This is a genomic window from Dyadobacter sp. Leaf189 (assembly GCF_001424405.1).
Classification (GTDB): Bacteria; Bacteroidota; Bacteroidia; order Cytophagales; family Spirosomataceae; genus Dyadobacter.
Map to the genome: position 1 here is coordinate 463,872 of NZ_LMPS01000001.1, position 230,686 is coordinate 694,557.

General features: G+C 46.3%; 206 protein-coding genes and 1 tRNA gene (1 of these 207 running past the window's edge). 113 read left to right on the forward strand and 94 right to left on the reverse strand.

Going from position 1 to position 230,686, the window contains the following annotated elements; genetic code table 11:
* Positions 1-704, reverse strand: partial view of an MFS transporter gene (locus ASG33_RS02080; RefSeq protein WP_056279775.1) — the 5' portion only. The gene continues 556 nt to the left of window position 1, outside the view; the window shows 704 of its 1,260 coding nt (coding positions 1-704); it begins with the start codon at positions 702-704; its stop codon lies off the left edge, out of view.
* Positions 705-900: 196 nt separating this feature from the next.
* On the opposite strand from ASG33_RS02080, the gene ASG33_RS02085 reads away from it, so the two are divergent.
* Positions 901-2,151 (forward strand): condensation domain-containing protein, encoded by a 1,251-nt coding sequence (locus tag ASG33_RS02085; RefSeq protein ID WP_056283152.1) that lies wholly within the window; start codon positions 901-903, stop codon positions 2,149-2,151.
* Here the strand turns inward: ASG33_RS02085 and ASG33_RS02090 are convergent.
* Positions 2,123-2,485 (reverse strand): helix-turn-helix domain-containing protein, encoded by a 363-nt coding sequence (locus ASG33_RS02090; RefSeq protein WP_056279776.1) that lies wholly within the window; start codon positions 2,483-2,485, stop codon positions 2,123-2,125. The genes ASG33_RS02085 and ASG33_RS02090 overlap by 29 nt on opposite strands.
* Positions 2,486-2,614: 129 nt before the next feature.
* Between ASG33_RS02090 and ASG33_RS02095 the strand changes: the two genes are divergently transcribed.
* The 3 genes from ASG33_RS02095 (at position 2,615) to rhuM (ending at position 4,965) form a co-directional block, all read left to right on the forward strand.
* The gene (locus tag ASG33_RS02095) at positions 2,615-3,403 is read left to right on the forward strand and encodes an SDR family oxidoreductase (protein ID WP_056283154.1); all 789 of its coding nucleotides are present in this window, start codon (positions 2,615-2,617) and stop codon (positions 3,401-3,403) included.
* 67 nt (positions 3,404-3,470) lie between these two features.
* Positions 3,471-3,794 (forward strand): nuclear transport factor 2 family protein, encoded by a 324-nt coding sequence (locus tag ASG33_RS02100; protein WP_056279778.1) that lies wholly within the window; start codon positions 3,471-3,473, stop codon positions 3,792-3,794.
* A 202-nt stretch (positions 3,795-3,996) separates the two neighbouring features.
* On the forward strand, positions 3,997-4,965 hold the full coding sequence (rhuM, locus tag ASG33_RS02105; protein WP_056279779.1) for a RhuM family protein: 969 nt from the start codon (positions 3,997-3,999) through the stop codon (positions 4,963-4,965).
* Between the two features lie 24 nt (positions 4,966-4,989).
* Here the strand turns inward: rhuM and ASG33_RS02110 are convergent, their stop codons facing one another.
* Positions 4,990-5,805 (reverse strand): hypothetical protein, encoded by an 816-nt coding sequence (locus ASG33_RS02110; protein ID WP_056279781.1) that lies wholly within the window; start codon positions 5,803-5,805, stop codon positions 4,990-4,992.
* Positions 5,806-6,047: 242 nt separating this feature from the next.
* Between ASG33_RS02110 and ASG33_RS02115 the strand changes: the two genes are divergently transcribed.
* The 5 genes from ASG33_RS02115 to ASG33_RS02135 all read left to right on the forward strand — a co-directional run bounded on the left by ASG33_RS02115 (position 6,048) and on the right by ASG33_RS02135 (position 10,458).
* Entirely contained in the window at positions 6,048-6,827 is a 780-nt protein-coding gene (locus ASG33_RS02115; protein WP_056283157.1) for a hypothetical protein, read from the forward strand.
* 148 nt (positions 6,828-6,975) lie between these two features.
* Positions 6,976-7,881, forward strand: coding sequence for an alpha/beta fold hydrolase (locus ASG33_RS02120; RefSeq protein WP_056279783.1), 906 nt, complete (start codon positions 6,976-6,978; stop codon positions 7,879-7,881).
* Positions 7,882-7,978: 97 nt separating this feature from the next.
* Positions 7,979-8,839, forward strand: a complete 861-nt coding sequence (locus tag ASG33_RS02125) for a helix-turn-helix domain-containing protein (protein WP_056279784.1) — start codon at positions 7,979-7,981, stop codon at positions 8,837-8,839.
* 58 nt (positions 8,840-8,897) lie between these two features.
* A complete protein-coding gene (locus ASG33_RS02130) occupies positions 8,898-9,485 on the forward strand; it encodes a Crp/Fnr family transcriptional regulator (protein ID WP_056279787.1) in 588 nt (195 codons plus the stop codon).
* Positions 9,486-9,543: 58 nt separating this feature from the next.
* Complete coding sequence (locus tag ASG33_RS02135; RefSeq protein ID WP_056283159.1) at positions 9,544-10,458, forward strand: NAD-dependent epimerase/dehydratase family protein; 915 nt, start codon at positions 9,544-9,546, stop codon at positions 10,456-10,458.
* Here ASG33_RS02135 and ASG33_RS02140 read toward each other — a convergent pair.
* Together ASG33_RS02140 and ASG33_RS02145 are read right to left on the reverse strand one after the other, a co-directional pair.
* Entirely contained in the window at positions 10,405-10,992 is a 588-nt protein-coding gene (locus tag ASG33_RS02140; protein WP_157474528.1) for a GNAT family N-acetyltransferase, read from the reverse strand. The genes ASG33_RS02135 and ASG33_RS02140 overlap by 54 nt on opposite strands.
* A 2-nt stretch (positions 10,993-10,994) precedes the next feature.
* Positions 10,995-11,306, reverse strand: coding sequence for a multidrug efflux SMR transporter (locus ASG33_RS02145; RefSeq protein WP_056279789.1), 312 nt, complete (start codon positions 11,304-11,306; stop codon positions 10,995-10,997).
* A 270-nt stretch (positions 11,307-11,576) separates the two neighbouring features.
* Here ASG33_RS02145 and ASG33_RS02150 point away from each other — a divergent pair, with 270 nt between their 5' ends.
* Positions 11,577-12,887, forward strand: a complete 1,311-nt coding sequence (locus tag ASG33_RS02150; RefSeq protein ID WP_056279791.1) for a hypothetical protein — start codon at positions 11,577-11,579, stop codon at positions 12,885-12,887.
* 41 nt (positions 12,888-12,928) lie between these two features.
* Positions 12,929-14,179 carry a dipeptidase gene (locus tag ASG33_RS02155; protein ID WP_056279793.1) on the forward strand — a complete coding sequence of 417 codons (1,251 nt, stop codon included), beginning with the start codon at positions 12,929-12,931 and terminating at the stop codon, positions 14,177-14,179.
* Between the two features lie 7 nt (positions 14,180-14,186).
* Here the strand turns inward: ASG33_RS02155 and ASG33_RS02160 are convergent, their stop codons facing one another.
* The 6 genes from ASG33_RS02160 to ASG33_RS02180 all read right to left on the reverse strand — a co-directional run bounded on the left by ASG33_RS02160 (position 14,187) and on the right by ASG33_RS02180 (position 21,947).
* Positions 14,187-15,800 (reverse strand): FtsX-like permease family protein, encoded by a 1,614-nt coding sequence (locus tag ASG33_RS02160; protein ID WP_310589164.1) that lies wholly within the window; start codon positions 15,798-15,800, stop codon positions 14,187-14,189.
* Complete coding sequence (locus tag ASG33_RS26190; RefSeq protein WP_310589165.1) at positions 15,775-16,353, reverse strand: ABC transporter permease; 579 nt, start codon at positions 16,351-16,353, stop codon at positions 15,775-15,777. The genes ASG33_RS02160 and ASG33_RS26190 overlap by 26 nt, the downstream gene beginning before the upstream one ends.
* Before the next feature lie 49 nt (positions 16,354-16,402).
* Positions 16,403-18,055 (reverse strand): hypothetical protein, encoded by a 1,653-nt coding sequence (locus ASG33_RS02165; RefSeq protein ID WP_056279795.1) that lies wholly within the window; start codon positions 18,053-18,055, stop codon positions 16,403-16,405.
* A 36-nt stretch (positions 18,056-18,091) separates the two neighbouring features.
* Positions 18,092-20,716, reverse strand: coding sequence for a phosphoenolpyruvate synthase (ppsA, locus tag ASG33_RS02170; protein WP_056279797.1), 2,625 nt, complete (start codon positions 20,714-20,716; stop codon positions 18,092-18,094).
* Between the two features lie 26 nt (positions 20,717-20,742).
* On the reverse strand, positions 20,743-21,261 hold the full coding sequence (locus tag ASG33_RS02175) for a MarR family winged helix-turn-helix transcriptional regulator (RefSeq protein WP_082489064.1): 519 nt from the start codon (positions 21,259-21,261) through the stop codon (positions 20,743-20,745).
* A 92-nt stretch (positions 21,262-21,353) separates the two neighbouring features.
* The gene (locus ASG33_RS02180; protein ID WP_056279799.1) at positions 21,354-21,947 is read right to left on the reverse strand and encodes a hypothetical protein; all 594 of its coding nucleotides are present in this window, start codon (positions 21,945-21,947) and stop codon (positions 21,354-21,356) included.
* 194 nt (positions 21,948-22,141) lie between these two features.
* Between ASG33_RS02180 and ASG33_RS02185 the strand changes: the two genes are divergently transcribed.
* Positions 22,142-22,753 (forward strand): Crp/Fnr family transcriptional regulator, encoded by a 612-nt coding sequence (locus ASG33_RS02185; RefSeq protein WP_056279801.1) that lies wholly within the window; start codon positions 22,142-22,144, stop codon positions 22,751-22,753.
* A 66-nt stretch (positions 22,754-22,819) separates the two neighbouring features.
* Here ASG33_RS02185 and asnS read toward each other — a convergent pair whose 3' ends face one another.
* The 5 genes from asnS to ASG33_RS02210 form a co-directional block, all read right to left on the reverse strand.
* Positions 22,820-24,256, reverse strand: coding sequence for an asparagine--tRNA ligase (gene asnS / locus ASG33_RS02190; protein ID WP_056279803.1), 1,437 nt, complete (start codon positions 24,254-24,256; stop codon positions 22,820-22,822).
* A gap of 200 nt (positions 24,257-24,456) precedes the next feature.
* On the reverse strand, positions 24,457-26,133 hold the full coding sequence (locus tag ASG33_RS02195) for an NAD(P)/FAD-dependent oxidoreductase (RefSeq protein WP_056279806.1): 1,677 nt from the start codon (positions 26,131-26,133) through the stop codon (positions 24,457-24,459).
* Positions 26,134-26,300: 167 nt separating this feature from the next.
* Positions 26,301-28,427 carry a cation:proton antiporter gene (locus ASG33_RS02200; RefSeq protein ID WP_056279808.1) on the reverse strand — a complete coding sequence of 709 codons (2,127 nt, stop codon included), beginning with the start codon at positions 28,425-28,427 and terminating at the stop codon, positions 26,301-26,303.
* Between the two features lie 3 nt (positions 28,428-28,430).
* Entirely contained in the window at positions 28,431-29,006 is a 576-nt protein-coding gene (locus ASG33_RS02205; protein ID WP_056279810.1) for a hypothetical protein, read from the reverse strand.
* Positions 29,007-29,274: 268 nt separating this feature from the next.
* Positions 29,275-30,099, reverse strand: a complete 825-nt coding sequence (locus ASG33_RS02210; protein WP_056279813.1) for an HAEPLYID family protein — start codon at positions 30,097-30,099, stop codon at positions 29,275-29,277.
* A 164-nt stretch (positions 30,100-30,263) separates the two neighbouring features.
* Between ASG33_RS02210 and ASG33_RS02215 the strand changes: the two genes are divergently transcribed.
* From ASG33_RS02215 to ASG33_RS02230, 4 genes are read left to right on the forward strand one after another with little or no spacing between them, the layout of a single operon-like run.
* Positions 30,264-30,683 carry a helix-turn-helix domain-containing protein gene (locus tag ASG33_RS02215; RefSeq protein ID WP_056279815.1) on the forward strand — a complete coding sequence of 140 codons (420 nt, stop codon included), beginning with the start codon at positions 30,264-30,266 and terminating at the stop codon, positions 30,681-30,683.
* A 9-nt stretch (positions 30,684-30,692) separates the two neighbouring features.
* The gene (locus tag ASG33_RS02220) at positions 30,693-30,995 is read left to right on the forward strand and encodes a nucleotidyltransferase family protein (RefSeq protein ID WP_056279817.1); all 303 of its coding nucleotides are present in this window, start codon (positions 30,693-30,695) and stop codon (positions 30,993-30,995) included.
* Positions 30,985-31,323: a DUF86 domain-containing protein gene (locus tag ASG33_RS02225; RefSeq protein ID WP_056279819.1), complete on the forward strand. Its 339-nt coding sequence runs from the start codon at positions 30,985-30,987 to the stop codon at positions 31,321-31,323. The genes ASG33_RS02220 and ASG33_RS02225 overlap by 11 nt, the downstream gene beginning before the upstream one ends.
* Before the next feature lie 47 nt (positions 31,324-31,370).
* Entirely contained in the window at positions 31,371-32,207 is an 837-nt protein-coding gene (locus ASG33_RS02230) for a hypothetical protein (RefSeq protein ID WP_157474531.1), read from the forward strand.
* A gap of 323 nt (positions 32,208-32,530) precedes the next feature.
* Here the strand turns inward: ASG33_RS02230 and ASG33_RS02235 are convergent.
* The 4 genes from ASG33_RS02235 to ASG33_RS02250 form a co-directional block, all read right to left on the reverse strand.
* Positions 32,531-32,604: transfer RNA gene (locus tag ASG33_RS02235), tRNA-Arg, on the reverse strand.
* Between the two features lie 90 nt (positions 32,605-32,694).
* Positions 32,695-33,474, reverse strand: coding sequence for an enoyl-CoA hydratase/isomerase family protein (locus ASG33_RS02240; protein WP_056279823.1), 780 nt, complete (start codon positions 33,472-33,474; stop codon positions 32,695-32,697).
* 25 nt (positions 33,475-33,499) lie between these two features.
* Complete coding sequence (locus ASG33_RS02245; RefSeq protein ID WP_056279825.1) at positions 33,500-34,138, reverse strand: hypothetical protein; 639 nt, start codon at positions 34,136-34,138, stop codon at positions 33,500-33,502.
* Between the two features lie 97 nt (positions 34,139-34,235).
* Positions 34,236-34,754: a hypothetical protein gene (locus ASG33_RS02250; RefSeq protein ID WP_056279827.1), complete on the reverse strand. Its 519-nt coding sequence runs from the start codon at positions 34,752-34,754 to the stop codon at positions 34,236-34,238.
* 126 nt (positions 34,755-34,880) lie between these two features.
* Here ASG33_RS02250 and ASG33_RS02255 point away from each other — a divergent pair, with 126 nt between their 5' ends.
* Positions 34,881-35,102: a hypothetical protein gene (locus ASG33_RS02255; protein WP_056279829.1), complete on the forward strand. Its 222-nt coding sequence runs from the start codon at positions 34,881-34,883 to the stop codon at positions 35,100-35,102.
* On the opposite strand, the gene ASG33_RS02260 is transcribed toward ASG33_RS02255, so the two are convergent.
* The 7 genes from ASG33_RS02260 to ASG33_RS02290 all read right to left on the reverse strand — a co-directional run bounded on the left by ASG33_RS02260 (position 35,099) and on the right by ASG33_RS02290 (position 46,421).
* Positions 35,099-36,046 (reverse strand): D-2-hydroxyacid dehydrogenase, encoded by a 948-nt coding sequence (locus tag ASG33_RS02260; RefSeq protein ID WP_056279830.1) that lies wholly within the window; start codon positions 36,044-36,046, stop codon positions 35,099-35,101. The two genes, ASG33_RS02255 and ASG33_RS02260, sit on opposite strands and share 4 nt — an antisense overlap.
* 14 nt (positions 36,047-36,060) lie before the next feature.
* Entirely contained in the window at positions 36,061-37,248 is a 1,188-nt protein-coding gene (locus tag ASG33_RS02265; RefSeq protein ID WP_229238538.1) for an ATP-binding protein, read from the reverse strand.
* A gap of 164 nt (positions 37,249-37,412) precedes the next feature.
* Positions 37,413-39,791: a M1 family metallopeptidase gene (locus ASG33_RS02270; RefSeq protein ID WP_056279836.1), complete on the reverse strand. Its 2,379-nt coding sequence runs from the start codon at positions 39,789-39,791 to the stop codon at positions 37,413-37,415.
* Positions 39,792-39,821: 30 nt separating this feature from the next.
* Entirely contained in the window at positions 39,822-40,445 is a 624-nt protein-coding gene (locus ASG33_RS02275; RefSeq protein WP_056279837.1) for a HupE/UreJ family protein, read from the reverse strand.
* Between the two features lie 195 nt (positions 40,446-40,640).
* A complete protein-coding gene (locus ASG33_RS02280; protein ID WP_056279840.1) occupies positions 40,641-41,987 on the reverse strand; it encodes a hypothetical protein in 1,347 nt (448 codons plus the stop codon).
* 72 nt (positions 41,988-42,059) lie between these two features.
* Positions 42,060-44,876, reverse strand: a complete 2,817-nt coding sequence (locus ASG33_RS02285; protein WP_056279842.1) for a TonB-dependent receptor — start codon at positions 44,874-44,876, stop codon at positions 42,060-42,062.
* A gap of 114 nt (positions 44,877-44,990) precedes the next feature.
* Positions 44,991-46,421 (reverse strand): M14 family zinc carboxypeptidase, encoded by a 1,431-nt coding sequence (locus ASG33_RS02290; RefSeq protein WP_229238539.1) that lies wholly within the window; start codon positions 46,419-46,421, stop codon positions 44,991-44,993.
* A 342-nt stretch (positions 46,422-46,763) separates the two neighbouring features.
* Between ASG33_RS02290 and hisH the strand changes: the two genes are divergently transcribed.
* The 13 genes from hisH (at position 46,764) to ASG33_RS02355 (ending at position 58,531) form a co-directional block, all read left to right on the forward strand.
* Positions 46,764-47,351 (forward strand): imidazole glycerol phosphate synthase subunit HisH, encoded by a 588-nt coding sequence (hisH, locus tag ASG33_RS02295; protein WP_056279846.1) that lies wholly within the window; start codon positions 46,764-46,766, stop codon positions 47,349-47,351.
* Positions 47,352-47,368: 17 nt separating this feature from the next.
* Positions 47,369-48,091 carry a 1-(5-phosphoribosyl)-5-[(5-phosphoribosylamino)methylideneamino]imidazole-4-carboxamide isomerase gene (hisA, locus tag ASG33_RS02300; protein ID WP_056279848.1) on the forward strand — a complete coding sequence of 241 codons (723 nt, stop codon included), beginning with the start codon at positions 47,369-47,371 and terminating at the stop codon, positions 48,089-48,091.
* A 5-nt stretch (positions 48,092-48,096) separates the two neighbouring features.
* Complete coding sequence (hisF, locus tag ASG33_RS02305; protein WP_056279850.1) at positions 48,097-48,870, forward strand: imidazole glycerol phosphate synthase subunit HisF; 774 nt, start codon at positions 48,097-48,099, stop codon at positions 48,868-48,870.
* Between the two features lie 10 nt (positions 48,871-48,880).
* A complete protein-coding gene (gene hisIE / locus ASG33_RS02310) occupies positions 48,881-49,510 on the forward strand; it encodes a bifunctional phosphoribosyl-AMP cyclohydrolase/phosphoribosyl-ATP diphosphatase HisIE (protein ID WP_056279852.1) in 630 nt (209 codons plus the stop codon).
* Between the two features lie 11 nt (positions 49,511-49,521).
* Entirely contained in the window at positions 49,522-49,857 is a 336-nt protein-coding gene (locus ASG33_RS02315) for a phage holin family protein (protein ID WP_056279854.1), read from the forward strand.
* A gap of 61 nt (positions 49,858-49,918) precedes the next feature.
* Complete coding sequence (locus ASG33_RS02320) at positions 49,919-50,254, forward strand: phage holin family protein (RefSeq protein ID WP_056279856.1); 336 nt, start codon at positions 49,919-49,921, stop codon at positions 50,252-50,254.
* A gap of 94 nt (positions 50,255-50,348) precedes the next feature.
* Entirely contained in the window at positions 50,349-50,780 is a 432-nt protein-coding gene (locus tag ASG33_RS02325) for a hypothetical protein (protein WP_056279858.1), read from the forward strand.
* Entirely contained in the window at positions 50,777-51,550 is a 774-nt protein-coding gene (locus ASG33_RS02330) for a geranylgeranylglyceryl/heptaprenylglyceryl phosphate synthase (protein ID WP_056279860.1), read from the forward strand. The genes ASG33_RS02325 and ASG33_RS02330 overlap by 4 nt, the downstream gene beginning before the upstream one ends.
* A 149-nt stretch (positions 51,551-51,699) precedes the next feature.
* On the forward strand, positions 51,700-51,879 hold the full coding sequence (locus ASG33_RS02335) for a hypothetical protein (protein WP_056283164.1): 180 nt from the start codon (positions 51,700-51,702) through the stop codon (positions 51,877-51,879).
* A gap of 67 nt (positions 51,880-51,946) precedes the next feature.
* Positions 51,947-52,561 carry a hypothetical protein gene (locus ASG33_RS02340; protein WP_229238540.1) on the forward strand — a complete coding sequence of 205 codons (615 nt, stop codon included), beginning with the start codon at positions 51,947-51,949 and terminating at the stop codon, positions 52,559-52,561.
* On the forward strand, positions 52,539-55,916 hold the full coding sequence (porU, locus tag ASG33_RS02345) for a type IX secretion system sortase PorU (RefSeq protein ID WP_082489065.1): 3,378 nt from the start codon (positions 52,539-52,541) through the stop codon (positions 55,914-55,916). The genes ASG33_RS02340 and porU overlap by 23 nt, the downstream gene beginning before the upstream one ends.
* 105 nt (positions 55,917-56,021) lie before the next feature.
* A complete protein-coding gene (gene porV / locus ASG33_RS02350) occupies positions 56,022-57,173 on the forward strand; it encodes a type IX secretion system outer membrane channel protein PorV (RefSeq protein ID WP_056279863.1) in 1,152 nt (383 codons plus the stop codon).
* A 77-nt stretch (positions 57,174-57,250) separates the two neighbouring features.
* A complete protein-coding gene (locus tag ASG33_RS02355; RefSeq protein ID WP_056283170.1) occupies positions 57,251-58,531 on the forward strand; it encodes a pitrilysin family protein in 1,281 nt (426 codons plus the stop codon).
* Here the strand turns inward: ASG33_RS02355 and ASG33_RS02360 are convergent, their stop codons facing one another.
* A complete protein-coding gene (locus ASG33_RS02360) occupies positions 58,532-59,854 on the reverse strand; it encodes a deoxyribodipyrimidine photo-lyase (protein ID WP_056279865.1) in 1,323 nt (440 codons plus the stop codon).
* 132 nt (positions 59,855-59,986) lie between these two features.
* Here ASG33_RS02360 and ASG33_RS02365 point away from each other — a divergent pair, with 132 nt between their 5' ends.
* A complete protein-coding gene (locus ASG33_RS02365) occupies positions 59,987-60,841 on the forward strand; it encodes a DUF1080 domain-containing protein (RefSeq protein ID WP_056279868.1) in 855 nt (284 codons plus the stop codon).
* A 177-nt stretch (positions 60,842-61,018) separates the two neighbouring features.
* Here the strand turns inward: ASG33_RS02365 and murA are convergent, their stop codons facing one another.
* The 4 genes from murA to ASG33_RS02385 are packed head-to-tail and all read right to left on the reverse strand — an operon-like array spanning position 61,019 to position 66,815.
* Positions 61,019-62,326, reverse strand: coding sequence for a UDP-N-acetylglucosamine 1-carboxyvinyltransferase (gene murA / locus ASG33_RS02370; RefSeq protein WP_056279870.1), 1,308 nt, complete (start codon positions 62,324-62,326; stop codon positions 61,019-61,021).
* Between the two features lie 39 nt (positions 62,327-62,365).
* On the reverse strand, positions 62,366-63,088 hold the full coding sequence (locus ASG33_RS02375; RefSeq protein ID WP_157474534.1) for a DUF4290 domain-containing protein: 723 nt from the start codon (positions 63,086-63,088) through the stop codon (positions 62,366-62,368).
* 57 nt (positions 63,089-63,145) lie between these two features.
* A complete protein-coding gene (locus ASG33_RS02380) occupies positions 63,146-66,253 on the reverse strand; it encodes a C25 family cysteine peptidase (RefSeq protein ID WP_056279872.1) in 3,108 nt (1,035 codons plus the stop codon).
* A 22-nt stretch (positions 66,254-66,275) separates the two neighbouring features.
* Positions 66,276-66,815, reverse strand: coding sequence for a dihydrofolate reductase (locus ASG33_RS02385; RefSeq protein ID WP_082489136.1), 540 nt, complete (start codon positions 66,813-66,815; stop codon positions 66,276-66,278).
* Positions 66,816-66,986: 171 nt separating this feature from the next.
* On the opposite strand from ASG33_RS02385, the gene ASG33_RS02390 reads away from it, so the two are divergent.
* The 9 genes from ASG33_RS02390 to ASG33_RS02430 all read left to right on the forward strand — a co-directional run bounded on the left by ASG33_RS02390 (position 66,987) and on the right by ASG33_RS02430 (position 75,561).
* Positions 66,987-67,361, forward strand: coding sequence for a PadR family transcriptional regulator (locus tag ASG33_RS02390; RefSeq protein WP_056279874.1), 375 nt, complete (start codon positions 66,987-66,989; stop codon positions 67,359-67,361).
* Between the two features lie 28 nt (positions 67,362-67,389).
* Positions 67,390-69,957, forward strand: a complete 2,568-nt coding sequence (locus tag ASG33_RS02395) for a PspC domain-containing protein (protein ID WP_056279876.1) — start codon at positions 67,390-67,392, stop codon at positions 69,955-69,957.
* Positions 69,958-70,019: 62 nt separating this feature from the next.
* A complete protein-coding gene (locus ASG33_RS02400; protein ID WP_056279878.1) occupies positions 70,020-70,718 on the forward strand; it encodes a head GIN domain-containing protein in 699 nt (232 codons plus the stop codon).
* A 196-nt stretch (positions 70,719-70,914) separates the two neighbouring features.
* Complete coding sequence (locus ASG33_RS02405; protein WP_082489066.1) at positions 70,915-71,781, forward strand: outer membrane beta-barrel protein; 867 nt, start codon at positions 70,915-70,917, stop codon at positions 71,779-71,781.
* A gap of 18 nt (positions 71,782-71,799) precedes the next feature.
* The gene (locus tag ASG33_RS02410; RefSeq protein WP_056279880.1) at positions 71,800-72,318 is read left to right on the forward strand and encodes an acyl-CoA thioesterase; all 519 of its coding nucleotides are present in this window, start codon (positions 71,800-71,802) and stop codon (positions 72,316-72,318) included.
* Between the two features lie 52 nt (positions 72,319-72,370).
* On the forward strand, positions 72,371-72,739 hold the full coding sequence (locus ASG33_RS02415) for a Rid family detoxifying hydrolase (protein WP_056279883.1): 369 nt from the start codon (positions 72,371-72,373) through the stop codon (positions 72,737-72,739).
* Positions 72,740-72,810: 71 nt separating this feature from the next.
* On the forward strand, positions 72,811-74,361 hold the full coding sequence (gene gltX, locus ASG33_RS02420; RefSeq protein WP_056279885.1) for a glutamate--tRNA ligase: 1,551 nt from the start codon (positions 72,811-72,813) through the stop codon (positions 74,359-74,361).
* Between the two features lie 110 nt (positions 74,362-74,471).
* On the forward strand, positions 74,472-74,726 hold the full coding sequence (locus ASG33_RS02425) for a hypothetical protein (RefSeq protein WP_056279886.1): 255 nt from the start codon (positions 74,472-74,474) through the stop codon (positions 74,724-74,726).
* Between the two features lie 58 nt (positions 74,727-74,784).
* The gene (locus ASG33_RS02430; RefSeq protein WP_056279888.1) at positions 74,785-75,561 is read left to right on the forward strand and encodes a TIGR00266 family protein; all 777 of its coding nucleotides are present in this window, start codon (positions 74,785-74,787) and stop codon (positions 75,559-75,561) included.
* A gap of 49 nt (positions 75,562-75,610) precedes the next feature.
* Here ASG33_RS02430 and ASG33_RS02435 read toward each other — a convergent pair whose 3' ends face one another.
* From ASG33_RS02435 to ASG33_RS02450, 4 genes are all read right to left on the reverse strand, one after another.
* The gene (locus ASG33_RS02435) at positions 75,611-77,614 is read right to left on the reverse strand and encodes a T9SS type A sorting domain-containing protein (RefSeq protein WP_056279891.1); all 2,004 of its coding nucleotides are present in this window, start codon (positions 77,612-77,614) and stop codon (positions 75,611-75,613) included.
* A gap of 126 nt (positions 77,615-77,740) precedes the next feature.
* Complete coding sequence (locus ASG33_RS02440) at positions 77,741-79,309, reverse strand: RagB/SusD family nutrient uptake outer membrane protein (protein ID WP_409012495.1); 1,569 nt, start codon at positions 79,307-79,309, stop codon at positions 77,741-77,743.
* A gap of 38 nt (positions 79,310-79,347) precedes the next feature.
* Complete coding sequence (locus tag ASG33_RS02445) at positions 79,348-82,596, reverse strand: TonB-dependent receptor (protein ID WP_056279895.1); 3,249 nt, start codon at positions 82,594-82,596, stop codon at positions 79,348-79,350.
* Between the two features lie 537 nt (positions 82,597-83,133).
* Positions 83,134-84,225 (reverse strand): Gfo/Idh/MocA family protein, encoded by a 1,092-nt coding sequence (locus ASG33_RS02450; protein WP_056279897.1) that lies wholly within the window; start codon positions 84,223-84,225, stop codon positions 83,134-83,136.
* Between the two features lie 267 nt (positions 84,226-84,492).
* On the opposite strand from ASG33_RS02450, the gene ASG33_RS02455 reads away from it, so the two are divergent.
* From ASG33_RS02455 to ASG33_RS02490, 8 genes are all read left to right on the forward strand, one after another.
* A complete protein-coding gene (locus ASG33_RS02455) occupies positions 84,493-85,431 on the forward strand; it encodes a dihydrodipicolinate synthase family protein (RefSeq protein WP_056279899.1) in 939 nt (312 codons plus the stop codon).
* Positions 85,432-85,894: 463 nt separating this feature from the next.
* Positions 85,895-87,370, forward strand: a complete 1,476-nt coding sequence (locus tag ASG33_RS02460; RefSeq protein ID WP_056279901.1) for an aldehyde dehydrogenase (NADP(+)) — start codon at positions 85,895-85,897, stop codon at positions 87,368-87,370.
* A gap of 126 nt (positions 87,371-87,496) precedes the next feature.
* Entirely contained in the window at positions 87,497-88,498 is a 1,002-nt protein-coding gene (locus ASG33_RS02465) for a 4-hydroxyproline epimerase (protein WP_056279903.1), read from the forward strand.
* 82 nt (positions 88,499-88,580) lie between these two features.
* Positions 88,581-89,912, forward strand: a complete 1,332-nt coding sequence (locus ASG33_RS02470) for an FAD-binding oxidoreductase (RefSeq protein WP_082489067.1) — start codon at positions 88,581-88,583, stop codon at positions 89,910-89,912.
* 329 nt (positions 89,913-90,241) lie between these two features.
* Positions 90,242-91,897: a DUF885 family protein gene (locus tag ASG33_RS02475; RefSeq protein WP_409012506.1), complete on the forward strand. Its 1,656-nt coding sequence runs from the start codon at positions 90,242-90,244 to the stop codon at positions 91,895-91,897.
* 49 nt (positions 91,898-91,946) lie between these two features.
* Complete coding sequence (locus tag ASG33_RS02480; RefSeq protein WP_056279907.1) at positions 91,947-93,389, forward strand: APC family permease; 1,443 nt, start codon at positions 91,947-91,949, stop codon at positions 93,387-93,389.
* 5 nt (positions 93,390-93,394) lie between these two features.
* A complete protein-coding gene (locus ASG33_RS02485) occupies positions 93,395-94,948 on the forward strand; it encodes a M20/M25/M40 family metallo-hydrolase (RefSeq protein ID WP_056279909.1) in 1,554 nt (517 codons plus the stop codon).
* A gap of 17 nt (positions 94,949-94,965) precedes the next feature.
* A complete protein-coding gene (locus ASG33_RS02490) occupies positions 94,966-96,528 on the forward strand; it encodes a M61 family metallopeptidase (protein WP_082489068.1) in 1,563 nt (520 codons plus the stop codon).
* Between the two features lie 5 nt (positions 96,529-96,533).
* Here ASG33_RS02490 and ASG33_RS02495 read toward each other — a convergent pair whose 3' ends face one another.
* The 8 genes from ASG33_RS02495 to ASG33_RS25695 all read right to left on the reverse strand — a co-directional run bounded on the left by ASG33_RS02495 (position 96,534) and on the right by ASG33_RS25695 (position 110,164).
* Entirely contained in the window at positions 96,534-96,935 is a 402-nt protein-coding gene (locus ASG33_RS02495; RefSeq protein ID WP_082489069.1) for a type II toxin-antitoxin system VapC family toxin, read from the reverse strand.
* On the reverse strand, positions 96,932-97,162 hold the full coding sequence (locus tag ASG33_RS02500) for a hypothetical protein (RefSeq protein WP_056279915.1): 231 nt from the start codon (positions 97,160-97,162) through the stop codon (positions 96,932-96,934). Before ASG33_RS02500 ends, ASG33_RS02495 begins: the two co-directional genes overlap by 4 nt.
* A 76-nt stretch (positions 97,163-97,238) precedes the next feature.
* The gene (locus ASG33_RS02505) at positions 97,239-98,621 is read right to left on the reverse strand and encodes an aminopeptidase P family protein (protein ID WP_056279917.1); all 1,383 of its coding nucleotides are present in this window, start codon (positions 98,619-98,621) and stop codon (positions 97,239-97,241) included.
* A 177-nt stretch (positions 98,622-98,798) separates the two neighbouring features.
* Complete coding sequence (locus ASG33_RS02510) at positions 98,799-100,379, reverse strand: RagB/SusD family nutrient uptake outer membrane protein (protein ID WP_056279920.1); 1,581 nt, start codon at positions 100,377-100,379, stop codon at positions 98,799-98,801.
* 18 nt (positions 100,380-100,397) lie between these two features.
* Entirely contained in the window at positions 100,398-103,391 is a 2,994-nt protein-coding gene (locus tag ASG33_RS02515) for a SusC/RagA family TonB-linked outer membrane protein (RefSeq protein ID WP_056279922.1), read from the reverse strand.
* Positions 103,392-103,447: 56 nt separating this feature from the next.
* Positions 103,448-106,969: a PVC-type heme-binding CxxCH protein gene (locus tag ASG33_RS02520; RefSeq protein WP_056279924.1), complete on the reverse strand. Its 3,522-nt coding sequence runs from the start codon at positions 106,967-106,969 to the stop codon at positions 103,448-103,450.
* Positions 106,970-107,343: 374 nt separating this feature from the next.
* A complete protein-coding gene (locus ASG33_RS02525) occupies positions 107,344-109,503 on the reverse strand; it encodes a S9 family peptidase (RefSeq protein WP_229238541.1) in 2,160 nt (719 codons plus the stop codon).
* A 502-nt stretch (positions 109,504-110,005) separates the two neighbouring features.
* The gene (locus ASG33_RS25695) at positions 110,006-110,164 is read right to left on the reverse strand and encodes a hypothetical protein (protein ID WP_157474537.1); all 159 of its coding nucleotides are present in this window, start codon (positions 110,162-110,164) and stop codon (positions 110,006-110,008) included.
* Positions 110,165-110,469: 305 nt separating this feature from the next.
* Here ASG33_RS25695 and ASG33_RS25700 point away from each other — a divergent pair, with 305 nt between their 5' ends.
* Positions 110,470-110,616 carry a hypothetical protein gene (locus tag ASG33_RS25700; RefSeq protein ID WP_157474540.1) on the forward strand — a complete coding sequence of 49 codons (147 nt, stop codon included), beginning with the start codon at positions 110,470-110,472 and terminating at the stop codon, positions 110,614-110,616.
* Positions 110,617-110,719: 103 nt separating this feature from the next.
* On the opposite strand, the gene ASG33_RS02540 is transcribed toward ASG33_RS25700, so the two are convergent.
* From ASG33_RS02540 to ASG33_RS02560, 5 genes are all read right to left on the reverse strand, one after another.
* Entirely contained in the window at positions 110,720-111,502 is a 783-nt protein-coding gene (locus ASG33_RS02540) for a DUF1828 domain-containing protein (RefSeq protein ID WP_056279933.1), read from the reverse strand.
* Positions 111,499-111,999 carry a DUF6978 family protein gene (locus tag ASG33_RS02545; protein ID WP_056279935.1) on the reverse strand — a complete coding sequence of 167 codons (501 nt, stop codon included), beginning with the start codon at positions 111,997-111,999 and terminating at the stop codon, positions 111,499-111,501. The genes ASG33_RS02540 and ASG33_RS02545 overlap by 4 nt, the downstream gene beginning before the upstream one ends.
* Positions 112,000-112,102: 103 nt before the next feature.
* Positions 112,103-113,680: a glycoside hydrolase gene (locus ASG33_RS02550; RefSeq protein ID WP_056279937.1), complete on the reverse strand. Its 1,578-nt coding sequence runs from the start codon at positions 113,678-113,680 to the stop codon at positions 112,103-112,105.
* Between the two features lies 1 nt (position 113,681).
* Positions 113,682-114,839 (reverse strand): NRAMP family divalent metal transporter, encoded by a 1,158-nt coding sequence (locus tag ASG33_RS02555; protein WP_056279939.1) that lies wholly within the window; start codon positions 114,837-114,839, stop codon positions 113,682-113,684.
* A 74-nt stretch (positions 114,840-114,913) separates the two neighbouring features.
* On the reverse strand, positions 114,914-118,654 hold the full coding sequence (locus ASG33_RS02560) for a hydantoinase B/oxoprolinase family protein (protein WP_229238542.1): 3,741 nt from the start codon (positions 118,652-118,654) through the stop codon (positions 114,914-114,916).
* A 62-nt stretch (positions 118,655-118,716) separates the two neighbouring features.
* On the opposite strand from ASG33_RS02560, the gene ASG33_RS25705 reads away from it, so the two are divergent.
* A complete protein-coding gene (locus ASG33_RS25705) occupies positions 118,717-118,887 on the forward strand; it encodes a hypothetical protein (protein WP_157474543.1) in 171 nt (56 codons plus the stop codon).
* Here ASG33_RS25705 and ASG33_RS02565 read toward each other — a convergent pair.
* The 4 genes from ASG33_RS02565 to ASG33_RS02580 all read right to left on the reverse strand — a co-directional run bounded on the left by ASG33_RS02565 (position 118,884) and on the right by ASG33_RS02580 (position 125,458).
* Positions 118,884-119,762 carry an AraC family transcriptional regulator gene (locus ASG33_RS02565; RefSeq protein ID WP_056279942.1) on the reverse strand — a complete coding sequence of 293 codons (879 nt, stop codon included), beginning with the start codon at positions 119,760-119,762 and terminating at the stop codon, positions 118,884-118,886. The genes ASG33_RS25705 and ASG33_RS02565 overlap by 4 nt on opposite strands.
* Before the next feature lie 6 nt (positions 119,763-119,768).
* A complete protein-coding gene (locus tag ASG33_RS02570) occupies positions 119,769-120,446 on the reverse strand; it encodes a family 43 glycosylhydrolase (RefSeq protein ID WP_082489070.1) in 678 nt (225 codons plus the stop codon).
* 3 nt (positions 120,447-120,449) lie between these two features.
* Positions 120,450-124,211, reverse strand: coding sequence for a PVC-type heme-binding CxxCH protein (locus ASG33_RS02575; protein WP_056279944.1), 3,762 nt, complete (start codon positions 124,209-124,211; stop codon positions 120,450-120,452).
* 119 nt (positions 124,212-124,330) lie between these two features.
* A complete protein-coding gene (locus ASG33_RS02580; RefSeq protein WP_056279946.1) occupies positions 124,331-125,458 on the reverse strand; it encodes a Gfo/Idh/MocA family protein in 1,128 nt (375 codons plus the stop codon).
* A gap of 237 nt (positions 125,459-125,695) precedes the next feature.
* Here ASG33_RS02580 and ASG33_RS02585 point away from each other — a divergent pair, with 237 nt between their 5' ends.
* The 3 genes from ASG33_RS02585 (at position 125,696) to ASG33_RS02595 (ending at position 129,081) form a co-directional block, all read left to right on the forward strand.
* Positions 125,696-126,313 (forward strand): GNAT family N-acetyltransferase, encoded by a 618-nt coding sequence (locus ASG33_RS02585; protein ID WP_056279947.1) that lies wholly within the window; start codon positions 125,696-125,698, stop codon positions 126,311-126,313.
* A gap of 85 nt (positions 126,314-126,398) precedes the next feature.
* Positions 126,399-127,829, forward strand: a complete 1,431-nt coding sequence (locus ASG33_RS02590; RefSeq protein WP_056279949.1) for a glycoside hydrolase family 125 protein — start codon at positions 126,399-126,401, stop codon at positions 127,827-127,829.
* Positions 127,830-128,085: 256 nt separating this feature from the next.
* Positions 128,086-129,081 (forward strand): TlpA disulfide reductase family protein, encoded by a 996-nt coding sequence (locus tag ASG33_RS02595; protein ID WP_082489071.1) that lies wholly within the window; start codon positions 128,086-128,088, stop codon positions 129,079-129,081.
* 81 nt (positions 129,082-129,162) lie between these two features.
* Here ASG33_RS02595 and ASG33_RS02600 read toward each other — a convergent pair whose 3' ends face one another.
* Positions 129,163-129,438, reverse strand: coding sequence for a hypothetical protein (locus ASG33_RS02600; protein ID WP_056279953.1), 276 nt, complete (start codon positions 129,436-129,438; stop codon positions 129,163-129,165).
* A gap of 524 nt (positions 129,439-129,962) precedes the next feature.
* Here ASG33_RS02600 and ASG33_RS02610 point away from each other — a divergent pair.
* A complete protein-coding gene (locus ASG33_RS02610) occupies positions 129,963-130,424 on the forward strand; it encodes a DUF6934 family protein (protein WP_056279957.1) in 462 nt (153 codons plus the stop codon).
* A gap of 360 nt (positions 130,425-130,784) precedes the next feature.
* Here ASG33_RS02610 and ASG33_RS02615 read toward each other — a convergent pair whose 3' ends face one another.
* The 4 genes from ASG33_RS02615 to ASG33_RS02630 form a co-directional block, all read right to left on the reverse strand.
* A complete protein-coding gene (locus ASG33_RS02615) occupies positions 130,785-131,954 on the reverse strand; it encodes a PepSY domain-containing protein (RefSeq protein ID WP_082489138.1) in 1,170 nt (389 codons plus the stop codon).
* Between the two features lie 26 nt (positions 131,955-131,980).
* Entirely contained in the window at positions 131,981-134,443 is a 2,463-nt protein-coding gene (locus tag ASG33_RS02620) for a TonB-dependent receptor (protein ID WP_229238543.1), read from the reverse strand.
* Between the two features lie 241 nt (positions 134,444-134,684).
* Positions 134,685-135,509: a sugar phosphate isomerase/epimerase gene (locus ASG33_RS02625; RefSeq protein ID WP_056279964.1), complete on the reverse strand. Its 825-nt coding sequence runs from the start codon at positions 135,507-135,509 to the stop codon at positions 134,685-134,687.
* A gap of 192 nt (positions 135,510-135,701) precedes the next feature.
* Entirely contained in the window at positions 135,702-136,130 is a 429-nt protein-coding gene (locus ASG33_RS02630) for an META domain-containing protein (RefSeq protein ID WP_056279966.1), read from the reverse strand.
* Between the two features lie 259 nt (positions 136,131-136,389).
* On the opposite strand from ASG33_RS02630, the gene ASG33_RS02635 reads away from it, so the two are divergent.
* Positions 136,390-137,250: an AraC family transcriptional regulator gene (locus ASG33_RS02635; protein WP_056279968.1), complete on the forward strand. Its 861-nt coding sequence runs from the start codon at positions 136,390-136,392 to the stop codon at positions 137,248-137,250.
* A gap of 9 nt (positions 137,251-137,259) precedes the next feature.
* Here the strand turns inward: ASG33_RS02635 and ASG33_RS02640 are convergent, their stop codons facing one another.
* From ASG33_RS02640 to ASG33_RS02690, 11 genes are all read right to left on the reverse strand, one after another.
* The gene (locus tag ASG33_RS02640; RefSeq protein WP_056279970.1) at positions 137,260-137,586 is read right to left on the reverse strand and encodes a helix-turn-helix domain-containing protein; all 327 of its coding nucleotides are present in this window, start codon (positions 137,584-137,586) and stop codon (positions 137,260-137,262) included.
* A gap of 4 nt (positions 137,587-137,590) precedes the next feature.
* Complete coding sequence (locus tag ASG33_RS02645; RefSeq protein WP_082489072.1) at positions 137,591-137,929, reverse strand: type II toxin-antitoxin system RelE/ParE family toxin; 339 nt, start codon at positions 137,927-137,929, stop codon at positions 137,591-137,593.
* 183 nt (positions 137,930-138,112) lie between these two features.
* Positions 138,113-139,549: a Gfo/Idh/MocA family protein gene (locus tag ASG33_RS02650; protein WP_056279975.1), complete on the reverse strand. Its 1,437-nt coding sequence runs from the start codon at positions 139,547-139,549 to the stop codon at positions 138,113-138,115.
* 32 nt (positions 139,550-139,581) lie between these two features.
* Positions 139,582-140,415 carry a ThuA domain-containing protein gene (locus tag ASG33_RS02655; RefSeq protein WP_056279978.1) on the reverse strand — a complete coding sequence of 278 codons (834 nt, stop codon included), beginning with the start codon at positions 140,413-140,415 and terminating at the stop codon, positions 139,582-139,584.
* A 136-nt stretch (positions 140,416-140,551) separates the two neighbouring features.
* Entirely contained in the window at positions 140,552-141,340 is a 789-nt protein-coding gene (locus ASG33_RS02660) for an SDR family NAD(P)-dependent oxidoreductase (RefSeq protein WP_056279980.1), read from the reverse strand.
* 28 nt (positions 141,341-141,368) lie between these two features.
* The gene (gene uxuA / locus ASG33_RS02665; RefSeq protein ID WP_056279983.1) at positions 141,369-142,574 is read right to left on the reverse strand and encodes a mannonate dehydratase; all 1,206 of its coding nucleotides are present in this window, start codon (positions 142,572-142,574) and stop codon (positions 141,369-141,371) included.
* A 162-nt stretch (positions 142,575-142,736) separates the two neighbouring features.
* Positions 142,737-144,056 carry a DUF3748 domain-containing protein gene (locus ASG33_RS02670; protein ID WP_056279985.1) on the reverse strand — a complete coding sequence of 440 codons (1,320 nt, stop codon included), beginning with the start codon at positions 144,054-144,056 and terminating at the stop codon, positions 142,737-142,739.
* Positions 144,057-144,065: 9 nt separating this feature from the next.
* Positions 144,066-146,288, reverse strand: a complete 2,223-nt coding sequence (locus ASG33_RS02675) for a hypothetical protein (protein WP_056279987.1) — start codon at positions 146,286-146,288, stop codon at positions 144,066-144,068.
* 12 nt (positions 146,289-146,300) lie between these two features.
* Positions 146,301-147,476, reverse strand: coding sequence for an exo-alpha-sialidase (locus ASG33_RS02680; RefSeq protein ID WP_056279988.1), 1,176 nt, complete (start codon positions 147,474-147,476; stop codon positions 146,301-146,303).
* Between the two features lie 7 nt (positions 147,477-147,483).
* On the reverse strand, positions 147,484-149,742 hold the full coding sequence (locus tag ASG33_RS02685; protein ID WP_056279990.1) for a hypothetical protein: 2,259 nt from the start codon (positions 149,740-149,742) through the stop codon (positions 147,484-147,486).
* Complete coding sequence (locus tag ASG33_RS02690) at positions 149,739-151,664, reverse strand: PfkB family carbohydrate kinase (protein WP_056279992.1); 1,926 nt, start codon at positions 151,662-151,664, stop codon at positions 149,739-149,741. The genes ASG33_RS02685 and ASG33_RS02690 overlap by 4 nt, the downstream gene beginning before the upstream one ends.
* Positions 151,665-152,206: 542 nt before the next feature.
* On the opposite strand from ASG33_RS02690, the gene ASG33_RS02695 reads away from it, so the two are divergent.
* Entirely contained in the window at positions 152,207-152,746 is a 540-nt protein-coding gene (locus tag ASG33_RS02695) for an RNA polymerase sigma factor (RefSeq protein ID WP_056279994.1), read from the forward strand.
* Positions 152,747-152,823: 77 nt separating this feature from the next.
* Here the strand turns inward: ASG33_RS02695 and ASG33_RS02700 are convergent, their stop codons facing one another.
* On the reverse strand, positions 152,824-153,432 hold the full coding sequence (locus ASG33_RS02700; protein ID WP_056279996.1) for a hypothetical protein: 609 nt from the start codon (positions 153,430-153,432) through the stop codon (positions 152,824-152,826).
* A 6-nt stretch (positions 153,433-153,438) separates the two neighbouring features.
* The gene (gene lgt / locus ASG33_RS02705; protein WP_056279998.1) at positions 153,439-154,302 is read right to left on the reverse strand and encodes a prolipoprotein diacylglyceryl transferase; all 864 of its coding nucleotides are present in this window, start codon (positions 154,300-154,302) and stop codon (positions 153,439-153,441) included.
* Positions 154,303-154,351: 49 nt separating this feature from the next.
* On the opposite strand from lgt, the gene yidD reads away from it, so the two are divergent.
* Entirely contained in the window at positions 154,352-154,561 is a 210-nt protein-coding gene (gene yidD, locus ASG33_RS02710) for a membrane protein insertion efficiency factor YidD (RefSeq protein ID WP_056279999.1), read from the forward strand.
* Here yidD and ASG33_RS02715 read toward each other — a convergent pair whose 3' ends face one another.
* Entirely contained in the window at positions 154,562-155,515 is a 954-nt protein-coding gene (locus ASG33_RS02715; RefSeq protein ID WP_031528773.1) for a MoxR family ATPase, read from the reverse strand.
* A 24-nt stretch (positions 155,516-155,539) separates the two neighbouring features.
* The gene (gene prmC / locus ASG33_RS02720; RefSeq protein ID WP_056280000.1) at positions 155,540-156,400 is read right to left on the reverse strand and encodes a peptide chain release factor N(5)-glutamine methyltransferase; all 861 of its coding nucleotides are present in this window, start codon (positions 156,398-156,400) and stop codon (positions 155,540-155,542) included.
* Between the two features lie 91 nt (positions 156,401-156,491).
* On the opposite strand from prmC, the gene ribD reads away from it, so the two are divergent.
* Entirely contained in the window at positions 156,492-157,559 is a 1,068-nt protein-coding gene (gene ribD, locus ASG33_RS02725; protein ID WP_056280001.1) for a bifunctional diaminohydroxyphosphoribosylaminopyrimidine deaminase/5-amino-6-(5-phosphoribosylamino)uracil reductase RibD, read from the forward strand.
* On the opposite strand, the gene ASG33_RS02730 is transcribed toward ribD, so the two are convergent.
* Complete coding sequence (locus ASG33_RS02730) at positions 157,556-158,329, reverse strand: shikimate dehydrogenase (RefSeq protein WP_056280003.1); 774 nt, start codon at positions 158,327-158,329, stop codon at positions 157,556-157,558. The genes ribD and ASG33_RS02730 overlap by 4 nt on opposite strands.
* A gap of 229 nt (positions 158,330-158,558) precedes the next feature.
* Here ASG33_RS02730 and ASG33_RS02735 point away from each other — a divergent pair, with 229 nt between their 5' ends.
* Both ASG33_RS02735 and ASG33_RS02740 read left to right on the forward strand, forming a co-directional pair.
* The gene (locus ASG33_RS02735; RefSeq protein ID WP_056280005.1) at positions 158,559-163,946 is read left to right on the forward strand and encodes a S8 family serine peptidase; all 5,388 of its coding nucleotides are present in this window, start codon (positions 158,559-158,561) and stop codon (positions 163,944-163,946) included.
* A gap of 113 nt (positions 163,947-164,059) precedes the next feature.
* Positions 164,060-165,043 carry a nucleoside hydrolase gene (locus ASG33_RS02740; RefSeq protein ID WP_056280007.1) on the forward strand — a complete coding sequence of 328 codons (984 nt, stop codon included), beginning with the start codon at positions 164,060-164,062 and terminating at the stop codon, positions 165,041-165,043.
* Positions 165,044-165,056: 13 nt separating this feature from the next.
* Here ASG33_RS02740 and ASG33_RS02745 read toward each other — a convergent pair whose 3' ends face one another.
* Positions 165,057-166,163, reverse strand: a complete 1,107-nt coding sequence (locus ASG33_RS02745; RefSeq protein ID WP_056280010.1) for an acyltransferase family protein — start codon at positions 166,161-166,163, stop codon at positions 165,057-165,059.
* A gap of 193 nt (positions 166,164-166,356) precedes the next feature.
* Between ASG33_RS02745 and ASG33_RS02750 the strand changes: the two genes are divergently transcribed.
* From ASG33_RS02750 to ASG33_RS02760, 3 genes are all read left to right on the forward strand, one after another.
* Positions 166,357-168,963 (forward strand): family 20 glycosylhydrolase, encoded by a 2,607-nt coding sequence (locus tag ASG33_RS02750; protein ID WP_056280011.1) that lies wholly within the window; start codon positions 166,357-166,359, stop codon positions 168,961-168,963.
* Between the two features lie 29 nt (positions 168,964-168,992).
* A complete protein-coding gene (locus ASG33_RS02755) occupies positions 168,993-170,240 on the forward strand; it encodes an MFS transporter (RefSeq protein ID WP_056280013.1) in 1,248 nt (415 codons plus the stop codon).
* A 104-nt stretch (positions 170,241-170,344) separates the two neighbouring features.
* Positions 170,345-171,505 carry a DNA-binding transcriptional regulator gene (locus ASG33_RS02760; RefSeq protein ID WP_056280015.1) on the forward strand — a complete coding sequence of 387 codons (1,161 nt, stop codon included), beginning with the start codon at positions 170,345-170,347 and terminating at the stop codon, positions 171,503-171,505.
* Between the two features lie 104 nt (positions 171,506-171,609).
* Here ASG33_RS02760 and ASG33_RS02765 read toward each other — a convergent pair whose 3' ends face one another.
* The 8 genes from ASG33_RS02765 to ASG33_RS02800 all read right to left on the reverse strand — a co-directional run bounded on the left by ASG33_RS02765 (position 171,610) and on the right by ASG33_RS02800 (position 181,720).
* Positions 171,610-173,652 (reverse strand): M13 family metallopeptidase, encoded by a 2,043-nt coding sequence (locus ASG33_RS02765; RefSeq protein WP_056280017.1) that lies wholly within the window; start codon positions 173,650-173,652, stop codon positions 171,610-171,612.
* 41 nt (positions 173,653-173,693) lie between these two features.
* Positions 173,694-175,187 carry a peptide MFS transporter gene (locus ASG33_RS02770; protein WP_056280019.1) on the reverse strand — a complete coding sequence of 498 codons (1,494 nt, stop codon included), beginning with the start codon at positions 175,185-175,187 and terminating at the stop codon, positions 173,694-173,696.
* A gap of 149 nt (positions 175,188-175,336) precedes the next feature.
* On the reverse strand, positions 175,337-176,245 hold the full coding sequence (locus tag ASG33_RS02775) for a hypothetical protein (protein ID WP_056280021.1): 909 nt from the start codon (positions 176,243-176,245) through the stop codon (positions 175,337-175,339).
* Positions 176,246-176,412: 167 nt separating this feature from the next.
* Positions 176,413-177,198, reverse strand: coding sequence for a YgcG family protein (locus ASG33_RS02780; RefSeq protein ID WP_056280024.1), 786 nt, complete (start codon positions 177,196-177,198; stop codon positions 176,413-176,415).
* A gap of 4 nt (positions 177,199-177,202) precedes the next feature.
* Positions 177,203-177,646: a TPM domain-containing protein gene (locus ASG33_RS02785; RefSeq protein WP_056280026.1), complete on the reverse strand. Its 444-nt coding sequence runs from the start codon at positions 177,644-177,646 to the stop codon at positions 177,203-177,205.
* A gap of 87 nt (positions 177,647-177,733) precedes the next feature.
* Positions 177,734-178,315: a LemA family protein gene (locus ASG33_RS02790; RefSeq protein ID WP_056280028.1), complete on the reverse strand. Its 582-nt coding sequence runs from the start codon at positions 178,313-178,315 to the stop codon at positions 177,734-177,736.
* Between the two features lie 151 nt (positions 178,316-178,466).
* Positions 178,467-179,648 carry a deoxyribodipyrimidine photo-lyase gene (locus tag ASG33_RS02795; protein ID WP_056280031.1) on the reverse strand — a complete coding sequence of 394 codons (1,182 nt, stop codon included), beginning with the start codon at positions 179,646-179,648 and terminating at the stop codon, positions 178,467-178,469.
* A gap of 128 nt (positions 179,649-179,776) precedes the next feature.
* Positions 179,777-181,720, reverse strand: a complete 1,944-nt coding sequence (locus ASG33_RS02800) for an OmpA family protein (RefSeq protein WP_056280033.1) — start codon at positions 181,718-181,720, stop codon at positions 179,777-179,779.
* A gap of 366 nt (positions 181,721-182,086) precedes the next feature.
* Here ASG33_RS02800 and rpsL point away from each other — a divergent pair, with 366 nt between their 5' ends.
* The 39 genes from rpsL to ASG33_RS02985 all read left to right on the forward strand — a co-directional run bounded on the left by rpsL (position 182,087) and on the right by ASG33_RS02985 (position 207,932).
* Entirely contained in the window at positions 182,087-182,500 is a 414-nt protein-coding gene (gene rpsL / locus ASG33_RS02805; protein WP_026631225.1) for a 30S ribosomal protein S12, read from the forward strand.
* A 117-nt stretch (positions 182,501-182,617) separates the two neighbouring features.
* Complete coding sequence (gene rpsG, locus ASG33_RS02810; protein WP_015813785.1) at positions 182,618-183,085, forward strand: 30S ribosomal protein S7; 468 nt, start codon at positions 182,618-182,620, stop codon at positions 183,083-183,085.
* Between the two features lie 220 nt (positions 183,086-183,305).
* Positions 183,306-185,426, forward strand: coding sequence for an elongation factor G (fusA, locus tag ASG33_RS02815; protein ID WP_056280035.1), 2,121 nt, complete (start codon positions 183,306-183,308; stop codon positions 185,424-185,426).
* A 136-nt stretch (positions 185,427-185,562) separates the two neighbouring features.
* A complete protein-coding gene (rpsJ, locus tag ASG33_RS02820) occupies positions 185,563-185,868 on the forward strand; it encodes a 30S ribosomal protein S10 (RefSeq protein WP_026631228.1) in 306 nt (101 codons plus the stop codon).
* 283 nt (positions 185,869-186,151) lie between these two features.
* A complete protein-coding gene (rplC, locus tag ASG33_RS02825; RefSeq protein WP_056280037.1) occupies positions 186,152-186,772 on the forward strand; it encodes a 50S ribosomal protein L3 in 621 nt (206 codons plus the stop codon).
* 5 nt (positions 186,773-186,777) lie between these two features.
* Positions 186,778-187,407: a 50S ribosomal protein L4 gene (gene rplD, locus ASG33_RS02830; protein ID WP_056280039.1), complete on the forward strand. Its 630-nt coding sequence runs from the start codon at positions 186,778-186,780 to the stop codon at positions 187,405-187,407.
* Positions 187,408-187,409: 2 nt separating this feature from the next.
* Complete coding sequence (gene rplW / locus ASG33_RS02835; RefSeq protein WP_056280041.1) at positions 187,410-187,697, forward strand: 50S ribosomal protein L23; 288 nt, start codon at positions 187,410-187,412, stop codon at positions 187,695-187,697.
* A gap of 39 nt (positions 187,698-187,736) precedes the next feature.
* Positions 187,737-188,561 carry a 50S ribosomal protein L2 gene (rplB, locus tag ASG33_RS02840; RefSeq protein WP_056280044.1) on the forward strand — a complete coding sequence of 275 codons (825 nt, stop codon included), beginning with the start codon at positions 187,737-187,739 and terminating at the stop codon, positions 188,559-188,561.
* Positions 188,562-188,570: 9 nt separating this feature from the next.
* Positions 188,571-188,849, forward strand: coding sequence for a 30S ribosomal protein S19 (gene rpsS, locus ASG33_RS02845; protein WP_056280046.1), 279 nt, complete (start codon positions 188,571-188,573; stop codon positions 188,847-188,849).
* A gap of 49 nt (positions 188,850-188,898) precedes the next feature.
* On the forward strand, positions 188,899-189,288 hold the full coding sequence (rplV, locus tag ASG33_RS02850) for a 50S ribosomal protein L22 (RefSeq protein ID WP_056280048.1): 390 nt from the start codon (positions 188,899-188,901) through the stop codon (positions 189,286-189,288).
* 18 nt (positions 189,289-189,306) lie between these two features.
* The gene (rpsC, locus tag ASG33_RS02855) at positions 189,307-190,152 is read left to right on the forward strand and encodes a 30S ribosomal protein S3 (protein ID WP_056280050.1); all 846 of its coding nucleotides are present in this window, start codon (positions 189,307-189,309) and stop codon (positions 190,150-190,152) included.
* Positions 190,153-190,191: 39 nt separating this feature from the next.
* The gene (gene rplP / locus ASG33_RS02860; RefSeq protein ID WP_031528746.1) at positions 190,192-190,617 is read left to right on the forward strand and encodes a 50S ribosomal protein L16; all 426 of its coding nucleotides are present in this window, start codon (positions 190,192-190,194) and stop codon (positions 190,615-190,617) included.
* Between the two features lie 44 nt (positions 190,618-190,661).
* Positions 190,662-190,856 (forward strand): 50S ribosomal protein L29, encoded by a 195-nt coding sequence (rpmC, locus tag ASG33_RS02865; RefSeq protein ID WP_031528745.1) that lies wholly within the window; start codon positions 190,662-190,664, stop codon positions 190,854-190,856.
* Positions 190,857-190,870: 14 nt separating this feature from the next.
* Positions 190,871-191,134: a 30S ribosomal protein S17 gene (gene rpsQ / locus ASG33_RS02870; protein WP_031528744.1), complete on the forward strand. Its 264-nt coding sequence runs from the start codon at positions 190,871-190,873 to the stop codon at positions 191,132-191,134.
* A 2-nt stretch (positions 191,135-191,136) separates the two neighbouring features.
* Positions 191,137-191,505 carry a 50S ribosomal protein L14 gene (gene rplN, locus ASG33_RS02875; protein ID WP_015813798.1) on the forward strand — a complete coding sequence of 123 codons (369 nt, stop codon included), beginning with the start codon at positions 191,137-191,139 and terminating at the stop codon, positions 191,503-191,505.
* Positions 191,506-191,545: 40 nt separating this feature from the next.
* Entirely contained in the window at positions 191,546-191,887 is a 342-nt protein-coding gene (gene rplX / locus ASG33_RS02880) for a 50S ribosomal protein L24 (protein WP_056280052.1), read from the forward strand.
* Between the two features lie 67 nt (positions 191,888-191,954).
* The gene (rplE, locus tag ASG33_RS02885) at positions 191,955-192,509 is read left to right on the forward strand and encodes a 50S ribosomal protein L5 (protein ID WP_056280055.1); all 555 of its coding nucleotides are present in this window, start codon (positions 191,955-191,957) and stop codon (positions 192,507-192,509) included.
* 33 nt (positions 192,510-192,542) lie between these two features.
* The gene (gene rpsN / locus ASG33_RS02890) at positions 192,543-192,812 is read left to right on the forward strand and encodes a 30S ribosomal protein S14 (protein WP_031528741.1); all 270 of its coding nucleotides are present in this window, start codon (positions 192,543-192,545) and stop codon (positions 192,810-192,812) included.
* Between the two features lie 77 nt (positions 192,813-192,889).
* Positions 192,890-193,288, forward strand: a complete 399-nt coding sequence (rpsH, locus tag ASG33_RS02895) for a 30S ribosomal protein S8 (RefSeq protein WP_031528740.1) — start codon at positions 192,890-192,892, stop codon at positions 193,286-193,288.
* Positions 193,289-193,309: 21 nt separating this feature from the next.
* On the forward strand, positions 193,310-193,867 hold the full coding sequence (rplF, locus tag ASG33_RS02900; protein WP_056280057.1) for a 50S ribosomal protein L6: 558 nt from the start codon (positions 193,310-193,312) through the stop codon (positions 193,865-193,867).
* 47 nt (positions 193,868-193,914) lie between these two features.
* Positions 193,915-194,268, forward strand: coding sequence for a 50S ribosomal protein L18 (gene rplR / locus ASG33_RS02905; RefSeq protein ID WP_056280059.1), 354 nt, complete (start codon positions 193,915-193,917; stop codon positions 194,266-194,268).
* Positions 194,269-194,282: 14 nt separating this feature from the next.
* Positions 194,283-194,798: a 30S ribosomal protein S5 gene (gene rpsE, locus ASG33_RS02910; protein WP_056280062.1), complete on the forward strand. Its 516-nt coding sequence runs from the start codon at positions 194,283-194,285 to the stop codon at positions 194,796-194,798.
* A gap of 30 nt (positions 194,799-194,828) precedes the next feature.
* A complete protein-coding gene (rpmD, locus tag ASG33_RS02915) occupies positions 194,829-195,008 on the forward strand; it encodes a 50S ribosomal protein L30 (protein WP_031528736.1) in 180 nt (59 codons plus the stop codon).
* Between the two features lie 14 nt (positions 195,009-195,022).
* Positions 195,023-195,469: a 50S ribosomal protein L15 gene (rplO, locus tag ASG33_RS02920; protein WP_056280065.1), complete on the forward strand. Its 447-nt coding sequence runs from the start codon at positions 195,023-195,025 to the stop codon at positions 195,467-195,469.
* Between the two features lie 55 nt (positions 195,470-195,524).
* Positions 195,525-196,838, forward strand: coding sequence for a preprotein translocase subunit SecY (gene secY, locus ASG33_RS02925; protein WP_056280067.1), 1,314 nt, complete (start codon positions 195,525-195,527; stop codon positions 196,836-196,838).
* 6 nt (positions 196,839-196,844) lie between these two features.
* Positions 196,845-197,642 carry a type I methionyl aminopeptidase gene (gene map / locus ASG33_RS02930; RefSeq protein ID WP_056280069.1) on the forward strand — a complete coding sequence of 266 codons (798 nt, stop codon included), beginning with the start codon at positions 196,845-196,847 and terminating at the stop codon, positions 197,640-197,642.
* 11 nt (positions 197,643-197,653) lie between these two features.
* A complete protein-coding gene (gene infA, locus ASG33_RS25470) occupies positions 197,654-197,872 on the forward strand; it encodes a translation initiation factor IF-1 (RefSeq protein ID WP_015813810.1) in 219 nt (72 codons plus the stop codon).
* A gap of 39 nt (positions 197,873-197,911) precedes the next feature.
* Positions 197,912-198,028, forward strand: a complete 117-nt coding sequence (gene ykgO / locus ASG33_RS25475; RefSeq protein ID WP_015813811.1) for a type B 50S ribosomal protein L36 — start codon at positions 197,912-197,914, stop codon at positions 198,026-198,028.
* A 4-nt stretch (positions 198,029-198,032) separates the two neighbouring features.
* Positions 198,033-198,410 (forward strand): 30S ribosomal protein S13, encoded by a 378-nt coding sequence (rpsM, locus tag ASG33_RS02935; protein WP_031528732.1) that lies wholly within the window; start codon positions 198,033-198,035, stop codon positions 198,408-198,410.
* 41 nt (positions 198,411-198,451) lie between these two features.
* Positions 198,452-198,847 carry a 30S ribosomal protein S11 gene (rpsK, locus tag ASG33_RS02940; protein ID WP_056280072.1) on the forward strand — a complete coding sequence of 132 codons (396 nt, stop codon included), beginning with the start codon at positions 198,452-198,454 and terminating at the stop codon, positions 198,845-198,847.
* A gap of 75 nt (positions 198,848-198,922) precedes the next feature.
* Positions 198,923-199,528, forward strand: coding sequence for a 30S ribosomal protein S4 (gene rpsD / locus ASG33_RS02945; RefSeq protein WP_031528730.1), 606 nt, complete (start codon positions 198,923-198,925; stop codon positions 199,526-199,528).
* A 134-nt stretch (positions 199,529-199,662) separates the two neighbouring features.
* Entirely contained in the window at positions 199,663-200,652 is a 990-nt protein-coding gene (locus tag ASG33_RS02950) for a DNA-directed RNA polymerase subunit alpha (RefSeq protein ID WP_056280075.1), read from the forward strand.
* 72 nt (positions 200,653-200,724) lie between these two features.
* On the forward strand, positions 200,725-201,285 hold the full coding sequence (rplQ, locus tag ASG33_RS02955; protein ID WP_056280078.1) for a 50S ribosomal protein L17: 561 nt from the start codon (positions 200,725-200,727) through the stop codon (positions 201,283-201,285).
* A 147-nt stretch (positions 201,286-201,432) separates the two neighbouring features.
* Positions 201,433-202,536 carry a glutamine-hydrolyzing carbamoyl-phosphate synthase small subunit gene (gene carA, locus ASG33_RS02960; protein ID WP_056280081.1) on the forward strand — a complete coding sequence of 368 codons (1,104 nt, stop codon included), beginning with the start codon at positions 201,433-201,435 and terminating at the stop codon, positions 202,534-202,536.
* Positions 202,537-202,738: 202 nt separating this feature from the next.
* Positions 202,739-204,010, forward strand: a complete 1,272-nt coding sequence (eno, locus tag ASG33_RS02965; RefSeq protein WP_056280084.1) for a phosphopyruvate hydratase — start codon at positions 202,739-202,741, stop codon at positions 204,008-204,010.
* A gap of 49 nt (positions 204,011-204,059) precedes the next feature.
* The gene (locus ASG33_RS02970; protein ID WP_056280086.1) at positions 204,060-204,392 is read left to right on the forward strand and encodes a septum formation initiator family protein; all 333 of its coding nucleotides are present in this window, start codon (positions 204,060-204,062) and stop codon (positions 204,390-204,392) included.
* A gap of 41 nt (positions 204,393-204,433) precedes the next feature.
* Positions 204,434-205,966: a 2,3-bisphosphoglycerate-independent phosphoglycerate mutase gene (gene gpmI / locus ASG33_RS02975; RefSeq protein ID WP_056280089.1), complete on the forward strand. Its 1,533-nt coding sequence runs from the start codon at positions 204,434-204,436 to the stop codon at positions 205,964-205,966.
* A gap of 84 nt (positions 205,967-206,050) precedes the next feature.
* On the forward strand, positions 206,051-206,659 hold the full coding sequence (locus ASG33_RS02980) for a hypothetical protein (RefSeq protein WP_229238544.1): 609 nt from the start codon (positions 206,051-206,053) through the stop codon (positions 206,657-206,659).
* A gap of 322 nt (positions 206,660-206,981) precedes the next feature.
* Positions 206,982-207,932, forward strand: coding sequence for a hypothetical protein (locus ASG33_RS02985; protein ID WP_056280092.1), 951 nt, complete (start codon positions 206,982-206,984; stop codon positions 207,930-207,932).
* A gap of 64 nt (positions 207,933-207,996) precedes the next feature.
* Here the strand turns inward: ASG33_RS02985 and ASG33_RS02990 are convergent, their stop codons facing one another.
* The 4 genes from ASG33_RS02990 to ASG33_RS03005 all read right to left on the reverse strand — a co-directional run bounded on the left by ASG33_RS02990 (position 207,997) and on the right by ASG33_RS03005 (position 211,569).
* Entirely contained in the window at positions 207,997-208,887 is an 891-nt protein-coding gene (locus ASG33_RS02990; protein WP_056280095.1) for a polyphosphate kinase 2 family protein, read from the reverse strand.
* 27 nt (positions 208,888-208,914) lie between these two features.
* The gene (gene rdgB / locus ASG33_RS02995) at positions 208,915-209,490 is read right to left on the reverse strand and encodes an RdgB/HAM1 family non-canonical purine NTP pyrophosphatase (RefSeq protein ID WP_056280099.1); all 576 of its coding nucleotides are present in this window, start codon (positions 209,488-209,490) and stop codon (positions 208,915-208,917) included.
* An 84-nt stretch (positions 209,491-209,574) separates the two neighbouring features.
* Positions 209,575-210,480 carry an FKBP-type peptidyl-prolyl cis-trans isomerase gene (locus tag ASG33_RS03000; protein WP_056280102.1) on the reverse strand — a complete coding sequence of 302 codons (906 nt, stop codon included), beginning with the start codon at positions 210,478-210,480 and terminating at the stop codon, positions 209,575-209,577.
* A gap of 54 nt (positions 210,481-210,534) precedes the next feature.
* On the reverse strand, positions 210,535-211,569 hold the full coding sequence (locus ASG33_RS03005; protein ID WP_056280105.1) for a bifunctional oligoribonuclease/PAP phosphatase NrnA: 1,035 nt from the start codon (positions 211,567-211,569) through the stop codon (positions 210,535-210,537).
* A gap of 198 nt (positions 211,570-211,767) precedes the next feature.
* Between ASG33_RS03005 and ASG33_RS03010 the strand changes: the two genes are divergently transcribed.
* Positions 211,768-212,187, forward strand: a complete 420-nt coding sequence (locus ASG33_RS03010) for a nucleoside-diphosphate kinase (protein WP_056280108.1) — start codon at positions 211,768-211,770, stop codon at positions 212,185-212,187.
* A gap of 63 nt (positions 212,188-212,250) precedes the next feature.
* On the opposite strand, the gene ASG33_RS03015 is transcribed toward ASG33_RS03010, so the two are convergent.
* Complete coding sequence (locus tag ASG33_RS03015) at positions 212,251-212,763, reverse strand: fasciclin domain-containing protein (protein ID WP_056280111.1); 513 nt, start codon at positions 212,761-212,763, stop codon at positions 212,251-212,253.
* A gap of 95 nt (positions 212,764-212,858) precedes the next feature.
* On the opposite strand from ASG33_RS03015, the gene ASG33_RS03020 reads away from it, so the two are divergent.
* The 8 genes from ASG33_RS03020 (at position 212,859) to ASG33_RS03055 (ending at position 222,766) form a co-directional block, all read left to right on the forward strand.
* Entirely contained in the window at positions 212,859-213,494 is a 636-nt protein-coding gene (locus ASG33_RS03020; protein WP_056280116.1) for a DUF1080 domain-containing protein, read from the forward strand.
* Between the two features lie 205 nt (positions 213,495-213,699).
* Positions 213,700-215,085, forward strand: a complete 1,386-nt coding sequence (locus ASG33_RS03025) for a histidine kinase (protein ID WP_229238545.1) — start codon at positions 213,700-213,702, stop codon at positions 215,083-215,085.
* A gap of 16 nt (positions 215,086-215,101) precedes the next feature.
* A complete protein-coding gene (locus ASG33_RS03030; protein WP_056280122.1) occupies positions 215,102-215,878 on the forward strand; it encodes a LytTR family DNA-binding domain-containing protein in 777 nt (258 codons plus the stop codon).
* Positions 215,879-216,200: 322 nt separating this feature from the next.
* Positions 216,201-216,953 carry an isoprenyl transferase gene (locus ASG33_RS03035; protein WP_056280125.1) on the forward strand — a complete coding sequence of 251 codons (753 nt, stop codon included), beginning with the start codon at positions 216,201-216,203 and terminating at the stop codon, positions 216,951-216,953.
* 6 nt (positions 216,954-216,959) lie between these two features.
* Entirely contained in the window at positions 216,960-219,563 is a 2,604-nt protein-coding gene (bamA, locus tag ASG33_RS03040; protein WP_056280130.1) for an outer membrane protein assembly factor BamA, read from the forward strand.
* Between the two features lie 51 nt (positions 219,564-219,614).
* Positions 219,615-220,229 (forward strand): OmpH family outer membrane protein, encoded by a 615-nt coding sequence (locus tag ASG33_RS03045; protein ID WP_056280133.1) that lies wholly within the window; start codon positions 219,615-219,617, stop codon positions 220,227-220,229.
* Between the two features lie 10 nt (positions 220,230-220,239).
* A complete protein-coding gene (locus ASG33_RS03050; protein ID WP_056280137.1) occupies positions 220,240-220,881 on the forward strand; it encodes an OmpH family outer membrane protein in 642 nt (213 codons plus the stop codon).
* A 286-nt stretch (positions 220,882-221,167) separates the two neighbouring features.
* Entirely contained in the window at positions 221,168-222,766 is a 1,599-nt protein-coding gene (locus ASG33_RS03055) for a hypothetical protein (protein ID WP_056280139.1), read from the forward strand.
* A gap of 15 nt (positions 222,767-222,781) precedes the next feature.
* Here ASG33_RS03055 and ASG33_RS03060 read toward each other — a convergent pair whose 3' ends face one another.
* Positions 222,782-223,543: a lipoprotein signal peptidase gene (locus ASG33_RS03060; protein ID WP_056280142.1), complete on the reverse strand. Its 762-nt coding sequence runs from the start codon at positions 223,541-223,543 to the stop codon at positions 222,782-222,784.
* A 52-nt stretch (positions 223,544-223,595) separates the two neighbouring features.
* Complete coding sequence (locus ASG33_RS03065) at positions 223,596-224,798, reverse strand: proline dehydrogenase family protein (protein WP_056280144.1); 1,203 nt, start codon at positions 224,796-224,798, stop codon at positions 223,596-223,598.
* Positions 224,799-224,974: 176 nt separating this feature from the next.
* On the opposite strand from ASG33_RS03065, the gene ASG33_RS03070 reads away from it, so the two are divergent.
* Positions 224,975-226,069 (forward strand): chorismate mutase, encoded by a 1,095-nt coding sequence (locus tag ASG33_RS03070; protein ID WP_056283190.1) that lies wholly within the window; start codon positions 224,975-224,977, stop codon positions 226,067-226,069.
* Positions 226,070-226,126: 57 nt separating this feature from the next.
* Here the strand turns inward: ASG33_RS03070 and ASG33_RS03075 are convergent, their stop codons facing one another.
* Positions 226,127-226,768, reverse strand: a complete 642-nt coding sequence (locus tag ASG33_RS03075; protein ID WP_056280147.1) for a GDSL-type esterase/lipase family protein — start codon at positions 226,766-226,768, stop codon at positions 226,127-226,129.
* Between the two features lie 18 nt (positions 226,769-226,786).
* Positions 226,787-227,377, reverse strand: a complete 591-nt coding sequence (locus ASG33_RS03080; protein ID WP_056280150.1) for a thymidine kinase — start codon at positions 227,375-227,377, stop codon at positions 226,787-226,789.
* A 102-nt stretch (positions 227,378-227,479) separates the two neighbouring features.
* Here ASG33_RS03080 and ASG33_RS03085 point away from each other — a divergent pair, with 102 nt between their 5' ends.
* Positions 227,480-228,583 carry a hypothetical protein gene (locus tag ASG33_RS03085; protein WP_056280151.1) on the forward strand — a complete coding sequence of 368 codons (1,104 nt, stop codon included), beginning with the start codon at positions 227,480-227,482 and terminating at the stop codon, positions 228,581-228,583.
* A gap of 55 nt (positions 228,584-228,638) precedes the next feature.
* Here the strand turns inward: ASG33_RS03085 and ASG33_RS03090 are convergent, their stop codons facing one another.
* Positions 228,639-229,487 (reverse strand): hydroxymethylglutaryl-CoA lyase, encoded by an 849-nt coding sequence (locus ASG33_RS03090; protein WP_082489073.1) that lies wholly within the window; start codon positions 229,485-229,487, stop codon positions 228,639-228,641.
* Between the two features lie 87 nt (positions 229,488-229,574).
* Entirely contained in the window at positions 229,575-230,636 is a 1,062-nt protein-coding gene (locus ASG33_RS03095; RefSeq protein ID WP_056280157.1) for an NAD-dependent epimerase/dehydratase family protein, read from the reverse strand.
* Between the last annotated feature and the right edge of the window lie 50 nt (positions 230,637-230,686).

A 230,686-nucleotide genomic window follows, 5' to 3' on the forward strand; every position in this document is an offset into this window, starting at 1 on the left:
AGACTTACCATCGCCAGCATAATGATAATGTAGCGGATTTCGGGTGTCTGCCGGATGTATGTCAAACCTTCGCCCAGCTCGCTGAGGATGTTTTTAGTATGTTTTGTTGGCGTAAACTTAGGTAACCTGAGCAACAGCAGCGAACCGATCACAGCTACAAAACTGAATGTATTGGCTGCGAAACAAACCACTTCACCAAACCGCTCGATGGCTACCCCCGCAATAGCAGGTCCGAGTAATTTGGAAAGATTGACCATAGAAGAATTCAACGCCAGCGCATTGGGAAGGTTCTTTTTATCGTCCACCAGCTCGTACACCAGGGACTGCCGCGCGGGCACATCAAATGCATTAATCAGTCCCAGTACCACACTCAGCGCAATGATTTCCCAAACGGCATAATGCTTGAAAAACACCACGAGCGTTAGTGTAAGCGCCTGAACCATAGATAGTACCTGAGTAATCAGTAATACGCGATACCGGTTGTAACGGTCTGAAACCACGCCGCCCAGCGAAGTAAGCATTGCCGACGGGAACAGGGTTGCAAAAATGCTAACACCGAGCATAAACTTGGAATGCGTCAGCGAGTAAATCACCCAGCTGACAGCCGTTTTCTGCATCCACGTTCCTAAAAGTGAAATGGTTTGTCCTGCAAAAAATAATCTGTAATTCCGGCTTTCAAAAGCACTCAACGCGGCAATCTTCATGAAGTTTTGTTAATGGGGCAGCTTGGTTCTTCATAAAGCTTATAAAAGCTTGCCAAGAATAAGGTGTCCGATTTGGGAGAAATGTACCTGACTCATCAACTTTTGTCCATTCTCTCCCGCAGTTCAGTCTTCCAATTTTGCATTCAGTTCAAGGGAAGCGGTTTAATGCCGCTCCTGTCATTTTAACTAAATGCAAATGCAAAGACAACAGAACCGCACATTAGGTGCATTCGAAAAAACGTTTTGGCTGCTGGATCAGATCGATTCCAAGGACTTTTGTCTGGCCGCCGACATCTCAGGAACACAACCTGTTGACCAATGGAGAAAAGCCATTGACCTGGCGCAGCATCGGCACCCGAACCTTTCGGTGCGCGTTGCGCTGGATGAATTGGGGAGACCAACCTTGCAGCACGTTGATAACCTGCACATTCCGCTTCGCGTGGTGCACGCCGAGCAGCATTACCGCTGGGAACAGGAGGTTGAAAAAGAGCTTTCGACAAGGTTCAACACGCAGGAAGGCCCACTTTTGCGCGTTGTTTTGGTTCAAAAGACCGATCGCACCGTCCTGATCCTGGCCGCAAACCACACCGTCGCCGACGGCACATCATTAAGCTATCTGACTCGGGACATTTTGCTGGCTGTTACCGGCAACGAGCTGGCCCCCATGGAGCCGCAAGTGTCCAATGACGAGACGCTCGATATGCCGGAAGATCTGCCTGAGCAGATCGCAGAGCACGTTTTGGAATTAAAAATGAAGACGGATGTGGTTCATCCGCTGGTTTCCTCACACCGTTTTTCTGAAAGCTTAACACTAGACATTCTGGAACGCGCGAGACAGGAAAATACAAGCGTTCATGGCGCCATTTGTGCTGCCGTGCTAATGGTTTCCAGGAAGTTGCGCCCGGAATGGGACGATACACGCATGGAGTTGGTTTCGCCCGTTTGTACGCGGGGAGCGCTGGATCTGGATGATAATTTCGGCCTGAACATTACCACGCAATCCGTGTTTTTCGAGCAGCAGCGGCATTTGTCTTTCTGGGATCTGGCCAGATTGGCGAAGGCCGGGCTTGGCGGGACGAGTTCCATAGAATATACAACGGGCTATCTGTCGTTTTTCCGCGAAATCGTGTTTGGTCACAATGATATGCAGCAAATGCTGGATGCGTTGAAACAGGCATTTAACCATCACATTATGGTTACTAACCTCGTTAGGGTAAGATACAAAACGGATTTCGGGCCTTTGAAACTGGAAGCATTGTACGGGCCGATGGTGCGCTCGGGCAAAGGAATGGAACAGACGATCGGTGCATTGACAACCAATGACCAGCTCTGCCTCACCAACACCAGCGACACGCCGATTCCCGGGTTGCTTCTGGAAATGGAGCAAATGCTTGAAAAAGCGTGTCAGGAAAATGTGGTCACGAAGACAGTATGTTCTTTTCGATAAGCGTGCGCAAGCGCTGATCATTCTCGTCGCCCCACTGTCCGATAGCGCCGATGACCGGAATGAGTGATTTCCCAAAATCGGTGAGATAATATTCCACCTTGGGCGGTACGACGGGATAAATGATTTTGCCGACCAGCTCGTGATTTTCGAGCTCTTTCAACTGCACATTCAACACCCGGCGAGAGGCATCCGGAATTTTCCGTTGCAGCTCGCTGGGGCGTTGAAAGCCCTGGTGGATAAACCACAAAAGCCGAATTTTCCATTTACCATACAGCACTTCTCCGATCAGGTCGAGCCCGCAATTCAGGTTGGGCATTGTCTTTCTTTCGTACATGTTACAAAGGTAAATATATGCCCCCAGTAGTTCAATAGGGATAAATTTATCCCTATCTGAATCGTAAATCCGTACTTGTCAGCGGGAAGCATTGTGCTGAAATTTGTCCTACACAAAAACAAAAAGGACATGGAATTTAATTTTGAAAACGAACTGAAAGACAAGATTGCATTGGTAACAGGCGGAACAAAAGGCGCCGGAAAAGCCATCGCAGACCGCCTCGTAAAAGCAGGTGCAACAGTGATCATTACCGCAAGAAACAAGCCCGATGACGAAATTAATGGCGTTCATTTTATAGCAGCCGATCTGAGCAAACCCGAGGGAACGCAAAAAGTAGTGGATGAAATTTACACGCAATTTGGTCGACTGGATATTCTGATCAACAATTTGGGCGCGTCGGAAACGCCCGGCGGCGGCTTTGCAGTACTGACCGACGAGCAATGGGAAGAGACACTTCAAACCAATTTGCTGACACCAGTGCGACTCGACCGCGGCTTTCTGCCCGGGATGATCGGACAGCGCGGCGGGGTGATCATTCACATTGCGTCGATTCAGGCGAGGCTGCCATTGTACGAATCCACATTGCCTTATGCAGCAGCGAAAGCGGCTTTGGTCAATTACAGCAAGAGCTTATCGAATGAAGTTACCCCGAAAGGCGTCCGCGTACTTACCGTTTCGCCGGGCTGGATCATGACCACGTCATCGGTCCGGATGATGGAACGCATTGCCGAAAGCACAGGCGGCACGATGGAAGAAGCTGAAAAAAGCGTCATGGACGGATTGGGCGGCATTCCATTCGGCAGAGCAGCCCGGCCGGAAGAAGTTGCCGAGTTGGTCGGCTTCCTGGTTTCGCCAAGAGCAAGTTACCTCACGGGCACTGAATACATCATCGACGGAGGCACAGTTCGGACGGTGTAGTCAACATTCAGTCAAAAGCTTCAATCAGTAAAAACCATTTTTTAATCAGCATAAACCATCAAGAATCATGAAACTTCCTGAAAATATAGAAGGCTTAATTAAAGCACAAAACGAATCAGACAGCACCACATTTGCCAATTATTTCACAGAGAACGCCATTGTTCACGACGAAGGAGCGACCCACACAGGCAAAGGTGAAATCAAACAGTGGATTGAGGAGGCAGTAGAGAAATATAAAATGCAATCGAAAATCATTGATTTCACACAAACAGATTCAAAAGGTTCGCTGATCGTAGAAGCAAGCGGCGATTTTCCCGGCAGACCGGGGGTGATGCATTATCATATAGAGTTTGATGGCGAGCTGATCAGTTCGCTGAAAATTACAGGCTAATGATTTCAGATGCATTCATTTGCTGGAATACAACGCCTGCAAAGAGACAACAGCGACCTTTTAAATAATTGTTTACAGCTTCAAAGTGCAAGCTTGCTCCATACGCGCAGAAAGTCGTCCATCTCTTTTACCGAAGGATAATCCACCAAATTATTTGCCCGGCTTACTTCTATATTCGGGCTAAATAAAATGATTTAAAAAGATGGAGAAGCAGATTGAGATATATGAAAGTGCCGATGGTGGAGTTCAGATGGAAGTTTCAGTAAAAGATGGAACTGCCTGGCTAAGCCAGAAACAGATTGCCACATTGTTTGGAACCGAAGTCCCTGCAATTAGCAAGCATATCCGAAACATATTTAATAGTGACGAACTGGCGCGAGAAGCAACTGTTTCCAAAATGGAAATAGTTGCAGTGGAAGGTAAACGGCATGTTTCCAGGGAACTTGAAGTCTATAATCTGGATATGATTTTGTCAATTGGCTACCGTGTCAATTCCGGTAAAGCGACCCAATTCCGCATTTGGGCGACTCAGCGGCTGAAAGAATATCTTGTCCAGGGCTATTCCATTAACGAGCAGCGACTTGCTCAGAAAAACCAGCAAGTGCAAACGCTGAAAGACGGGATCCGGATTCTGAGCCGTGCGATTGAATACAAGGCTAGTGAAGCAGACACCCCCTGGCTAGCACATTTTGCCAAAGGACTGGAACTGCTTGATGATTACGATCATGAAGCATTGGATCAGAAAGGAATCAGCCAGCGAGCAGCGACATGCCCCGATTTATCATCTTATCAAAATATTATTGAAGCCATGCGGCGCGATTTCGACTCTTTCGTGTTTGGAAAGGAAAAAGATGATAGTTTCCGAAGCTCAGTTGCGCAGATCAGTAAAGGGTTTGGGGAAATAGATTTTTATCCGTCAATCGAGGAAAAAGCGGCTACCCTGCTTTATTTGGTTATCAAAAACCATTCATTTGTCGACGGGAATAAACGAATTGCCGCGGCGTGTTTTCTACTTTTTCTGGAAGTAAATGGCTTATTGAAAGCGAACGAAAACCCAATTATCAGCAACGAAGCACTCGCAAGCCTGACACTTTTCGCCGCCGCCAGCAAGCCAGAGGAAATGGAGACTGTGAAGAAGTTGATTGTTAGTGTTTTGAATAGGAATCAATAGCGGCTAATAGCCACGAGCTAAGTTTCAATGCTTCAATGGGAGATCAGTGGTGTCTATTGACCTGAGGCCGGGATAGGCCTGCAAACGGCGACTTATAAATGAAAGAAGATCAGAAGCCAATTTCGGCACATCTGTGGCTTTCAAATATTTGCGCTGGCCGTTAAAGTAAATATCGAGCGTAATTTCCGGTGAATCCTTTACCATCTGTGTGCCAAATTTCAGGCTTCTGATACTGCTTTTTTGCAGAATCTCAATAAACTGTCGGTAAGTACTGTCGTCGAGAACTGCGGTATAATTCCCGGTCGGCAATTCACCATTTCCAGGAGGATAATCATTTGTAATATCCAGCGCTAAATTCTTGCGGTTATCCAATTTCACGGTAACTGTTGGACTAAACCAGGCAGGCGTAGCGTGATAAGTCAGCTTTTCAAAAACAATTGTCGTGTCAATCAAATGCTCTTTTCTGCTGAGTTTCAAAAGCGCGCGGTTTTGAAAATAGCTTTTTGACAATTTGGAAACAGGCTCTACAATTAATGTTGAATCATTACTGCTGACAATTTTCAAATCATAGCGATCCGTATATTCTATTTTAAAATCAGTTTCAGAGCTTGTATAAATATGCTGATAACTCAGTGTATCGCCGAAAATGAACAAATGGAAATAATCCTCCTGCAACAATTTGTTAGCCAAAACATTACTCGAATCCCGACCCAGGTGGTGGATTTCGATCAGCTCCTGTAAGGGGCTGAGCCAGGTTCCTTTCAGCGGCGCTGGCTGGGCAGAGGCGTAAGATTCGAGTACTGTTATGATCAAAATAAGCGGAGCAATGTGTAGTTTCATTTCCGTGTGAATGTTTGACTCAAATATATAAATAAATTATATATAAGCTTTTTAGCAGCTTTTAATCTTTTTACTATCTGTAATTGACCTTTTAAACGATGATCCTGCCGCGACTTAAAACTGGAATTGCTGCCGTACTTGTCCTGTTTATTACAACCTGCTCCCAGGCGCAAAATAAGACTCATTTAAATACTAACGCGCTTTCTCGGCGCATCAAACCCGCCCCTGAAAGCGTCTTCAAAATGTTCCGCGAAGCCGGAATGCAGCCGGTCAAACACGAACTCACCCCGGCTGAGAAAGAAAAGGTAACAAAAGCATTCAAACTCCTGCCGCCGCTGCACCAGCACATTTTGAAAGGACATTTGCTCAGCATCAGCTTCATGGACCATATGCCGAACACGGCATTGACCTCACCAGTCGATTCGGTTGGCGGAAAGAAAATGTTCAACATTACATTTCGCGCGAGTTTGCTGAACGAAAACATTTCGCAGTGGGCGACCTGGAAAGAGAAATCCTGCTTCATTCCCGCTGCGGATTCCAGTTATAGCCTTCACGTCGAAGGCGGCAACATGGATGCTATCATTTATGTGCTTTTGCACGAAGCTACGCATGTTGTGGATGCGGTGACGAACATCACGCCGCATCCCGACAATGCCAGTGCAGTCGTGGAACCGACGCCTTTTACCAAAGACATTTGGCGGTTGATGAACAAGCCCGCCGAGCCATACATTGATTCATTGTTAGAAACGAGATTTCGAAGTGGGAAGCCGGTTTCCATCAGCCTGGCGCCTGATGTTTATGCAAAGCTTTCGAAAACGCCTTTCCCTTCTTTATATGCAACTGCGGCCTGGTTTGAGGACATTGCAGAGCTTTTGTCAATTTACCACATGACCAATAAGTTGAAGCAGCCGTTTTATATCGTGGTTACCAAGGACAACTCGGAAGTAGCGCGGTTTGAGCCGATGAAAAATGAGCTGGCAAGGCAGCGGTTAGGGCAGTTGGCGACGTTTTACAAGCCATAATTTTGAGTCGCGGGAAAAATGTACAAGTTGCTTGGCATTTTATCCATTCTTCTGCCGGGTTAAAGAGGCAACCTTTGTAATGTCGAAACGAAAACGACAATCTGCTAACGGTTAGCAAATTAACTCAAACATCAAACGTACTGCTCACATGAAAACTGTTGCCTTCACCATCGCCCTCGCATTCACATTGATCCTAAGCCAAGTGACATTTGCACAATCCCGCAAGCCGGCCGCATTCGGAAGAGAAGAATACATTGAAGTAGAAAAAAATGTAAAACTCCACGTGATCGACCTGGGCGAAGGCCAGCCTGTTGTCCTCATTCACGGATGGCCGCTAAACAATGAGATGTATGAATATCAATACCAATATCTGGTTGAAAAAGGGTTCAGGGTGATCGGCATTTCACTCCGCGGTTTCGGAAAATCGGACCGGCCTTATGGAAAATATGACTTCGATACTTTCTCCGACGACATTAAAGTGGTTTTGGAAAAACTGAAAATTGAAAATGCAACACTCGGCGGATTTTCGATGGGAAGCGCGGTGGTGCTGCACTATGTGACCAAATATAATAGCGCGCATATCAGCAAGCTGGCCGTATTCGGCGCCACCGGTCCGTCGTGGAAACAGCGCGAAGGTTATCCGCTTGGAATCACTGAACAGGGTGCAAAAGACCTCATCAAGCAGACCAAAACCAACCGCGAACAATTGATTTCTGGTTTCGGAAAAGCATTTCAGGGACAAGAAGGCGGACTTTCCGAAGAGACGATGAGATGGTTGGAAAACATTAACCTGAATGCTTCACCTTACGCTACCACTCAGGCAATCAGCGCATTGGGAGATCTGGACCTGCGCCCGGTGTTGTCGAAAATTACAATCCCGGTGGCGATATTCCACGGTGTGAACGATAAACTGTGTGATTTCAAAGGTGCTGAGCAGCTTGAAAAAGCCATCAAAGGTTCGCACATCATTAAGTTTGAAAAAGGCGGCCACGGGTTTTTCATTGAAGAAATGGATAAATTCAACACCGAGCTTGAAAAATTCGCAAGAAACTAAATAAACGATTCCACCTGTGAAGCGATGATTTGCTTCACAGGTTTTTTCTCTATTTTGAAACAAAAAATAATCCCGAAATTCACAAGCGTATATAGCCATGAGTTCAACTGTTTTCAACAATAATTTAAAGACGCTGGGATTGCTTCAGGTAAGTCAGGAGCAAACGGAACTAATCAACGGGCCTGCTTATAAGGAATATATCAAAATCCTGTATCTGCCTGCCGGCTACAAGCTTAGAGTGGATTTTGCATGTTATGAAACGCAGCAGCCGACTTTGTTTTTTATCAGTCCCAATCAATATCTCGAATTGGAACAAGCAGGCGAAGACAGCGGATATTTCATTTTTTACAACCGCGATTTTTACTGCATTCAGATTCACGATCAGGAGGTTGCGTGCGATGGGTTGCTGTTTAATAACATCCGGAATATGCCCAAAGTAGAGCTTTCGAATGCAGAAATTGCGCTTCTGGGAGGGTTATTTCAAGAGATGATCCAGGAATTTAATCTCAACGACAGCTCGCTGGAAGAAATGGTCCGCACGTATCTCAAACAACTCCTCATCCGCGCCACGCGCTCCTGGAAAAGGCAGCATCTGACGCACGACGTCACCGAGCAGCAAAGCGATCTCGAATTTTTCCGCAAGTTTACCAGGCTCGTAGAAGAACATTATAAATCCAAACACACCGTCGCCGATTACGCCGATTTCTTGTGCATGGCGCCAAAAACGATCACCCACAAATTCAACCGGCTACGGTTACCACAACCCAACGAGGTGATCAAAAACCGCATTATTCTAGAAGCAAAGCGCTTATTGGTGCATACTTCGCTCACTGCCAAAGAAATCGCTTATGACTTGGGATATCAGGATCCGGCGTATTTCAGCAGGCTGTTCCAGTCCAAAACGGGTGAGTCGCCGTCGGGTTTTAGGGCGGGGTTTTTGGCGCTGGAACAACAGTAAGGGCTTTTGATGTATATTGAATCTTTAAAACAACTCAACATTTTAAAGAGAGTAGAATATGGCGCCGGAACTGATCTCGATATTGCGGAAAGATGTGCAGCTCGACGATGCCGAGGCGGAATATATTTCTTCCTTCTTCAAAAAGCGCACCTTCAAACGCGGCGCTATCCTGCTCAATGCCGGAGAACAGGCATCTGAGGTGTTTTTTGTGCTGAATGGTGCATTGCACCAGTTTTACCTCGACGAATCCGGCGTTGAAAAGTCGTGCAACTTCGCATTTGAAAATGAATTTATCACAGACCTGGACAGCTTCTCCAAACAAAATGCAGCCACGTCCCACATCAAAGCGCTGACCGAAACTGCGGTACTTTCCCTGACCTGCAAGGATATGGGCATGCTTTTACGGGAAGTGCCCTCTGTTGCTTTGTTCTTCCGCATATTGGTGGAACGCATTGCCGCTGAAAGTATGGAACGTACCAAATCCCTGCTCGCTTACACTCCACAAAAACGTTTTCTGATGCTGGCCGAAGCCCGTCCGGACATTTTTCTGCGCGTGCCGCAACGTTATATCGCCCAATACCTCGGCATAGCGCCCGAAAGTCTCAGCCGCATTAGAAAAAGATTGTTTGTGGAGGCAAAATCTTAACACAGATCAACATTTGGATCTGGCTCACAGCGATACATTTGTATCAAAAAAAGCAATCATGCAAACGATACTAGGCGCTGGTGGTGCAACCGGCATTGTACTGGCCAAAGAACTGAAAAACTACACGGACCATATCCGGCTGGTATCCCGTAAACCCGCGCGGGTCAATGCCGGCGACGAGCTTTTCCCGGCTGATCTGTTGAAAGCATCGGAAGTTGAAGCCGCAGTGGCAGGCTCTGAGGTGGTTTATCTTACAGCAGGTTTGGAATATAACATCCGCGTCTGGAGACGTGACTGGCCCATTTTGATGCGCAATGTGATCAATGCATGTACAAAGGCAAAGGCGCGCCTGGTATTTCTGGACAATGTATATATGTATGCGGCAGACGAAATTCCGCACATGACGGAGCGTTCCCGTGTCAATCCGCCGAGTGAAAAAGGGAAGGTGCGGGCGGCTGTGCAGGATATGCTGCTCGATGCCCAATCACAGGGATTGCAGATGCTCATAGCCCGAAGTGCTGATTTTTACGGACCTGATGTTAAAAACAGTCCGCTCAGCATTTCAGTAAATGATGAGTTCAAGAAAGGCAAAAAAGCATTTTGGCAAATAGACGCGTCGAAAGTGCATTCATTCACGTACGTGCCTGACATTGGCAAATCCCTCGCACTACTAGGTAATACACCCGACGCTTACGGGGAAGTTTGGCACCTGCCCACATCGGCGGAGCGGCTGACCGGAAAGCAATTCATTGAAATGATCGCCACGGAAATGAATGTGCAGCCACGCTATTACATTTTTACGGGATGGATGATGCAGCTGCTCGGGCTTTTTGTGCCGATCTTGAGAGAACTGAAAGAAATGGCCTATCAATATGACCGTGACTACGTTTTCGACAGCAGCAAATTCGAGAAAAGGTTCTCATATAAGCCCGTCAGCTATGCGGAAGGAATCAGGCAAATGATCCGCAGCTGATAGCTGCTTTTTCATCATGATGTCAGTCTGCTCGTCCTCGCCGAATTTGAAAATGTGTTTATCAAAAGCCACGAAACCATTCTTTTCATAAAACCGGATCGCTTTCAGATTTTCTTCCCAGACGCCCAGCCAGAGATAGGACTTCTGTGTCGCCCGGGCGACTTTGAGTGCTTTGTCGTACAATAGCTGACCTACTTTTTTCCCGTGAAAGGCGCTTTTTACGTAAATGCGTTCAATCTCCAGGGACGTGGGATCCTGCAGTTCCGTTTGTGCCTGTCCTGCATTCAACTTCATATAACCTACAGGATTTTCACCGAGCCAGGCAATGTAAAACTGCGAATCGGGATGGTTGAGCTCTGCGGTCATTTTTGCCTCACTGAAATTTTCAGTGAGGTATTTGTTCATATCTGCCTCGGTATTAGCCTCTGCAAATGTTTCAAAAAAGGTTTCGCGGCTGATTTGCTGAACTGTCGCCAGATCGTCAGCGCCGGTTTTCACTATGGTTACCTGAGCCATTTGTTGCGTTTGTTTCATGTTCACGAAAGTTTCATAAGTACCAGTCCTGCCGTGATAAGCAGGGCGGCGGCGATCCGCATGGCATTTGCTGGCTCGCCGAGGATAAAAGTGCCGATCAAAAAAGCGCCGACCGCACCGATACCCGTCCAAACCGTATAGGCGGTGCTGAGCGGTAAAGTCCGCATTGCCAAAGCAAGCAGGGAAAAGCTTGCGATCATCGCAACAATGGTAATGGAAGTTGGGACAAGCCGGGTGAAACCTTCCGACTGCTTCATAAAGTAGGCCCAGACAACCTCAAGGAGGCCGGCGGTAACCAAATAAATCCAGGACATAACAAGACCTTTTTAGGCCGGGCCGTCCCGATTCGGTTCCCACTACGGGGGAGGTCGTCCTCCTGCATTGTGCTACGCGGAGATAGGTTGAGTAGCGCAATGCAAAAATAAGAAATCAGGAAGGTTACTGTCAAGTGATCCCTCACATTCGATTTACTTTCAACAAAATGCGGTTTAAATACGTCAGAGCTGCAAAAAGGCAAGAAGATATCTGTGATTCTATGTATTTTCCAGCATCCTCCATTCCTAAATCACAGAACCTTAACCATCATGATGAAAACAGAAAATAAGCTAACACTGACGCGGCGTGAAATGCTCGGTGTAACTGGTCTGGCCGGGCTTGCCGCTTTAACCGGCAACGCAGCAGCTGCGCCGCAAAGTGCTTCGGCAAAACCGCGTATCGCTTGTCTGGTCACTTACTGGGGTGCTACGAGATCGCATGCGGACTGGATTATCACGAAGCTTTTGGACGGTTACTGGTGGGAGGGAGCCCATACGCCTTCGCGGGTAGAGGTTGTTTCGGTTTACATTCATCAGTTTGATACAAGTTTGCTGGCGCAGAAGATTTGTAAATCGAAAAACATCCCAATCTTCAAAACGGCGGGAGAGGCGGTTACGCTGGGAGGGAAGGAGCTAGCCGTAGACGGGGTCGTGATTGTTGGAGAACATGGAGAGTATCCGACGAATCTGAAAGGGCAGTGGCTCTTGCCGCGCTGGTGGATTTACGAAAAAGTAATCCGGGTATTTGAGCAGAGCAAGCGTGCAGTGCCGATTTTTAATGATAAACACCTTTCTTACAGCTGGGATGAAGCCAAATGGATGTTCGACAAATCGCGCGAGCTGAATTTTCCGTTGACGGGCGGTTCTTCCATTCCAACCTACTTCCGAAAGCCTGAGATAGAACTTGCCGTCGATACACCATTGAAACATTCAATTGTACTTGGCGGCACACTGGACGAAGGGGCACTATTTCATTCCGTTGACGTGCTGCAGGCTTTTGTGGAACGCCGGAAAGGCGGCGAAACGGGTGTTAAGTCGGTACAATGCATCCGCGGACAGGAAACCTGGAAGTGGACAGGACAAAATCCCTGGGCCGGGAAGTTGCTTGAAGCGGTACGCGTCAGTTTCGGCTTGAAAGCAGGACATTTTCAGGAGATTGAAAAGCCGAATGTTTGCATTGTGGAATATAATGACGGTACAAAAGCAGCGGTTTACAATGCACGGGATGTAGGCTGGACATTTGCCGGAGAAATCAATGGACAAAAGGATCAGGTAGTGATCTCCATGCTGGGCTGGCCGGGACCGTTTGACCAATACCACGCCTCCAACTCTCAGCCCCATTGGATTACCGAAATGATGGTAACAAAGCAGGAGCCATTCAATGCAGAAAGGCTGCTGTTATCCACCGGAATCACTGCCTTCAATATGGAATCGAATTGGGAAAATGGTCGCTACTCACCAGTTGGCCGCCGCATTGAAACGCCATTCATGAACATGAAATACCGCTCCACACGCGGGCCTCAATTCAGCAAAGGCGAACGCCCGCCCAAAATGCCCTACGTGCGCGGATTCGATGAATAGGGGAGTTTGTAAGCTACTTTCGCAAAAATTAATGTTTGTATATGAAACGCAGAGACGTTATAAAATCCCTGACCCTTTTACCAGTAGCAGGTGCTGCTTTTGAAAAACAATCCTTTTCTGCTGCTCCTGGTATTGAAGACAAACCAATGCCGGACCTGCATCGCAATGCATTCGTTATGGATGGACATACGCATGTGATGAGTCGCGAGCTGATATTCAAGACGGATATCGGGCAGCGTTATCCCGATGGTACCGTCGATCTGCCGAGGGCGAAGGAAGGTGGATTGGACGCGATGTTCTTTTCGGTTTATACTCCTGAAAACTATTACCCGGGAAGGTTCGAGATGAAGAATACCTTCCGTGTTGTAAATCTTGCATTGGAACAAATCAAAAAGAACAATGCGGTAATTGAGCTGGCACTTACCGCTTCCGACATTGAACGTATCAACAAAAAAGGAAAAATGGCAGCCTTCCTTGATCTGGAAGGAGGCTACGACCTGCACGGCGATCTCGACCTGCTGCGGGCGCTTTACAAACTTGGACTGCGCTCCATGCAGCTGACGGCACACAGTACTACCAATGCGTTTATCGATGCCTGTAACGATGTGTATACCTGGGGCGGCATCAATGCGCACGGGAAAGCGGTAATCAAAGAAATGAATGACCTTGGAATGGTGATCAATGTGGCCCACGCTTCCAATAACGCCATTCTGCAATCGGTTGCTGCGAGTCGGCATCCTGTCATTTACAGTCACGGCGGCTTTCACAAAATCGTGGATCACCCGCGCTGTATCTCCGATGAAGCAGCTAAGGCAATTGCTTCAAAAGGCGGCGTGATCGGTGTCCATTTCGGCAGCTTGTTTAACAATCCCAAATACTGGGCGTGGCAAAAACCTAATAATCCGGTCAGAGTGCAGCCTGATCCGCAGCCTAAAACACCCAGGATACTTGCCTCCCAGGTTACCACGCAGACCATTGAGGATGTGGACAAAGAGTTTGCACGCGAGCTCCCGTTTACTTTCAATGGAACCATACCGGATGAATACTGGATGCATGTGGACCAGCTTGCAAAGGTGATTGACTACGGCGTGAAGCTGGTAGGAGAGGACCATATCGCGCTGGGATCTGACCTTGACGGCGGGCCTGAACTGCCTCGCGAGATCAAAGACATCAGCGATTTTCCACAGATTACCATCGCAATGCAAAAGCTGGGTTACACGGATCAGCGGATTAAAAAGATCCTGGGCCTGAACTGGCTGCGCGTGATCCGGCAGGTAACGGAAGGAAAGTGAGCCTGCGCTAATCTCCCCGCAAGCTTTTCACCGGATCAAGCAAAGCTGCCCTTATCGCCTGGTAGCTTACTGTTACCAGTGCGATAACAAGTGTACCAATGCCCGCTGCTGCGAAAATCCACCAGGATATGCGGGTGTGGTAAGTGTACTTTTCTAGCCACTGATCCATGGTATACCAGGCAATGGGTATCGCCAGCAGACAGGAGACGGCTACCAGCATGACGAAATCTACGGAAAGCAGCCGCCAGAGGTTTGTGACGGAAGCTCCGAGCACTTTTCTGATCCCGATTTCCTTTGTGCGCTGCTCTGCCATGAAAGATGCCATTCCAAAAAGTCCGAGGCAGCTGATGAAAATGGCCAGTATAGTAAATACTGCCGCCAGCTTACTGATCCTTTCCTCGGCAGCAAACTTTAATGCATATTCCTGGTCCACAAACTGGTAGCTGAACGGAGAGTCAGGCGCATGTTTTTTGAAAACCGCCTCAATGTTTTTCAATGCGGAACTTGAATTCGTGCCGGGATTGAGCCGGGCAGTAATAAACCGGCCGCCTCTCGGAGGAATGAAAAAGATTGACTTCTTGACAGGATCGTAAGGCGATTCCATGATCATATCCCTGATCACCCCGATGATTTTAAAAGACCGCCCGTCCCAGGTAACGGTTTCTCCGATCGCATCATCCAAGTCTTGCTTTGCCAGTCCCATGAACTTCACAGCGGCTTCATTTACAACAAATCCCGCCGAGTCACTGGCCAGGGTTTTGGTAAAATCCCGCCCGGCAATAAAATCCCAGCCGACTGTTTTTCCAAAATCGTGTGAGATACCGATTGTCGCAAATTCAGATTGCAGCCCGGGATCTTTCCCTTTCCAGTTGAAACCTACATTGGCCGAAAAAACCTCGGTAGGCGGTCCTGCCGATTCAGCCATTGCGGTCACGCTTCCTGTTTTGACAAGATCATCCAGAACTGCATCGAAATGCATGTGAATGTCGGGGGTATTGACCAGCATGGTTACAAGCCCCTGCCTGTTATAGCCAATCGGCCGGCTTTTGGCGTGAAGGACTTGTTTATACACAATCACAGTACCAATGATCAGCGTGATCGAAACGGTGAACTGCAGCACTACCAGTATCTTCCGGGGCAATGTAGCACGCAAGCCCAGCGGCGTCCATTTACCTTTTAATGCTTTAATGGGCTGAAATGAAGATAAGTAAAATGCCGGGTAACTGCCCGCTATAATACCGGTGAAAAGTGCGAAAAACAGGCCGCTAACCAGAAAAAGCGGATCTCGCCAGGGCATTTGCATTTGTTTATCGGCAATCTCATTGAATGTCGGAAGAGCAAGCCAGGCAAGCACCAGCGAAAGGAAAAAAGCCAGGCCGACAACCAGGAAAGATTCACTGAAAAACTGACCGACCAGTTGCAGGCGCACCGAGCCGATCGCCTTCCTGATACCCACCTCTTTGGCGCGTTTTTCGGACCGTGCGGTACTCAGGTTCATGAAGTTAATGCAGGCAAGCAGCAGCACAAATACACCGATAATGCCAAAAAGCCAGACAAACTGAATGCGCCCGCCCGCATTGCGTCCATTCTCCCATTCAGAATAGAGGTGCCAGCGGCTCATAGGATGCAGCAGTATCTCCAGCTACTCTCACATCCAGATCTTTGTTCAGTTTCAACGTTTTATCCACTGGGTCAGCGTCTCCGAAAATGGCTTTGGCGGTCGACGCTGAAAGCAGTATCGTCGCAGGATCTTTGAGCCCGGCAGTACTGCCGCTGACCATTTTCAGGGAGAGCATTTCGGCGGCGCCTGTGGACATAAAATTGCCGGGTTGCGTAAAACTTGCGCCGTTGTAAGTCAGTACGTGCCTTTGCAGCCAGGAGGTAATTACCACACGGTCAAAAGCTGCGCCGTAGCTCGTTTGCAGTTCCTTGAACAACGGCGCGGGTACATTATTGCCGGTATTTACCTCTCCGTCGAGGGTTTGCTGCTGCATTACCCGCGCAATGCGGGAGTAGTGCTGATGTGTTTTGTTAAAAGAAAGCTCATCATAAATCCACAGCCCGATCAGCATCGCTACCGCCATTCCTACCGCAAGTCCGCCAATGTTGATTGCCGAGTAGGTCTTATTCCCGGTCAGATTTCGCCAGGCTATCTTGAAGTAGTTACGGAACATGCCAGTGATCAGTTGATTTTGAAGGCTATAAGTTAAATGTATTGCGTAGCTACTGACCAGTGCGCACCTTCACGTTCCGAAACATAAAGTCATTATCACTTACCCGCACAGGTTTGCCGCTGGTCGTAGTGACATTCTGAAGCACAACCTCCCTCGTTTTTACATAAGGATACTTTTCCTGGTAAGAATCGTCTTTCATGGCCGGATTGAAGTTGGTAAAAATCGCAGGTCCCTGGTAATTTTCAGGATGCTGCGAATCATCGATCCGAAGGTTTTGAACCGTAATCTTTTCCGGCATGTAGCAGGTATAACCAAAGTCGTGCTGACCGGAGTTGGAGCCGCTGATCAGTGCCGCATTCACCGGCTTCCCATTGGCAGGCACGAATACGCAGTCACGAATGATTACTTCTCCCTGCCAGGTACTCCCGTAATCGGAGCGCAGATTGACGATGCTCCTGCCGCGGATCGTTGAATTTTCAATCAGTAACAACCCGCTGCCGATCGCATTGATACCCATATGTCCGAGCGTCGAATTGCGGATGGTCGCGTTGGCCACTCCCTGGTGCGCGTCGAAGCGGGAGAGGGTACAATGGTCATAGAGCAGGTTTTTGCAAAAATTCGAACCCAGAATACCCCAGTATGTATTGTCATTGATGTCGTTCGTCTGGGTACAGTTGATAAAAGATACATTCAATGCGCGGTTTGCCGACAGGTCGTAGGTGCCCATTGTAACCGGCTTGCCCGCCGCGCCGATGGTGCTGTAAGTTTTGTGCCCGGTCAGTACCGTGTTCCTGACGGTCACGTAGGCGCATTCACCGATGTTGATAAACCCTCCGTAAGGCGCTCCCTGCTCACCTTCGCCGGTAATGCGGTGTTCCAATCCTTCGAGGGTTACATTTGAGCGACGAATTGCGATGTTCCGGTTGTAGTAAGTGTATTTTGATTCGGCTTTGTTGGCTATTGTAGTAAAGCGCCCGCCTTTGATGCTCAGCGGCTTTTCGTCTATCGGCAGTGCAGTTATCTCAGTGATCTCATCAAAATCCCAGATAATGGGCGCATTCATATCTACCTTGCCGTTTTTATCAACCACAAAAATGTCAGTCTGCGAAGAACCATTGTTCTGATTCAATCCAAACCGGATATACTGCTTTACGTTTGCATTTGTGACAGTAACCAGGCAAGACGCCGGCAATGTCGCATTGATTTTCTCCTGGTTTCTTTTGAGTGATGATACCCCTTCCAGCTTGAAAGGTTTCAGGCCTGAACTTACTGTAAACACAGCAGCATTGCGGTTTTCAACATCCGTATCATCAATGATAAAAGCGGCTTTTCCAAAGTCAGTATCCGTCCGGATCACTGCTGTGCGTGCTTTCCCGCCAATGTAGTAGGTAGCTGCATCGTCGGCTTTCACGGCAAGTCCGTGCAGGTTGGCAAATGCGTGGGTGGCTGCAATGGCATTGATATCGTCAGTTTTGCCATCGCCCAGGGCACCCAAGTCGCTGTAATGCACCAGGCGCGCAGCCTTGAATTTAGCCACATCTTTTGGAGCAACATTTACATGGAGGTCTCCATTTTCACTTACGGAAACCAGCGTTTTGCCTTTCTCTGAGGTGATTACCACATTTTCGAGCGGGGCTTTGTTCTGCGCCTGTGTTACAAACCGGCAGAGGAGAATAAGGAAGAGTAGGTTGTACCTGATCATAGGGTATAGGATAGTTGTTGGTGTTTTTGCGGTAACCTACAAAATTTCCACATAACCTTCTGTTCCATTCACGCGGATCCGCTGGCCGTCTTTGAGTACCCTGGTCGCATTTTCAACACCAACTACCGCCGGTAATCCGTATTCACGGGCGATCACTGCGCCGTGTGTCATCATCCCGCCGACTTCGGTGATAAGACCTTTAACAGATACAAACAGCGGTGTCCAGCTGGGATCGGTAAAAGTGGTAACCAGTATATCTCCCTCTTCCAGGTCTGCGTCTTTCATGTTCAGGATAACCCGCGCGCGTCCTTCAATCGTGCCGGAACAAACCCCCAGTCCCGCAATAGCGCCTGCCGGCAGGTTTTTTGATTGATATGCGCCTGAAATCATCTCGCCCTCGGAGGTAATGACACGGGGTGGATTAAGTTTTTCAAAGTTCCTGAAATCCTCCTTTCTATTCTCAATAAGCTGCTGATCTGCTTTTTGCGTTTCAAAAACCTCAGCCAGCTCTTCAATCGAGAAGTAGTAGATATCTTCTTTATCGCGAATTATACCTGCTTTTAAAAATGCTTCGGCCTCTCTGAGTAACGCTTTCCTGTATACGAAATAACGGCTGATCATTCCATATTTTGGGTATTCCCGATAGCCTGCAAAATTGCGAAGCTGGTCTATCATCCGTTTTGCCTCCATTGCTTTCGCTTCTCCTCCGGGTAATTGGCTCAGCCGGGATAGTAAATCCTCTTCCTTCTTTAAAGCTTCCTGCAATCCACGCTCAAACTTGTCCCCGCCCGCACCAGGTCCGAAGTTTTTGACGTGACTCAGGATAAGCGGGATTATTAAAGCGGGTTGTTCGAGCCAGCGGGTTCTTGTGATGTCAATTTCTCCGGGGCAGCGCATTCCATAGTTTTTGAGAAATGCATCGATCGCATTCCAGGCTTGTTGCCCGCCATTTAATGCAATGAGTGTGTCCGGCCAGTTTTCGTCGCGCACACTTTCCAGGTACGCAATCACTTCGGGAAAAGGGCGCACTGCATCCGCAACATCCAAAAGCGCGAGCCCCATTTCAGACGTGACGTTGTTGGGGACAGACAGTGAAAGTGTGTCCGCTGCGCTCTTCTCACCCAGCCAATCGTACATTTTCTCATTGATCCACTCAGCCGCATTCATACCCGCCATAATCGCGCGGTGACTCTGCGGATCAAACAGTATCTTCTTCAATTCGACAATATCATCGAGGATAAACCGGATCAAGTCAGCACCTGATTTTTCCTGAAAGCGTTCTTCCAGCTCCTGCACCGACCTTTCACTACGGCTGATCAATTCAGGTACAATGGAGGCAGCAAGCTCATTTTCTTCGGGCGCGGGTGACTTCGCAGGCGGCGTCTTGCCGTTTTCGTTCGCATTTTCTTCCGGTATGGTCTCTATATCGCCCCTTTCGATGACAGTCAGCAGCGCATCTTTAATAAGCGGGTCCGATTTTCCCATGGTATCCAGGAGCGTTTCCCTCCTGGAGGGCAAGGCCAGCAGTGGCGTTACGTCCACAAACAACCGGCCGCCGGCAGTCCGCATTCGTGCCGGGGTTACGTGAAGAAAGAAAGATAATCCCAGCGGTCGCATTGCATCGGTCATCATCTGTCCATGACCGACAGACACGTAGGCGCGCGTTTTTTCATCCTGCGCATTCCACTCGGGAACCGGGAAGAGGGTAGTGATCGGTCTGCTCTGGACAATGTAAAACGTGCCGCCGGCAAGGCACCATTCAATATCCTGCGGCGCATCTTCTGTGGTACCAGCGAAATGAGCCTCAATTTGTTTTCCCAGGGTTGCAAGTTCCAGGATCTGCGAATCGGTAAGCACCAGCTGATCCTGACGTTTGGGCGTAATCTCTATTTGCATGGTACCACCTTGCTCGGCAGGGTAAACAGCCAGCTTTTTGGAAGATACCTTCTTTTCAATGCGCCCGTTCTTGCATACTTTGTAATGGTCTGCATTCACCAGTCCGGACACTACTGCCTCGCCCAATCCAAAACTTGCGTCAATGCAGGGCGTCTTCCTGTTGCCCGTAACCGGATCGGCAGTGAACAGAATGCCGGCTGCTTCCGGAAAGATCATTTTCTGGACAATTACGGCCAGACTTACTTTCCGATGATCAAAGCGGTTTTGAATGCGATAGGTGATCGCGCGATCGGTAAAAAGCGAAGCCCAGCATTTGCTGATATGTTTTAGAATTGCCTTTTCACCAACCACATTCAGGTAAGTATCCTGCTGCCCTGCGAAGGATGCTGTTGGTAAATCCTCCGCGGTTGCACTGGAACGAACCGCGAAGGCACTTTCTGCGCCAAAAGCGGAAAGGTACCGGCTTACTTCATTTTCAATGCTCTTTGGGATAGAAACCTCTTCAATCACACGCCGGATTTCGCTGGCTAATGCACTTATTTGCTCCCTTTGCTCTGCTTTTAATGTCGAAAGCTGAGTCAGCAAGTCAGTTATTTCAGGTATTTCTTTAATAATCGTATTGTAAGCTTCTGTTGAAACACAAAAGCCTGTTAGTACCTTAATTCCGCCTATTCGCGTGAGTTCGCCCAGGCCTGCGCCCTTTCCTCCTGCCAGGTCAGTTGTAGTTTTGTCAATTTGATCCAAACCCAGTATGTACTTTCCCATCTTATCCAATGTTAGAGGTTTGACAACTACTTTTTCTCTCCGCTGGAAGCCCGGCTGGCAGTCCGGCTGGAAGTCCCGCTGGTTGTGTCTGTGTCGGAAGTCAGCGCATTCGTGGCCTCGTTCATGATTTCAATGGCTTTTGAAAAATAGGCTTCAATGACTTTGCTTTCCTCCTCTGAAAATGAAGCGATCAGATTTTCTGTTTTGCTCCGGAAATCCTCGTAAAGCGGTACCAGGAGCTTCATAATGTTTTCGGTGTGCGGCTCTATAATCACTTTCCGCCTGTCGTCCGCCGCAAAACGTCTTTTGACTAGATTTTTCTTTTCAAATCTATCCACCAGCCCGGTCACAGCGCCGGTCGTAAGACCTGTAAGCGCCGATAGTTCACCCGCCGTCATCTGGCCCTTTTCCATCAGAAAACCCAGGTACTTATGATCCGTACCCGGGAGTCCTGCTTTCCTGGCCACCGCTTCGTGCAGCTGAATGGAGGTAAATGCATATTGCTGGCTAAGCTTTCTTATCCGCCTGAGTTCGTCCTTGTTCATATTATCTCATCAACTAAATATCTTAGTGACAAAGATAAATGGATAGTCTTGTAATTACCAAATGTGGCGGTGAAAACGAATGGCAAGTCTGGCTAGAAGCGCGTGTTGATCCCAAAACTGACAAGGCCTTTGTAGCCGTAGCCAATCTCAGCAAAGCCACCAACCTTTTTCCCGACCCTGATTCCAAATGGCGTAACCTGGAAAGTGGGCACTGCATACAGTTTAGCGTCAGTCGCAAGCCGCTGGTCTTTGAGCCGGACAAAGAGCCCGCCTATGCCTGCGGCAGCATACAAGGTAACATCTGGCGTGTCGGCGTAGGTGATTTTGGGTTCAAATGCCATGATCAGGTTGGTGTGCTTATACGCCCGTTGATAGTCGTAGTAATCCGCTTTATAGGAGGTACCATTGCTTGTTGCGGATGTTACGCCAATGGCAAAGCGGCGGGTTACCTGGTACCGGTAAGTAATAGCAAATGAGCTTGAAAAGTCCATCTGCGGCAGCGGCTCGCTGAACACAGACCCTAGAAAGATGATGAGCGCATCATCCAGCAGCCGCTCCCTGGCCAGAGGTCCGTAACTAAGCTGGACTTCGTGCTGGGAAGGCCGCTGTGCATGTGCCGGCGTACCCGCGGCGAGCAACAATGCGACAACTGCAAAGGAGAGAATGGTAGAATTGAGCTTTTGCATGGCAATATAGGTTAGGTGAGGCAGGCTGGATTGTGTGTTTTTGCACAGCACAAAGTAAGTGACATGGCAGAAGTTTATATCTTGTCCTGCGACACGGATCTGAGTTGTTCTGCAACACGGATTTGTCTTGCGCTCCGACAAGATTTTGTCACCCATTGAAAGTTTTGAGAAATCGTAAGCCCCTAATTGAATTTATGAAACCCTCCGAAGACATTAAGCCGCTTCAAAGAATCCTTGACGCTTCCAGGTTCATCCTGTCGGAGCAGGTTAAAGAACGTTTTCAGGAGAACCTCACGCGGTTTATGATCCCGAAGGGCAGGGTGTTGGTGGATATGGGACAGGTTAGTAAATGCCTTTATTTCATTGAAAAAGGCGCAATGCGGACCTACTATCTGCGGGGCTCGGAGGACATTACGTCGCTGCTTGTTTCAGACGGCGACATTGTTTGCATTGCTGAAAGCTTTCTTTTGCAAAAAGCCTCCAATGATGTTCTGGAGACGCTGGAAGATACGACAGGCTACTCCCTTTCTTACGAAGCTTACCGGAAACTGGTGCAGGAAGACGTTTACATGGCGGGACTGGCAGTGCAGCTCCTGGAACAGCACCTCATTAATTTCACTGATCGCGTCAAGGTTTTCAAATATTTGTCCGTAGAACAACGGATCGCGCACTATATCAGCCAGCCATCTTCCCTGCTGCGCCGCATTCCTGACCATTACATTGCCACTTACCTGGGTACCACCGCCGCCACTTTCAGCCGGTGCCTGAAAACGATCAATATGGATAAGGGTGGGGTGAAATCTTAAAAAAAACCTCCTCTCCGAAACATACCTGTTTCCCGGAGAGGAGGTTTTCTGGAAAAATATATGCACTTAAAACTCTGCGCTTTTTGGGTATCTTGGGAAAGGTATTACGTCGCGGATGTTGCCCATTCCTGTAACGAACTGTACTAAACGTTCAAAGCCTAAGCCGAAACCGGAATGCGGCGCTGTACCGAATTTGCGTGTTTCCAGGTACCACCAGAGGTTTTCAGGGTCGATGCCCACTTCATGCACGCGGCCAAGCAGCTTTTCGTAGTTTTCTTCACGCTGACTTCCGCCAATGATCTCGCCGATTCCCGGGAAAAGTACATCCATTGCACGTACGGTCTTTCCGTCTTCGTCCAGCTTCATGTAGAAGGATTTGATCTCTCTCGGATAGTTGGTGAGGATAACCGGTTTTTTAAAGTGTTTTTCTACCAGATACCGCTCGTGCTCGCTGGAAAGATCGATGCCCCAGCCCACAGGATACTGGAATTTCTTCTCTTTATGTGGTTTCGACTTCAACAGAATCTCAATGGCCTCCGTGTAAGTCAATCGCTCGAACGGATTGTCCACCACAAAGCTCAATTTTTCGAGCAAAGGCAGCGAACGCTCGTTTTGCGGCTTGCTCTTTTCTTCTTCTGCCAGCCTGTTTTGTAAAAAGTTCAGATCGTCCTTACAGTTGATCAATGCATAATTGATCACTTTTTTTACAAAATCCTCAGCGACGTTCATGTTGTCTTCCAGCTCATAAAAGGCCATTTCTGGCTCTATCATCCAGAACTCCGCAAGGTGGCGGGTTGTGTTGGAGTTTTCGGCACGGAAGGTAGGTCCGAATGTGTAAATTTTGGAAAGTGCCATTGCGCCCAGCTCGCCTTCCAGCTGCCCGGAAACAGTCAGGTTAGCTTCTCTTCCAAAGAAATCTTCCTTGAAGTTGATCGCTCCTTCTTCTGTACGGGGCAATTTGTTGAGGTCCAGTGTAGTTACCCGAAACATTTCGCCTGCGCCTTCCGCATCAGAGGCGGTGATCACAGGTGTATGGAGGTAAAAGAAGCCACCATCGTTAAAATATTGATGCACAGCAAAGGCCAGCGCGTGGCGAATGCGCAGAATGGCGCTGAAAGTATTGGTACGTGGACGCAAATGCGCGATTTCACGCAAAAATTCCAGCGAGTGTTTCTTCGGTTGTAATGGATAAAGCTCCGGATCGGCAGCACCGTAAACGAGAATATCCTCTACTTTCACTTCCACAGTCTGGCCCGAGCCTTGTGATTCGATAAGCTGGCCTTCGATTTTGAGGCAGGCGCCGGTTGTGACGGTTTGCATCAGCTCGTCGGGAAATTGCCCTGGTAGCGCAACTGCCTGAATATTGTGAATGGTGGAACCGTCATTTAATGCGATGAATATTGCATTCTTACTTTCCCTTTTTGTCCGTACCCAGCCTTTGAGGGTAACGGATTGGTTTTCCGGAGAAGCTTGTAATATCTCTTTAATTTGCAGCGGTCCCATTTTGGCAATATGTGATTTGATTCTGATTTGTAATTACCCGCTTTCAAATTTTGTATTGAAAAGCAGGCTGTTCGACGGAAGCGCACTTCATTTTTGAAAGCGCCGCAATCCTAAGCAAACTTACAATGTGATAAGCTTGATGACAAGCAAACCTGTTAAGAATGCCACAAAAAAGCAGTATTCGGGCCGGTGCAGATAATTCAGGCAGGATTCGGCCGCGCAGTATCCTTTACTTTCAACTTCCTCCGCGTATTTATTTTTGTTTTGATCCATTCAGGATAGTGCGTCGGGTCTTCCGCCGGGTACACGTGGAGTTGCTGGGCTGGATCCGGTTTCAACAGCTCGGCCTGGGAACTGCCCAGGATGCGGGCGGCAGTTTGAACACCCGAATAACTGGCGCCGGCGACTCCATTGGCCAGAATGCTCGCGCCGCACAGGTATAGATTTTCAATTTCGCTCTGCGCTTTAAAAGCAAAAGCGCCTATTTGCCAGAAGCTTTTTTCGGTACCATATACGCAGCCTTTCGTCGAATCAATGTAGTGCTTGTTGGTCAGCGGCGTGCCCATTTCTTTCTGAACAATGCATTCAGTTATTCCTGGCAAGGCCTTTTCAAGGCTTCTGATCATTTTCATGCTCAGCTGCTCTTTAAGGTCCAGATATGCCTGGGAATGCGCCCCGGTTTCGCCTTCAAACTGACTAAAAGCCTGATTGTTGATAAGAGTGATCACCTCCAACGTATGGTGGATTCCGTCAAAACTCGTGGGGTCTTTTAAGGTGCTGGAACTGATAAACAATGCCGGGAATTCAGCTTCCGAAGCAATGTCCGCACCTGCATGCTGACCGTAAGTTTCTTCACTTTCTGCATCCGGTACCAGCCAGATATTCCCTGAATCCAGACCGGCTTTACGCAGATCCATATCGACAGTTAGAAACAGGATCAGTGAAGTACAGGAGTATTTCGTGTTTTTAAGCTGATTTAAAAGTGGCTTGCTGAGATTTTCTTCGCCTACGAGACGGGAATAAGTTGTAGTCGGATCCGCATTGGAAATGATTCTTTTCGCATACATAGTTGCCCCATTTTCAAGCTCTACACCCACCGCCTGCTTTACTTTTTCACCCTGTACCAAAATGCGTTTCACCTTTTGTCCCGTCCTGCATTGACCGCCATGTTTTTTGATCACATTGGACATTGCTTTCACAATCGCTGCCCCGCCGCCCATCGGATAAAAGCCGCCTTTTGCATAATGTGCCATTACCGCGGCGTGGTAAGGGAAGCTGGCTTTGCCGGGGGGAAGTCCGTGGTTACCCCATTGAATGTTTAGTATCTTTTTGAGCAGCGGATCCTTGATATGCCAGTCGATTACACGTTTTACACTGAACAAACCGTATTTTCCCAAATGCCGTGTGCGCCAGGGAATGGTCAGGTGATCCATAAATCCGTTCATTTCTGAAATCAGGTCCAGCTGGCTGCTGACGTTTTGAACTGCTGTCAGGTATTCGTCAATGCCTTTCTTTTCCTTTGGAAATTGTTCGGAAAGCACTTTACGCAGCTCGTCGAAATTTGCGGGGATATCAACCCGCTCTTCGCCTATCCAGCAATGTTCGTAGGCAGCAGGGTTCATTTCGAAGAAGGTAAGCTCATTGGCAATTCCCAAACCTTCGTACAACATCCGGGTTGACTGACCTTCGCCGAGCTGACCTATGTAATGGACCCCGGGAGAAAAACGCTGTCCGCCGATCCGAAAACTGTGGCACCAGCCACCAAGCACATTATGCTGTTCCAGAATGAGCACTGTTTGCCCCTCACGCACCAGGCAAATCGCCGCAGAAAGCGCACCCATTCCAGACCCGATAATGATATTATCGAATTCATACATTAAATCCTGGTGATCAGACGACACGATATTGCGCTTGGTTTGGGTAAAAGGGCATGAAGCGGTTCAATATAAAAATATTGTTCCTCATCATTTTGCGGCCGGATGCTTTTTCTTCAATCGGGCATTTACCGTTTTTCTGGCTGAAATATTTGTCGGTCAACTTTACATTATGACGGGAAGATCTTGCTGATCATGCGGCTGATTTCGACAAAATCGTCGTTGTTGCTGACGGAGCGTTTTTCCGTTTCATCCTCGGGTTGCTGGGAGAATGGATAAATAAGCAAAAAATTGTTTTGCAATGCATGCTGGTTCAGGAAGTCGGGTAACAAGCCCATTCTGGGAAAATAAGAGGCCATTCCGCGTTTAGCCATAAAAATGATCAACCCCTCATCTTCTGCAATTTGCGTGGCTATTTGCTCGGCTTCACCCCAATATTCCACCGGATGGAGCGTCAGTTCGATGTTTGATTTTTTGGCAACCCGTTCAATAATGCGGATGATCTGGCTGCTGGTGTAAAATGCCATGACAGCGCCCGAAGTTTTCCCGATGTTCCAGACGCGCAGCAATGCCTGAAAGAATCCCGGCTCCTTATCAGCCCGGGGCGGGATCAGTACAAGGTATTTTTTAATGGTCGAAATAGGCTGTGCCGAATGGTAAATCAATGTATTGACATTGTCGTTTTGCAGGTATGCGTTGGTGAGATTGTAAACCAGCGAGGGCGTAAAGCCTTTACCTGGCTGTAAACCCAGAACGAGATCGGTAATCTTCTGCTCTTTGATCACATTGCTGATACCCGAAGCAACATCGCTGTCATATCTCGTAAGCGGCTGGATCCGGACATCGGCCGCCGCGGCAGTAGTCACAGCAGTGTGCAGCGTTTTTTCAGCATTCTTGACAGAAGATTCATTCTTTTCATCATTAATAATATTCAATGCAAACAGTCTGTCGCGGTTATGTGAAGCCTTGATCAGCAGGCTCAGATTCACCATTTTCTCCACTGTATCCTCATAATTGACAGCGAGGAGTATATTTTCAGTTTCCTGATTGATACCCGACGCCGTAGCTTCCTTGTCTACCGCCGCAATCTTCTGCGCACTCGCCATTGAAACAAATGAAGAGACGGTACATGAAATCAGGATCAGTAAGATACTCCCATTCAAAACGTGCTCACTCAGCAGGCGGACCGTTTCTCCATTCGCATTTTCAGAAACGATAATGTTGTAACCTACCATCACCGCCGCAAGTGTAGCAGCGGCGGAGGCAGAGCTTAATCCAAAAATGAGCATTCCTTCATCCTTGGTCAGCCTGAATGTCTTTTGCGTCAGCACCGCAGCCAGGTATTTTCCGCCGATGGATGCAACGAGCATCACCGCGGCCACTCCCAGGGTTTCAAGACTTTTAAAGAAAACGGTGAAATCGATGAGCATACCCACGCTGATCAGGAAGAAGGGAATGAAGATCGCATTGCCCACAAACTCTACGCGGTTCATCAATGCGGAGGTATGCGGAATAAGCCTGTTGAGTGCGAGACCGGCAAAGAATGCGCCGATAATTGCTTCGATACCCGCCAGTTCTGCAAGGACTGCGGCGAGATAAATCATCACCAGCACGAATATGTACTGCGAGATTTTATCATCCACTTTTTTAAAAAACCACCTGCCGATAATCGGGAAAACCAGCAGTACTGTAAGGCTGAATGCAAGCACCGAAAAGCCGAGCTGGAACCAGAAAGCGCCATTCACCTCGCCCTGCGTCATACCTACCACCACCGCCAGTACAAGCAGCGAAAGTACATCGGTGAGCATAGTTCCGCCGACTGTGATGTTGACCGACAGGTTTTTTGAGATACCCAGTTTGCTGACCAGCGGATAGGAAATCAGCGTATGTGACGAGAACAGGCTGGCGAAAAGAACCGACGTGAGCATGGAAAAATGCAGCACATAATAGCCGCCAAGAACTCCCAGAATGAACGGAACGGCAAATGTATACGCAGTGAAGGTCACACTTTTGCCCATGTTCTTCTTGAAGTCGCCCATATCAATTTCCAGTCCGGCCAGAAACATGATATATAGCAATCCGGTGGTGCCTGTCACGACCACGCTGCTGTCGCGGGAGAGCAGATTAAGTCCGTTAGGACCCACCAATGCACCTGCAATGAGGAGTCCGAGCAAATGCGGCACTTTGATTTTGTTAAGTAAAAGCGGAGCACCCAGGATAATGATCAGCTCGATCAGAAATTTCAGTACCGGATCCTCGATCGGCAGGCTGCTTATATGAATATTCAGAAGCTGCATAAGCTATTTGGTTGTCGGGCGGGTCAGCTCGAGTGAGAATTTGGAGTTGCAGGCCTGATTGATATTCATCATTTGCTGCCCCTTCATCAGCGCCTGGTTTACGCGTGCGAGTTCCACGTTGAGTACCATATTCTTTGTGGCGGAAGAGTCGCTCGCAAAGTTGAGTACGATGCCTGTACTGTCGAACCGCGCATTATAAACCCGCACGAGCTGATTGTCATTGCTCATTACGCGTGTGTACAGTCCTGTGGAGTCGCTGATAAATTCCCAGGAGTTGAACCGCTGGTCGCCGATCACATACTCTGGACAATTGGATTCGCGGCATATCGATTTCGCATTCCACAGACCGGCAATTTCGTCGGGCCAGTGAAGAATAATGGCGGTATCTTTTTTCGAAAGCAGACTATCGCGCATTTCGAGCAGTGATTTATAATCGGCTTCTTTCAGCGCAAACTCTCTTTCACGCTGACTAATGCGCTGTTCCCGTACATCCAGCTCCTGCTGCTTTTTGTTGTCCTCGCAGGCCGACAGGCCGAAGGCGAGCAAGACCGCAATAATATAGTATCTGTGGAGGGTCATATACAGAAGTGGTTTAAGATGTTTGATTTTACTCAGGAGAAAAGTTGTGCCTGCCGCTCAAATTCAATCCCGGCAAATGCTGGTGAAGCGGCACATATATAAAAAATCCTCCTCACCAATGCAACTTGGAAGACTTCAAAACCTGTCGATAGGGGGGAGGGGGGCTGCCGATATATACTGCGGGAGGTTGCATGTGGGGTGAAAGAAGTTGGGGCGGCGAATACCCCCGGTATTCGCCGCCCCATTCCATCAGAACAATGGAGAATGATTACCTTTTTCGTTTCGGCTCAAAAATGATCCTGGCCATGAAGCTCATACCATTATCCCTGAAATGGGTAGGAATGCCCGTAACAAGGCCGAGTGCCAGATTGGAGGCCAGTACCAGTTTCACTTGCGGACGAATGACAGTGTGTCTGCTCGTAGCAGAAGACTCATCATTGACCTCAACCCCTACAAAATGCCCGCCCGGAAGGACATAATGCATACTCGCATTGATTTGATAAAATAACTCCCGTTTTGATTCCTCAGGTGTTAACTCCCACTCCGGACCGGTGTAAATCATGGAATGGACCCGCTCTCCCCACTTTTTGGCAACGATTAAAAACGGGCTGACGGAATGGCCTTTTAACATGCCCCGGCCACGATTGATCGAATAAAATGAATGCGCGCGAAATTCATGCATATAACCCGCCGCCATCGACATTTGCTGTTGATCAGAAACCAGAAAGGTATATTGAGCAGCGAGTTTCAAGCCTTCGATGCGGTTTCGCGGAAGCGAGGCACCTTCCTGCGGCTGGGCAGATCTGTATAAAGCAAAAGGAACCTCCACTTCCAGCCCAAGGCGGTTGACAGGCGAAAATTCGTATTCAACAAATGCATGGTTGGCGGTGTAATCCTTGTGACCTTCAATGCCGTAACCGACATTCCATTCCTTTTCACCTTTTCGTGCACCGAGGTCACGGATCAGGTCCATGTAAAGCGGCTCCGCGTGGCGGATTTTCAATGGTTTTGGTTTTTGAACAGAGTCAACCTGCGCCGCGGCGGGCAGCATTGTTGTTGCAATCAGTAGTGTTGTGATGATGAAGTTTTTCATGCCTTTTAATTGTTTTTTAATACAATGTTAAAGGTCAATTCTGGAATCAATTGGGAAAGGCGTGTTGGCGAGACGGTTAACTTACACGGGCAAGTCTGTAAATTACCTGGAAACTTTTGGCGGCATTTATATAAATTGTCGGTTCAACAAAAAACCTTTCCGCAATGACACATACTACCTCCAATCCGAAGATCCACGAAGGCCGCAACCTGAAACGCTTCCGCGAAATGCTCGGAATTAAGCAGGATTTCCTCGCTTTCGAGCTCGGTGAAGACTGGAACCAGCAGAAAGTTTCTTTACTGGAACAAAAGGAAAAGATCGAGTCTGGTATTTTGGAGCAGGTAGCCTCGATCTTGAAAATCCCTGCTGAGGCGATCCGGAATTTTGATGAGGAACAGGCAGTGAATATTATCGCCAATACATTTGACAAGGTTGAAAACTCTTTCAATTTCGGTACCTTCAATTTACATCCGATGGAAAAGATAATTCAGCTGCATAATGAGAAGATTGCGCTTTATGAGCGGATGTTGAAGGAGAAGGAGGAGATGATGGGGAGGCTGGAGCGGTTGATTGGGGATAAATAGAATATCAAAATGGAGATATTGGAAAAATATAAAGAGGCCATTGTTAAACTTTGTAGAACGCACAAAGTGAGAAGCTTATATGCTTTTGGTTCTGTGCTGACTGACAATTTTGACGGAGAAAGTGATATAGATCTGATTGTAGATTTCACGACGATGGAAGTCGAAGATTATGCTGACAACTATTTTGATTTAAAATTTTCATTACAGGAAGTTTTTAAACGGCCAGTGGATTTACTGGAAGAAAAAGCAATCAAGAACCCTTATTTTCTTGAAAATGTAAATCAGCACCGGCAGCTTGTATATGGACGTTGAGATCAAAACCTGGCTATACGACATGTTAAATGGGATCGCCGAAATTGAAAGTTTCTTTTCGGATCAGCCGATGCAATTTGCCAATTATCAAGCTGATTTACGGACAAAACGAGCGGTCGAAAGAAATATCGAAATCATTGGTGAGGCGATGAGCCGCATTATCAAAAAGGATAGTACTGTTCAGATTACCAATTCGAGAAAGCTGGTTGATGCTCGAAATAGGATCATTCACGGGTACGATTCAGTTTCCGATGAAGTTATTTGGGGGATTGTAGTACGGCATTTGCCCATTTTGCGAGAGGAGATTGCCGCGTTGCTAGGAGAATAGGATAGCTAAGCGCCTGGTGATAACTTAAAAATCCCAAATTTTCACTTATGAGATCGGAGAAAGACACCTGCTTACTATGTGCACAAAATCCCGCTTGCAGTAGAGAATCGCATATTATTCCTGATTCGATGGTTAAAAGACTTCGCAAGTCTCGCGGCAAAGTCTGGAAGGTTGATGCTTCAAGACGAGATAAACGAGCGCTAATTGAGCAGGACGTAAGCAAAGAGAGATACATTTTATGTGATGACTGCGAAACATACATTGGGTTCCTTGAAACTCATTTTGGACAGGCGATTAAAAAATTCGTTGAACAAAATCGAATTGGAGATGATTTTTTTCCATTGCAGCAAATACAGGAGGTTGGGGATAATATTACTAAGGTGCAAACAGCGTTCGTGTGCTTTAAAGCGCAGCCTTTAATGACACAATTATTGATTGATTCAATACTTTTTCGGATTCATATTGCGAGCAAATCGACTTTTGCATATACAACTTTCACCTCGGAAATTGTAAAACAACTAAGAATTAACTTGTTGACGTTTAAATCGAAAGCCTACAATGAGGTTCTGGACAAATGCAAAACGTACAATGGTAGTAATGTGTTCTTTACTCCGTATATGCTTTATTGTCCTATGACGGAGATAGTCACCTCAGGAGAAATTATGTATGAATTCATAGAACCAACACCGGACTTTCTCAAAATTTTAGCGGGCGAGTATTGGATTTGGATCCCTAATCGACCGATTCAATCAGCATTTCTTAATTCCGGAAAAACCCTAGTAAAAGTGCTTAGACTGACAGTTCAACAATATGAAAAGATGTATAAAGAAATGAGGGAGCTTTACGATAGAATTGATGCTTACAATGATGGAGTTAGGGATTAAACACCATCAAATAAGCAAGCGCTTGGCCATTCCCTTCACCGGCACAGACACATTAACCTGCGCGACAATGAAATCCACTCCTTTGTAGTGATATTTCTTCAAAAAAATAAGTTTTGTCAGATCCGACTAGTAATTACTAGTTTTTTAGGAAAAGTAGCACATGCGCTTCCATAGAGCAATCGTCTCTTTCCATAACGTTGCGGCAAGCCCGCCAGAAGCAGCTAGAGAGCAGGTAACGAGGTCAACAAAAGTGCTCACCAGAATGCTACTAGTTAGCAAAACAAAAAAAGCACCTGATTTCTCAGATGCTTTTTAACTTTTTGTGGTCACGTAGGGATTCGAACCCCAAACCTCCTGATCCGTAGTCAGGTGCTCTATCCAATTGAGCTACGCAACCCTTCCGTATTCGGACTGCAAAGATAGAAAAGCGTCTTAAAATACAATACACATTTGTAATAAAAATCTTGCATTAAATTCTATAATAAGGCTATTTGCCCTGAAAATCAGGCTTTCTTTTTTGTAAAAAAGCTGAAATTCCTTCTCGGCAATCTGCACTTTGGAACAAGATCTCCTGGTTAACTCTCTCGAGTTCCTGCATGCGCGCCAGGTCCGAATGCGACGATTCATTCAATACTTTCTTCATCGTGCCAATGGCGAGTGTAGGGGCGGTGGCGTAGAAACGGGCGAGTTTGTCTACTTCTTGATCGAGCTCAGCAGCTGGTACCGCCTTATTGATCAAGCCGATTGCAGCTGCTTCATTTGCTCCTACTTTCCTGCCCGTTGAGGCCAGTTCAAAGGTTTTGGCCATTCCAATCAGTCTCGGCAAAAAGAATGTAGCGCCTGCATCGGGCATTAAGCCGATTTGCACAAATGCGAGACTCAGATACGCTTCTTCACTGGCTATCACCATGTCACAAGCCAGCACCAGAGAGCAACCAGCGCCGACTGCCACGCCATTCAATCTGCATATCACCGGCTTGGAAAGTGTGCGGATCGCATTTATCATCGGTTCGTAATAGTCTTTCAACAGCTGTTCGGCCGTGGTGCCTACTGCCATAGTTTCTTTCAAATCCGCGCCGGAGCAAAATGCCTTTTCACCTTCCGCAGTAATGATTAAAACGCGGATCCGCTCGTCGGTCGCTACCATCGAAATCGCCGCTGTTATTTCCTGCATGAGCTGCGGATTCAGGGCGTGGTATACCTCAGGCCGATTAAGGCTTAGTCGCGCAATACCATTTTCTTGGGTAAAAAGAATGTTTTCGTACATGAAATGGCGCGTTTAGGCTCTTGGATCAGAAATAGAAATAGACAGTCAGACTGCTTACCAGTACGCCGCACAGAAAGCCAGCAAAAACCTGCCCCGGACTATGTGCATTCAGTTGCAAACGGGCGCTCAGGAGTAAGCCTGCCAGCAAGATCGCGATAAGCAATGGATTGAGCAACGCAACTTCATCAAAACGGATCATCAGTCCCGCGAGCATAGCGATAACACCGCCTATGCCCGTCGCATGCGCACTGATTTTCCAGAAATAACTCACACAGGTCACGACCACAAGCGACAGGGTCACGCTGGCAAGTATCACCGATATCTGTGGCGCCATTTCTCCAACCGGCTGCAATTGCCACCCGAAAAGATAAGTGGCGAGCCCATAAATGATAACCGTCGCCAGATAAGGCAATCGCCGCTCATTTACGTCGTCAACATACAAATTTGTAATCACCCCCATTTTCATAAAATAATAGGTAACTACCGCCGGTGCGACAAAGGTGTTTAAGAATAAAAGCGTCAACAGGCTGCCCAATGCCGGAAATTCAAATGCGCTGACACCGACCAGGTCTGGCGAAAGCAGGAAAAGTAATGCAAATAGGTAAGTTGTGAGGATCAGTGGATGGAACAGCACTGATAATAGGATAGCAAGTCGATTATTCAAGGGGAAAAGCTTTAATCTGAACTTTAGTAAACAAAATTAACCTGAAAACCATACTGTACAAAAACTGTCCCAGGCTCGCTTCAAGGGTTTTCCGATCTCATCGATTTATAAAAAATTCCCTGAATGAAGCCATTTCTGATCGTTCAGTTTCCAGGAACTTTTGAAAGATCTTGTCGCCTACCTGCTCCCGCAGTGCGGAGATTCCGACGTCGATCAGCCTTAATCCGGTATCTGTCAACAGGATATTATCGTAATACAAACCGCCGATACCTGAGGGGCGTCTGAGATCCCTGTGAACAAAGCCGCTTTTGTGAAGCTGGTTGAGTTCGTCTTCAAACACATCCAGCCATAATTCCCTTTTACCAACTTCAAAAGCGCGGAAGTCGATAGGTTTCAACCGCTCCATCACAAGCATTTCTGCCTCAAACTCTTCACGGAAATCCAGCCTTACGAATTTTACAACCAAATCATTAACCTGGTTGGCATACTTCATTTTATCAGCCTCGGAGCCAATATCCGAGCGCGTGTCGCCCACGAAAAGCTTGGCTACTTCAGTTTCTGAAAGTGCAATCACAATATTGTTAGCACCAGAAGAAAGTCGGTTCGGATATTTCATTGAATATAGCGTCGATTTGTAGTCAATTTAAGCGGGCTAAGCGAGCGTTCATATCTGAGAGACAATTTACGTTGAATATCTTCTCGGCATGAAAATTTATGCTCGGTTCCCTAAACTTCATCGCAAATGGCAAAGGCTAAGAAAAAAACAAAGAAATCAGGCACCAAGAAGAACAAACTTGGAGTGAAAAACTCGCTGGTAAATAATATCAATGCCCGAAAAAAGAATGGCACTTCCAGATCTAAAAAGAAAAAGACGGTCAGTAAGAAGGCATACGCCAGAATGCAAAAAAACTGGGGCCGCAAAAAAGGTAAAAAGACAAAGAAAAGCGGTAAAAAGAAGCGCTAGCTGACAACGTTGACGGGTGACCCATTTTGAAAAGTTTGCAGGTTATCGGCAGTCAGCTGCATTAACCTTTGCCGCGCCTCAAACGTCGCCCAGGCCACGTGCGGTGTGATCACGCAATTCGGTGCTGATAGCAGTGGATTATCATTCTTTGGCGGCTCTACCGAAAGTACATCCAGACCGGCCCCTGCAATGGTACCGTTTGTCAAAGCTTCTGCAAGATCATGTTCATTGATTAGCGGGCCGCGACCTGTATTCAAAAGCAGCGCGCCCGGTTTCATGGAGGCAAGGCTGTTTTTGTTGACAATTTCCTTTGTCTCCTCCGTCAGCGGGCAATGCAGACTTACCACATCACTGTTTTTGAAAAGTGCTTCCAGCGAAACCATTTCAATTCCCTGCACCGGTTTTGGATGCTTGCGGTAAGCAATAACCTTCATGCCGAAAGCCAGTGCAATTTCGGCCACATTCGATCCGATATCTCCTAAACCGATCAGTCCCATTGTTTTGCCAGCCAGTTCAGTGAGCGGCGATTTCGAGTAGCTGAAATCCTGCGAAGAAGCCCATTCACCCGCAAAGACGCTCTGGCTGTGTGTTTCAACCCGGTTGACAAGTGCAAGAAGCAATGCGAAGGTTTGCTGGGCAACAGAGGCAGAGCTGTAAGCTTTTACATTAGTTACAACAATACCCTGCTTTTTGGCGGCTTCCATATCGATGTTATTGTAACCGGTAGCTGTAACACCAATATACTTCAACTTTGGCAGCTGCGATAGCGTGGCAGCCGATAGTACTGCCTTATTCACCAAAATCGCCTCGGCGTTGCTCGCCCGCTCCACGATCTCTTCCGGCTTGGAACGGTCGTATATTTTAACATTCCCCAGCTCTGAAACGGCGGTCCAGTCCAGATCGCCCGGGTTCAAAGTATATCCGTCAAGTATTACAATGTTCATGGTTTCGGTTTCAATTAAATGTTGCGCCAGCCCAGCACGGAATAGTCAGTCCTTTTCTGATTTTGATCCCCGCCGTAAATAAGCGTTTTAGTCCCCGCGAGCCCGTTACTTACTTCATTGAAGAAATTCATTCCTTTGAAATGCTCAGTCAGCACGGTTTGTGTTGATTTTATTTCAAAAATGTCAAACGCATTCCCGTTTTGAGTCAAAAGGTCAATCTCGTGCCCGTTGGAATCACGCCAGAACCAGTAATCATTGTGAAGATACTGATGTGCATTTTTCTTTTGATACTCGGCAATAATAAGGTTTTCGAAGATATTTCCTTTGAACGGACTGGTATGAAAAGTCTCTGCATTTCTGATCCCGAGAATGTGACAAAGCAGCCCGGTATCGTAAAAGTATAGCTTGGGAGTTTTTACAACGCGTTTATTAAAATTCTGATAGTAAGGTTGAAGCTGAAAAATAATGTAACTGCTTTCAAGTACCGATAACCACGATTTGGCTGTCGGCTGTGAGATACCGCATTCATTTGCAAGTGAATTCAGATTGAGCAGCTGCCCAACCCTGCCCGCACAAAGACTAACAAATGTCCTGAACTGTCGCGTATCTCTGATACTGGTAAGTTCAGTAACATCCCTTTCCACATAGGTTTGAATATAGTTGGAATAAAAAATACCAGGCTTGATCGAGCGGTCAAATACAGCAGGGTAAAAACCGTTCAGGCATACATCAGCTACATCATCCGCCAGCAAATTCCCGGATTTCATTTCGCTAAAATCGAAAGGCAGCAATTTGAACAGCGCAACCCGCCCCGCCAGACTCTGGGTAATACTGTTAAGAAGCTGGAAGTTTTGTGAGCCCGAGAGTATAAACTGGCCCATCATACCAGAGTTATCTACGATTGTTTGGATATAAGAAAATAATGAAGGAACCCGCTGTACTTCATCCAATATTACCTTATCTGAGTAAAGGTTCAGAAACGCAACCGGGTCGATGTCCGCGAAGGCGCGGTTGTTTGGATCTTCCAGCGAAATGTATTTATAACCTTTGAAGAGTGTCTTCAAAAGTGTAGTCTTTCCAGACTGCCGCGGCCCGGTCAATGCAATGACAGGGAACTTAGTGCTTTGTTCCCAAACTACTTTCTCTATGTCCCTGATTACAAAGTTCATACTGCCTGAAATGTCTTTTGTAAAGATAATCAAACTTTGAAATTACATAACTTCTATTTTGAAATTACATAAACTAAACTTTGAAATTACATAGATCTAACTTTGAAATTACATAGCCTTGACTTTGAAATTACATAAAAAAAAGTCCGCTCTGGCGCGAAGCCGGAGCGGACTTTTTTACAGATAAAAATCGAAGCTTACTTCTTCGGATCAGTGCTGACTTTTCCTGCACCTACACCTTCCATTTGCATGGGGTTCGGTGTTTTTCTGCTTTGCTGTTTGTAGATCTGGAAGCGGGTTGGTTTGGAAACACGCGGGAATGCATTGTTTTCCGTGTCGATGTCCGCGATTTGCTGGTAAGGATCGAGTGTCCATTGAACCACCTTCTTTTTGGTAGAAATTACCTTATTGATCTGCTGATCGTTGAAGCGCCAGATTTCTGCCGGAAATACCGCAACAGAGTCAGTTCCGTCTTCAAAGCCCATTTTCACGATCACAGGCATCGGAAGTCCGCCTTTGTTTTTGACTGAAAGTGTATAAAAATTGGTGTTCTGCTGGATCAATGCACGCTCACTTTCCGAAAGCGAAGCCAGGTACTGCTCATATTTTTGTTTATCAGCCGCTGTTACCTTGAACGGATCGTAGCGGTTATAGAAATCCGCCATCGTGGAATCCTGTGCTACCACGGTTTCTCCTTTGGCTTTTGCATCCTGGATTTTGCTCATTGTATTCTGCTTGCGCGCAAATTCCTGACGGGCGAGCTCTTTCTCGATATCCGGATTTTGGGTATCAATGCTGAACCAATCTACACTCACCAGATCCTGGTCAACAGCTTCGGTTCCATAAAACCAGCCTTTCCAGAACCAGTCAAGATCAACACCCGACGCGTCTTCCATGGTACGGAAAAAGTCAGCCGGGGTAGGACTTTTAAAGCGCCAGCGGTTTGCATACTCTTTAAATGCATGATCAAAAAGCTCGCGGCCCATTACTGTTTCACGCAGGATATTCAATGCAGTTGCGGGCTTCCCGTAAGCATTTGGTCCCAGCCCGATCACATTCTCGGCAGAAGCCATAATCGGTGTTAGTACCGATTTGTCAGAAGACATATAATCCGTGATCTGATTGGGCTCGCCGCGGCGGGTCGGGAAGTTGTAGTCCCATTCTTTTTCAGCCAGGTACTGGCAGAATGTATTCAAGCCTTCGTCCATCCAGGCCCACTGACGTTCATCAGAATTAACGATCATCGGGAAAAAGTTGTGGCCCACTTCGTGAATGATCACACCGATCATTCCGTATTTCACTGCTTCGCTGTAAGTACCATCCTCTTCCGGGCGACCGCCATTGAAGCTGATCATCGGATATTCCATTCCGCCGCCTGCAACTGAGTGGCAGGAAATCGCAACCGGATAAGGATACTCAAAAGTGCGATCTCCGTAAGATTTCAAAGTATGCGCCACTGCGCGGGTTGAATATTGTTCCCAAAGCGGGTTACCTTCTTTCGGGTAAATGGACATACACCAGATCTTGCGGCCGCTTTTGTAAACATCGGTCTGCATGGCGTCCCAGATAAATTTCCGGCTGCTCGCAAATGCGAAATCGCGCACATTATCAGCTTTGTAAATCCACGTTTTCTTGCCTGGATTCTTATTCTCCCGCTTTTCAGCCTTTTCTGCTTCGGCCTGCGTTACGATGATTACCGGTGTTTTGGAAGTTTCAGCTTTCTTCAAACGTTGTTTCTGGGTAGCAGTAAGCACCTGTGCATAATTCTGGCATTCTCCGCTGGCCGCTACCACGTGGTCGGCGGGTACTGTAATGGCAACTTTATAGTTACCGAAGATCAATGCAAATTCTCCCTGGCCTAGAAATTGTTTGTGGTTCCAGCCATTTACATCATCATAAGGAGCAAGGCGTGGAAACCAGTGCGCAATGAAGTAGTTGGCATTTCCGTCTTTCGGGAAAAACTCATATCCGCTTCGACCATAGTACTCGGTAATGTTATAGTTCCAGTCTACCCCAAAAACGAAGTTGGTACCGGGCTTCATCACTGCCGGAAGGTCAATGCGCATCATAGTACCATTGATCTTGTACGGAAGTGCCTTGCCTGCCTTGTCTTTTACCGCGGTAATGTTGTAGCCATATTCCACTTCCGGATCCAGTGAGGATCCTCTTCCATTGTTGATATTGGCAAGCTGGCTGGTGGTCATTCCTTTGTCACTGATCGCGCCGGTACGTGACATCGCTGCGATTCCGTCTTTTTTGAAGAGGTTTTGATCCAGTTGCAACCAGATATATTTCAGGTCGTCGGGGGAATTGTTGTAAAAAGTAATGGTCTCCGAACCGATAATGCGGCGCTTTTCGTCGTCCAGTTCGGCCTTGATGTCGTAGTCGGCGCGTTGTTGCCAGTACTCGCGGCCCGGCGCACCGGAAGCCGCGCGTGTTGAATTTGGCGTTGGCAGCATGGGACCCAGCTGTTCAAAACGGTCGTTGTACTGGTAAGTGGCGGAAGTCGGCAGCTGCTGACCATAGGAAGCCACGGAAACCAGCAGGAAGAGTAACGGGAGCAGGAGTTTTCTCATAATTAGTTAGTCAGATGTAATAAATTCTTGTTATTCGGCACTTCCGCCTGTAAGGCTTACAAAAAGCTCATTGTTCAGGATAAGCGAAAACGCCATTCCTACAATAATCCCGGAAAGTATGTGAATCCAGCTGAGGCGCTGTGCCCGCAGGATTTCAATCACTACAAAAGCAATGGAAAGGATTACAAAAACGATGATCAGCTGACCCAGTTCAAGTCCGATGTTAAACCCGAGCAACGGATTGAAAATCGCGGCTTCCTTGCCCAGCAATGCACGGAGGTAGTTTGAAAAACCCAGCCCGTGGATAAGGCCGAAGAAAAGGGCCAGTCCGTATCTCGTTGTCGAGTTCTCCTCTTTTTTACCAAAAGAACCCTTGGGGACTTTGTAAAAGAAATTCAGAGAGCCGGTAATTACGATGGTAACGGGGATAAGAAGCTCTATCCAGGCCGGATCAATGTTAATGAGGCCGAGCGTTGAAAGCGCCAGTGTAATCGAATGTCCGATCGTAAAAGCAGTTACCAGCACGATCACCTTTTTCCAGTCAATCAGGGTATATATTGTACAAAGCGCCATGATAAACAAAATGTGATCGTAGCCATTGGCATCTGTGATGTGTTCAAAACCTAATTGCAGGTAAGCTTGGAATTCGGACATTCAGTAGAATTAAGATTAGCGATCCTGACAAATTAATTGTCAAGACAAAATAACGGAAACGAAGTTATCCTTTTCGATGGAGGAATGCAATACGGGTTTTGTGGTCAATAAGAGAAATTTACCCGTATGAAAGAAAAAGACCGCGAACATGTGTTCACGGCCTTTCTAAATTCTGACACCAATTATATAAGACTATTACTTTCTGATCTCGTAGTTTGCATTCTGTGGATCCCAGTTCGCCCATTTGTCAGTCCAGTCGGTAGTTCCGAAAGCACCTACAACTGTGTTGGCTTCAAATCCTGTCGGCAACGTAGCGCCACCTGTCAGCAATGAAGAGCCAGCTTGTGGAAGAAGACCTGGCTTCGCAGTGATAGAGTTGTAGCCAGTCGCCAGTTTAAGATCTGCAACAGCGCCAACCATGTTTTTGCTTCCTGCCGGGATGAAAAGTGCTTGCGTGATTCCTTCAATTACGCCTTGTGCAGGAGTTCCTGTGATAGCAACTGCATTTCCGTCCATTTTAATCCTGCCTGCAACGAAGTTTGCGAGAGTAGCATCACCTTCAATTCTGACAGCAGAACGTGGCCATGCGCCTGTAATCAGCGTGTTGTAAACCGAGATCGCAGAATTTCTTCTGATACGTATTGCCGAGTTGAATTTGGCATTAACTGTTCCTTCTGCCATAGCGATAGTAACATTGGCGAATTTCGCAGAAGTTTGGGGAGTTGCAGCTGTACCTGTTCCGTCGTTATCAGACTCAAAGCCATTTGAATCACCAGCTAAGTCAGCTACAGCTGGGTCACGCAAGATGAAACCGTACTGTACGTTTCCTGAAAAACCATTATCAGTATCAAAATCATCGTCCAAACCACGGTAAGCGATCAAATGCTTTGCATTCACTGATCCACCAAACCATTCGAATGAATCATCACCTGAGTACGAAACTTGTACGTAGTCAATCTCAGTTCCTGAACCAACGCCACCGAATGTAAGGCCGTTGATCTCCTTATCCGTTTCAAATGCGATACCAGCAAACTCGATACGCACATATTTAAGTTGTCCTGAGTTGTCAGCTGCTTCTGTTCCGCCATATACAGATTGGTTTTCACCTTCAATTACTGCATCAGGTTTGTTAACAGGCGCTTTTCCAAGCAGGATCAAGCCTCCCCAGTCACCAGCTTTACGCTGTCCGGCTGGCATGCTTGATGTAAAAATGATAGGCTTATCAGCAGTTCCTACGGCAATAATCTTTCCGCCTGGCTTAACGATCAGTGAGCCTTTCTGCTTTCCGTCTCCTTTGATGATCGTTCCCGGCTCGATAGTCAATGTAGCGCCAGACTCAACATATACAAATCCTGAAAGTAAATATTGGTTGGAAGCCGACCAGGTAGTGTTGGATGTGATTTTGCCAGTGACGGTTTTCATTTCACCTACCGGAGTTACAATATCCTCGTCATCATCATCGTCGTCGTTCGTACAAGAAATGGATCCGAACATTGTAAGCCCCAACATCAGCAAGCTCAAAAGTTTACCTGTGTTTTTCATAAATTCAATTGTTTGTTTTCTGTTTTAAAGTTCTTTTTTGATAAGAGAGCCGGTTTACGACTTGCGGTTTTATTAAAATTTATAAGTCACGCCAATGGTTGAGTAGCTGCCTCTTTTGAAGCTTTGGTAAGATTCATCCACATCGGAAATTTTCTGGTCCTGGTTACTATCCTGGATAAGGCGGAAGCGCTGATTGAGCAGATCCTGGATTCCCAATTTGATTTCAAGGTGTTCTCCCAATGCCTTCACTATGTTCAGGTCGATGATGTTTCTCGGCATCTCGTACACGGTTGGCTGCAAATCCTTATCTCCAACCAGGAAGATCCTGCGGCCTACCACGTTATAAAGTGCATTCACCTGCCAGCCACGGTTTACGTCATTGTAGTAAAGTCCTGCATTGATCAGGTAAGGCGATTGGCCCTGCAACTGACGGTCGTTTTCCTGTCCGGCGAAGCCTGTCAGTACATTACTATGGATTACCGATGCATTCAGCACTACGCTAAGGTTATCCATGAATGGAGATACGGTCAGGTTTTTGAGTGATTTACGAAGCTCGATCTCAGCACCAGCCGTGTAAGCCGATTTTGCATTGTCAACATAGAACGATACCCCTGAACCTGCGTAGCGGATACGCGTTTCGATCGGGTTTTTGAAGTGTTTGTAGAATGCAGCCACCGAGATCATCTCTCCATCTTTCGGATAGAATTCGTAACGCAGGTCCACATTCTGGATCGAAGGTGTTTTCAGGTTCGGGTTACCAACGCGGGATACGTCGAAGTTAAAGTCATAGTAAGTAAACGGAGCCAGCTCGCGGAACTCGGGACGGTTCACAGAAACAGAATAAGCCAGTCTTACCAGTGATTTCTCGGTGAAGTTGTAGGCGAAGTTTGCAGAAGGCAGGAAACGGAAGATCGGATTGTTAACGCGGATCCGGTCGCCACCACCACGCTGCCTGCTTTGCAGTTTCTGAATGTTGTTCTCGACACGCAGACCAACAGATGCATTGAATTTTTTGCTGAAAGGAATGTAAGCGCCGAGGTATCCCGCCATCAAAGAGTTCTGAGCATTATACTTGTCGTCCGTATTGGTTCTTTCTGCGTAATAAAGTTGGTTTGCTCCAATGTTTTGTGAATCAAAAAGCTGCGCTGGTGCCTGGCTGAGCAATTCCTGAGGAGCATTGCCGGAGTTGGTCAGGTTAAACCATCTTGCTTTGAAAGCCCTGTCTTTTAGCTCGCCATAAGCGCCTGCACGCAATTTTATTTGCATGCTCTCGTCGTCTTCGTAGCCATTGCGTTCAATGCGGTGTTCAATATCAGCGCGGAAAGAGCTGGTATATTCGGTTAATTCAGAATAAAATCTTGCGCCTCTTGTTAAGCTGGCGTTGCTTCCCGGAACAAGTTCAACCTGGAAAGGACCGGTGCTGCCAATTGCGCGGGTTGAAATAAAGCGGCGGTAATCAGGCTCGCTGCGGAACGTTGTTCCCAATGCACCCAGCCATTTTACGGTTGTACGTGCGCCAAGCTCGTGCGTACCGCCTAACTGGCCTGAGTAAATGCTCTTCGACTCGTAACGGAATGCGTAGTTCTGAACTTCCACATCATTGTCTGTATTGTAGCCCTGACGGAAGTTAGTCTCTTTGTTAGACAGCTGGTTGAAGAGGTTTCTGAACTCAATCTTGTGATTTGGATTGATGATCAGCGCCCAGTTTGACATCACACCCAAGCGGACATTGTTTTGGTACAATTCGTCCTGGTAAGAGCTCTGAATGTCTGATTTCTGTTTTTCTTTATTAAAGCTCAGGTAACGGAACTGGGTTGTCGGTAAAAACTGGTTCGTAGATGAATAGTTGACATTATTGAATGTTGTCAACTTCATATTACCCAATTCAAATATATGGTTGTAACCCAGTGAAGCACGCAAATCAGGAGTTACTGATTTTGATTTCAAATCATAAAACTCAGGCAGCTTGCGGAATGCGTTCAATGATGCTTCCGATGGCGTATTTTCGCTTTGCAACCTTCTTGTCGAAGGAAAGCCATTTGGAAGCGCTCTGTCCGGGGCGCCAAAACCTGTCCAGTCCAATGCAGCGCCTTTGTAGTCGAGCACATTCTTGAATGTGGTATTTCCGCGGTAGCCGCCTGTGAGGCTGAATGTAAATCCGTTGTCGTCGGGGATTGTTTTTGTGTAAATTTTGATAATACCTCCTGCGAATTCACCAGGAAGTTCAGGTGCGCCGGATTTGTAGATCATCATCCGGTCGATAGCAGTACTTGGGATCAGGTCAAATGAGAATGATTTTACGTCAACCTCGGTAGAAGGGGTGATTGCGTCATTCAGCATTACCGTATTGTAACGCTCATTCAACCCGCGGATAATCACGAACCGATCGTCCTGAATAGAAACACCTGGTACGCGGCGCACAACCTGCGAAGCGTCACGGTCCTGCGACTTCTGGATCTGCTGTGCCGAAATACCTACCGCGATCTGCTCAGCCTGCTTGATCTCGGTAATTACTGAAACATCAGTAAAGGATTGGCGCTGGCCAACAATCTTCACCTCTTCCAGGTTCGCCACATCTTCTTCAATGGTGGTATTGATCAGAACAGCCTGGTTCGGGTAAACTTCGATCGCAATTTCTTTGGGCTTGTACGATACATAGCTGATGATAACCGTCTGCTTTCCTGTGGGAATATTGGAAATGTCGAAATTGCCTTCGACGTCCGTTGCAGTACCAATGGGAGGAGTAGAGCCTTTCAGTACCACGCTGGCACCGATAACAGCTTCTTTCGTTTTAAAATCTACTACTGTGCCTTTTACAGAGCCTGTCTGCGCAAAAGCGAGTGAAGTAGTAAAGAGGAGAATGAATAAGAGGGATAAATTAGCTTTCATGTTTTTTGTGTCAGATTTATGACACAAAAGTAGATCGCCAATATTACCCCAATGTTAACCGTATGTTACGACTCAGTTATTTCGGAAACGCGTTTTTTGTTATAAATCAAGGACTTATTCTACGATTCCCTGTCCCTTCTCTCTGCTGAAATCTTCCAGGTCATGCACAAACCCATTGATCACTGCATACCTTACTTTACCTGCTTTTTTGAGGATAAAGGTAGCCGTATTGCCCAGGCCGGGAGTTCCCGAAGGTACAGGCTGACCGCTCCTGAGTATATGCAATGGAGTAGTGGTAAAATAAAGCCCGAGTGCACGTGTGTTGGCGTCGGCAGCAAGTCGCACGTAGGTATAGCCTTCTTTCAGTAGATTCAATGCATTCAGCTTGCTGATTTCGCTCACATTTTTGTAGGTAGTAGGGTATACCTTGCCTTTTTCAATGGTATAACCTTTCGCATCCAGTTCCTGGCTTCCGTATTGCGGGTGCAGGTCGCCGAAATCTTCTATTTTACTGTAATAAAAAAACCTGGTCGCATTCGAGTAGCTGACTTCGTTACGGTTAATGCCCAGGTCGGCGGTAAAGGATTTCCCTGACTGTCTCACAGTCGCATTCCTGACTACGAGATCATAAACCCAGCGGCCGTTTTCGGGGATCTTATAGTAATCTTCGCGATTTTCCCTGGTAAGGGAGTTGTCAGCGATCTTACCCAATGCAGACAATATCGCCATGAAGTTCAGCTTGCGGATAAATTGCTTTTCCGGGTCGCCTACATATCCGCCTGACTCTATCAGTACAAGCGTAGTTCCCCATTTTTGTACATTATCACCAAACCCGCGCGGCTCATGGTCGTCGGCGTACCGCGCTACCTGACTGGGAATGTACTTTTGCAAAATCTTATTCATCCCCACGATGAGCTGCATAGAGCGCTGGCGCACATCGTTGATCGACAATTCGTAATCATAGGAAGTCGCAAGGAATGAAATCGTAGCCACTTTTGGGCTCCTGCCTGCGGAATAGCGCGGGCTTTGGTCGTGGAGGTTGAAACCGTAATCGGGTTTCAGTTTATCCACCAGGCCCTTCAATATAGCTGCTTCCGGTGTTTGCCGGGCGGCGGCGTCACGGTTCATATCAATGCCCTGCACGGTGCGGCGCTGGTACCTTTCGGCACCGTCGGGATTGAGCATGGGTACAAAGTACAGCGTGGTTTTTTCCAGCAGCTCTTTACGGAAGCTGTCAAATCCGTCATTCTTTCCTTCCAGGAAATTGAATATGTCAAAGCTCGCCATTGTGGCAGTGGGCTCGTCTCCATGCATTTGCGTCCAGAGCAGTACCTTTTTCTTGCCGGTACCTACTTTGATCATCTGGATTGTGCGTCCTTCAAACGACTCACCGACCTTTTCGATCGTGTACATTCCATTGCCCTGTCGCTTTGTAATCAGGGGAAGGATATCTTTTTGTTTGAACCTTCGCTGCGTCAATGCGGCTTCGCGGTAGGTTGGGTGTGCTTTGAAAAGCTTCTCGGCCAGATCGTCAGACTGTGCCATGGAATTTGAGGTGATCAATGTAAGGAGTAATAAAAAAAGACGTGAAATAGATAGTTCCATGATGGTATAAAGCCATTTTCAAACGCAAGGTACGAAGAAAACTCTAAGCAAATTTTAATGCAATTTTTACGCGTAGCGGCAACATTATTTACATTTTTCCTTACATTTGTGTCATGATAATCGCTGAAACATATCATCATTTTCATCATAGCCATCTGGCTTTCGGTCGTCTTGGGTGATATGTTTTTGCAAGTAGTGTTGTAATAAGGTTGAATACATAGTATCCCCGGAAGCCCGATTTTCTAATCGGGCTTTTTTTATTCTTTCCAACAGTATAACCGGATGAAAACCGTAATTATTAAGTACAATGCAGGTAATGTGCAGTCGGTCATGTATGCACTGGACAGGCTGGGCGCAGGGTACATCTATACCGACGATGTGACCGAAATTACCACAGCGGACAAAGTCATTTTTCCGGGTGTGGGAGAAGCAAGCACCACCATGAACTACCTCCGGCAAACCGGCCTGGACAAACTTATTCCTACATTGAAGCAGCCTGTTTTCGGTACTTGCGTGGGAATGCAGCTGATGTGCCGGTACTCGGAAGAAAACGACACGACCTGCATGGGGATTTTTGATGTGGATGTAAAAAGGTTTCCCGCTACTGCCGGCATGAAAGTGCCGCACATGGGCTGGAATAATATATCTGACTACAAAACTCCTCTCACCGACTCCATTCCGGAGAATGCATTCATGTACTTTGTACACAGCTATGCAGCGCCGGTTTGTGAGTATACAGTTGCTACCTGCGATTACACATTTCCATTCAGCGCAATGCTGCATAAGGATAATTTCTATGCGGCACAGTTCCACTGCGAGATCAGCGGCAATGCAGGTCAGCAGATCATCGAAAACTTCCTGAAACTCTAATCATAACCACTCCGAGCATGATTGAAATAATACCCGCCATTGATCTGATAGAAGGAAAATGCGTGCGCCTTACGCAGGGGGATTACGGCCAAAAGAAAATCTATAACGAAAACCCGCTCGAAGTTGCATTGCAGTTTGAAGATGCAGGATTGAAGCGGTTGCATCTGGTGGATCTTGACGGGGCAAAAGCCAAGAAAATCGTCAATTGGAAGGTACTTGAAACCATTGCTTCCAAAACCAGCCTGCACGTAGACTTCGGTGGCGGTGTACAGTCTGACGATGATCTGAGGGTTGTTTTTGAAAGTGGCGCAAAGCAGGTAACTGGTGGCAGTATCGCAGTTAAAAAACCTGAGATCTTCGAAAACTGGCTGAAAACTTACGGAGGCGAAAGGATCATTCTCGGGGCAGATGCCAAGAATGAGAAAATCGCGGTGAGCGGCTGGGAAGAAGGTACTGCATTATGGGTTTATGATTTCGTGGAAGAATACGTAGAAAAGGGGGTGAAGTACACGATCAGTACCGATGTGGCGAAAGATGGTTTGCTGCAGGGACCTTCGTTTGACCTCTATAAAAATCTTCAGGATAAATGTCCCGGTCTGCATATCATTGCCAGCGGAGGGATCAGCGGAATTGAAGATGTTGAAAAATTAGCTGAAATGAACATTTACGGCGTTATAATCGGAAAGGCGATCTATGAAAACAGGATCAGTCTTGCCGAGCTAATGCGATTCTCCGCCTGATAATTATGCTAACTAAAAGGATTATCCCCTGCCTGGATGTAAAGGACGGCAGGACTGTCAAGGGAGTCAACTTCGTGAACCTGCGCGACGCAGGCGATGCTGTGGAGCTGGGTGCATTGTACGCCGCCCAGGGTGCCGACGAGCTGGTGTACCTGGATATTACCGCCACGATCGACGGCCGCTCTACATTCATTGAGCTCGTAAAACGCGTTGCGCAAACGATCAATATACCTTTTACAGTAGGAGGCGGTATATCCTCCATTGCTGACGTTTCTGCATTGCTGCATGCCGGCGCCGACAAGGTTTCTATCAACTCGGCTGCGGTGCGTAATCCGGACCTGATCAATGAACTTTCACTTGAATTTGGAAGTCAATGCATTGTAGTGGCGATTGACACACGTTATATAGATATTGAAAACGGGAAAGAGCACATTGTCCACACGCACGGTGGCCGCAAGCCGACCGATCTCAGGACGATACCCTGGGCGAAAGAAGTGGAAGACCGGGGAGCCGGCGAGCTTTTGCTGACTTCCATGGACACCGACGGTACCAAAAACGGTTTTGCTCTTGAACTGACAGCAACAATTTCAGGTAATGCCAACATTCCCGTCATCGCCTCAGGCGGAGCAGGAGAAATGGCGCATTTTTACGATGTATTTACCACAGGTAAAGCCGACGCCGGGCTTGCGGCAAGCATTTTTCATTTCAGGGAAATAGACATCCCGGATCTGAAAGCCTACCTGGGCGACAGGAAACTTCCCATTAGATTGACAAGATAAACCAGACGAAATGAACGATAACTTTTCTACCATCGACTTTGATAAGTCAACCGACGGGCTGGTACCCGCCATCATCCAGGATGTTCATACAGACAAGGTGCTGATGCTTGGTTATATGAACAAGGAAGCGCTTGAAAAAACAAAGACAGAAGGTACGGTTACGTTCTTCAGTCGCAGCAAACAGCGTTTATGGACAAAGGGTGAAACGTCTGGGAATTTCCTTTTTATCAACGAGATCATAGCGGATTGTGACGGTGATACATTGCTGATCAAAGCCACTCCGGCAGGGCCAACATGCCACACAGGCGCAGATACCTGTTTTGGGGAAAAAAATAGTCAGGATGCCCGAATAGGGGAGGCGTTTTTTCTCAACTATCTTCAAAAGAAAGTGATAAGAGAGCGAAAAATAAATCCTTCGGAGGAGTCCTACACCAGCAGCCTTTTTAAGCGCGGGATCAACAAAATCGCCCAAAAAGTAGGTGAAGAAGCGGTCGAAGTTGTGATAGAGGCGAAGGACGATGATGTGGATCTTTTTAAAAATGAAGTGTCCGATTTGCTCTTCCACCTGCTTGTTCTTCTGGAGGAAAAAAACATTGACTTAGATGAGGTAATTGACGTACTTCGTAGCCGTCACCAATAATTGCTTACCGAATGAAATTACTCCTACGACTTGTAATCAGTGCTTTGGCAGTGCTCATCGGCGCCAATTTAATTCCCGGGGTTGCAGTTGAAAGTTTTACTACGGCCATCATCGTGGCAATTGTTCTTGGAATCCTCAATACATTCTTAAAGCCGGTACTGCAAATACTCGCACTCCCCATTACCATTCTTACGCTGGGACTGTTCTATTTTGTCGTTAACGTATTCATTATTTATCTCGCCAGCTTTCTGGTTGATGGATTTTACGTGAGTAACTTCCTGTCGGCTCTTTTCTTCGGGTTGGTAGTTTCAGTAGTTTCCGCGATTCTTGGTATGTTTTTGGATTAGTGTATGAACGACCTGCAAATCAGGTCGTAAATGGATACACATGATTTGAAAACTACTGATTATGCTAAGTCAACTAGAGGAGATTAAAGACACGCTTTTTAAGTATTTCGAGACACGTATCGATTTATTTAAAATTGAAACCAGGGATAAGATCGAGCGCGCCGCTGTAATGGCAGTGTACGGTGCGCTGATACTTTGCATTGCATTGACAATCCTTATACTGGTCGTTATTTTATTAGGAACTTTCCTGAACAGGTGGTTGGATAGTGATTACCTGGGATATCTGATTTTGCTTGGGGTATTTGTTATCAAACTGATTATCTGGATTGTATGGAGAGAAAAGTTTGTTCATATGATCCGCTCGGTTCTCGTAAAGTTTATGGGGGACAAAGAGTGACCAAGCTTTTAGCCGCATATTAGCTGATAAATAATCTTGAATTGCTATTTTTGGATTCCTTTTGAATCCCCGGGCACCATTAAACAGTAATGAAATGAGTACTCCAATAGATTCTTCGGTAAAAGTCAAACCTTTTTCGTCAGACACTGACAAAGCCAAGCATGATCTTCTGCTTGATGCAGAGATCTACCGTGATAAGCTGGAAAGCCAGTGGAGCGACCTTAAAACAGACGCAACTACGTACGGTAAGCAGGCACTTGTGATCGGCGGCGTACTGGCTACTACATTCGTTGTGATGAATGCTTTTTTGCCTAAAACCAAAAAAGACAGGGAAAGAGAACTCGGAAAAGCCAGGGAAAAGGAAAGAGATAACGAACTGCTCCTGATAAGCCATAAAAAGCTTAAAGAGGAAAAAAAACAGTCACAGGTGGTGCAGGCAGTTCAAAGTTTGGCCTGGACACTGGCTGTGGGTTGGGCCCGGCACAAGCTGAAGCATTTAATTGAAGACGAACGAAGAACTGAATGAAAACAGCGAAGCATCAAATCGCAGACCTCCTTTTGACACGTAAAGAAGAAAAAAGGAAATCGTTTGCTGTTCTCTTAGACCCAGATAAAGTTAATCTTTCTACATTTCCGAAATTCCTTGAATATGCGGCTGGTCATGGTGTTGACTTCTTTTTCGTAGGAGGCAGCCTGATCACCAACTATGCTATTGACAAGCTGATCTCAGCAATTCACGAGTACACAGATATACCTGCTATCCTTTTCCCGGGTAGCAGCCTGCACATTGATCCGTCTGCCGACGCCATTCTTTTACTTTCGCTGATCTCCGGCCGCAATGCAGAATTGCTGATCGGGCAGCACGTGATTGCAGCACCACTTTTGAAGCGCAGCAACCTTGAAGTACTTCCAACCGGCTACATGCTGGTGGAGAGCGGCAAACTCACTACTGTTTCCTATATCAGCGGGACTACCCCATTGCCCCGCGACAAGCCGGGTATCGTGGCCTGTACCGCAATGGCGGGCGAGTACCTGGGTCTCAAGAACATTTTCCTCGATGCCGGAAGCGGCGCCCAGTTTCCAGTTCCCGGTGAAATCATTGCTGCGGTTCGCGGAGCAGTAGGTACGCCTATTATTGTTGGTGGCGGGATTAACTCTTACGAGAAAGCGGATATCGCATTAGGTTCCGGTGCTGATGTAATTGTAGTTGGAAATGGAATTGAACAAAACCCAGAACTACTTCCCGAAATTGCTGCCTGCGTGCACGCTTACAACACCAAGCCTGAACAGGTTTGATAATTCACCAGGAAAATATTGGACTTAGGTAAGAGATTTAAGTTTTTTCTAAGGAATTTTTAAGTTCTTGGAAAAATACAATCTCAAAATGTAGGAATATTCAATTCAATCCTGTTACCTTTGTAATGAACCTTAATTACACCCAAGAAATGAAAAAATTCTTTGCATTTGCGTTTGTTGCCGGGATGGTAGCTTTCGCTTCTTGTACTAGCAAGCCAGCTGACGAGTCTGCTGACACTACTGCTGTAACTGTTGAAACTCCTGCTGTTGATACAACTGCTGTTGATACAATGGCTACTGATTCAGCTGCTGCTGACTCAGTTAAGTAATCAGACGTACAAGTCGAAATCTTGGAAAGGCCCTATGAAAATAGGGCTTTTCTTTTTTTATTTAAGGATGAAAAACATATCCTTTGGCCTGCATGTTCCCCCGGCCGCGAGCGGCTACTGCGCCGAGCTCTTTCATACCAATCACTTTGCATTTTCCCTATCACGACCACGTCGCACAAGGCTTGGTGATTTTACGGTCAAGCCCGGATTAATCCCAAAAATAACTGTAAATGCCAACCTGAATCCATACAGTTTTCTGGTTACTTACCTGCATGAAGTAGCACATTGCGTCGTTCATTATAAATACAAAACGAAGTTAAGGAAAAGGGTCGCCCCGCACGGGCCTGAGTGGAAGTACGAATTCGGTGTGTTGCTGCAACCGGTTCTGACCGAAAATATTTTTCCCAAAGACATTCTTGTGCACCTGGTTCGTTATGCTAAAAACCCCGCTGCATCTACCGGTGGAGACCAGCTGCTTTTCAATGCACTCCGGAGCTATGACGAGCACGCAGCAGATACCGGCAGGATAACATTGGCGCAACTCCACGAGGGTACCAGTTTCATGTTTAAAAACAGAGTATTTACGCGGGGTACGATGAGGAGAACACGGGTACTTTGCACTGATAAAGCTTCACAGCGTCTATATACAATACCTGCCCATGCATTGGTGGAAGCGTGCTGATTATTTTAAATTAATACTTTCTACGGTTCTGATTTACCTGGGCATTTCGCCTGGTATCTCGCTGGTTGCACAATCTGTGCTGGCGAGCGGTGAGTGGTACAAGCTCGCGGTAACGCAAACTGGTATTCACAAGATCGATGCGGCAATGTTGCGTCAAATGGGCGTGGCACCAGCCACAATCGACCCGGCTCAGATACGTGTTTTCGGCACGGGCGGCGCAATGCTGCCTCAGTCCAACCAGGCGCCGGTCGCTGGCCTTACTGAAAGTGCAATTCTGGTTCAGGGAGAGGAAGATGGCAGGTTTGATAATTCCGATGTAATCTACTTTTATGCAGAAGGTCCGCACGTCATTTCATACGATTCTGCAAAGGCCGAGCTGAGGCACCAGATTAACTACTATTCAGATACTTCTTATTATTTCCTGAATTTCGGTCAGAAAGCGGGTCTGCGAATCAGGAATGAGAATCCCGTCGTAGCTTCGGGGAAGGTGATCAACTTTTTTGACGATTACTGGTACCACGAGCAGGATGCAAGTAACCTGCTGAAATCCGGCAGGGAATGGTGGGGGGAATACCTGAGCAGCGCGCCACTCACTGTTGAGGCTGAGCTACCGGGCGTACTGCCGGCTTCCGAAATCAAATTCAGGAGCTCGGCGATTGCTGCGGGGCAGGTAAATACACGGTTTGTGTGGCAGTTGAATGGAGAGACCGCGGGTGAAACCGCTGTCGGGACGGTAGGTGCAGGAACTTACGATGTAAAAGCACTGCGGTCTGATTATACGACAGCGTTAACAGCCCCTTCAAATCCTTCCAGCGTTTTTCGTTTGTCAGTCACACACAACAAGAATGGGCAGGCTGCTGCACAAGGTTATCTCAATTATTTTGCATTGCAGGTAAAAAGGCAGCTCCGCTTTGACGAAAAACAGCAGATTTACTACCTCTTGCCGCAATCCACAGACATAGCAACTTACCAGTTTACCGATCCGTCAGCAGAATGGAACCTTTGGAATGTCAGTAACGCTGCACGACCGGCCTCTGTTTCAAATCAAAATACTTCCGGTCCATTTACATTTACCAGAAAAGACGGACGGAAACCTGCGCGCTATATCGGGTTCAGGGGAGATCAGGCTTTTGCGCCGGTGTCCTGGAAACCGGTTGCAAGCCAGGACATAGCTTCCGCTGAAACCCCCGATTTGCTGATTATCACACCGGCTGCTTGGGAAAGTGAAGCAAAGCGGCTTGCAGCATTTCGCAGCAGTCGCAACAATTTAAAAACACTCGTGGTAACAACCCGGCAGGTCTATCATGAATTTGCGGGAGGTCGGCCAGATGTGACTGCGATCCGGAATTATGTTCGGCATTTGTATTCAAAATCTCCGGGTAAGCTCAGGTACCTGCTTCTTTTCGGTGACGCCAGTTTTGATTATAAAAATCTGACAAAAAGCCAGACACCATCACAAAATGCAAACTGGGTTCCGGTATATGAAAGCAGGGAGTCGCTGAATCCGGTTTACACTTATTCATCCGACGATTATTTTGGTTTTATGGAGCCAAATGAAGGAGAATGGAGCGAGCAGGCTGCTGGCGACCACACGCTGGAAATTGGCGTAGGAAGGTTACCGGTAAAATCGCTAGCCGAGGCCAAGGTAGTAGTTGACAAGCTGATCCGCTATGAAGCACTCAGCTCGGAGGGCAGCTGGAAGAATATCGTGCGCTTCATTGCGGATGACGGAGACGGGAATATTCACCAGCGACACGCTGATCAGCTGGCTAGTCTGATCGAAAACGATTTTTCTTCGAAGCGGATTTTCATTGATCAATATCCACAAACTACTACTCCGGAAGGTCAGAAAGCACCGGAGGTAAACAGGCAGATCAGGAATGCAATTGACAATGGAACGCTGATCATCAACTACACAGGTCACGGAGGAGTGGGTGGCTGGGCGGAAGAGCAGGTGCTGACGCTCTCGGATATGCTGAGCGCAAGGGGAATGAACAATCTGCCGCTGCTGTTTACTGCAACCTGCGACTTTGGCAGGTACGATGATCCCGGCACAGTATCTGGTGCGGAAACGATGGTACTTAGTCCCAAAGGTGCGGCGATAGGCGCAATAAGTACGACACGACCGGTTTTTTCAAGTACGAATTTCACGCTGAGCAAAGCTTTTTATGAAGCCCTGATCACGAAAGGGGAGGGCAGGTTAATGGGGGATCTGATACGGGAAACCAAGAATAAGGCACTTGTAGGCAGTCTCAACAGGAATTTTACGCTATTAGGTGATCCATCGATGCGGCTCGGCAGCGGGCAGAAGGGAATCCGGTGGTTGCAGGCTCCTGAAACGCTGCGTGCATTGCAGAAGGTGAGTTTGACAGGCGAGGTTTTTAGCAATGTAAATAGCCAGCGTGACACGCAGTTTAACGGAAAAGCGCGCGTAGTTATTTATGATAAACAGGTCCAGTTTGAAACGCTGGGGAATGAGGGCAACCCGGAAAGTTATTCGGAGTTTCGAAGCAGGTTATTTGACGGAGTTGTCACCGTGAAAGACGGTGTATTCACCTGCCAGTTTGTGATGCCCAAAGATATTGATTATAGAGCCGGACCGGGCAGGGCGAATGTGTACGCTGTACGGAATGACAGTACAGCCGACGCGTCTGCTCAGCTTACCTTGACGGTAGGAGGCAGCGCTGCATTGCTTGTTGATAATACACCGCCGGAAATCTCTGCCTATATGGATAAGCCGGCGTTCCGGAGCGGGGACCGGGTTGATACTTCACCCGTGCTGATCGCGCATATCGAGGATGACAATGGCGTGAGCCTCTCAGCAACCGGCATTGGTCATGATATTACATTGACTTTAAATGACACTCTGACAATCGTGCTCAACGAGTACTTCACAGCGGATCTGGATAATTACCGGGCTGGTACAATCCGGTATCCGTTTGATAATTTGCCAGCCGGTGAATATAATGTGAGGCTAAAAATGTGGGATACGTATACTAACTTTTCTGAATCATCGTTCGGATTTCAGGTAGTGAAACCAGGGGGTATCCGGCTCAATGCAGCCAAAGTTTTCCCCAATCCTTTTATAAACGATCTGTCTTTTGAATTAAACCATGATCGTGCGAATGAGGATGTCGAATTAATTTTAAATATTTTGCTTGTAAACGGGCAGCGTCTGGGTACTTTCAAGTGGTCATATTATAACAGCGAAGCGAACATAAAAGAAACGCTGAGCGCTCAGCAACTTGGAAGCGGGGTTCCCTATCATGTTCCATTGGTTTACCAGCTGTTGATACGATCATTAAAAGATAGTACCTTCGACCAAAAATCAGGGAAGTTGATACGCTCTCAATAATGTAATAAAACTTAGCAAATTTTTAGTAATAACTATCTTTCATTGTATTTTTGACCCTTTAAAAGAAGCTGATACAAAGCACTTCCTATCGCAAATCCATTCTATATGAAAATTTTTTTTGGCGCATTTTCTTTTTTATCTATTCTCACACTAGGCTCAGTTTCTGCTCAACAAGATTCAGCCAGAATCCCCGCTTCTCCACTTACTTTTTTAACATTTGCTCCTGACGCAAGAAGCGCAGCGATGGGAGAGGCAGGTGTCGCTTCAAGCCCGGATGCGAATGCAACTTACTGGAATGCGGCAAAGCTTCCATATAACACCAAGGATTTCGGTATTTCAGCTTCTTATACTCCCTGGTTGAGAAATTTAGTAGATGATATGTGGCTTGGGTATTTGTCAGCTTACAAAAAATTGGGCGACAATCAGGCAGTTGCATTATCGGTTAATTACTTTAACAATGGCGAGCTTGATCTGCGTGACGCGATAGGTACGCAGTTGGGTTACTTCAATTCACGCGAGCTGGCAATCAACGGTACTTACTCCCGCCAGCTTGGAAGAAACTTTTCAATGGGTTTAACATTGAAATACATTTCATCTAACCTTGCCGGCGATGCCGTAATCAAAGGGGTTTCATTAAGCCCGGCGCGTGTTGCGGCTGGTGATATCAGCGCATATTACAGAAAGCAGATCAGGAATGAAGATACTGGCAGCGAACTTACCTGGTCGCTGGGTGCTGTACTTTCCAATCTTGGTGGTAAAATCAATTACGGCTCAGGTACGGATACTGAAAACTTCATCCCTACCAACCTCAGACTTGGAGCCGGACTTTCATTCACTGGCGACGGACGTAACAAATTCAACTTCATCGTTGACGCTTATAAATTAATGGTACCTACTCCGGATGGAACGGATTACAATGCCAGACCATTGCTCAAAGGCGTATTTGGCTCATTCTCTGACGCACCAGACGGTTTCAAAGAAGAAATGCAGGAAGTAGCTATTTCAGCAGGTGTTGAATACTGGTACAATAACATTTTCGCACTAAGAGGCGGTTACCACGGCGAAAACAAGCTGAAAGGAGATAACAAATTCTTCACTGCTGGTGCCGGGATTCATTTTATGGACAGGTACTCGGTGGATTTCGCCTACCTTTTCCCTGTTTCACAAACAAGTCCACTTGCCAACACACTCCGTATCACACTTTCTCTTGGCCTGAACAAAGCGGAGAAACTGGATGTGAGCGACACGGATAACTAAGAATACTATATTTTAATTTTTTCGAAACGAATGGCGTTATTGCAATGTCATTCGTTTTTTATTTGATCCCCATTGTAATGCTACTCGATCGCACCATAGCTCCTGATTTTAAAGTAATCAACTCCATTCATTTGCCGGAAGCGCAGACTCATACCCTGGACAATGGTGTGCCGCTGCATGTGATCAACATTGGCGAACAGCCTGTAATACGGATCGAGTGTATTTTTGAAGCAGGTAACTGGTATGAAAAGGAAATCGGCGCCTCCTATTTTGCGATAAAAATGCTGCCGGAAGGTACCACTTCACTAAGCTCAGGTGAGATCAGTGAAGCTTTCGACCGGCTGGGTGCATTTACTGAACTTACACATACATCTGACCGTATAGGAGTGGTCGTATACTGCGTTTCCCGCTTTTTACCTGAGGTTCTTCCATTGATCAGCCAACTGATCCACGAAGCCAGCTTCCCGGCGCATGAGTTGCAGGAGCTGAGAAATATCACGCTGCAAAATCTCAAAGTAAACAAAGAAAAGAATGCATACCTGGCCACAACAGAATTCCGGGCGCGGCTATTTGGTGCCGACCATCCCTACGGACAAAGCCAGGAAGAAGCCAACATTGAGCGATTGACACTTGACGCGATTCTCGACCATTATAATCGATTTATCAGAAACGGTAAGTTTACAGTTGTACTGGCCGGGCAGGTGAGTGAAAGTGACGTGGCGCTGGTTAACCAAACCCTCGGAAAAGATCCCGTGGAGGGAGGACAGGTGAAACCTGCATTCCTGGTTTCTACGTCTTACCAGGGCGAAGAGAAAGTAATAGAAAAGGCAGAAAGCGTGCAATCCTCTATCCGAATGGGGCGCGTTCTTTTCAACAGGCACCACGAAGATTATTTCAAAATGCTTGTTACCAACGAACTGTTGGGCGGCTATTTCGGGTCGAGGCTGATGAAGAATATACGGGAAGAAAAAGGGCTTACCTATGGGATTTCCTCTCACGTGGTTACCCTTCGCAATGCAGGCTATTTCATGGTCGGGACTGATGTGAAGAAAGAATTCACACAACTTACCATTGACGAAATCAAAAAAGAGATCAATCGTCTGCAGACAGAACCGGTAAGTCAGGAAGAGCTGACAACGGTCAAGAATTTTATGGCCGGAGAGTTTGCCGGTTCACTAAATACTGCCTTCGAGGTAGCGGATCGTCAGAAAATCCTTCTGCTGGACGGACTGCCAGGCGACTTTTTCAATCATTATATAGATAAGATCCAGGCAGTAACAAGTGAGGACGTTATTTCCATGGCGAATTTGTACCTGCAACCGGAAGATATGATTGTGGTCATTGCAGGCGGTAAGTAATTACCGCGCCTGATCAAGCGCTTTTTTGTAAGCTTCAAGGCATCGCTCCCGGGCCATTTTATGGTCAACCATCGGCTCGGGATACTCTGATGTTCCGATTTCAGGTACCCACTTTTTGATATATTCGCCTTTTGGATCAAAGCGTTGTGCCTGTGCTGCAGGGTTGAAAATGCGGAAGTAAGGAGCTGCATCCGTACCTGATCCCGCTGCCCATTGCCAGCCTCCGTTATTTGCTGCCATATCATAGTCAAGCAGCTTTTCGGCAAAGTAAGCTTCTCCGAGCCGCCAGTCGATCAATAAATGTTTGGATAAAAAGCTGGCCGTAACCATTCTGACGCGATTGTGCATGAAGCCGATCGCATTGAGTTGCCGCATTCCTGCATCTACGAGAGGGTAGCCTGTTTTTCCCTCACACCATTTTTTAAAATCATCCTTATCATAGCGCCACCTGATCAGGTCGTATGCGCTTCTGAATGCTTTTCCTTTCCCGACTTCGGGGAAATTGGATAAAATCTGCTGATAGAAATCCCGCCAGATCAATTCACTTAAAAACACCGCACTGTGGTCTTTTGCTTTTCGCGCCAGCTGGCGGATACTCACCGTGCCAAAACGGAGGTGTATGCCGATCCTGCTGGTCGCCTGCAATGCGGGGAAGTCCCGCTGCTCTGCATAATCCTCTAAAAGCGTTTCACTTACTTCATCATCAGGAAAGTGATATTCGGAAACTTCAAAGCCCATTTCCCCCATCGTCGGAATGGAAGAACCGCTCCACTTTTGCAGATTTTTGAGGTACTTTTTAGTGGGGTAAGAGGAAAGATAGAAGTCATTCAGTTTCTCTTTCCATGCGCGGCTATAAGGCGTAAATACAGTATAAGGCGTATTTTGACCAGAGAGGATTTCCTTTTTTTCAAAGATCACCTGGTCTTTTACTGTTTTGAAAACCGTCTTTTTTTCTTTTAAAATATTAAAAACGTCGCGATCTCTTTCGAGCGCGTAAGGCTCATAGTCCGTATTGGTATATACTTCGGCGATTTCAAATTCTTCACTGAGCCGCTTCCATACTTTCAGTGGACAGTCGTAATAGACCAGGATATCTGAACCGTGTTGTTTTAGCTCTTTTCTGATTTTTTCAACGGCGTTGTAAATGAATGTAATGCGGGGGTCTTTTCCATCAAGATCGTCGAGGATGTTCCTGTCAAAAATAAACAGCGGGACAACAGGGTATGGCGACTTCAATGCATAATAGAGACCGGCGTTATCTTCCAGCCGTAAGTCGCGGCGGAACCAGAATAGTGTGATTTTCTCTTTTTTTGTCAGGCTCATGAAATCTTCTAACGTAATGAGTTCGGCAAGGCACGAATAAATCCGAAGTAAACTATATTTACCGGCAATGCGGCGGGTTGCTTAGTATATCACATAAAAATCCGGCCAAAACTTTTTAAAACCATTTACCAGATGAAATTACAATTAACCATGCTTTTCAGCCTGATCTGGCTGAGTTTATCTGCGCAAAAGAATGCCGACAAGCAGGAATGGAAGCAGCTTTTTAATGGAAAGAACCTCGACGGGTGGGATATCAAGATCCGCGGGTATGAACTCAACGATAACTACAATAACACGTTCAGGGTTGAGGATGGAAAAATGGTGGTACGGTATGACAAGTATGATGATTTTAAACAGAAATACGGGCATATCTTCTACAAAGGAGATTTTTCATACTATCGCATTTCGGTAGAATATCGCTTTGTAGGCGAACAGGCGCCGAAAGGAGAAGGTTGGGCGTGGCGCAACAGCGGTATCATGGTACACGGACAGCCCGCAGCAACAATGGGCAAAGACCAGGATTTTCCTGCCTCCATTGAGGTACAGCTTTTGGGAGGAAATGACAAAGTACGCACTACCTGCAACCTATGCACGCCGGGGACGAATGTGGTAATGGATGGAAAGTTAATCACCCAGCATTGTGTGAACTCCAAATCGAAAACTTACAATGGGGATCAATGGGTTAAAGCAGAAGTACTTGTATTGGGCGACTCGCTTATTCAGCATTTTGCAAATGGTGAAATGGTACTGGAGTACAATAAGCCGCAGCTTGGCGGTGGCAATGTAAGCGGAAACGATCCTTCGTTGATCATCGCCGGCAAGTTACTGGATCACGGCTCCATTTCCCTGCAAAGCGAAAGCCACCCGGTAGAGTTCAGGAAAGTAGAGATATTAGACCTGAAAGGCTGCATGGACCCGAAAGCAACTAACTACAAAAGTTATTTCGTGAAGGCGGATAATGGGAAGTGTAGGTACGGGAAGAAGTGATTTTGCTTTCGGCTGTCGGTTATCGGCAATCAGCTAATGAAGGCAGTTTTTGTTTGTCACACTGAGCGGAGTCGAAGTGCTAGCACTTCGACCGCCCGGCGGCCCGGTACGCTCAGTGTGACAAAATTGTTTTTAAAGCTGATAGCCGAAAGCTGACCGCCGACAGCCGATAGCCTATTAAAGCCTCACAATCTCCGCCCCGATCGCGTTTAGTCTGGTATCGATATTCTGATAGCCGCGGTCGATTTGTTCGATGTTGTCGATGATACTTACTCCTTTTGCAGACATTGCAGCGATCAGCAATGCTACTCCGGCGCGGATATCAGGGGAAGTCATGCGGATTCCTCTTAGCTGCGTTTCGCGGTTGTGACCAATGACAGTAGCGCGGTGCGGATCACACAAAATAATCTGCGCACCCATTTCGATCAGTTTATCTACAAAAAACAACCGGCTTTCAAACATCTTCTGGTGAACCAGCACAGTGCCTTGCGCCTGTGTAGCTGTTACCAGGATAATACTGAGCAAGTCGGGCGTGAAGCCAGGCCAGGGAGCGTCAGCAACAGATAATGTTGATCCGTCCAGGTAATTTTCAATGCGGTAATGTTCCTGCGCAGGTATGAAAATATCATCTCCGCGAAACTCCATTTTAATTCCCAATCGCTGAAAAACATCCGGTATAATGCCAAGCTGAGGAATTTGGCAATTTTTTATCGTAATTTCCGACTGCGTCATTGCGGCAAGACCGATGAAGCTGCCTATCTCGATCATGTCGGGCAGCATCGTGTGCTCTGTACCATTCAGCTCACTTACACCTTCCACTACGAGTAAATTGGATGCGATACCTGAAATTTTGGCGCCCATTCTGTTGAGCATTTTGCAAAGTTGCTGCAGGTAAGGCTCGCAGGCGGCATTGTAGATGGTCGTGGTTCCTTCGGCCATTACCGCTGCCATTAATACGTTGGCAGTTCCGGTAACAGAGGCTTCGTCCAGCAGCATATATGCTCCTTTCAGATTTGCCGCATCGACTTTGTAAAAACCGCCGTCTTCTTCGTCATAACTGAATTCTGCACCGAGCTTTTCAAAACCTAGAAAGTGCGTATCAAGTCGCCGACGGCCGATTTTATCACCTCCCGGGCGAGGAATCCTGCCTTTGCGGAAACGCGCCAGCATAGGGCCAAGCAGCATTACTGAGCCTCTTAAAGCAGCCGCTTTCTGGCGAAATGAATCAGATTCAAGATAATCGAGGTTGATATTACTTGCTTCGAACCGAATGGAGCTTTCGCTCAATCTGGTCAGTTGAACACCAAGGTCGCCCAGCAGGTTGATCAGCTGGTTTACGTCCCGGATGTTGGGAATGTTATGAATTGTTACGGGTTCTTTGGTCAGGAGTACAGCGCATATAATTTGGAGCGCTTCGTTTTTCGCTCCCTGCGGTACGATTTCACCCTTGAGACGTCTATCCCCGGTTATTTTAAATGAAGCCATGATTGGTTGGGCAGTTGAAGAAATACAATGCACCGGAATTTACATTCCGGATTTTTTGCGGTTGTTACGGTTGTTGTTACCGTTGCGGCCAGCAAATTTGTTTGGCCTGTTCCTGTTTGAATTACCCTGGCTATTGCCGCCCTGGCGTTCCGAATTGTGAGTGGCTTGTGCTTTAAATCCGCCGCCAGCATGATTGCCGCGGTTTCTTTCCTGTCCGCCGCCATTGTTGTTGCGGTCTTTAGGAGCAGCATCCACCGGACCGTTCTGGCGAATGTAGTCGATTTCTTCTGTTAAAGCGCCTTTGCTCAGTTGTTCCAGTTGCCCCAGCAATACATTATCCTCGGGATTGTCTTTGTTCCAGGCATTGAAAAATGAGCGCATCAGCCGGAATATGTAGGAAACAAAAGCAAGCCTGTCCTCCTGGTTTTCGGTTTGAATTGCCTTTTCGAGCAGCAGCTCGATATTTCTGCCGTAGTGGCGATAAGTCAGATTTTGCTGGTTGTAGCCTACTTTGAGGGGCTTTTTACCAAGCGCCTCTTTGGATGGAGGGGGAAACGGGCTGTCAACGTCGAGCTCAAAACCGGAAATAATGTACAGGTCATCCCACAACTTGTTGGTGTAATCCTGGTTATCCCTCATATTGGGATGGATCTGCCGCATTAGTTCAATCAGGATGTGCGCGTAAAGGTTGCGTTTTGCCTTATCCTCCATTTTAACAATGTGGTCGGCAAGCTTTTGTACGTTACTACCGTATTCTTTCAAGACAATGGATTATTTATGTAATGGACAAAAATAAGAAGTTTTTACCGAAAGAAATCTTTAAGGAAACCATAATAATCTGCCGCTCACCCCGCTTTCGCCCGCTGATGAAAATACAGGCACCTGGTCATTGAATGCGATTTTGTAGATATATACGCCCGCTACAAGGTTACCGGGTTCCCAAATCCATTCATTACGTCCAATATGCGGACGGAGGTGCAACGTCGAAATTGTTCGTCCGTAAAGGTCTGTGACTATTAACGTTGCCTTTTCCGGTCCTTTTGGTCCGGAGATCGTCGCCCTGAATACAAACGCTTTTGTGGCCGGGTTAGGTGTAAGTTCAATGCGTCCAATGGACGGTTTTTCCGAAATATTGAATGTAATCTGGTAATCCGGTGCAAAGTTTCCGTTCAGATCACGTGCTCTGACTGTCAAAAGGTAGGTTCCGGGAGCAAGGTAGTCTGGCAGTTTTGTTGTGAGATAAAAATTTTCGGGACCTGCATTCTGCCAGGCAGCACCTGTGAAATAAAGCCGCTGTTCGTCGCAGCCGTCGCACAAAGGTTTTAGCCACATAACAATGCCGGCGGTATCTTGCCTGGCAACCGTAGCGCCCGGATCTGTTAATGATAGTTCGATTAGAGCTCCGTTTGCAATCTGATCAGCATTTTCGATAAACCTTCCGTCCAGCCTGACGAGTAGCGCAGGCGGGCTGCGGTCGGGTCGCGCAGCGCTGTTTCCGGGTTTGGAAATGTTGACAGTATACCGGTTATTTCTCTCATTCTCTTCATCTAACACATCGTCTTCATCAATTTCAAAGTCCAGTAAATCGGTTTCTTGAAATCGCGAATGGTTAGGAATGGAAAACTGCAGCGTATCCGACAAAGTAACCGCCTGCCTGTTCAGTTTATAAGTCGCAAGAATGGTAGAGCCACGAATGATGCGGAACGAAAAACCGTACGGATCATTCCGGTACCTTCCATTATTCAGAACAGCCAGGCTGACAAGCAAACTGTCACTTTTTGCATTGAAAGTTCCACCAGTACCATCTGAAATGACCAGCGAAGTGGAGTCGATGGTATAATCCGGAAGCCGGGCAGGGAAAATGCGGATTGCAGGATCACCGTGGAGGTTCATCTGCTGCGTAGTAATTGTATCATAGATGTTCGCCCCGCCTGTGAGGTTTCGCCTGATTGCCTCCTGCTGGATCATTCCAAAAGGAAGACTGGTGAATGCAGGGTCGGCCAATACTTCGTAAAAAAAGTCGGTATACCGCCTCAACGCCGTCGAAACGCCATTATAAGTATGCGCCAGGAAAAGAACTGCGCCATTATCAGGAGCAAATATCCAGTCACTGCTGAGGGTTTTGGGTGAATAAAAGATGCTGCCGGACGCACAACCATTCACGATCACGGCCGGATAGAAAGGTTTGTTGCGATACTGCTGCGAGGGGTCACTGGCAAAGCCAATGTCGATATCTGTTACGTCCGGGCCGGAATGCCCGAAAACGGTCAATAATGCGGCGCCTTTATTCAATTGTTTATGAAGCGGTATTTTCTCAACCGGATCGTCTGTTTCCTTCAAGATGGTTTCAACAGCCGCGCCGAGGGCAGAACCGTCGATTTTCTGTTCAAAACCCTTTACATAATCTCTAAAAACCGAGAGCTCCTGCCTGGACCTGCCGCCGCTTAAATGCAGTATTTTCTTCCGCCACGGAGCTGCTGGGGGAGTTGCTTCTATTGCTTTTACTTTCTGCAAATAGTCCCAGACCTGCCGGGAAGTCGCCGCATTGATCCGGCCCACGGGAACCAACGGAACAGGGGACTTCCTGTCAATCGCGAGCAAAAGATCCGACCCCGGCCAGCCCGCATTAGGCACCATATCTGCCTCTCGCGGATTGGCGTTCTTTCGGGCCTTTTGCGGATCTATCGACCTGCCGATCAGCAGTACAAACTTCAAATCCGGCGCCAGTTTATTAATCAGGTTTTTCAGACCCGCAGGACCAGGTAACCCATAATTAAACCGGTCGAAAATTTCACTCGTATGAACAATCAGCGGCTTGTAATTACCACCAGCTGGCGACGCGCGGTATTTTGCATAAGCTGCTACGGGATCTTCGCCGAGTACCGGAATGCGCATGGCCGGATGCGTGATAATCAGGTAGTCGGCCTGGCCAGCTTCTATCTGGCGGAAATGTACCTCCGTAAGCCCAGTAAGTTGCTCATAAACAACCTGATCTTCCGGATTGTACTTTTGCGGATAAGTGAATTGATAGTAGGAAACGGAAATGTGCCCGCCTGCATTGACAGGAACGAGGATCGCATGGAAAGTCCCTGCATTATCCAGGTCCGCACGGCTGATTTTTAACCGGATCAAATGCGTATCGTAGTCTTCAAATTGCACCTCAGCCAGTTTTCGTAATAAGCTGCCCTCCTTTTTTAACCAAAACTCAAATAAATGTCGCCCCGCTGACCACCCGGCCAGCAGCATTTCAAATGAAATGGAATCTGATCTGCTGAAGTCTGCATCCTCAGTGGAAATCGCCAGCTCGAACTGTTCATTTTCCTTTAACTCTGGTCCTGTCCAGCCTTCACCGGTATCATAACCCGAAAGAACGGAGCCGGTAGCGAAGCCGCTGCCTTTCGGATAAAATGTCCCGGGCAGGTAATGCGAGTTGTACAGTTGCAGTATTTCTCTGAATTGCCGGGAATTTGAATCTGCTGCGACTGACGCAGTCCTTTTCCCGGCTTTACCATCCGGTTTCCAGGTGAGGTAGTAATATGCCGTATCTGAATACAGACTATAATGCGAATGCGGCATTACAGCAGGTGGAATGTAAAGTGAGGTATCGTTTGCGCCGTCGTTGCCCTTTCCAAAAAAGCGAATGTAACCTTCGCCAGAAAGCGGCTGACCGGCATCTTGTGGTACCTCGATTTCAATTTCCTTTCCGCCTGTGAAGATCTGAAATGCGCCGGATGGAATGGCAGAGACAGGAATTCCTGCACTCAGAAGCTGGGAAGTTCTAAGCTCGTAAAATGCTGTTTTTACGATAGAAACCTTATAATAATTCTGTTGATCGTTGATCCATTCATCCCCTGCATATTGCAAAGCGAAGGTTTTAACACTGGCGATCAGAAACAGGAAGATAGTGTGTACAAGCTTTTTGCGCATTTGATTTGAGAAATCCGGCAGGTCAGTCCGCCGTTTTTCTCACATATACATTCATCGAAAACGAGTAAGAATGTGCTTCATCTGCTCCGTGGTACGTAGAATCAGTAAGCTCCCAATCGTCCGGATTGATTACGGGGAAAAATGCGTCGCCTTCCAGCCGGGCGTGAACAATGGTCAGATACAGTCTGTCAGCAAGCGGCAGCATCTGTGTGAATACATGCGCGCCTCCTAATACAAATACTTCCTTTTCGTCGGAAAGTAACGCAAGCGCCTGCGGAATATCTTTGGCGTACACAGTTCCAGGTGTTTCGGGGTGATCCGTTTTGGAAGACAGGATTACATTCAACTTGGAAGAATGCAGTGCATCCGGTGCCTCAAAGCTGGTGCGGCCCATGATAAACGCCCTGCCGGAGGTAACTTCCTTGAAATGCTTCCATTCATCTGGCAGGTGCCAGGGTAGGTGATTTTCTTTCCCGATCACACGGTTTTCACTCATTGCAGCAATGATATAGAGTGCAGGTCGGGTCAATGGGGAGCTCGTATCGAAAGTTTGTTCAGCCATGATCATGATTATTTACCGGTCATCAAACAAAAATACCATTCCTCACAAGCGTCACATCTTTTTCGCATGGTACCTTGCATCGCAAAGTACCTGTGTATACCTTTGTTGTGTTAGAATGAATTTCTATCTATTAGCCATGAACTTATTCATTTAATTAACACATGAAACCACATGAACATTGAAAATGCCCAAGTGCAGATGCGAAAGGGAATTTTGGAATTCTGCATTCTGCACATCATATCCAGGGGCGAGGTTTACGCCTCGGATATGTTAGATGAACTTACATCGGCTCACATCATGGTGGTGGAAGGCACGTTGTACCCTCTCTTGACAAGGTTGAAAAATTCGGGCTGGCTGGACTACAAATGGGTGGAATCCTCTTCGGGACCACCAAGGAAATATTATGTTTTGACGGATGAGGGGAAGGTATTTCTCGATGCGATGCAAGCTACCTGGTTTGAGCTGGCAGAATCGGTCACAACCGTTATTCGGCGTACAGAGGAATTGAGCAAAACAGCTCCTGGCAATCTTCCTGACCCTAACTGATCATACAAGACATTCGATTATTTCAACCATGAAAAAGACAATCAGCATAAATATTGGCGGTATCATCTTCCATATCGAGGAGGACGGGTACGAGAAATTAAAAGGTTATCTCAACTCGATCCAGCGGTACTTTTCCTCTTTTGCAGATAGCAAGGAGATCGTTTCGGACATTGAGGGCCGCGTTGCAGAACGGTTTATCAACAAACAAAAAGCAGAAGTAAAACAGGTAATCTCGCTCTCGGATGTAGACGAGCTGATTGCTGCAATGGGTACGGTAGCCGATTTTGAAGCCATTGAACAAGCAGAAGATATCCTCGCAGATCCGCTGGAAACAGCAGGCAAAACAGCGGTACCGGCGCAGGAAACAACTTCTTCGTCTTACTCGTCGAATGCAGGCCCTTCTTTTGAAGGCACATCTTCTTCATACATTCCCCCGGTTACGGAACCTGTTCAGCCTGCCGCGCCTCGCAAGCTCTACCGCGATTTGCGCCGTAAGCTGCTGGGTGGTGTAGCGGCCGGTTTGGCGCACCATTTTACCATTGACCCGATCTGGGTAAGACTTGCATTCCTGTTTGCTGTCATTGGTTTGCCTGCCGGATCAGGTATGATGGGGCTGAATATGGAAGATGAATTTGGCCCGTTTGCAGGATTTATGGTGCTGGTATACATTGCCATGTGGGTAGCATTCCCTGGCTCTTCCACTTTGGAGGAGGATACCCAGATCAAGAAGTTTTATCGTGATCCGGACAGAAAAGTGGTTGGCGGTGTAGCGGCAGGTGTTGCTTCTTACTTCGGGGTTGACTTAGGTGTTGTACGGTTTCTGTGGGTGTTGTCTATTCTTCTGTTCGGAACCGGTGTGATCATTTATATCGTGCTATGGGTAATTGCTCCTGTGGCGAATACCCTTACCGAGAAAATGGAAATGCAGGGCGAGCCGATCACGCTTTCCAATATTGAGTCAAATATCAAACAAAGCCTTAACCTGGAAGAAAAAGGGGGCGAGGAACACGGGATTACCAAAATTCTTCTTTTCCCTTTCCGTGCCATTGCATTGATCATCGCTGCACTCGGGAAGTTGCTTAAAGGATTGGGCCCCATATTAAGGGTTGTCATCGGCGCATTGCTTATCGCGATGTCGGTACTTGGTTTGTTTTCACTGATCGTGGGAATGGGAGTTGCTTTCGGGCTGACCAACGAGGTTGTTTTTGATGATCTGCCTGTCGCATTCCGCATTTTCCAGGAGCTTCCGGGTACGCTCGTTCTTTCGGGAATGCTGGTAGCAGCTATTCCGCTGGTTACTTTTCTGATCCTGGGCTTGACACTTCTTTCGAATAAAAGGATTGTGGGCGGTACGGTCTGGCTGACCATGCTGGGACTCTGGATCGTAGGTATCATCGGTTCTACAATCGGCGGGATTTCGTTTCAGAGGAATTTTGCCAAGCGGGGTGAAGTGGTACAATCCGTATTTTACCCTGTTCCCAATGGTACTTTGACGCTTAACTATAATCCAAGCTACGAAGATGACAATGTGGACATAGATATCAGGCTGGCCGGATTGAATGCATCAGACAGTCTCGAGCTTGTAAAGACGCTTCATGCCCGTGGCCGCACCAGGGAAGATGCCCAGCATAATGCCGAAATGCTGGAATACAATGTGGAAGTGAAAGATTCGGTCTTCCTGTTTAACGACGGACCTGCATTGTCAAACCGCCTTTTCCGCGAACAGCGCATTGACCTGACTTTGAATGTGCCTTATAACAAACCGTTCATTATGTCCCGCGATTTTTACTATTCGTTAAATGAATGGGAGTCCGGGTCGCAGGGAATGGAAAGGTATAACCTGGATGATGAAGATGTAAAATGGGATAACCTGATCTGGGTTGTAAAACGTGACTCTGGACTGGTATGTACCAATATACCTGCACGTTTCCTGAGAAGTGAGGATGATAATGAAAATGCGAACTATTCTTTTGAAAACGACTATAACAGTGATCTCGATCTGGGAGAAAGAGGTAATTACATCAAGCAGTTCCCGGTAAGCAATTTTACCAAAATAGATATCGGAGGTGCATACTCGATCGTAGTTCGCCAGGGAAGTGAGTTCAATGTAAGCGCTGATTCAGAAGGACAGGAGGAGATCGACGATCTGAAAGTGACAGTTGAAGAAGGTACGTTGCGGGTAAAACGCTCTGCTGATTTCAACCTCTTTGGAAACGATTGGAAGAGGATCGGTCTAGTGATCACAATGCCAACGGTGGAATCGGTAAACCTGTCAGGAGCCAATAAAACGCTGGTATCCGGCTTCAAAGCGCTGCCCAAGTTGAATGTAGAAATATCCGGTGCTTCCAAGTCGGAATTCAATGTGGACGTTGATCAGCTGACACTGAGCCTGTCGGGTGCTTCAAAGGCTACATTGCGGGGATCTGCAAAGTCTGCTTCGCTTGATGTGCACGGAGCTTGCAAGCTGACTGCCAATGAAATGATTATTCAGAATGCGGATGTAGATGCATCGGGCGCTTCCAAAGTAGAGCTGGGCCGGATTCCTAATCTGGACAGAAACGCCAGCGGAGCAAGCAAAATTAATATTCAGGAGTAAATGCATCCGTGCAACTTTCGGTAAAGCGGATTCATCTTTCGAAAAACTAACAGATCATTATCATGAAAAAGGCACTTGTATTTCACATTACCCTGCTCGCGCTCGTTGCAGTTTCACTCAATTCGATAGCGCAGACAACCAGAAAATTCAACGTTTCGAACTTCAACAGGCTGGCAATGGGCAGTGCATTCAAAATTGATGTGAAACAAGGCAGTAACTATAGTGTAACCGCAACGGGCCGGGAAGAGGATCTTCAGGATATGGAAGCCAATATCTCGGGTGGCGAGCTGAAACTGGGTTACAAGGGAAATGGCTGGAACAGAAACCGGAAAACAGTGAATGTAAGTATTACAATGCCGAATTTGCAGGGTGTTGATTTCTCAGGAGCCAGCAATGCGCAGGTAGCTAGATTTTCAGGCGTTAAAAACATGGAAATCGAAGTGAGCGGTGCCTCCAAGGTCAATATGGATCTCACGGCTGCGAAGGTGACTATGGACTTGTCAGGTGCGTCGTCGCTTACATTGAATGGTAATTGTGATATTCTGGACGGAGAAGTATCTGGTGCTTCTTCATTCCGCGGCAGCAATTTTCAAACCAAAGAAGTTAATATAGATGCATCAGGAGCGAGCAGCGCGGCAGTATTTGCAAGCAATGCCGTGCACGCAGAAGCTTCCGGCGCAAGCAGCGTCCGCTATTCGGGCGGCGCAAAAGATATTCATTCCAGTACCTCCGGAGCGAGCTCTGTGAAAAGAGGGGAGTGATCGTTTAAAGTTCACCATGAAGAAGAAGGCCGGCTTAGTCCGGCTTTTTTGTTTTATGCCAAATCCCAAAAGCAACTTATTAAGGCAAGAGTAATATATTTACGCACGTTAACCTTCCCTCTTTTTCTGAAATTGGTCGTTATTACAAACTATTCGGATAAGCCATTATTCTAGTAAGTATTAAAATTTTTGAGGGATGAGAAGTAAGTCTACCCAAACGTTCCGGCTGGTTGCGGCAACCATTTTGATCCTGGTTTTTGGAACAATTTCAAACAGTAATGCACAAGGCAGGTCCCGGTTTGGAGGGCGGTATGTTAGTCCGTTCGGGGATCTGAGTTTAACAGCCGGCGTGGGCGTTGCCTATTACATGGGCGATTTGCGTGACGGAGTAAGTATGAAGCATTTGGGATTAGGGCCAGCCATTTCCATTGGTGCCTTGTACCGGTTGACAGAGCATTTCAGTGCAAGAGGAGAGCTCCGGTTTTATGGCGTAAAGGCAGATCAGCAATACTCCAAGAACTTCCAGAATAACCTTTCTTTCAAGACATTCAACCCGGATCTCAATATCGGCATCAAGGCAGACCTTTTTTCCTTTAACCGGCAGGCGCGGGTTAATCCCTATCTACTGGGCGGCATTGGTTTTACCTTGCTGAACCCGAAAGCAGAGATCGACGGTGCCTGGCAAAAACTGGCGCCGCTAACTACCGAAGGTGTCAAGTACAAAAGGCTCCCGCTCGTTTTTACAGCGGGTATCGGCGTATCTTTTCAGGTAACCGAGCGGTTTGACCTTGGTCTTGAGATCTGCAATAATTTTGTCAATTCTGATTACCTCGACGATGTAAGTACCGTATACCCAAGTCCCGACTTACTGCCCAGCGATCTCGCGCGCCGACTTTCCGACCGAGCTCCCGAGATCGGCCAGCCTGCCCGGCAGCCGGGATTCAGCCGGGGAAATCCGGACAGCAAAGACAGCTACTTATTTCTGCAGGCCAAGGCAGCTTACCGGATTGGGAACCGGATGCAGGCCAGGGAAAGAAAGAAAACACGTTGCCCTAAATTTTAAGTTTATTCAAAAAACATCATGCTGAAACCAAAGCACCCGCACCAGTCGGAGGTAACAATGACCGAAATGGTACTTCCAAACGATACCAATACATTGAACAATCTGATGGGCGGGCGGCTGCTGCATTGGATGGATATTTGTGCCGCAATTTCAGCGCAGAAGCATTCCAACCGCATTGTGGTGACAGCCTCAGTGGATAATGTGTCCTTTTCCGAACCGATCCGCCTGGGCAATATCGTGACCATGCGCGCCAAGGTTACGCGTGCTTTCAATTCTTCGATGGAGGTTTTTCTGGAAGTTTGGGCGGAGGATATACCGGCAGGCGAGCGGGTGAGTACCAATCGTGCATTCTACACATTCGTCGCCGTAGACCAAAATGGAAGGCCCATTGAAGTTCCGCCGCTGGAACCTGAAACCGACGAGGAACACGAGCTGTATCTCAGCGCACTCAGAAGACGCCAATTGCGGCTGGTACTCGCCAACAGGATGAACCCCGCAGATGCTACTGAGCTCAAAGCGCTTTTTCAGGCTGGCTAACTTCATCTGCATCCATTATTTGGTAATTTTACGGTTCAACTCTTTATTACTTATGCCAAAAGAAATTATATTCTCAGATAAAGCACCGGCACCGATTGGTCCTTACAGCCAGGCTGTAAAAGTGAATGGAACACTTTATGTGTCGGGCCAGATCGCTGCAGAAGCTGCCAAGTCGGGCGATATCAAAGCGGAAACGGGTTTGGTCATGCAGCACATCGGTCACATTCTGGGTGCAGCGAAGCTTGGCTTTCAGAACGTGGTGAAAGCCAGCATCTTTTTGAAAGATATGAACGACTTTGCCGCTGTTAATGAAATTTACGGCAGCTTTTTCACCCAGGAGCCTCCTGCGCGTGAAACAGTTCAGGTAGCAAGGCTGCCAAAGGATGTGAATGTGGAGATTTCAGTGATTGCAGTAGAGTAGTGTGTTGTTTTTGTCATTGATGACAACAACCGCGCAATAATGACAAAATTTAAGTATTAATATTCCAACCAATGTCAAAACCCCAAGTTCGAGTAAGATTTGCGCCCAGCCCTACGGGGCCGCTGCATGCTGGTGGAGTTCGTACCGCCTTGTATAACTACCTTTTTGCACGGCAGCAAGGTGGGCAAATGTTGCTCCGTATTGAAGATACAGATCAGAACCGGTTTGTTCCCGGCGCTGAAAACTACATATTGGAAGCGCTTTCCTGGCTGGGTATCGGGATCGATGAAGGTCCGCAGCAAGGCGGTCCGCATGCGCCGTACAAGCAATCAGAAAGAAAAGAAATATACCGTGAATACGCCGAGCGCCTGGTTTTGGAGGGAAAAGCCTACTATGCTTTCGATACTCCCGAGCAGCTCGACGAAATGCGGAAGCGACTGGAAGCAGCCAAAGTTGCAGCAGCACAGTACAATGCGATCACACGCATGGAAATGACCAATTCACTGACATTGTCTATCGGCGAAACCAAGGCAAGAATTGAAAGCGGCGATCCTTATGTGATCCGGATGAAGATCAGTCCGAAAGAAGAAATCCGGTTTAATGACCTGGTACGCGGCTGGGTAGTGGTGCATTCATCGCAGATCGACGACAAAGTCCTGCTGAAATCCGACGGTATGCCGACTTACCACCTTGCCAATATTGTGGATGATCATTTAATGGGAATCACCCACGTGATCCGCGGGGAAGAATGGCTTCCTTCTGCTCCGCTGCACGTTTTGTTATACAGATACCTGGGCTGGGAGAGCACAATGCCGCAGTTTGCGCATTTGCCGCTTTTGCTCAAACCAGACGGAAACGGAAAGCTTTCGAAACGTGACGCAGACCTGGGCGGTTTCCCGATTTTCCCATTGGAATGGACCGATCCTAACACGGGTGACAAAGCAAAAGGTTTTCGGGAGGAAGGTTACCTGCCAGATGCTACTGCGAACTTCCTTGCATTGCTTGGGTGGAATGCAGGTACCGAGCAGGAACTGTTCAGTATGGAAGATCTGATCCAATCTTTTAGCCTCGAAAGAGTGCATAAAGCGGGTGCCAGGTTTGATATCCAAAAAGCCAACTGGTTCAATCAGCAATATTTGAAACAACTGAGCGACGAGGCTGTGATTGACCAGCTTAAACCGCTTTACGCTGCACAAGGTATAGAAGTAACCAGCGGCCAGCTTACCCAGATCGTTCATTTACTGAAAGAGCGGGTGCATTTTGTGAAAGAGATCGTGAGCGAGTCGCTCTTCCTTTTCAGCGCGCCTGAGACTTACGACGCGGAGGTTGCATTGAAAAAATGGAATGAAGAAGCTGTTACCGCGATCAATGGTTTGAAAGATGCTTTCGCAGCATACAACGGAGACTTTACAGCGCATGAGATCAAAGAAGTGATATCGGCAACGATGGAGCAGCTTGGAATCAAAATGGGTAAAGTAATGCAGGCACTCCGGCTTGCAGTTACCGGCGCAGGTGCCGGCCCCGACCTGATGATCATCATGGAAATACTAGGGAAGCAGGAAGTAGTACAGCGGCTCGAAAACGCTTTGAACCGCCTGTCACAGCAAATACGATTGGCATAGCATTTATATTACCGAACAATCAATTTCTGTTGGTTGCAGGTTGACAATATCTATTTTCGTAAACATTGAAATCCAGGTTACGCGAGTAATTCTGTTGCCCTTTAAACAAAATGGCTAAAAAGAAACAAAACGATTCTTCCAAACCGGTTTCCGAGAAACCGAGGGTGCATAAAGACCTGGATGGTTTTGACATTCAGATCAATTCATTCGGAGAGATTACAACGAGCTTCGATATGGATAAGATCAATGAATTTCTGAACAAGAATGTGGACGACAAGAAGCTGCGCGACCGGGAGGATATTCCGGGAAGAAAAACGCGTAAGTCGAAGAAGAAAACATCCGAGGAAGAGGAAGAAGAGGAGTAGCGAGGAATGACGTGGTTTAATGTAGTGATTGATATTTTACTGATAACCTTTACGAAAAATGATCTCACACGAAATTGATTACAAGATTATCGGCGACGATATTCAGGTTGTAGAAATCGAGCTTGACCCTAACGAAACCGTGATTGCAGAAGCCGGCGCAATGCTCTTCATGGAGGACGGTATCCAGTTTGAAACCAAGATGGGCGATGGTTCCGAAGCAAACCAGAGCATCATGGGCAAGATTTTCCAGGCAGGTACCCGTCTGATAACCGGGGAGTCGCTCTTTATGACGCACTTTACGAATCGCGGTGTAGGCAAGAAAAAGGTGGCATTTGCGGCTCCTTATCCGGGAACTGTTATGCCGATCGACCTTTCCAAGATTTATGGAAATGAGCTGATCGTGCAAAAAGATGGTTTCCTCTGCGCTGCAATGGGTACCAGCATGAAAATCCACTTCAACCAGCGTTTTGGTTCAGGGTTGTTTGGTGGGGAAGGTTTTATTTTACAAAAGATCAAAGGCGACGGAATGGCGTTTGTGCATGCCGGAGGCGTGGTAATGGAACGCCAGCTCAACAATGAGACACTGCGCGTAGATACAGGTTGCGTGGTGGCGTTTGAGCAATCACTGAGCTTCGATATCCAGCGTTCAGGCGGACTCAAATCCATGGTATTTGGCGGCGAGGGAATGTTCCTGGCAACCTTGCGCGGTACCGGTCGTTGCTGGATCCAGTCTATGCCGATTTCCAAGCTGATCCAGCGGCTTTCCACTGCCGGACCAAATGCAAACAAAGAAAGCGGCTCCATTATCGGGGGCTTGGGTAACCTGTTTGAATAGAGAAAAGTTACATGCGAATAAGAATGGGCAGAACTAAGTTCTGCCTTTTTTATTTTACCAGGACCCGCCGGGAAACGCTGCTAGTTGCGGTGGTAATTTTCAAAATGTAAATACCTGCAGGAAGTACCTCAACTGGCCTTACTGTAATTAATCCGATCGTTTCACGGTCTGAAAAATGAATGGGATGCTGTCGCCCGGCTGCGTCAAAAAGCTTGCATGAAACGGGTTCTTCTTTTTTGGTTTTCAAGTAAAAAATGCCGCGACCTACTGGGTTCGGAAATACCGTAAAATCTGCGGGGCCAACGTTCCGGAAGAATGTGACAACGCGCGAAAACGAGGTACTGCCGCTATTGTACTGCATCTTTAACCGGTAAAAAATAGCATCGGATTCTGCGTCAGTGTCACTATACCCAAATACCTCCGACTGTGTCTGTGACGTATTGAATGTTTGAAGATCGGAGTAGTTGATCCCGTCGGTTGTTTTCTGTAACGTTATTTCACGAAGTTGAGGGTCTACTGCCAGCAGCCACGGAACATAAATCGATGTGCCGGCAGGCCGGGCTGAAATCCTGCTGACAAAATCGACCTGGGAATAGCTCCTGTCTACATAAAATGAATCGGAAACGCTGCCGGGAAGAGTGGGATTTATCCCAGCCAGCCTGATGCGGTAAGTCCCGTTGGCAAGGTCCCGCGGGAGCTGAATGCGTAGCGGGTTGTTATTTGCAATAGTTAATGTATCCACAAAATTTCCCTCCCGATCAAGCAGCTCCGCCTGGATCAATGGATTAACTACATTCTCATTCACAGTGTAGGGAAGTGAAAAAGCAGCGCCGGGATAGGCTAGTGCAGGCACTACGCCGGTGTGAATGGAGTATGCGGGCTGTACCGGATGAAGCTGTTTAACCAGCGAGTCGGACAGGCTGCGGTTCCAGGCTGTCGCGGCCAGGGTAAGTCCGGGTACTCCGCCAGGGAGACTTTCAAAATGGCCGGAAACTGGTCTGGGGATCTGTACCGTATCCAGGTAAGGTCCTTTAAATACATTAAAACCGGGTAACTCTGCCAATCGGTTTTGCGCCTCCAAAACGGGCAGATAGGGATTGGGCAGCAGCTGGCTCACCGAGTTCCGCGCCACCAGCCAGGGAATGTTGTAGCCCGTATCGCGCCTGCTGTTTTCAATCAATGTGCGGATCGAATTGAAATAATCATTTTCCTTGAAGCCCAGTTGCGCGTCGTTTTCACCGTGAGAGAACAGGATAGCGCGCACGCCGGAAGAAGCTGTCAGGTATTTGATGGTATTGATAATATTACTGTAAGGCTGACGGTTCGGCCAGAACTTACCTACATAAAGATTGTAAGCATCTTTGCCACTTGCCGCATCGCGGTAATTTTCTGAATTGGCGGCAGCCCAGGCAGTGTTGAAAAACAATACGGGGCATTTCCAGCGTTGGGAGAGTATTACGCCCAGTTCGCCCCAGTACCAGGCAGTTTCGCCATTTGGGAATACATAATTGTCTTTTTTGAGTATTTCAAATGCAGGTGCCGGCATCGGCGCATCAGGGGCTACCGTGATATTTTCGCTGTTGAGTGTTTTGTTGGTTTTGTTGAAAGAGATCACATTGGAAGAAGCATCTTTGGCACCCAGGCCGGGCAGTCCCATTGCATTGGAGTTACCTGATATCAGAAAAACTTCTCCGACACCCACTCTCGGTACTATAACCGAATCCACAATGCCCTGATCGGAGCGGGCGATTATTTTAAGCTGGTACCAGCCACTTTCTACATTGAAATCAAAATGGAGAAACCCCTGACTGATTTGCTCTCCTGGCAATGTCATTTCTTTTACCGCATTGGAGTTACCTTCAACAGGAAAGAGCGAAGCCTTAATACTGGAATACGGAAAATAGGCGTAAGCTGTAACCGGAATGCGCGCCCGGCCATTGCTATCCCGCTGCATGACCTGGTTGTTGACCGGCGAGAAGACCGCAACCTGCGCCTTTGCAGTATGCAATGCAAGGATTAACAGGAGCCAGAAAGTAAACTTCCAAATTTTCATACGATGATCTTCTTGCCGCAGTCTTTATAACGCTTTTTCTCTTTCAAGATTGATCCTGCCAATATATAGCTTAAAACAAAAAGAGCCGGCCCCAAATTGGAACCGGCTCCTGCAAAACTTTATAGACTATCCGTCGTAACCCGGGTTTTGGGTCAGTTTCGGGCTGTTTCTGATTTCCGGGATGGGAATGGGGAACAGCAGGTGTCTTTCAAGCAAAGGAGCTCCGCCTGATACGTTCAGGTTGCGGTGACCAACGAAATTGTCAAAGCCTTTAGTGGTTTCGTTGAACACTTTACGAAGACGTACCATATCAAACCAGGTAATACCTTCGTATGCAAATTCATACCAGCGCTCGCGCCAAACTGCTTCCTGGAAACTCGTTTTCGAGAATGTTGCCATTGCAGGTGTTTTCAGCTGTGCACGGTCACGAATTCGCTTGTAGGCATCGTATGCTTCTGCATTCGGGCCACCAAGTTCGTTTTGAGCTTCTGCATAAATCAGCAATACTTCTGCAAAGCGAATTTGGTTAACATTCAGGTTATTAAGCCTTGTTGGTGTAATACCAGGTCCACCCAGCGCTGCAATGTTGAAATACTTGAATACGTAAGGCTGTCCAAGATCAAACTTAGCTCCTGTACCATTTTCATAGTAAGATGTGTAGAACCAGCCTTCCTGATCTTTGGTTCGGAGGTCGCCTGTCTCGTAAGAATTATAGAACGAACGCGTAGGTACAGTACTTCCTGTTCCACTTGGACCCGCATAGGTTACCGCCTTGAAGTTCGGGAAGAAGTCATTCAACGGGAAAGGTTCAACTACAGTGTTGTACTGGATCTGGAAGATGTGCTCAACCCGGTTTTTCAGGTTTTCCTGGTGCAATTCCTTGTAGGTAGCAAACAGATTCAGCGTAGAAGGATTCGCTTTTGAATAGTTAATCACTTCCAGTGCCTTGTCAGCAGCCAGCTTGTAGTGCGATGCGCCTTTGCTCAAAGGAAATCCAGCCATTGTCAGATATACTTTTGACATCAACGACTTCACAGCCATTTTAGAAGCACGTCCGTTGGTGTTGAAATCAGCCAGACCAGCAGCTTCGGCAGCAGCAAGGTCTTCCACGATCAGATTGTAAATTTCCTCCTGAGGTGCTTTGGTTGGGAAGAAATCTTCTGAACCGGCAGTTTGCGGCTTTGTGATCAAAGGCGCGTCACCCCAAAGTCTTACCACATAAAAATACGCCCACGCACGGAGAAATCTTGCCTCACCGATCAAGCGTGTTTTCTGCGCTTCATTTGCAGCAGGGAACTGAATACCAGGAATCTTTTCGATCGCCAGGTTTGCATTCGCAATTACGCGGTACAGACCATTCCAGAAGTTGGCGATGTGACCTGTGTTTCCATCGTAGATCAATGCATACAAGTTGTTCAGATCCGAGTTCTGGCCGGTTTCTGTTGTTGCTGTACCTGTTACGGCTTCCAGCATTTGCCAGTTGGCTGAGAAAATACCAGCACCTTGTCCGTAGAAACGCATCTCTGCATAAGTAGCAGCAACAGCCGCTTCCGCGTGATCAGGAATGGTATAGAACGTATCCGGTTGAAGGTTCGACGGGTCTTGCTCGTCCAGGAAGTCGGAGCAGCTTGTCGGGCCGAGCAGGATCGCCGCGCAAAGCAGTAGCTTAGAAAAGTTTTTATTATATAGTTTCATACTGAATTTCATTTTTGATAATCCCAATAATCTGGTTGTTAGAATGATACCTGTATACCTCCCATGTAAGTGGTTGGTCTTGGATAGCTGTGCCAGATCATACCTTGCGAGAATACGTTGTCTGAATCTCCACCACGGATAGGCGTTTGCTCTGGGTCACCGTGTGGGTATTTGCTAAGCAGGAAGAAGTTTTGAGCCGATACGTAAAGTCTCAGTCTGCTCATTTTCATTTTGCTGGCAATTTCCGACGGGAAATTGTACCCGAACAACAAGTTACGTCCACGTAGGAATGAACCGTCAAAGATCCAGCGCGTATCTACGTTCGTCACGTAACCTGCTTTTGTATCACGGATCTGGGCAATCATTGTATTCTGATTTTGCGGAGTCCATGCATTCAGTACAGTTGCGTAGCTGTTGGCAAGCGCCTGACGGTCTTCACTAGCGTGCAGGTTCATGTCCATCAGGTCGTTTCCGTACGAGAATTGCAGGTCAAGTGTCATATCGAAGTTTCCGAAACGCACAGAGTTGGAAAGTGTTCCCCAGCCTTTTGGACTACCATTACCAATGATCGAACGGTCGGCGTCAGTGATTTTGTAATCGCCGTTCAGGTCTTTGTATTTGATATCACCAGGCAGCATTTGCAGGTTACCACGGTAGCTGGTGAATTTAGCAGCTTCGTCAGCCTCCGCTTCGCTCCATGTACCCAGACGGGTAAGACCCCAGAATGCACCCACCGGCTCTCCTACACGCAGGATGCTGGTTTGGTTAGTGATCGAAGGACCACCCACTCCGAAGATATCAGCCGGTGTAGCCAGCGACAATACTTTGTTTCTGTTGAACGAGATATTGAAGTTGGTATTCCATGAGAAGTTAGCTCTCTCAAAGTTTACTGTGTTCAATGCAAATTCAAAACCTTTGTTCTCCATTGAACCGATGTTCTTTCTGATCACCGCGTAGCCACTTGTACGTGGAACTGGTGCATCCAGAAGCATGTCGGTTGTTTTGCGGTAGTAGTAGTCAGCCTCGAAAGAGATTCTTCCTTTCAGGAAGCTAATTTCAAGACCTCCGTCGGTTTGAGCGGTTTTTTCCCATCGCAAATCGTTGTTCGCCAACCTGTTGATACCGGTTCCGCCGATACGTGTGTCACCGTAAACAGCTGCGTAGTTAGATCTCAGCAAAGGAAGTGACGAGTATGGAGGAATCTCCGAGTTACCTGTCAAACCGTAGCTGGTACGAAGTTTCAAGCTTGAAATAAGCGTGTTACCTTTCAGGAATTCTTCGTCAGATACTTTCCATGCGAATGCAGCAGAAGGGAAGAATGCAAATTTGTGGTTATCCCCGAATTTCGAAGAACCATCCGCACGACCTGTTACTGTGAAAAGGTATTTTTCAAGCAAGGTATAGTTTGCACGACCGAAGTAAGAGTTAAATGCAAAACGTGAAGCACCTGAAAGATATGGATTCGAAGAAGGCAGAACCGCACCGGCACCAAGGTTATCAAAACCGAAATAATCAGTAGAGAAGCTTTGTGCACCAATAGCAGTAGTTGAAATATTGGTTTCCTGCCATGAAATACCTCCAAGCAAATTAATGGAGTGGATTCCGAATGTTTTGTTGTAAGTCAACAAGTTTTCCCAAGACCAGAAAGTCTCTTTTCTGTTCTCTTTTCTGGCAGTACCCAATTCGTTAGGAGTCAAAGTACGGGTCTGTGACTGGTTTACTTCCTGGTTGATGATGTTAACACCAAGCACCGAGCGGAATTCAAGACCAGGCGCCAGGGTAACGTTTCCATAAAGGCTACCCAATGTAGTCTGCGTGTTCAGGTTGTATTTACGTCCGTTCAAACGGTGAACTGAGCTGAAAGCACCTTCTGCACCAGGATAGTCACGGTTGTTTGCAAATGTCCCGTCAGGATATTTAACAGGAAGGAAAGGAAAATCTTCCACCATCTGACGAGGCACTGCGTCGTTGATATCTACCAGGTTCTCCGCCTGATTGTTGTAGCTCAATGTACCTCCGATGCGAAGCCATTTTTTAACCTGATCATCGATGCTGAAACGGGTTGCATAACGTTTCAGGTAAGATGTTTTGATCAGACCCTGGTCGTCGCGGTAGTTAAGTGACAGCGAGTAGGTGGTTTTGTTGTTACCGCCGCTAAAACCCAATTGGTGGTTTTGAGAAACACGGTGCTGGGTAGATTCGTCAAACCAGTTGGTGTCGTAGTTAGGAGCGTATTTTTTTGTACCGTCAGGGTTCGTCGTAACTGTAAAAACATCAGGGTGGTCCAGTGCCAGCTTTGCACGGCGAACCTGCGGATTATGTGTTAAATACTTGCCGGCGTCCCAACCTGCCTTGTCGAACTTCTCCATGTTTCTGTAGGAAAGATCTTCAACGTCCAGATACTCCTGGGCATTCAAAACTTTCGCTCTCTTAGGACCAGCAGTAGGTACGCTCAGGTCAAGACCGTAAGTGATAACGCCTTCGCCGGCTTTACCTCTTCTGGTCGTGATCATGATCACACCATTTGCTCCTCTTGCTCCGTAAATCGCAGTAGAAGATGCGTCTTTCAAAACCTCAACCGATACGATATCATTTGGGTTAATGTAGTCGATCGCCTGGCTTTGCTGGTTCTGGTTACCCTGCGGCAGCATAACTCCATCTACCACATACAATGGGTTGTTAGAAGAGTTGATCGAGCTGAAACCACGGATACGTACGTTGGAACGACCACCCGGACGTCCGGAGTTCACGTTCACCTGTACACCGGAGATTTTACCCTGCAATGCCTGGTTCAATGAAGGAGTTGGTCTTTCTCTCAGCTGCTCTTCTTTTACCGAGCCTACTGAACCTGTTAAATCAGATTTTTTGGCAGTACCGTAACCAATTACAACTACCTCGCTAAGTGCTTTGGAATCAGATTCCATTGCCAGATCGATTGTAGTTCTGTTGCCTACTTCTGCTTCCTGACCTACATATCCAACGAAGCTGAACACAAGTGTTCCGCCATTGTCAGGTACAGTCAGTGTATAGTTTCCTGTGCCGTCTGTTGTTGTTCCGGTGCTGGTACCTTTCAAAACAACGTTCACGCCAGGTAGTCCCTCGCCATTTTCCTTGTCTGTTACTTTTCCTTTGATCGTCTTATCGATTGCGATCACAGTTGAAGTGCGGTTGTTATTAGCTACACCTGCCATTGCCACGACCGAACATGAAAGTGCGGGCAGGAGTACTAGAGAATTCCGGATGCCCCGCATGCGGAACAACCATTGTTTGGTATTGGTATTTTTCATTTAAAGGTTAGTTAAACGTTTCTCATAAATTAGGTTTTGTAGCTTGGCTCATTTTTTAGTCATAGAAGGATTTTTGGTTAAATTGAGTATAGAACGATGAGAGTGATATTAAATGTGATTTTATTCCTATTTAGGTTTGGCCAGAATGATGCGCTGATTGTTTTTCAAGATTTTCAAATTAATCCGGCAAGTTCTTTCAATTAATCACGGAGGTACGGTGATGAAACGCCTTTTCTGACCACGGGTGCGAAGTTTAGCAGATTGCTAACAGCTCCTTTAGTGTTCTTTAAAATTGATGGTGTCAGCTTGAATTATTATAAAGTATTAAAAAGGAGTTACAATATTATAACATAGTTTTATTATTACGATAGCCAAAACATAATTATTTGTGCAAACGTTTGCATAATTTCAACTTAATCAGGCCTTTAAGACGTTAATAATCAAGAGGTTACTTACGATATTAAACAGAAAAAGCCTCTCTGCAATATTGCAAAGAGGCTTTTTTGTACTGCTATGTATTTACCGGCTTGCGGCTGATCAGATCAAATCCACAGTGCGTCCCGTACGTACCGATTCATCACATGCAAATGCGATCTGTAAGCTTCTTACTGCATCTTCCAAGTGCTCCGACAGATCAAGATCTTCGGTAATTGCTTTCAGGAAATACAGCTGCTCGCGGTTGCAGAGTTCCTGGTGATCGGGTTCGTCTTCCAGGTTAATCCAGGTATCTTCCTGTGTAAATTCGTCTTTGTCGTTCAGGTCAGCATGGTGAATGCGGATCGACTCAGTCTTGGTGTGCGCCTCCACTGAAGAAGATTTACCAGCACCTCCCGCATCTTTGGCAACAATGGAAGCAGAGCCTTTTGGTCCGATTACATCTTTTACAAAAAAGGCAGTTTCACTGATCATCGGTCCCCAGCCAGCTTCGTACCAGCCTACTGAACCGTCTTCAAACCAGATCTGCAATTGACCATAATTGTAATTTCCTGCAGGGATATCTTCTGTCAATCTCGCACCGATCGCATTCACGCGAAGTGGCGTCGAGCGCGTCATCTGGCACATTACATCAATATAGTGTACACCGCAGTCCACGATCGGGCTCAGGCTTTTCATCAGGTTCCGGTGTACGCCCCACATATAGCCGTGGCTTTGCTGGTTCAGGTTCATACGCATAACCAGCGGTTTGCCCAGGTTTTGTGCTTCTGTCACAAATCTTGCCCAAGACGGATGTACCCGCAGGATGTACCCCACTACCACCTTCTTGCCAGCTTCGATTGCCGCAGAAACGACACGCTTGGCGCCTTCAACACTATCGGCCAGCGGTTTTTCAATAAATACGTGCGCGCCCGCTTTCAGTGCTTTGATCGCGAAATCCTCGTGGGTATCCGGGTAAGTGGAAATACAAACGGCATCAGGCTTTGTTTCCTGCAATGCAGTTTCGTAGTCGCTGTACAGGCTGTAACCGCCGCCGAGTTTCTCGTTCAAAACCTCTTTGCTTTTGCCGGTAGAAACGATCCCGCAGATTTCAAAACCGTCCAGCAGCTGATAAGCAAATGCATGCGAAGCGCCCATATTTCCGCAACCTACAACCAGTACACGGATAGCGCTCTTGTTTTCAAAAGATGACATAATTGAATAGTAATGTTAAGACTTCGGGTAAGAAGGAATGTAGAACTGTAATTACAGGAATAACAGGATTAACCTGCTTTGAGTGTCAAAAATAGCGATAAAATCTGTTTTTCGGGAGAATAGAGGCTGATGAATGCAAGAAGGCAACTATTTCGATCCAGGTTAAAATCGGTAAATAATTGATTAAAACATGAGAAAGCAGCGTCGCCTGATTCGTTTACCTTTGAATTAAATTCATTATTCGAATTTTCAACATCACTTATTGATATGAACAAAGAATCCTGGTATGGCATTTTTCCTGCGTTGTTAACTCCATTCAAAGCAGATGACACAATTGATTTTGACCTGTTCGGCAAAAATCTTGAAGCCCAGATAGAAGCAGGCATCAGCGGCGCTATCGTGGCCGGGTCGCTGGGCGAGGCCAGTACCCTCACCAGAGCTGAGAAAATGGAGCTGGTTAAATATGCCAAAAATGTGGTTCCTGCAAACATGCCGATCGTGCTGTGTATCGCCGAACAATCGACAGCAGAGGCGGTGAGCATTGCCAGGGAAGCTGAGACTATCGGTGCTGATGGTTTGATGGTGCTTCCTCCAATGCGCTACAAAGCAGATGACGAAGAAACCGTAACTTACTTCAAAACCATCGCGCAGAGCACTGCCTTGCCTTTGATGATCTACAACAACCCGGTCGATTACAAGATCGAGGTAACACTTGAAATGTTTGAGGAACTGGCGAAAGAGCCGAATGTCGTAGCGATTAAGGAATCTACCCGCGATGTAAGCAATGTAACGCGCCTGTTTAACCGCTTCGGAGATCGTTTCCGTATTTTCTGCGGCGTTGATACCCTGATCATGGAAGAAGTGATGCTGGGTGCTGACGGTGTTGTAGGCGGTTTGGTAGATGCATTCCCGAAAGAAACTGTTGCTATTTTTAACCTCGTAAAAGCAGGTTACTATAAAGAAGCATTGGCTGTTTACCGCTGGTACCTGCCGCTTCTGGAACTCGATATTCACCCTAAATTGGTTCAGAACATCAAGCTGGCCGCGGAAAGAGCCGGAATCGGTTCAGCGTATGTACGTGCGCCCCGAATGGTACTCAAAGGTGAGGAAAGAGAAAGGGTACTGGCTATTATCGATAAAGCCATTGAAACACAACCAGTGCTGCCCGATTACCTTAACCTGACGGCGGATACTGCTCTGGCATAGTCACGGATTAGCTGTTACCGATATTTTGCCCCGATGGGGCAGGTGCGAGTATGCATAGTTGCTGTTACCGATATTTTGCCCCGATGGGGCAGGCGCGAGTATGCATAGTTGCGGTTACCGATGTTTTGCCCCGATGGGGCAGGTGCGAGTATGCAGAGCAGCTGTTACCGATATGTTGCCCCGATGGGGCAGGTGGAAGTATGCATAGTTGTGGTGCCGATATTTTGCCCCGATGGGGCTTGATGTCAGGTTTAAGATTCCTTAAAACTAGCCCGCAAGCCAATCAGTCGCATAGCGACGTAATATCGGTAACAAGCAGGTGCAGCCGCAAGCGAACCAGTCGCCTAGTGACGAAACATCGGTGACAAGGCTAGCAGAGGGGACTTTTCTAGATAAAATGTAGTTTTGGAAAATAAGGACTCCGCAGGAGCCGCCTTTTCAAGCCACATCAAAATATATCAAAATGAACACATTCCAGAAAACGCTAGAAAACCTGTTGCAAATAACACAGCAAGCCTTCCTAGAAATACAAAAATATCCGATAGCCCGCCGCATTCAGCTAATGCGCACGATCGCCGACGAGATTGAAGCACTTGGCCCCGAGCTGATACAAACTGCCCGTGAAGAGTCGAATTTGCCGGAGGCGAGACTGACAGGCGAAAAAGCCAGGACGATCTTCCAGTGGAGAAGCTACGCAGAAGCGCTTGAAAAAGGGTACAGCCTGGACGCAAGCATTGATACTGCCAATCCGGACAGAACTCCGCCCAAGCCTGACATCCGTAAAACCAATGTAGCGCTCGGTCCGGTAGCTGTTTTCGGGGCAAGCAATTTCCCGTTTGCATTTTCAACGGCAGGTGGAGATACTGCCAGCGCGATCGCAGCCGGATGTCCGGTCGTGGTAAAAGCGCATCCCGGGCATCCGAAAACGTCGCAAATGATGGCTGACGCGATATCGCGGGCAGTTGAAAAGAGTGGTTTTCCTGCCGGTACGTTTTCTCATATCTTTTGCGAGACCAATGAGGAGGCGCAGGCATTGGTAACACACCCGGTGATCAAAGCAGTTGGATTTACAGGTTCAAACCGCGGCGGTCTGGCGTTGGTGGAAGCAGCAAGCAAGCGTGCGGAGCCCATTCCTGTGTTTGCCGAAATGGGAAGTATCAATCCTGTTTTTCTGTTTTCGGGAAAATTGCAGACAGCAGCGGCAGAACTGGCGAAGCAATATGCAGGCTCATTAACACTAGGTGTTGGTCAGTTTTGTACCAATCCCGGTCTGGTAATCGCTGAGCAGGGCGCTGGTTTAGATCAGTTTGTAGAGAGTTTGAATGAAGAAATATTGAAAGCCCTGCCTGCTCCGATGCTCAATGCGGGCATTGCGAAGGGTTATACAAGCAACCGTGAAAAGGTAACCGGGCTGAATGGTGTGCAGATCCTGTCTGCTGCTACCGCCGAAGCCGAAGAAGGTTACGGAGCAGCGACAGTCGCTACCGTTTCCGGTGTAGACTTCCTGATCAATGACGAGCTGCAAACCGAAGTTTTTGGTCCGTTCGCATTGATCGTTCAATGCAAAGACGCGAGTGAAGTACTGGCAGTAGCCGAAAAGTTGCACGGTCAGCTTACCGCTACCTTACTCGCGACAAATGAAGATCTGGCACAAAATCCTGAACTGATCAGTGTGATCCGGAATAAGTGCGGAAGGATCATTTTCAACAATTTCCCAACCGGCGTGGAAGTATGCAAATCCATGCACCACGGCGGCCCGTTCCCATCTTCAAGCATCAGCCAGTTCACGTCCGTTGGTCCGGATTCGATCAAACGTTTCACAAAACCATTGAGCTACCAGAACTGGCCCGACGAACTGTTGCCCGAAGAATTGCAAAACGCTAATCCCCTGGGAATATGGCGGACGGTGAATAATGAGGTGACGAGGGAGGCGGTTTAAATACTTCGGCTGTCGGCTTTCGGCTGTCAGCTTTTAGGTACCTCGGCTATTAAGCGGGGTATCTAGTTTTATTAAAATTAAAAAAAGGCCGAAAGCCGACAGCCGAAAGCCGAAGTAATCATAACAATGCGCAAAACTTTTTTTTGTATCGACGCTCATACCTGCGGCAACCCGGTTCGCGTAGTCGCTGGCGGCGGTCCTTTGCTGAATGGGAATAGTATGATGGAGCGCAGGCTTCATTTTCTGAAAGAATTTGACTGGATCCGTAAAGGGCTGATGTTTGAGCCGCGCGGTCACGATATGATGAGTGGGAGCATTCTGTACCCGCCTGTTGATCCTGCCAATGACATTGGCGTGTTGTATATTGAGACGAGCGGCTGTCTGCCTATGTGCGGCCACGGCACGATTGGTACAGTAACTATTGCCATTCAGGAAGGATTGGTAACGCCCAAAGTACCGGGAAAGCTGCGGCTGGAAACACCTGCCGGATTGGTGTTGGTGGAATATAAGCAGGAAGGCAAAAGAGTAACTTCTGTCAAGCTGGTTAATATCAAGTCTTTTCTGGCAGCCGAGAACCTCACAGTGGAATGCCCTGACCTGGGGACATTGACGGTTGACGTTTCTTACGGAGGTAACTTCTACGCGATCGTCGATCCGCAGGAGAATTTCAAAGGTTTGGAAGATTACACCGCCGATCAACTGATCAGCTGGTCACGCGTGCTACGCAAGCGCCTGAACGAACAATACACCTTTGTTCACCCCGAAAATGAGCATATCAATGGACTGAGCCACATACTTTGGTCAGGCGCAGTGATCGATCCGACTTCGACAGCCAGAAATGCCGTTTTCTATGGAGATAAAGCCATTGACCGCTCGCCGTGCGGAACAGGGACTTCTGCAAGAATGGCCCAGTGGCACGCAAAAGGCAAGCTCAAAAAAGGCGACAAATTCATCCACGAAAGCATTATCGGTTCCAAATTCACCGGAACTGTGGAAGACGAAGTAACAATAGGCAACAAACCCGCGATCATACCAGGAATCGAAGGCTGGGCCGTAGTAACAGGCTACAACAACATTTTCATCGACGACGAAGAAGATCCGTACGCGTATGGGTTTCAGGTTATTTGATGAAGCTGTTGGTTTTACTTCGGCAGTCGGCAGTCGGCAGTCGGCAGTCAGCTTTTTGATTTAGCATAACAATAAAGACACCATGTCAACTTCCTCAACACAAACCATCAATCCGACAAGCACCCACGAAAGGCCGACAGCTGACAGCCGACAGCCGACAGCCAAAAAAGGCACCACGCTAATCATCGGCGGAGGCATTATGGGGCTGGCTTCGGCTTATTATTTACAGAAAAGTGGCTGGAATGTGACTTTGCTCGATAAAGGGGATCTAAGCGACAACTGCTCACATGGAAATGCGGGTATGATCGTGCCGAGCCACTTTATTCCGCTTGCTGCACCCGGAATGGTTTCAAAAGGCATTAAATGGATGTTTGATAGCCGCAGCCCTTTTTATGTAAAACCTTCCCTGGATTTCTCTCTGATTTCATGGGGATTGAAATTTATGAAAAGCGCAACTCCCGCTAATGTAGAGCGGGCCGCGCCATACCTGCGCGATTACCATTTGCTCAGTAAGCAATTGTATGAAGAGCTCGCGAAAGAAGAAGGATTTGATTTCGGTCTTGAGGAAAAAGGTATATTAATGCTTTACAAAACCGAGAAAGCAGGTGAAGAAGAAATCCACGTGGGGAAAGATGCCCAAAAGCTTGGACTGGACGTGGAAATGCTTTCCAGAGAGCAGGTGCAAGCGATTGAGCCCGGCTTGAAGCTTGATGTAGCAGGTGCGGTGCATTACCATTGCGATGCGCATTTGTATCCGACTGCATTGTTTAATCAGCTTCTGAAATTTATCAAAGCAAAAGGTGCCAAAGTCGTGGCGAATGCAGAGGTAACCGGCTATTCCATTCAAAATGGAGAAATAAAGGCCGTTGAAACTTCGCAGGGTAAATACGAAGGTGATATCGTGGTGATGACGGGCGGTACCTGGCTGCCGCAGCTTGCGAAGCTCGCCGGACTTTCTATTCCCGTTATGCCTGGCAAGGGATATTCATTCATGCAGCCCAATGCAGCGCATCCGATTGTACATCCGGCTTTGTTGATCGAAGCCCGCGTTGCGGTGACGCCCATGAACGGACAAGTTCGCTTTGGCGGTACAATGGAGCTCGCTGCCGTGAATGACAAGATCAATATGAACCGGGTGGAAGGGATCGTGAATGCAATTCCGAAATACTACCCCGAGTTGAATGTAGCTGTACCTGCCAAAGAGAAAATATGGTTCGGTTTCCGCCCCTGCTCGCCAGACGGACTGCCTTACCTGGGATATAGCAAGAAACTGAAAAACCTGATCGTAGCAGGCGGCCACGGTATGATGGGGATCAGCCTCGGCCCGGCAACCGGCAAAGTAGTAGCAGAGCTGGCAGATAGAAGTGCTACTTCTGTAAGTACGGCGTTATACGATCCTGAGCGGTATAATTAAGCGTTGTGCATGTTGCTTCGACCGCAGCGGCGGCCGCTGCGCTCAGCATGACAAAGCATACTTAGTTTGCTATATGACTTTGTCACCCTGAGCGGAGTCGAAGGGAGGGCACAATGCGACTCGTACGTAGAACACCCAGTCGAGGCAAAAGGCACCACGCAACAATTATAGCCTATATAATTCCTAACCTTTAATATGTCACGCCCGTGGGAAAACTTTCCTATTACCTTCTTTTTGCGATAGTATTGACGGGCATTGCCAGCAATTCCTCAGCCCAAAAGTCAAAATTCAACCTTTACGAGCAAACCAGCGAGACGGCCGGGCTGGTGATGCAGTATGATGCGGATATTCAGGCGGTGCGTTCTTTTTACTCTCCTATGCTCGTTCGCGGTCGCGGGTTTGCGGCCCCTTCCTATGTATTGAACTCGCCCGAGCAGCGGAAAAGACTGACCGAAGTAGATAAGGATTATCTGGCCAGGCTTTCCAAGGTGGATTTTGATGCAATGAGCATTTACGGCAAGGTGGATTATATTTTGTTAAAAAGAAATATCGATGACCATCTGTTCAGCCTTGCGCAGGAAGAGAAGGAATACAGCCTCATTACGAAGTACATTCCCTTTGCAGACAAAATTTATGCATTGGAAAAACAGCGCAGGCGCGGGGCTACCGTAGAAGGACAGAAAGTAGCAGCCGAGCTTAATTCAGTTTTGAAAGAGGTAAATGCCGCTTCCGAATCCCTGAAAAAGGTTGACAATATCGATATGCCCCTCGCTACCCGCGCAGAAGACGCGATCAAGGGAATGGAGGAGCGGTTGAAAGGGGTTTATGACTTTTACAATGGTTATGACCCGATGTTTACCTGGTGGGTGCCGAAGCCTTACCAGGCTCTGGACAGTGCATTGACAGTTTATGCCAAATCGATCAAAAGCAAAGGCAAGCTCAATACCACGCAAAAAGAAGATAAAAGCGGCATTAAAGGAGTACCGATAGGTCGCGACGAGCTGATCAGGCAACTGGGTGTTGAGATGATCAGCTACACGCCGGAGGAGCTGATTGAGCTGGCTAACAAGGAATTTGCATGGTGCGACAAAGAATTGCTGAAAGCTTCGCAGGAAATGGGCTTTGGAAACGAGTGGCAAAAGGCACAGGAAAAGGTAAAAAACAGCTTTGTGCCGGAAGGCGAGCAGCCCGCATTGATCATGAAGCTCTACAACGATGCGAAGGAATTTATCACCAAAAACAACCTGTATCAATACCCGGAGATCGCTGATGAAACCTGGGGAATGCAGATGATGACACCAGAGCGCCAGCTGATCAATCCGTTCTTTCTCGGCGGCCGCGACATTATCATTTCCTATCCTACCAATACCATGAACCACGAGGACAAGCTCATGAGTATGCGCGGTAACAATCCTTATTTTTCACGCTCCACGGTTCACCACGAGCTGGTACCCGGTCACCACTTGCAGTATTACATGCGGAGCCGGTACAAGTCTTACCGCCAGGAATTCGGCACGCCGTTCTGGACGGAAGGCTGGGCTTTGTACTGGGAGCTGTTGCTGTATGACAAAGGTTTTGCCAAAACACCGGAAGAACGCATCGGGATGCTGTTCTGGCGAATGCACCGCTGCGCGCGCATTATCTTCTCGCTGAATTATCATCTCGGTAAATGGACACCGCAGGAATGCATCGATTTTCTGGTCGACAGGGTAGGGCACGAGCGGGCGAATGCGGAAGGCGAAGTGCGTCGCTCGTTTCAGGGTAATTACAGTCCATTGTACCAGATCGCCTATCTCATCGGCGGGTTGCAGATTTTCAGTCTTAAAAAGGAATTGGTAGACAGTGGTAGAATGACCTTCCAACAATTTCATGACGCTGTGATGAAGGAGAATAATATGCCGATCGAAATGCTCCGCGCGACGCTGACAAACCAGGCATTAAAGCGCGAATTCAAAACCCAATGGAAGTTTTATAGTTTCAAATAATATCGTAGCTTACATTTTGTATAAACCGCCCTTTAAAACCTAACCCTGTATGTTGCCTGAAACTCCTGTTGAAGAAAAAACCTCGTTCAAACCCTCGCTCGGCCTGATGGACGCTACCATGCTGGTAGCTGGCAGCATGATCGGTTCAGGGATTTTTATTGTAAGTGCGGATATCACAAGAAATACAGGAAGCGTAGGCTGGCTGATGTTTGTTTGGCTGATCACCGGCTTTATGACACTAACGGCCGCATTGAGCTACGGTGAGCTCAGCGCGATGTTTCCCAAAGCAGGCGGACAATATGTTTATCTCAAAGAAGCATATAATTCACTGATCGGGTTTTTGTACGGATGGAGTTTTTTTACAGTAATCCAAACCGCAACGATTGCGGCTGTGGCTGTGGCTTTTGCCAAATTTACGGCCTATCTGCTGCCGATGTTCAGTGAAGACCTGGTCGCATTTGATCTGGGTTTTATCAAGATTTCACCCGCGCAGTTACTCTCGCTCGTGCTCATTGTGCTGCTGACGTTTATTAATACACGTGGTGTAAATGGCGGCAAAATCATCCAGACCACATTCACGCTGACGAAGCTGCTGAGCTTGCTGGGACTGATCGTTTTCGGTCTGCTCTTTATGAAACCCGAGATATGGGCAGCCAACTGGGACTCTGCCACGATGTGGGACCTGCACAAGCTGAATATCGATGGCAGCATTGAATCCTATACAACCATAGCCGCATTCGGCGCGATAGCAGCTTCGATGGTTGGGTCTATTTTTAGCAGTGATTCGTGGAATAATGTAACTTTTATTGCTGGCGAGATCAAGAACCCACAACGTAACATCGGACTGAGCCTTGCATTGGGTACCATCATCGTTACTGTGATTTATCTTTTGACCAATGTAATGTACACCGGCGTTTTGTCTTTACAGGAAATTGCTTCTTCTGATAAAGACAGGGTTGCGGTAACTGCCTCCCACGTTATTTTCGGAAACGCAGGAACGATCATTATCGCGGTTATGATCATGATTTCGACGTTCGGCTGTAACAACGGACTGATTATGTCAGGTGCGCGCGTGTATTATTCCATGGCGAAGGACGGAATGTTTTTCAAGAAGGTCGGGACTTTAAACAAGAACTCGGTACCGGAATTTGGTCTCTGGATTCAATGCTTGATTGCCTGTTTATGGAGCCTGAGTGGAAAGTATGGTAACCTGCTGGATATGATCTCATTTGTGGTGGTAGTGTTCTATATGCTTACTATCATCGGAATATTTATATTGAGGAAGAAAATGCCGGATGTGCCTCGTCCGTATAAAGCATTCGGCTACCCGTTCCTGCCGATCATTTACATTGTCATGGGCGTAGCATTTTGCGTGCTTCTTATTATTTACAAACCAGAATACACCTGGCCGGGATTGATCATTGTGTTGCTTGGTATTCCGGTTTACTATTTCATCGGTAAAAAAGATATTACGACCACAGACATAGTTTAACACATATGAAATTCCCTCTTTATTCATTTCTGCTGTTTTTTCCCGGGCTGGCGATCGCTCAGGAAATGGACCAGGCAGCTATCGACAAAATCCGTAAGGAAGGTCTTGAAAACTCGAAAGTTGCCGAGATAGCCCATCAGCTGACGGACGTTTCCGGGCCTAGACTTACCAATTCTCCGGGCTTTCAGCGCGCGGCAGACTGGTCGGTAGGCGAGATGAAGAAATGGGGATTACAGAATGCGCGACTGGAAGAATGGGGCGAATTCGGAAAGGGTTGGCAGGTAGAAAAAAGTTACTTGGCAATGACCAAACCTTATTATATGCCGTTTATAGCTATCCCCAAAGCCTGGACTTCCGGGACTGCAGGGCTGATTAAAGGCGAGGTGGTTGTGGTAGATATTCAGAATGAAGAGGACCTGAAAAAGTATGCGGACGGAAAGCTCGACGGCAAGATCGTGCTGACAAAAGGAAATGCCAGCACAGACCCGAGCTTCACGCCCGATGCCAAACGTTATACAGCTGAGGATCTTGAGAAAATGACCAATTCTGTTCCATTTGGTCAGAACAACTTTACGCCCGAGCAAGCCGAACGAATGCGGACGATGCGCTCTTTCAGGAGCCGGGTCGACAGTACATTGAAGTCGCAGAAGGTTAAGCTGGAAATTGCCGGCCGCATGGGTAAGCACGGTACCTTCTTCACGAGCAATGGGGCTTCTTTTAAAGGGAATGCACCACTGGCCGGACCTGCATTTGAAGTAGCGCCTGAGCACGCGGGACTTGTTGCCCGGCTGGTGGAAGATGGTGTCCCGGTTACTTTGGAAGCTGAATCCGCTACTACTTTTTACGATAAAAAATTAACAACAGGCAATGTAATCGCCGAAATACCCGGTACTGATCCCAAGCTGAAAGACGAAATCGTCATGCTCGGCGGCCACCTTGATTCGTGGCACAGCGCTACCGGCGCGACGGACAATGCGGCGGGTTGCACGGTGATGATGGAAGCTGTCAGGATTTTGCAGGCGGCAGGTTTGAAGCCGCGCAGAACGATCAGGATCGCACTTTGGTCGGGTGAAGAGCAGGGTTTGTACGGATCACGTTTTTATGTGAAAAATACATTCGGCGATATGGAAACGATGAAGCTGCTGCCGGCGCACGAGAAACTGTCTGCTTACTACAACATTGATAACGGTACCGGCCGCATTCGTGGAATTTACCTGCAGGGCAATGAAGGCGCCCGCCCGATTTTTGACAAATGGCTGAATGCATTCTCTGATATCATTGATCACCCGACCGTTACTTCGCGCATTACCGGAGGTACGGACCACCTCGCATTTGATGCATTGGGCCTGCCGGGTTTCCAGTTTATTCAGGACGGAATTGAATACGGAACCCGCACGCACCATACCAACGCTGATACTTACGAGCGCCTGGTAATGGACGATCTGAAACAAATGGCAGTGGTAGTGGCTGCATTTGTGTACAATACCGCGCAAATGGATCAGAAAATTCCCAGAAAGCCGATGCCCGCGCCTCAGGCCCAGCCAGGAAGCAAGAGATAGCACCCAAATTTTTACCGATGAAGTTCTTAATCTGCTATTTTTCAATAGTGAGCAGCCTGGTTTTTGCCCGGGAGCCAATGAAATATGTTGTTTCAATGGAAGATCCGGCAAGCCACACTTTCCATGTAACACTCGATTATAAACCTGAAAAGTCGGACAGTTTAGTACTCAAAATGCCGGACTGGACACCGGGTTACTACCAGCTGATGAATTATGCTGATAATGTGGCGGAGTTTTCGGTTAAAGACTCAGATGGGAATGCGCTGGAATGGAAACGGTCAGGTAAAACGGGCTGGGTGATCCCGACAAAAGCTGTAAAGCGGCTTACTGTAGAATACGATGTGAAAACCACGCGCAAATTCGTTGCGACGAGCTATCTCGATGCGGAACACGGTTACATTACACCGGCAAGTGTGTTTATGTATGTGGATCAAAAAATCAAAACGCCCGCAGAAGTGACCATCGTGCCTTATAAAGAGTGGGACAGGGTGGCGACTGGCCTGGACTCCATTGCAAAAAAGCGTTTTTCCTACTCCGCTCCTGATTTTGATATTCTGTACGACAGCCCATTCCTGATCGGTAACCTCGAAGAATTACCTGCATTTGAAGTAAAGGGAATTCCGCACCGTTTTATCGGCTATAAGCTTGGGGAATTTGATAAGGCAAAATTAATGTCAGATATCAGGAAAATCGTTGAAAAAGCTTCCGCGCTGATCGGCGATATTCCTTATAAACATTACACGTTTATCGCGATTGGTCCCGGGCAGGGCGGGATTGAACATTTGAATTCAACCACAATCAGTTTCAGCGGCGAGCAGCTCAATGCGCGAGGCTGGGATGGAATGCTGGGTTTTATTACGCACGAGTATTTTCATCACTATAATGTAAAGAGAATCCGGCCTGTGGAGCTAGGCCCGTTTGACTATGAAAATGGCAGCCGCACAAATATGTTGTGGGTTTCGGAAGGATTGACGGTGTATTACGAGCCGCTGATCATGAAAGCAGCGGGGCTCTATACTACTGATAAAATGCTGGAATTTTTCAAAAACCAGATTTCGAATGTGGAAAACAAGCCTGGCAGACTTCATCAGTCACTCGCGCAGGCAAGTGCTCAAACCTGGTCAGATGGTCCGTTCGGGCGCACTGGCGATGAGGTGAATAAAACGATTTCGGTGTATCAGAAAGGTCCGGTTGTCGGGCTGCTATTTGACTTTGCGATCCGGCATGAAACCCAGAACAAGAAATCACTTGATAATGTAATGCGGAAGCTTTACAATGATTTTTACAAAAAGAAAAACCGCGGCTTCACCGAAAACGAACTCCGCGAAACCATCGCAAAAGTAGCCGGCAACCCGCTGGAAGAACTGTTCAGCTACATTTACACAACAGCCGAGCCAGACTACAAAAAGTACCTGGGCTACGCCGGGCTGGATATTGATACTAGTCCTAAAGAGATATCAGAAACAAAAGACGGAGTAACTGTAAAGCGGATTGAAAAAGCCTTCACCATAACACCAATGGACAACCCGACAGAATTGCAAAAGGCGATTTTTGCAGGATGGAGCAAGGGAGGGGAATGAAATGCTCAACTTATTGTCCAATCCTCCAATTGAATGTCCGATATTCTTTTGAAATGATTTGTATTGTTTGTTACCATTATCAATTGGTGTGTGACTGATGTTACACCAATTAACAAGTCAAAATCATCGAGTGGAATGCCTGCCTTTTGGAGACGCGCTTTCTCTTTGGCATACAGATCCAATGAATGAAAAATAGGAAGAATTTTTACCCCGGTTAGGAATTGTTCCAAAACCTGTCTGTTCTTCTCGGGTCTTTCACTTTTTTCGATGCCAAATTTCAGCTCCGCAAGCGTTATCTCTGATATGTAGCAATGTTCCTCTGCCAATTCTTCGAACTTCCTTTCCAGATTGAACTTGCCCTTCATATAGTAAATGGCAATATTCGTATCAATCAGATATTTCTTCAAAATGATTCGATTTCCCGAGTGGCAACTCTGCTGCTCTTGATTTCGTCAATAATTTCATCAGCAGTTTTCTTTGAATCAAATGCACCAAAAGCATTTCTGAATGCACTTTTCTTGTCTACAATATTCTGTTTTGCAGACGCGCTTAACTTGGATATAAGGTCAAGTTTTTCTTCCAGGCTAAGACTATCTAGTAGCCCGATGTAGCCATTTACCAGTGTGCTGTTCATATCCTGTGTTTTTTATCTTCAACCAAATTTAACCAAAATGTATTGAAATTTAGTCTTTTAAGGTTCAAGCCCCAAATCACCGCAACGCCTCCACTTCCGCTACTTCCTTCGGCAAATGCTTTCCTAAAATCCTGTTGCCCGTTTCCGTGATCAGAATGTTATCTTCAATGCGGATTCCGGTGAAGTCACGCAGCGTTTCCAGTTTGTTGTAATCCACAAAATCGGCCAGTTTGTTCTCGGCTTTCCAGCGGTCGATCAGGGTTGGGATTAAATAGAGCCCCGGCTCTACGGTTACCACAAAGCCAGGTTCCAGCGCGCGGCCCAGGCGCAGCGATTTCCAGCCGAATGTGGTTCCTTTTACCAGATCTTCGGTGTAACCTACATATTGTTCACCCAGGTTTTCCATATCATGTACATCCAGCCCGATCATGTGACCGAGCCCGCATTGGAAAAATAGGGTATGCACATCGTTTGTAACAGCTTCTTCCACATCGCCTTTGACTACACCCAGTAATTTCAGTCCTTCCAGCAGCTTCGTCGCTGCGAGCTTATGCACATCTTTAAACAAAATACCAGGCTGGCAAGCCGCAATGGCTGCATTCTGTGCATCCAACACGATCTGGTACATTTCCCTTTGCAGCGTTGAAAACTGCTTGCCCATTGGAATTGTGCGTGTCAAATCGCCGCAATAGCGCATAGCGGTTTCAGCTCCCGCATCGCATAAGCCCATTTGTCCTTCGCGCATTGCGAGATCACGCGTGTGCGTGTGTAAGATTTCGCCGTTTACGGTCAGGATAATCGGGTAAGAAATGTCGCCGCCAGCGCCAATTGCAATACTTTGCAGCTTGCCCGCCACTTCCTTTTCCGTCATGCCCGGACGCGTGTTCCGCATAAAATCCAGGTGCATATCCACAGAAGTATCTACCGCCTTTTCCATTTCAGCAATCTCCTCGGCAGTTTTGTAATTACGCATGGCCACTACGGCTTTGATCAATGTGACCGATGCCTTTTGAGCAGCTTCGGCAGGAGATATATGCAGCCATTCCTGTAGTTGCAGGTAGTGATCGCCGCGGTAAGGAGGCAGGAAATGAATGTTTTGTTTTTTATCCAAAGCATTCTTCAAAAAGCTTCTGATGGCGGAGAGCGACTTTACCTGCGTAATACCCGCTTTTGCGGCTTTTTCAGTAAGCGGCTCTTTCGGGCCAGTCCACACGATATCATCAATCGTGAGCTCGTTTCCGAAAATGATTTCCTGATCATTATCAATGTCAATTACCGCGTGAATGGACGCGATATCTAAACCGAAATAATAGAGAAAAGTGCTGTCCTGACGAAATGGATAAACATTATCACGATAGTTCATACCCGATTCCTCATTGCCGAGGAACAGGATCAGGCCACTTCCTACTTTCGATTTAAGCTGCTGGCGTCTCTGTATATAGGTTTCTTTGGAAAACATAATTTCTGAATTTAAATGCGGCACCCGCTGTGAATGCGTGCCCTGCTTGTTTGAGTTTGCAATATAATTTATAGCGCCGCCGCAACGTGGCGGAAGCCTATTTTAAACAAAAAAATCTTGCTCGAAAACTTTGTTTTCGAGCAAGATTAAAACTACTAACCTAATCAGAATGTATTATCAGTAGCCCGGATTTTGTTTCAGATTCGGGTTTTTATCAATTTCATTTTGCGGAATTGGGAACAATGCGCGCTGTTGGGCTTGCGGTCTGTGGTTAAACCATTTCTTGGTTTCATAAATCCCGAAGCGGATCAGATCCTGGCGGCGGTGCGCCTCTGCTGCAAATTCCCAGCCTAGTTCATCCAAAAATCGGCCAAATTTCACATCGTCACCACCCTGGCGCTCGGTAATGGTACCGTCTGCCGCCTGGTAGCCGTAGTTGTATTTGCTGCCTTTCATCAGGTCTGCGCCGGTAACTGTGGCTTTTGCAGGATTTGCCTTGAATGCGCGTGCGCGTACCTGGCTCACCAGTGCAGCCGCTTCGTCCGCTTTGCCTGTGCGAAGCAATGCTTCCGCCTTGATCATCAACACATCCGCGTAGCGCAGGAAAGGGAAATCGTTGTCCAGACTGCCCGTTGCATTTGGCTTGATCTTGTATTTACCAATGCGATATCCGTCGGTAGAAGCAGTTTTGTCCATTCCGGGAACCGTTTTGGAGTAAGTAATTACCACTGCGCCGGTTGTTGCATTTTTCTGCGGGCCCATGATCCAGCTATCCGCCAGGCGACCGTCTTCTGCGTCGTAAGTGTCGATAAATTGAGGTACCGCGCAGTTTCCGCCCCATGGACCTGCATTCATCGGATACACCGAGCGGCTCAGAGGATCTAGCGTTTTCATGTGGATCTGGTTTCCGGTACCATAAATCTCATCATAAGGAATCGCGAAAATGATCTCTTTCGAGTTGAAGTTAGTCCACGTGAAAACATCCGAATAGTTTGCATCCAACGTGTATTTGCCACTTTTAATCACTTCATCAGCTTGCTCTATTGCCTTCGCCCATTCCGCTGTTCCGGTGTATACCTGTGCATTCAGGTATATTTTGGCCAAAAGCGTTTTCGCGCCCCAGCGGTTCATCTGACCGTAAGTAGTAGCCGCATTGTCGCTCAGGTTCGGCATGACTTCTGTCAGTTCTTTTACCACAAAATCATAAACTTCCTTCCGCGTGCTTTGCTTTGGCAGGTTAATATCCTTGAAATCGGTCACGATCGGCACATTACCGTGGTTGTCAAGCAAAAGATAGTAAGCAAATGCACGCACCGCCCGCAGCTCAGCCTGGATCTGTTCTTTACCGGTTGTAAGAGGTATGTCCCCGTCTTCAATTTGTGACAAAACCCGGTTGGCAGTAGTTATACTGCGGAATGCACTCTGCCACGCATTCTCAGGCTGCCATTGTAATGAAGTCCACGTGTGCTGGTGCATCCGGCGATAGGTACCGCCATCGTCCCAGCCGTTTGGACGTACCGGCGTGATGATGGCGTCGGCTGCTTCTTCCTGCAAATCGAAGTAACCTTGCCAGCCGAGCATCAAGCCGCGCAATGAAGAATAAACAGGCGCTACGATCGCAGGCAGGTCTTTTTCAGTCGGCTGGTAAGTACTAGACAATACTTCTGAATACACTTCCTCATTCAAATCGGTACACGACAAGGTAGCCACGCCGAGCATGGAAGCTAAAATGATATATCTGGTGGATTTATTTTTCATTGTTTTCAAGATTTTGGATCAGAAGTTTACGCTAAGTCCAGCTGTGAAAGTGCGTGTTGTAGGGTACTTGTCACGCTGGTCGCTGCCAGGGAAAAAGCCGGTCATGGATACACCCTCAGGGTCGATTCCCGAGTACTTGGTAATCGTAGCCAGGTTTAGTCCCGACACGAATACGCGTGCGTTTTTCATTCCTTTGATCAGGTTCACCGGCAAAGTATAGCCCAGTGTCACGTTGTCAATTTTCCAGTAATCACCTTTTTCAATGTAATTGGAAACATAAACCAGGTCACTGTTCAGCACTTTCCCGTCGATCGGATCGTAGGCAGTTTTGAGCATATTGTAAGCTTTGTTCCTTGGATTGTTGTAAAACATGCTCTGGAAATTCAGAATATCATATCCGAATGCGCCCCGCATATTCACAGCCAGGTCAAAGCTTTTGAAACGTACCGAGTTGTTCCAGCCCACTATGTGCTTTGGAATACCATTTCCATAATACTGACGGTCTTCCGGAGTTGCATTTGCGATCGGGATAATCTCTCCGTCTTTATTTTCGATCAGCCACGCGCCTTTATCATCCACACCTACCGATTTCCACACAAAAAACCGTCCGATCGGCTCGCCAACTTTCACCCGGTGCGTACTTACCTGAATCGGTTCGCCCGTATAACCCGCGTCGAAAAAGTCGTTTGCTGCTTCAAATTGATCGTTTGAAAGACTTACCAGCTTGTTCCTGTTGGTAGAATAAGTGATGCCGGTATTCCATTGCAGGTTCGCAGTTTGCACCGGTACAAGGTTCAAAAGAATTTCCATCCCATCGTTTTTCATCGTACCTGCATTGATCAGCATCGAGCTCGTCAGGTAAGGCGGAACCGGCACAGGGAAGTTGTAAAGCAGATCTTTCACCTTGCGGCTGTAAAAATCGATAGATCCATTGATCCTGTTTTTCATAAAACCAAAATCAATACCTGCATTCACCTCTTCCTTCTTCTCCCAGCGCAGATCTGGGTTGAAGTTACGGGCTGGGATAAATCCTGGAACCCATTTTCCACCAATGTATGCACCTTGTGCGCGGTCAAAATTATAGCTGATCTGCGACAGGTACGGCGCACTGGCAATCGTTCCCGTAACCCCGATACCCGCACGAAGCTTAATTTCATTCACACCTGAAAGTCCGGCCATGAAATTCTCCTTGCTGATCCGCCAGCCCACAGAAGCCGCCGGGAATGTACCCCATTGGTTGTTGATCCCGAACCGGGAAGAACCCTCGCGGCGCACACTCGCCATAAACAGGTATTTTTCGTCCAGACTGTAAGTCAAGCGGCCAAAGAAACCTGCCAGTTGCCATTTGTTCTTGGTACTTCCCATTCCAGCCTGGCCTTTTTGCAAAGCGCCACCTGCGCCGAGGTTGTTCCAGTCGTAAGCGTCAGTCGGGAAGTCCCAGTTGCTCGCGCTGAAAGCTTCGTAGGTTGCATCCTGCCAGCTGTAACCGCCAAGCAATGTAAAACGGTGTTTACCGAATGATTTGGCATAATTACCGGTCAATTCCAGCAGGTTTTCATTGTTTGCGTAAGTGCTGCGGTATGCGGTTGCGTTCTGGTTGCTCAATCGTGTCGCCGTATGGTTGAATGTCGTCGAGCCGCCTTCCAGGTTGCTGTTTTGTACATTGGAAACCAATAATTTGAAGTTCAGGTCCGCGATAGGCGCATAGTCCAGACTTCCGCTCATCCGCATTTCTTTGAATTTGGCATCGTAGTTCGACTCGTTGATGAGGGAAACCGGGTTTTCGTAAAAATAACCGTCACGCTCCTGCCACCCACCTGTTTCCGTTCTCACACGGTCGGTGGGGTTACGGATAATTGCCTGGCGGTAAATGTAACCGTACGCTGCATCGTTGTCAGCCGGACTCACCGCACCGTTCGTGCTGGTAATGCGGTTGATGATCTGAATGTTTGTTTTCAGTTTGTTGTCAAACATCGCGTGGTTCAGGTCTGCGCGGCCTGTAAACCGGTTTTGTCCAGACCTCAAAAAGATACCTTCCCAGTTCCGGTAGTTGACAGACCCTGTAAAGTTGGTCGTGCTGTTTCCGCCGAAGAAAGTCAGGTTGTGGTTGTGGCTGACAGGTTTTTGCATGATCTCGTCAAGCCAGTCGGTATTGCCGCCGTAATCTTTATAGTCAATGCCTTCACTGATTTTTTGGCGGTAATCGTCGCCGGTAAACAGCTCTGGTCTGCGCGCGATGGTTTGGATATTCACATAATTGGAATATTCAACGGTTGCACGCGAGGTACCCCGGTTTTTACGGGTTGTGATCAGAATAACTCCGCCGGTGGCGCGCGTTCCATAAATCGCAGCCGCTGATCCGTCTTTCAAGACATCTACAGACTCGATGTCCTCCGGCGCAACTGTATTCAAACCGCCCGGAATACCGTCGATCAAAACAAGTGGGTCAGAGTTTCCATTGATCGAGTTGATACCCCTCAGATTGATCTGCGTGTTTGAACTGGGCGAGCCGCTGGGCGTGGTAATACGTAATCCAGCGACTTTTCCCTGCACCAGCTGCGCAGCGTCGCGCACGGTTCCTTTGATGAAATCTTCTCTTTTAATACTCGCAACTGAGCTGGTCACATCGCCTTTTTTCTGCGTTCCGTAACCGATAACCACCACTTCCGAAAGCTGTTTCTGATCTGGCGCCATTTCAATGATCAGTTCGCTCTGGCTGCCTACTACCACTTCCTGGCTCACATAACCAATGTAGCTCAGGATCAAAGTAGCTTCATCAGGAATGGTCAGTTTGAATTTTCCTTCGGTGTCAGTGGCTGTTCCAATGGAATTATTTCCTTTCACAATAATAGTCACACCCGGCAGCGGATTTTTATCCTCGGCGGATACGATCTTGCCCGAAATTTCACGTTCGGCAGCCAGCAGCTGACCGGATAATAGGCATACCAATGCAAGACTGCAAAGCAGCCGGCGCGGTATTTCCTGGATCAAGTTAGATAATAGTCTATTCATGTTTTTTAAGTTAGATGGTGAAAGAATTTTCAGGAGAAATCTTCTTTTTCATAGGCTTATCGTTTTGTATTGTTCGCGACTACTTTCATAGTTCCATTCATGATCCGCCAGTGCCCGGGGACGGTGCAGAGGTAGGGATATTCACCCGGCTTGTCGGGCGCTATAAATACGAGCGTTGCATTTCCTTCCGGGCTCACGAGCTCTGTTGCGTGCAGTACTTCGGGTATTTTCGGTACATAGTTCAGGGCAATCGCATTGGATTCTCTCGCCAGCAGATCGGCTGCGGCACCTACTTTTTCAAGGCTGCCAGGCGTAGTTACCAGCAGGTTATGCTGCATAAAATCAGGGTTAGTGAACTGGATTGTCACTTTCTGGCCTGCTTTTACGGTAAAAGCCTTTTTGTCAAATTTCATTTCATGCTCAATCGTTTTGAGTTTGATCATCACTGGCTCGCCGATTCCCTTTTTGACCTGAGCTGGCGTTTCAGCGGTGATAGCAGCGACTTTTTTGTCCGACTTATCCTTTACGATCTGGTTCAACTGCAAGGTGCTTTTGATATCCAGCCAACCTCTGAGCCTGAAATTTTCACTGTATTCTCCCACTCGGTTTTCGTCCCTCAAATCACGTCCGAGGCGGATTTCGTCCGGTGTAAATGGTTTGGTAAAAAGCCCGGCCGCTTTTCCTTTCACAGGCGTTTCGTCTTCGATCGCCAATGTCATTTCTCCATTTTCAGAAAGCGTTGCGAATGCATTGAAACGCTCGTCTGGTACCTTTTTCGTGGAAGTAACCTGATAAGATTTTCCATTCTGTTTGACCAGCCAATGCAATTTTCCATTGTCGATAAAGAGGCTGTATCCATTCTCTTTATTCCCCTGCGAAGCAACCACGCCTGAAAGTTCCTCGTCGGCTTTGGTAATAATCGCCTTGATCTGCAACTCTTTATTAGCAATATCAGGAGGAAAAATGGGCGGCGACCAGAGGTTAAGTACATAAGTTTCCTGAACCAAACCCCGCTCAATGCGCGCAGTTAATGTGGAATCTTTGAGCTTTGCAGCCGCATTCTTAAATCCAGCTTCATGCTTGATCACGCCTGAAAAAATGGCTTGTGCCAGGTATTCATCCGCCGCATTTTCAGAATCCTGACCAGCCAGATAAAGCATTCTGCCGATCTCTTCCGAGGCCGGTAAATCCGTCAATGCGTGCACGGTTGCAAGGCGCACTTTCAGGTCGGGATCTTCCAGAGACTTTGTCCATTTTAATGCAGAAAGCGTTTTGTCGTTTCTTGGTAAAAGCTTCACTGCATTCTTGCGAACACCGGCGGCCGGGTGACGAACTGCGCGCACCAAAGTATGGTAAGCCGTCTCGTTCGTCTCGTAAGCGCCGAGTCCATCCAAAGTCCACAATGCATGCACAGCGGGACTGTTGAGGCCGATTTCGTCGACAGTCTGATCATTTACAATCTTCAAAAGCTCGGGGATCAATGCAGTTTGTTTCCCTTCTACGATCAGCCGCTGCGCCGTAGTGCGCCAGAACATATTGTCGTTTTTCAATGCAGCTAGCAAGCTGGCTCCGTCATTTTTATCCAGTTTTACCGGTGAATAAGATTTTGCTTTTTTGTAAACCACCCTGTATATACGTCCGTGTTTATTGTCCCGGAGCGGATTGATATAAGCATTGCCTTTTCCATTCTCAAATCCTCGTGGAGTAGGGTTGTGCTGGATAATGAAGCTGTACCAGTCGGCCACCCACACGGCCCCGTCGGGACCAACTTCGGCGTGAACCGGTGAAAACCATTCGTCGGAACTGGCCAGCAAATTGTAGCCATTTTTCTCTTTGTAACCCGCGCCTTTCGGGTTTAATCTTGCCTGGTAAAGCAAGCGACCTGTCGGCTCGCAAACAAATGCAGTATTGTTCCAATAGGATTTCGGGAAATTGCGGGCGGTGTATAAATTATGTCCGGCAGCAGCTGTAAACCCACCGTGGAAATCTACCTGGCGCAATGCAGGTGTGAGGTAATTCATATCGTAATGCGAATCCAGCTTGTACACCGTATTCCCTGATCCGTCGGCCACCGAACGTTTTACATATTCGAGCGGCATCGCAAAATGCCCGCTGTAATTACCATTTGCTGTTGAAATGAATACTTCGAAATCTTCCGAAAAACCGAGTCCCCAAGTGTTGTTGGAAGTGCGGCCGATGTATTCCAGGTTTTTTCCATTGGTATCAAAACGGTAAATACCCTGACTGAAATTCGTCGCTTTTCCATTCACATCGCCTCTGTAACCCGCGTATCCCAAAACACCCCAAACCTTATTATCCAAGCCATATTTCAAATTCGATGGGCCCGCATGCGTATCGCTCTTGCCCCAGCCGCTGATGATATTTTCACGAACATCGGCCTTGTCGTCTCCATTGGTATCTTTGAAGAAAATGAAATGCGGCGCCTGCGCTACGATCACACCGCCATTTGCGAAAGTGAGGCTGGTCGGGATATTCAGTCCGTCGGCAAAAACGGTAAACTTGTCCGCTTTTCCGTCGCCATTGGTATCCTCGCAAATCTTGATCCGGTCTTTACCGGTACCTTCTTCATTGCGGATTTCGTTGGGGTAATCTTCCGTTTCAATGATCCAGAGTCTGCCTTTTTCATCCCACGCCATGGCAATAGGTTTTACGATATCCGGCTCGGAAGCAAATAGTTGCAAATCAAAATCAACAGGTACCTGGATCAGTTTTTGTGATTCGGCAGGAGATAATGGAAGCTGGAATTTCGGAGCCGGATCGCGTCTTTCATAGTTGGGAACTTCGGCATCTTTAAACTCCATTACGGGCAATCTGAATTGCGCCAGACTTTCTTTCGCCTTGTCGTTCACAGCCCACATTACCCCGTTTGCAACCAGATCGTGGAAACCTTTCTGCTTCCAGGTACGCTCGTCGTGACCGTAAGCAGTATAAAAAACACGTCCTTTTCCCTGCGTCCGCACCCACGTCCAGGGTTCGTGGTGATCGCCTTCAATGCGTTCCTGCAATACCTCAATGTCGGGATTGATCTTGTGGTGAACGTAAGTCTCGTCCCAGGTTTCAAACGGTTTCAAACCCGCCATAACCGGATGCTCCGGCTTTGTAATCGGTGCAGTGAATGTTCCATACTTATGCGTATTAAACTGCGCCCCGACAGCTTTGATATACCAATCCGAATTTTGAAAACAGAAAGAAGCCGCATGCAGCGGAATCAATGCTTTTCCACCTTCTACAAAATCCTTCATAGCAGCTTCCTGCGCATTCGTGATCGTATTATGATTGGCATAAATCATCAAACCATCATACTGGCTCAACGTTTCAGGATTCAGATCATTGAGGTCGGAAGTATAAGTAAGATTAATGCCTTTCTGAAAAAGCGGCAGGGAAAGCATTGGAAAGAACTTTTCCGAAAAATGATGCCGACTATCGTGACCAAGGAACAGGATTTCGATCCGGCGGCCTTCTGCCGAAGAAGTCACAGATTTGTTACCTGAACCTGGCTTCTTGGCACAGCCGCCGAGAATGATAAAGCAAATGAAGAGTAGTAAAAGGTTTTTCATGATTCATGGGTTTTATTGATAGCGATAGTGCACGAGGCATCTCGCATTTTGCTTCGGCCGCCGGGCAGTCGAAGGGCCAAGCACAATGCTGCATCCAGCGGTACTTTGTAGCGTGGTCGCCATTTGCTTCGACTGCGCTCAGCATGACAAGGCTGGTGAGCGCGACACTTTTGTCACCCTGTTTCCCCTTATTCGCCCCGAGCGCCCCTTTTGTCACCCTGAGCGCAGTCGAAGGGCAGGCACAATGCTAATAGCAACCGTACTTTGTAGCGTTATCGCCCTTTTGCTTCGACCGCCCGGCGGCCCGGTCCGCTCAGCATGACAAGGCTGGTGAGCGCTACACTTTTGTCACCCTGAGCGCAGTCGAAGGGCCACTACTGCGTCACTGCCACCTTATTCCGCCCCGGCGGATCTACTTCCAGCAACTTTTTCACAAAAAAGTCCCGCTTCTTCCTTCTTCCATAAGTTCCCCCATCGCTGTGGCCCATTCCCGGGATTGTCAGCAATTCAAAATCTTTATTCGCCTTGATCAATGCATCTGCCACTCGGTAAGTCGATTCTGGTGGTACATTGGTGTCGGCCTCGCCCACGATCAGTAGCAAATCTCCCTGCAATTTTGCTGCGTTGGTTACATTCGATTGTTCGTCGTAGTGCTTGCCCACGGGGTAGCCCATCCATTGTTCGTTCCACCATTGCTTGTCCACACGGTTGTCGTGGCAGCCACAGGCGGAAACTGCGGCGTCGTAAAATCCGGGGTGGAAAAGCAGTGCGCCCAATGAATTCTGGCCGCCCGCCGAGGTGCCGTAAACGCCCACTTTGGTAGAATCAATGTAAGGATACTTTACTGCCAGCGCCTTCATCCAGGCAATTCGATCGGGGAAACCGGCGTCGGCCAGGTTTTTCCAGCAAACGTCATGAAATGCCTTTGAACGGTTTGCAGTGCCCATTCCGTCCATTTGAACCACGATGAAGCCCAGCTCGGCCATACTCTGCATTTCACCATAATGCCTGAAAGCTTTGGGCACAAACGAATCCTGCGGACCCGCATAAATGTTCTCAATGATCGGGTATTTTTTGTTCGGGTCGAATGTGCTTGGCCTGTACACAATCCCCCAGGTATCCGTTTTGCCGTCGCGCCCTTTTGCGCTGAAAATTTCGGGTAACTTGAAGCCCAGCGATAGATATTTCGAAATATCAGCCTCTTCCAGCTTCATAACCAGCGACGCGTCAGACGTTTTGTGCAGCTCCATTACTGGCGGGCTCGTCATCGTTGAGTAAGTGTCAATATAATAGCTGCGATCAGGTGAGAAGGTAAGCTGGTGGTGGGCTTTTGCGTGGTTTGTAAGTTTTACCAATCCGGTTCCGTCAAACTTAACACGGTAATAGTGCATGTGATAAGGATCTTCATCCGCATTCATCCCATTGGCCCTGAACCATACTTCGCGCTTTTGCGTATCAATGCTGTCAATATCGCGCACCACCCAGTCGCCTTTGGTGATCTGATTTTTGATCTTGCCCGATTTTTCGTCCACCAGGTACAAATGCCGCCAGCCGTCTTTTTCCGAAGACCAGATGATCTCGTGCTCCTTGGGCAGGTAATGTGTGTAAATAAGGTTTTGGTAAATGAATGTGTCGGTCTTCTCGTCGACGATATTTTTGGTATCGCCATTCGCTGCATTCACTTCAATTACCCTGAAACGCTGATGCCCGCGGTCTACTTTTTCGTAGGTAAAATGTTGCGGATCGCCTTCCCGCCAGCGGATGACCGGCACATTGAAGAAATCGATCTTTTCGGATTTTACCTTGGTCAGCGCTTTGCTTTTTGTATTGATCACGAACATTTCGTAGCTCGTAAATTCATCACCAGGCTGTGCGTAACCCCGCGTTTTCACTTCGCCTCTTGTTGTATTTGGGAGTGAAGAAAGAATGTAGCTTACCTCTCTTTCTTCTTGTTTATCAATTCGATAGCAAACAATATACTGTCCATCGGGCGACCAGCTTAACTCGCCGAATGGTCGCAGCGGATTACCTTCGTAAGTGAGCTGTTTTGCATCTTTTCCGCCGGTAGTGCCGAGGTAAATGTTTCCATTCAGGACAAATGCTTTCTGCTTTTTGTCTGGTGAAACACTGTCAGCACGGAAAGGCCTCCACCTGCTTGATTGTCTTGTCCAGCCAATTTCCTTTGGCTCCTCAATGGCAGGTTTTTCGATCTTTTTGGCAGTGTTTTCTTTGCTGTCGTAGGCGTACCATTTGTTGTCAGCTTGTATGTAGATCGTGTTTTTTGTATTGTCGAAACGTAAACCCTGCAGCAACAACTTTTCCGCAGAAAAGGTAGTATCAGCCGCTTTTGAAAGCGCTTTTGCTACTTTCTCATTCTCAAATGCCTTTGTTTTTTTGCCTTTTACCGCATCAACGTATATGTACTCCGTCAGGCTGTCTTTCAGGATATTCCTGTACCAGAATGATTTTCCGTCGGCTTGCCAGCCAGGCTGAATGCTGGTTTTCAGCACCGAGCCCTTTGTGAGAGAATCCATCAATTCCATATGCTTGTATGCCTTAGAAATTTCCTCCCGGGTTGGCTTGTAAGCCGGTAATTGGGCATGAGCAACGTGCGCTAGTAAACACAGCGTAGCCAAAGTTCTGACCTTTCCTATATAAAGATTAAAGAAGCTCATTTACAGTATTTTACAAGGTTTTAGGATTGTAAAGACAATAGCAGATCTGTCTGCCTTTTTGGGCAGAATACGGACTGTTTAAACTTTAAAACACGAATTGCTCTTATTGTCTATATGTAAAATTAGACCTAACCCTGATGATAAACTTGGTAGAAATTAGCGGCTTTTTTACCGATATTAACTTAAATCAAGCTGAGCTTTGGCATTCGAGGCAATTTGGAGGATTATATTTGGTGGATTTAGTGGATGGGCGAATTAAAGATGGAGTTATGACAATGTTATTCAGACCTCAATCAGATCCTGATAGGTTTGAACAAGTATTTTGGCGATTGTTTGAGTTCATACCCCGTATAGTCAAACTTCAAGGTACGATGAAGGACTTGTTGTTCCTGCTTCTTGTTTCCAGTTCAGCAGGGGAAAGCCGTTTACCCGTGGTGAGTTCCGGTGTCAATTTCGTGCTTTTAACTTTGTCAAGATACTCCCATTTGAGTCTTTCGCCTTTTGAGGGTGGGGTTTTCATGCTAGTGTTGTGATTACGTATTAACTGTTAATTGTTTGAAATTTAGTCGAATATAGCAAAAGCAGAATAGCCGTCCATCTTGAATCGAATAATTTTTAACCCTTTGATCAACCCTTTTTTGCATTATTCGCCAAAGATGCTAAGTTCATTGCGTCCAAATCTTCCTGAGCACGGCTAATGGTGTAATCAGTTTTACAAACATTACTATACTATCATGGACAAACTTCAAAATCCGAACAACCGCCAATCAGCCGCAGAGGCGCTTCTTGCCAACTACGTGAACAGACCTCATCAAACTCGAAAGAATGCACCACGATATTGTCCTGCGGTACTTTCACCCGGGAAACGGCTGGAATCCGAGTCCCGAAGATAAAATGGAGGTACTGTATACTACGGAGATCATCAATATGCTTTTGCGGGATCTTTGGGAGTATGGGAGGAAGGGGTTGTAAATGCAAGAAGGCGCAATGCAACATTGCGCCTTCTTCGATATTGTTTGATGTTTTACGTATCCAATCTTGTACTAATAGAATCCTCTTCAGCAGTTTCAATGAATTAAGCGACGAACTTCAAAATGTTGTCAGGTTGAAGCCGTTCACTCCATACAATTACGTCGGCATTCTTTGATTTGAGGGCTTCCAAAAATTCGCCTCTCACAAGTTTTTCTTCGTCGTTAATCACTGCGATTGCGGTTACGTTTTTCTTGCTTACCTTTTCTCTGATTGGCTTTATGTCGTCCCAACTAAAAAGGAAGCTACTTAAAGTCTGTTTATTAATTGTATTAAAAGACTTTATGACAATCTCGTTATCCCTTCCGGCAATTTGAAAGTCGAACATGAATTCTAATCCTGTGGATCCTTTGGAGATAAAATCGGGAGTGTAAATAATATTCTGCGCATCCAGAAAAGTTCGTACATCTTCCTTGAAAATTGAAGTTACGTTTGGTTTAGAGAGCATATACAAATCATTCAACTCCATTATTGCAGACAGGAAGTTGTGTTTCTTTTGCGCGAAGTTTTGTTCTGTTGTTTCGGTAGTCAATTCATCATTATGTAATTGAATCCCATAGTTAAGTAAAATTCTTTCAGCAATGTTTCTTCTCTCACCAACTCTGTTAACAGCAGCTCCCACCAATTCAAGATTTTGAAAAGTATCCCCATTGTCCGAAAGCAATATTTTTTGCCCTACTTTCTGAGCGTACATTTCGATGGTATCATTGAAAAGTCCAATGAACGGAGTTTGTATTGCGACCCATTCTGTTCGTTCATCAGGAATCACTACAGTTTTACTCTTCAGCCAGCCGTAATAATCATTTATCAGTGTGTTTGCCCAAGTCATAGTAATAGCGAATTTTGAATGGTAATCGGAGTTACAATATTGATCTCATTGGCAAATGCAAAAACGGCGGCTGCAAAATCTATACTATTTTCCACTTGAGTAACAGGAAAATTGTCCACGCTTATCGGAATTGCCCAGGCCAAATCTTTAAATCCTTCCACATAGATGTGCATGTGAGGTTCATTTTGAAAAAAGTGTCCAACATACGGTTTTACATGCTCAGGAACAAGGTCTGTGAGGGTTTCTGGATTCTTATGTCCGCCTTTATAATCGACTCTGAGTAAACCTTCTCTCAACTTATTCTCCTGATGATGCAAAGATATTTTGAAGGATATTTTTTTGTTTGATGTGGTATCAAACAAGAATTCGTATTCCGGTTCATCCTGATTTGTTAATATAAGACGGCTTTTCTCCTCGTGGAGGTTTATAGTGACAGCTCCATTCTTCAAATTCTTCGGTAGACGTAACAGTTTAGTTGCTAATTCATTTGAAAACATAGGTCTCAATAGATAGATTGATAGTCACTATTCTGGGTGTTGAGATCGGTTTTATGTCAGTATCGAGTAGCTCATCCGCAATTTAGCAAGATTAATATCATTACTAGTTTTTCTCCAACACCACCGTCACCAGCCCCCGCGCAGGCAGCCGCACCCCTTTCTTCCAATCAATACCTTTCCCAAACTGCATATCCACTCCCTGTTCCGTAGTGGTGGTATAGCTTTCGAAACCTTTTTTCAACTTAAATCCGCTCAGATCCAACTTCAAATCACGCACGTTTTCGGTATAGTTGATCGCTACTAAAACAATCTGCTTCTCGCTGGCATATGCACTTACCATCACATCCTGCGCGATTTGGACGGTAGTTAAGTTGTCGTTTCGGGTTAGGTTTAGTCGTTGCATGCCCGGGCGGACGAAGCGGCTGTAATGGCCTAGTGCCCAGAGGTTTTTGGTGGCTGTTACGGTTCCGTTGATGTATTCTTTATCCGAAGGATTCAATGCGATGACATAGTATCTGGTGTCGAAATCAGGGCTGCCGGGTTCCCAGCTGTTCCAGAGCTGCCAGGCGGCGGCGTTGCCGTAGACGAGGTCGTCGTGGATTACTTTGGAGAGGAATAATGCGCAATCTATCGCGGGGATTTTGCCTTTTTTACTTTCCTTATAACCGTCTGCGAGCATCGAATATTCAGTTTGCCAGAAGGTTACATTGTATTTGCGCACGGTGTCTGCCACATGCTGGCGGGTTGCAATGCGGGCGCTGTCGCCTTTGTCGGTGAAGTAGCTGTGGCCGCCGATGAGTTTGGGTAAATGCTTTAAGTTCGTAAGCTGAGTTGGGATTGTAGGATTGAAAAAAGCCTGTATCTGCTTGGTTGCATGACCATTTCTACCATAAAGAAAATCCAGCTGGGCTGCTTCTGTGATCAGGATTTTAGAGGCTACGTTGTTTTTGGTCAATGCATGGTCGAGCTCGGTTGTAATTCTGGCGATATCCTCATTTTTCCACGGGGTACCTTCCTGTTTCGCCGGCGCTCCCACGGGGTGTGACCAGTCCCATTGTGGCTCATTGACCGGACTGATATAGTTGAAATGCAAACCTTCCTCATCGAAATGCTTCAAAACCGTCGCCAGGAATGTTGCGTAGGCTTCGTATTTGTCGGATTTAAGGTTATTTACATAGTCCTTCTCTGTTTTATAGCCAAGTCCATTCTTGGTAAATTGAACAGGAGGAGTGTTTGAGAATGCGATCAGATTTTCTACACCATATTCCTTTGCTTTTTTCGTAAACCACAAATAACCAGCTTGTTTGGTCCAGTCGTAAGTGCCGTCGGGATTCAGGAAGCTTTCAACTCGTTTGCGAAAATCACTGATTCCGCTGCTATCGCCTTGCTCGGCTGTACCGCCGCCTATATTGAAGCGCCAGGCCGATAAACCTATTCCTTTCGGATTTCCGCTTTTATCTTTTTCCTTACTAAAAAGCCACTCAGCCATTTGCTCCCGATTTTCTACGGGCCAGTTTTTACCAATCCCTTCCGAAAACCAGGCTCCGGCTGCTCCAAAATTGTCAATCTGCTGCGCCGTTTTATTTGCATCAATTTTGATAACAAGTGGTTTGGGATTTTGGGAAAAAACAGGCGCACTGAGCATTGAAATCGAAATAGCAAAAATCAGTTTTCGGGACATATCAGAAAAGTTTAAAACCCATTGCCAGCAGCACGATCACAGCGAGCCAGCCGGCAATTTGAAGAAAAAGGGAATGCTTGTAAGTACCCACAAGACGCGCTTTGCGACTTGCTACCAGTAGAATCGACAATGCAACCGGCAGTACAAATCCATTTAAAGTACCTACAAAAATGAGCACTTTGACGGGCCTCCCTACCAGGAGAAATATCACTGTGGAAATGAAAATAAAGATGATGGTAAGCCAGGTGTGGTATTTTTCAAAAGCCGGATGAAACGAGCGCACGAAGGAGACCGAAGTGTAAGCTGCGCCTACCACCGAAGTAATCGCCGCGCACCAGATCATCAACCCGAATAACTGTCGCCCGAAGCTGCCGGCCGCAGTTTCGAAGACGGAAGCGGTCGGATTGTCGGGATTGATATTCGCTCCGGTCATTACAATACCCAGCGTCGCCAGAAATAGCAGATATCGAATTACAGCAGTGACCAGAATGCCAGTCGAGGCACTTCGATTAACAAGCGGAAGATCCTTTTCGCCACGCAAACCAGCATCGAGCAGCCGGTGCGCGCCTGCAAAAGAAATGTAGCCGCCCACTGTCCCGCCTACGAGGGTTAATGTGGAAATGGAGTCAAATTGAGTTGGAATGAAAGTGTGGGTAAAAGCCTCTCCAAGCGGTGGGTGCGAGGTAAATGCTACGTAAAGGATCAGCAAAATCATGACAAAACCCAACAACCTGGCGAAGGTATCCATTGCTTTTCCGGCTTCTTTGAAAAGGAAAATCCCAATCGCGATCGCCGCGCTGACTGTCGTACCCACCTCAACCGGAATACCCGTCATGGCTTCAATCCCAAGTCCTGCCCCGGCTACATTGCCGATGTTGAAAGCCAGTCCGCCGACTACGATCAGCAGCGCGAGCAGGTAGCCCAGGCCAAGGAAAAGTTCGTTGGCAAGATCCTGTGCCCGTTTTCCGGACACGGTAATGATTTGCCAGATGTTGTATTGAACGCAAAGATCTATAACTACCGAAAGCAGGATGACAAATCCAAAACTGCTTGTGAGCTGCTGGGTGAACACGGTAGTCTGCGTCAGAAAGCCTGGTCCGACGGCCGAGGTGGCCATTAAGAATGCTGCGCCGAGAAGTTTGCTTTTTGTGTTTTCCATTGTTTTGTTGCCACGAAGGCACGAATTGACACTAATCATATTCGTGTCAATTCGTGCATTCGTGGCATTAAAAATTAACCCCAACCCCCGCCACCAGGCGTTTCAATAATCAGAATATCGCCTTTTTGAAGTTCTAAACTACATATACCCGAAAGCTCCGAAATTTCACCGTCAGAAATCAATGTATGCTTCCCGCACAATCCAGCCGCACCACCATGCAGTCCGTAGGGCGCCTGTCTGCGGTGCTGGCCTAGCAAGGTAACCCGCAAAGGTTCGAGAAACTGGATTTTGCGGATAATACCGTCACCGCCATTGAACTGACCTTTTCCGCCGGAATTCCGACGAATGCCAAATTCAAGCAAACGCACAGGATACTTGCGTTCAAGCTGCTCGGGATCGGTAATGCGCGTGTTGGTCATGTGCTGGTGTACCGCCGACCGCCCGTGAAAACTGCTTCCCGCGCCGGTACCACCGCCAATCGTTTCGTAATAACCGAACTTCTCATTCCCAAACAGAAAATTATTCATCGTACCCTGACTGCACGCCGCTAAGCCGAATGCCTTCAACAATGTATCCACCAGCCGCTGGCTCACTTCGGTATTGCCGCCCACCACGGCCGGACAAGCGAACGGATCGTCTGAAAAATGCGGGTGCAGAAAACTGTTATCCGGCAGCTTGATCTCCACTTCTTTCATCAAACCGTCATTTAACGGAATTTCTTTGCCGACCAGCAATCTCAAAACATACAAAATCGCACTATACAAAATTGAAATATTCGCATTCAGATTGTTAGGGTGCACATTCGAAGTTCCGGCAAAATCAAAAAGCTGCTTGCCGGGCTGAATGGAAATCCGTACCTGGATCTGATGTCCGTCATCAAGCAATTCCGTTGCTTCAAACTTCCGCCCGAGCAGCGGCTCCATTGCACTTTGTAATTGCAGCGCAGCGGTTTGTTTGAGCATTTGCATATACTTTTTCACTTCCGCCAGTCCGTGCACATCCACCAGTTTCAAAAGCTGCTCACTTCCTTTTCGGAGTGCGGAAAGTGCGGCGATGATATCGGCTTCATTGGAGAGAAATGAGCGGGTAGGATAGCGGCTTTCGCAAAATAGTTTTCGCATTGCATCCCATTGATATTCTCCCGACTTAACCAGATATTGAGGCAAAATCACAACTCCTTCCTCCGCCAGACAAGTAGCGTCAGGTGGCATTGAGCCGGGCGTTTTTCCGCCCACTTCTGCGTGGTGTGCACGGTTAATTACGTAACCGATGCATTTATTTTCATTTGTAAAAACACCGGAAATTAATGTAATATCAGGCAAATGCGAGCCGCCGTAACGCGGGTGATTGGTGATCACCACATCTCCCGGACCAATTTTGATCGCATCCAAAACCAGTCTGCCGCATATGCCCATACTGCCCAAATGCACCGGAATATGTTGCGCATTCACCAGCAATTCACCTGCTGCATCGAGTAGCGCGCAGGAGAAATCGAGCCGCTCTTTTACATTCACTGAAAACGCAGTCCGTTGCAGCTGGACACCCATTTCTTCCGCAATTGCTTTGAAACGATTTGTGAAAAGTTGCAGCGCTACCTCTTCGCTATGTTGCTCTTTATTAAAGGTTTGAGCTTCTTTTTTGAAAATGATCGCATCCTTATTTTCCTGGATCACCAGCTGCCAGCTTGCCGGAATGTAAGACGTAGAAGTGTTGTTAAGTAAGATTGCAGGACCTTCAATTGCGTCCCCGGCATTGAGTAAGTCCCATTCAAAAATCTCGACGATTTTATTTTGGTCGAAGTAAGGCACTAGTTCTTTGGTAGCAGTTGCTTTTTCGCCGTCTTTTCTAATTCGTTTTGGGTCAAAATGCTGCGCAACTTCCTGAATTTTGAGCTTGACACTTTCCAGCTCCACGGTCATATTTTCAGGATAATAGCCAAACTGCGAGTGATATGCTGCTTCAAATGCAAGAATGGTTTCATCTTTCTGATAGGGTATTTCTATCACATTCTCCTGACCCGCAAACCGCAGATAACAGTTGAAAAAGGCAGTTTCTGCATAGCTTATTCCTTGCGATTTGAGCTTTTCTTCGCCAATTACAACTAACTCTTGTTGAATAGCATCAATCAATAATTTCGCTTCTTGCCAGGGTAAGAGGATCTGCCTGGGAACGATCGTGCTTACCAGCGCCTCTCCCATTCCTACTGCACTGAAAAGTCCGGCGTCGTAGGGGATCATGACCGTGTTGATATTCAACAGATCAGCCAGCTGACAGCTATGCAAGCCGCCCGCGCCGCCAAAAGTAATGAGCGCAAAATCGGCCGGACTGATCCCTTTTTCCACCGAAATCTTGCGAATCGCGTCTGCCATTTTCTCGTTGGCAATACTTTCCAGTCCGGTCAGTATTTCGAGCGGATGTAATCTGTTACCTGTTTTTTCATGAATGGAATCTTGCAACTTTTCCAATGCAGCAATCGCAGCTTCCGGGTTAATCGGAATGCCGAATTTGGAAATATCCAGCTTGCCGAGCAGCAGGTTTACATCGGTTATAGTAAGTGGTCCGCCTGCTCCGTAACAGGCTGGCCCGGGCAATGCGCCTGCACTTTCGGGTCCGACCTGCAATGAAAATCCGTCAAACCAGCAGATCGAGCCACCTCCTGCGGCTACGGTTTCGATCGCCAGCGTGGGATTGTGAAATTCGATCCCGTCGATTTCAGTAATGTATTTCAATTCAGGCTGTCCGTCGATCAGCGCGGTGTCCGTGCTCGTGCCGCCCATATCGAACGTGATTGCTTTTGCATAACCAAACTTTTGCGCCAGGTTTGCAGCCGCGATCATTCCTCCGGCCGGCCCGCTCAGCAAACTATCTTTTGCATTAAAGCCACTCACCTCGGCCAGGCTCCCCGGGCTGGTCATCACTTTCAAGGTACCCTGATGCAATGCGTTTTTTATATTTGAAAGGTATTGATCCAGAATCGGGTCCAGATAGGCATTCACAACCGCAGTTTGCGTTCTTCTGAGGTAATGCGAAAATGGGAAAAGTGCTGACGAAGCTGAAATGTACTTTACTCCCGCCTTTCCAAGCGCGTCCGTAAGCTTGATTTCGTGCGTATTGTTTTTGTAAGAATGTAGAAGAGACACAGCAACTGACTTGTAATCAGTAGGTAAGTTCTGGTTTACTAAATCGAGTTTCTGTAAAATATTTCCCTCAGCATCCATCCTTTCCTCTATTTCCAGCACTTCTGAGTAGAGTAAATTCGGCTCGGGTATATCCAGCTGAAAAAGAGAAGGTCGCTGCTGATTTCCAATATAAAGCAGGTCTTTAAAGCCTTTTGTGACGAGTAGCAGCGTTTTTGCACCTTTTCTTTCGAGCAATGCATTGGTGCCTTTGGTAGTACCAAGCCGCATTTCAATAGGTGGCAAATCGTTTCCGATAGGGGTTTGTGTCAGAAGTCTGGACGCCAGGATCGGCGCTTCTTCTTTGGTAGTGATCTCAAAATCCACGGTTTTTTCAAACGGAAAATCGTCTTGCAGGGTAATCGTATTTGACGCGTAATCAATGTCCGCAATGCTGGTCTCCGCATCATTTCCGAAAATCCTGAAAAAGTATCCATTCAGAATATCGCGCGAAAACTTCCAGTTAGCTTCAAACCGAAAAGTGCAGGGCGCGAGTTTATTAACTATTTTTCCCCTCAAACAACTCGAACTCAAAACCTTGATCCGACTTTTATTTCCAGCAGGATCAATCGCCAGACAATCCGTAAAAGTCCCGCCGGTATCGATCCAGATTTTCCAGTAACTAATTGAAGTATTCAAGTGGATAAAGCAATTGTGATGGTTTTTTAATATGCATTTAAGTTGGGACAAAAACTAGAGGTATGGGGGAGTATTTAAACATTAATCCTGCTTACGAGCTTACAGAAGAAATGAAAGTATCGATTAATATTGCCGAAGAGGATTTTCGTGAAGGCAGAGTTGTGGATCACGAACAGGTGATAAAGGAAATGAAAGGGTGGCTGGACAAGAAGAGTCCGGACAAAATACGCTAACCAACTCTCTCCAAAAATCCTTTCTGATACTCTCTCGGCGATAGCCCGATCGTCTTTTTGAAAACCCGGTTGAAATTCGTCACATTGTCGAAACCGGTTTGGTAGCTGACGTCTGAAAAACCGTCAAACTTGCCTGAAACGATGATTTTGCAGGCTTCGTTGATGCGGACTTCGTTGAGGAAGCTGACGAAAGTTTTATCTGTATGTTTTTTGAAATACCTGCAAAATGCCTGGGGAGTAAGGCTGGCAACTTCTGAAATTTCAGCGAGAGAAATGTGGCTTTTATAATGCCCGACCAGATATTGAAATATCCGGTCCATTCGGATCCCTTCCACTTCCGAAATCCGGTGCTCGCTGTTGCTGGTTGCGAGCGGTTTCAATTCTTTGGTTGTGGAAAAATGATGAAGCAACGAAATGAATGCGGCCACGCGCTGACTTTCCTTTTGCTGCATTACTTCTTTAATCGTGCTTTTAATATGTGCATTGTCGGATAACGGAACCTGGAAACCATTGTGCAAGCCACTCACAAACTTCCGGATTCCGGTCATTTCTGGCAGACTTAATATGTTTTGCGAAAGGTGGATCGGGTCGAAAAAGATGGAAACTGAACGGACCTGTCTTGGCTCGGCTGCATTAAAATACGATTCATCGCTCTTAAAAATATGCGATTGGTTGGCGCCGATTATGTACACTTCGCCCGACTCGAATCGCTGCATGTAATTTCCCGCGATCAGAATCCCCGAACCTTCTATAACCCACTCGATCTGCACTTCGCGATGGCGGTGCAAGTGGTTATAATAATGCGGTAAAATGCTTTCCTGCACCACAATGGTACTTTCCTTCGGGACCGGAATGGTGAATTGGACAACTTTCATTGAAGTTCAAATACGTTTAAAGCAATGGCCAGCCATCTTCCCAGTGGCATCAACGGCTCCATTACCGGATTTCGATTTGGAAGCGGTTTTTGGAACACTCGCCAGGGTATACCATTCCTGCGGATCAGTTGCAATCGCTTTCGCATCCGGATTTAGTTTGACAAGCTTAATGCCATTCCAGAATGACCCGAACGACAGCCACGGCTGCTTACTTTCGTCCAGTATTAAATTTGGATCAATTGCATTCCATTCATCTCTTCCGCTCACGGATTCCACAACTTGCTGGTGATCGGTCCAGTGGTAATCCGGACTTTTTGGATCCAGGGCTTTATTAGTGGCCAACCCAATGCAGGAGCGTTTTTTACCGAAAGTAGAAATGGAATAATAGAGATAATACAGGCCATTGTGAAACGAAATGTCCGGTGCCCAAATCTGTCCTTTAAATCCCGGAACTGCTTTTACGGCCCATTCCGGCGGGGATGCGAAGACGGGCTTTTCTTTCTTCCAATTCTCCATATCCTTTGACGACCAGATCGTTATTCCGCGTCCGGTGGTGAAAGCGTAGTAAGTTCCATCCTGCCGGATCATCACAGGATCGTGCGCAGGAATGTTCTTAAACAAAGAATCCTGGGCGCAGGATATTTTAGCGCCCAGGATCAGTATCAGAAAAGCAATGTGCTTCATTGATTATTTACTTAAAACAGCCTGCTCTTTGATCACCTTCATATTGCCCTTCATCAGTCTCCAGTGACCCGGGAATGTGCAGACGTATGGATAATCGCCAACCTGATCAGGCACGACAAATTTCAGCCGGAAAGTTTGTCCCGGATTCACAAGCGGCGTTGCGGCCAGTACTTGCGGGATGTTCGGAACATAGTTCTTCTCAGCACCGTCTTTCGCCGTGATCATTTTGTCAGCAGCAGCACCAATAATCTCAGTTGATTTTTGTTTTCCAATTACCACATTATGCTGCATGGCATCAGGATTTTCAAAGACCAGCTCAACCGTTTTACCAGCAATTGCAGTAAATTCGGTCACACTGAATTTCATCTCCTCGCGGATCGCCTTAATCTGCACAATTTGCACATTCGGATCGGTTGTAGTCTCTTCCTTGATTCCGTAGGATTCCAGGAATGGCGTCAATTTACTGCTCAGATCGTCGGTAACGCTGGTTTTCAGCGAAGCCAGCAATTTCTTGCCTTCGTCATTTGTAGTTTCTTTGCGTTTTGGATTCCATGATCCCAATACACCCTTGAAAACCGCATTACGTCCCTGCGGATCGAGTGTCTGCGCTGTTTTCAGCAGATCCAGCACCTCATTTCCGCTGGCGTAAGAAGCATAACCGCGCGTCGCGCGTTCCAAGGCAAAGTCCGACAAACGATCCAGTCTGCGTACCTCGAAGCTTTTGCTCATGGTATTGTTCTTGTTCTCGTCTTTTTCCGGAACCACATTGTCCACATCCACAGTCGCCGTGATTGTTACTTTACCAGCTTCATCGGAGGTAAAGCCGAATCCTGAGCGCCACGGACCGTTATTTCCTTCGGTAAGCTTTACCGTTTCGCCGGGAGCAATACCGTTGTTCAACTGGCGGCTCACGTAATTACTATTTAGCGAGCGGCTTCTCACACCCACGTTCACAACAGGTACCAGCTCTTTTGGAACTGCGACACTACCCTGATTGGTGATTTCGATTGTTACCCGCGCATATTCACGAACATAAGGCGTAGTAGGTTCAATCGTGATATTAGTAATCGCCAGCTCGGCTGAACCTTGCGTGGTCACTTTGCTTGCACTGTGGTTATCATGGTTCATGGTTGAATGATCCATCGGCTTGGCAGCTTCCGCTTTTTGAGCAGTTGCAGTAGTCGAGCCTCCTTTACCGGCGCGTTGTGCCAGGTATTTTTTACGGAGCGCACCGTCGTGTGAGTTCAAAACTGCGGCAAATGCATCGGGCATCCAGCGATCGTCGGCTTGTGCGTAAGTATCAAGCAATGTCAAAACTGCTGTTTCCACTTCCGGAGTCAAAGGAATATCTGCAAAACGTAGCAACGAATTCATCGCAACCAATGCATCTTTATCATGCAAAGCGTCGGCTGCAAGCAATGTTTGTGCGGTAGCTGGTGTGGAAGGCAAGACCTGAACAGCCGTTTTGCGTACATCCGCGGCAGGGTGTTTCAAAGCTTCGGTCACTGCCGCCAAAACCTGCGGATCTTCGATGGCATTCAAGCCGTGCAAAGTCCACAAAGCATGGATAGCAGCAGTATTCAGGCCAATTTCGTCCACTGATTTGTCTTTAACCAGTTCCACCAGTTTGCCCACAACATCTTTATTATTACGCTCCACCAGCAAACGTTGCGCGTGCCGGCGCCACAGCATATTGGTGTTTTTCAATGTGGCAACCAGTTCGTCAGGACGGTTTTTGCTCAGCGAGATCGGCGTATATTTCGGCGCGTTTTTCCATGCAATGCGGTACAAGCGACCGTGGGTAAAGTCACGCAGAGGTGTTTCATAAGCGTTTCCTGCACCATTTTCAGATCCTTTCGGAGTCGGGTTGTGCTGGATAATATAGCTGTACCAGTCTGCTACCCAAACTGCGCCGTCAGGCCCCACTTCTGCAAATACAGGAGCTACCCATTCGTCCGCACCGGCAAGCAGGTTAAAGCCCAGCTTGTCCTCGAAATCGGTACCTTTTTTGTCCATGAAATTCTGGTGCAAAATGTGTCCCGTAGGTTCAGAAACGAATGCCACTTTGTTCCAATACTTTTTAGGATAAGCACGGGCGGTATAAAAATTATGTCCTGCCGCAGCTGTAAATCCACCGAATACGTCAACCTGACGCACTTTTGGCGTAATTGGCTGCATATCTTTATGCGTATCCGTGCTCCGGCCGCCGTTATCTACCTTACTTTCTCCAAAATAACGGTTCGGGATTGCTGAATACCAGCCGTGGGAGTTGTTGGCAGTGGAACCAAACAGGTCGCCGCTTTCATTGAAACCCAGGCCCCAGGTATTGTTAGAAGTTTTGGTCACAATTTCCATATCAGAACCATCTGGCTTGAAGCGGAAAAGTGCTTGTCCAAAGTTCAGTGAATCGCTTTTTCCAACTTTACCTTTGAATCCTGAATAACCAACCGAACCATAAACCCAGTTGTCGAAACCGTAATGCAGGTTAGAAGGTCCCGCGTGGGTATCTCCTGTTCCAAAACCAGAGAAAAGAATCTTCTTAACGTCCGCTTTGTCATCACCGTCGGTATCCTGTAAAAACAGCATGTGCGGAGCCTGTGAAACAACGAGGCCACCATTTGCGAAAGTCAGACCGGTTGGGATACTCAGATCGTCGGAAAACTTCGTGAATTTGTCTGCTTTACCGTCTTTGTTCGTGTCCTCGCAAATCAGGATATAGTCGCTTCCGCCGGTATCTTTTCTTTCGTTCGGATAATCTTTGGTGATCAAAACAAACAATCTGCCGCGCTCATCCCACGTCATCGCGATAGGGTGCATTACGTCAGGTTCGTGTGCAAAAACGTCCAATGTAAAGTCAACAGGGATCTGAATATGCTTCACCGATTCTTCCGGCGAAAGTGGTAACTGCTGCATTTGAGGTCCAGGGCGCTGCTCGTAGTTGGGCAACTTGGCTTCGCGATATTCAAATGGTTTCGGCGCCAAAGCGGCCAATGCTTTTTTAGCATCGTCGTTTACTGCCCACAGAATACCTTTTTCGATCAGGTCCTGAAAGCCAGGAACTGCCCAGGTACGTTCGTCGTGACCGTAAGCGGTGTAAAAAATGCGGCCTTTCCCGTGCGTTCTCACCCAGGTATAAGGTTCTTTCTGTACGCCCGGCTTGTCTTTCGCCTGGTCTGCCTGGATCGTACGTTCTGTTAAAACGATATTATCCGGCTGCAATTGATTGTGCAGGTAAGTCTCGTCGATCGTTTTAAACGGTTTCACACCTGCAATTGCTGGGTGATCGGGCTGCGTCCAAACGGGCTGAATGGTGTCAAAAGTGTGACGCCAGAACTGTCCGCCGATCAGCTTTACAACTTCCGGGTTATTGCGGAAACAGTAAGAAGCGCAGTGAATGGGGATAAAGCCTTTTCCGCTTGCAACATAGTCAAGCAATGCTTTTGCCTGCTGTGGTGCGATCGAATCCCAGTTTGCATACAGCATGAGCGCGTCATACTTGTTGAGCGTCTCCGGATTCAGATCGTTCAGATCGTCGGTGTAAGTAAAATTGAAACCTTTCGGTCCCAATGCCGCCATGATCTGCGGCACACGCTCTGCGGGCTTATGGTGCCCGTTGTCGCCCAGAAACAGGATTTCCAGCCGTCGCGCCTTGGAAGCCTCACCTTTCGAAGATGCGCTTTTAACCGACGCATTCTGAGAGGAAGGCTGAGAGGCACAGCCCAGCAGGACTATACCAAGGATAAAGGATAACGCTTTAGTTTTCATCAGATAGTTTTGGCAAAATAGTGTTTATTAGTTTGGTAGCGTTTGCGCCCGCCCTTCGACTGCGCTCAGGGTGACAAAACAACCCTTGTCACCCTGAGCGCAGTCGAAGGGACGTGCGACTACGCCAGCTCCTTAAAATCCGGCAGCTGGATCAACGCCCCACCTTGCAATGCTGATTCGTGCGCCAGGATACCTACGCTGGTCCAGTTGGCCGATTGCCATGCATTCGGGAAAGGTTCGCGGTCTTCGATTAATGCGCTGATAAACTCGTGCGCCAAATGCGGGTGCGAGCCACCGTGGCCGCCGCCTTGTACAAACGACAAATGCGCGTTTTCATCCAGGTTATAAACTCCCTTGCCGGTGAAATGCTGGATTTCTTCCGGTAAGTAATGTGCATAATCGGGAGTTGCTACTTTTTCAGCGATCTCGTGTTCGGGCTTTTTGGCAGTGTGGATCACGGGATCTTCACCTTCGATCAGCGGCCATTCGAAAGATTTTTTGCTTCCGTAAACCTCAAAACTTTCACGATACTGGCGCGCCACGTCGAATAACGAACGGTACACATAAGCTGATAAATCGCTGTCCTTAAATTTAATATGCGCCGATTCTACCGCAAACGGCGAATTGTGGATCTTGGCCAGATCTTCGCTGATCGTTCCTGAGCCGAAGCACGAAACGTATTCTGCTTCCAGTTTCAGCAAACCTGCTACCGGGCCCACGCAGTGCGTTGCATAATGCATCGGAGGCAACCCCGGCCAGTAGTCAGGCCAGCCTTCCATATCCTGCTGGTGACTCGCTTTCAGGAACTGAACTTTACCAAGCTCACCTTTTTCATATAACTCTTTGACAAACAGAAACTCACGTGCGTAAACCACGGTTTCCATCATCATGTATTTTTTGCCGGATTCTTTGGTCGCTTTCACGATCTCAATGCAATCCTCTACGCTCGTCGCCATTGGTACGGTACAAGCCACATGCTTTCCGGCGCGCAATGCTTTCAAAGTCTGCTCTGCGTGGTTGGGGATCGGGGAGTTGATGTGAACCGCGTCTACATTCGGGTCGGCGAGCAGCTCGTCGTAGCTTGTGTAGCGTACATCGATTCCGTATTGGTCACCAATTTCATTTAATTTAGATTCTGTACGCTGACAGATCGCGTACATATTCGCATTGGGATGTTGCTGATAAATAGGAATAAACTCGGCCCCAAAGCCTAATCCAACAATCGCAACATTAATTTTTTGAGACATACTAATAGGATATTGGTTAATTGTTCAGTTTTATCAATGTTAAAAAACAGTCAATAAACGTATTCAGACCCGCTGACGGGCTTGTAAGTAGATGATTTTAAACAAAATAAGGGGATATTCAGTAATACAATTTTAAAGCAAAATAATGCTAAAAACTTTACGTCTTTTGATTAGTACTGACTGTTTTTTGACCATCATTTTGTTAATATATAGTTTTTAGGAAAAAATTGATACAAAATGAATACGAATGCAATCGATATCTCGGGTAATATCAGGCCAGCCACACCGGAAGATGCCGCAGCCGTAGCGCCGCTGCTGATTCTGGCGATGGGGCACATTGCAGGAATTTTCGCCCGATCGGGTAACCATGCAGATGCAATACCTTTTTTTACTCACTTTTTTGAAACCCGGGGAAACCAATACAGCTTCGAAAACACATTGGTATTTGAAGATGAAAACGGTGTAACGGGTTCCATTACTGGCTACGACGGCGCGTTATTGCATCAGCTCAGACAACCTGTGCTCGACCTGATCCGAAAAACGCAACCCGATTTCAATCCTTCTGACGAAACCGAGGCAGGCGAGTATTATATCGATTGTGTGAATGTGCATCCGGAGCATCAGGGTAAGGGTATTGGCAAAAAACTGATCAAGGCTTTTTGTGAAAGAGCAGCTCAGCTAGGCTATAAAAGAGTAGGGCTGATCGTAGACCAGGTAAACCCAGCCGCGAAGCGATTGTATGAAAATCTAAGTTTCAAGATCATCGGGCAAAAAGACTTCATAGGCCACCGCTACCACCACATGATCTCCGAAACAACAACCAATGACCAAATGACAACTAGTGACAATCAATGACCACAAACAACGCCCCCTTCCTTCCAGTTTTTCCCTAAATTGCTTCATTATAATTTTTTAAAAACTCAATTCCTGAAATAACATAATGCTTCAACGCAGAACATTCCTCAAAACTGGCGCATTGGCTGTTGCCGGTGCATCTATATCCGATTGGTCTTTTGCCAAAAATGCTGCTGATTTCCCTGTTGTGCGCATTCCGGCTGATAAGCGCAGCTTTACAAGTACGGCCGTGGAGGCGACTATTACGCGGATGAAAAAGGTGATCAAAGATCCCGAACTCGCGTGGATGTTTGAAAACTGCTTTCCGAATACAATTGATACCACCGTCCATTTTAAAATGGAAAATGGCAAGCCCGATACTTTCGTGATCACGGGAGATATTGATGCAATGTGGCTCCGTGACAGCACAGCGCAGGTTTGGCCCTATTTGCCGCTTTTGAAAGAAGATCAGAAACTGAAAGATATGGTAGCGGGACTGATCAACCGTCAGACAAAATGCATTATCATAGATCCTTATGCCAATGCATTTTACGACCGGCCGAAAGAAAGTGAATGGACGAAAGACCACACCGAAATGAAACCCATGCTGCACGAGCGTAAATGGGAGCTGGATTCGCTTTGCTACACCATTCGCCTGGCCTATAATTATTGGAAAATTACCGGCGATACCACGCCATTTGATGCGGATTGGGTGAAAGCGGCTGGTTTGATCCTGAAAACGTGCAAAGAGCAGCAGCGGAAAGACGGTCCCGGACCTTACAAATTTGGTCGAACTACTGCCTGGTCGACTGACACTGTTCCTGGAAATGGTTACGGTAACCCGATCAAGCCCAATGGATTGATCGCGAGTACATTCCGTCCGTCCGACGACGCGGCGATGTACCCGTTTTTTGTTCCTTCCAATTTCTTTGCGGTCGTTTCTTTCAGGGAAATTGCCGAAATTTTGGAGAAGCTGGGCGGCGGCAATGCAAAAGTGGCGGCTGATTTCAAAGCGCTGGCAACCGAAGTTGAAACTGCATTGAAGAAGTTCGCAGTATACCCGCACCCTGAATTTGGCAAGATCTACGCATTTGAAGTCGACGGATTTGGCAACTACCTTTTAATGGACGACGCCGGTATACCCGGGCTGATCAGTATGCCATACCTGGGCGCGATGTCCGTGAAGGACCCTATTTATATCAATACCAGAAAGTTTGTTCTCAGCGATTCCAACCCTTATTTCTTTAAAGGAAAAGCAGGGGAGGGGCTGGGCAGTCCGCATACATTGGTGAACCAGATCTGGCCCATGGGCATTATTGCCCGCGCGATCACTTCCACCGACGAAAAGGAAATCGAAGCCCAGCTAAAACTCCTAAAAACCACCCATAACCACACCGGATTCATGCATGAATCTTTTGATAAAGACAACGATGCGAAGTTTACGCGGAAGTGGTTTGCCTGGGTGAATACGTTATTTGGGGAGTTGATTTTGAAGCTGGAAAAAGAGCGGCCGCATTTGCTGACGAAGGTTTATTGAAATCTTAGTTGTTTCAATGTTCTTGTCACACTGAGCGGAGTCGAAGTGCATGCACTTCGACTCCGCTCAGTGTGACAAAGGGACGTGCACAACGCCTTTACTTGCAAATGGTGTAGCGCTTGTACCACTCGGCGCTTGGCTATGTGTAAAACAAAACAGCCACCTACGAATCATCAATAACCACCTCCCACTAATTACTTTCTCGATTTCTGAATGATCATTTAGAGTTTGGGCTTTTAACCAAACTTAGTTTCAAATGGACATCAGGCACTTCATTCTTATATTATTGCTAACGCCAGCTTTTTGCATCGCTCAGAAAGACTACGTGCGTTTTTCGGGTAGAATAGAAAACCGGAATAGCGACACAGTAATGATCTTTTCAAATACGAAGGTTGTTAAGACTTTTCTGGTTGATAAAAACGGAAATTTTTCAGACACTATTCAAGTGCATGATGGGCTTTATGCACTTTCAGATAATGTCGAAATGACGACTGTTTTCCTGAAAAATGGCTTGGATATCCGTGTAAAATTTGACGGGAAAAAATTCAATGAATCTATTCAGTACGAGGGTGTCGGAGGTAAGGAGAACAACTATCTGGCTAACCTTATCCGGCTGGACGAGCAGTTCGACGAGCAGCAGGAAGCACTGGATGATGAAACACAGTTTGCCGAACTTGTTAATAAAAAGAGAGATCAGCAGTTGTTGGAATTAACCGACGGCAGTTTCGATGCGGATTTTGTGCGACATGAAAAGGAGCTATTAATGCAGAATGCGGAAGGGGCGAAGGCAAGCTTTGCCAAGAAAATGGTTATAAAGCGACTCAGGAACGCAAAATCGCCTGCGTTTTCTTACGAGAACATCGAGGGAGGAGTGACCAAACTGGAAGATTTCAAAGAAAAGTTCGTATTCATCGATCTCTGGGCGACATGGTGCGCGCCGTGCATTGCTGAAATTCCACATTTGAAAAATGCGCAAGAAAGATACAAGGGCAAGAAAGTTGTGTTTGTAAGTCTTTCTGTTGATTACCAGAAAAATCACGATAAATGGAAGAAGTTTGTTATGGAGAAAAATCTTACCGGTGTGCAGGTCATAGCGGACAAGGCGTGGCAATCTCAGTTTATAAAGGATTATGCGGTATCCTCAATTCCCCGGTTTATCCTTATCGATCCGGAAGGCAAGGTGCTGAATGCAGACGCGCCGAGGCCTTCTTCTCATGAGTTTATTGATGAACTTGATAAGTTGTTGAATTAGTTACTGATAAAGAGAATAGCGAGGATCGATTTGTAAATACATCTTCGCTATTCACTTTTACATGCATTCCTTGTTCTAACCCTACCTTGAATTCCCATCCAACTTCGCAATCAGCGTAGTAACCCGAAGTTGATTGACAATGTGAACCCGCATTTCAGGAGTTACCCGGACAAGGTTTTCGCTGAATAGAAAACTCTCTACCATCACATTTAGTGACTCGATCATTTCACTGGCAGTGTCGGTTTCAAAAAACTCCTTCACGACTTGGTATTGCTTTATCAATGCATTTTCCCGACCGTTAAAATCAGATTTCATGCCGGTAGCTTCCTGGGATTTTGATTCATACAGTGTGTCCATAGTTTGTTTAAGGTTTGATTGTGAATTGATTGAATTCGGCCTGGTGGTATTGTAGTCGACTTTACCCCAGGCATTTTTAAAAGCTTTTCCTTGTGTATATTTCCAACAAATGCGACCTAAAAAATTTACTTCGGAGTGAATTTGATCAAGGTCTGAACCTCAATTTCTCCAAATTCAGAAAGGATTTCCTTCATTCGAGCGTGTGAGATACCTCTATTGTAGGTAAAATCTCTCCAAGCATATGTCAGTTTACCTTTCTTCACGTCGGCCGGCAATGATGGATAAATATTAGCGAGCCACCATTTGAAGGCCTCCTCCATGGAAGCAAAAGTCTTCATTAAGACAAAGATAGTAGTTTGTTCATATTTCCAACAAGCTTTAATCTTGAATATATTTCGATCTACTATTCTGCTTACTGTCTTGCAATTTCAGTGTGAACGAAAAATACAAAAAAGTGACCGTTAGAAAACTAGACGTTACTGGAATTCCGCACATTCAAGAACAGAGATAGCTTTGTCAAAAAGATGAAGCACACTAGGTATCTTTATAGTTCTGAAAAGTTTTTCACAGTATATAAGTTTGATAGTGAGGGACGGAATGGCAAGATTAAAAAGCTGGTTTTATTCACAAAAACAAGCACAGAAAATGTATTTAACTTGGCTTTTGGTGATTTGGATGATTTGACTGGCGAGATAGATGATTTTGCGGTGACCAACAACGGAGATCGCGCGGAAGTGCTTGCGACTGTTGCAGCAACAGTCTATGAATTTATACAAAAATATCCAAGAGCTTGGGTTGTAGCTACTGGGAGCACACCCGCGCGGACCCGACTTTATCAAATGAGTATCTCAAAGTACCTGGAAGAAATCTGTGAAGATTTTAGTATTTTTGGATATAGCGCTAATGGAGTTTGGAAGGAATTTGTGGTCGGCGAAGTATATGAAATGTTTTTGTTAACTAAGAAGGGTAATGAGCTATCAACATGAAAACAAATGAATTGAAACCATCGAAGACAATGCCCATTGAGATGGACGAAAGTCTTGGGAAATTTAGAGGTAAAAACCTTTTTCCAGAGCAATTGGCGAAGGTAAATACAATTTTAGCCAAGACGGGATTGCCGAAGGTTAAAAAGGCGTAAGTAGGTTTTTAACATTCCATTAAATAGAATATCTGCGATGAGCAGAATCAAATATTCTCCAAAATAAAATCTGCCGGCACTTTCAACTTGTGATAAATCGCCTTAATAAATGCTATATCCGGCTTTTACTTACCATTAATGATCATAAAAAGCTCGACGAGAGAAATCTGGAAAAATATGGAATTTGATTCCATATTTTTTCAGTTTTTCAAACCACAACCCGCCGCTTCACCTCTGAAGCGTGCATATCCTCCACCACCTTCATCTTCCCAAACTTCTTCTTGCCCTTCAACTTCCTACCTAGCCAAATCACAATTCCCGTCACTGGCAGCGTTGCTGCGATGAATGCAACGATAAACGCAATGATCTTCGTGGGCAAGCCCCAGATGTTGCCGGTGTGGATCGGGTATACCAGCCTTCGGACTTTCATGCCGCGGGACTCGTTTTCGTAGAGGCGTTTTGAGAGCAGTGTTCCGCCGTTTTTGTCGAAATAGAGAAAACTGACAATGTTACTTACAGAGGCGAGATCGTCAGTTTTGGAGATAGTGATCGACAAGCTATCCGTTTCAGGCATGGTGAAAAGAATTTTGCCGGGGTAGGGGAATTGTTTGTTGGTTTCTGTCAGTATTTTTTCGAGGTAGTTATTTTCTGATGCATTTGGAGAAATGTTGGCCGGTGCTTCGCGACGTACCTGCGGCTTTCCGTCGAACGTGAGATAGATCAGGTTATTCACCCATCTGTAACTCCAGACCAGCCCGGTGAGCGCAATGATAAATACAAATGGAAGCACGTAAAAGCCGAAAACCGCGTGCAGATCCCAGTTGAGCCGCTTGAACTTGGCACTCCATTTAATGCGGAAACGTTGCTTCTGGTTCTTTCTGTTTGGCCACCAAAGTACCAGCCCGGTGATCATTATTACCAAAAACATGACGCACGCCACGCCTGTAATCGCCTTGCCCGTTTCTTCCAGACAGAGATAGCGATGCAACCGCAAAACCACGCTGAAAAATGCTTCATGCTCATCACGAACTGCGGTTATGCGACCGGTATAAGGGTCAATTGCAGCAGATAAGCCTTCCTTCTCTTTTGTTTCAAGATTAAAAATAATCGTCCGGTCAGCTTCTGGTTCAATGGTAATGCGCTGAATCTCGTTTTTCGGGAATTTGTATCTGATAATGCTTTCCAAATGATCCAGCGGCAATTTCTGCTCCCCTGCATTCGCTTCCACAATGTGAAAATCGGGGTACAGAGCCGGTTCCAGCTCGTCTTCAAAAACGAGAATGCAGCCGGTCAGGGCCACTACAAAAACCACAAGGCCGGAGATAATCCCCAGCCATAAATGCAGTTGTGAAGCAATTTTCTTGAAAGCTTTTTTCACAGTCAAATCAGATAAAAAAGATCACATTAGAAAGTATATGCAATGGTAGCCAGGAAGTTACGAGGCGATCCCGGGAAGAGCCGCAGGTAATCGTAACCACCTACCCAGTACGTTTTGTTAGTCACATTGTTCAGGTTGACCTGAAATTGAAACTTGTCGATCTTGTAATAAATGGCCGCGTTCAAAAGCGTGTAAGCAGGTACAGTTTGTGCATTGTTGATCGACAAATTCCGCTCGCCTACATAGTTGCTTCCCAGGCCGAGCCCAAGTCCATTCAAACCTGCATTCACGAAAGTATATTTTGTCCAGATACTTCCCTGATTCTTAGGTGCATTCGGTTTTTGCAAGTTCACCAGCGCCTGGTCGGCCGCGCGTGAACCTGCGTCGGTGATCTTCGCATCATTATAACTGTAAGCCACGATCAGGTTCCAGTTTGGCAGGATATTTCCGGTCACGTCAAATTCAAATCCTTTGGCTTTCTCTTCGCCGATCTGCGTTTGCAGGTTCGGGTTTTCAGCCGCATTGGCCGAGTAAAGCGTATTGGTTTGGATGATCTGGTAAAAAGATGCATTCGCTGTCACGCGGCCATCGAGCCACTCGGTTTTCAGTCCACCTTCGGCCAAACTGCTCCGGATCGGGTCAAATGGGCCACCGGAAAGCGGATCGCTTTGAACGACTGCATCCTGCGGATTATAGCCTTTGGTGTAAGTACCGTAAATATTGACGTTTTTAGTCAACGTATATACAGCTCCGATGCGGGGCAGCAATGCGTGCTGTGTTACATTGGTTTCATTATTTTTAGTGTAGTTCTTTTTGTCAATGTAAGTATCGTAACGCAGCCCGAGCAGAATCTGCAATCTGTTGATCTTCAATTGTTCCTGCAAATACAAACCGTGCAACTGGTACATCACCGGCGTAGTAGATGCATTGGCCACCACATTATAAGTGTATTTCGTAGGATCTTCCAGGTTGTTGTTTTGAAGTGTGAGATCGTAGTGCGAAATGTTCGGCTTCGGAATGCTGCGCGTCACTCCGTTCTCCGTGTAGTCGTAAAATAAGAACCGCTCAGACTGCTTCGCATTGTAAGGTGCCGCGCCGCCCGCTTTCAGCAAATAGCCATTTGCAGTTTGCTGTCCCGATCCTTTCGGCGTGGAAGATTGAATGTAATCATAACCTGCAACCAGCTTGTGCTCAGCGATTCCCGTGTTAAAATTATGGTTAAAAAACAGGGATACATTGTCCATGAAAGACTTGGTCTTGCGGACAAAAACCTGCCGCGCTACCAGATTTTCAATAGGCGCACCTGCGGAGTCAACCGCATTCACATTGCTGCTGCGGTGTTCGAGCAGATCTTCGGTATAGCCGGTGCGCAGGTAAGCCACATTGAAAGAAGTATTTTGGGTAAACTGATGGTTCAGAGAAGTCGTGATCAGGTAAGTTTCCTCGTTCAGATAATCATTCACCGCATTAAGCGAAGTTTTGATAGAGCTCGAATACAGGTCATTTCCCTTCACCGACTGACCTCGATCCAGCCTGCTATTCGACCGGTTATACACCATATCAAAGTTGATCCGAGTCTTCTCAGTAGGCAGGAAAGATACCGACGGAGCGACGATGATATTTTTGTCAAATTGCAGGTTACGGAAACTCTGCGCATTGTTGTAACCCACATTCAAACGGTACAGCAAAGTCTTTTTCTCATTCATCGGACCTGTAAAATCCGCCAGCATTCTTAACGTATTAAAGCTGCCTGTCGTAAATGAAAGTGATTTCTGTGGCGTATCAAGCGGCTTTTTGGTAACCCGGTTGATAGTACCACCTGGCGAAGTATTTCCGTACAAAGCCGAAGCTGCACCTTTAATCACTTCCACTCTTTCCAGATAGTTCACTGGCGGCTGTTTCCAAAATCCCGAAAAGGTCCGGAGCCCATTTACGAGCTGGGTAGTACTTCCTCCATTCATACGGAAGCCCCTGATGGTGAGATCGTCGTAGAATGTAAACTGGTTTACGCCGCTCATATTCTTCACCGCATCACCCATTAAAAACGTACCCTGGTCGCGCATTACTTCCTTGGTAATGTAGCTGATCGCCTGCGGTACTTCCTTAATCGGCGTCGCTGTTTTACTCGCAATAAAAGAAAGATCGTTTTTATAGGTAGTCTCGCGGCGACCTAAAATTTCAAGCGTTTGCAGCTCTTCCGCTGCTTCAATTGCGGTTAATTCCAGTTCAGCAGTTTCACCGTCTTTCAGTGTAATGCTTCTTTCAATCTTTTTAAAACCCAGCCCTGTCCCGATCAACTGGTAATTACCAGCTGCCAGACCATTAAAATCAAACTCACCGGAAGCCGAGGTAACTGTCCCCTTGCCGGTACCTTTTAAAATGATGTTGACCGATTCGAGGGGCTGACCTGCCTCCGTATTAACTTTTCCTTTGATACTGCCGGTTTGCGCGAATGCAGAGCAAGACGCAATCAGCAATAGAATGAGCATAGAGTGTTTCATTGATATTGAAGTAGAGAAGAAATGTCGTTAGTGCTGTAAAATAACAGTCTATTTAGACTAATGACAAATTAGTATTTAAGAATACTACTGTTTTGCTCAAATATCTCTATCAGATAATACTTTCTCTTTAAATAAGTCAAGGAAAGACGCGTAAAAGAAAAAGCCCCGCAGTGGCGAGGCTTTGAAAATGGTCAGTTTTGCTGCTTTAAAATCCAGGATCCGCAGGCAGCTATACGTTTGCTTTGATGAACGAAAGTCCGTCGCGCATTAATTGCTCTTCCGAATCAAACATTTTGCGCCAGATATTCGCCACCGGCAGTTTGGGACTGAATGCTTCAATGCTCAGCCAACCGTCGTAATTGATATCCTTAATGGATTTGAAAACGCCTTCCCAATCCACGTTTCCCTTACCGGGCGTAGAGCGGTCGTTTTCAGACAGCTGGATAAATGATATCTTGTTAGCCGCCTTTCTGATCGTGTCGCCGATATTTTTCTCTTCAATATTGGCGTGAAAAGTATCGAACATAATGGTGCAGTTCGGGTGGTTTACTTCATTCACAAACCGGATCAGCTCATCGCCGCAGCTGGTGAGGTACATTTCGAAACGGTTCAGGTATTCCAGTCCGAGTGTAATGTCCAGCGATTCGGCGTAATCAGCCACTTCGCGGATCCCTTCAATGCCCCACTGCCACTCTTCCTGCGTAGCGGGCTGGCCGGTAAAAACGCCCAATGCAGAATGGTAGGGTCCCATTAGCTTCGTTGCACCGAGTACCAGCGAGCAATCGAGTACACTTTTCAAATGGTCAATCGTGTGCCGCCGCATCGCAGGATCGGCGCTGATCAGGTTTTCAGTTGGGCCGCAAATGGTATCCGTTTCACATGCCAGGCCAAGAGAATCCAGCTTTTTACGGAAGCTAAACCAGTGCTCCGGATTCGTATTGAAAATAGGTACTTCAACGCCGTCGAATCCAATTTCTTTAATCAATTCCAGGGTAGGAAACAGGCTATCGTCAATTTGATTCCCCCATAGGAGAAGGTTCATGCTAAATTTCATCAAATTCCATTTTTGCGGTAATGTATATGGCAATCTTACGACAAACCAACTCCGAACGTATTTCGTCTTTTGACGAGTATTGGTCGGTTATTGATAAATCCAGTGGTAAAATAGGAATAATAGTGGGACAGGGGCATAAAAAAAGCAACCTTCGGTCAGAACAGGTTGCTTCGTCGGTATGTAAGAAGACTATTATTGCGCTCTCGCGAAGATCAGTGCATTGTTGTTCTCATAATATAAAACCAGCTTATTAGGCTTCAAATCATACATATTCACGTTTGGAAGCGCATTCACGAACAGGTTTCCCCAGGAAGTTTCCGCACGCTCTGTGCCGCCGCCACCAAGCTGAATGGTATTTTGCTGGGCTGTTTCATAAAAGCCGGTAAGGTAATTCGTGGATGAAGTCCCTTCCAGTTCGCCTTTCTCTTTGAAGTTCAGGCTCACTTCAAACGCGCCTTTTTGCAGCGGTGGTTTTTTAATCGTATCGTCTTCCTGCACAATGCTTTCCAGCTGCCACTTGCCGGTGAGCTCCATGTTACTATTGATTGTGGTTGTTTTTCCACAACTGGTCATGAAAGAGATTGACAGTACGAATACCATCAAAGGGAAGAAATTTTTCATAGAGGTAACGATTCTTCAAAATTGTTATTAAGGGACATATTCACGGTGAAAACAGTTGCAATAACTTGTTCGGGCAACCATTTAATGTAAAAATTATGCCAGTGGCCTGACTAACGCCACCTTGTAATTAACGTAATAAGAAGCGCAATCTTTTGCCAGTTAATAAATGGGATTGAATTAAGTAAATAGCTGGACTTACTGTATTTTGATAGTAAATTTGTAAATACACTTGTATTAATGTAAAAATCAAGGCAGCGCTTTGAAGGCACCTATTCATAAAAACATCGAAAGCCAGGTTCACACTGTAACTGTACAGGAGCTGAAAGCCCCGCATTTTGACCCCAACTGGCATTTTCACCCGCATTACCAGCTTTTTACGGTACTGGAAGGCACGGGCAAGCGATTGATCGGCGATTCTATTCAAACATTTGGCCCCGGCGATACCGTTTTCCTTGGTCCCGACGTGCCGCACCTCTGGCGCAGCGACCCGGCTTACTTCGACGCCGGCTCCGATTTGGTCACGCACGGTGTAGTACTATACTTTCAGGAAGATTTTTTGGGAAAGGATTTTTTGGAGAAACCGGAAATGCTCGGTTTGCGGCAATTATTGATTGAATCAAAAAGAGGAATTGAATACAAAGGCGCACTCCGCGATCACATCCGGGAAGAACTTTTAGCACAAACTAACACGGAAGGTTTCAAGAGCATTTTAAAACTGCTAACCCTGCTTGACAAGCTCGCCCACGAGCCGGGCGGCTCGCCGATTTCAAGTTATGGATACGTCAATACCTACAAAGTTTCCGAAACGGAGCGAATGCAAAAAGTGCACGATTATGTGTTGCAGCACTTTTTCCAGGAGATTCGGCTGGGTGACGTAGCGTCGCTTGCCGGTATGACGGAAGCGGCATTCTGCCGGTACTTCAAAGCGCGGGCTAACAAGACTTTCATCGACTTCGTAAACGAAATCCGTATCGGCCACGCGTGCAAGCTACTTCTGGAAGACAAATGGACGATAGCCCAAATTGCCTACGACAGTGGCTTCGACTCGTTATCCAACTTCAACCGGAATTTTAAAAAATACATCGGTCACACGCCGCGGGAGTATAAAGGCAATTACTGACGAAGACAATCAACAAAGCCGCAGATGGTGGTTGTCAATTTTAATATTAAAGAAAACCTCAGCCTGCATTGCCTTAAACACTCTGACCAGCGTTTCGAGGGTCGCACTGTTGGCACTGCTTTCAAGTTTGGATATTTGGGCTTTCCGAACACCTACTAGCTCTCCAAGCTGCGCCTGCGTCAACTTCCTCTCCTTCCTGACCTCTTTAATCATCCGTCCCATCAATTCCATTTTCAACTCATACTCGAATTGGTCCCGCTCCGGCGTTCCATTTTCTCCTATGTATTTGTCCTTGATTTCTTCCAGTGTATAAGTCTTTAATTTCTTTGTTATCATGTCATCATTCGTCTAGTTGAGCAAAATATATATTTTTTATTGTAAGCGCTCTTTTTATCTCTTTCCCTGGAACCTTATCTACCTTTTTTACAAAGCCGTGAGTCGCTACTACCAGCGTTTTCTGTTTGTTAGTTTTATCCCAAAAAGATAATAATCTTATTTGCTGCCCGCGATATCTTGTCCGGAATTCCCAAATATCACTAGTCAGTTTTTTGAAGATTCGGGGATCATTTGTGGTCTGAGCAAGCGAAATGTTAAAGACAATCTTCGCAGCTGCTTCCCGGGATAATGATGCCAGGAATTCTTCCGCATCTTCCAGCATTAGTATGTCAAAGTTCTTCAATTTATAGTGTGTTAAAAACAGGGAGAAGTTTCCAAATTTAGAAACTTCTCCCTTTCAATACCAGTAACCTTTAACTCCTGGCTTTAGCTAATTATCTATCGGCTTAAACGGTCGGATTTACCTGCTCTTGGTTCAATTAAATATAAAAGCAAAAACCCTTCCTCCCTTTCCTCCATTCTCCCTTTATTCTTTCACATAGTTAGTGCCATAAGGAGCCCTTTGCGGCCTTGAAAGCATTGAATTCGCTTCCTTATCACCAATAAATTGCTCCTTTTTCGGATCCCATTTCAATTTGCGCTGCAACTTCATTGCGGTATGCGCGATAAGGCACGCTGAGCAGGAGCGGTGCGCTATTTCGGCGTGACTGATCGTCTGTTTGCCGCTTTGAATGCTCTCGATCCAGTTTTGGTGCTGCTCCGGACTTTCGTACAAATGGATTTCATTCGCCTGGATCACCGAGCCAAGTATCTTCGGATCACTCGCGTAAAATGCCTTGTTTTCCTTTGCCGCCGCAGCCGCACCGGGATCTGACGCAGTTACACCCACATTCCCGCGTGAAACAAATATCCAGCCTTCGGTACCTTCGAATTTTACGCCATTCGGGTTCGTACCTCCGATCTCCATTTCGACGCCATTTGCGTATTTTGCATTCACCAGAAAATCACCGTGAACATCCCAGAGACCCGATCCTTTCGCAGGAAAAGTGGCCTTTCCGTCTACTTCAATCGGCCCGGTCAATTCCGTGTCCATTCCCCAATGCGCAATATCAATATGGTGCGAGCCCCAGCCTGTGATCATACCCGCGCCAAACTGCTCCAAGCGCAGCCAACCCGGACGATCATTGATGTCCGTTTGCGAATGCACGCGGTCGAGGGTATAAAATACCTCCGGCGTAGAGCCGAGCCACATATTGTAGTTCAGGTTGGCAGGTACCGGCATTTCCGCGGTACTTCCTCCCGGAGGATCGCCCGGCAGACCAACATACACCTTTTTCAGCTTGCCAATGCGGCCATTCCTTACCAGCTCGCAGGTCCTTTTGAATTGCGGCCACGGAGAAATTGATCGCTGCTGGCTACCCAATTGGAATATCACTCCCTTTTTCTTGATCATATCCGCCATCATCCGGCCTTCTTTGATCGTGAGCGAAGTGGGCTTTTGCATATAAATGTGTTTCCCGGCGACTGCGGCTTCCATGGCAGGCTGCGCGTGCCAGTGATCAGGTGTACTGATAATCACCGCGTCAATATCTTTCCTGGCCAGGAGTTCGTGGTAATCGTCGTACGTTTTTACTTCCAGGTAGTTTTCCTTGCCAGTCCGTTCCGCATATTTTTTCTCGATCCAGACCTTTCCTTTTGCCAGCCGGTTTTTATCCAGATCTGCCACTGCAATCACGTGTGCAGCTTCATTTTTGATTACTTCCGGCAAATCGTGTGAAGATCCGATCCTTCCAAAGCCAATCTGTCCGATGTTAATCTTATTGCTTGGCGCATTCTTACCAAACACACTTGAAGGAACAATGGTCGGGAACATGGAGGCGGCAATAATGCCCGCAGTCCCTTTTGCAGTTGTTTTCAGGAAAGAGCGCCTGTTCTGATCAATTTCTTTGTGATTGTCTTTCATTGCCTTTCAGGTTGGATGGATTTCTCGTTCGTTTATTTCCTGCGTACTTCATCTTGCGGGCTGGCCGCGTAAGCTTTGCTGTAATTCCGTGATTTTTGCGGACCAATAGCCCACTCGATCGCACCAAGAATGTGTTTTTTCAAATCGTCTTTTTCGTAGTCCGTCTTTTCGTGACCCAGTGAAGTATATACTGCACGACCGCCGTCGTATTCATGCCACCAAACCGAAGGAAACACGGTACCAAATGTGTCAAGCGCCTTTCCAGCTGGTTTTTGAATGGTAGAATGGTCATTTACAGCCAGTACATTCAGGTTCACCGCCATTTCCTTGACGAAGTAAAATTCATCCTTTTCGCGGTTCCAGGTTGTGGGTAAATGCGCCAGAGCGGGATTTTTGGGATCAAGGATTTTTACCGAAAAACTTTGTCCCGGCTCGTGCCAGAAAAACGTCCCGCCGAGCATATCCTTAAACCAGCGCCATTTCCGCTCCGTACCAGATGCCGAGTGAATTCCCAGGAAATTTCCACCCGACTGAATGTAGCGCATCAATGCAACGCGCTGTGCATCCGTGTCAAATACATCATTATTGGTGTTGGAAAAAATAAGGACGTCGTACTGTTTGAGATTGTCGTCAGTAAATTTCGCAGCGTCAGAAGTCGAATCCACTGCAAACCCATTCTGTTTTCCCAAAGCCTGAATCGCCGCCACCGAAGCTGCGATGTTATCATGCACATAACCCTTCCCATTCCGCGTATAAACCAATACTTTGACTTTGTTCCATTTGATTTTTTGGGCGAAAGTCGAGGTTGCAAAGGATGTTAGCAGGAGAATTACGATTATTTGAAGGGCTTTTGAGTTCAGTTTCATTTTTAGTTAATGAATTGTTAGTTGGTGGTTTATAGTTTGCCTTGCCTCTTTCTGGCTTTGTCACCCTGAGCGCAGTCGAAGGGATAAGCGTAATGCTTGCCCTTCGACTGCGCTCAGGGTAACAAAGAGCACTCTTCTAAAAACCTATCGAATTCCCGCCATCGACAGGCAGTGAAACACCTGTGATAAACTTCGCAGCTTCTGACGCGAGGAACACAGCTGCCCAGCCGATATCGTCGGGTTTGCCCCAGGTTCCCATTGGCGTACGGTCCATTGCTTTGTCACGCCGCGCTGGATCGCCATCCATTGCAGTTAACATCATAGGCGTTTCAATAAAGCCGGGGGCTATTGCATTTACTCTCACATTGTAAGGTGAAAATTCAGTCGTCAAAGCTTTTACCATTCCCCCGATTGCCGATTTGGAGGCAGTGTAAGCCACCACACGATCAATCCCGTACAATGCCGCCATGGAGGTGATCATGATAATGGATCCCCTTTTTCGCTCGATCATTCTTTTACCGCATTCGCGTGTAATTGAAAATACGGCGTGCAGGTTGGTTTGTATAATTCGGTCAAAGTCCTCATCGGTCACCTCAACCGCGTGTTTTTTCATATTAATACCCGCATTATTGATCAGTATATCGATTTCGCCGACGTTCGTTTCGATATTGTCAATCAATGCAGGAATTGATTTCAGGTCGGTAATATCATTGACGAAATAAGAAGCGTTTTCAGGGCCGAGGGTGTTGACTGCCTCTTGTAAAACAGCCTCTCTGCGGCCGGTTAATATCACTTTGGCACCCGCAGCGATCATGCATTGGGCAATGTAAAATCCGATTCCGCTGCCTCCGCCGGTTATCAGCGCGCGTTTTCCTTGCAGGGAAAATGCCGCCTGGGCAGTTGTTAATGCGAGTTCTTCTGGCATATATGAGCCTTTGTAAAATGGATTATTGTTAAAACTGCGGGAGCGACCTCAAAATACTCATTTCAAGTCCGCGTAATTCAGCAAGTGCTTTCAACCGCCCGATAGCGGAATAGCCGGGGTAAGTTCTTTTATGAAGATCATCCAGCATTTGAAATCCATGATCCGGCCGCATAGGCAGTTCACTGTCAACATATTGGTCTGCTTTTCGCCTTTGTTCTTCCTGTACCAATGCTTTCACAACTTCGTACATATCCACGTCGCCTTCCAGATGCGGTGCTTCGTGGAAATTCAATGGGTTATCGCTGTCGCGTTTGGTCGTTCTTAAATGCACAAAATGAATGCGGTCGCCAAACTTTTCAACCATTTGTGGCAGGTTGTTGTCAGCCCGTACCCCAAGCGATCCTGTGCAGAAAGTGATCCCATTTGCGCGCACATCGCAGGATTGCAACAATTGTGAAAGGTCCGATTCGGTACTGACAACACGGGGCAATCCAAGCAGGGATTTTGGCGGATCATCAGGATGAATGCAGAGGTTAATGCCTAATTCCTGAGCCAGCGGGGCAATCTGCCCTATAAAATAATAGAGATTTTCGCGCAGTTCTTTGTCTCCGATATGCGCGTATGCATTAAGCAAGCTTTGAAATTCAGTCAGCTCAAAAGCCTCTTCGGAACCGGGCAAACCGAGCAAAACGGTATTGGTCAACGCGCCAATTTCTTCCTGCGACATTGCATTCAGTTTAGCGAGTGCCGATTTTTGAACCTCAGGCTCGTAATCGTTTTCAGATCCCGGTCTCTGTAAAATATAAAGGTCAAAAAGGGCGAAATCCTCCCAGACAAAGCGCAGCGTTTGCTGGCCTTCGGGAAGCGTGTAGCTGAGTTGCGTGCGCGACCAGTCCAGCACCGGCATAAAGTTGTAGCAAACGGTTTTGATCCCGCAAGCTGCCAGGTTGCGCAGCGATTCCTTGTAGTTGCTGATGTATTTTTCGCGGGAGGGTAATCCTTTTTTGATATCCTCATGAACCGGCAGACTTTCAACAACCAGCCAATGCAGTTCGGTAAATTGTGCATTACCAGCCTCGATCAACATTTTTCGCTCTTCAATCGCCTCCACGGACCAAACCTCACCAACCGGAATCTGATGCAGCGCACTCACGATCCCGCTGCAACCCGCCTGCCTGATATCCATTAAAGACACCGGATCATTCGGCCCAAACCAGCGCATTGTTTGAATCATAATTCAATCTTTGAAGTAAAATGTGATTGGTTATATCAAAACCCACATCGCAATAAACGCATGTTTCTATCTGACGCAGAGAGTAGAACTATTCCCTTACAAAATTGAAAAAGCCGATGAATACATTTCACCGGCTTTTTCAATTCAGGCAATGGTAAGGTCTTAAAATATATTTGTTAATACGAAAATCTGCTGCGTCTTGCCTCCGGTACTTGCATCCTCCACCAGCCTGTTGCAGGCAAGTACTTGCCCGTCATGTGACCAGACCAGATTAGCCGGCGCTTGTTCGGACGGAGCTGTCAGCACTCTTATTCTTTGCTGAAAAGATGCATTGCCAATTTCGCATATCATTATTCTTTCTTCCCATACATAAGCAATATACCCGCCACCGGGATGCCACCGCACATTTCCTTTCACATCCGAATCGTGGTTAGTAAGCTGCGAAGCCTCTCCGCCGAGAGGCGAAATCGTGAATATTTGGGTGATTCCGTTTTCATCTTTGGCGAGGAATGCAAGTTTTGAGCCGTCTGGCGAAGACCTGACAATACCGCTGCATCCAGGGAAAGCTGAGTTTGCGGTAAATGTGATCCGCCGCTGAACTGTACCTGCCGGCGGCATTGGAAAGTCGCTGGCAGTTCCTTCGAGTGGGCTCAGGGGGCCGGGTTTGGTAATATCGTCGGGAATGTCGACTACAAAAACTTCGGGTACCTCATTGCCGTTGCTATCGACCACGGTCCCCAGAAAAGCTCTCGCCAGTTGCAGACTTCCATCAGGCCTGACGTAACCTTTCTTCCCGATCCAGCTATCGTTTGCTGCATGATTAATCTCGTCACTGCCGGGCTGGGGTTGCGGCACGACGCGCACCACAACTACGCTAAACCATTCGCCCGGTACATTCTCCGGGGTGGCCGGCACATCAACCGGGCCGATGTTTGCTGAAACACCAATTGTCCGCAGGTTGCGTTTGGTTCCCGAAGCATCTTCCAGGGCTTTCAGGATCGCGTCGTTGTAAGTAAATCCAATCCATTTTCCATCGCCGCTCCATTCGTGCCGGTGCGTTCCGCCGCGCAGTGCGCCAGGGGTGAAGGGTGGGTCAATATTGCGGGCGTCCATAAAAACCGGCTTGCCCGGCTCGGCACCCCGGACTATCACGCCCGTTCGCCGCCATTGCTGGTAAGGGTTATCGGCCGTGCAGCTGGAAAGCCCGTGAATGAACACTACCGCATCTTCCACAGGACTATAACTTACCGCCCCCGCGCCCGGCCCCCACTTTGCATTGTCGGGTATCTGATAAATGATCCTTACTTCACCCGATTCAATGCATACCTTCTCGATCCGCGCAGATTCCGGAATGCCACCAATATCCGTTCTGGTATCATAAGCCAGCCACTTTCCGTCAGGCGAAAAATTGTCGTTGTTGTCGAGATCGTGGTGGTAGCTCAGGTCAAACGTAAGCTGCTTTTCCACTAAATATTTAACCATTATTCAATATTACTTCTGTGGTGCACTGATTACCCCGAGGTACCTTCCCATCCAGTAAGGAAGCAGCCAGATATCGCCCGCGCTGTGCTCAGAAGCGCCATTTCCATGATTTCTATCCAATCCGAACATATTTCCATTGTGTCGCTGGATAGGCCGCTCGTCGGGAGGCAGTACTTCTTTGGTAGTCTGCTTGCGGAAATTTGGTTCGATCATCTCAATGTCTTTCCGGTGGCTGTTTTTGATCACCCAGTCAATAAGATCCAGCGGGTGTTCCTGTAAATACCACACTGCTTCATTCAAATCAAACTCCTTCGTGCCGGTCAGTGCCGTAAATATATTCCAGGCTCCTTCTTTTTCAGGCCGCTCTGCTTCCCAGTGGTCAAGGATGGACTCTTTGTATTTGGCTTTCAAAGTATCATTGAATGCGTATCTGTACAATCCCCAATAACCTATAAAGTACATTTCATCATCGGAGTGATTCCATCCGTCGGACATATGTTTGGCGTGCTCATCTGCATCGGCAGGCGCTTTTCCGATCTCTTTCATCGACCGCATCATATTCTCGAGATAACCATGTTTGGTCATCAATTCGAATGCTTTCGCCTTATATTTTTCTTTTTTGGTAAAATGATAGGCAGTCTGCAGCATGGAGACAATGTTGGACGAATTCAGCTTCCGGTCACCTACATTGGTCGGAAAAGAATTCACATATACCGGATTCCATTTCCCCCACATAGTTGGTTTTCCATCAAAATCGATGAGGTACATATCATTTTTGACAATGTGCGACATCACGGTATCTATCAGCATGATCGCCTTGTTTTTCAATGCGGGATCGTCAACAAGCTCCGCCATCGCGCCAAATGCAAAAACGTGCCCTATAACCTCGTCGCTGCTCGTCGTCGATTTCCAGTCCCATTCTTTTTCGGGAGAATGCTGCCACCTTTCAGGATCATGAAGCTCCTTGATGTGCCCGGAACGCTCAAAAGACCGAGCAGGAAATCCTGGTACCGGGTTTACCGTATACAACCTTTCCATTGCTTCCAGCGACTCGCGGCAATTCTGCAAAGCTTCGGGATCTTTCGTTACCGCATACCTGAAAATCTCGCCACCCAGATACATCGAAGTCCACAAACCGTCATTATCCGAATCTTCCATATAGCCAGTTGCCAGGTTTCCGTGGTCCATTTTAGCAAGCGTAGCATTAAAACCGTTACGAATGTGACGTTTACGAACCTGCTCTTCGAAAAACAGCGCTTTTTCTTCCAGCGTCATCGATTTGAAGCGGATTTGTCCAAGCCCCTTTGTTGTCAATATCAAAACAGAATTAGCAGGACCCGGCTCAATGTCCGTGACCACATTGCCCGGTAGCCAGCGTTCGCCGTAGTAATAGTCGAACTTACCGTCTTCACGAAGTGCAAAAGCGCCCTGATCTGATCCAAACCATAACTTTCCATTAATTTCCTTTACCGCAGTGATCCGGGTAGCAGGCAGTTTCTTTGCAGTTGTTCCCGCTTGCTTACCTGTTTTTATGTCAAAAACCAGATAACCGTCTGAGGTACCTACCACAATATTACCTGCCTTATTAGCGAGCGCGAAACTGGTAAAGCCCGACCCGTCCATTACTTTGGAAAGCTTATTGTCTGCGAGCGTGTACAAAGACTTTTTGCCCAAAATCCAGAAAGTGTTCTTTCCGGGCTGATCGATCAGATCCAGTACTTCGTCGCCTGGTAAAGTACCTGTCCACATCGCTTTCGAATCCTTGATCAATTGCAGCGATTTGCCGTCACTTACCAGAAACGTGAAATCCTTCCCGCCAGCTATTGTTTTTGCATTGGTCAGAGTATGTTTCGAAAACAAAGTTCCGGCCCACGCATTGCTCATAACCACCGTGTTGGTAAGATATACAAACTGGTTTTCGTACACCGTCAGGTCCGCAACCTTTTTGTCCTTCATAAACCGGTAAGTATCGTCTGCCTTGATACTCCCGGGATAAAGAAACTCGCCTCCTGACAGGTGCTGCAAACCTTCTTTGGCCAGGACCTGAATATTCCCATTGCGGTCTGCCGCCACTTTCAGCAGCCTGGCTTTGGTCGTATCCGCGTAATATTTGATGCTGTAATCCTGCTGGAACGGTTTGTCTTTGTAAACCGGCTGCGCATTCAATTGCGCGCTCCATGAGTAAAGGGTAATCGCCAGCAGCAGGAGTGTAAAGTAATTTGATCGTTGCATTAAAAAGGTAGGTTAAGGTAAGCGCGTCGGGTCAACGACAACATATTTAATAGACTTTTTGCCTTTTTCGGGATGATGCGAGTAGGTCATGTGCATCAGCCCGTCTGGTGTCTGGATCAGCGAAGGGTAGGAGTATCCTCCTTTTCTTGACGCATCATTTTCAATGGAAAAGCGCTTCCAGGTCTTGCCTTCGTCGGCTGAGGTTCTGAGCGTCAGTATATAGCGTCCGTTTTCAATATCATTTCCCAGAAAAGCCCAGCGGCCGTCTTTTAAGACAATGAGTTCTACGCTTGCTGTGTTGGGAATGTCCGTTTTGCGGGTTGCCTGCCAGCTTTCACCCTGGTCGGTACTTTCGCTGACATGCACCCGGGTAGGCTCGTCGCCACTGTCGCGCATAAACGCCAGCAGGTCTCCATTCTTTTTCCTGATAATGGCGGGCTGAATGGGGCCGCGACCAACAATGGGCAGACCCGGCCGCCAGGTTTCTCCATTATTCTCCGAAATCGCCGTCATTGATAAATTAAAGCCGTCGGAATACAGCGGGAGGATAATTTTTCCGTTTTCGAGCAAAAGCGGTTTGATCCGGGTCATCCAGCCGATACTTCTTTTGGGTGCATCTTTGCTGGCTGTAATGATCATATCGTCGTATTTCGGCGCGTAACCAGCCCAGCCAGCGGTAAGGTGCGGCAGCGTTTTCAGTTTTTTCTCAACCTCTTCTGCGAATTTCTCGTCTGGTTTCAGGAGAATGTTATCCTGCCATTCCCAAACCGGCGCGCCTGGTTTGAGGTAGTTTTCGGAAGTTTTAAAACGTAAAATCGATTGCTCCCAAAGGTTAGCTTGTACTGCAATCCACACCAGGAATAATTTCCCTTTTGCATTCAGAAATAATACGGGGTTACAGTCCGGAATGTTGGGTGTATCAGCAAGCAAAAACGGCTCGCTCCATTTGTTTTCTCCTTTTCTCAGTCTCGCACCCATGATCTTCACATCGTCCGAAGTCCGCTCCCCGCTTCCCTGGAACCAGGTCGAAAGGAAATCACCATTGGGCAAGCTCACGATACTGCTGCCGTGAACATGTTGCGGCTGGTGCGGGAATATCAGCATTTGCTTTACGAAAGCGCTTTCCTGCGCATACGCTGAAATGCAGAGAAATAGGGTCAGGTTAAGAGTCAGTAGTAGTTTTTTCATAATGCGGCTATTTTGAAATCATTCCGAGGTACCTCCCCATCCAGTAGGGTAGCAGCCAGAACACAGGTTCGCGCTCTACCTCCGGGTTGCCTCCTGCTGCTGTCCAGGGGTTTTTGTCCCAGCGCACCGTCATTCTGATGCTGGGCGGCTGCAAAGTGCTCACCTGCTCATCTTCAAGCACGGGTGTACGCACAATGCGGATATCTTCTCTCGTCCGATGGTCGATCGGCCAGTCGATCAGGTCCAGCGGCGTGTCTGTCAGGAAATCAACGGAGTTCTGTAATTCGGCTTTTTGATCAAGAGTATAGTTGTAAATAAAGTTGATCAGCGGGTTGTGGTCGCCTTTCCGGTGGGTAAACCATTCTTCCAAATGCGTTTTGTAAAATTTCAAACGCTCAGGATCGGTTTCGCAGCGAATCAGTATTGGGTAGAGATATGCCTGCAGCATTACATCAAAATAGATAAACCAGGCCGGGTTTTGGCTTGTTATCTGCGCCATATTTTCCAGATAATGTTCCTTTTCGATCAGCCGGACATATTCCCGCTGGTATTTCTCCTGACCGGTCATGAAGTGGGCGAGCTTGATGAATGCAAGTACCTCCATGGAATTCTGGTTTCGGTCGGGTAGCCACTCCGGGTTCCGGTTTAGGTCGTCGGGCGACCATACCGACCAGCGGGTATGCGTTCCGTCTACGTCCATCAGGTTCAGGTTGTGCGCCATCAGGTAATCCACCAGCTTAGTTACGTGCGCGGCAATGCGTTTTTTCTCTGCATTGTCAGCCACAAGCGTGTAATAGAAGTAATAGCCAAACATATGTCCGCACATCTCATCACTGCTGGTATCGCCTTTCCAAAGCCACTTTCCATCTTTTGACAAATGCCAGCGTGTTTCGACAGGCTTGAAACGCGGCTCTTTCACAAGTTCATCTGCTTTTTCGCGATCAGTGAATGTGCGGTTTTCGTCGTGCATGTGCTTCCATTCAGAAGGGATTATGGTTCTGGCGAAGAAGCCGCTGGTGCCGGTAACTTCCTGCAGGAGTGTCAAAAAGCCGAATGCTTTTTTTGCATTGTTTTTTGCTTCGGGATCTTTCGTGTCGGCATATCTGAAACTTTCCATGGCCAGGTAGTTGCCCGTGTACTCGCCGTCATTGTCGTCATCTTCCGGCTCCCACGAAGTTGTGTCGCCTGGTATTTTCAAATGTGCCTGCCCCGCGATCCAGGGCGCGCGAATGTGTCTTTTTGCAAGTACATCGCTGAAAAACGCGCTTTTCTGTGCCAGCGTCATTTTCGTTTTCATGATCGCACTTACTCCTTTTGGTGTGGCGATCCAGGCATTTCCTTTTTTGTCAAAAGCAATATCATTGACCTGATCGTCCATCAGCCACCTTCTTGAAAAGAGCAGTGATCTGGTTCCATTCGGGCGAAGGCGGACTACTCCTTTTTGGGTACCAACCCACATGGAGCTGTCGGGAGCGAGCCGCACAGTAGTTACATAGGTTGAGGGAAGTCCGTCTTCAACGGTCAGCTGCGACTGTTTTTTGTCCTCATTCCGGATAGTAACACCGCCCAGACCAGCTACCCAGAGTTTTTGGTCTGTATCAAAAGCCAAACCTTTCGCATAGCCGCTGATGAGGTCAGTGGTTTGATAAAAATGTTGAAGCTCTTTTTCATTCCAATGGTATAAACCCACATCAGTAGCAATCCAGAGCCCGTTTTCTCTATCTGAGATCACATCCCTGACAGATCTGGCAAGCCTGCTTTTCTCACTTACAAACCCGGTTCCCTTATTTATCCAAAATCCATTTGGCCCGAGTACATATATACCATGAGTTGTGGTACAGATCGCGGAAATGGGTCCTTTCGGTCCGTCGACTTTCGAAGCTACCCCATTTTCGTATTTGTAAAGCCCATTCCAGGTTCCAAGCCAGATAGTGGACGCGCTATCTTCTGCAATTGCGTAAGCCGGCCCGTCGTTTTCCCCGGATATTACCTTCGACCATTCAGGTATCCCATTTGGTTTTAAGTAAATCCCGTCACCAGTCGCAGCCCAGATATTCGAATTCCGATCTACGAAAATGCGCCTTACTTCATTGGCAGATGGATTTGTTCCGATCACGAAAGTCTCGTGACGCTCCTGCCAGAAAGGCCGGTCTTGATACATTGCATTTACCTGTACCGGATCACCCTGCTTTTTACACGAAAAACAGCATTGTAGAACCAGGAAAATGAATGGCGCCAGACAGGCTTTGAAAACGCTCAGGTTCATGCCTCAGGGTAGTTGACACCTTCCTGGAACAGCAGCCCGATCAGTTTTTTATATTGAGAAAAATCTGGTATCAGCAACTGTGCACCCGCTTTGACCAGTCTGGGACGCTTTCCCGGATTGTGTCCGAAGCGTTGTAATTCATTACTGGTGATGCCTACCGCAATTCCCCCTGCTCGCCGACCTTCCCTGATCTCGTCGGGACCGTCGCCAAAAACTGCCAGCTCATTGCCCCGCAATCCATTCTCCTGAATAATTTTTTCAATGATCATCTTTTTGGAAAACTTGGTGTAATCCCTCAATGCACCATAAATGCCGCCATCAAATAAATGCGCATAGCCCAGCATCTCGGCTTCATGTTTTACATCCTCTACATCGGTTCCGCTGGCGAGGTATAGTGTTACGCCACGCGTTTTAAGCTCCTGCAGGAATGCAACTGCACCTTTCATCGTATAATCGTCGGTACTGAGCTCACCTTTCACAAGCTTGTCCATTCGCTTGCTTACCATTTCCATTAATCCATTATTGTAAAGTTCCTTATACTGAAACTTATCGAGGATCTCATTCTCCGGAACATAACCGAACTCGCGCACCAGCTTGACCAAACCTTCCATTTGGTAAATGGTTTGGATACCTGTGGTTTTATGGATAAACTGTTTGACTTCGCCGGTAACTTTCTGGAAAGTACCAGCATCAATGGTATCATAATGATCTCCGAGGATAGCTTTCATCATTACCGGCTCCATAATCTCTTCCCAACCCTGCCGCAGCGAGCTGATCGTGCCGTCATGATCAAACACTGCATAACGTATGTGTCCCATTTTTTCCAGCACACCGGGAACGGACAGCTCAAAGTCAGTTTCAGACACGTAAGTAGCACTACGCTCGTTTTCTGCCAGGTCTGCATTGTATATGTAATCGGGATCTTTGCTGATCAGCAGGATTTCTTGCGGACTCGCAGTTCCTGTTGTGAACAGCTTCTGCACAGTCACTGCAGCCGCGAAGTTCCCGAAATGCGCAGCTTCTTCGGGAGCGATACCTGCGGCTACGCAAAGTGTAATCGCACTGATCGCCGTGTCGCCTGCACCAACAGTATCCAGCTTGTTTTTGAGTTGCAACCCGAGTACTTCGTGATAACCATTTTGGTCAAATGCAATAATCCCCCGCTCGCCGCAGGTCACAAAAACAGGCTTTTGGGAACGTTCAAATATTTGTGTTCCGTATTTAAGCACGTCACTGACGGGGATGTGTTCGTCTGGTCCTGGCTGCAAACCTGCGAGTGAAGCAATTTCACGGTCGTTGGCTTTCAGGTAGGTATTTGAAAACCGGTCATTGAAATGCCGCGAATCGAGCATCACAATCTTGTTATTGTATTTTGCAAAAAGCGCGTTTGCAGCAGTTATAAAGGCTTCATTGTTAATGCTGCCGGTTACCTGCTGGTTGAAAATCAATGCATCGCACTCCTGTAATGCAGTTTCAAGCGCCGCAAGGATCTTCTGATCTGTCTCCGCACTTCTTTGGTTGAATACCCCGAAGTCAATCCGCGGCTGCTCTTTTCCCTCGACAATGCGTTTCAGGTAGCAGTAGGTCGTGAATTTTTCCTCCTGGACAAACAGCGAGCCGGTATCTGCGCCAAGCTGCTGCAACTGGGCAGTTAGCTCTCTTCCCTGCATATCGTGCCCAACTGCGCCAATTACCCGGATTTCGGCCGGGTTCAAAGCGGAAAGATTGGCCACTACATTGCCCGCTCCGCCGGGTGTATAATAATGCGTTGCAACTGCCTCGGTCCATAATCCGGTTTCAATGGAAATTTCCGAGCCGGCTTTATCCATAACCCAATACGAATCCAGGCAGAAGTCGCCGTAAACAGCGATTTTCACTCCTTTTATTTTGTCAAGGATGGTTGCAATGCGATTCTCGTTCATGCGGTGTAAGCTGATGCGGTTTGAAATCGGTTTCTGTTGTCGGCTATTATACTCTTCATAATTGATCGCGGGCTATCCCGGGTTGTGCTCATTTGTCCGGGCCTTTAAATAATTGTTAAAAAATCTTGTGACCAAATCGCGGAATGTGCGTCTAAATAGTCGCATACATGCCCGGGAAAAGGAAAATCGGGAAAAATGTAAACCCAGTACTATGTATTTATAATCAAACTGTTAAATAAAATGGCTTTGCGCAAAATGAAGATATTTTTACGCAGTTTGCGATTTGCAATTCAATACAGTGATGTAGTTTTATCAAACATTTACAGAACACCACTCAAAAGAAAACGTTACTGAGCTTTATAGCGGCAAAACAATCGGCTGAACAGTACGCATTTCGACCAACAAAATTTTACAAAACAGTATTGATACAATTAAAAAGACCCGTGTAAGCTAAATAGGCTTATCAATTGAATAATTATGATTTTGTAAAGATTGAATATTCGGATTTACCCTTTTTCTATATACAATAACCCTGAACTACCGTGGCCTACCCTGACGAAAACACCCTGCGCAAAGTAACAGAAGGCGATGAAGCTGCTTTTGCCGAATTGTACAACCATTTCAAATCTCCCGCGCTGAGATTTACAGCCTCTTTGCTCAAAGATGAAGAGGAAGCTGAAAACATGGTTCAGGATGTATTTATCAAGATTTGGGTCAAGCGCGCGCACATCAAGCCTGACTATAATTTCAACTCCTACCTCTTTACCTGTCTGCGCAATATGGCTTTTGACCATTTCAAAAAAGTGGAGAAAAGCGAGCAGCTGCGCAGGAATTATATGGAGGCGATCAGGGCAGCAGGTGAAGAAGAAAAAGAGGAAAACGAAAGAAGGCTGAACCTCGTACAGGCGGCTGTTGACTCACTTTCTGTGAAAAGAAAGCAGATACTGAAACTCAACATTGAAGAAGGGAAATCCTATCAGGAGATCGCCGAATTTCTCAGGATATCAAAAAATACTGTTAAGAATCAACTGGTTAAAGCGAAGCAGATTTTGCGCGATAAGGTTGATTTTGCGACGGTTTAAACCATACTACATTCCTAAATCCAACAAAAAACCAGAAACTGTGCAGGTTTCTGGTTTTTTGTTTTGTTAAGAGTATGTTATTTCAACTCACCCAGTTCAGCAAGTCCGATTGAGCTTAAAGCCTCTTTAAGTTGGTCGATCGTTAAGTTGTTTCCCTCGACGTTTACTACGTAGCGATCGGCAACAAGGATGTTGATTTCTCCCGATTTACTTTGGGTATCGTACTTTTCAAATGCCTTGTAACCTTCGAGCGTGGTTGTTTTTTCGTAGCCGGTGGCTGTTTCTTTGTCAATATCTGCCATAGACCAGGTTGCAAGCGCCATGGTAGATACGCCGGCAATGCCGCCGGTATCCACAATTTCTATTTCAAGGTTTGTATCGCCGTTCTTGTAAGTGGCCTGCGCGGTGGATACGGTAAAGCCCATTGCACCTGACTTTTCACCACTGGATTCGACGCGTTTGAGCCCGATCAGTTTGCCTGGAAGTAAATCTTTGAGCTTTCTGAAATCAACAGGATCCACCGTTTCGCCGTTTCCCATTGCTTTTGCTTTGTCGGTGAGCGCCTGTAATGCGCCCGAAGCGGTTTCAGTACTGTCGGCTTCATCAGCAGCATTGTCTTTTCCGTTACATCCACCCAAAATCAGGGAAGCAGAAAGAAGCAGCGCGAAGATCGGTTGAGTTTTCATTCCACCTTATCGGTTGTGCCTTACCGGAATATGCTGACTGCCCTCTGCCTGTTGAAGAGGGTTCTTGCGTGACTGGACAATGAAATAAATACCCAGCAACACCGCAGGAATACTCAGTATCTGGCCCATGTTCAGTGCATAATTGTTCTCGAAGGCTTCCTGGTTTTCTTTCAAAAACTCATACAGGAAACGCAGCGTGAATACCCAAACCAGGAACACGCCTACCATCAAACCTCTCGGCGTGGCAGCTTTGTATTTGTTCCAGATCCAGCAAAGCACAAACACAAGTATGAAGCAGGAAATGGATTCGTATAACTGAGCCGGATGGCGTGGTATCTGGCGGAATTCGGTGTTATGTAAAAAAACAAAACCCCATGGAAGATCGGTCGGCTTGCCAACGATCTCGGAGTTCATCAGGTTACCAAAGCGAATGAATGCACCACCAAGCGCGACGGTGATAATAATGCGGTCTATGACATAAAAGAAGGTTTGCCCGGTTCCTTTGCGGGATCGTGCATACAACCACAATCCGATAATCACACCAATAGCCGCACCGTGGCTTGCCAGCCCGGAGTAAGGAGGTATAATGACTTCGAGCGGATTTCTGAAAAGTGTTTCCGGTTCATAAAAGAGGAAATGCCCGACACGCGCGCCTATCACAATCGACAGCACCATGATCAGCGTGAGCGAATCGATATCTTCGAGCGACCGTCCTTCTTTTTTGAAAATGTAAATGACAATTTGCTGGCCTATCAGGAAACCAAGCGCGAAAAGCAATCCGTACCAGCGAACAGGGAAGGGGCCGAGCCCGAAGATTTCGGGTATGGTAAATATTTCGGGACTTGCATCCCAAAGAATGTACGAAATCATGCTAAAGGGTGTTATTTGTCAAAGATACTATTTTGAGACAAGAAGATAAATGAAATTTTTACTCATAGGATTGGTCCGGATTTACCAGGGAGTACTGTCCCCATATCTCCCGAATTCGTGCCGGTATACGCCCACCTGCTCGCAGTATATGATTGAGGCTGTGCAGAAACACGGCGCTATAAAAGGCGGCTGGCTGGGTCTGAAACGCCTTTCCAGGTGTCACCCCTGGGGCGGCCACGGCCACGATCCCGTACCTTGATCAGCCGATCGCTACTTTCCTTAGAATGGAATCAATGATGGTCATGGTCTTCACACCATCGGCCTCAGCTTCGTAGTTGAGCAATATCCGGTGGTTCATAATATCGGGAGCAAGTTCCTTGATATCTTCCGGCAAAACATAGTCCCGCCCTTCTAGATAGGCCAGCGCCTTGGCTGCGCGGTTGAGGTAAATCGTAGCTCTGGGCGACACTCCGAACTGAATATACCTGGCTTCATCCCGCAAGCCGTAGTCCAGCGGGCGGCGCGTTGCAAACACCAGCTCGATAATGTACCGTTCCAGCGTGTCGGAAATGTTCACCTTATTCACATTGTCACGGATTGCGAAGATATCCTCTTTGTTCAGTATCGGCCGGATCTGGTAGTCATAGTTGATATCCGACATCCGCCGCATTACTTCCAGCTCTTTGGCCTTATCGAGGTAATCGACGTAGACTTTCATCATAAACCGGTCGATCTGAGCTTCGGGTAGTGGATAGGTTCCTTCCTGTTCAACGGGGTTTTGCGTAGCAAGCACGACAAACGGGCGGTCGAGCAGGTAAGTTTCATCTCCGATCGTCACCTGTTTTTCCTGCATTGCTTCGAGCAATGCAGACTGCACTTTGGCCGGGGACCGGTTTACTTCATCGGCGAGGATCAGGTTGGAGAAGATAGGTCCTTTTTTTACCTCGTAGTCACCAATTTTGGGTTTGTAAATCATTGTACCGATCAAATCGGCGGGAAGCAGGTCCGGTGTAAACTGGATCCGCTTGAATTCAAGGTGAAGTACTTTCGCCATGACATTGATGGTCAATGTTTTGGCAAGACCCGGAACGCCTTCCAGCAAAATATGTCCTCCCGTGAAGAGCCCGATCAGCAGCCGGTTCAGCAGCTTATCCTGCCCAACCACTACCTTTCCCATCTCGTCAAGTACTTCCTTAATTTTTTCTATATACATCTATCAGAGTCTTTTACGGCAGGCTTAACCCCAGATCGCACGTACAAACCGGTCTTTTCCATTGATATCGCGCAGGATTTCAACGTTCCGGTAGTTTCTTTCTTCAAATACCTCTTTTGTTTCCGTCCCGAAGTGCTCATTGATTTCTACGTAGCATTTTCCGGCTGGTTTCAGGTAATGTGTTCCAAAATCGGCAATTGCCTTGTAAAACAGCAAGGGATCGCTGTCCTCTACAAACAATGCTTCGTGGGGTTCGAAGCGAAGTACATTCGGCCGCATATGTTCCTGCTCGGAGTAGGTCACGTAGGGTGGGTTGCTTACAATGCAGTCAAACTGAGGGATATCTCCTGACAATGGAAGTGTCATGTTGAGCATATCCTGCTTGGCAAATTTTACATCCGCAATCAGCTGCCGTGCATTTTCCTTTGCCACTTCAAGCGCCTCGTCAGAAACATCCCAGGCGTGAACGGATACGTGCGGCAGGAAGCGCGCGAGCACAATGGCGATACAGCCGCTGCCCGTGCCGATATCCAGGATAGAAATGTCTTTATCTGGCTCCGCGTAGTCGCGCGTTACCATTCTTACCAGCTCTTCAGTCTCCGGCCGGGGGATCAGCACGGACGAGGAAACACGAAATTCCAGACCGCAGAACTCGGTAGACCCGATGATGTGCTGCACAGGCTCATTATTGTTCAAACGGGTAATGATATCCTCCCAGTCCGGCTGTGCGGCATTTTGCGGGATCGGACGATCCACCAGTACATCAATGTTGCGAAGGCGCATATAATGCTCAAGCAGCATGAATGTGATTGCCTGGGCTTCTTTTTCAGGATATACTGTGATCTTTTTTACGATATATAAATATAGCTGGCGTGCCGAAGTCATTTCAGATGGTTTTAATAGCAATGTCGGAAAGTTAGCAAATAATAGGAACTCGCGAAAACTGTGTTTACACTCACCTTTGTATTTTTGCCTGATGAATACGGATATCAAATGGATGCAGCGGGCATTGCAGCTCGCAGAATACGGACGGGGGAATGTAAGTCCTAACCCGATGGTAGGCTGTGTGATTGTACATGATAACCTGATTATCGGCGAAGGCTGGCACCGGCAGTACGGCGGTCCGCACGCCGAAGTGCGCGCCATTGAAGACGCAGATAGGAAGGGAAATGCGGATTTGCTGGCTGAATCCACAGCTTATGTAACCCTGGAACCCTGCTCTCACACGGGCAAAACGCCACCTTGCGCAGATCTGCTGATCGCCAGAAAACTGAGAAAAGTTGTGGTTTGCAATCTCGATCCCAATCCACTGGTTTCCGGAAGAGGGATAGCAAAGTTGCTTGCAGCAGGCATTGAGGTTGAAACAGGTATACTGGAAGAAGAAGGAATGCAGCTGAACCGCCGCTTTTTCACCGCTATGAAGCAGCAGAGGCCCTACGTGATCCTTAAATGGGCGGAAACAGCAGATGGTTTTATTGGTAGAAAAGGCGGGCAGCCTGTTCCGATCAGTGGCGCATTGTCTAATATGCGTGTTCACAAATGGCGGGCGGAAGAAGACGCAATCCTGGTTGGTTTCAAAACCGCACTGGCAGATAATCCGAAGCTGAATGTCAGGCATTGGGAAGGCAGAAATCCCGTCAGGATAGTGCTGGACCGCTATTTACAGCTGCCGGAGACACACCATTTATTTGACGGTACCCAAACTACGATTGTGGTCAACTTTTTGGAAGAAACCGTTGTACCTGCCGATCCCGAAAGATATTCAGACATTCACCAGGTTTCTTACCTCAAAGTTGACCCTGAGCAGGAGCAAATCGGCCAGCTGCTGCAAGGCTTATTTAAAAGAAAGATCCATTCCGTTTTTGTAGAAGGCGGCACGACCGTGATCAATGCATTTCTGCAATCCGGCTTCTGGGACGAGATAAGAAGGTGCCAGGGGGCGATTGAAATAGGCGAGGGAGTGGCTGCTCCGCTGGCAAAAGGTGTTTTGATTAAAAGCGAAAAGGTAGAATCCGATCTTTGGAGCTTTTACCTGAACCGCTAAACACTCCAGAGGTTTTCCTCAGTCGTCCAGATCTCCCAGGATTTTTCAGCTTGTAACTGCAGCATTTTCAATCCATTCTGGGTTACCGCGCCCTTTTCCATTCCTTTTTTCAGGAACAATGTTTCGGCTGGATTGTATACAAGATCATACATGAAATGCTTCTTCGTAATCCATTGATACGGAAGGTCCGGGCATTCTTCTGTATTTGGGAAAGTACCCAGCGGCGTCGTGTTGATAATAAGCAAATGCGTACCCAGGATTTCTTCTGTCAGTTCCTGGTAAAGAATGGTGTCATTGTCTTTCTGTCTTGAAACAAGCTGAAATTCGACGTGCAGATCCTGTAAAGCCACCATAATTGCTTTGGCCGCACCGCCGTTTCCCAGCACAAGTGCTTTGAAGTTACTGCAGTTTTCCCCGCGCCGGTCAAGCCACTCTACAAGCGACTGACGAAAGCCATAGTAGTCGGTATTAAAACCCTTTGTACTTCCGTCTGCATAAATCTTGATTGTATTCACAGCACCAATGCGCTCGGCCGATGTATCATCAAGGTCATCAACGTAAGCAATCACGTCCTTTTTGTACGGAATGGTCACATTAAGTCCACGCAGATCCGTTTTTCTCTTCAACAAGGCAGGCAATTCTTCCAGGGATTTCATTTCGAAAAGCTCGTAACTGCTCTCCTTGATCTTCTCCCTGACGAATTTGTCTGTGAAATAGCGTTTGGAAAATGAATGCGTAAGTGGGTAACCGATTAGTCCGTATAAATCCATAGGTACTGCTAAAGGCAAGCTGTGAAATCGCGAAGTTAAACCAGTACCCAGCTATTTGCAAAATTTCTTGTTACCTCCGACACCTTCTGGCGTCTAAAGGGAAAGCTCAGTTGAGCGTGCAACAACCATCAGGAATGTTCTACTCAACTAGTATAAAAGCCAAGCCGAATTAATTTGTAAAATGCTATTTAATGAGTAGAATTACCTAATCTTATTAGTATCGAAATGTATGAAATGGCGTAAGCTCTACCTCCAAATTGTTTTAATCAGTTTTATCTCGGTACCTGTTTTTTCTCAGCAAAAGCGGGACTATACCATTCAGCTCAGAAGTGGCTCATTCACACCCGAAAAGAACGTCAGTGAAAAAAGTGCCTCGCTTCGCATGTCCGGGGAAGGTGGGCAAAAATCTTTTGTAATTATTCAGTTTGAAGACATTCCAACCGCACAGGAGCGGAATCAGCTCAGGGCAGAGGGGATCGAGCTGCTGGAGTACATTCCGAATTATGCTTATACCGCAACGGTGACCGGCAGCAACAGTCAGCGTGCATTGGCGCGGACGAAAGGCCGGGCCATTATTGAGCTTTTGCCTGAACAAAAAATGCAGGCTGCACTGGCAAACGGGCGGTTTCCCGCGTATGCTGTCAAAGAGCCGGGTACAGTGGATGTATGGATCAATTATCCCCGCACATTCTCCGCGGAGGAGGTAAAGGATGGTCTGAAAACAGTTGACGCAACGCTTGTTTCAGAGCAGTTTGCAGCTTACCAGATTCTCGAACTGCGTGTTCCTGCCGGCAGGTTGAAGGAGCTGGCGGCTCTTCCTTTTGTACAGTACGTACAGGCGCGGCCACAGCCCGACAAGTCTTTTAATGATAAATCAACCACCAATTCCCGTGCAAACGTGCTGCGTTCCAGTCTGCCGATCGGGCGCAATCTGAGTGGAAAAGGGGTAGTAGTAGGTATTGGCGACGATGCGAATCCGTCACAGCACCTCGATTTTAACAGCCGGCTTATCAGCCGTAACCCGGCTGAGGCAGGTGTTCACGGGGTTCATACAATGGGGATTCTCGGCGGAGCAGGTATTGTCAATGAGCGGTATACGGGTTATGCGCCCAAATCGACCATTGTAGTCCAGTATCTGTCGAACATTCTGGCTTATTCTCCTCAGTACGTGAAGGATTATGGAATGGTTGTGACGAACAACTCTTATGGTGGAGATATTAATAATTGTGAAACATTCGGGGTTTACGATCTCTATTCATATATCCTCGACCGTCAGGCATTTCAAATGCCGTATTTGCAGCACGTATTCGCGGCAGGGAATAATGGTGCCACTAGCTGCAGCCCGTATCCCGCAGGTTTTGCCAATGTTCTGGGCGGTTACCAGACTGCCAAGAATGTGATCAGCGTAGGTAATACTTCTGAAACCAGTGTTATTTCCAATGGTTCTAGCCGCGGACCTGTACGCGACGGTCGTATCAAGCCTGAAATCATGGCGCAGGGTGCATCTGTAATGTCCACGATCCCGGTGAACTTATACGGGAATGGAAGCGGCACCAGTATGTCGTCGCCGGCTGTTGCAGGTGGTCTGGTACTATTGACTGAGCGCTATCGTCAGCTACACGGCGATCAGAATCCGAAGAATGCACTTTTGAAAGCATTGGTTTGTAATGGAGCTGTCGACAAAGGGAATGAAGGTCCGGATTACAGATATGGTTTCGGCTGGCTCAACCTGTTGCGCTCCCTGAAAATGCTCGAATCAGAAAGTTACCGGAACGATTCTCTGGAGCACAATGCGGTGAAGGATTTCACTATCCAGGTACCTGCCAACACGGCGCAGCTCAAAGTGATGCTTTACTGGAACGATCCTGCCGCCAATGTACTTTCTGCGCAGAACCTTATTAATGACCTTGATTTAAAAGTAGTAAAAGAAGGTACTGCCACGCTCCCAAGGCTGCTGGATCCAACTCCCGCAAAGGTGAACGCCATTGCGGTTACCGGCACCGACCATACCAACAATATGGAGCAGGTTACCATCAACAATCCCACGGAAGGCAGCTATACCATTACGGTGAATGGAACATCAGTGGCGCAAAATCCTTTGCAGGAGTATGTGGTCGTTTATGACATGATACCCAATTCGATTACGCTGACAAACCCTGTTGGCGGAGAGCGCCTGAAAGACGGAGACGCGTTTTACATTCACTGGGATGCGTTCGGGAACAATGCGAGTACGTTTACAGTAAGTTACAGCCTTAACGATGGATCATCGTGGACACCGATTGGCAACAATTTAGCGGCTTCTGTAAGGCAGTTTTCCTGGACAATCCCTGCGGGCGTGAAAAGCGATAAAGCAAGGATACGGGTAGTGCAGAACAGCACTGGCGCCGAAAGTATCAGTGAGCCTTTCACTATCCTCGGGGTACCGACACTCACCCTGTCGAGTCTGCAATGCGAGGGGTATATCTCACTGGAATGGACTGCGATAACGGGTGCTACCGACTATGAAGTAATGATACTGAAAGGGTCAGAGATGGTTTCAGCAGGCGTAACGAACTCAAACAAATTTGTACTGGCCGGACTTTCGAAGGATTCGACACACGTACTGAGCGTGCGCGCAAGACTGAATGGTCAACCGGGGCGGGCCGCGGTGGCGATTAGCCGCCGCCCGGATTCAGGTACCTGTGCAGGTACAATTTCCGATAAAGACCTTAAAATTGAATCTATCCTGACTCCGGCAAGCTCGGGCAGGCAGAACACTTCCACAGAGTTGAGCAGCTCGGTTTTTGTTAAAATAAGGATCAAAAACCTGGATGATGTGGACTCCAATGCGCCATTTGAAGTGGGTTATATGCTGAATGGCGTTGCTGTTCCTCTTGAAACGATCACGCCATTTATCGAAAAGGGAAAAACATACGATCACACCTTTTCAGCAGGTGCCAACCTGGCGAGTCCGGGCGATTATACGCTTAAAGTATACATTCACGCAGCCTCTGATCCGGTGATTGGAAACGATACATTGACCAAAATCTTCAGACAGCTGCCCAATTACCCGCTTACCCTGCCTTTTTTGGATGATATGGAAAGCCTGCCTGTTCAAACGGTCGTAGCAAATCAGATCGGCTTGAAAGGGGATGGGCGGTACGATTTCTCCTTTTCTTCAACGGATGCGGGCCGCGTCAGGACTTTTGTTAATTCAGGTTTGGCCAATTCAGGCCAGCGCGCTTTAACACTGGACGCAAACCGGTATTTTTCCGGCGGGAACACCAACTATCTTGAAGGTACATTTAACTTATCAGACTACGACATTGAAACCGCTGACGTGCGGCTCACTTTCAGCTACAAAAACCACGGGCAAAAGACGCACGTCAACAATAAAGTGTGGATAAGAGGAAAAGATACCGATCCGTGGATCGAAGCTTATGATCTGTACGCCAATCAGAACCCGGCGCTGGAAGGATATAAGACTTCGCCAGGCATAGAAGTAAGCAAGTTGCTGGCTGCCAATGGGAAAAACTTCTCTTCCAGTTTCCAGGTAAGGTGGGGGCAATGGGGCCGCATGATTGCAGCAGACGAAGTGAGCGGAGCAGGATATTCCTTCGATGACATTGAGTTATATGCTGTGGCGGACGATATTCAGGTTTTAGGGCTAGCAAGTCCGGCAGCTGAAAGCTGCGGCCTGGGTGCGCAGGAGTCTGTTACTGTTAAAATACGTAACAGCTCATCCCAGGCGCTGATTGATGTACCTGTTTCGTATCAATTGAGTGATGGTACCATTGTTTCTGAAACCATTTCGTCCCTAGCGAAAAGAACGACTGTGGACTACACCTTTCAAGCGAAAGCCAATTTGTCTGCGCTCGGTTCACAAACCGTAAAGGTGTGGTCGGCGCTGGCGACTGACAGTTTCCGTGATAACGATACGCTGCTGTTGTCGATCTTCAATGCACCGGTTATTACTGCATTTCCGTATTTGGAAACCTTTGAAAGCAATAGCGGATACTGGTTTGCAAAAGGGATAAACAGCTCCTGGCAGCATGGTACGCCGCTTTCGCCGTTGGTTAATACCGCAGCAAGCGGCAGTAAAATCTGGAAAACAAGCCTGACTGGCTGGCACAATGACAAAGAGGAATCTTACCTCTATTCACCATGCTTCAAAGTGGATGGAATGGCAGCGCCCACATTGAGTTTCAGCGTGGCACTGGATCTTGAATACTGTGACCCGACACCCTGTGACATTGTTTATCTCGAATATTCAGGAAACGGAGGTGCGTGGACGCGACTGGGCACTGCGGGGCAGGGTACCAACTGGTACGACCGGACGTATTCAGGAAAAGGTGCATGGAGCAAAGAAAGCGACCTGCGCTGGCGTGCTGCCAGCATTGCATTGCCCACCGGCTTTACAGATCTCAAAATTCGTTTTGTGATGATATCCGACGGATTTACAAGCCGCGAGGGGATTGCTTTGGATGATATCCACATTTATGATAAACCGAATGGTATCTACGATGAAGGCACAATGGCCGCTGCCACAGAACAGAATGTAGCAGGCGGGAATGCTTGGGTCCATTTCACACAAAATGGGAAGCTGATAGCGTCGGTTTACCCGAACGGCCAGAACCTGGGGAACACGCAGGTGCAAAGTTATCTGAGTGCCGGCGCAGTGCGAAGTGCCAATTTGAACTACTATCTCGACCGCAACCTGAGCATCAAACCGGCCAATGGAACGTTGCAGGATTCAGTTGGGGTAAGGATATATTTTTCCGACGACGAAGTTAAAACCCTGATCGCGGCGAGCGGGTGTGAGTCCTGCGACAAGCCCGAGCATGCATACCAACTTGTGCTCTCGAAGTACAGGAATGCAGACACCGCCAAAGAAGATGGAACCCTGGACAATAACTCAGATGGTGGCTGGACTTTTCACGACGGTGCGGAAGTCCGGATTGTGCCTTTTGATAAGGGTTATTATGCAGAATTTAAGGTAAAGAACTTTTCTGAATTCTGGCTTGCGAAAGGTTTTATCGGCAGCTCATCTTCACTGCCGGTGGATCTGATCAGCTTTAATGCCAGGAAGAAGGGTGGGGTGGAGCGGAGTAGTGATGTGGTTGTGGAATGGGAGACTGCCTCCGAAGAAGATTTTGACCATTTTGAAATTGAAGTCGCGTCCGGCAATGAGGCTTACAGAAAGGGAATGTTTGCCAGGATTGGCGAAATAACCGGGCGCGGAAATGGGGCAGGCGGCACCAGGTATTCTTTCAATGATCAGACTATAATAAAAACCGGCGTACGGTACTATCGATTAAAAATGATCGATAGCGACAGCTCATTTAAATATTCCAGCGTGCGACCGGTGGTATTTGACGAGAAAATAGAGTGGGGTATCTATCCAAATCCTTCATCGGGCGTATTCCAGGTCATGTACCAGGCAGATCCCGGCAAGGAGGTTACATTCAATTTGTATGACCTGACCGGGCGGCTGTTCAGGAAGGCAAGTACAGAGGCTAATGGTTTTCCTCAAAAGGAGATGATCGATTTGTCAACTACGGCTTTCCCGCGGGGAATTTACCTGCTTGAAGTAGCTAATGGGAAAGACAAGCAGGTATTTAAGCTTTTGAAAGAGTGATTCCAGGCTGTTAACATTCGAATTTATTTTAACTGTCCGGCAAATGCAGCAAAGCTCCGGGATCAAACGAATATAGATTTGGTGTTACAACTGAAAGTTATATTCCGAGTACTATGAACAAGTTTTTATCTGTTATCCTGTTTTTTCTCACATTATCCAATCTTCAAGCGCAAAACAGAGGTGCATCCGGCAGGGCTGTTATTCTGGATACCGACATCGGTCCTGACTACGACGATGTGGGTGCAATGGCGGTTTTTCACGCGCTTGCGGATAAGGGTGAAATCCGCCCGCTGGCTGTGGTTTCCTCTAATAAAAATGAGCTTGTTGTTCCGGTAATCGATATTTTGAACACTTACTTTGGTCGCCCGGAGCTACCAGTTGGCGCACCCAAAGGCAGGGGCGTAAGCTTTGGGGCTTCTCAGAAATGGCCCGAAATGCTGGTCAGCAAATACCCTCCACACATTGCTAAAACCTCTGATGCGCCGGATGCAGTACAAACCTACCGCCAGGCCCTGGCCAAAGAGCCGGATGGTAGTGTAACGATCGTTACCATTGGTTTTCTGACCAATCTGGCCGATTTGCTGAAATCACAGCCAGACAAAATTTCTCCCTTGTCCGGACCTGCATTGATCCGAAAGAAGGTCAAACAACTTGTATCCATGGCAGGTGCATTTCCGGAGGGACGCGAATACAATGTTTATGCAGACTCGGTTGCCTCAGCGGAGGTATTTGCCGAGTGGCCCACGGAGATATTATTCAGCGGTTTCGAAATAGGGAGGGATATCAAAACAGGATTGAAACTGGTTGCTAACGAAGGATTGAAGAGCCCGGTTAAGGAAGTATTTGCAATGGCAATGCCGCTGAGCAAGGAAGACGCAGGCGGCAGAATGAGCTGGGACCAAACTGCTGTGCTCGTTGCTGCGCGGGGCGTGCAGCCTTATTTCAGTTTAAAGCGCGGCAAGATCATTGTGGAAGGCGGAAGCAATAAATGGCGGGATGATCCAATGGGGCCGCATGCGTATTTAGTTCCTAACATGCCGGCGGAGCAACTGGTAGCAGTGATTGAAGGATTGATGATGTGGCAGGGCAAAAGATAAATAATCTCCCATTTCATAGTTTGATGAAAATCCTTCTTCTGAACAGCAGATAGACGGGGATGAAATTGATACCAACAAAGAACAGCGCATAAAGCATGCTCGCCAGTTTCATGCTTATCCCTGCTGAGACGAATATGCTGACGCCAATCTCGTTCAGTGTTCTTCCTGAAATTTCCCATTGATAAAACGGAATGGAAAGGATATCAGCCAGTACATAGGCAGCAATCGCATTGGCGCCGAATATGACGCCCGGTGTAATTGCTGCTTTTTTGTTTTTAATATCAATAACAAAGTACAGTACACCCAGGAGCATGGAGGCAAATCCTGAGGTAACCAATACAAAGGAGCTCGTCCACAGATTCTCATTTACGGGAAAGGTAAGTCCCCAGAAGTATCCTGCACAAGCAGCTAAGAAGCCGCCGGAAACCAGATAGTTGCTTTTTTCATTTGCTGTTGCTGGCAGCAGAAGTACCCTGCCAGCGAGCATTCCCGTGATCCCGGTGGCGATCGCCGGGAAGGTGCTCAGTATTCCTTCCGGATCCCAGTTGCCCTGCCACATTTTGCCGGGCAGGTATTGCTGGTCTACCCACGCGGCGAGGTTCAGGCCGGGTTCGAGCACTACGATTCCTGCTGTCGGAGTCGGGATCAGTGTCATAGCCAGCCAGTAGCCGACCAATATTGCAGCTGCTACGATAGCCTGCTGTTTCCAGCTTGTATTCAGAAAGAGCAGTGCGCATACCAGAAATACGATCGCAATGCGATGCAGCGTACCTGTATACCGCAGGTCGGAGAAGTTGAAATGGGGTAGCATATTCAGGAACATTCCCACAGCGAAGATCTTGACAGACCGGATCAGGATTTTTCGGTGCAAGGCGGAGTTATCCCCGTTTCCGGTCTGATTTTTTGAATAGGCGAGTGCAATGGACACACCCACGATGAACAGAAAAACAGGTGCGATAAGGTCTGTGAATGTAAGTCCATTCCATTTTGAATGGCTAAGTGTGGGAAAAACATGGTCTTCGTCCCCGGGAAAGTTAACCATAATCATAGCCGCGATCGTGAATCCGCGCATTGCATCCAGCGACGAAAGCCTGGAAGTTGTTCCCGTTAGTTTTTGCATTAATCCACCATTTTTAAGCTGTATTACAGGTGAATGTTTTGGAAAGACTATCAGGCGCATAATTAAATGAATATTACTGCTGGTAAATCACCCGCGCTAGTATATTTTGCCGACTTATCAGTATTACAATCGTCAAATACTTACTCTCTTACCCTAAAAGTCACTGGCACCGGCAAATCCGTATTCAAACCTTATGAAAAAATTATTCAACTATCAGTTTCTCGTTATCGCGATCCTCTTCCTTTCGGGCTGTGGCAAATCGGGCCAGATCAGCAAGGAGCAAGCCGAGAAAATCCGTGTTTCCTGGAAGCTGGTGAACAACTTTGGTGAGCCTGACGGTAGTTTCGAGGCCAGGTTCGTGATCAAAAACGGTAGTGATATCACTTTGGACGGTACGAATTGGAAGTTGTTCTTTAACATGTCGCCACGACCAATCCAAACTAACAAAACGCCGCAACCTGCCACAGTAGAGCATATCAATGGCGATTGGTACAGAATGGTAGCTGCAAAGGATTTTAAACTCGCTCCGGGCGATTCGGTGATAGTCAATTATACAGGCACCGAGTCAATTATCAAAGAAACGGATGCGCCAATGGGCTTGTATTTTGTTTTTTATGATGATGAAGGCAAAGAGAAGGAGATCGTGCAGGTCACCGAGTATGCTGTGGAGCCTTTTGTTGCCAAAGAACAGATCCTGAGAGGAAAAAGAGACTTGATGCCAATTCCTACGGCAGAAACAAGATATAAACACAACTTACCTTTTACCAAAGTAGCCGCAGATCAGCTGTTGAAAATCATCCCAAGTCCGGTGAAGCTTACCGCAGGACAGGGTACATTCACGCTCAGCAGCCAAACGCAGGTATTTTACCAGGATGGTTTAGAAAACGAGGCAAAGTTCCTGATTCAGAAACTTCGTGAAATGACAGGCACGGACCTGCCTATACGTGCAGGGGTGCCTACTGGTGACTCTGCGGAAGCACCGGCCATTGTTTTGAGAACTGGGCCGGTTAATGTGAATGGGATTTCGCGGGAGGCTTATAAGCTGGCGATAGGAGAGACGGGAATCTCCATTACGGGAAGCAATGCTGCGGGTGTTTTTTATGCAGTGCAAAGCCTGGTACAACTTGCGCCCGTTGAAGTTTATCAAAAGCAAGGCACGCCTGTCGTTTTCAATTATGTGCAGGTAGAGGATGCACCCCGCTTTCAGTTCAGGAGCATGCATTTGGATGTTGGACGTAATTTCCAGACCAAAGAATCGATCAAGCGCGTACTGGACCTGCTGGCTTCCTATAAGATCAATCACTTTCTTTTTTACATCACGGAAGACGAAGGCTGGCGGCTGGAAATTGACGGCCTGCCTGAGCTGACCGAGGTTGGCGCGCATCGGCAGCACACGTCGGGAATGGAAGCTTCTGCATTGCATCCTGCATACGGTTCCGGTCCAAAAGCAAATGATAAAGGCAAATATGGAAGTGGCTATTATACAAAAGCAGATTTTGTCGAGATACTCAAATACGCTGCCGAGCGCCACATTAAGGTTATTCCGGAAGTCAATTTTCCGGGACACGCTTTGGCGGCCATCAAATCCATGGAAGCGCGGTATGAGCGTTTGATGAAAGAAGGCAAGGAAAAGGAAGCAAATGAGTACAGGTTGATTGATCCTGCGGACAAGTCGGTTTACCTGTCAGCGCAAGCATATAAGAATAATGTGGTTGACATTTCACGTGAGTCGACTTACCATTTTTACGAGAAAGTGGTAGATGAGGTAGCGAAGCTGTACAAGCAGGCCGGGTTGACACTTGACACATTCCATACCGGCGGAGACGAGGTTGCAGAAGGTGTATGGACGAAGTCACCTAACATTGCCAAACTCATGAAAGAGCATCCGGAGATCAAGGAGTACCGCAATTTGCAGACTTACTTTGTGAGGAACCTGCTGCCAAGACTTGAAAAGCGGAACCTGAAAGTACATGGCTGGGAAGAAGTTGCATTGACAAAAACAGCTACCGGCGCTTACCTGGCTAACCCGGAGTTTGTTAACCGTCCTGTAGTGCCTTATATCTGGAACAATGTGTTCGATGTTGATCTGGGTTATAGAATGGCGAATGCGGGCTATCAGGTGGTACTTTGCAACGTGACCAATTTCTATTTTGATATGTCCTACAATAACGATCCCAAGGAGCCTGGATTATACTGGGGCGGGTTTGTCGATACCTGGGATAACTGGGCTTTCGCACCATTCAATATGTTCAAAACTACCGAGGAGACGGCAATGGGCAAGCCTATGAAAGAGGAGTTCGTCGGTAAGGAACAGCTGAAACCTGCCGCAAGAAAGAACATCCTGGGTATAGAAGCGCAGCTTTGGTGCGAAACGATCAAGGGCCGCGATATGATGGAATATATGATCCTGCCCAAGCTGCTTGGTTTTTCAGAAAGTGCCTGGGCTGCCGAAAGAAAGTGGGAGTTTGTTGCTGACGATGCTGCCAGAAAGAAAATGATGCAGGAAGGCTGGAATATTTTTGCCAATACCATGGCGCAGAAAGCACTTCCAAAATGGGCGTATATCAATGGAGGATACAATTACAGAATGCCAATGCCGGGCGCTGTCATAGAAGGCGGTATGCTGAAAGCCAACTCGGAGCTCCCCGGACTGATGATCAGGTATACAACCGACGGGTCGGAACCAACGGCCAAGTCTGACTTGTATGAAGCCCCTGTAAAAGTTACAGGCACTGTGAAGCTAAAATGCTTTGACATTGCAGGCAGATCGGGCCGCACAAGCGTGGTCAGCGTACCTTAATCCGAAGCTTGAATTTCATACGAACCCTCATGCAAAGAAACAGCTTCATAGTAGTTCTGATCCTGCTGATATTTTTCGTCATTTCATTTCTTACAAACATCCTGGGACCCATCATCCCTGATATTGTGAGAAGTTTCAGTCTGAGCCTTGGGCTGGCGGGTTTCCTGCCTTTTGCGTTTTTTGTAGCTTATGGGGTAATGTCCATTCCTGCGGGGTTAATGGTTGAAAAATACGGTGAAAAGCGCATTCTGATCGCGGCATTTCTACTTGCGTTTATCGGTGCGCTGCTGTTTGCCGTTTTGCCGGGATTCGCAATTGCATTGTTCTCGCTTTTTCTGATCGGTATTGGAATGGCGATGCTGCAAGTCGTGATTAATCCGCTTTTGCGTGTCGCAGGGGGTGAAGAGCGCTTTGCTTTTTTTTCTGTTTTGGCCCAGCTGTTTTTCGGTGCTGCTTCTTTTCTGAGCCCGCTGTTATATACTTATCTGGTGCTCCACGTGCATTCGGGAGAATCGGGTTTTGTTATTGATATTTTAAATGATCTTGTTCCTGAAAACCTGCGGTGGGTTTCACTTTACTGGGTTTTCTCAGTGATCGCGCTGATCATGGTTTTGTTGATTTCGTTTGTGAAATTCCCAAAAGTTGAACTCCTGGAAGAGGAGCGGATTGATGTAGGTAATTCGTTCAGGGAGCTTGCCGCCTCACGGAAGGTCTGGCTGTTCTTCCTGGGTATTTTTGCTTACGTAGGTACCGAGCAGGGTATTGCCAACTGGATTTCACAGTTCCTGCAGACTTACCACGGTGTCGATCCGGCTACGACCGGCGCGTCTGTGATCTCTTACTTCTGGGGTTTGCTGACGGTCGGCTGTTTTCTTGGTTTACTCTTGCTCAAATTGATCGACAGCCGGAAAGTGCTGATCTTCTTTACCACAGGCGCAGTAATCGCATTGCTGGCTGCATTGTTTGGTTCAAAAGAAATGGCGCTCTACGGTTTTCCGCTCACCGGCTTTTTTGCATCTGTGATGTATTCGGTGATCTTTTCACTCGCATTAAATTCGGTGCCGCGACATCATGGTACATTCTCCGGAATATTGTGCGCCGGCATTGCGGGCGGTGCGGTGGTTCCTTTGATCGTTGGTGGTCTGGGCCAGTTTTTTGGTTTGCAGTCCGCCATGCTGTTTCTTCTCATCCCATTGGCATACATACTCAGCATCGGAATTTGGGCCAGGCCTTTGGTTAATAATGCGACTGTCAGCAGCGTCAAAGATTTGTTTTGAAGAGCTATTAGCGATTAGCTTTTATTTTTTCATGAGTAGACAATTTGGACTCCCATTTTTCTAACAGCTAACAGCTAACAGCTAACAGCTAACAGCTAACAGCCATGTACAAGATCATTCTGCTTCTTGACTTTGCGGAGGAATACAGTAAGAGCCTGATGAAGGGTATCAATGCGTATTCAAAGGAGTTTGGTCCGTGGATCTTCTGCCGGATGCCGCTGTTTCACCGGGAAACGATCGGGATCGACGGTATCCTGCAATGGGCGCTGGAATGGGGGGCGGATGGAATTGTGGGACAGCTTTATAATAAGGAGATTGACAAGATCGTCAAGGCGGGCATTCCCGTTATTGCCCAGGATTTCAAGGAACGTTTTACCGAGATTCCCAATATTACCGGTGCCTACCACGAAGCAGGCCAGCTGGGTGCAGATTACTTCCTGAAAAAGGGGTTTACCAATTTTGCGTTTTACGGTTTTAATGACATTGTCTGGTCAAGGGAGCGGGCAGAAGGTTTTGAAGAAAGACTTAAATCAAAAGGGCACCAGGTTCATTACTTTGAACATAAAAAAGCGCGATCGACGGAGCTCTGGTACTACAAGCCCAGTTCATTGAGCCGCTGGCTGAAATCGCTACCAAAGCCGATCGGTTTGATGACCTGCGATGACAATCAGGGCCAGCATATCACCGAGGCCTGCCGGCACGTGGGCATCCGCATTCCGGAAGAAGTAGCAGTGCTCGGCGTTGATAATGACGAAATGATCTGCGATCTGTCAGACCCGCCGCTTTCAAGTATCGCATTGGACGTGGAAAAAGGCGGTTATGATGCTGCGAAGTTGCTTGACCACATGATCCAGCACGGCATCGGCAAATACGATGATATCATAGTGAAGCCAATGCAGGTAATTACGCGGCATTCCACTGATATTTATGCTACCAACGACGATCACATCGCCTCTTCTTTAAAATACATTCACCAGAATATCGAGAAGAATCTTCATGTTGATGAGGTAGTAAAGCAGGTCCCGCTGTCGCGGCGTGCATTGGAAAAGCGCTTTCTTGAAATTACCGGTTACCCTATCTACAAATACATCTTCAATCTCCGCATCGAGAAATTCACCCAGAAACTGCTGGATACAGATATGTCAGTATTTGAAATTGCATTGGATATGGGCTTAACAGACAGCAAAAATATAGCCCGCCAATTCAGGCAGGCTAAGGGATGCAGTCCAAGTGCTTATCGGAACAAATATGTTGCAGGGAAGTGAGGTTTGAAGTTTATGAGTTTAGAGTTTATGAGTTTAAAGTTTATGAGTTTAAAGTTTTAAGATTGATACTTCCAACTCATAAACTCCTGAACTCCTCAACTCCATCACCAGATCACTATTCTCGCTGAGTCTGGCAGGATCATTTTGCTGCCCGGCGTACAGCCGAATGCAGTCTCAAACTCCTTCAAATGTGGAAGCGGACCATTGATCCTGTCTTTGGCAGGTGCGTGCGGGTCGGTTTGAACCTGGTTCCGTAATGCTTCGTCGGTCGTGTTCATGTGCCAAACCTGCGCCCAGCCGAGGAAAAACCGCTGCTTCCAGTTGAATCCGTCTATCGGCTCAGGCTCTTTTTTGCCTTCAAATGATTTTTGCAAAGCATAATAGGCAAGTGTCAGGCCTCCGAGGTCAGCCACGTTTTCCCCGATTGTCAATGCGCCATTGATATTGAAGCCAGGCAAGGCTTCAATGCCGCTGAAATAGTCGATGTACCTTTTAGTAAGTTTATCGAAATTGGCTCTGTCGGCAGCGGTCCACCAGTTTTTCAGGTTTCCTTCGTCATCGAACTGCGAACCCTGATCGTCGAAGCCGTGCGTGAATTCATGACCGATTACGGCAATTATCCCGCCGTAGTTAATCGCATCATCGGCGTCACGATTATAGAATGGCGGCTGCAAAATGCCGGCCGGGAACACTACTTCATTGTTCAATGGGTTGTAGTAAGCATTTACTGTTTGCGGCGTCATTCCCCATTCTTTCTTATCCACTTCTTTACCGATCTTGTCAATAGCTTCCTTATGCCCGAAGAGCGCAGCGGACACTACGTTTTCGAATAACTTATCTGGAGCGATCTCAATGCTTGAGTAGTCCTTCCATTTATCAGGATAGCCGATTTTGTAAGTAAATGCTTTGAGCTTCTTGTGCGCCTTTGCCTTAGTAGAGTCGCTCATCCAGGTTAATTTATCAATGCGCTCGCCGTACACGGTACGTACATTCTCGATCATTTCAGCTACCTTCTTCTTGTCTTCTTCGGGGAAGTATTTTTTCGAGAACAGCTTGCCGAGCGGCATTCCCAACAGTCCATCCGTTGACCTTATCGCTCTTTCCTGACGAACCCTCTGTTGTTTTGTACCTCTCATTACTGTACTAAAAAAGCGGAAATCTTCCTGATCGAAGCTCTTAGGAAGGTACCCGGCAAAGCGTGAAAGCAGCTGCCATCTGGTATACATTTTCAAAGTACTGATCGGAGTCGCTTTCAATAAAGTGTTCAGATTTTGCAGGTACGCTTTGTTCTGAACAATGACCGTGTCAGTTTTGATATCCTGCTTATCCGCAAAAGTTTTCATTTCAAATGCAGGCAACAGCTTTTCCAGATCGGCAAAGGCCATTTTGTTATAGGTCTTCACAGGATCACGTAATTCCACATTGCTTAGCTGCAGTTTCGCCAGCTTTGTTTCGAAGTCAAGCAAGGTCTGACCAGGCTTTGGATCTGTAAACCCGGCTAGGGAGAACATCTTATCTACGTGTCCGACAAACTCTTTTCTGACTTTAACAGTGCTTGAGTCGGTACGTTCGTAATAACTTTTTTCACCTAAACTCAGACCACCCTGGCCTTCATACAGGATATTGATTTTACTATTCCGCAAATCTGCATCTACACCAAAGCCGACCACACTGGGCACTCCCAATTTCTGTAATTCACCTGCTACGGGTACAAGCTCCTTTAAGGAAGTAACCGCATTGATTTTGTCAAGATATGGTTTCAATGGCGAGAGGCCTCGCTTTTCAATTGTAGCTGTGTCGAGGAAAGATTGATAGTAATCGGCGATCTGCTGCTCTTCACTTCCCTTTTTACGGTCTTTGTTGCTCGCGATTTCGGCGATAATGCTTTTCAGCCGCACCTCTTTGTTTTCCTTATCCAAAATCCCGAATGCGCCCCATCGGCTTTCTGTTCCGGGGATCGGGTTTTTCTTTTTCCAGCCTCCGTTGGCATAGCTGTCAAAATCATCGCAGGCTTTGGCGGTGGAATCAAGGGAGCTGATATCGAAGCCAGGTACTTTTTGTGTATCCGACTGTTCGTTTTCCTTTTTGCAACCCGCTAGCAACAGCGACAAGGCGAGTGCATGATAACCGAAACTGGCTAATTTCATCTTTGTGAAATGTTGTTGAAGTATTTATTGAAATGTGTAAATCAGTGTATGCCGCCCATCCAGCCTTTGATCGGCTTCCAGAAAACGAGCAGCAATAATCCGGAGATCGTGGTAATAATAGCCACCTGATTAAATAATGCAGGCATTTGCATGATGTTACCCTCGTCGAACCCTCCCGCAAAAATCCCGGCAATAAGGTTACCCAGCGAAGCACCTACAAACCAGATACCCATTAACTGGCTGACATAGCGTTTCGGAGCGAGTTTGGTATAAGAGCTAAGTCCAACCGGGCTTACGCACAGCTCACCGACGGTTTGAAGCAGGTAAGTAAATGTGAGGAAAAGAGGGGAAGCCAGCTCACCCGTGACAGCAATGTTGGATGCTGCTACCATTACAAAAAAGCTAAGACCGAGTAGGATTAGGCCCATTGCAAATTTGACCGGAATGGAAGGGTTGCGGTTTTTTGATGAAAGAGAAATCCACAAGCTGGCCAGAATAGGTGCAAAGATCAGTACAAAGGTGGGCTGGAAGTTTTGGAACCAGCTCGAAGGTACTTCCCAGCCGCCGATCATTCGTTGTGTGTGACGTTCAGCAAAGATTTGCAGGGATGTGCCCGCCTGCTCATATCCTGCCCAGAACAATGCAATGGCCAGAAAGAGGATAATCAATACGCCAACGCGGTATTTCTCGACGCGTGTAAGTCCGCCTGCAATAAGAATGAAAAGGAAATACGCGGCGGAAATGGATACGATGATCACACCCGCACCTTGCGCAAGGCCCTGTGCGGTGGTCATGTCAATGGTACCCGAAGATTGCAGTACGATCAGGAACACAACGAGCAATGCGATCAGTCCGTAACCCAGTAACTTGTTGTTGCCTGATTGCGGAGCCTCATTCAGCGGGTCTTTTTCTTTGGCCGCCGGAACTTCACCAAGTCCTTTCAGGTAAGTGGCACTTCCGTAACGAAATACAACCAGCCCCAACAACATCCCGATCGCCGCAGCGCCAAAACCCATGTGCCAGTTCACTTTTTCACCCAGGTATCCTACAATAGCGATTCCAAGGAACGAACCCAGGTTGATGCCCATGTAAAAAATGGAAAATGCTGCATCGCGCCGCGCACCTCCCTCCGGGTATAACTCGCCTACGATAGAGCTGATATTCGGTTTTAAAAGCCCGGTACCAATGGCCACGGTGCTCAGCCCAATAAAGAAGAGCACGGATCCGGCTGGTACTGCCAGGATAATGTGCCCGAGCATGATGACAATCCCTCCATACCAGATAGCCTTTTTCTGACCAAGAATATTGTCTGCCAGCCAGCCGCCTGGCAATGTAAGCAGATATACGGAGGCAGTATAAAGCCCGTAAATGGCCGTCCCCTCCGCTGCACTCATTCCCATTCCCCCTCTTATATTATCAAGCAGAAAGAGCAGCAGGATAGCACGCATGCCATAGTAACTGAAACGCTCCCACATCTCTGCAAAAAACAAAACATAGAGGCCTCTCGGGTGTTTTTGGGATAGTTGTGATGACATATAAGGAAGGCTATTTATTTGGTTTTCGGGGTTATTCTCAATTGTTTTTATGGTGCAAGATAGGAATTATGGGTAAATATAGAAATGCATAAAAAAGCGGCGGTGGTGCTTTACACCATCGCCGCGAACAAACACTGCGGTTTACCTGATTACTTTACTGAAAATGAACCTTCCCCAATGGAGAAGCCTTCCGAATATAATTCAATGGTGTATTTGCCCGACGGAAATGCAGCGTCGCGATCATACATAATACTCACGTCCTGGTTGCTGTTGGTATAAGCTACATCCTTGCTGATTGTAAAACCCTGCTCCTGTCCATTGTAATCGAACACACCTGAACCGGTTTTGGTATCGGAGATCGTTGCGCCGCTTGGATCGATGATACGGAGGTAAACGGTTTTGTTGTCAGTTTGCGTTAATGGGTTCTTTTCCAGCATGAAATCGACACGGACTTTATCTATCCGTTTTGCCTTCACATTCTCACCTTCTCTTACCTTGCCTTTTGAGGAAACTGCATACACTTTTACATTCCGTGCCCGCAATGCAGCTGCCATTGTTACCTTGGATTCAAGTTCAGAGTTTTTGGCTGTTACAGTCGAAAGTGAATCTGCTACGGCTTGTTTACTGGTTTGAAGTTCCGTTTTCTCCTGAGCCAGCGTTTCGTTCTGACTGATCAGCTGCTGGTTTTCTTCCCGGAGTTGCGCGATCTCTTCATCTTTTTTCGTGAGGAAACTCTCATACTCCTTGATCTTCCTGCCCATGTTGGCATTGCCTTTCCGAAGTGCAATACGATCATTTTCGAGTGAAGCTTTTACTTTTTGCAGCTCTTCAACATCACCGCCCAAACCTTGTACTTCCTGAATGCGCGCGTCGAGCTGTTTGGATATTGAGTCTAGCTTTATCTCGGAAGCAGCCAGCTCGCTGACGCGTGTTTCGAGGTCAGCCGATTGCTTGGTAGAAAGGGTTCTTTCATTATAATAAAGATATCCAAAAACCGCAGCGATAATTGTCATCAAGATCAATCCGACTAAGAGGCCGGTATTGTTTTTCCGTTCCATAAAACATTGTTTAGGTTAAAAGCTATATCTTTTATGGAGTATGTTCAAAAACCATGCCATCACTATACGTAGAAGTAAAAGCAGCTCTTTACCTTGAACTAAATGAAAAGGCCCGGAAACATGCATTTCCGGGCCTTTAAATAAGATCTATACTGATTGACATTCATTTAGTAGTCGCCGCCTGCGCCTCCTCCACCAAAGCTGCCTCCTCCAAATCCTCCGAAGCCACCGCTACCTCCTCCGAATCCGCCGCCGCCCCAGTTTCCTGAAAAGCTGCCTCCGCCGGAGTGTGTGGTATAAGGCCAGAATATCGGTCCGCCAAAGCCACCAATTCCTCCACCTCCACGGCCCCCCCGATTGTTCCGGTTCCGTATGATGATGAATGCGATGATCATAATAAAAGCAACGATGATAAGTACCGGCGGGGAGCCTCCATTGTCATCGTTATTATCCTGCTTTTCAGCTTTGTATTCACCAGTTGCGTATTTGAAGATCATATCTACACCTTCATCCAACCCCTGATAAAACTGATTTTGCTTAAAACGCGGCGTAATTACCTGGGAAATGATCCGTTTGGCAATTGCATCAGGGATAGCACCCTCCATTCCGTAGCCGGTGCTGATAAAAACCTTCCGGTCAGTAGGCGCCCACAATAGCACGATACCATTGTCTTTGTCTTTTTGCCCCACTCCCCATTCCCGACCAATTTTGAGCGCGTAGTCTGCAATGGGATAGTCACCGGTTGTGGGAACAATTACGATAACGATCTGCGAGGAAGTGGAATCGTTGTAAGCAACCAGCTTCCGTTCCAGACTGGCCTTTTCGTCAGCGCTGAGCTGATTTGCAAAGTCATTGACCAGTTTAGGCGGATTTGGTTTGGCAGGGATATCCTGTGCCCAGCTGCTACAAAGGGAAATGATCAGCAGAATGGGTATTAAGAGTATTTTCTTCATGGGTTCAGTGTCCGAACGAAATGTCGTCTGGAAGTTCGTTGATGTCGTCGGAGTTGTATGGAAAGTGCGATTTCAGCTGAAATCCAGCCTCGTCAATACCTTTACAAAGTCCTTCCAGGAACAAGCCTTGTGAAAAATGGCTGCGCAAAAGACTCTTTGTTGTTTCCCAGAAATCGGCGGGTACTTTTTCGTTGATCCCCTTGTCGCCTAGTACCGCAAACTTCCGGTCTTCGTAGGCGAGGTAAAACAAAACTCCGTTTCGCTGGGCAGTCTGATGCAGGTTAAGAGCTAGGAAAACCTCTTTAGCTCTTTCCATTACATCCGGGTTAGGGCACTTCTTCTCAATATGTACCTTCACTTCGCCCGAAGTCTGTTTTTCAGCTGCCATTATCGCATTGATGATAAGTTGCTGCTGCTCTTCTGTAAAAAAAAGGGATTGCGCTTCCATGGGAAATTGATGTGGGTATCTGTGAAGTGCTGCTAAGAAAAGAAAATGGTTTCCGGCTTTGTTACCCGGAAACCATTTCACGTCAGTTTAGAACTGTACGGAAGGAGCTTTTTCAGATCCGGCCGCCGCTGTAAAGTAACCTTTTTGCGAGAAGCCGAAAACGCCTGCAAACAAGTTGGTAGGGAAAGTCCTTACTTCCTGGTTATAATCTTTAACAACTGTGTTGAAGTCATTTCTTGCGACGCCAATGCGGTTCTCTGTGCCTTCCAGCTGTGCCTGTAATTCCAGGAAGTTCTGGTTGGCTTTCAGTTGCGGGTACTGTTCAACTGAAACAAGTAACCTGGAAAGTGAGCCGCTCAACTGATCCTGTGCAGCCTGAAACTTGGATATATTTTCAGGTGTAAGCTCGTCAGCCTGTATGGTTGTCTGAGTTGCTTTGCTACGTGCTTCAATTACGGCTGTCAATGTACCTTTTTCAAACTCAGCGGCACCTTTAACTGTGCTTACGAGGTTTGGGATCAGGTCTGCGCGGCGCTGGTACTGGCTTTCTACCTTCGCCCAGGATTCTTTTACCACTTCATCCTTTCCGACGAGTCCGTTATATTTTCCACAGCCGACGAATCCGAGTATAAGAACCACGACTATAACTGCGATTAATCCTTTTGACATTTTAGTATTCGGTTAATAGTTAATGAACAATCAAAGTTGTCCAAATCTAGCAAAATCCGCACTAAAAACTACATAACCGGGCTCAGCGCCAATTTTGACGGATTTTTGGCCGGATAGCGGGTTTCGGTATTGGTCAGATTGATCCTGTTTATTAATCCTGACCAACTCCCGCCACTTTATTCCATTTGCCCCAGGTAACAGACGGTTCGTAATCTTTGAGATTGCTTTCAAAATACATCGCTCCCCAGGTCCAGTTGATATCGAGTGTATTGGCAAGATATTCAGCACTTTTTTGGCGTTCAGATGCAGGGAGGTTACCTTCTGTCTTCAATTTTTTCATGATCGCATTCACAGCAGTATCGTCGGTTTCTCCATTGATCCATGTCTCGAAGACGGTATTATCATTGGACCATCGTTTCTCAAACAGGTGCTTTACACCACTTGGCTTAAAAATTCTGGGACCAAAACGGAGCAATGTCCAGTGGAAATAATCTCTTTCCAGCAAGTCACGGAGCAGGTTCTGCCGCTTTTCAGATTCGGGCGTTGAAAGTACAGCATGGTAAACGTACCTGGGAGAAAGGTAGCCCAAAGACAGTAACTGAGAAATACCGGAATCAATCAATGCATGGAAACCGGCAGGATCGCTCGCTGTTTCCAGGTACTTTGACAGTACATCCACAGCATTTGACGGCGTTACCTGAGAATCTGGTATAGTTTCATTTACGAATGCTATCTCTTCGGGATCAATTTGCAGATCTTTCAGCGACGGCAATTCTCCTGCCTCGTACTCCGCTGGTAATGTGATTTGCTCAGGTTCTGGCAATGCATTTTTGATCGACAGGTTACCCCGCATTTTCCCGGCGAACTCAGCGAAAGAGGATGGAAGCTTGGAGATAGGGAAAGGTAGTTCGGCGGCGTGCACCAAAGTGTCGGTCCAGAATAGCTTGATATCGATATTGAGCAGTTTGAGGTTTTTGCTTAAAGAAGACTCAATCCTTGTTTCTTCCGGAGCAATTTCTTTGGTGGAATACACATAGCTGGCTTCAAAATCTTCTGCGATCTGAGCGATGATCTTTTCGGGCTCTCCAATTCTAAGTAAAAGGTCCCCGCCTTTTCTCCTGAGCTTATTCTGTAAATCAACAACACATTCAATCAGATGCTGAGCTCTTAAAGCACTCGTCCGGCGAAAGCCCAGCCGGGTTTTTTCATATTGTCTTGGATCAAAAACAAAAACAGGGAGTATTTCTTCTGAGGAGTTGCAGGCTGTCAATAACGCTTCATTATCCAATAATCGAAGGTCATTTCTAAACCAGTAAACAATGCGCTGCGCCATTTACCTAAACTTAATTAATATGATGAAAATGTGATTGGAAATAATCGGCAAAGATAGGGACGCTAAAAACAAAATCCCGCTCAGGAACAATCTTGTCCGAAGCGGGATCTCTTGTCGATTCTTTGTGCTTAGTAACTCAGGATCGTAAACTCAGTTCGTCGGTTACGCTGGTGTTCTTCTTCTGTTTTTGCATTTGGAACAATCAGCTCCCGCTCGCCATATCCTTTTGCGACCATTCTGTCCGCATCAATTCCCTTAGAATTCAGGTAAGCCACTGCGGACTCAGCTCTGTTCTGAGATAAAGTCATGTTGTATGCATCCGTAGCGCGCGCATCCGTATGGGAGCTCAGCTCGATGTTCATACTTGGATTATCTTTTAGGATTTGAACAAGCTTATCCAGCTCGATAGCAGCATCGGGACGAATGTTATATTTGTTCAAATCGTAGTAGATGTTTTCCAGGACAAATGTTTTGTTCAATTCCAGCTTGTCCAGCTTGATCGTTACATTGAAGGTTGTATCTGTCAGTTCTTTTGTCAGGAATATCGGCGGAATGGAGCGACCTGTCATCGAAAATGGTTCGCGTCTGCTGATATAGCCTTTCCGTTCAGCCAGTAATACATAAGATCTGCCCTCTTCAACGGACTGCTTCCCGAACTTACCATCGCTGGTAGTAGGCAGCTGCGCGATTTGTACATCGGAAGTATCAGGATAAATGTGCACAATTGCCGAATCCAGCGGCGTGGATCCCTGGCCCGCAGTAATCACATTTCCCCCAAGGAAATACCTGACCACCTTCGGCTTTCCATTGATGAAGTTCGTGTTGTTAGGGTTAAGAGGATCGTTAGGGTCGTTGTTTTTAGCAATGGTTGTGCTGTCTGGCTCTTCCGGCGCAGCGAAATAGTAAATATCATCGTCGCCTTTGCCACCTTCCCGGTTAGAAGAGAAGAAGCCTTTTGTCAGACCTTCGTAAAAGACGAGTCCAAAATCATCCTGCGGGCTATTAAAGGGCAATCCCATATTTTCAATGGTAATCACTCCCTGAGTGCGTGTCGCTGAGAATAAGTCCAGCTTGCCCAATCCGGGATGTCCATCCGACGCAAAGTAAAGTTTTCCACCTTCGGCTACATACGGGAACATATCATCTCCGGCAGTGTTGATATCCCTTCCCATGTTCACCGGCTTGCTGAAACGGCCGGATGCATCCATATTGGTACGGTATATGTCAATTCCGCCTGCACCACCAGGCCTGTTTGAAGCGAAGTAAAGTGTTTTCCCGTCGCGCGAAAATGCGGGTGATCCATCCCACGCAAGTGAATCATTGATCGGGAGAATGGCGGGAGCAGTCCATTTACCTTCCACATTGCGGCTCATATAGAGGTCTACATCCTTGCTGCTGTTCTTCTTACCCGTGTTTCCTCTTGCAAAAACCAGCGTTTTCCCATCGGGTGAAAATGCAGGAGAACCTTCATTCGCCTCCTCGGCATTAATTTCCGGGCTAAGTAAAACGGGATTGCCTTGAATCGCTCCCGGATCTTCGGTGATAGAGACCTTATATAGTCCTAACATTGCCTGCCCATTGTTTTTATAGATTTTCTCTTTTTTGGAAGAAGAGAAAACAAGTTCTTTGCCAAGAACGGTAGGGGAGAATTCAGAGCCAGCGGTATTCAGTGGTATATTCTTAACCTCCACTTCCATTTTCTCCGTTTTAAGCCTGTCAGCAATGCGAAGAATTTCAACCTCCCGCAATGCCCTATCCTTTAAGGCTTGCGAGCCAACAGTATCTTTGGCAAATGAGGCAAATTGTGCAGAAGCTTCGCTGTACTGACCAGCTGTTTTCAATGCATACGCATACTGAAAACGGGCATCGTTACTTGCCAGGCCAGCATCCAACGCTTGCTTATAGTAGGGAATAGCTTCTTTAAAGCGATTTGATAGGCGGTAAGACTCGGCGATATAGTAGCTTGTTTGAACAGGTTCGTAATTTTCCTGAGCAGCTTTTTGAAAACCTTTTATCGCCAGGTCGTATTCTCCGTTAGCAAATTTCTTTTGACCGTCTTTGTAGGCTTGCATCGCCGAATTGCAGCCGGATAAAAGAGCACCAAATATTACGAGGGTAAAGACACTCCGCAAAAGTTTCATAATGTAAAGTATAAAATCAAACGATTCGACGCGCACACTGGGTTTCTGAAAAACAATACTAATAAAGAACGTTTGGAAATAAAATTCTGGATACAAGTGGAAAAGATTTTTATCTGTGATGAATAGAGGGAAGTTTTCGGCAGGAAAATTGTTGATTTACAACCTGTTTTTGGAAAAAAGATCAGTAACGCTTTGCTAATCAGTTGCGGAATATTACTTTTGCAGTCCGATTTTTCGGGAAAACTGTTTACATAACAATAGATCGGATTGTTAATCAGATCAAAATCAATTTGTTAAATGCCAACTATTTCACAATTAGTCCGTAAAGGTAGAGAGACCATTACATGGAAATCAAAGTCACCGGCTTTGGATTCATGCCCTCAGCGTAGGGGTGTGTGCACCAGGGTGTACACTACAACGCCCAAAAAACCGAACTCCGCACTTCGTAAAGTAGCTCGTGTTCGTCTTTCCAACAACAAAGAGGTGAATGCCTACATCCCAGGTGAAGGCCACAACTTGCAGGAGCACTCGATCGTATTGATCCGTGGTGGTCGTGTGAAGGATTTGCCAGGTGTTCGTTACCACATTATCCGTGGTGCATTGGATACTGCTGGTGTGAACGGACGTAAACAACGTCGTTCTAAATACGGTGCTAAGCGTCCAAAACCAGGACAGGTTGCAGCAGCACCAACAAAAGGTAAGAAAAAATAAAAAGTAACTCTCTCTGCTTTTATTAAATAATTAAGTTGATAAAAGGGAAGTAATCTGCGCCTTAGCGTGGGTGAATAAGTTGCAAAACGAAACCTCGTGTAAAAACATTAAGACAAAATGAGAAAGTCGAAACCAAAGAAAAGATATATCCTTCCTGATCCTAAGTTCAGGGATGTTCAGGTAACTAAGTTTGTGAACAACCTGATGTACGAAGGAAAGAAGAGCATTGCATTTACCATTTTTTACGACGCATTGGAGTTGGTTGAGAAAAAAACCAGCGAAAATGGTTTGGAAACCTGGAGAAAAGCATTGAACAATGTTACGCCTTCAGTAGAGGTAAAAAGCCGCCGCGTAGGTGGAGCAACGTTTCAGGTTCCAACAGAAGTTCGTCCTGAGCGTAAGCAATCTCTTGGCATGAAATGGTTGATCAACTATTCCCGCAAACGTGGAGAAAAAACAATGGTTGACCGTCTAGCCGGCGAAATTATCGCGGCTGCAAAAGGTGAAGGTGCTGCTGTGAAGAAGAAAGACGATACGCACCGTATGGCGGATGCGAACAAAGCGTTCTCTCACTTCCGTTTCTAAGCAAATAAAATATAATGCAATCGGGAGTCTGGTTATCAGGCTCCCGATTTTTTTGTATAAATTTTTGAAAAATAACTTTCCCTCAATTGGATTTATAATCAACAATTTATACTTTTGCGCTCTGAATTTTTGGAAGTAATGGATTTGTCATTCTCTGAAAAGTTCAAATTCTCCGAATTGAGTTGCACATCGAATAAAATATAACACATCACCATCTGTCATGGCACGTGATCTAAGATTAACAAGAAACATTGGTATTGCTGCGCACATTGATGCCGGTAAAACAACTACAACTGAGCGTATTCTGTACTATGCAGGGGTAAGTCACAAAATTGGAGAAGTACATGATGGTGCTGCTACAATGGACTGGATGGAGCAGGAGCAAGAGCGTGGTATTACCATTACATCTGCGGCTACAACAGTTAACTGGAACTACCGTAACGAGAAATATCATATCAACATTATCGATACTCCTGGACACGTAGACTTTACCGTTGAGGTAAACCGTTCTCTACGTGTTTTAGATGGTTTGGTTTTCCTTTTCAGCGCGGTTGATGGTGTTGAGCCACAATCTGAAACGAACTGGCGCCTTGCTAACAACTATAATGTAGCACGTATTGGGTTCGTAAATAAAATGGACCGTTCCGGAGCAGACTTCCTGAAAGTTTGTGCTCAGGTTAAAGAAATGTTGGGCAGCTACGCAGTGCCTCTTCAATTGCCGATCGGCGCTGAAGATTCTTTCAAAGGTGTTGTTGACCTGGTTAACTTCCGTGGTATTGAGTGGAATGAGGCAGATAAAGGAATGACTTTCACTGAGGTTCCTATTCCTGACGATATGTTGGAAGAAGCAACTGAGTGGAGAGAGAAATTGCTTGAAGCAGTTGCTGAATTCGATGATACTTTGATGGAGAAATATTTCGAAGATCCTAACTCGATCTCGGAAGACGAAATTTTAGCTGCGTTGCGTGCTGCAACTATCAGCATGAAGATCGTTCCTATGGTTTGCGGTTCTTCTTTCAAAAACAAAGGTGTTCAAACAATGCTCGATTACGTGATGGCGATTTTGCCTTCACCAATGGATCGTGAGAGTATTATAGGAACAGATCCACGTACAGGCAACGAAGTTAGCCGTAAGCCTTCTGAGACGGATCCTTTCTGCGCACTTGCATTTAAAATTGCAACTGACCCTTATGTTGGGCGCCTTTGCTTTATCAGATCTTATTCTGGTGTACTTGACTCGGGTTCTTATGTATTGAACAACCGTTCAGGTAATAAAGAGCGTATCTCACGTATATTCCAGATGCACGCTAATAAGCAAAATCAGATTGACAAGCTTGAAGCAGGGGATATTGGTGCGGTAGTAGGTTTCAAAGATATTAAGACAGGAGATACGCTTTCGGATGAAAAATCTCCGATTGTATTGGAATCAATGGTATTCCCTGAGCCTGTAATTGGTTACGCAATCGAGCCTAAGAAAGCTGCTGATAGCGATAACTTCTCAAAAGCAATCACTAAGCTGATCGAAGAAGATCCAACACTCCAGGTTGAAAGTAACGAGGAGACTGGTCAAACGATCATTAAAGGAATGGGAGAGCTTCACTTGGAAATTATCATCGACCGTATGCGTCGTGAATTCAAAGTAGAGGTAAACCAAGGTGCTCCACAGGTTGCTTACAAAGAGATCTTGACTAAGAACTACGAGCACCGTGAAGTGTACAAGAAACAAACTGGTGGTCGTGGTAAGTTTGCCGATATCGTATTTGAAATCGGGCCACGTGATGACAATGAAGAGGGCAAAGAGCCAAAAACTGGTTTGCAGTTTGTAAACGAAGTGGTAGGTGGTGCTATTCCTCGTGAATTCATTGCTCCGGTTCAAAAAGGATTTGAGGCTGCTATGATCAACGGTGCGTTGGCAGGCTATCCTTTGGATTCTATGAAAGTTCGTCTGTTCCACGGTTCATTCCACGATGTCGATTCAGATTCACTTTCTTTCGAATTGGCAGCTAAGATAGGTTTCAAAGAAGCAGCACGTCACGCTGGTTCGAAGTTGATGGAGCCTATTATGCACGTTGAAGTACTTACTCCTGACGAATACACCGGTCCTATTACAGGTGACTTAAACCGTCGTCGTGGTATCATGCGCGGTATGGATTCACGTAATGGTGCACAGGTTATCAAAGCTGACGTTCCTCTTTCTGAATTGTTCGGCTATGTAACTGACCTTCGTACAATGTCATCGGGCCGTGCAACTGCGTCTCTTACTTTCGCTTACTACGAGATCGTTCCTAACAACATCGCTGAGGGGGTAATTGAAAAGGCAAAAGGCTTAGTTAGAGCTTAAATGTGAAGTGCTACCAGCTTGCTTGGTAGCACTTCATTTTATATAGATATAAATCAGTAAAGTAAATGGTTCTTTTGCTGATGGATTGTCAAAACTCATTTGACAAGATTTTCTGAACCGGAAACAAACAAAAGAAATGAATCAAAAAATTCGTATTAAGCTTCGGTCATTTGACCACAACTTGGTTGATAAGTCAGCTGAGAAAATTGTGAAGGCTGTAAAGGCGACTGGTGCTATTGTTAGTGGTCCAATTCCTTTGCCGACCAAAACCGAGAAGTTTACTGTGTTGCGCTCACCACACGTTAATAAGAAATCGAGAGAGCAGTTCCAGCTTTGTACTTACAAACGTCTGGTTGATATTTTCTCTACTAGCGCAAAAACTGTTGATGCATTGATGAAGCTTGAATTGCCAAGTGGTGTTGATGTTGAAATTAAAGTTTAGTAAAAGCCGACTTATTTAAGGTAAGTCAAAGACATAAATTGGGTGAAGGTCCGCTTTCGGAAACCACATCTGAGCTCGAGGATGCCACTTAATTGGATGCATTATACGCAACAATCACCGGCATTCTAAAAAATGAGGTCAGATGGTAATTCATCTGACCTTTTTTGCTGATTATCAGCGAGAAATATTTTTTAACTGCATTGGATACTAAGAATTGATTTTCTACCTTTGCAGTCCGTTTTAAAGAATAAGGGGTATTACCTGCTAAATTTAAATTTCAAACATGTCTGGTTTAATTGGTAAGAAAATCGGGATGACCAGTTTGTACAATGCTGACGGGCAGGCTCTGGCATGTACTGTGATCCAAGCTGGTCCTTGTGTTGTTACACAAGTTAGGTCCGAAGAAAAGGATGGTTATAAAGCCATTCAATTAGGTTTTGGTGAGAAGAAAGAAAAGAATTCTTCCAGACCTATGATTGGCCACTTCAAAAAAGCCAATACAACTCCCAAACAAAAGTTGGTTGAGTTTAAGGAATTTGAAGTGGAGCATGAATTAGGAACTTCGTTATCTGTACAGGATATTTTCGAAGAAGGTGAGTTCGTTGACGTTGTTGGCTCAGCCAAAGGACGCGGCTTTCAGGGTGTTGTAAAACGTCACGGTTTTGGTGGTGTGGGTGGTCAAACTCACGGTCAGCATAACAGAGCGCGTCACCCAGGTTCGATTGGTGCCTGCTCTTTCCCTTCGCGCGTATTTAAAGGTATTCGCATGGGTGGACGTATGGGTAACAATCGTGTAAAGATTCAGAATTTGAGAATTCTGAAAGTGATACCTGAGCAGAACATTTTAGTTGTTAGTGGCTCAGTACCGGGTTCAAAGAATTCATTTCTAATCATTGAGAAATAGCACCAATGGAACTGTCCGTATTAAATATAAAAGGAGAAGATACCGGCAAGAAGGTAAGTGTGTCAGAAGAGATTTTCGGCATTGAACCTAATACGCACGCGATCTATCTCGATGTAAAGCTTTACCTGGCAAATCAGCGTCAGGGAACGCATAAGTCAAAGGAACGTGCAGAAGTAAATCATTCTACACGCAAGATCAAACGTCAAAAAGGAACAGGTGGTGCACGTGCAGGTAGCATTAAGTCTCCTGTTTTCGTAGGCGGTGGCCGGATTTTCGGTCCAAGACCTCGTGACTACGGTTTTAAGTTGAATAAAAAGGTTAAAGTATTAGCTCGCAAGTCGGCGTTTTCTGCCAAAGCACAGTCTGATGCGATATCTGTTCTGGAAGCATTCACATTTGATGCGCCTAAAACGAAATCATATCTGAATGTTTTGACATCGCTTTCATTAGTGAATACAAAAACTTTATTGATTCTTCCATCAATTGACAGCAATGTTTATCTGTCAAGCCGTAACATTCCAAAAGCGAAAGTTACAACTGTGGACGCGGTCAATACTTATGACCTGATGTATGCAGACCGTCTTTTGATAAGTGAATCTGCTCTGTCTATTTTGGAAACCCAATTGAACAAATAACAATGAGTGTACTGAAACGTCCGATTATAACCGAAAAGGTAACGGCTCAGGGTGGTCAAGGAAAATATGCTTTTGAAGTGTCTCTTACTTCTAATAAGGTAGAGATTAAAAAAGCTATTGAGAAGCTGTTCGGGGTTACCGTAGAAAGCGTTCACACCATGCGTAGCATTGGTAAAAGTAAGTCCCGCACATCGGGAGGAAAATTTGTAAGTGGAAAAACGTCGACTATCAAGAAAGCTATCATAACAGTAGCTGAAGGAGAGATCATCGATATATACGGTGAGGCATAAGCCTGGTTGAACGACTTAAATCTTGACGAGTAATATCAAATGGCAGTTAAAAAATTAAAACCGACAAGTGCTGGTCAGCGTTTTCGCTCAGCTCCTACTTTTGAGGAGATCACAACAGCGAAACCTGAGAAGAGTCTTCTGGAAACGATCAAAAGAACAGGTGGTCGTAACAGTCAGGGACACATGACCATGCGATATATAGGTGGTGGTCACAAAAGGAAGTATCGTGTTATCGATTTCAAGAGAAACCGTTTCGATGCGCCGGCTACCGTACTTACAATAGAATACGATCCAAACCGTTCAGCGCGCATTGCTCTGATTCAGTTTGAAGATCAGGAAAAAAGATACATTATCGCTCCAAACGGATTGAAAGTAGGGCAGGTACTTGTTTCTGGTAATTCAGTTGCTCCGGAGGTTGGAAATGCTCTTCCTTTAAGTGCAATGCCAATTGGTACCATTGTGCACAATATCGAGCTTACTCCTGGTAAAGGTGGACAATTTGCAAGAAGTGCGGGTGCTTACGCGCAGCTAGTTGCAAGAGAAGGTAAATACGCCGTTCTAAAAATGCCTTCTGGCGAAATGAGAATGATCCTTTCTACCTGTATTGCAACTGTGGGAACAGTATCCAACGCTAGTCACATGAACGTGGCTCTGGGTAAAGCAGGTCGCCGCAGATGGTTAGGTCGCCGTCCACGTGTGAGAGGGGTTGCAATGAACCCAGTTGATCACCCAATGGGTGGTGGTGAGGGCCGTTCGTCAGGAGGTCAGCCTCGTTCTAGAAACGGTCAGTTTGCGAAAGGTCTTAAGACACGTGATCGCAACAAGCACTCTGAGAAATTGATTATCAGCCGTCGTAAAAAATAATAGAATAACATGGCACGCTCATTAAAAAAAGGACCGTATATCGACTTCCGTCTCGAGAACAAAGTTCAGGTTATGAACAGTTCGTCACGTAAGTCAGTAATCAAGACCTGGTCACGACGCTCAATGATTTCGCCCGATTTTATCGGACATACCTTTGCAGTACATAATGGAAACAAGTTTATCCCTGTTTATGTAACTGAGAATATGGTGGGACACAAGCTGGGAGAATTTTCACCCACTCGTAATTTCCGCGGTCACACAGCGAAAAAAGATAAAGGAAGAAAATAAATAGTCGACGATAGCTGGTCCTTAGCGGACGAGCCTATATCTAAAGAACATGGAAGCAAGAGCTATATTAAGAGACGTGCCTACCTCTCCTCGCAAGATGAGACTAGTGGCCGACATGATTCGCGGACAAAAGGTCAGCAAAGCGTTGGCACTATTAAAGTTTCAACCTAGGGCATCTTCTCCCGTTTTGCACAAAGTTTTATTATCGGCAGTTGCAAACTGGCAGCAGTTGAACGAAGGTTCAAAACTTGAAGATGCTGATCTTATTGTTAAAACCGTATTTATCGACGGTGGACGTATGTTGAAGCGCTTACGCCCTGCTCCCCAAGGCAGAGCGCATAGAATTCGCAAGCGTTCGAACCATATTACCATCGTGATTGACGACGCTTCGGTTTCGGCATCAGGTGCAGATAAAGAAGAAGTAATCACCGAATCATAAGTAAACGATCTATATCGAATGGGACAAAAGGTTAATCCTATAGGTCTGAGACTAGGAATTGTTAGAGGATGGGAGTCAAGCTGGTATGGAGGAAAAGACTTCTCTGATAAATTAGTTGAGGATGAGAAAATCCGTAACTACATCAAGGCACGTATTCCGAAGGGATCGATATCTAAGGTAGTTATTGAACGTACTTTAAAACGTATTACGCTTACCATTCACACTGCCCGTCCGGGTATTGTTATTGGTAAAGGTGGTAGCGAAGTTGATAAAATAAAAGAAGAGCTTAAAAAGATTACAGGGAAAGATGTTCAAATTAACATCTACGAAATTAAACGTCCTGAAATCGATGCTAAGCTGGTAGGAGAGGCAATTGCTCAACAGCTTCAAGCTCGTATCTCTTATCGTCGGGCCATGAAGCAGTCAATCGCTTCTGCAATGCGGGTAGGAACTCAGGGAATTAAGATTCGTCTTGCTGGTCGTCTGGGCGGTGCTGAAATGGCTCGTACTGAGGAATACAAAGAAGGACGCATTCCGCTGCATACGTTGAGAGCAGATATTGATTACGCGATCTCTGAAGCGCAGACTATTTACGGGAAGATCGGGATCAAGGTTTGGATTTTCAAAGGTGAATTGTACGGCAAGCGTGATTTGACTCCAAGTGCTGCAACAGCAGCTTCTGACAGGGCTGACCGGAGTGCATCTGGCGGCAACGATCGTGGCGGTAATGACCGTGGTGGACGTGGTGACAGAAGAGGAGGCAGAGGAAATGATGGCGCTTCCCGCGGCGAAGGTGGTGGTGGTAGTGATGCTGATCGTAGGAAGAGAAGCAATAACAACAATAATAAGAACAAGAAGAAGTAATCAGGCATTTCCGGTGAAGCCGGTTCAAATAGATTAATCATGTTACAGCCGAAAAGGACAAAATTTCGCAAGCAACAGAAAGGAAAAGGTTCATACAACGGTTTAGCGACACGTGGACATGAAATCGCTTTTGGTTCGTTTGCTATTAAGGCTCTTGAACCAGGTTGGTTGACTGCACGTCAGATAGAAGCTGCTCGTATTTCAGTTACACGTGCAATGAAACGTGAAGGCCAGGTTTGGATTCGTATTTTCCCTGATAAACCTATTACAAAGAAGCCTGCTGAGGTTCGTATGGGTAAGGGTAAAGGTGCTCCTGAGTATTGGGTAGCTCCTGTTAAACCAGGAACAATCATATTCGAGGCAACTGGCGTTGCGCTGGATACTGCCAACGAAGCATTGCGTTTGGCTGCACAAAAGTTGCCAATTAAAACCAAGTTCGTGGTACGTCGGGATTACCAAGAATAGGAATAGGGTCCCGAGCGGAATCAGAACGTTAATTATTTAAAGCAATGACTAGTAAAGAAATAAAGGATCTGTCGCAAGATCAGCTTAAAGAGCAGATCGCCCAAGAGAGAGAGCGCTTACTTCGATTGAAATTTGCTCATGCAATTTCACCTATCGAGAACCCTTTGCGTATTCGCGCCTCACGTAAGGAAATTGCAAGACTCTTGACAGAGCTGTCGGCTAAATCTAACCAGCAGTAAATCAGATTGAAATTATGGAGGCAACAGAAAGAAATTTACGTAAAGAAAGAATAGGTAAAGTAGTGAGTAACAAAATGGAGAAATCCTGTGTGATCACTGTTGAACGTAAGGTTAAGCACGCCAAGTATGGTAAGTTCATGACCAAAACTACTAAGTTGATGGTTCATGACGAGACCAATGAGGTTGGAATAGGCGACACGATTCGTGTAATGGAAACTCGTCCGCTCAGCAAGAACAAGCGTTGGAGATTAGTAGAAATCCTTGAAAAAGCTAAGTAATAATGGTACAGCAAGAATCAAGACTGTCGGTAGCAGATAACAGTGGCGCTAAGGAGGTACTCGTAATTCGTGTACTTGGAGGAACTGGAAAGCGCTATGCTTCGGTAGGGGATAAGATCGTAGTTACGGTTAAGTCGGCTCTATCTTCGAGCAATATGAAAAAAGGAACGGTTTCAAAAGCCGTGGTTGTTCGTACCAAGAAAGAGGTACGTCGCAAGGATGGAACTTATATCCGCTTTGAGGATAACGCAGCAGTTTTATTGAATAACAATGACGAGCCTCGCGGTAGCCGCATATTTGGTCCAGTTGCACGTGAATTGCGCGAGAAACAATTCATGAAGATTGTGTCACTTGCACCAGAAGTGCTGTAAGAAATAAGGTATTTCTTTAAACTATTAAGAGAATACGTCAATGGAAATTAAAGGTAAAAAGGCACCAGCAAAATTGCATATCCGTAAAGGCGATACTGTGAAAGTGATTTCAGGTAACGCCAAGGGAGAAACAGGTGTGATTAAAAAAGTGCTGGTTGAGAAGCAAAGAGCTACAGTGGAAGGTGTAAACATGATCACAAAGCATGTTAAACCTAATGCTCAAAACCCACAGGGTAGTATCGAGAAGAAAGAAGGTGCTATTCACATCAGCAATCTTATGGTTGTGGATCCTAAAACAGGAGAAGCAACAAGAACCGGTCGCAAGATCAATGATGGCGGTAAATTGCAGCGCTTTTCGAAAAAGACTGGTAATTTGTTGTAACTGTTATCAGTATCGCTAGTTTAGTAACAAAGCAAGTGGGTCGGTAATCCACGTAACTAATGTAAAAATGGCACAGCCAAGATTAAAAGAGAAGTACGCGAGCGAAGTTGTTTCGCAGTTGAAAGAGAAGTTTCAGTACAAATCGAGTATGCAAGTACCTCGGCTTACAAAAATCGTAATCAACAAAGGTATCGGAGCTGCGGTTGCAGATAAGAAACTGGTTGATACAGGAGTAGAGGAGCTAAGCCTTATAACCGGGCAAAAAGCAATCGCAACTATATCTAAGAAAGCGGTTTCAAACTTTAAATTGAGAGAGAACATGCCGATTGGCGCGAAGGTTACTCTTCGTGGTGATCGTATGTACGAGTTTTTGGATCGGTTGACTACTATTGCAATGCCACGGGTTCGCGATTTCAAGGGGATCAGCGATAAAGGTTTTGACGGAAGAGGAAATTATACGTTTGGTGTGAAGGAGCAGATTATCTTCCCTGAGATCAGCATTGAGAAGGTGAATAAGATCACGGGTATGGACATTACTTTTGTGACTTCCACCAACTCTGACGAAGAGAGTTATGAATTGCTGAAAGCGTTGGGAATGCCCTTTACTAACGCTAGCAAATAATATAAAATTTAATACAAGATTTATTTACCGACAATGGCAAAAGAATCAGTAAAAGCGAGAGAAAGAAAGAGACAGGCGCTGGTAGAGAGATATGCTGAGAAGCGTACAAAGCTCAAAGCAGCTGGCGACTGGGTTGGTTTGGATAAGCTGCCACGTAACTCTTCTCCGGTTCGTCTACATAACCGATGCAAAATCACTGGAAGACCGAGGGGATATATGCGTAAATTCGGGATTTCAAGAGTTCTATTCCGAGATATGGCTTCTGATGGAAAAATTCCGGGAGTTACTAAATCAAGTTGGTAAGAATACTTTCAATTCTGATTTCAATTACTTAACTTTGCACTCCCGTTCAAAAAGGGGTGTTTAAACTTGGCATAAAAATGTTAACGGATCCCATAGCAGACTATCTGACGAGACTCAGAAACGCTATCAAAGCGAAGCACCGGGTTGTTGAGATACCTGCATCCAACATAAAAAAAGAGATTACAAAAGTACTTTTTGATAAAGGGTACATACAAAGCTATAAGTTTGACGAGGTTGGACCTCAGGGAACGATTAAAATCGCTTTGAAATATAATCCTGTCACAAAGCAATCTGCAATTGTAAAATTGGAGAGGGTAAGTAAACCTGGTTTGCGAAAATACTCAGGTTCATCAACATTGCCGCGCGTTTTGGGTGGATTAGGAACTGTAATAATTTCAACATCTAAAGGTGTAATGACTGACAAAGAGGCGAAAACTCTCAATGTAGGTGGAGAAGTATTGTGTTTCGTGTATTAATATTTTAAAGATATTCAGGAAATGTCACGAATAGGAAATAAAGTTATCGTTTTACCAGCTGGAATTTCAGTTGCGGTTGGTGAAGATAATGTCGTGTCGGTTAAAGGACCAAAAGGAACGCTTTTTCAAACAGTTGACAGTGATATTACTGTTGCAGTTGAAGGTAATGAGCTTACTGTAAAGCGCCCTACCGAGCAAAAGCGTCACAAAGCGTTACACGGGTTATACCGCTCTTTGATCAACAACATGGTAATTGGTGTTGGTGAAGGTTACAAGAAAGAGCTAGAAATTATCGGTGTTGGTTACAAAGCGAGTTCAGCGAACAATGTTTTGGAATTGCAACTAGGATACTCCCATAATATTTTTATGGCTATACCAAGCGAGATCAAGCTTACAACTACCTCTGAAAAAGGGCAGAACCCTAAGGTTATTTTAGAAGGTATTGATAAAGAATTGATCGGTTCAGTAGCTGCTAAGATTAAGTCACTTAGAAAAGTTGAGCCTTACAAAGGTAAAGGTATTCGTTTTGTTGGTGAGGTTGTACGTCGCAAGGCTGGTAAGTCTGCTTCTAAGAAGTAATTCGTTGCCACAAAATAATGTTATAAACAAAGTTAGATAAGATTACAATGGCTAACGCAAAAACAGATAGAAGACAACGTCTCAAACTTCATATTCGTAAGAGAGTTAAGGGTAGCACGGAACGTCCAAGGTTATCGGTTTTCCGTTCTAATACCAGTATTTACGCGCAGATTATCGACGACATCAATGGAGTTACATTGGCAAGCGCTTCGTCAGTAGATCTTGGTGGAAGAAAAGAGAATTCTAATGTGGAAGTTGCACTTCAAGTTGGAAAGAAAATTGCTGAGAAGGCTCAGGAAGCAGGTATTCAGGCGGTAGTTTTTGACCGTAATGGGTACTTGTACCATGGAAAAGTTAAAGCATTGGCCGAAGGAGCCCGTGAGGGTGGCCTGAAATTCTAAGTATAACAAAGACTATGTCTATAAATACAAGACCTTCGAAGGTTAACGAGTCCGATTTGAAAGAGCGCGTTGTTGCCATCAATCGGGTAGCAAAAGTAGTGAAAGGCGGTCGTCGCTTTAGTTTTTCAGCCATTGTTGTAGTTGGAGATGGTAATGGCGTAGTTGGATATGGATTGGGCAAGGCCAATGAAGTTACCGACGCTATTGCTAAGGGAATTGATGACGCCAAGAAAAACCTCATTCAAGTTCCAATGCTGAAACACACAGTACCTCACGAAATGGAAGGTAAGTTTAGTGGTGGTTTCGTTTTGATTAAGCCAGCTGCTCCCGGAACAGGTGTATTGGCGGGTGGTCCAATGAGGGCTGTTCTTGAGAGTGCGGGAATTAAGGACGTATTGGCTAAGTCCAAAGGTTCTTCAAACCCTCACAACGTTATTAAGGCGACGATTGACGCTCTTCTGAAAATGAGAGCTCCTCATCAGGTTGCTTTTCAGCGTAGTGTGAAGTTAGATAAAGTATTTAACGGATAATCTTAGGATTTCCTATATCTGAGAGTAATCATGTCGAAAGTACGTATTACACAAGTTAAAAGCACAATCGATCGTCCGGAACGTCAGAAGCTTACTATAAAGGCACTGGGTCTAGGCAAGTTAAACAGGTCGGTTGAAAAGGAAAATAGCGATGCTATTGCGGGAATGATTCGCAAAGTAAGCCACTTGGTTAAAGTCGAAGAAATTTAATATATACGAATTGTATGAATCTTAGTTCGTTAAAACCAGCTGCTGGATCTGTTAAAGTTGGAAAGCGTGTTGGACGTGGTCAGGGCTCCGGTAAAGGCGGAACATCTGCACGTGGGCATAAAGGGGCTCAATCTAGATCAGGATATAGCCGTAAATTGGGCTTTGAAGGTGGACAGATGCCACTTCAGAGACGTTTGCCGAAGTTTGGCTTTAATAATGTTAACAGAACCGAGTACAAGGCACTTAACTTGGATGCAATTCAAGCATTGGTGGACAAAATTGGTGTTAGTGTTATTACCCCTGAGGTGATTATTGAAAATGGTTTGTGCGCTAAAAAGGATCTCGTTAAGATTCTGAGTAGAGGTGAGTTGTCAGCTGCTGTTGAGATTCATGCTCATGGGTTTTCTGCAACCGCACTTGAAGCGATTGAGAAAGCAGGCGGTAAGGCTATCAAGTTGTAATTACGCTGTTCGGTGATTTGATAGTTGATCAGGATAGCTAATGTAGACCCACAAAATGAAACGATTTTTAGAGACTATTAAGCATATATTTGCAATTGAGGAGTTGAGAACACGTATTCTCAACACTCTTTTGTTTATAACAATTTTCCGTCTGGGGTCTTACGTCGCATTGCCAGGTGTTGAGCCTGATCAAATGAATGTATCGTCACAGGGTTTATTGGGCCTTTTGGATACTTTTCTAGGTGGAGCTTTTAGCAAGGCTTCCATTTTTGCATTGGGTATCATGCCTTATATTTCTGCCTCTATTGCTATTCAGCTTTTGACTATGGCTTTGCCTTATTTTCAAAAGATGCAGAAAGAGGGTGAATCTGGCAGGAAGAAGCTAAATCAAATTACCCGTGTTTTAACAATTGTCGTTACCCTCGTTCAGGGCACTGCATACCTTAATACTACTGTACCCGACGAAGCTCTGCTAGTGAGCCGTAGTCTATTTTCGATTTCGTCTGTTTTTGTTCTAACTGCCGGTACTATGTTTTGTATGTGGCTGGGAGAGAGAATTACGGACAAGGGTATTGGCAATGGTATATCAATGCTTATCATGATAGGTATTGTATCCAGATTTCCTGGGGCAATTTATAAAGAGTTTGTGTCTAGGGGCAGTGGTCAGATCTTGCTTTTTGTTCTCGAGATAGTTGCGCTATACTTTGTAATTATGGGTGCTGTTATGTTAACGCAGGCTGTACGCAGGATACCTATTCAATATGCAAAGCAGGTTGTAGGTAACAGAGTAATGGGTGGGCAACGTCAGTATCTACCTTTGAAGCTGAATGCTGCAGGTGTTATGCCTATCATTTTTGCGCAAGCGTTGATGTTTATACCATCACTTGGTGCTTCGTACTTCGCGGAGAAGAGTGACTTTGCAAGCAACGTTGCTACTATTTTTGCGAATTACACGACTTGGCAGTACAATTTGCTGTTTGCTTTTCTGATTATAGTTTTTACCTTTTTTTACACTGCGATATCAGTTAATCCGCAGCAGATCGCGGATGATATGAAAAGAGGAGGCGGCTTTATTCCTGGTGTTAAGCCTGGTCAGCAGACTTCGGAATATATTAGCTCAGTTTTAGATAGAATTACATTTCCAGGTTCGATTATGTTAGCAATCGTTGCGACTTTACCAGCATTCGCAAGTTTGCTTGGTGTGTCGACAGACTTTGCGCATTTCTTCGGCGGTACATCACTTCTTATCATGGTGGGTGTAGTTTTAGATACGTTGCAGCAGGTTGAGAGTTATTTGTTGATGCGCCGATATGAAGGTTTAATGAAGTCTGGTAGAGTAACGGGTAGAACGGAGAGCGTGGCTATCTAATAGAAGATGATTTATCTTAAAACGGAGGACGAAATAGATCTTATCAAGGAAAGTGCCCAGGTTCTGGGGAAAGCTCATGCCGAAGTGGCAATGTGGGTGAAACCGGGGGTCGCTACAAAAAGACTTGATTCGATTGCTGAGGAATACATTAAAGATTTTGGTGGTATTCCTTCCTTCAAAGGTTTTAACAATTTCCCTGCGTCGCTTTGTATTTCTGTGAATGAAGTTGTTGTCCATGGTTTCCCTAGTGGGTACATATTGAAAGAAGGGGATATTATTTCAATCGACTGTGGGGTCAAATTGAAGGGATACCATAGCGATAGTGCTTATACCTATCCTGTCGGAGAAGTTTCCAAAGAAGTTATGGATCTTCTGACTGCTACAAAACGGTCTCTTTATAAAGGCATAGACCACGCTGTTGATGGATTGAGAATGGGTGACATCGGTTATGCAATTCAGTCATACGTTGAAGAGCGAGGATATTCAGTTGTAAGAGAGTTGGTTGGACACGGAGTAGGTAGAGAACTTCACGAAAGTCCTGAGGTACCTAATTATGGTAAGAGAGGAAAAGGCGTAAGACTACGTGAGGGGATGGTGCTAGCTATTGAACCTATGATTAATCTTGGTACAAAAGCGGTATTGCAGGAACGTGATGGTTGGACTATTCGAACTACTGACCGTAAATATTCGGCTCATTTTGAACATACTGTTGTTGTACGAAAGGGCAAAGCAGAGATTCTCACGACATTCGATTATATAGAGAAAGTGACGGCCAACACCAGCCTAATGGTAGAAGTAAAGTAATAAAGCTACGAATGGCAAAACAAGCATCAATCGAACAAGACGGAGTAATTCTCGAAGCATTGTCAAACGCAATGTTTCGTGTTGTATTAGAAAACAAGCATGAAGTGATTGCTCATATTTCAGGTAAAATGAGAATGCACTATATCAAGATATTACCGGGAGACCGTGTAAAATTAGAAATGTCTCCTTATGACCTATCGAAGGCAAGAATTACCTACCGGTACAAATAAGGAGTCGATCACCTCAAATTAACACTTAAGTATACTCAGATGAAAGTCAAAGCATCAGTTAAGAAGCGCAGTGAGGACTGCAAGGTTATACGCCGTAAGGGTAAGGTATATGTAATTAATAAGAAGAACCCACGGTATAAACAAAGACAAGGTTAATCATATGGCACGTATTTCAGGAGTTGATATTCCCGACCGTAAAAGAGGCGAAATCTCATTAACGTATATTTTTGGAATCGGTCGCAGTTCTGCGAAGAAGATTCTGGACAAGGCGGGAGTAGATTTGAATAAGAAAGTTATTGACTGGACAGATGACGAGTCAGGCGCGATTCGTGCAGTGATCGCTGGTGAATATAAAGTAGAGGGTGCACTTAAGTCTGAGGTTCAATTGAGCATCAAACGCTTGATGGACATCGCTTGTTACCGAGGTCTTCGCCATCGTAAGGGATTGCCACTTCGCGGACAAAGAACGAAGAACAATTCTCGTACTCGTAAGGGTAAGCGTAAGACAATCGCTAATAAGAAAAAGGCTACTAAATAAACAATGAGCGGTGGCTTCGCCACACTTATTCCCCTTGAGCAATGGCACAAAATAAAAGAAAAGATAAAGCAAAAAAGAGAGTTGTTGTTGTTGAGTCTGTTGGTCAGGTTCACATTAAGGCCTCTTTCAATAATATAATCATCTCCATTACAAACAACAATGGTCAGGTTATATCGTGGGGTTCCGCTGGTAAAATGGGATTCCGTGGATCAAAGAAGAACACTCCTTATGCTGCACAAACAGCAGCTCAAAGTGCAGCGCAGGTTGCCTTTGATCTGGGGATGCGTAAAGCAGAGGTTTTTGTTAAAGGACCTGGATCGGGGCGCGAATCAGCTATCCGTACAATCCAGAATGCGGGGATTGAAGTAACAACAATCCGTGACATTACTCCGCTGCCACACAATGGCTGCCGTCCTCCAAAGCGTCGTAGAGTATAGTAAAATATCCATTCGTAATTTGGACACTGGGGTTACTGAATGGTCTTAATTAATAGTTAAACAAAAAAGTTTTTAATGGCACGTTATACAGGTCCCAAATCGAAGATTGCAAGACGTTACGGAGAACCAATTTTAGGTCCAAGTAAAGCACTTGCTAAGAAAAATTACCCTCCTGGAATCCATGGTAAGGGTCGCCGCTCCAAGAAGTCGGAGTATGCTTTACAGTTAATGGAAAAGCAAAAGGTAAAATTCATTTACGGTATTCTTGAAAGACAATTCCGTAATTTGTTTGAGAAAGCTTCTGTAAAAGAAGGTATCACTGGTGAAAACCTTTTGAAGTATTGCGAGGCACGTCTTGACAATACAGTTTACCGCCTTGGGATCGCTCCAACAAGAAGAGCAGCCCGGCAACTTGTATCTCACAAACACATTCTTGTTGATGGTGAGATCGTAAATATTCCTTCATATTCTCTTCGTCCAGGACAGGTAGTGACTGTTCGCGAAAAGTCTAAATCACTTGAAGCAGTAACTGACAGCCTTGCTGGCCACAGTTCACGTGGATTCAACTGGCTTGAATGGGACGGACAGCAACTATCAGGCAAATTCGTAACGTTCCCAGAGCGTGAGCAGATCCCTGAAAATATCAATGAGCAGCTCATCGTTGAGTTGTACTCTAAATAACAATCTTCATTATTTCAGTACTTTCTCCGTTGCGCGGGGGAAGTACTTTTTAGCCGTTAACGGCAATTTTGCGATCGCAAAGGTAACGGTAGCGTGATCAACTATCATTTACTACTATAAAAGGAGCAAAGACTATGTCAATATTAGCTTTCCAAATGCCTGATAAGGTCGTCATGGAAAAAGCAGACGACTTTCACGGGTTGTTTGAGTTTAAGCCTTTAGAGAAAGGATACGGCGTGACCATCGGTAATGCGTTGCGTAGAATACTTCTTTCATCTTTGGAAGGTTACGCCATTACAAGTGTGAAGTTCCCGGGCGTGCTTCACGAATTCTCTTCTATTGAAGGTATTGTTGAGGATGTTACAGAAATCATCCTGAACCTTAAAATGGTTCGCTTTAAAAAAGTTTCTGATCTAAGTGAGAGTAGGATAGTAGTAAATCTAAAGAATGTGTCTGCCATTACAGCAGGTGACATTGGTAAGTTTACAAATGCATTCGAGGTTCTTAATCCAGACCAGGTGATTTGTCATATTGACGATCAGAAGGAATTTGAGATGGAACTGTTGTTAGATAAAGGAAGAGGATATGTTCCAGCAGATGAGCCACGTGCAAATGAATTGCCATTTGGTTACATCGCTGTTGATTCTATTTACACACCGATAAAGAATGTAAAATACAGTGTTGAAAATACACGTGTTGAACAGCGTACTGACTACGAGCGTCTTTTAATAGATATTCAAACTGATGGTTCAATTCACCCTGAGGATGCTCTGAAAGGTGCTGCGAACATTCTTATTCAACACTTCATGTTGTTCTCGGATCAGACAATGACTTTCGAGAAGCAGAAAGCGGAAGAAGATAATCAGGTTGACGAGGAAATGTTGCGCATGAGAAAGCTTTTGAAAACTTCGTTGTCTGAGCTGGATCTTTCTGTTCGTGCATATAACTGTCTGAAATCTGCCGATGTTAAATCATTGGGTGATTTAGTAAGGCTTGAAATTTCAGATATGATGAAGTTTCGTAATTTTGGAAAGAAATCCCTTACGGAGTTGGAGCAGCTTGTAGCTGATAAACAACTGACTTTCGGAATGGACGTAGCCAAGTATCGCCTGGAAGAGGATTGATAATTATTCCATTCATAAGTATGTATTCTGTAGCGCGCCAGTCGCAGCTCGAAGCAACTAAACAACAAAAAAATGAGACACGGTAAAAAGGATAATCACTTAGGAAGAACAGCATCTCACCGCAAGGCTATGCTTTCAAATATGGCTTCCTCTTTGATTCTCCACAAAAGAATTGAAACTACTCTGGCGAAAGCGAAAGAACTTCGTAAGTACGTTGAGCCTTTGCTGACTCGTGCGAAAGAAGATTCAACCCACAACAGAAGGATTGTATTCTCCTATCTTAACGATAAGGCTTCTACGAAAGAGCTTTTCGGCGCAGTATCTGACAAAATTGCATCTCGCCCAGGTGGTTATACCCGTATTATTAAGTTAGGTAACAGACTAGGTGATGCTGCTGAAACGGCATTGATCGAACTTGTTGATTTCAATGATGCACTGCTGCTTGCTAATGCAGATAAGCCAGCTAAAACTCGTCGTAGCAGAAGAGGTGGTGGAAAGAAAGAGACCTCCGCTGAAGCCGATGTTGCTGCACCTGTTAAGAAAGAAGATCACCCGGTGGTAGAAGAGTCAGCACCAGCTGCTGAGGAAGCTCCGAAGACGGAAGATTCATCTGAAGGTACTGACAAAGAGTAGTTTTGGAAGGTAGTAGAAATATTGAGAGGGTTAAACGTTTTAGTTTAACCCTTTTTTATGCGCAAAAAACTGTATTTTTGCACCGCTTTTGAGAATAACTTTACAATTCATTCTCATTAATCAGAAGAAAATCGATAAAAACCATATATGAATCAAAAACAGGAAGCTCTGTTGTTGCTTGAAGACGGAACAGCATACAAAGGTCTAGCTTTGGGAATACGTGGAACGACTGGCGGGGAAATCTGCTTTAATACCGGAATGACGGGCTATCAGGAGATCTATACGGATCCCTCGTACTATGGACAGATTATCGTCAACACCAACTCGCATATCGGCAACTATGGTGTACAGCTAAATGATGAAGAGGAATCAAGCTCTGTCAAAATCCGGGGAATGGTTTGTAACACGTTCTCGGCCATTTATTCCAGAGATACCGCGGATTTCTCACTGCAGGAATATTTCGAGAGGTCCAAGATTGTTGGTATCAGTAATGTAGATACCAGGCATTTGGTAAGGCATGTGCGTGAAAAAGGCGTGATGAATGCAATTATTTCTTCTGAAATTCTTGATGAGAAGTTGCTTATGGAGGAATTAAGAAGGATACCTTCCATGGACGGACTCGAGTTGTCGTCAGAAGTAACAACTACTGAACCGTACTTTGTCGGCGAAGAAGAGGGAAGCAAATGGCGGATAGCGGTGATTGATTATGGAATCAAAAAAAGCATTTTGTCAAATCTTACTTCCAGAGGTTGCTATTGCAAAGTATTTCCAGCAAAGACGCCGTTTGAAGAAGTAATGGAATGGAACCCCGACGGGTTCTTTATATCTAATGGACCGGGCGATCCGGCTGCTATGCTTTACGCAGTAGAGAGCGTGAACCAGATGATCAAGACTGCGAAACCACTTTTTGGAATTTGCCTCGGTCACCAGTTATTAGCGCTATCAAGTGGCATAACTACTTATAAAATGCATCACGGACACAGAGGCTTAAATCACCCTGTCAAAAACTTGATTACGGGATTGTGTGAAATCACTTCTCAGAATCACGGATTTGCTGTGAACCCTGATGAGATCCAGAGCCACCCGGACATTGAGATCACACATATTAACTTGAATGATAACACAATAGAAGGGATCAGAAGGAAGGATTATCCTGCATTCTCGGTGCAGTATCACCCAGAAGCTTCACCAGGTCCTCATGATTCAAGGTACCTGTTTGACGAATTTATAAAATTGCTAAGCGCAAGCTGATCAGAAAACCTCCTTAACGGAGGTTTTCTTTTTATAGAGGTATACAACCCGTAACTAGTTTGCTCAATACATATGAAATTGACTGTGTTACCGAATTGTAAATTTAACTTAAAGTGATTTGCCGCTTATGGATGACGATTTTTTTTGTGTTATTTTGTAGGCGTTAAAATATTTAAATTTATAATTAAAACATAAGCTGCAAATGAGTACGATTCAGTCAGTACATGCAAGACAAATTCTGGATTCAAGAGGAAACCCGACAATAGAAGTAGATATTCGTACCGAAAATGGTTACCTGGGACGTGCTGCTGTTCCATCTGGTGCTTCTACCGGAAAGCATGAGGCCGTTGAACTTCGTGATAACGACAAAAGCGTTTATGTTGGAAAAGGTGTTTTGCAAGCAGTTGAAAATGTCAACGATATTATTTTTCCTGAACTCATCGGATGTTCAGTATTTGAGCAAAATCTGATCGACAAGATCATGCTTGAGCTTGACGGAACTCCTAATAAAGGAAAGTTGGGTGCCAATGCAATCCTGGGAGTTTCCCTGGCGGCGGCGAAAGCAGCAGCGCAGGAAGCAAACCTGCCATTGTATCGCTATGTTGGCGGAACAAATGCAAATACGCTTCCTGTACCTATGATGAATATTCTGAACGGAGGAAGTCACGCGGATAACTCGATCGATTTTCAGGAGTTTATGATCATGCCTGCAAAAGCAGATACGTTCTCTCAGGCGCTTCGTATGGGTGTTGAGGTTTTCCATACCCTGAAAACTGTTTTGAAAAGCAAAGGCTATTCGACCAACGTAGGTGACGAAGGTGGTTTCGCTCCAAATATCAAATCCAATGAAGAGGCGATCGAGATCGTAATTCAAGCGATTGAAAAAGCTGGTTACAAACCTGGCGAAGAAATCTTCATTGCCATGGATGCAGCTGTTTCCGAATTCTACGAAGATGGTCTATACCACTTCAAAAAATCAGATGGCCGTAAACTTAGTTCAGCTGAAATGGCGGATTACTGGACTCAATGGGTTGCTAAATATCCTATTATCTCTATTGAAGATGGTATGGACGAAGACGATTGGGCTGGCTGGAAAACTTTGACAGAGTCAATCGGCAGCAAATGCCAGCTTGTAGGTGATGATTTGTTCGTAACGAATGTAACCCGCCTGCAACAAGGAATTGAATCTCAGATCGCAAATGCAGTTTTGGTAAAAGTAAACCAGATTGGTTCTCTTACAGAAACTATCGATACTGTAAACCTGGCAAAACGTAACAGCTATAAGAGCATTATGTCGCACCGTTCAGGTGAAACTGAGGATGCAACAATCGCTGACCTTGCTGTTGCATTGAACACGGGACAAATTAAAACCGGTTCTGCTTCACGTTCTGACCGTATGGCAAAATACAATCAGCTACTTCGCATTGAGGAAGAATTAGGCGAAAGCGCATACTTCCCGGGATTGAAATTCTGATATAATAAACCGGAGCCAAGCGCTCCGGTTTTCATTTTTGGGTATTCCTATGAAAAGCAATTCATTCTGGTCATTTAAAACATTGAAAAACTTCTATGTAGCTACTTTGGTTGCATGGTTGTTCTGGATTTTGTTTTTGGACAACAATAACATTCGGGTGGTTTTTTCTAACCGGATGAAAATGAAAGAGCTGGAAGTAGAAAAGTCCAAACTACTTGAAAAAATTTCTCAGGTAAAGAAAGAGCGGAATGAGGTTTTTGGGAATCCGCAAATGGTTGAGAAATGGGCCAGGGAAAAGTTTCTGATGAGGAAACCAGGCGAGGAGGTTTACGTGATCGTAGACGAGAATAATCAACCTATTGAAAGTAAGAGCGAAGAATAACCCCAGTGGCTCGCTAAATAACATTTTAACATTCCACCAAATTGAGCAGAAAAGTCATTCTTATCATTATGGACGGTTGGGGAGTCGCCAAGATTGGTGAGGAAAACCGTTCAGCTGTTATAGCTGCCGACACTCCTTTTTACGACAGTATCCTGCAAAACTATTCAAACAGCAGATTGGAAGCCAGTGGTTTGGCAGTTGGGTTGCCTGATGGTCAAATGGGTAACTCGGAAGTAGGGCATACCAATCTTGGAGCAGGCCGTATTGTTTACCAGGATTTGGTTAAGATCAACCTTGCCGTATCGGAAGGTACATTAGCCCACGAAAAAGCTTTGACCGAAGCTTTCGATTACGCCAAGGTCAACAATAAAAAAGTACATTTCATTGGTCTGGTATCCGACGGAGGTGTCCACTCGCACATTGACCATTTAAAAGGGCTTTGCAAAATAGCTGCTGACCGCCAGCTTGAAAACGTTTTCGTTCACGCTTTTACAGACGGCCGCGATTGTGATCCAAAAAGCGGTTTAGGCTTTTTAACGGAGCTTAAAGAAGCAATGGCGATGACTACTGGTCGACTTGCCAGCATTACCGGTCGCTATTATGCAATGGACCGAGACAAACGCTGGGAACGTGTAAAGCTGGCCTACGATGCCATGGTACATGGAGAAGGAAAGCATGTTCCGGAAACAGACGTTTTGCAGGCAGTACAAGCTTCCTATGAGGAAGGTGTGACCGATGAATTCATCACGCCTATCATTGCGACAGATGCAGCGGGAATTCCTATCACCGTGATCAGCGACGGAGATGTGGTTTTGTGCTTCAACTTCCGCACAGATCGCGGACGTGAGATAACGGAGGTTCTTACCCAGCAGGACTTCCATGAGCAGAACATGCACAAGCTTAATCTGAAATATGTTACAATGACGAATTATGACGAGACTTATAAAGGAGTTGATGTCATTTTCGATAAAGATAATCTCAATAATACGCTGGGAGAAGTGCTCGAATCAGCAGGTAAAAAGCAGATCAGGATCGCTGAAACTGAAAAATACCCGCACGTTACCTTCTTTTTCTCCGGAGGTAGGGAAAAGCCTTTTGAAGGAGAGAGTCGCTTACTTTGCGCTTCGCCCAAAGTGGCTACTTACGACTTACAGCCAGAAATGTCCGCATTTGGTATCAGAGATTCAATCGTACCTGAGTTGGAAAAAGAAGAGGTTGATTTTGTCTGCCTTAACTTCGCCAATCCTGATATGGTAGGGCATACCGGCGTTTTCGAAGCGGCTGTAAAGGCTTGCGAAACGGTTGACCAATGCGTACAGGCGGTTGTTACGACAGGTTTAAACCACGGTTACTCATCGATTATCATAGCTGATCATGGAAATTCTGATTATATGATGAACGATGACGGATCACCCAACACTGCGCATTCATTGAATCTGGTACCATGCATTCTGGTCGATAACGAATACAAAGCTCCTATCAAGAATGGAAAGTTGGCAGATATTGCCCCGACTATCCTGGATCTGATGGGAATTGCTAAGCCGGAGGAAATGACTGGAACCAGTTTGCTCTAAAACTTAACAGTTGTAAAAGATGTTAACCACAGAGAGCCCGCAAGGCTCTCTGTTCTTTTAAAATTCCATTCTGAATTCTTACAAATGCCTCAGCAGACCAACCACGCAAAATCCTTTATTAAAGCTCCTGTTCTATACTTTTTTGCATTTCTTTCGACTGCAATGCTGGCTTCCTGCGATCAGCAGGCTGCCGATGACAATGAGGTAAAAAGGTATTTTGATCTGAAAGGATTTGTAGAAAATCAGATCGTTTATCTGAATGAAAAGAAGCCCTTGGCAACGAAGTCGGCGAAGCTTGATGGTGAACTCGAAACCGTCAAATCAGACGCCATTGACTGGAAAAAGGAACTTGAATTGTTCATTCAGGCTGATATCAATAAACCCTCCTATGCCCAAAGTTATGATGTGACGAGGAAGGATTCGTCTACTTACGAGTATCGACTCAAAGAGAATAGTGATTTGCCGGTCCGCTACCTGAAAATTGTTACTGATACCACAGTTAAATCTCCCACCAAAGTAATGGCCACGTTGCTGTCTCGCAATCGTATTTACGAATCTGAAAAGCAGATTGAGTTTACTTGCCAGAAGAAGGACAATCTATTGCAGATTTCTGCTTACTCCGTAAAAGGATATCAGAAACTGATCTTCATGGAGCCGAAGCGTTTCGAAATATCAGCTAGAATAGGATTATAGCGGGTTTTTTAATTTCCTTTTCCTGTACTCTTACACCATAAATTGGGTAAAGATTACCCAATTTCTTTACGGCGAATGCGCTTCAAAGGCCATTTGCCAAATATTTCCTCTCAAAATTTTGGTTGTTGAAAATTGGCCTCAGATGTGGAATTTGAGGCTTTTTTACTGGTATTATTCGTAGAAAGCGATTGGGCGTATATAGCCGGCTAACTGCTGTTGCAGGGAAGAGGGCACAAAATTGGTTGCTTACCTATCGAAACCATGTAGACCCGGACTAATCCGTCAACATGTAAACTAAATCATAAAGTAAACTTAAAACTCAATGCAACAAGAACAGAAAAATAAGCAAAGCATAGCTTGGGCAATGGTAGTTGTCCTGGGACTAGCGACGGCCATGTTTGGCTACTTGTTTACTACTCAAAAACAAGAGTTGACCCAACAGGAGTCAATGGTAGTTGAGAAAGCAAGAGAACTGGCTGTGACCAAAACTAAACTGGACTCTATTTCCACCGTTCTGGATTCTAAAATTGCTGAAATCGAAAGACTGGGTGGAGATGTTACAGAACTTACCAAAATGAAAGAGAAGTTGGAAGCTGATAAATTGGCTTTCAGCAAAAGCAGAAGAGTTGAAACTAACAAGTATCTTGGAAAGATCAAGGAGTATGAAAGATTCCTGACCGAAAAAGACGAAATGATTGCGCAGCTTAAAGCTGAAAACGAACATCTGGTAGCTTCAAACGATTCCCTCAGCACTCACGTTGGTACGTTGACAAGCGAAAGAGAAAGACTGGTTCAACGCCAGACTGAATTGACTGACTCAGTAACTACTTTCACAGCTGCTAACAAAGAGCTAAGCGAGAAAGTAAGTAAAGCTGCTGCTTTGAGAGCTCAGAATCTTAAAATCCTGACCGTTAATTCAAGAGGTAAGGTGAAAGACAAAGATGAGTACAAAGCGAAGAGAGTTGACAAGCTGAAACTAGTTTTCAACCTGCCAGAAAACGAGCTTACTGCTCAGGAGCCAAAAGACATTTACGTGAGAGTTCTTGATCCTGAAGGTGCAGTGATCGCTGACGATGCAACTGGTTCTGGCGAATTTGAAGTGAATGGTGCGCCATCTAAATTCACAGCACGTGAATCAGTAGCGTTCCAGAACAACAACCAGAAAGTTGAATTGCTATACGATAATACCTCTCAGTTCCGTCCTGGAAAATACAATGTAGAATTGTACGCAGAGGGATACAAGATTGGTGGCGGAGATTTCACCATCAAGTAAGACATAACTTCACACCATGCATAGCTATGAAAGGCGGCCGATTTACATCGGCTGCCTTTTTTTGTTACTCATGATTTTGAGCCTTAATTACATCAATATATTGCTTCAACACTTCCGTTTGCGAAGGGTCTGATTCGGGATAAGACATATCCATTCTCTTCAACTCCTCCACGATGATTTTCCCCACTGCAAGCCGCATGTTCCGTTTGTCGTCTGCGGGAATAATATACCAGGGCGCTTTCTTCGAAGCAGTAGCATTAATGCATTCTTCGTAAGCTTTCATGTATTCATCCCATTGCGCACGCACTTTGATATCCTGATCGTCAAACTTCCAGTTCTTCGCAGGATCCTCAATACGTTCAATCAGCCGCTCGGCCTGTTCCTCTTTTGATACATTCAGGAAAATCTTGACAACCCGGATCCCATTCCGGTATAGATACTTTTCAAGATTCGAAATATCCGAATAACGCTGTTTGAAGAGCTTGTCAAGATCTTCTGTCAATTCCTTGGGCAGCCTTTGTGACTTGGTCAGGATTTCTGGTTCTACTTTCACTACCAGCACTTCTTCATAGTAGCTCCTGTTGAAAATCGTAATTGTTCCTCTCTGCGGCAGCACCTGGCTTGTGCGCCAGAGGAAATCGTGGCTTAGCTCGGTTTCCGTCGGCCGCTTGAAAGAGTGTATCTTAATCCCTACCGGATTGACACCTGAAATCACATGCTTGATCGTACCATCTTTACCTGCCGCATCCATTGCCTGAAAAATCACCAGCAATCCGTAGCGATTATGCGCATACATCATACTTTGCAGTTCATCAAGTTCCTGTGCAGCCTCAGCTTGCAAAACTTCGTAATGTTCCTTATCCTCGTAAAAGTCCTTAACCTTCGTTTTTGCCTTCTCAATGTCAAATTTCTTGGAGCCGTCTACACGGTAGTCCGCCGGATCAAAATCTTGCATAACATAGGTTTTACAGTTGATACTATCTTAAATGGATTGAAGAAAGTCCACCAGCTTCGTGAAAGCACGTGCACGGTGGCTTAGCTTCGACTTCTCCGCCAGCGTCATTTCAGCAAAGGTTCTATCGTAACCATCCGGAACAAAGATCGGGTCATAACCGAAGCCGTTACTTCCTCTTTTATCCGGAATTATGGTGCCTTCCACTGTACCTTCAAACTGATGGTAAACGCCGTCGATCACCAGTGTAATTACAGTTAAAAACCGCGCCTGCTTGTTTGCAAATGGAGCAAGATTCTGCAGTAGTAAAGCAATGTTATCAGCTGGCTCCCGCTGCGGGCCTGCATAGCGGGCGGATCTTACACCCGGTTCGCCATTCAATGCGGTAACTTCAAGACCAGTATCGTCGGCGAAGCAGTTGACATTGAAGTTCTGATACACATATTCAGCTTTACCACGCGAATTTTCAGCTATGGTTTCGTAAGGCTCGGGAATGTCAGCTTCGCAGCCTATTTCGGCTAGTGTGACCAATTCAAAATGATTTCCCAGTAAAGCCTGGACCTCAATAAGCTTATTGACATTGTTGGTTGCAAAGCAAAGTTTCATAGTATTGATGTTGATAATAGCTGCGCATTTTACATAAAAAAACGGCCACTCTTGTGAAGCGGCCGTTTGATTTGTCTTTTTCTGTTAGCGTGTAGGCGGTGCAACCGGCGGAGCAGCTGGTGCACCGGTTCCTTTGGAGAAATCAATCAGTTCCATTTCAAACTGAAGTACCGAGTTGCCTGGGATTGGTCCATAAGCTTCTGGTCCGTATGCCAGACCGGAAGGAATGATCAACAAGCCTTTTTCGCCTTTTTTCATGAGCATAATGCCTTCTTCCCAGCCCGGGATCACCATTCCCTGGCCAACTTGCAAATCCAATGGCTTGCCCTGGTTTTTAGAGCTGTCAAACTCCTTACCGTCGAGGAATTTGCCTGTGTAATTCACTTTTACATTATCGCCTGCGACCGGACTTGCGCCTGAGCCTTCAACCTGAGGAACATATACCAATCCCGAAGCCGTTTTGCGCGCTTTTCCCTGCAGATTGTTTTTCGCAAGAAAAGCATCGATCACTTTCGCGTCAACTGCTTTCTGCTTAACACCTGCTTCCGATTGCTGCTTCTGGAATTCTTCTGATGTTAAAACGCTCAAAACCTTTACTGTAAAGCTGATCTCAGAACCTTTTTTGATCATCGGCGGCATTGGCTGCATCATTTTAGCAAACAAAGTATCTGCATTGATCATGAATTTCGCACTGTCACCAGTTGCCAACATAGCAAGTCCTTCTTCAAAGCTTCCTTTGAACGGAGGCGCCTGAAGTACCATTTTAACCGGATTGCCTTCTTTATAAGTGTCGCGAAGTGTGGAATCGCTACCGTTTTTTAGAACCAGATGGAAAGACATAATATCTCCAAGCTTTGCTTTTCTGGCATCATCTTCGTGTTCGAAGATCTGATATTTAAGCCCGTTCTCCGTAACCTGCGTCTTATACTGATTACAAGAGGCCGCAAGGATCGTTATGCCCATCGCATAACTGATTGTTTTAAGATTCATTTGATTGTTTTAATTTGGAATATTTGGGTGAATTTTGATAGATCAATTTTAAGCTTAGTCAACGCTCAAAAGCGCCTGTTCGTATGTTGGGAGGATACTTAAGAAGTAGTCAACGGTTTCATTTACTGATTGTTCCGATCTTCCTCCGCTCGCATTCTTGTGGCCGCCGCCATTGAAATGCGTACTTGCAAGATCTCTTACCGAAAACGTACCGACTGACCTGAAAGAAATCTTGATCTCTCCTTTACGTTCAATGAACATAGCAGACATCACCACGTTTTCGACCTGCAGTCCATAGTTAACGATACCCTCTGTTTCGCCGGTACTCGAATTGAACCTTTGCAGCTCAGCCTCAGTGAGTACCATATAAGCAGTTCTGTATTTGGGCAACACCACAAGCTTTTGCGAAAGTACATATCCCAGAAACTGCAGGCGGGAAAGGGGGGCGTTATCATAGATAAGCCGGTGAACGCGGCTGGAGTCAAACCCTGTCCGCATTAAATCTGCAACAGCGAGGTGCACATCCGCAGTCACGTTTGCGTGCCTGAAAGAGCCTGTGTCGGTCATGATACCGGCATAGAGGTACTCAGCCATTGGAACATCAAAAATCTCCGTTGCCGGCGCGTAGTCTTCCAGCTCTTTAACCAATTGATAGACAAGCTGCGCCGTTGCTGCTGCATTGGTATCCCAGATCATCCATGTGGCAAAATACTCGGGTTCCAGATGATGGTCTATCATCATTTTGGGAGCAGGCGCTTCCTGAACTACCTTTCCGAGATCTTTTAAACGGGATAATACAGAAAAGTCAAGGCAGCAAATCAATGTAGCTTCCTGGATTTTTTTCCTGCATTTAGCTTGCTCAGAGGCTTTTTCGTAAACGAGCACCAGATCGGGATTAACCATCCAGCGCAGGTTGGCCGCATATTCGGTAGGGCTGATAACAGTTACTTCGTGTCCTTTTTTGGATAAATAACTGGCCCACCCAAGCGAAGATCCCAGCGCGTCAGCGTCCGGGTCGCGGTGCATCGTTATGATGATTTTTTGGGGAAGGGATAAAAAAGAGCTTAACTCTTTAACGGTTTGATTCACAGTTATTTATTTCAAAAAAGGAGTTTTGAGAGCGTAATAAGCCCACAAAATTAACAAAACTGTTGGGATTTGCTCAATCTTCATCCCGAAAGCCTAAGTATCAGCCTGCTCTTGCGCGTTTAAATGCATACTTCCCGAACTATCAAGGATATACAATGAAAAATAGTAGTTTTGCACCAAAATCAATTAAGCTTTCGTATGCCAACAAACAGAACTTTCACAATGATCAAGCCGGATGCCGTACAAGACGGTCACTCGGGATCAATTATCAAAATGATTGAGGAGGCGGGATTTCGTATTGTAGCCTTGAAAAAAACAAAGCTTACCTCAGAGCGCGCTGGCGAGTTCTACGCTGTTCACAAGGAGCGCCCGTTTTATAATGATCTTTGCAAGTACATGTCTTCCGGCGCGATCATTCCGATGATCCTGGAAAAGGAAAATGCAGTTGCAGATTTCCGCACATTGATCGGGGCAACCAATCCGGCGAATGCAGAGGAAGGTACTATCCGGAAATTGTATGCAAAATCAATGGAAGCCAATGCAATCCACGGGTCAGACTCGGATGAGAATGCGCAGATTGAAGGCAGCTTCTTTTTTGCATATACCGAACAGTTCTGATATCGGTTAGACCATAAAAAAGCCGCCGCTACATTTGTAGCGGCGGCTTTTTTATGGAATTTCTTACAAAAACTTTCTAACAACAACGCTGTCAATCACATGGATCACGCCATTGTCTGCATTCACATTCGGGATCACTACGTCGGCTTTGTTGATCGAAACAATGCTGTCGACTCTGGCAATATTCACCTTTACCCTGTTTAAAGTAAGCTGTTCGCCCACTTTCAGGTCAGATAATTTAGTTTTGTTCTTTAAAATGTGATTCTGAAGGAAAAGCTTGGCAGAATCTTTCGGAAGCTGAGTAATTAGACTTGCACTAATATTAGCCTTGCCAAATGCATTGTTATCAGGTGCAAAAACGGTCAGGTTTTCTGTTCTCAGCGCATCGCTCATTCCCGCGTGAATCATGAGGTCTCTCAGTATACTGAACTGCTCATTTTCAAGAATCACGTCCGTGATGGTTTTCGGTTTTACCAGGTCTTTGCTATCTTCTTTACACGAGAGAACAGTTGCGGAAATTGATATTGCAATCAAAAAAAATGTCGCCCAACGCCCTACAAAACGGTTTTTTTTCATAGCTTTCCAAATAGTTATTTTCCGTAAAACTAATGGAAAATGTATTTTAACAGTATTTCACTCACAAATTTTTTAATCCTAATCCCAAGATCAATATGTTAAAAACAAGACAATTACTTCTCATTTGCTGTGCCATTTTGTTTGTTAACTCAGCATTCTTAGTGTCTACGGAAACTGGCGGAGAGTTTGTTAAAAAACCTGTCAAACTTTTCAATGGTAAGGATCTAACAGGCTGGAAAATAAATGGTACCGAGAAGTGGTACGTTGAAAAGGGCGAGCTTGTTTGCGAAAGCGGACCGGATAAGCAATATGGCTACCTGACGACCGACAAGTTTTACAAGAATTTTGACCTGTCGCTGCAATTCAAGCAGGAGGCTAACGGAAACAGCGGCGTTTTCTTTCGCTCAACAGTGACCGGAACAAAGGTATCAGGCTGGCAGGTAGAAGTTGCTCCGCCAAATCACGATACAGGTGGAATCTATGAATCATACGGTCGTAACTGGCTTGTGCAGATTCCCGAGGAGAAAGAAGGTTTTCTGAAAATGGGCGAATGGAATACGCTTCGCATTCGTGCCAATGGAGATAAAGTGCAAACCTGGCTGAATGGAAACGAAATGGTGAATTTTGAGGATGCGAAAATCGGTGCCGGCGACGGATCAATCGCATTGCAGATCCACGATGGCGGCGGTATCAAGGTACGCTGGAAAAACATCATGCTGGAAGAACTATAGTTTTCATTCCCGCGCCCGTGGAATTCATACTGCTGAGGCGGTAGTTCGTCGGAAAGTTTTAAAGAGAAAGCTTTATGGAAAATAGATTTGTGTCAATAACAACGCAATCTGTTAGCCATGAAGCTTTTTTCTTTATTGCCAGTTCCTATTCTCACCTTTGCTTTTTCGCGTCGAAATGGATGATCGTAAAGTGAAATCTCTGCAAATGCAAGCCTCCTCCCTGGATGGACGGGATTTCAGTAACATGAACCTGGAAAATGCGGATTTCAGCTTTTCCAGTTTAAAAGGTACCAACTTCGACGGAGCTAACCTGCGCAATGCCAAAATGCGCTTTTCCGCACTGGATCAGACTACTTTCCGTAACTCAGATCTTACCAATGCAGACCTGAGTTTTAGTAGTCTCCTGAATGTGGACCTGACAGATGCGAAGGTGGAAGGCGCTAATTTTAGCTATACTTCCAACGAGCGTTCTTTCCGCTGGCAGGATCTCAACCTGATTGGCATGCTTCAAAATCAGGGTTGGGTAGGTACTGCCGTCGCCATTATCCTGGGTGCATTGTTCCTGTACGGAATGAATGCAATCCTCTTTTTTTCTGCTGCAATTTTCTACGAAGAGGAGCCTGTCAGGGTAACATTATATCAATACCTGGTCTTGAATGGAGTGCTTTCCGGCATCGTAACAATCCTGCTTACACAAGGTTTGACGCAGTTGATGGATGTTTTCATGAAGAGACTATGGCTAAAACATCTGATTCTTACGATTGTCGTAGCTGTTTCCAATATCCTTTTCGGGCTTATTTTCTTTAACTACTTCGGAACTGAGATTTTCATTGCCTACGGTAACCGCTATCCCGATGAAGCAGCTCAGAATGCACCTTTGTATTGGTATATGTGGGGCCCGATTTCAGTGGCCAACGCTTTTTATTATATAAGAAGGGCTGGCCAGCAGCTTTCACGGAAGATATCTGATCAGGAATACCAGCTCCTGAACCTTGAAAAACTGAAAACCCGGGCCGAACTCGATGCATTGCAGGCGCGGATCAATCCTCATTTCTTATACAATTCCCTCAATAGCATTGCGAGTCTGGTGCACGAAGACCCCGATAAAGCCGAAGAAATGACGCTCTTGCTGTCAAAACTCTTCCGGTACACGACCGGCCGAAAAACGAGTGATTATTTTGACACCATTGAAAATGAACTTGAAATGGTGGAAACTTACCTGCAGATTGAAAAGGTACGGTTTGGCAGCAGGCTGCAGTTCAGTGTGGAAGTACAGGAGACAGGATTAAGCCAGCTGCTAATCCCCAAGTTTATCTTACAGCCCATCGTTGAAAATGCGATCAAACATGGGGTATCAAGAATGGCCGAAGCCGGGAACATTGTGGTGAAGATTTATGAGGAGAATAACTGGCTGCATCTCTGTGTACACGATAACGGACCAGCATTCCCGGAAACAATGGGAGCCGGTTACGGGATAAAAAGTATTCAGGATAAACTTAAACTGCTTTACGGTGATCTTGCCAGGATCGAGCTCCACAACGAACCCGTAAAGACGGTGAATATCGGCATTCAAAGATCAGCAATCGGATAATTTCAACACTTCAAACATGCGATTCCCTCTTAAAACAATATTGATAGACGATGAACCGCTCGCGTTGAGCAGACTGAAACGATTGCTGGAAAAGCACCAGGACAATTTCCAAATCGTAGCAGAAGCAAAAAACGGTGCGGAAGGTTTGATCGAAATCAACAAACACGAACCTGACGTAATTTTCCTGGACATTGAAATGCCCCTTTTGAATGGATTTGAAATGCTCTCCAAACTGTCAAAAATGCCGCTGGTGGTTTTCTCAACAGCCTATGATCAATACGCGATCCGTGCGTTCGAGGAGAATTCAGTTGATTATCTGTTGAAGCCGGTTGAGAATGAGCGTTTACTTAAAACGATTGATAAGATCCGCAATATCACAAAAGCCGCCGACGCAGGAGCCGCAAATCCATACTCTGAAAATCTGCTCCGCTTGCTTGAAGAAATGAAGCCTAAAAAGGAAATCTTCTCCTTATCGGTCAAATCCGGTGACCGAATTCTGCTGGTACCGCTTACAGATATCACGCATTTTGAGGCCGAGGAAAAATATGTTTTCCTGAATACACTCGACGGACAGAAGTACCTTCTGAATTACACACTCACTTCACTGGAGGAAAAATTACCGAAACATTATCTGCGCGTCAGCCGCGCCGCCATTGTTAATACCCACCACATCAAGGAAATCCAGAAGCATTTCAATGGAAAGTATGTGATGAACATGCGCGACCGTAAATCCTCACAGGTTACAAGCGGCAGTACTTACAACGACGCTATACGTCATCTTCTTGATAATTAACCGGCTCGGTTAGCTTAACTCCTTGTGAACGATTGATTTTGTAGAGGCAATACTTATTCCTAAATTGCGCCCCTGTTTACAATTCCATATAGAATTTTAGGAAGATAATCTCCTGTTCGTCAGTAGGTTTGTTGTGTTTCTTGTAATTTGAAATGCAAATTTTTTTCTGGATTTCGGCACATAATTAACTTGCTCAGCGTACAGGTCGGTATATAAGTGATTCCCGAACAGCCGAGGAGATTAGATTTTGTCCGGAATTGATAAGATCCTTTTAGTATTGTTCAATTGTTTTGTTAAAAAAGGTTAAAGGGAGTCAGGAGTAATGAAGGAGCTCATTGATGCGGGCAATCTGCCGAAGCACATCGCCGTTATCATGGACGGTAACGGAAGGTGGGCTCAAAACCAGGGTGCAGCCCGGGTTTTTGGCCACCGCAATGCGATAAAGGCGGTAAGAGAAGTGACAGAAGGTTGTGCGGAAATAGGTGTTTCATACCTTACTCTCTATGCATTTTCTACTGAAAACTGGGCGCGTCCCGAGTTTGAGGTCAGAGCATTGATGGAACTGCTTGTCCAGTCAATCAGGAACGAGCTGCCAACTATGCTTAAAAACAATGTTCGTCTGGACACAATCGGGGACACAAAAAGTTTGCCGGGGAGTTGTCAGCGACAGCTTGCGGAAGCCATTGAAGCCACACAGGCAAATACCGGTTTAAATCTGATACTTGCATTGGGTTATAGCGGCAAATGGGATATTACCCAGGCTGCAAAAAAACTGGCGGAAGATGTTCAGAACGGCAGTTTGACGCCGGGTGAGATCAATGAAGAAATGCTTTCCGCAAGGCTTGCCACGGGAGCCCGTCCGGAAGTGGACCTGATGCTGCGTACCGGAGGCGACCATCGTATCAGTAACTTCCTTTTATGGCAGCTCGCATATTCCGAGTTGTATTTTTATGAAGATCTTTTTTGGCCTGATTTCCGTCGGGAGCATTTATATGAGGCGGTACTTTCCTATCAGAACAGGGAAAGGCGATTTGGAAAAACAGGCGAACAAATAAAAGCGAATAGTGCTAAGTAGAACAATATGAACCTTCTTACCAATTTGAATAAATCACTAGCACATCTGAAAGGTCTGACAGCATTATTGCTGATCTGTTCCTGCTTTTCGGTAAATGCACAACGCGTAGGTATCGGTGCAAGCGGCCGCCCTGCTACACCGGCAGCGAACAGTGCAATGGATCCGGCTAATCCCAAAGAATACACCATTGCCGAGGTTACCGTATCTGGTACCCAATTCCTGGATCCCAATTCAATGGTTTCTATCTCAGGTTTGAAACCGGGCGACAAAATCAGGCTTCCCGGACCAGCTATCCCATCCTCCATTAAGAAGATGATGGATTTTGGTACGCTGGATGATGTGGAAATTCTTTATACAAAGATTCAGGACGACAAGGTTTGGCTGAATATTCATATCAAAGAACGCCCGAGACTCTACAAGGTTTCGTTTTCAGGTATCCGGAAAGGGGAGAGAGAGACATTGAATGACAAGGTTAAGCTGATAAAAGGGCGTGTTATTACGCCAACTGTTATCAAGAACACACAGCTTGTTATCAAGAAATATTATATGGACAAAGGATTTTACTACACCAAAGTAAAGGTGTTGCAGATTCCTGATTCCACACGCGGTCAGGCCACATTGAACTTTACGATCACGAAAGGCAAAAAGGTCAAAATCGAGAAGATCGATATCCAGGGAAATACCGCTGTAAGCGACAAGATTCTAAAAAGGAAAATGAAAGGTACCAAGCAAAAACGCATTGGCAGGCTTTTCAACCCATCTAAATACATTCCGAAAAAATACGACGAAGACAAGGAAAAGCTCATTGCCTATTACCGCAAGAATGGTTACCGCGATGCTACGATCGAGTTTGATACCATCAAAAACGGTGACGAAACGATCAGCATAGATATGAAAATCGATGAGGGCAAGAAGTACTATTATCGTGATATTACCTGGTCGGGTAACTATTTATACACCTCGAAATACCTGAGCGAACGTTTGGGTGTGAAGAAAGGTGACGTTTACAATCCTGAGGAACTGGACAAGAAAATCAATGGTATCCCGGGCGGCGACGTAAGCTCCATTTACATGGACGACGGTTACCTGTATTTCCGCATTGAACCCACTGAGAAAGCGGTAGATGGTGATTCCATCGATGTTGAATTACGGATGTTTGAAGGTAAGCAAGCGACGATCAACAGAATTTTGCTTAACGGAAATACGAAGACAAGTGACCGCGTGGTTTTGCGCGAGCTGTTTACATTGCCTGGACAGAAATTCAGTAAAACAGAAATTATCAATACCCAGCGCCAGCTTTCACAGATGGGGTATTTTGATCCGGAAAAGATCCAGATCAATCCAATCCCGAATCAGTCGGACGGTACTGTGGATATCGAGTATACAGTTGAAGAGAAACCATCTGACCAGATTGAATTGTCCGGCGGTTGGGGAGGATACATTGGTTTTGTAGGAACGCTGGGTTTGGTGTTCAATAACTTTTCTATCAAAAACATTCCTAACCGCGAAACCTGGCGCCCGCTACCTTCAGGTGATGGTCAGAAACTCTCGCTTCGCTTCCAGGCGAACGGACGTCAGTACCAGACTTACTCTATGTCGTTCAGTGAGCCGTGGCTCGGAGGTAAAAAGCCGATCAACTTCGGAGTTTCGTTCCAGCGGACAGTTTACCGCCTTACCGACCTGAACTCAATGTATGGTATCGGCGGTCTGAACGGAGGTTCGAGAACTATTAACTACCGTGGCGGATATTATAACAACGGGGTTACCGTCTCATTAGGCCGTCGTTTGAAAGAACCGGACAGAAACCTCGTGATGACACACGCGTTGTCGTTCCAGAGATATCGTCTGGATGATCTGGATATTTTTGGAAATGGTTATACAAAGGGGAATTCCAATAACATCTCTTTTAACACTACCATTTCAAGAAATACATTAAGTGATTTCCAATTCCCGAGAAGTGGAAGCAATATCTCGCTGAGTGCTACTGCTACACCGCCTTATTCTGCATTCAGGAAAAAGGAGTTTACAGACAAAAACGATTCTTATCGCTGGGTTGAATACCACAAATGGATGTTCGATGCAAGCTATTATGCGACCATTGTTGGCAAGCTGGTATTAAGCACCCGCGCGCACATGGGTTTCCTGGGTAACTATGATGGTTCCAATGTTTATAGCCCTTTTGGTCGCTTTATAGTTGGGGGATCCGGTTTGGCAGGACAAGGTACATTCTCACTTGCGGATCAGGATATCATTGGTCTGCGTGGTTACCAGGATCAGAAAGTGGGACCAATTTCAGATACTGGCCGTCCGGCTTCCGGCGGTGGGGTAGTGTATAACAAATACGTAATGGAGCTTCGGTATCCGGTGTCACTTAACCCTCAGGCGACAATTTTCATTCTCGGTTTTGCGGAAGGTGGAAACAACTGGGGTACTTACAAAGAGTTCAACCCGTTTGACCTGAAACGTTCGGCTGGTGTGGGTGCCAGGATCTTTATGCCTGCATTCGGATTGCTAGGGATCGACTGGGGTTACGGCTTTGATAAAATACAAGGTAGTTCAACACGTAGCGGCCCTCAGTTCCATTTTACAATTGGCCAACAAATCAGATAATATTCTCTCAGGAGTTTCGTTAAGAAGTTTGCAAATTATTAGCAGCTTGGCATGAAGAAGTTTTTTATTTTACTAGTTTTGTCAATTCTATACACGTCAGTGGCTAATGCTCAAAAGATTGGGTACACGGACATGGAGTTCATTACAAGTAAGATGCCCGAGTATCAGGCTGCACAGACGGAGATGAAAAAGTTCTCCGAGAAATGGGCAAAGGAAATTCAGGACAAATTTGGCGAGATTGACAGAATGCAGCGCGCCTACATGGCCGAAGAGATTTTGTTGACTGAGGAGCTGAAAAGAAAGAGACAAAACGAGATCAAGGAAAAAGAACTCGAAGCAGGCGAGTACAACAGCAAGATTTTCGGAATGGACGGATTAATGTTCCAGAAGAAAAAAGAACTCATGAAGCCTGTACTTGAAAAGGTACAGCGTGCAGTGACCAAAGTTTGTAGCCAGCGCCGTCTTGACTTTATGTTTGATAAATCCAGTGATGTTGGAATGCTTTATACCAATCCGAAGCACGATTATTCCGACTACGTAATGGAGGAATTGGGGATTGATCCGAAAGCGAACAAAACGACAGGCAGCGATAAACCTGAACAACCAGCCAATCAGCCTGCGAATAGCTCACCGAAACAAAAGAGTACAACCAGTAAACTTAAATAAGTAACAAGCAATGAAACAAAAATTGATGGCTTTTCTGGTCGTAATGACCTTAATCACCACCCCTCTGTTAGCTCAAACAACCCCTGCAAGCGGACTTTCCAAAATAGGCTATACCAATGTTGATTATATCCTCGGTAAACTGCCAGAAAGTAAAGTAATGCAGAACCAGCTTGAAGTTACCAAAGCGCAGCTTGACAAGGCGCTTGGAGAAACATATAAAGAGGCGCAGGACAAGTATGAGGCTTATCAGAAAAACGGAGCCAACATGACTGACGTGATTCGTGCAGACAAAGAGAAAGAATTGCAAAATCTGCAGACACGTATTCAGGAAATGCAGAACAATGCACAAACTTCTCTGCAAACCAAGCAACAACAATTGCTGGAACCGATCCTGACTAAAATCAACAATGCAATTCAGGAAGTAGGTAAAGAAAATGGATTTCTTTACATCCTGAACATGGACGCAGGTCCCGGATCAACTCCTATCATCTTGTTTACAGCTACTGAAGAGAACAATGCAACGCCTTTGATCCTGAGAAAACTGGGAGTAGATCCTGACAAAGCTGACGCCGCACCTGCTGCCGCTACGCCTGCCAAACCAGCTACAACTGCGCCTGCTACTACACCAGCGGCAACTCCTAAGAAAAAATAATAGGATAGTTATTGAACTTTAAAAACCGGAGAGCAGTCTTTGAAAAGGCTGCTCTCCGGTTTTTTGTGCACTCGCATCAGGATTTTCAGGCAATGTGCCTGCTTTTATTATAATCCATCATTTTGCACCCGTATTTAAAAAGTACAAACTGGAAACAAACCTGTACTTAGAAATCGGGGCATTTCATTTTTGTAAGGTTTCACAGGGCTTTCTATACGGGATTTGCTAGTTTTGCGTTTAGACTCAGTGTTCTTCCAGGCAAAGAATAAATTATATTTTTGACGTTATGCTCATAAAAGATATTCATAAAATACTGATACTTCTGACAGCTATTTTACTGTTTTCAAAGGCGCAGGGGCAGGATAATATGAAGAGTACTTCAGGCGGTCCGCTCCAGATTGTATTCCCCTCGGAATCGGAATGGAATGTTTTGTATGAAGGCAAAGAAATCAATTTCCATTTGCAGACAAAAGGCGGCAAAAGTGATTCTGTGAGATATACGATTACCAGCGGGCTTGCAAAGGAAATGAAGTTTGATTCGCTCGGCCACTTCGTTTGGATTCCCAGCTATGATATTGCAGACAGGATTAACACTACCAAGTCTTTTCCTGTCGTGTTTGAAGCTCAAAGTACAGCCGGAGAAAGTGTTTCCAGGGAAGTTGTGTTCAAGGTCAACCACGTGAACCGACCACCTCAAATCGACGAACTCCAGCCATTTTACGTACAGTATAAGACTCAGAATGTCTATAAGATCGATATGGGCTCGGTGCGTGATCCGGATGCCGATCCGATCGTCTTTGTTCCGATCCTGGAACAAATGCCTGAAGGAATGAAGTTGACTGCCGCAGGAGAAATTACCTGGGAGCCTTCAACCGCGCAGTTCGCCATATTGAAGAAGGGACCCAGGTACATGGACTTCTATGTAGAAGATCAGCCGTCAAAGGCGCGCACCAAGGGACGTCTTAAGCTTGACGTTACCCAAATGGACCTTGCACCCGATTTTACGATCATACCTCAGAATTCCATTATAAGAAGTGCAGAGAACAACCGTATTAACCTACGGTTTACCTTATCCGATCCAAACGGCGAGGAAGATATTACTGCATTCAATTTTATATCGGAAAACAAGAAAGTGCCCTCCGAGGCTTTGGTTAAAAATACGCCGACCAGTTACGAGTTCATCTGGGAGCCCGGCTACGATTTTGTGAAGGATCCATTAGATACAGTAGCTTTTAACATCACATTCTATGTGTTGGACAAAGCCCAGAATAAGAAGGAGCGGAGCGTACGGTTTGTAATCAAGAATACGGTGGACGAAAGTCTTCGTGATAATTACGTATACAACCTGTACCGCGGCGCGCTTGTGAATGCATGGGGCTTGCTGGAACAAATGACGGAGAAGGAGGGGCAGCTTAAAAGGGCATATTCACGCGCTAAAAAAGGAAAACGCAGCCGGTCACTATTGAATGCATCCCTTGGTGCTACTACTGGTCTGGCGCCTGTAATAGCAAAAACTAACCCGGATACAAGAGGTTATATTACAACAATCGGAGGAACTACTGTGGCTACTGTGGGGACCCTGGAAGCGACGGAGGTAATAGGTAAATCGGTAAATGGCTTGCTGGACAGGTTCAATTACGTAATGCAGAAGAAGAATGAGCTGCAAAACAAAGGAGACGTTTTTGCAAGGGAATATGGTCAGAAATCAGCACGCAGGCATCCGGATTTTATCCGTAAGCTGGACGAATTTAAATCACTGATGAACCTGAGTGGGCTGGTTGCACTGGAATTGGACGCCAATTGGGAAAATAAGAAAGAGGCAACAGACGTCGCTTTGAAGAAGACATTTAAAGATTTTGTCCCTCTCACGAAGGACGAGAACTGAAAGTAAAAAAGAGAGCTAAATGCTCTCTTTTTTGTTGATATCGTCTTCACGCTCTGTATTTTCTGTGGTAGAAATATCCGTAGCAGCGTTCTCCGCTGGAGTGGGTGGTAAAGGATGTGATTGCGTTGTTTCCTCGTAATTAGAAGTGTACCCGTTATCCTCAATTTTCTCTTCCTGATCTTCCTCTTGTGCACCTGTTGAATGAAAGCTGCCCTGAAAGATGAGAATGCTGCAGACACCGATAAAGATACACGAGTCTGCAATGTTGAAAATAGGGGTAGAGTAATATTGTCCGCCCCAAACAGGTACCCAGTCAGGAATAAATCCTTCCCAGAAATCAACAAAGATCATATCGATTACCTGTCCGTGAAACCAGGGAGTTGGCGAACCGTATGGCGCATTTTCGAGAAATACACCGTAAAATGTGCTGTCGATCACATTGCCCACAGCACCAGCCAGGATCATCGCCAATGCCCAGAGTAACCCTTTTGAAGCGCCTGCACGGGCCAGGTGGATCATATACCCGCCAATCGCAACCATAGCAACAAGACGGAAGAGTGTAAGGAACAACTTGCCGTATTCGTGGCCCAGCTGCATTCCAAACGCCATTCCCGGGTTTAGTACATAATGCAGTTTTAGCCAGTTACCAATGAGCGCAATCTGACCTGAAAAGCCGGGATCCATGTATTTATGTACAAGCAGTTTGGAGGCCTGGTCGATAATGATGAGCAGCAAACTGAACAGTAAATACGGAGCTGGATTTTTGGATTGATTCATTCTTTTTTTTGAAACAATTGGGAATTTCAGGAATGCGAAAGTAATAAGTTAGTTATAAAGAACTGATTCCTCTTCTTTTCAATTCACTTTTTACTAACAAAAACTCCCTGCTGCTCTGGCCCGCAATGGAGGTATTTTCTTCCGCGCGGCGGATTAAATAGGGCAATACTGCATTGATCGGGCCATAGGGAACATACTTGGCTACGTTATAGCCAGCATTCGAAAGGTTGTATGAAATATTGTCACTCATACCAAGCAGCTGAGCAAACCAGATCCTGTTGTCGTTTCTCTCGATCCCGAGTTTCTGCATTTTGGCAGCACAGTATTGTGAACTGTACTCATTGTGGGTACCCAGGCAAATAGAGATATGCTCTACATGTTCCAAACAAAAATCTATTGCCAGGTTATAGTCTGTATCCGTAGCTTGTTTTGAAACGTGGATCGGATTGAAATATTCATTTTCCCTTGCACGCAACCTTTCCTTTTCCATATACGCGCCCCGCACAAGCTTCCCGCCGAGCAGGTAGCCTTTTTGTCTGGCAGTAAGGTAAGCTGTTTTAAGGGCATCCAGCGTTTCGTGTCGATAAAGCTGGTAAGTATTGTAGACAATGGTCCGCTCGCGATTGAATTTTTGCATCATCTGGTAAGTCAGATCATCTATCACGCCCTGAATCCAGCTTTCTTCGGCATCAACAAAGATCCTTACATTCTTTTCATGTGCGCGCGAACATAGACTTTCAACGCGGGCAATTACACGCTCATAGGCGGCTTCCTCATCGTCAGTCAGCTGATCTTTGCGCTGTATTTTTTCGAGAAGCTCTGCCGAGGCAACTCCTGTGATTTTAAAAACGGAGAATGGAATAGTTTGGGAGGTTGCTGCTTTATCAATCGTCCGGAGGATTTCGGTAGCAGTTGCATCGAAGCTGGATTCCTTGTCTTCGCCTTCAACAGAATAGTCGAGGATAGTGCCGATTCCCGATTTTCCGAGCATTGCTATAGTGCGGTCGCAATCGTTAATTGTCTCGCCTCCACAGAATTGTTCAAAAATGGTAACCCGGATGAGATTTTTTATAGGTAAGTTTAGTTTTAGTGCAAGCTTTATAAAAAAAGTGCCTAAATTTACCACTCGAGCCTGATTCATGAGGCTGAATAACCAGTATGTTTTCCGCAGTTCAGCGTCAGATTTAGAGGCAAAAGCGACGGAAGTATCTTCAAAAAATACAGGTATTTGGTTTATTGGTGAAGAATCTGCCATTTTAAGTACACGTTTTCTCTACTGAATGTATAAGTAAATCAGACTAAGAAAGTTGTGTTCATTAAGAAGTTATTTGACTTTTATGGCATCAAATGTACGTCAATCCCGGAAATACGCATGAACTACCGGGTCAAAATATTGCAATTATCTATTTTACTAAGGACAAGTTTTTGAATATGAATGCTTCTTTAGATATCCTTCCGCTGAGCAGTTGGATCAATACCGAGGGAAAACCTTTGGTAATCGCAGGGCCTTGCAGTGCAGAGACTGAAGACCAAATGTTAGAAACCGCAAGCCAGATTAAAGAGGAAGGCTTTGCACATGTGATCCGTGCGGGGATCTGGAAACCCAGAACCCGCCCTGGCAGCTTTGAAGGAATGGGAGAGGCAGCATTGCCCTGGTTACAGGCGGTGAAAAAAGAAACAGGTTTGCCTGTTGCTGTCGAAGTTGCTACTCCGCAGCATATCGAACTTGCATTGAAATATGGCGTTGATATCCTTTGGATAGGCGCTCGTACTACTGTAAACCCGTTTAATGTTCAGGAATTAGCTGACGCATTGAAGGGTATCGATGTACCTGTACTTGTTAAGAACCCGGTTAACCCGGACCTGCAACTTTGGGTAGGTGCTCTTGAGCGTTTGAATCAGGCAGGAGTGAAGAAACTTGGTGCAATCCACAGAGGTTTCTCAAATGCGCAGGAGACCAAGTTCCGTAATTCACCAATGTGGAACATTGCGATCGAGCTGAAAACGATTTTCCCTGAGCTGCCGGTAATCGGCGACCCTAGCCACATGGCAGGAAAACGTGCCTACTTGTATGAATTGGCACAACGTGCGCTTGACTTGCATTACGACGGTCTGATCATCGAGTCACATCGCGATCCGGATAAAGCTTGGTCTGATGCATCTCAGCAGTTAACTCCTGCGGCTTTGGGCCAGATGTTGCACGATCTGCATGTTCGTAAAGAATCTTACGGCAGCGATTATGCATCACAATTGGAAATTATCCGCGGCAAAATCGATCATTTGGATCGTGAAATGCTGGAAACTTTGGCACAGCGTATGGCGCTTGTTGAAAAACTGGCAGAATACAAACGTGATAACAACGTAGCTGCTTACCAGGTGGATCGTTTCCGTGAAGTATTGGAAACGCGTGCAGGCTGGGGCAAGAGCATGAACCTTTATCCTAATTTGGTGGATGAATTGTTCAAGCTGGTACACATGGAATCTATCCGCAAGCAAACGGAAGTAATGAACCAGGTGAGTGCCTAGTTACGATAATATATTAGATGAAGGCTGTCCGGATTTCGGGCAGCCTTTTTTGTTGTATTAGAGTTTGCTTTCTCTTAATACCCGACTGATCTCCTCTCCCCAAATCTGATACGCCCGCTCGTTCAAATGTGTTTTATCTACTGCAAACTCCGACCGCAAACCGGTAGGATCTGAAATCCGCGCATTGAGGTCAATGTAGGTAATGCTGTGTTTTTGACAATAATCAACCAGGAAGCGGTTCAATGCAATTACTTCTGCCCTGCTTATCGGATCGTTCTGCTCGAAAGGGGTTAGGGTAACAACAGGTTTGATGTTGTTCCTGATCATGATTTCAAGGAGCGATTGGAAATTAGCCTGTATCTTCTCCTGCGAAACGCCGACGGTAATATCATTAATTCCACCTTCCAAAAAGCAGATCTCAGGTTTCAGGTCTATAACGTGCGACTCTATCAATTGCAGGAAATGGTAAGTGCAAAGTCCCGGAAGTCCATTGTTCATTACATCGGTCCGGCCAAGCAATTCCACCCATTTCCCCTGTGCAGTAAGCGAGTTACCATACATGACAATGGTCGGGTTTCCTTTGATGCTTACAAACCTTTGCAGGATTTTATCCCTGTAAATAATTGCAAAGGCTATAATCAATGTGATTAAGATGAAATTGAGCAGGAGTGAAGCAGTCAGCAGCTTTTTAGTTTTCATGCGCCTTTCGGGAAAAAGCTAATAAGCGTGCTCGCCGAGATTGAAACACCTTCTGCAGCGTGCTTCATAGTGATCGGTTTCGCCCAGCAGTACCCGCGCATCCGAGGCAGTGAGGCGGTAAGAATGGGATGCAACCTCGCCGCACACCATACAAATTGCGTGCACTTTGGTGACATATTCCGCAGTCGCCATCAATTGCGGCATACAACCAAATGGTTTTCCCATATAATCCATATCCAGGCCGGCCACAATTACCCGTTTGCCGGAATCAGCGAGATCGTTGCAAACCTGCACAATAGCCTCATCAAAGAATTGCGCTTCATCGAGCCCGACAACCTCACAATTCTGCGCCAGATCCATTATTTCAATGGAGAATTGGACCGGAATAGAGCGGATCGAATTATCATTATGCGAAACAATGTTCTCTTCGTGGTAACGTTTATCCAGTGCTGGTTTGAAAATCTGTACGCGCTGGCGCGCTATTTTTGCTCTGTTCAGTCTCCGGATCAACTCTTCCGTTTTCCCGGAGAACATCGAGCCGCAGATTACCTCGATCCAGCCCGTTTTGGGGTGTTGATCTGCTCTTTTAGGGGACGGTTCTACAAACATCTTTGGTGTCGGATTGACCTTTTTAAGAGTCAATTTTGATTATATTTACAAAGCAAACATATTTTTTTTAAACACGATCGTTATCAAAAGCTCATATTCGTTATGCCGGATAATTTGAATTCAAATGCACTCAACCAATATGCCGCCCGGTTTACTACAACAGTTCTGAATGATGTTTACAGGGCTCAGGATGTAATCAATGGGGCAGGTTTATTGAAGCTCACTCCGGTAAGGCAGGTCAATCTCGGAATTCTCAACCGGTTGTTTGAAGCATGGAAAAGCAATGCAGAATCATTTCGCAGCCCGTACTTTGATTTTGCCCACGAAGATGTAAAACGAGCGCTGGAAGATTTTATGAACACCGCTTCCCAGCATATTGCGGTAAGACGGGCGGATCTTGAACCGCTGCTTTCCGAATCTGTAAAAGATGCATTGCGGCTGCTGCTTGCACCTGCCGATTATTTTGAGGGTAAAATCCGCTCAACTGCTGACGCCGAATTTACACACGAAAAGGCTGAGAAAATGCTCAAATACACGCACATTCACCGCGGTATTGCAGAAGCGATGTTAGGAAGACTTACAGATAGCGGCTCCGATTCGGTATACCAAACACAGGCTGTGAGCTGGTTGTACGAATTGAAAGACAACGGAGATCTGCTGGACGACACCGATGAACATCTGCAGCTGTTTTCAGATATATTCCCGATTAACATCAATGAGCTGCGCATTCAGGAGATTAGTAAACCTGTCAGTACCAAGCAGGAGCCCAAATCCTTCTTTGATTCAGCATTCAGCGAGCTGGAACCGGCAGGTGCCAGACCAGGCCCGCCACGTGCCGAGCCTGTTTCTGTTGTTTTGGGAGATATCGTTGCGAAATCCCAGACAGTGGAAAAAGATTCATTGAACAACCGCTTTAAGGTAGATATCCCGCAACCCAAGGAGGATAAATCCTACGGAAGCGTTCCTTTCCGTGTCGAGAGCATTGCCAGTGCTATTCCGCTGGGACAAAGATTTATGTTTGTAAACCAGCTTTTCAATAAAAACAGCGAGCATTTCGATAAAGCGATTTATGAGCTCGATGCAGTTAAAAGCTTTGAAGAGGCTGAAAACCTGATCTGGCACCGGTATGCTTCCAAATATGCGTGGGATGTAAATGGCGAGGCAGTAACTGCGCTGCTGGCGATTGTAAAGAGAAAATTTGCCTGATAGCTTAGTGTTGCAAGATATAGAAAGGCTCCCGTTGCTTAGCTGCGGGAGCTTTTTAGCTTTTTACCAAATCCAAAAATAAAGCTCTGGCTGTCTCTAATGCTGCAAAGTCAAGGTTTAGCGGGCTTTGCTTTTCAATAGCGAAATCGACAAGCTTCTCGGTGGGCATGTTGCCGACCAGCTCGTCCTGCGCCATCGGGCAGCCGCCATATCCGAGCAGCGCACCATCAAAGCGGGTGCATCCGGCAGCGAATGCAGCTTCTATTTTCTCGCGCCATTCCGCAGGCTTGGTATGAAAATGAGCCCCGAATTCAAGGTGGGGGTAATGCGGGATGAGCTCCGAGAAAAGCGACGTTATTGCTTCGCTACTGGCAACTCCTACCGTATCTGATAATGAAAAGATACTTACCCCAAGATTTGACAGCTTACTGATCCATTCCATAACAATTCCGGGCTCCCAGGGATCTCCGTACGGATTTCCGAAGCCCATTGAAATATATATCACCACTTCTTTCTCATTTCTGGATGCGAGCTCGCAGATGTTGCGGACCCTTTCTACAGAATCGGCAATGGTCGCATTGGTATTGCGGCGCTGGAAAGTTTCGGAAATGGAGAATGGAAAACCGAGGTAGCCGATCTGTTTGAAACCGCAGGCTTCCGCCGCGCCCCTTTCATTTGCAACGATCGCAAGCAGTTTTGACCTGGAAGAAGCGGTATCAAGCTGATCCAGCAGAAGCGCAGTATCGCTTACCTGCGGCATAGCTTTCGCGGAAACAAAGCTGCCAAAGTCAATCGTATCGAACCCTACTTTCAACAATTGATTGAGGTACTCAACCTTTTGCTGCGTCGGAATGAATGGATGATACCCTTGCCAGGCATCGCGGGGACATTCAATTAGTTTCAATGATTGAATGATTGAATGATTGAATAGTGGGAGGACGGAGGAGGGCAGAAACGACTTCCTCCCTTTCCTCCATTTTCCCTTTTCTCCTTATTTTAAAATCGGAGCTAAATCGGCTTCGTTTTCTTTCAGCCAGGCAGCAATTTCCTCTACGATCTGGCGGATACCGATTTCCGGTTTCCAGCCGGTTAATGCGGTTACTTTTGTATTGTCGGTAACATACAACCGGATATCTGCAGTGCGGTTTTCAGGTACTACTTTGATCGGGATCGTTTTGCCGGTTACTTCCTGGCAAACTTTCGTCAGTTCCTGCAACGAGGCGCTGCTCTCCAGACCGCCGCCTGCATTCAGGATTTCTCCGTTTACCTTATCCAGATTGTGTAATTGCCAGTCGATCAGCCTGTACAAATCAGCCACGTGCAGCATATCGCGGATCTGCTTGCCTGTGCCGCCGTAGCCAAAGTAACCCAGCTGCTGGTCAAAATAATGTTTGGCGATCCACAACACCATTACGCCCTGATCAACCTTGCCCATCTGCCACGGACCAGTAATCACACCACAGCGGTTGATCACCGTTTTGAGGTTATAGAACTCATTGTATTCCTGAATAATCAGCTCGGAAGCCAGCTTTGTGGTACCGTACAAAGAACGCGCGCCATTTAGCGGGAAATCTTCGGCAATACCTTTTGAGGATACCCCGGGAACCGGCTGCTCGTCAGACAATGCAAATCTCGTTTCTTCCTCAACGAAATTCAGTGTTTCAATGGTTTTAATCGGATATACCCGGCTGGTAGAAAGGAAAATAAAACCTGCTTTGTGCTTCAATGCATAGTTGAGGCAATTCACAGTGCCCACCAGATTGGTGTTGATCAGGTAATCGGGCGTTCCGTCGAGTCCCGCCAGTACCGAAGGTTCGGCAGAGGCTTCTATCACCGTGTCCACTGCCGGAATGGCGTCAAAGTCTTCCTTGTTACGTATATCCCCATGGACGAATTCCACTCCATGCTTTTTCAAGCGGCTGATATTCAGTTCTGATCCCCGGCGTTTCAGGTTATCGAGCGCAAATACCTCGTAATGCGGATAATTCATTTTTAAAGAAATGGCCAGCGACGATCCGACAAAGCCTGCTCCTCCGGTAATTAAGATTTTCATAAAGTGTTTTTAAATTGGAAGAATGTGTGGATTCAGATAAGACCAAAGTT

Coding starts and splice junctions, on each gene's coding strand:
- rpmD (WP_031528736.1), top strand. CDS start 194,829: ATGTCGAAAGTACGTATTACACAAGTTAAAAGCACAATCGATCGTCCG.
- ASG33_RS02435 (WP_056279891.1), bottom strand. CDS start 77,614: ATGAAAATTTGGAAGTTTACTTTCTGGCTCCTGTTAATCCTTGCATTG.
- ASG33_RS03055 (WP_056280139.1), top strand. CDS start 221,168: ATGCTCATAAAAGATATTCATAAAATACTGATACTTCTGACAGCTATT.
- ASG33_RS03000 (WP_056280102.1), bottom strand. CDS start 210,480: ATGAATCTTAAAACAATCAGTTATGCGATGGGCATAACGATCCTTGCG.
- rplQ (WP_056280078.1), top strand. CDS start 200,725: ATGAGACACGGTAAAAAGGATAATCACTTAGGAAGAACAGCATCTCAC.
- rpsD (WP_031528730.1), top strand. CDS start 198,923: ATGGCACGTTATACAGGTCCCAAATCGAAGATTGCAAGACGTTACGGA.
- ASG33_RS02155 (WP_056279793.1), top strand. CDS start 12,929: ATGAAACGCAGAGACGTTATAAAATCCCTGACCCTTTTACCAGTAGCA.
- rpsE (WP_056280062.1), top strand. CDS start 194,283: ATGTCTATAAATACAAGACCTTCGAAGGTTAACGAGTCCGATTTGAAA.
- ASG33_RS02575 (WP_056279944.1), bottom strand. CDS start 124,211: ATGAAAACTAAAGCGTTATCCTTTATCCTTGGTATAGTCCTGCTGGGC.
- ASG33_RS02580 (WP_056279946.1), bottom strand. CDS start 125,458: ATGTCTCAAAAAATTAATGTTGCGATTGTTGGATTAGGCTTTGGGGCC.
- ASG33_RS02555 (WP_056279939.1), bottom strand. CDS start 114,839: ATGGAAAACACAAAAAGCAAACTTCTCGGCGCAGCATTCTTAATGGCC.
- bamA (WP_056280130.1), top strand. CDS start 216,960: ATGAACCTTCTTACCAATTTGAATAAATCACTAGCACATCTGAAAGGT.
- rpsL (WP_026631225.1), top strand. CDS start 182,087: ATGCCAACTATTTCACAATTAGTCCGTAAAGGTAGAGAGACCATTACA.
- ASG33_RS02115 (WP_056283157.1), top strand. CDS start 6,048: ATGTTCCGCGAAGCCGGAATGCAGCCGGTCAAACACGAACTCACCCCG.
- ASG33_RS02600 (WP_056279953.1), bottom strand. CDS start 129,438: ATGGACACACTGTATGAATCAAAATCCCAGGAAGCTACCGGCATGAAA.
- ASG33_RS02230 (WP_157474531.1), top strand. CDS start 31,371: ATGAGATCGGAGAAAGACACCTGCTTACTATGTGCACAAAATCCCGCT.
- ASG33_RS02215 (WP_056279815.1), top strand. CDS start 30,264: ATGACACATACTACCTCCAATCCGAAGATCCACGAAGGCCGCAACCTG.
- ASG33_RS03065 (WP_056280144.1), bottom strand. CDS start 224,798: ATGGCAGATTCTTCACCAATAAACCAAATACCTGTATTTTTTGAAGAT.
- map (WP_056280069.1), top strand. CDS start 196,845: ATGATTTATCTTAAAACGGAGGACGAAATAGATCTTATCAAGGAAAGT.
- ASG33_RS25700 (WP_157474540.1), top strand. CDS start 110,470: ATGCACCACGATATTGTCCTGCGGTACTTTCACCCGGGAAACGGCTGG.
- ASG33_RS02740 (WP_056280007.1), top strand. CDS start 164,060: ATGAACAAGTTTTTATCTGTTATCCTGTTTTTTCTCACATTATCCAAT.
- ASG33_RS02690 (WP_056279992.1), bottom strand. CDS start 151,664: ATGAACGAGAATCGCATTGCAACCATCCTTGACAAAATAAAAGGAGTG.
- rpsC (WP_056280050.1), top strand. CDS start 189,307: ATGGGACAAAAGGTTAATCCTATAGGTCTGAGACTAGGAATTGTTAGA.
- ASG33_RS02380 (WP_056279872.1), bottom strand. CDS start 66,253: ATGCGCAAAAAGCTTGTACACACTATCTTCCTGTTTCTGATCGCCAGT.
- rpsN (WP_031528741.1), top strand. CDS start 192,543: ATGGCAAAAGAATCAGTAAAAGCGAGAGAAAGAAAGAGACAGGCGCTG.
- ASG33_RS02515 (WP_056279922.1), bottom strand. CDS start 103,391: ATGAATAGACTATTATCTAACTTGATCCAGGAAATACCGCGCCGGCTG.
- ASG33_RS02250 (WP_056279827.1), bottom strand. CDS start 34,754: ATGAAATATCCGAACCGACTTTCTTCTGGTGCTAACAATATTGTGATT.
- ASG33_RS02410 (WP_056279880.1), top strand. CDS start 71,800: ATGCTGAAACCAAAGCACCCGCACCAGTCGGAGGTAACAATGACCGAA.
- ASG33_RS02095 (WP_056283154.1), top strand. CDS start 2,615: ATGGAATTTAATTTTGAAAACGAACTGAAAGACAAGATTGCATTGGTA.
- ASG33_RS02465 (WP_056279903.1), top strand. CDS start 87,497: ATGCGCAAAACTTTTTTTTGTATCGACGCTCATACCTGCGGCAACCCG.
- fusA (WP_056280035.1), top strand. CDS start 183,306: ATGGCACGTGATCTAAGATTAACAAGAAACATTGGTATTGCTGCGCAC.
- ASG33_RS02440 (WP_409012495.1), bottom strand. CDS start 79,309: ATGAAACTATATAATAAAAACTTTTCTAAGCTACTGCTTTGCGCGGCG.
- rpsS (WP_056280046.1), top strand. CDS start 188,571: ATGGCACGCTCATTAAAAAAAGGACCGTATATCGACTTCCGTCTCGAG.
- ppsA (WP_056279797.1), bottom strand. CDS start 20,716: ATGGGAAAGTACATACTGGGTTTGGATCAAATTGACAAAACTACAACT.
- ASG33_RS02140 (WP_157474528.1), bottom strand. CDS start 10,992: ATGAAACAAACGCAACAAATGGCTCAGGTAACCATAGTGAAAACCGGC.
- ASG33_RS02565 (WP_056279942.1), bottom strand. CDS start 119,762: ATGAAAGTTGTCCAATTCACCATTCCGGTCCCGAAGGAAAGTACCATT.
- rdgB (WP_056280099.1), bottom strand. CDS start 209,490: ATGAAACTTTGCTTTGCAACCAACAATGTCAATAAGCTTATTGAGGTC.
- ASG33_RS02620 (WP_229238543.1), bottom strand. CDS start 134,443: ATGCTCATTCTATTGCTGATTGCGTCTTGCTCTGCATTCGCGCAAACC.
- ykgO (WP_015813811.1), top strand. CDS start 197,912: ATGAAAGTCAAAGCATCAGTTAAGAAGCGCAGTGAGGACTGCAAGGTT.
- ASG33_RS02650 (WP_056279975.1), bottom strand. CDS start 139,549: ATGAAAGACAATCACAAAGAAATTGATCAGAACAGGCGCTCTTTCCTG.
- ASG33_RS02500 (WP_056279915.1), bottom strand. CDS start 97,162: ATGAACAGCACACTGGTAAATGGCTACATCGGGCTACTAGATAGTCTT.
- ASG33_RS02505 (WP_056279917.1), bottom strand. CDS start 98,621: ATGTTTTCCAAAGAAACCTATATACAGAGACGCCAGCAGCTTAAATCG.
- ASG33_RS02275 (WP_056279837.1), bottom strand. CDS start 40,445: ATGTCCGAATTCCAAGCTTACCTGCAATTAGGTTTTGAACACATCACA.
- ASG33_RS02430 (WP_056279888.1), top strand. CDS start 74,785: ATGATCTCACACGAAATTGATTACAAGATTATCGGCGACGATATTCAG.
- ASG33_RS02795 (WP_056280031.1), bottom strand. CDS start 179,648: ATGGCGCAGCGCATTGTTTACTGGTTTAGAAATGACCTTCGATTATTG.
- ASG33_RS02405 (WP_082489066.1), top strand. CDS start 70,915: ATGAGAAGTAAGTCTACCCAAACGTTCCGGCTGGTTGCGGCAACCATT.
- ASG33_RS02315 (WP_056279854.1), top strand. CDS start 49,522: ATGAAATTACTCCTACGACTTGTAATCAGTGCTTTGGCAGTGCTCATC.
- rplP (WP_031528746.1), top strand. CDS start 190,192: ATGTTACAGCCGAAAAGGACAAAATTTCGCAAGCAACAGAAAGGAAAA.
- ASG33_RS02340 (WP_229238540.1), top strand. CDS start 51,947: ATGAAAAACATATCCTTTGGCCTGCATGTTCCCCCGGCCGCGAGCGGC.
- ASG33_RS02510 (WP_056279920.1), bottom strand. CDS start 100,379: ATGAAAAATAAATCCACCAGATATATCATTTTAGCTTCCATGCTCGGC.
- gltX (WP_056279885.1), top strand. CDS start 72,811: ATGTCAAAACCCCAAGTTCGAGTAAGATTTGCGCCCAGCCCTACGGGG.
- ASG33_RS02135 (WP_056283159.1), top strand. CDS start 9,544: ATGCAAACGATACTAGGCGCTGGTGGTGCAACCGGCATTGTACTGGCC.
- ASG33_RS02285 (WP_056279842.1), bottom strand. CDS start 44,876: ATGAAAGCTAATTTATCCCTCTTATTCATTCTCCTCTTTACTACTTCA.
- ASG33_RS03075 (WP_056280147.1), bottom strand. CDS start 226,768: ATGAAAACTAAAAAGCTGCTGACTGCTTCACTCCTGCTCAATTTCATC.
- ASG33_RS02355 (WP_056283170.1), top strand. CDS start 57,251: ATGCTACTCGATCGCACCATAGCTCCTGATTTTAAAGTAATCAACTCC.
- ASG33_RS02365 (WP_056279868.1), top strand. CDS start 59,987: ATGAAATTACAATTAACCATGCTTTTCAGCCTGATCTGGCTGAGTTTA.
- ASG33_RS03015 (WP_056280111.1), bottom strand. CDS start 212,763: ATGAAAAAAAACCGTTTTGTAGGGCGTTGGGCGACATTTTTTTTGATT.
- ASG33_RS02100 (WP_056279778.1), top strand. CDS start 3,471: ATGAAACTTCCTGAAAATATAGAAGGCTTAATTAAAGCACAAAACGAA.
- rhuM (WP_056279779.1), top strand. CDS start 3,997: ATGGAGAAGCAGATTGAGATATATGAAAGTGCCGATGGTGGAGTTCAG.
- ASG33_RS02490 (WP_082489068.1), top strand. CDS start 94,966: ATGAAGTTCTTAATCTGCTATTTTTCAATAGTGAGCAGCCTGGTTTTT.
- ASG33_RS02590 (WP_056279949.1), top strand. CDS start 126,399: ATGCTTCAACGCAGAACATTCCTCAAAACTGGCGCATTGGCTGTTGCC.
- rplW (WP_056280041.1), top strand. CDS start 187,410: ATGAGTGTACTGAAACGTCCGATTATAACCGAAAAGGTAACGGCTCAG.
- lgt (WP_056279998.1), bottom strand. CDS start 154,302: ATGATTTCGTACATTCTTTGGGATGCAAGTCCCGAAATATTTACCATA.
- ASG33_RS03035 (WP_056280125.1), top strand. CDS start 216,201: ATGAAGGAGCTCATTGATGCGGGCAATCTGCCGAAGCACATCGCCGTT.
- ASG33_RS02760 (WP_056280015.1), top strand. CDS start 170,345: ATGTACAAGATCATTCTGCTTCTTGACTTTGCGGAGGAATACAGTAAG.
- ASG33_RS02990 (WP_056280095.1), bottom strand. CDS start 208,887: ATGCAAGATTTTGATCCGGCGGACTACCGTGTAGACGGCTCCAAGAAA.
- ASG33_RS02685 (WP_056279990.1), bottom strand. CDS start 149,742: ATGAACCTGAGCGTTTTCAAAGCCTGTCTGGCGCCATTCATTTTCCTG.
- ASG33_RS02120 (WP_056279783.1), top strand. CDS start 6,976: ATGAAAACTGTTGCCTTCACCATCGCCCTCGCATTCACATTGATCCTA.
- ASG33_RS02525 (WP_229238541.1), bottom strand. CDS start 109,503: ATGGATTCTCTCACAAAGGGCTCGGTGCTGAAAACCAGCATTCAGCCT.
- rplE (WP_056280055.1), top strand. CDS start 191,955: ATGGCACAGCCAAGATTAAAAGAGAAGTACGCGAGCGAAGTTGTTTCG.
- ASG33_RS02205 (WP_056279810.1), bottom strand. CDS start 29,006: ATGACCCTCCACAGATACTATATTATTGCGGTCTTGCTCGCCTTCGGC.
- ASG33_RS02700 (WP_056279996.1), bottom strand. CDS start 153,432: ATGAAAACTCAACCGATCTTCGCGCTGCTTCTTTCTGCTTCCCTGATT.
- ASG33_RS02390 (WP_056279874.1), top strand. CDS start 66,987: ATGAACATTGAAAATGCCCAAGTGCAGATGCGAAAGGGAATTTTGGAA.
- ASG33_RS02260 (WP_056279830.1), bottom strand. CDS start 36,046: ATGAACATTGTAATACTTGACGGATATACTTTGAACCCGGGCGATCTG.
- ASG33_RS02165 (WP_056279795.1), bottom strand. CDS start 18,055: ATGATCAGGTACAACCTACTCTTCCTTATTCTCCTCTGCCGGTTTGTA.
- ASG33_RS02090 (WP_056279776.1), bottom strand. CDS start 2,485: ATGTACGAAAGAAAGACAATGCCCAACCTGAATTGCGGGCTCGACCTG.
- ASG33_RS02750 (WP_056280011.1), top strand. CDS start 166,357: ATGAAAAAATTATTCAACTATCAGTTTCTCGTTATCGCGATCCTCTTC.
- hisIE (WP_056279852.1), top strand. CDS start 48,881: ATGAACGATAACTTTTCTACCATCGACTTTGATAAGTCAACCGACGGG.
- rpsG (WP_015813785.1), top strand. CDS start 182,618: ATGAGAAAGTCGAAACCAAAGAAAAGATATATCCTTCCTGATCCTAAG.
- ASG33_RS02220 (WP_056279817.1), top strand. CDS start 30,693: ATGGAGATATTGGAAAAATATAAAGAGGCCATTGTTAAACTTTGTAGA.
- ASG33_RS02150 (WP_056279791.1), top strand. CDS start 11,577: ATGATGAAAACAGAAAATAAGCTAACACTGACGCGGCGTGAAATGCTC.
- ASG33_RS02625 (WP_056279964.1), bottom strand. CDS start 135,509: ATGAAATTTAGCATGAACCTTCTCCTATGGGGGAATCAAATTGACGAT.
- secY (WP_056280067.1), top strand. CDS start 195,525: ATGAAACGATTTTTAGAGACTATTAAGCATATATTTGCAATTGAGGAG.
- ASG33_RS02540 (WP_056279933.1), bottom strand. CDS start 111,502: ATGACTTGGGCAAACACACTGATAAATGATTATTACGGCTGGCTGAAG.
- rpsK (WP_056280072.1), top strand. CDS start 198,452: ATGGCACAAAATAAAAGAAAAGATAAAGCAAAAAAGAGAGTTGTTGTT.
- ASG33_RS02385 (WP_082489136.1), bottom strand. CDS start 66,815: ATGGCTGAACAAACTTTCGATACGAGCTCCCCATTGACCCGACCTGCA.
- ASG33_RS03085 (WP_056280151.1), top strand. CDS start 227,480: ATGCCGGATAATTTGAATTCAAATGCACTCAACCAATATGCCGCCCGG.
- ASG33_RS25705 (WP_157474543.1), top strand. CDS start 118,717: ATGGGGGAGTATTTAAACATTAATCCTGCTTACGAGCTTACAGAAGAA.
- ASG33_RS02545 (WP_056279935.1), bottom strand. CDS start 111,999: ATGTTTTCAAATGAATTAGCAACTAAACTGTTACGTCTACCGAAGAAT.
- infA (WP_015813810.1), top strand. CDS start 197,654: ATGGCAAAACAAGCATCAATCGAACAAGACGGAGTAATTCTCGAAGCA.
- ASG33_RS02280 (WP_056279840.1), bottom strand. CDS start 41,987: ATGAAAAACACAGGTAAACTTTTGAGCTTGCTGATGTTGGGGCTTACA.
- ASG33_RS02655 (WP_056279978.1), bottom strand. CDS start 140,415: ATGAAACTGAACTCAAAAGCCCTTCAAATAATCGTAATTCTCCTGCTA.
- ASG33_RS02785 (WP_056280026.1), bottom strand. CDS start 177,646: ATGGAAGCGCAATCCCTTTTTTTTACAGAAGAGCAGCAGCAACTTATC.
- ASG33_RS02745 (WP_056280010.1), bottom strand. CDS start 166,163: ATGCAAAAACTAACGGGAACAACTTCCAGGCTTTCGTCGCTGGATGCA.
- ASG33_RS02450 (WP_056279897.1), bottom strand. CDS start 84,225: ATGTCATCTTTTGAAAACAAGAGCGCTATCCGTGTACTGGTTGTAGGT.
- ASG33_RS02180 (WP_056279799.1), bottom strand. CDS start 21,947: ATGCAAAAGCTCAATTCTACCATTCTCTCCTTTGCAGTTGTCGCATTG.
- ASG33_RS03020 (WP_056280116.1), top strand. CDS start 212,859: ATGTTAAAAACAAGACAATTACTTCTCATTTGCTGTGCCATTTTGTTT.
- ASG33_RS02775 (WP_056280021.1), bottom strand. CDS start 176,245: ATGGAACGGAAAAACAATACCGGCCTCTTAGTCGGATTGATCTTGATG.
- rpsJ (WP_026631228.1), top strand. CDS start 185,563: ATGAATCAAAAAATTCGTATTAAGCTTCGGTCATTTGACCACAACTTG.
- ASG33_RS02145 (WP_056279789.1), bottom strand. CDS start 11,306: ATGTCCTGGATTTATTTGGTTACCGCCGGCCTCCTTGAGGTTGTCTGG.
- rplF (WP_056280057.1), top strand. CDS start 193,310: ATGTCACGAATAGGAAATAAAGTTATCGTTTTACCAGCTGGAATTTCA.
- ASG33_RS02085 (WP_056283152.1), top strand. CDS start 901: ATGCAAAGACAACAGAACCGCACATTAGGTGCATTCGAAAAAACGTTT.
- ASG33_RS02320 (WP_056279856.1), top strand. CDS start 49,919: ATGCTAAGTCAACTAGAGGAGATTAAAGACACGCTTTTTAAGTATTTC.
- yidD (WP_056279999.1), top strand. CDS start 154,352: ATGAAATTTTTACTCATAGGATTGGTCCGGATTTACCAGGGAGTACTG.
- ASG33_RS03095 (WP_056280157.1), bottom strand. CDS start 230,636: ATGAAAATCTTAATTACCGGAGGAGCAGGCTTTGTCGGATCGTCGCTG.
- ASG33_RS02730 (WP_056280003.1), bottom strand. CDS start 158,329: ATGGATTTATACGGACTAATCGGTTACCCACTTACGCATTCATTTTCC.
- hisF (WP_056279850.1), top strand. CDS start 48,097: ATGCTAACTAAAAGGATTATCCCCTGCCTGGATGTAAAGGACGGCAGG.
- asnS (WP_056279803.1), bottom strand. CDS start 24,256: ATGGGACCGCTGCAAATTAAAGAGATATTACAAGCTTCTCCGGAAAAC.
- ASG33_RS02735 (WP_056280005.1), top strand. CDS start 158,559: ATGAAATGGCGTAAGCTCTACCTCCAAATTGTTTTAATCAGTTTTATC.
- ASG33_RS02980 (WP_229238544.1), top strand. CDS start 206,051: ATGCCTCAGCAGACCAACCACGCAAAATCCTTTATTAAAGCTCCTGTT.
- ASG33_RS02470 (WP_082489067.1), top strand. CDS start 88,581: ATGTCAACTTCCTCAACACAAACCATCAATCCGACAAGCACCCACGAA.
- rpmC (WP_031528745.1), top strand. CDS start 190,662: ATGACTAGTAAAGAAATAAAGGATCTGTCGCAAGATCAGCTTAAAGAG.
- ASG33_RS02985 (WP_056280092.1), top strand. CDS start 206,982: ATGCAACAAGAACAGAAAAATAAGCAAAGCATAGCTTGGGCAATGGTA.
- ASG33_RS03080 (WP_056280150.1), bottom strand. CDS start 227,377: ATGTTTGTAGAACCGTCCCCTAAAAGAGCAGATCAACACCCCAAAACG.
- ASG33_RS02225 (WP_056279819.1), top strand. CDS start 30,985: ATGGACGTTGAGATCAAAACCTGGCTATACGACATGTTAAATGGGATC.
- eno (WP_056280084.1), top strand. CDS start 202,739: ATGAGTACGATTCAGTCAGTACATGCAAGACAAATTCTGGATTCAAGA.
- ASG33_RS02630 (WP_056279966.1), bottom strand. CDS start 136,130: ATGAAAAATTTCTTCCCTTTGATGGTATTCGTACTGTCAATCTCTTTC.
- prmC (WP_056280000.1), bottom strand. CDS start 156,400: ATGACTTCGGCACGCCAGCTATATTTATATATCGTAAAAAAGATCACA.
- ASG33_RS02400 (WP_056279878.1), top strand. CDS start 70,020: ATGAAAAAGGCACTTGTATTTCACATTACCCTGCTCGCGCTCGTTGCA.
- ASG33_RS02185 (WP_056279801.1), top strand. CDS start 22,142: ATGAAACCCTCCGAAGACATTAAGCCGCTTCAAAGAATCCTTGACGCT.
- rplN (WP_015813798.1), top strand. CDS start 191,137: ATGGTACAGCAAGAATCAAGACTGTCGGTAGCAGATAACAGTGGCGCT.
- rplD (WP_056280039.1), top strand. CDS start 186,778: ATGGAACTGTCCGTATTAAATATAAAAGGAGAAGATACCGGCAAGAAG.
- ASG33_RS02325 (WP_056279858.1), top strand. CDS start 50,349: ATGAGTACTCCAATAGATTCTTCGGTAAAAGTCAAACCTTTTTCGTCA.
- ASG33_RS02755 (WP_056280013.1), top strand. CDS start 168,993: ATGCAAAGAAACAGCTTCATAGTAGTTCTGATCCTGCTGATATTTTTC.
- ASG33_RS02110 (WP_056279781.1), bottom strand. CDS start 5,805: ATGAAACTACACATTGCTCCGCTTATTTTGATCATAACAGTACTCGAA.
- ASG33_RS02780 (WP_056280024.1), bottom strand. CDS start 177,198: ATGAAGAAAATACTCTTAATACCCATTCTGCTGATCATTTCCCTTTGT.
- ASG33_RS02255 (WP_056279829.1), top strand. CDS start 34,881: ATGGCAAAGGCTAAGAAAAAAACAAAGAAATCAGGCACCAAGAAGAAC.
- ASG33_RS02210 (WP_056279813.1), bottom strand. CDS start 30,099: ATGAAAAACTTCATCATCACAACACTACTGATTGCAACAACAATGCTG.
- rplC (WP_056280037.1), top strand. CDS start 186,152: ATGTCTGGTTTAATTGGTAAGAAAATCGGGATGACCAGTTTGTACAAT.
- ASG33_RS03050 (WP_056280137.1), top strand. CDS start 220,240: ATGAAACAAAAATTGATGGCTTTTCTGGTCGTAATGACCTTAATCACC.
- ASG33_RS02970 (WP_056280086.1), top strand. CDS start 204,060: ATGAAAAGCAATTCATTCTGGTCATTTAAAACATTGAAAAACTTCTAT.
- rpsM (WP_031528732.1), top strand. CDS start 198,033: ATGGCACGTATTTCAGGAGTTGATATTCCCGACCGTAAAAGAGGCGAA.
- ASG33_RS02330 (WP_056279860.1), top strand. CDS start 50,777: ATGAAAACAGCGAAGCATCAAATCGCAGACCTCCTTTTGACACGTAAA.
- ASG33_RS02480 (WP_056279907.1), top strand. CDS start 91,947: ATGTTGCCTGAAACTCCTGTTGAAGAAAAAACCTCGTTCAAACCCTCG.
- ASG33_RS03060 (WP_056280142.1), bottom strand. CDS start 223,543: ATGAATCAATCCAAAAATCCAGCTCCGTATTTACTGTTCAGTTTGCTG.
- ASG33_RS02360 (WP_056279865.1), bottom strand. CDS start 59,854: ATGAGCCTGACAAAAAAAGAGAAAATCACACTATTCTGGTTCCGCCGC.
- murA (WP_056279870.1), bottom strand. CDS start 62,326: ATGGCTTCATTTAAAATAACCGGGGATAGACGTCTCAAGGGTGAAATC.
- ASG33_RS03045 (WP_056280133.1), top strand. CDS start 219,615: ATGAAGAAGTTTTTTATTTTACTAGTTTTGTCAATTCTATACACGTCA.
- uxuA (WP_056279983.1), bottom strand. CDS start 142,574: ATGATTCAAACAATGCGCTGGTTTGGGCCGAATGATCCGGTGTCTTTA.
- ASG33_RS02595 (WP_082489071.1), top strand. CDS start 128,086: ATGGACATCAGGCACTTCATTCTTATATTATTGCTAACGCCAGCTTTT.
- ASG33_RS02520 (WP_056279924.1), bottom strand. CDS start 106,969: ATGAAAAACCTTTTACTACTCTTCATTTGCTTTATCATTCTCGGCGGC.
- ASG33_RS02130 (WP_056279787.1), top strand. CDS start 8,898: ATGGCGCCGGAACTGATCTCGATATTGCGGAAAGATGTGCAGCTCGAC.
- ASG33_RS02335 (WP_056283164.1), top strand. CDS start 51,700: ATGAAAAAATTCTTTGCATTTGCGTTTGTTGCCGGGATGGTAGCTTTC.
- ASG33_RS02460 (WP_056279901.1), top strand. CDS start 85,895: ATGAACACATTCCAGAAAACGCTAGAAAACCTGTTGCAAATAACACAG.
- ASG33_RS02270 (WP_056279836.1), bottom strand. CDS start 39,791: ATGAGAAAACTCCTGCTCCCGTTACTCTTCCTGCTGGTTTCCGTGGCT.
- ASG33_RS02640 (WP_056279970.1), bottom strand. CDS start 137,586: ATGATAACAAAGAAATTAAAGACTTATACACTGGAAGAAATCAAGGAC.
- ASG33_RS02670 (WP_056279985.1), bottom strand. CDS start 144,056: ATGGTTAAATATTTAGTGGAAAAGCAGCTTACGTTTGACCTGAGCTAC.
- ASG33_RS02395 (WP_056279876.1), top strand. CDS start 67,390: ATGAAAAAGACAATCAGCATAAATATTGGCGGTATCATCTTCCATATC.
- ASG33_RS02800 (WP_056280033.1), bottom strand. CDS start 181,720: ATGCAAGCCTACAAAGACGGTCAAAAGAAATTTGCTAACGGAGAATAC.
- rplR (WP_056280059.1), top strand. CDS start 193,915: ATGGCTAACGCAAAAACAGATAGAAGACAACGTCTCAAACTTCATATT.
- ASG33_RS02175 (WP_082489064.1), bottom strand. CDS start 21,261: ATGAACAAGGACGAACTCAGGCGGATAAGAAAGCTTAGCCAGCAATAT.
- ASG33_RS26190 (WP_310589165.1), bottom strand. CDS start 16,353: ATGTTCCGTAACTACTTCAAGATAGCCTGGCGAAATCTGACCGGGAAT.
- ASG33_RS02675 (WP_056279987.1), bottom strand. CDS start 146,288: ATGCAACGATCAAATTACTTTACACTCCTGCTGCTGGCGATTACCCTT.
- ASG33_RS03070 (WP_056283190.1), top strand. CDS start 224,975: ATGAATGCTTCTTTAGATATCCTTCCGCTGAGCAGTTGGATCAATACC.
- ribD (WP_056280001.1), top strand. CDS start 156,492: ATGAATACGGATATCAAATGGATGCAGCGGGCATTGCAGCTCGCAGAA.
- ASG33_RS02950 (WP_056280075.1), top strand. CDS start 199,663: ATGTCAATATTAGCTTTCCAAATGCCTGATAAGGTCGTCATGGAAAAA.
- ASG33_RS02425 (WP_056279886.1), top strand. CDS start 74,472: ATGGCTAAAAAGAAACAAAACGATTCTTCCAAACCGGTTTCCGAGAAA.
- carA (WP_056280081.1), top strand. CDS start 201,433: ATGAATCAAAAACAGGAAGCTCTGTTGTTGCTTGAAGACGGAACAGCA.
- rplV (WP_056280048.1), top strand. CDS start 188,899: ATGGAAGCAAGAGCTATATTAAGAGACGTGCCTACCTCTCCTCGCAAG.
- ASG33_RS02680 (WP_056279988.1), bottom strand. CDS start 147,476: ATGAAAAAACTACTACTGACTCTTAACCTGACCCTATTTCTCTGCATT.
- ASG33_RS02195 (WP_056279806.1), bottom strand. CDS start 26,133: ATGTATGAATTCGATAATATCATTATCGGGTCTGGAATGGGTGCGCTT.
- ASG33_RS02200 (WP_056279808.1), bottom strand. CDS start 28,427: ATGCAGCTTCTGAATATTCATATAAGCAGCCTGCCGATCGAGGATCCG.
- ASG33_RS02455 (WP_056279899.1), top strand. CDS start 84,493: ATGAACAAAGAATCCTGGTATGGCATTTTTCCTGCGTTGTTAACTCCA.
- ASG33_RS02790 (WP_056280028.1), bottom strand. CDS start 178,315: ATGTCAAAAGGATTAATCGCAGTTATAGTCGTGGTTCTTATACTCGGA.
- ASG33_RS02610 (WP_056279957.1), top strand. CDS start 129,963: ATGAAGCACACTAGGTATCTTTATAGTTCTGAAAAGTTTTTCACAGTA.
- ASG33_RS03025 (WP_229238545.1), top strand. CDS start 213,700: ATGCAAGCCTCCTCCCTGGATGGACGGGATTTCAGTAACATGAACCTG.
- ASG33_RS02550 (WP_056279937.1), bottom strand. CDS start 113,680: ATGTCCCGAAAACTGATTTTTGCTATTTCGATTTCAATGCTCAGTGCG.
- ASG33_RS03030 (WP_056280122.1), top strand. CDS start 215,102: ATGCGATTCCCTCTTAAAACAATATTGATAGACGATGAACCGCTCGCG.
- ASG33_RS02160 (WP_310589164.1), bottom strand. CDS start 15,800: ATGAGCCGCTGGCACCTCTATTCTGAATGGGAGAATGGACGCAATGCG.
- ASG33_RS02715 (WP_031528773.1), bottom strand. CDS start 155,515: ATGTATATAGAAAAAATTAAGGAAGTACTTGACGAGATGGGAAAGGTA.
- porV (WP_056279863.1), top strand. CDS start 56,022: ATGAAAATTTTTTTTGGCGCATTTTCTTTTTTATCTATTCTCACACTA.
- ASG33_RS02290 (WP_229238539.1), bottom strand. CDS start 46,421: ATGGCACAGTCTGACGATCTGGCCGAGAAGCTTTTCAAAGCACACCCA.
- ASG33_RS25695 (WP_157474537.1), bottom strand. CDS start 110,164: ATGAAAACCCCACCCTCAAAAGGCGAAAGACTCAAATGGGAGTATCTT.
- rplX (WP_056280052.1), top strand. CDS start 191,546: ATGGAAATTAAAGGTAAAAAGGCACCAGCAAAATTGCATATCCGTAAA.
- hisA (WP_056279848.1), top strand. CDS start 47,369: ATGATTGAAATAATACCCGCCATTGATCTGATAGAAGGAAAATGCGTG.
- ASG33_RS02770 (WP_056280019.1), bottom strand. CDS start 175,187: ATGTCATCACAACTATCCCAAAAACACCCGAGAGGCCTCTATGTTTTG.
- rpsH (WP_031528740.1), top strand. CDS start 192,890: ATGTTAACGGATCCCATAGCAGACTATCTGACGAGACTCAGAAACGCT.
- hisH (WP_056279846.1), top strand. CDS start 46,764: ATGAAAACCGTAATTATTAAGTACAATGCAGGTAATGTGCAGTCGGTC.
- ASG33_RS02765 (WP_056280017.1), bottom strand. CDS start 173,652: ATGAAATTAGCCAGTTTCGGTTATCATGCACTCGCCTTGTCGCTGTTG.
- rplB (WP_056280044.1), top strand. CDS start 187,737: ATGGCAGTTAAAAAATTAAAACCGACAAGTGCTGGTCAGCGTTTTCGC.
- ASG33_RS02570 (WP_082489070.1), bottom strand. CDS start 120,446: ATGAAGCACATTGCTTTTCTGATACTGATCCTGGGCGCTAAAATATCC.
- ASG33_RS02415 (WP_056279883.1), top strand. CDS start 72,371: ATGCCAAAAGAAATTATATTCTCAGATAAAGCACCGGCACCGATTGGT.
- ASG33_RS03010 (WP_056280108.1), top strand. CDS start 211,768: ATGCCAACAAACAGAACTTTCACAATGATCAAGCCGGATGCCGTACAA.
- ASG33_RS02660 (WP_056279980.1), bottom strand. CDS start 141,340: ATGCCAGAAGAACTCGCATTAACAACTGCCCAGGCGGCATTTTCCCTG.
- ASG33_RS02585 (WP_056279947.1), top strand. CDS start 125,696: ATGAATACGAATGCAATCGATATCTCGGGTAATATCAGGCCAGCCACA.
- ASG33_RS02445 (WP_056279895.1), bottom strand. CDS start 82,596: ATGAAAAATACCAATACCAAACAATGGTTGTTCCGCATGCGGGGCATC.
- rpsQ (WP_031528744.1), top strand. CDS start 190,871: ATGGAGGCAACAGAAAGAAATTTACGTAAAGAAAGAATAGGTAAAGTA.
- rplO (WP_056280065.1), top strand. CDS start 195,023: ATGAATCTTAGTTCGTTAAAACCAGCTGCTGGATCTGTTAAAGTTGGA.
- ASG33_RS02240 (WP_056279823.1), bottom strand. CDS start 33,474: ATGTACGAAAACATTCTTTTTACCCAAGAAAATGGTATTGCGCGACTA.
- ASG33_RS02475 (WP_409012506.1), top strand. CDS start 90,242: ATGCAGTATGATGCGGATATTCAGGCGGTGCGTTCTTTTTACTCTCCT.
- ASG33_RS02485 (WP_056279909.1), top strand. CDS start 93,395: ATGAAATTCCCTCTTTATTCATTTCTGCTGTTTTTTCCCGGGCTGGCG.
- porU (WP_082489065.1), top strand. CDS start 52,539: ATGCATTGGTGGAAGCGTGCTGATTATTTTAAATTAATACTTTCTACG.
- ASG33_RS02125 (WP_056279784.1), top strand. CDS start 7,979: ATGAGTTCAACTGTTTTCAACAATAATTTAAAGACGCTGGGATTGCTT.